This is a genomic window from Asanoa hainanensis (genome assembly GCF_900188485.1).
Lineage (GTDB): Bacteria > Actinomycetota > Actinomycetes > Mycobacteriales > Micromonosporaceae > Asanoa > Asanoa hainanensis.
In genome coordinates, this window is sequence record NZ_FZPH01000003.1 from 336,898 (window position 1) to 563,062 (window position 226,165).

Below are 226,165 nucleotides of genomic sequence, written 5' to 3' on the forward strand. Positions count from 1 at the left end.
CGGGCTGGTGTCCGAGCCGCACGCCGCCATGGCCAGGGCCAGAGCGGCCACCGTGACGGCGAGACCCGCTGTCCTGAAGACACGCATGATGCTGAGATCCCCTCATGTCGGTTTTGAGATGCTTTACACAGATTCGTACCAGCCTGCGTGTGCCAGTGATGCCTACTTGTCGTAATCGAGACATAGCCGTGCGTAAGGCCAACCACGGCGATCGAGCGCACAGCGCCATCGCCTCGACGCTCGGCGCGTGCGGCCGTACGGTGTGTGAATGCCCCCTTGGCGGCATTTGAGCGAAGTCTCAGACAGGACGCGGCGCATGGTGCTGGCCGCGTTCGGCCTGTGGATGGCCGTTCTCACGGTCGTCTACTACCTCGCGCCCCTGTCCTGGCGCCTCGGCGTCTGGACCGCGCTCAGCGTCAGCGGCGCCGCGGCCGTCCTGGTCGGCATCCAACTCAACCGTCCCCGGCTCACGGGCGCCTGGCTGTGGTTCTTCGCCGGGTTGGTCTTCTACGCCGCCTCGGACCTCTCGTTCAACCTGACGTTGCCGGGCGGACCCGCCAGACCCCCGCTCACCCTCTCCGACGACATACTCCTGCTGATCGGCGTGGTGCTGATCGCCGTCGCGCTGTTCAAGTTCACGCGCGCCGCGGAGCCAAGACCCGACCGGCCCGCCCTCATCGACGCGTTCGTGCTGGTGCTCGGCACGGGCCTGCTCGCCTGGGTGCTCACCGTCGAGGCCCGCTTCGCGCAGCCACACGTCGGCGTGATCACCGGCGTCCTGCTGATCGCGTACCCGGTCTTCGACATCATCGTGCTCGGCATGGTCGCGCGGCTGGTCACCGCGGTGCGGCTGAGCCCGGCGGTGATCCTGTTGGCCCTGGGCATCGTGGGCTACGTCGTCGCCGATGCCCTGTTCCGGATCGGCCGCATCGACGACCAGTGGCTCGTCCGGACCCCATTGGACCTCGGCTACATCGCCCTGTACGCGTTGTGGGGCGCCGCCGCGCTCGTACCGTCGATGCGCGGGATCGGCGAGCGCCGGCTGGCCCGGCCACGCGAGGCGACCGTGTTGCGCCTGGTGATCCTGGGGATCTCCGCGCTGATCCCACCGGCCATCCTGTTGTACGAGACGATCGGGCTCGGCACGGTGCGACACGGCGTGGTCATCGCCATCTCCTCGCTGGTGATGTTCCTCCTGGTGATCGCGCGGCTGGTGAACCTGGCCAACCGCCTGCGCGAGCAGATCGGGCGGGAACGCGGCCTGCGCACGGTGACCACCGCGCTCGTCTCCGCCGCCGACGACGAGGGGATCGCCGACGCGCTGGACGACGGCATCCGCGACGTGCTGGAACCGGGCACCACCTACCACTTCCTGTTGATGACCCAGGGAGCCGACGCCAAGGCGATGGGCCGGCACCTGGGCGCGCTGCCCAAGTCGTCGATCGAGGCGGTCCGCCGGCTCGGCGAGCCGACGCTGCTGGAGAGCGGTGAGCTGCCCCGTTCGATCGCCGCGGCGCTCGGCGCCCACCGGCCGGACGGGCACGGCGCCGGGTCCGACAAGCTCACCCTGGCGTTGCCGCTGACGGTCGGCGAGAGCGGCAAGGAGGACACCACCGTCGGCGTGATGCTGGTCGCCGCCGACGAACGCCCGCTCTCGGCCGCGCAGGACCGGCTCGCCGTGCTCGCCTCGCAGGCCGCGTTGGCCATCGACCGGGTGACGCTGAGCGAACAGCTACGCAAGCGGACCAGCGAGGAGTACTTCCGCGCGCTCGTGCACAACGCCGCCGACGTCATCCTGATCATCGACTCGGAAGACCGCATCGCGTACGCCAGCCCGTCCGCCCGGGCGATGTTCGGCGAGGTCGACCTGGTCGGCACCATGCTGCTGGACCACGGCGACCCGGCCGAGCGGGAGCGGGCCGAGCGGGTGTTCCGCCGGATCCAGGACCGTCCGGTCGGCAGCGTCGAGCCGGACAACTGGGGCACGACTGACTGGACCTTGCGTCGCCCCGACGGCACGGCGGCCCAGGTCGAGATCTCCGTGCGCGACCTGCGCGCCGACCCGACCGTGCGCGGGCTGGTCTTCACCCTGCGGGACGTGACCGACAAGCGCCGGCTGGAGCGGGAGCTGACCCACCGGGCCAACCACGACGCGCTGACCGGGCTGGCCAACCGGACGCTGTTCGCCGAACGGATGCAGAAGGCCGTCGAGGCACACCGCGGCGTCGTCGGCGTGCTCTTCATCGACCTCGACGACTTCAAGGTCGTCAACGACACGCTCGGCCACGCCAGCGGCGACCAGGTGCTCAAGGCCGTCGGCTGGCGGATCAGCTCCGCGCTGCGCCCGCACGACACGGCGGCCCGCCTCGGGGGCGACGAGTTCGCCGTGCTGATCGACGACGCCGGTGAGCCCGGTGACGTCGAGGACGCGGCCGACCGGATCATCCGGGCACTGCGCCAGCCGTACAGCATCGGCGGCGACCTGATCAGCTGCTCCGCCAGCATCGGCATCGGCACCACCGCGGACGCCAGCGACGGCTCCGAACTGCTCCGGCAGGCGGACCTCGCGCTCTACGTGGCCAAGGGCGCGGGCAAGAGCCAGTGGCGGCGCTACCAGCCGGAGCTGCACACCACGATTGTCGAGCGGCTCGAGCTGCGGGCGGAGCTCGACCGCGCGATCCACGACGGCGGCCTGCTGCTGGAGTACCAGCCGATCGTCCGACTCGACGACGGGCACGCCGTCGGCTTCGAGGCGCTGCTGCGGTGGAACCATCCCACCCGCGGCCGGCTGACGCCCGACGCGTTCATCGACGTGGCCGAGGAGTCCGGGCTGATCGTGCCGATCGGCGAATGGGTGCTGCGCACCGCGATCGCGGCCGCCGCGACCTGGCGCAAGGGCCAGGCCTACGGCGCGCCGTACGTGGCCGTCAACGTGTCCGCCCGGCAGTTCCGGACCCCCGGCTTCGTCCGGCTGGTCAAGCGCGAGCTCGCCGCCAGCAAGCTGCCGCCGTCCTGCTTGATGCTGGAGATCACGGAAAGCCTGCTGCTGCGCGACGACGACCAGGTCTGGGACGACCTCGCCGAGGTGCGCCGGCTCGGCGTGCGGGTCGCGATCGACGACTTCGGCACCGGCTACTCGTCACTGAGCTACCTGCGGCACGTGCCGCTCGACGTGCTGAAGATCGACCGGCTGTTCACCGGCACGGTCACCACCTCGACCCAACAGCGCGCGCTGGTCGACGGCATCGTCCGGCTGGCACACACGCTGGGCCTGGAGGTGGTCGCCGAGGGCATCGAGACCACCGACGAACGCGAGCTGCTGCGCCGGATCGGCTGCCCGTACGGCCAGGGCTTCCTGTTCTCGCGACCCATGCCGCTGCCCGACGCGCTGCGCTGGCTGCGCCGCACGGAGCTCGCGGCCTAGAGCTTTACCGTTTTTCCGACCTCGCGAGCGCGCTCGGCGGCGGCCAGCACCCCGACCACCTCGCGTCCGAAGTGGACACCGACGTCGTGCCTGGCCCCGGCGACCTCGGCGATCAGCAGGTCGATGGCCTGGCCGAAGGCGACCAGCACCGCACCCTCACCACGCGGCACTTCGCGCACACCCCGCTCGCCGAAGAAGGTGATGTCGCGCAACACCGCCGCCGGCGGCGCGTCGACCGAGAGCGTGACCGTGCTGACGGCGCCGGACTCGTGGCGCAGCACCAGGTTCGTGGTGGACCGCGGTCCCTCGACGGCGGACACCTCGGCGACCGGGCCGAGCACCGGCAGCACCTGGGAGAGGGCGTGTGGCCCGACGTCCCAGAGCCCGCCGTAGGTGCGCCGCCACGGCGAGGCGCCGTACGGGTTGCCGGGCTGGAAGATCGAGGCCAGGTGCGCCACCCGGCCGCCCTGCCAGCCACCGACGGCGGCGAGCTCCCGCAGCGCGGCTGTGACGTTGTCCTGGAACCGGGCGGTGAAGAACACCACCGACGCCACGCCGGCGGCGTCGACGGCGGCCACGACCCGGTCGGCCGCTTCGACGGTCAGGGCGAGCGGCTTGTCGAGCAGCAGGTGCCGGCCGGCCTTGGCGGCCCGCTCGGCGATCTCCGGCTGCACGTCGGGCGGCAGCGCGACGGCGACGGCGTCGACATCGCCGAGCAGGTCGTCGATGTCCGCGTACGCGCGGCTGCCGGTGGCCTCGGCCAGGACGGCGGCCTTGCCGGGGTCGCGACCCCAGACACCGACGAGCTCGGCGTCGGGGTGGGCGACGATCGCGGGTCCTTGGGTGGCGGTGGCCCAGGGGCCGGTGCCGAAGAGGCCGAACCGGAGAGGCATGGCCCCATCCTGCCCGATGACAAATGCCACCCTGCCTGCGAGTACGGTGTGCCCGTGAACGGCACCCTGTCCGGCATCGTGATCGGCCTCTCGCTGCTGGTCGGCGCGTGGGCCCTGGTCTCGGCGCTGCGCCACCGCGCGCCGGACCGCGGCCAGCTCATCGGCCTGGCCGTCGTCGAGGTCGCCCTGATCGTCCTGCTGGTGGCGGCGGCGGTCGCGGCGAGCGGCGGCGACCGCCCGGCGAGCGCGGTGACGTTCCTCGGCTACGTCGTGACGATCGTCTGCCTCCCGCCCCTGGGCTGGGTACTGGCCCGATTGGAGCCGACCCGGTGGGGCTCGGTGATCGTCGTCGTGGTCTGTCTGACGATTCCGGTGCTGGTGTTGCGCCTGCACCAGACGTGGCAGGTGGTGACCAGTGGCTGAGCAGACCGCGCCCCGCACGCTCGGCACGGGCCCGGGCCGGGCGCTGATCGCCGTGTACGGCATCTTCGCGCTCTCGGCCAGCGCCCGGGCCGCGGTGCAGATCGGCTCCAAGTTCAGCGAGGCCCCGCTGGCCTACCTCCTGTCGGCCTTCGCCGCAGTCGTCTACATCGTGGCCACGGTCGCCCTGGCCCGAGGCGGCGAAACCTGGCGCCGGGTGGCCCTGGTGAGCTGCTCGATCGAGCTGGCCGGCGTGGTCACGGTCGGCCTGCTGAGCGTCTTCGACGCGGGAGCCTTCCCGGACGACACAGTCTGGACGGACTTCGGCCGAGGCTACGGCTACGTGCCCCTGGTCCTCCCGGTCATCGGCCTACTCTGGCTCCGCTACGCGGGCCGCAAGGCCCGCTAAGACTCGGAGCGGGCCGCATCCTTGCCCGCTCTTGACCCTAGAGCCCGGAGCTGGGACCGCCGGCGACGTAGATCACCTGGCCGCTGACGAAGCCCGCGCCTTCGCTGGTCAGGAACGAGATCGTGTGGGCCACGTCTTCCGGCTGGCCGATGCGCTTGACCGCGATCTGTTCCGCGGCGCCCTTCTTCAGCAGGTCGAAGTCGACGCCCATGCGGGCGGCCGTGGCCGCCGTCATCGCTGTTTCGATGAAGCCCGGTGCGACCGCGTTGGCCGTCACGTTGTAGCGGCCCAGCTCGATCGCCAGCGTCTTCGTGAAGCCCTGCATGCCCGCCTTGGCCGCCGCGTAGTTGGCTTGGCCCCGGTTGCCCAGTGCCGACGTGCTGGACAGGTTGACGATCCGGCCCCACTTGGCGGTCACCATGTGCGCCTGGACGGCCTGGGTGACCAGGAACGCGCCGCGCAGGTGGACCGAGAGCACCGTGTCCCAGTCGTCGTCGGTCATCTTGAAGATCAGGTTGTCGCGGAGCACGCCCGCGTTGTTGACCAGGACCGTCGGCGGGCCCAGCTCCGAGGCGATCCGGGCCACGGCCTCTTCGACCTGCGAGCGGTCGGCCACGTCCGCGCCGATGCCGACCGCCGTGCCGCCCGCGGCCGTGATCGCATCCACTGTGGACTTCGTCGCGGTCTCGTCGAGGTCGACCACCGCCACCGCCAGGCCGTCGGCGGCTAGCCGCTGTGCCGTCGCCGCACCGATTCCGCGCGCCGCACCCGTGACGACCGCTACCCGCTGACCCATCCCAGACCTCCTCGTCGGTTACCGCACAGTAGCCGACGCCACGCTCATCCGGCAGGGGCCCGGTTCAGCCGAATCCAGCGGTAGCCGTAGCCGGCCACCTTGATCGAGGTCAGGTCGCCGACCTCCGGATACTCCTGGTCTGCCAGCACGTCGTTGGGGTGGTCCGCCTCGGCCGCCAGCTTGCCCAGGTCGACCGTCGCCGCCTTCCGGCCCAGGTTGTGCACGAACAGCATGCAGCCGGTGGGGCCGTCGGCCCGGTGCGCGAGCACGCCGGCCGGCACCGGCACGTCGACGTGGGTGCACGAGCCGGCGCCGACCTCGGGCGCCTCGCGCAGCGTCCTGATCATCCGCTCGAACCACGCCAGCAACGACGCCGGATCGTGCCGCTGCGCGGTGACGTTGACGGTCTCGTAGCCGAACTCGCCCCCGGAGACGACCGGCCGGAACGGCGTCGCGGTGGAGAACCCGGCATTGGGCAGGGTCGACCACTGCATCGGCGTACGGATGGCGAACCGCCCGTCGAGCGCCAGGTCCTCCCCCATCCCGATCTCCTCGCCGTAGCGCAGCACCGGCGTGCCGCGCAGCGAGAACTGCAGTGCGTAGGCCAGTTCCAGGCGCCGCCGGTCGTTGCCCAGCATCGGGGCGAGCCGGCGCCGGATCCCGCGGTCGTAGATCCGCATGTTCTCGTCCGGGCCGAACGCGGCGTACACCTCGGCGCGCTGTTCGGCGGTGAGCCGGGACAGGTCGATCTCGTCGTGGTTGCGCAGGAACGTCGCCCACTGGCCGCCCGACGGCAGCCGCGGCGTGTCCCGCAGCGCGTCGATCAACTGCTCCGGGTCCTCCCGGGCCAGCGCCAGCACAAGCCGGCCGTTGAGCATGAAGTCGAACAGCATCTGCACGCGGTCGTTGGCGTCGCCGCCGGAGCCGAAGTAGTCCACGAGCTTCTCCGGCTCGACGTTGGCCTCGGCCAGCAGCACCGCATCACCGCGCCGCCACTGCGCGTGCTGGCGCAGCTCCGTGATCAGGCCGAAGTCCTTGGGTGAGTCCGGGTTGCCGGGCTCGGTCAGCTCGGCGATGAACGGCAGCGCGTCGATCCGGAACCCGCTCACGCCGAGGCGCAGCCAGAAGGCGACGATCCGCTTGACCTCCTCGCGTACCGCCGGGTTGGCGAAGTTGAGGTCCGGTTGGAACTTGTAGAACCGGTGGTAGAACCAGGCCTTGGCGGTGCGGTCGTAGCTCCACGTCTCGTCCTGCTCGCCCGGGAAGACCATGCCCTGCTTGCGGTCCGCGGGCTCGGTGTCGCTCCAGACATACCAGTCGCGGTACGGCGAGTCGGGCGAAGAACGGGCGTGCTGGAACCACGGGTGCTGGTCGGAGGTGTGGTTGACCACCAGGTCGATGATCACCCGGATGCCCCGGTCCTCGGCCTGGTGCAACAGTTCCGCGAAGTCGCCGAGCGTGCCGATCCGCGGGTCGACGCCGTAGAAGTCGGTCGCGTCGTAGCCGTCGTCGTGGCCGGGCGTCGGGTGGATCGGGTGCAGCCAGAGACAGGTCACCCCGAGCCGGGCCAGGTAGTCCAGCCGGCCGATCAGCCCGCGCAGGTCGCCGACGCCGTCACCGTCGGAGTCCTGGAACGTGTCGACGTCGAGGCAGTACACGACTGCCTTCTGATACCACCGGTCACCCATGCCGACAGGTGTTAACCGGGCGGCGGTCCGGCCAAACAAGGACCGCACCGCCGCCCGGCCGGGGGGATTCAGGAAAGCAGAGCGGCCGGGTCGGTGCCGATGGCGCCCCGGACGGCCTTGGTGAACTCGTCGGCCAACACCTCGTCGTCGCCGGCCGCGATGCCGTCGACGCCGGCCCGGGCGACCACCCGGGGGTCGGTCTTGGGCAGCGTGACGTGCGCCGCCAGATCCGTGTCGACGTAGCCGACGTAGAGCCCGGTCACCCCGACGCCCTGCGGCGCGAGCTCCGTGCGCAGGTGGTTGGTGGCCGACCAGACCGCCGCCTTGGACGCGCCGTACGCGCCGCTCGGGATCCAGGAGAGCACCGAGGCGACGTTGAGCAGGTGCCCGCCGCCGTTACGGACGATCACGGGTACGAAGGCCCGGGTGACGTCGAGCAGCCCGAACAGGTTCGTGTCGAACTCGCGCCGGATGTCGGCCGGGTCACCGTCGAGGAAGCTCCGGCTGTACGTGTCGATACCGGCGTTGTTGACCAGCAGCGTGACGTCGCCGGCGGTGGCCGCCGCCCGCTCGATCGACGCGTGGTCGGTCACGTCGAGCTGGATCGGGACCGCGCCCGTGTTCGTCACCGTGCGTGGGTCGCGGGCCGCCGCGTAGACCTTCTTCGCGCCCCGGTCGAGGAACTCCTCGACGAACGCCTTGCCCAGGCCGCGGTTGCCACCCGTCACCAGTACCGTCGCGCCGTTGATCTGCATGTCGACTCCTTGAAACCGATCGGTTTCCACCAACGTAAACCGATCGTTTTCCAATCGCAAGATCTGGCGCTACGCTGTGGTGATGGCAACAGGCAAGACCGCGACTCCCCGTGACCGCCTCCTGGCGGCGGCCACCGACCTCTTCTATCGCGAGGGCGTGACCGCGACCGGCGTCGAGCGGCTGTGCTCGGTCGCCGGGGTGTCCAAGCGGTCGATGTACCAGCTCTTCAAGACCAAGGACGACCTGGTCGCCGAGGCGCTGAAGGCGAGCGGGCCAGGCACCAACGCGGCGTTCTTCCCGGAGGACGCCGAGACGCGGCCGCGCGAGCGGGTGCTGCACGTCTTCCGGGTGCTCGAAGACCTGGCCGGTCAGCCCGCTTTCGCCGGCTGCCCGTTCGTCAACACCGCCTCCGACCTGCGCGACCACGACCACCCGGCGACCGTCGTGGCCCGCGAGTTCAAGCAGGAGCTCACCGACTGGTTCACCGCCGAGGCCCGCGCCGCCGGCGTGGCCGACCCGGAGCTGCTGGGACGGCAGTTGACCGTGGTGTTCGACGGTTCGGCGGCCCGCACCGTCGTGCACGGCACCGGTCTCGACGGGTTGAGCCTGGCCACGGCGGCCGCCCTGCTCGACGCCGCAGGTGTCGCCTAGCACACCACCGTTCACAACCTCGCCCGAACTCCGGAAGGTCGTGGATACCGCCCGTAGCGTCGAAACGAGTTGTGACCGCAGCGCGCATGGGGGAATCGATGACCACCGGACACGTAACGACCAGTGACAACACCGACATCTTCTTCAAGGACTGGGGCAGTGGACAGCCCGTCGTCTTCAGCCACGGCTGGCCGCTGACCGCGGACGCGTGGGACGACACCATGATGATGGTCGCCGACAACGGCTTCCGCGGCATCGCGCACGACCGGCGCGGTGGTGGCCGGTCCAGCCAGCCCTGGGAGGGCAACGACCTCGACCACTACGCGGACGACCTCGCCGAGGTGATCGAGCAGAACGACCTGAACGACGTCGTCCTGGTCGGCCACTCGACCGGCGGCGGCGAGATCACCCGGTACGTCGGCCGGCACGGCACCGACCGGGTCGCGAAGATGGTGCTCGTCGGTGCGATCCCGCCGCTGATGCTGAAGACCAAGAACAACCCCGAGGGCCTGCCCATGGAGGTGTTCGACCAGCTCCGGGAGGGCGTCAAGGACGACCGGTCGCAGTTCTACCTGGACCTCGCTCCGCAGTTCTTCGGCGCCAACCGCAAGGGTTCCGACGTCTCGCAGGGCATCCTCGACGACTTCTGGGAGCAGTGCATGACGGTCGGGATCAAGGGTGCGTACGACTGCATCGAGGCGTTCTCCGAGACCGACCTGACCGACGACCTCAAGGCGATCGACGTGCCGACGCTGTTCATCCACGGCGACGACGACCAGATCGTGCCGTTCGCGGACGCCTCGAAGAAGGCCGTGAAGATCGTCAAGGACGCCGAGCTGAAGGTCTACCCGGGCGCACCGCACGGACTCTTCGAGACCGAGCAGGACAAGTTCCAGGGCGACCTGCTCAACTTCCTTAGGAGCTAGCGGAAGACGCCGATCTTCTTCGCCTCGTACCCGGGGAAGATCTTCTTCCAGTCCTTGACGCCCATCCGGGCGCCGAGCAGCTCGGTCATGACGTCGCGGTAGTCGTTGGCGCCGGCCAGGTCGCCCTGGTCGAGGGCGCCGGCGGACAGGCCCGGCCAGCGGCCGTGCACCTTGCCGCCGTTCAGGCCGCCGCCGAGCAGCAGCATCAGCCCGCCGTGGCCGTGGTCGGTGCCGGAGTTGCCGTTGGCCTCGACCCGGCGCCCGAACTCGCTCATCGTGACGATCGAGGTGTTGTCCAAAGCGGACCCGAGGTCGGTGGCGAACGCTCCGAGCGCACCCGCGAGCTCGTTGAGCCGGTTGCGCATGTCGCCGCCGTCCGGGCCGCCGATGTTGGTGTGCATGTCCCAGCCGCCGATGTCGACGGCCGCGACCCGCAGGCCGACCTTGGCCTTGATCAGCCGCGCGACGTCCTTGAGCTGGTCGGAGAAGCCGCCGCCGGGCCACTGCGCGCTGCCCTGGTAGTCGGCCTGGGCGATCTTCCGCGCGGTCGAGATGGACTTGAGCGTCTCGGCCGCCTGGCCGCCCAGCGGGTGGTCGCCGACCCCGGTGTAGAGCGCCTTGAGCGCGGTCAGCGTCTTCTCCCGCATGCCGCTGCCGGCCCGCAGGTCGAAGTCGCGGATGCCCTGGAGCACGAGCTTGCTCTGGCCGCCGACCAGCGACCGGGGCAGCGCCGAACCCTCGGCGACGGCGCGGAACGTGGTGCCGGGGCCGAGTTGTTCGAGCACGCGGTCGAGGAAGCCGGTGTGCACCGAGGTCGACGCCGCACCCCGTTCTAGACAGTCCTGCGCCTGGAAGTGCGACCGGCTGGCGTCCGGCGACGCGACCGCGTGCACCGCGGCCATCATGCCCTTCTCCCAGAACGGCACCAGCGGCGCGAGCCCCGGGTGCAGGCCGAACCGGTCGTCGCCGGCCAGCAGCGCGCCCGGTTGCACGGCGATGCCGCCCCGGGCGTTCAGGTAGTTGCGGTCGCCGCGCGGCACGACCACCGACAGGCCGTCCATGCCACCGCGCAGGAAGACCACGACCAGCGTGCGGTTGGTGGTCGACGGGGCACCGAACGCCACCCGCGTGGTGACGACCTGGTTGGCCAGGCTGGCCACGCCGACCGCGCCCGCACCGGCCAACACGCGGCGCCGGGTGAAGCCCTTGCGCCACTGGTCACGCTGCGCCCGCAGGTCCGCCGCGACCGCCTCGGCCTGCACCCGGATCGCCGCCTCCGGCAGGTTCGGGCCATAGCGGGCCAGCTCATCGCTGTTACGCGGTCCGCTCTCGACAGTCATGGCCTCACCGCAACGCGTGGTAGATGGAGTCCAGCAGCAGCGGCGCCAGGTGCTCGACCTTGCCGCCCAGGCTGCTGTTCTTGACGGCGGTGCTGTCCTTCGCGGAGAGGAAGGTGAGCAACGCCTTGCGGTGCCCCGGGTTCAGCTTCTGGAACACCAGGCGGTCCGCCAGGCTGTCGACGTACGGCCCCGTGGTGCCCGGCCGTTTGCCGACCAGACCCTCCACCTTGGGGTACGACAGCCCGCGCTCGTAACCGCCGATCAGCGCGCGGTGCGCGTTCCACAGCGCGAGCGTGGCGTGCGCGGACCGCCAGGCGGCCGCGACGTCCGGGTAGCCGTTCGGCGGCACCCAGGCCATGGGCGCGTTGCCGAAGCGCTCGGTCATGAAGTACAGGCCCTCAACGCCGGAGCGGGTGTCGGAGCCGGGCGCGATCCCGAGCGCCCGGGCAGCGGCCACGAAGTTCTCCAGCGGGCGGCGGGTCTTCATGCCGGACGCGATCCAGAACTCCTGCGACCGGAACAGCACCCGCAGCACCGGCGCGATCGCGGTGCCGTTCTCGAGGTACGTGTCGGCGAGCCGTTGCACCAGGCCGTTGGGCGGCGCGTCGCAGACGAACCGCACGGCCAGCTTGCGCGCGATGTTCTTCGCGGTCGACGGGTGCGTGGCCAGGTATTTCAGGTATCGCTCGCCGACGTCGAGACCCTTGGACCGCGACGGGTTCTTGTCCTTGAAGCCGAGCACCTTGACGGGGTCGACCCAGTGCCGGTCGGCCGCGTAGCGGAACTGCCCGTCGTCGGTCACCGTGCGCCCGGTCAGGATGTACGCGCTGTTGCGCACGTCCTTCTCGTTGTAGCCGCCGTCGATGCCGACGGTGTGCAGCTCGAGCAGCTCGCGGCCGTAGTTCTCGTTGACCGACCGCCGGTCCGAGGCCGCGTTGTCGAGATAGCGCAGCATCGCCGGGTGCCGGGCGCTGGCCTTGAGCATGTCGGAGAACTTGCCGAGCGCGTGCTTGCGGATCACGTCGTTGTCGTACGAGGTGCGCACGTCCCAACCGCCGTCGAACGGGTTGGTCACGTTGAGGTGGTTCGACCAGAAGTCGACCATCACCTCGAAGAGTTGGCGGCTGCTCCACATCTGCCGGGCGATCGTCGCCTGGCCGAGCTCGAACTGCGCCTGGTAGTCGCCGTCCTTGACCGTGCGGCGGATCTGCGCGGTGCTCATCGAGGCGGTCGGGAACGCGGCCATCGCCTTCGTCGCCACCGGGTCGTCGACCTTGCCCGGGTTGAGCTGCTGCTCCAACCACTCGTCGATGCCGGTCTTGGTGGCCGCGTCGACCAGCACCCGCGTCGGCCCGAAGGTGACCCGCCGCAGCATGTGCAGGATCGGGTCGCGGCTGAGCAGGTTCGGGTTGGTCGGCGTCTTCTTGGCGGCGGCTGCCGCGGCCGCGGCGGCGGTGTCCATCAGGCCGGCCGCGCCGAGGTCGATGGAGTCGCCGAGCGACTGGGTGTAGCTGGCGTCCCGGTCGGCGAACGCCCCCGCGTCCCGCGGCGACCGGGTCGAGGTGGCCGAGTCGCCCAGCGCGGCGGAGATGCCGCCACCGCCCAGCACCGCGACCGCCGACCCGACGGCGCCCGTGGCGACCACGGCCGCGCCGGCGCCGATCAGCACCTGCCTGCGGTTGCGCACGAGCTTGAGCAGCGTGGGCTCGCCGGCCTTCGCCAGCCGGGCGACGCGCGGCACGAGCGGATCGGGCGCCCGGTGCCGGGACGCACCCTGCCGTTGCGCCATGCCCCCACACCTCACATGCCCAGGTCCCGCGCCGACTGATCCAGGCCGGACCATAGATGGACGCACCCGCAACCCTCAATGCGAGGGACGGTTTGTTAAGCCCGCCCTAAAGATTGCCGCCTGGCGGGAGCCCTCCCACCAAAACATTGACATGCGTCCCTTGGTTCGCTAGAACTCTCGTGAGAGCGCTCTCACGTAGCCCATCCCCCCACAAAAAGAGCGAGGCTTCATGAAACGTCGCGCACTCGTATCGATCGCCACAGCGGTGATCACTGTCGCGGCCGTCTCCGCCGCCGTCAGCGCCAACGCCTCCCTGCCGTCCGCTCCGTCCGGTTGGACGCTGGCCTGGAGCGACGACTTCAACGGGTCGGCCAACAGCCTGCCCTCGTCCTCGAACTGGATCATCGACACCGGCACCGGCTATCCCGGCGGACCCGGCAACTGGGGCACCGGCGAGATCCAGACCTACACCAACAGCGCGTCCAACCTGAGCCTGGACGGCTCCGGCAACCTGCGGATCACCCCCGTCCGCAACAGCTCCGGGCAGTGGACCTCGGGCCGGATCGAGACGCAACGCAGCAACTTCCGGCCGCCGTCGGGAGGAATCCTGCGGATCGAGGGGCGCATCCAGATGCCCAACGTGACCGGTGCGTCGGCCGCCGGCTACTGGCCCGCGTTCTGGGCGCTCGGCGCCCCGTACCGGGGCAACTACTGGAACTGGCCGGCCATCGGCGAGTTCGACATCATGGAGAACGTCAACGGGATCAACTCCGTCTGGGGTGTGCTCCACTGCGGAGTCAACCCGGGCGGGCCCTGCAACGAGACCAACGGCCTCGGCGCGAGCCGGGCCTGCCCCGGCTCGTCGTGCCAGTCGGCCTTCCACACCTACCGGTTCGAGTGGGACACGAGCGTGAGCCCGCAACAGCTGCGCTGGTACGTGGACGGCACGCTCTTCCACACCGTCACGTCGGCGCAGGTCGGCGAGCCGCACTGGTCGAACATGACCAGCCACGCCGGCTACTTCATCCTGCTCAACGTCGCCATGGGAGGCGCGTTCCCCAACGGCGTCGCGGGCTCCGCCACGCCGACCGGCTCCACCGTGTCGGGCCGGTCGATGCTGGTCGACTACGTCGCGGTCTACACGAGCGGCGGCGGTGGCACCAACCCGACCAACCCGCCGACCACCCCGCCCACTGGCGGCGGTGGCAGCGCGTACAGCCAGATCCAGGCCGAGTCGTTCAACGCCCAGAGCGGCGTGATCGTCGAGTCGTGCAGCGAGGGCGGCCAGAACATCGGCGCGATCAAGAATGGCGACTGGGTCCAGTTCAACAACGTCAACTTCGGCTCGACCCCGGCGCGCGACTTCGTCGCCCGCGTGGCGTCGGGCGCCGGCGGCGGGGTCAGTGGCCTGGTCGAGGTGCGGTTGGACAGCCGCAGCAACGCCCCGATCGGCAGCTTCGCCCTGGCCAACACCGGCGGCTGGCAGAGCTGGCGATCGATACCAGGCAATATCACCGCAACCACGGGCACCCACACGGTCTTCCTGACCTTCACCAGCGGCCAGCCCAACGACTTCGTCAACGTCAACTGGTTCCAGTTCCGGAACTAGGTATTGACAAGAATCTGTAAACAGTCTTAATAATTGGCCATCTATCGATGTGAGCGCGGGCCTGGGGAGGACTTTTATGCGCTTGCGGACTTTGATGGTCACCGCGGCGGTCACCCTGCTCGGTGGGGTGACCGCTGTCGTGGTCGCCTCTCCGGCCATGGCCGCCGGACCAACCGCGACGTTCGTCAAGACCTCCGACTGGGGCTCCGGCTGGGAGGGCAAGTACACGATCACCAACGGCGGCACGACCACCATGAACGGCTGGGCGGTCGCCTTCGACCTGCCGTCGGGCAGCTCGGTGGGCAGCTTCTGGGACGCGGACATGACGCGGTCCGGGCAGCGGTTCACCTTCACCAACAAGTCCTGGAACGGCACCCTGGCTCCGGGCGGCACCGCGTCGTTCGGGCTCATCGGTGCCGGCGCGGGGTCACCCGCCAACTGCACGCTCAACGGCGCGTCCTGCGGCGGCACCACCGACCCGGGCACGCAGGTGCCGGGCACGCCGGGCGCGCCCAGCGTCACCGGCGTCACCCAGACCAGCATCTCGCTCGCCTGGGGTGCCAGCAGCGGCACCGTCACCGGCTACCGGGTCTACGAAGGCACCACTGTCAGGGCGACCGTGACCGGCACGTCCGCCACGATCGGCGGGCTGGGAGCCAACACCACCCACACGTACACGGTCGCCGCGTACAACTCCGCGGGTGAGTCCGCCCGCAGCGCCACCGTCACCGGCACCACCAGCGGCGGGACCGGTCCGACCGTGCCCGGCGTGCCCGGCAACTTCCGAGTCACCGGCACCACCGGCAGCGCGATCTCGCTCGCCTGGAACGCCAGCAGCGGCACCGTCACGGGCTACCGGGTCTACGAGGGCAGCACGGTCCGCGCGACGGTGACCGGCACGACGGCCACGATCAGCGGCCTGCCGGCCTGCGCCTCCCGGACGTACACGGTCGCCGCCTACAACACCGTCGGCGAGTCCGCCCGCAGCGCCGCCGTCAGCGGCACCACCACCGGGTGCTCGACCGGCCCACTGCCGGCGCACTTCCTGACCGGCTACTGGCACAACTTCGTCAACCCGGCCGTCGAGCTTCGGCTGCGGGACACCCCGGCGGCGTACGACCTGATCGCGGTCGCCTTCGCCGAGGCCACCACCATACCCGGCGCCGTCACCTTCGCCGTCGACCCCGGCCTGTCCAGCGCGCTCGGCGGCTATTCCGACGCCGACTTCCGCTCCGACATCGCCACCATGCACTCCCGTGGCAAGAAGGTGATCCTCTCGGTCGGCGGTGAGGCGGGTCGCGTCGCCGTCAACGACGCCACCAGCGCCACCAACTTCAGCAACTCGATGTTCAACCTCATCCAGTCGTACGGCTTCGACGGCGTCGACATCGACCTGGAGAACGGCCTCAACCCGACCTTCATGGGCCAGGCGCTGCGGAACCTGCGCAGCCGGGTCGGCGCCAACCTGATCATCACGATGGCGCCGCAGACGATCGACATGCAGAACGCCACGGTGTCCTACTTCAAGCTGGCCCTGGACATCCGCGACATCCTCACCGTCGTACACACCCAGTTCTACAACTCCGGCTCGATGCTCGGCTGCGACCAGTCGTTCGCCTACAGCCAGGGCACGGTCAACTTCATGACCGCGCTGGCCTGCATCCAGCTCGAGGCCGGGCTGCGGCCGGACCAGGTCGCGCTCGGCCTGCCCGCCGGACCCGGCGCCGCCGGTGGCGGGGTGGTCGCGCCGAGCCTGGTCAACCAGGCCCTCGACTGCCTGGCCCGCGGCACCAACTGCGGCAGCTTCCGCCCGCCGCGCACGTACCCGGGCATCCGCGGTGCGATGACCTGGTCGATCAACTGGGACGTCAGCAACGGCAACCAGTTCGCCAACACCGTCGACCCCCACCTCGCCACCCTCCCCTGAGGAGCACAGCTGTGAGACTCACGAGACAGCTCGCGGTCACCGCCGCCCTGGCCCTCGCGGCCATGGCGGTCGGGGTGGCCGTCGCACCGGCCGCGTCCGCGGCCACCGCCGCCTTCGTCCGCACGTCGAGCTGGGGTTCGGGCTACGAGGCGCGGTTCACCGTCACCAACAACACGTCGTCGACCATCACCTCGTGGAACGTGGCGTTCGACCTGCCGAGCGGCACCTCGATCGGCAGCTTCTGGGACGCCGACATGACCCGCAGCGGTCAGCGGTTCACCTTCACCAACAAGAGCTGGAACGGCACCCTCGGCCCGAACGCGACGGCCAGCTTCGGCTTCGTCGCGGCCGGCACCGGCGACCCGACCAGCTGCACGGTCAACGGCTCGTCCTGCGCCGGCGGCCCGCCGACCAACCCGGGCGCACCGCCGACGCCGGGCAACGTGCGGGTCACCGGCACCACCGCCAACTCCATCTCGGTCGCCTGGAACGCTTCGTCCGGCACGGTCACCGGCTACCGGGTCTACGAGGGTACGACCGTGCGCGCCACGGTCACCGGGACCAGCGCGACGATCGGCAGCCTGCCGGCGTGCGCCTCGCGGTCCTACACGGTGGCCGCGTACAACGCCCAGGGTGAGTCGGCCAAGTCCGGCGCGGTCACCGGCACGACGACCGGCTGCACCAACCCGCCGGCCGGCACGCAGATCGCGGCGCCGTACATCTACTCGTGGGGCAACGTGCCCAACATGAACACGGTGATGTCGGCGACCGGCATCAAGTGGTTCACCAAGGCGTTCGTGCTCTCGGGCGGCGGCTGCACACCCGCCTGGGACGGCAACCGGCCGATCAACAGCGCCGGCGACGCCCAGCAGATCGCGGCGATCCGGGCCGCCGGCGGCGACATCATCCCGTCGGTCGGCGGTTGGAGCGGCAACAAGCTCGGCCCGAACTGCTCGTCGGCGTCGGCGCTGGCTGGTGCGCTGCAATCGGTGATCAACACGTACAGCCTCAAGGCCATCGACCTCGACGTCGAGAACACGGACGAGTTCGAGAGCGAGGTCGTGCAGGACCGGATCCTCGGCGCGCTGAAGATCCTCAAGCAGAACAACCCGAACCTGAAGACCATCGTGACGATCCCGACGGCCACGTCCGGGCCGAGCTGGTGGGGCACCCGGCTGATCAACCAGGCCGCCGCGCTGCAGGCCAATGTGGACGTCTGGACCATCATGCCGTTCAACTTCGGCGGCGGTGCCGACATGTACGCGAGCACGGTCAGCTCCGCCGAGGGTCTGAAGAACGCGCTGAAGACCGCGTTCGGCTGGTCCGACGCCACCGCGTACGCGCACATGGGCATCTCCGGCATGAACGGCCGCTCGGACCAGAACGAGATCACCACGACCGCGCAGTGGACGTCGATCCGCGACTGGGCCGAGACACGCGGCCTGGCCCGGCTGGCGTTCTGGTCGGTCAACCGCGACCGCGGTTGCGCCGGCGGCCCGCTGAGCTCCGACTGCTCCAGCATCGCCCAACCCGACTGGGAGTTCACCCGTATCACGGCCCAGTTCGGCTGACTCCTATAGATACGACCCGCCGCCGTCACTGCCCCCGGGCGTGGCGGCGGCGCGGCAGCTAGGCCGAGCCCTGCTTGCGCACCAGCCGCAGCAGCTCGGTGTGGGTGGCAACGTCGGCGGCGATCAAGAGCCCGCCGACACCCGTGTGCAGCGGCTGCCCGTGCAGACCCGTCACCACACAGCCCGCTGCGGCGCAGATCGCGAGACCGGCCGCGAAGTGCACGCTGTCGGCGAAGTGCCCGTCGGTGACGTACGCGGCCCGGCGCCCCGCCGCCACCCAGGCGACCGCCAGCGTCGTCGACAGCACCCGCGGCCCGAAACCGTCGACGAACTCCGGGTCCGCCAGCAGCGTGGTCGCCCGGAACAAGGCGCTGTTGGGGAACGGCGGGTCCAGGTTGACGTCGACCAGCAGCGACGCGGCCGACGGGCGCAGCTCGCTGTCGAGACCGTTGCGGCGCAGCCAGGCGCCCGTGCCGTCGGTCCAGAACAGCTCGCCGGCGAGTGGGTCCGCCGACGCCGCGGCCGTCACCTCGGCGGCTGTCCGGAGCGCGACGTTGACCGCGACCAGCGGCGTGCTGACCGCGAAGTTCAGGGTGCCGCAGAGCGGGTCGACCAGCCACAGCCGGTCGCCGCCGAGCCCGTTGTGCCCGCTCTCCTCACCCAGGAACCCGTCGTCGGGCCGGTGCTCGCGAATCACCGACAGGATCGCCCGTTCGGCCTCGATGTCGGCCGTGGTGGCGAAGTCCCGGTGCGACTTCGCGTGGTGCTCGACCGGCTCGCCGTAGTAGCGCCGGACCACCGCGGCACCAGCCTCGGCCGCCGCGACGGCCACCTCCGCGTCGTTCACAGCGACGCCTTGGCCCGGTTGCGCTTGCGGATCTTCTTGCGCACCCAGAGCACGACGATGACCGCGACCAGGGCGTAGATCGCGTAGTCGAAGTACTGCGCGTACTGGTCGACCCGCTGCCAGTTGGAGCCGAGCGCGTAGCCCGCGCCGACGAACAACGAGTTCCAGACTCCGCTGCCCAGCGTGGTGTAGGCGACGAACCGCCCGATCGGCATCTCGTTGGCGCCCGCCGGGATGGAGACCAGGCTGCGTACCACCGGCACGCAGCGCCCGAACAGGACGGCGGCGTTCTCGTGCCGCTCGAACCACTTGTCGGCCTTCTCCAGGTCGTCGGTGTCGACCAGCGGGAGGCGGTCGAGCCATCGCTTGAGCCGTTCCTCGCCGAGGCTGCGGCCCAGCCAGTAGAGGACCAGCGCGCCGACCACCGAGCCCGCTGTCGCGGCGATGATCACCCAGGCCAGGTTCATCCGGCCCTGGTTGGCCAGGAACCCGCCGAGCGTCAGCACGATCTCGCTGGGGATCGGCGGCACCAGGTTCTCCAGCGCGACCAGCAGGCCGACGCCGACGGTGCCCAAGGAGTCGATCACCCCGGCCACCCACCCGGTCAGTCCACCAAGATCGCGAGGGTCGCCTTCCGCGGCCAGCGCCATGTGCCAAAGCTCCTCAGGTCGTCGGGGGATCTGGAATTACTACCCGACCAACCTGAAAGCATGCTGAAGCTCAGCTGTTCGCGGGCGTGATGTTGTTGTTCGAGCGGAACATGTTCGTCGGGTCGTATTTCGCCTTGATCTCGGCGAGTCGGCGCAGGTTGGCCCCGAACGCGCTGTCCACGGCGACATCCGGCGGTTCGTCCGACCGTCCGGTGAAGTTGAGGTACACACCGTCGTCGCCGTAGTCGGCCGATTCCGCGAAGGTCCGCCGCACCCAGGCGATGTTGGCGTCGTTGTCGGCCGGTTCGGCCCAGTTGCCGTCGATGGAGAGCAGGAACGGCGAGGAGCGCTGGGCGAACGCGGTCGCGTCCGGCGCCACGGCGGCGATCGCTCCGCCCATGTGGAAGATGTTGACCAACGTGAACGGGCTGGGCCGGTCGAGCGCCCGGTCGGCCACGAAGTCGATCGCCTCGTCACTCAGTGACGAGAGATACCGCGACTTCCAGTACGCCTGGAGCGTGTTGCGCGGGAAGAAGGCGTCGAAACCCTGCTGCACGGCGGTGAACGGCATCGGCTGCGACATGTCCATCAGCGGCGTGCCGAGCTCGCGCAGCGGACGCAGGATGTCCATGCCCTCGTCCGCGTCTCCCGAGTAGACGGCGCCGACCACCACGCACGCGCGGTTGTGCACCGCCTCCGGCAGCGCCGGGTCCGCCGGCATGGTGATGGTCAGGCAGGTGGCGGTCACCTCGTCTGGCGCGATCGCCACGTAGTCGCGCCAGCCGCGGATGACCTGCGCGGCCTCCTCGACCGGATAGAACGTGCCGCCGAACGCGACGGTCGGGCCGACCTCTTCGAGCGCGAAGGTGAACCAGGTGACCACGCCGAAGTTGCCACCGCCGCCGCGCAGCGCCCACAGCAGGTCGGTGTTCTCGGTCTCCGACGCGACGCGTACCTGGCCGTCGGGGCCGACCACCTCGGCCGCCACCAGGTGATCGCAGGCCAGCCCGTACTTGCGGCGCAGCCAGCCGTAGCCGCCGCCGAGGGTGAGCCCGGCGACGCCGGTGTCGGACACGACGCCGCCGGGCGTGGCCAGCCCGAACGCCTGGGTCTCGCGGTCGACGTCGGCCCAGACGGCCCCGCCCTGCACGCGAGCCAACCGAGCCGCGGCGTCCACCTGCACCGCGTGCATCGGTGCCAGGTCGATCAGCATGCAGCTGTCCGATGCGGACAGTCCGGCGATCGAGTGCCCGCCGCCCCGCACCGACACGGCCAGGCCGTTGTCGCGGGCGAAGGTGACCGCGTCGACCACGTCGGCGGTGCCGAAACAGCTCACCACCAGCGACGGGTCGCCGGGATGCATCGCGTTGAAGACCGCGCGGATCTCGCCGAACCCGGCGTCCTCGGGAGCCAGCACCGGGCAGGACACCCGTTCCCGCAGCTCAGCGATCATCTCGTCGGACAGGGCTGCCAGACCGCCTTGGACGGTCGCCGCGTGAATCGTCATCGCGCGCACCTCCGAATCCGAATATTCTACGCATATCGGCCGGAGGCTCGGAGCTGGTTCGCGACGATTGCTGGCTGCGCACGGCGGCGTAGACCAGCCACGCGGCCAGGTTGGCCAGCTCGATCCGTTGCCAGACTCCCTCGTACTGGCCCTCCCGCACCAGCTCGACCAGCAGGCCCGCGTTGACCACCACGCTGCCGGCCGCGAGGCCCCCGGCCCAGGTGCGGTCGGCACTGCCGGGTCGGGACGCCAGCCAGAACGAGACGATCGAGCCGATCCCACCGAGCGCGGCGAAGACCGAGGTCAGCGTGTGCGGGTCGAGCGCCACCTCGGCCAGGTCACCGGACAGCTCCGGGCAGCCCGGGTCGATCGAGGGCGCGCAGGTGAGCGCGGTCAGGCTGGCATCGAAGATCGTGGCCACCCCGAAGGCCGCCGCACCCAGCCACCCGGCGCGCTCCGTGCCGGTGAGGTCGTGCCCGCGAAGCAGCATGCGCGCCGAGCCGAGCAGCGCCAGCGAGCCGGCGGCCAGGTCGGCGGCCCGGAAGAGCTGGTGCCAGGGCTGGTCGGTGGCGGCCAGGTCGCTGGCCAACCCGGTGGCCAGCCCGAGCCGCGGGTTGAGCCACGGCCCGAGCAGCCAGGAGCTGTAGAGCGCGGACGACGCGGCGAACGCGACGGCGGGCCAGCGCGGTGGCCTCACGACGCCGCGCGGACGAGCGGGAACGGCAGCGTCTCGCGGATCGACCGGCCGGTCAGCAGCATGATCACGCGGTCGACACCGATGCCCAGGCCACCGGTCGGCGGCATGGCGTACTCGAGCGCCTGCAGGAAGTCCTCGTCGAGCTCCATCGCCTCCGGGTCACCGCCGGCGGCCAGCAGCGACTGCTCGGTCAGCCGGCGGCGCTGCTCGACGGGGTCGATCAGCTCCGAGTACGCGGTGCCGAGCTCGAAGCCGAAGCCGACCAGGTCCCACCGCTCGGCGAGCCGCCCGTCGTGCCGGTGCTGCCGGGTCAGCGGCGACACCTCGGTCGGGAAGTCCTTGTAGAACGTCGGCAGGTCGGTCTTGCCCTCGACCAGGTGCTCGTAGAGCTCCAGCAGCACGGCACCGCGGTTCCACTTCGGGTCGTACGCGATCTCCGCCTTGTCGCAGTAGCGGCGCAGCGTCGCCACGTCGCTGTCCGCGTCGACCACCTCGCCCAGCGCCGTCGACACCGCCTCGTTGACGGTCCGCACCGGCCACTCGCCGGAGATGTCGACCTCCTCGTCGGTGCCCGGCCTCCGGGCCACGGCCTGCCCGTACGCCGCGATCGCCGCCTCCTGGATCAGCTCCCGCGTCAGATGCAGCATGGTGTCGTAGTCCGCGTACGCCTGATAGGCCTCCAACACCGTGAACTCGGGGTTGTGGCTGTAGTCGGCGCCCTCGTTGCGGAACGTCCGGCCGAGCTCGAACACCCGCTCGACCCCGCCGACCGCCAGCCGCTTGAGATACAGCTCCGGCGCGATCCGCAGATAGAGCTTCAGGTCGTACGCGTTGATGTGGGTGGTGAACGGCTTGGCGTTGGCACCACCGTGGATCCGCTGGAGGATCGGCGTCTCGACCTCGAGGTAGCGGCGCCCGACCAGGGACTCGCGCAGCGCGAAAATGGCGTTGGCGCGCGCCTTGAGGATGTCCCGCGAGCGCTTGTTGGTCACCAGGTCGAGGTAGCGCTGCCGGACCCGGGCCTCCGGGTCGGCCAGGCCGCGGTGTTTGTCCGGCAACGGCCGCAGGCACTTGGCGTTGAGCTGCCACGAGGTCGCCTCGACGGTCAGCTCGCCGGTCTTCGTGGTGATCACCTCGCCGCTGACGCCGACGTGGTCGCCGATGTCGATGGTGTTGTCCCACTCGTCGACGGCGGTCCCGCCGAAGATCATGACCTGGAGGTCGCCGCTCCAGTCGCGGATGGTCGCGAACAGGATGCCGCCGTGGTCGCGCAGCAGCATGACCCGGCCGGCCACCGCGACCTTGTCACCGCTGCGCCGGTCGGGCGCGAGGTCGCGGTGGGCGGCGGCCGCCTCGGCGCAGGTGTCGGTGCGCGGGTAGTTGACCGGGTACGGGTCGATGCCGGACTCGATCAGCCGCTCTCGCTTGGCCAGCCGGACCCGCATCTGCTCGGGCGCCTTGTGGTCGATCGAGCCCGGCGGTGGCGGCGCCTCGGCGGCGTCGATCTCCTCGGCCACCCGGGCCCGCTCGTCGGCGTCCGGCGGCAGCACGTCGAGCTGCTCGCCGGTGCTGCCCGGCAGCGCGAGGAAGCCCTCGGCGATCGCCGACGACAGGCCGACCCGGACCAGCTCGCGGCGCTCGCCGAAGCACAGGAAGCGCGGCGCCCAGACCGGGTGGTACTTGGCGTTCGACCGATACAGCGACTCGAGCTGCCACCAGCGGGAGAAGAACAGCAGCAGCTTGCGCCAGAGCCGCAGGATCGGGCCGGCACCGATCCGGGCGCCCTCCTCGAAGACCGCGCGGAACACCGCGAAGTTCAGCGAGACCCGGTCCACACCCAGCCGGGGCGCGTTCTCCATGAGCTGGGCGACCATGAACTCCATGGCGCCGTTCTCCGCGTCGGGCGCGCGCCGCATCAGGTCCAGCGAGAGGCCGTGCGTACCCCATGGGCTGAACGAGATGATCGCCTTGACGCGGTCGTTCTTGTCGATCGCCTCGACCAGCACACAGCGGCCGTCCGACGGGTCGCCGAGCCGGCCGAGGGCCATCGAGAAGCCGCGCTCGCTCTCGGTGTCGCGCCACACGGTGGACAGCCGGGTCAGCTCCTTCAGCTCCTCGTCGGGGATGTCGGAGTGCCGGCGGACGGTCGCCGTGTAACCGGCCCGCTCGACCCGGTTGACGGCCTGGCGCACCGGGCGCATCTCCCGGCCGTCGAGTTTGAACTCCCGGGTCAGCAGGATCGCCTCGTCGCCGAGGTGGATCACCTTCAACCCGGTCCGGGCGTACGCGATGGCGCCCTCCTCGCTGGCGCCCATCACCGCCGGCGTCCAGGCGTAGTAGCGGGCCTGGGCCAGCCAGGCGTCGATCGCCGGGCCCCACGCCTCCGGATCGCCGACCGGGTCGCCGCTGGCCAGGCTCACCCCGTTGACCACGCGGTACGTGACCGCGGACTTGCCGGTCGGCGAGAAGATCGCGGACTTGTCGCGCCGGGTGGCGAAGTAGCCGAGCGAGTCGCGGTCGCCGTACTTGGCCAGCAGGGTCCGGATCTGCCGCTCGTCGCCGGCGTGTAGCTCCGCGTTGCGACGCTGCGAGCGCAGCAGCGTGGCCAGGGCGGCGAACACGGCGGCGGCGCCGAACAGGCCGAGCACGAAGCTGACCCAGCCGGGCGCCCGGCCGACCCGGGTGATGTCGAAGCTGAAACCGCCGCCGAGCACCCGTTCCGTCGCGTACGCGAGCTGGTTGCCGGTGCCCTGCAAGCTGCCGGGGAAGGCGGTGACCAGGCTCAGCCCGAGGCCGATCCCGACGATCAGCGTGCCGACGAAGACCGCGAGCGCCCGGCGGACGCTGCCCTTGGCCACGTGGGCGTAGAACTCGCCGCGGAACACGATCAGCGCGGCCAGGGCGACGACGGCGATGGCCAGGGAGCCCCAGAGCAGGGCCAGCTCGCCGGCGCTGTCGAAGAGCCGGTTGCCGGCGTCGTCCAGGAGCTCGGCGTCCGACACGGTGGACAGCACGATGGCGAGGATCAGGGTGATCAGCACGCTCAGGCTGAAGTAGACGGTCACGATCCACCACGCCACCCGCTTGCGGCGCAGGGTCGCCGTCGCCAGCACGGCCAGGAAGACTGTGTACGCGATGTTGGCCGGGGCCGGGATGATCAGCGCGTCGATGGTCTCCCGCACGGGCTGCACGCCGGTGTTGAAGATGTGCCCGATCGCCGCGATGAAGGAGACGATCGCGACGAACCACATGACCAGGCCGAAGATGCGGGGCACGTAGCGACCCCAGCGCAGGCCGCGCGGGCGGGCTATCGGCATCGCCGCGGACGTCTCGGCGACCTCGTCGACTGTCGTGGTCACGGCGCCCCTCCCGTGTTCTCGGATCCCAACTCCGACCATAGGCAGCTACCTAGAATGATTCTCATAAAACGGACGTAATAGGCGGCAGGGGGTGAGCGGCGATGGGTGGCTGGTTCACTCGGACGATCGTCGATACCAACCGCCTGCCGCTGTTCTGCTTCTTCGCCGGCTTCATCGTCACGTTCGGCTTCATCCGGTTCTCGGTCCGGATGATCAGGGCCGAGGTGAAGTGGTGGCCCGGCAACGTCAGCCCCGGCGGGACGCACATCCACCACGTCGTCTTCGGGGTGATCTTCATGATCATCGCGGGCGTCACCGGCTTCGCCCTCAACACCGACAACGCCGCCGCGAACGCCGTCTTCGCCGGTCTGTTCGGGCTCGGCACGGCGCTGGTCCTCGACGAGTTCTCGCTGATCCTCCACCTCGACGACGTCTACTGGTCCGAGAAGGGACGCACCTCGGTCGACGCGGTGTTCATCGCGATCGCGTTCACTGGGCTGCTGCTGCTCGGCCTGCGCCCGATCGGGGTCGACAACTTCACGTCCACCTCCGGCGCGGGCGAGTCCACGCTCGTCACCTGGCTCGTCGGCACGATCGCCCTGGTGCTCAACTTCGGCCTCGCCGGGATCACCCTGATGAAGGGCAAGATCTGGACCGGCCTGATCGGGCTGTTCATCCCCATCCTGATCCTGGTCGGGGCGATCCGGTTGGCCCGGCCGCACTCGCCCTGGGCGCGGTGGCGCTACCAGCGCGACAAACCCCGCGCTCGGCGCAAGATGGCGCGCGCGATCGTGCGGGAACGCCGCCTGCGCGGGCCGATGATCGCCGCCAAGGACCGGCTGCAAAACCTGATCGCCGGGAGCCCGGACACCCCGACGACCCCCGATGGCCCGGACGTGCCGTCGTCATGATCACCGCGGCGAGGCTTCACCAACCGGAAGGCGGGGTAACGATGGTCGCATGTCACACGTGGTGCGGGACGCCGCCGGCTCGGCGGGCGAGCGGGACGTCGACAGCGCGTTGTTGACCGTCGGAGTCGAGGAAGAGTTCCTCCTGGTCGACCCGGCGACCGGCGCGGCCGCCGAGGCGGTCGAGGCGGTGCTGCCCGAGGTCCCGCCTGACCTACGCGGGCAGGTCCAGCACGAGTTCCAGACCAGCCAGATCGAGATCGGCAGCCCGCCCGGCCTGTCGCTCGACGCGCTCTCCCACTCGCTCGGGATGCTCCGTTCGGGTCTCTCGGAGGCGGCCGAGCGGGCCGGCTACCGGATGCTCGCCGTCGGCACCGGCCCGGCCGGCCCCGCCGACGACCAGAGCCCACGGATCGTCGACAACCCGCGCTTCCACCGGATGATCGAGCGCTACGGCACCGTCTCCCCCGGCCCGGGCTACAACGGCATGCACGTGCACGTCGGCATCCCGGGCCCGGACATCGGCGTCGAGGTGCTCAACCACCTGCGCCCATGGCTGCCCGTCCTGCACGCGGCCACCGCCAACTCGCCGTTCTACAACGGACGCGACACCGGGTACGCGAGTTGGCGCTCGGTGCTCTGGAACCGCTGGCCCCCGGTCGGGCCGACGCCGTGGCTGGAGTCGCACGCCCACTACCTCACGCTGGTCGACGAGCTGATCGACTCCGGCATGCTGCTCGACTCGGGGATGCTCTACTGGTACGCCCGGCTCTCCGCGCACCTGCCCACCGTCGAGATCCGGATCGGCGACGTCTGCCTGACCATCGACGACGCGATCTTGGTCGCCGCCCTCATCCGCGGCCTGGTCGCGGCGGCGCTCGAGGACATCGAGGCCGGCCGGCCGGCGCTGCCGATCGACCACCACCTGCTGGTCGCGGCGCACTGGCGGGCCGCGCACGACGGGCTCGAAGGGCTGGCCTGCGACCTGTTCGACGGCGGCACCCACCCGGCGTGGCAGCTCATCCGCCGGCTGTTCGAACGGGTGGGCCCACACCTGGAACGGCACGGCGACCTGGAGACCGTGAGCTACCTTCTGGGCCGTCTGCACACGCACGGCACCGGCGCCGCCCGGCAGCGCTCGGTCTTCAACCGCACCGGGGAGATGAGCCAAGTGATCGACTACCTCGCCGTGCAGACCCGTGGCTGAGCGCCTCGTCGTGATCGGCGGCGACGCGGGCGGCATGTCCGCCGCGTCCCAGGCCCGGCGCCGCCGGTCCGCCGACGACCTGTCCATCGTGGCCTTCGAGCGCGGCCGGTTCACCTCGTACTCGGCCTGCGGCATCCCGTACTGGGTCGGTGGGCTGGTCGAGGAGCGCGACGAGTTGATCGCCCGCACGCCCGCGGTGTTCCGCGACGACTTCGACATCGACGTGCGCACCCGCCACGAGGTCGTCGACATCGACCTCGACCGCCGCGAGGTGATCGCCGTGGCCCTCGACGAGGGCCGGCGCGAGGTGCGCGAGCCCTTCGACCAACTCGTGTACGCCACCGGCGCGGTCCCCGTGCACCCCCACTGGGCGCAGGAGGGCATCAGCGGGGTGTTCGGCGTGCAGACGCTCGACGACGGCGACGCGCTGCACGCCTGGCTGCAGCGCGACCCGAAGCCGGCGCGGGCGGTGGTGGTCGGCGGCGGCTACATCGGCGTCGAGATGGCCGAGGCGATGATCAATCGTGGGCTCGCGGTGACCCTGGTCGAGCGCGGGGCACAGCCGATGTCGACGGTCGACCCCGACATGGGCGCGCTGGTCGCCGACAAGCTCCGCTCGCTCGGCATCGAGGTGCTCTCCGGCCGCACGGTCACCGGGCTCGGCCACGACGGCGGCGTGGTCTCCGCGGTGCACACCGCCGAGGGCTCGATCCCGGCCGACATCGTGGTGCTGGGCCTGGGCATCAAGCCCAACACCGCGCTCGCGCGGACCGCCGGCCTGCCGCTCGGCCCGACCGGTGGCATCCGGGTCGACCTGCGGATGCGGGTGGTCGGCGCGCCCGGCGTCTGGGCCGCGGGCGACTGCGTCGAGTCGGTGCACCGGGTCACCGGCCGGCCGGTGCACATCGCGCTCGGCACCCACGCCAACAAGCAGGGCCGGGTCGCGGGCATCAACATCGGCGGCGGGTACGCCACGTTCCCCGGCGTGATCGGCACGGCGGTGACCCGGGTCTGCGACCTCGAGGTGGCCCGCACCGGCCTGCTCTCCAAGGAGGCCGAGGCGGCCGGCTTCGCGTTCGTCACCGCGTCCGTCGAGTCGACCAACCGGGCCGGCTACTTCCCCGGCGCCGACCCGATGACGGTCAAGCTGCTCGCGGAGCGGGGCACCGGGCGGCTGCTCGGCGCGCAGATCGTCGGCCGCTCCGAGGCGGCGAAGCGGATCGACCCGCTCGCGGTGGCACTGTGGAACAAGATGACCGTCGAGGACATGGTCGGGCTCGACCTCGGCTACGCACCGCCGTACGCGCCGGTCTGGGACCCGGTGTTGATCGCGGCCCGCAAGGCCGTCGAGGCGCTCGGCATCCACTGACAGGCATGAATCTCGACCACTCTGGGTAAGCCCTCCCGCGTAGCCATTGATGGAGGTGTCCTGTGGTCAAGATTCCGTCGTTCACGCGGCGCGAGGAGAGCGCCGGCGTGGACGAGAACCGCGCCGCGACTGACGAGACCGTGGTCCGGGACCGGACCACCGACAGCACCGTCGGCGCGGGACGCGTCGACCGGGCCGAGCGGGCCGAAGCCGCCGAGCGGGCTGACCGGGCCGAGCGTCCGACGCTCTGGGGTCGCTGGTCCGACCGCGACCGCACCCGGGCGAGCGACCCGGCGACCGGTCGCGCGACTCCCCCGCCGCCCCCGCCGGCCCCCGCCGCCGTGCCGACGTCCCCGGCCGGTCCCAACGCGCCGACCGCGAAAGAGCGCCGCCTCGCCGGCACAGACCTGCGCGACGACACCCGCCCGACCGAGCCGGTCACCGAGGCGAAGCCCGAGCCCACGCCCGTTGTCCCGGCCGGTCCGAAGCCGCGCACCAGCGTGCTCGCCACCCTCAGCCTGGTCTTCGCGATCACCGGCGCGTTCTTCGTGCTCAGTGGCGCCCTCGCCGGCTACGGCATCGCCGTCGCCGCGATCGGCTTCGTGATGGCGGTGTCGGCGTTCGCCGCGACCCGCAAGCGGCACGTGGCCGGCAAGCTCGACGCCATGCTCGGCCTGCTGATCGGCGGCGCTGCCGTGGTGATCGGCATCCTGGCCTTCACGGGCACCTTCTCCTGGCCGACCACCGACGCCGACTGGGTCGAGCGCCTGCGCGGGTGGCTCGACTCACAGTTTGTCGACCGCTTCTAGCGGGCATTCCACTTCGCGGAGCGGCACGGACAACCGTTCCGGCACGACCTGGGTGAAGTGGTTCACAGACCCCGTGGTTGCTTGGGGGGCAGCGCTCACGCGCTGCCCCCCAAAACGCTCTCCGGGGCTGTTAGCTCCGCGCAACGAATCACGGGTGGCGCCCCGGAATCACGCAACGATCTTCCGCAGGACGCAACCGTTTCCCATGGCCCGCGTGTGACCTGCGCACATAGCGTTGCCGGCATGACGATGGACTCGGTCGGCGGACGGCGGTACCTCATGTGCCGGCCGACGTACTTCGCCGTGAACTACAAGATCAACCCGTGGATGGACCCCACCGCGCCCTATGACACGGCGCTGGCCATCGAGCAGTGGACGCGGCTGCGGCAGACCTTCCTGGAGCTCGGCCACACGGTCGAGGAGATCGACCCGCTGCCCGGTTTGCCCGACATGGTGTTCGCCGCCAACGGTGCGACCGTTGTCGACGGCACCGTCCTCGCCGTCCAGTTCCGTGACCCGGAGCGCGCCGACGAGGGTCCGGCCTACCGGTCGTGGTTCGAGCGCGCCGGCTACGCCGTACACGAGGCGAAGTTCGTCAACGAGGGCGAAGGCGACCTGATGCTGGCCGGCGACGTGATCCTCGCCGGCACCGGGTTCCGCACGACGCACGCGGCGCACGCCCGGGCCCAGGAGGTCCTCGGCCGCCCGGTGATCACGTTGCAGCTCGTCGACCCGCGCTTCTACCACCTCGACACGGCGCTGTGCGTGCTGTCCGGCTCCGACGGCACCGGGCCGGCGCAGATCGCGTACCTGCCCGAGGCGTTCTCGCCGGGCTCCCAGGCGGTGCTGCGCCTGCTGTTCCCGGACGCGATCATCGCCTCGGTCGCCGACGCGGAGGTGCTCGGCCTCAACGCGGTCAGCGACGGGAAGACCGTGGTGCTGGCGTCACAGGCGGTCGAGCTGGCCGCGGCGCTGCAGGAACGGGGATACCGCACAATCGGTGTAAACATGTCTGAACTGCGCAAAGCGGGCGGCGGCGCGAAGTGCTGCACGCTCGAACTGCGTCCGGGCGGAGGAGCGACCTCATGATTCTCGACGACGTGCTGCGGACGCCCGCGGCCATCCGCGACGCGGAGGCCCACACGGCGCACAACTACCACCCGCTGCCGGTCGTGATCGCGACGGCCGAGGGCTCCTGGGTGACCGACATCGACGGCCGGCGCTACCTGGACTTCCTGGCCGGCTATTCCGCGCTCAACTTCGGGCACCGCAACCCGGTGCTGACGGCGGCGGCGCACGCCCAGCTCGACCGCGTGACGCTGACCAGCCGGGCGTTCGTGCACGACCAGTTCGCCGAGTTCTGCTCGCGCCTGGCCGCGCTGTGCGGCAAGGACCAGGTCCTGCCGATGAACACGGGCGCCGAGGCCGTCGAGACCGCCATCAAGATCTCGCGCAAGTGGGGCTACCGCGTCAAGGGCGTGCCGGCCGACCAGGCCACGATCGTGGTCGCGGCGGGCAACTTCCACGGCCGCACGACGACGATCATCTCGTTCTCCGACGACCCGGACGCACACGACGACTTCGGTCCGTACACGCCGGGCTTCCGGATCGTCCCCTACGGCGACCTGGCCGCGATGGCGGAAGCGATCGACGAGACCACGGTCGCGGTGCTGATCGAGCCGATCCAGGGCGAGCAGGGCGTGGTCGTGCCACCGGACGGCTACCTGCCGGGCGTGCGCGCGCTGTGCACCGAGCAGAACGTGCTGTTCGTGGCCGACGAGATCCAGTCGGGCCTGGGCCGCACGGGCGACACCTTCGCCTGCGACCACGAGTCGGTCGTCCCGGACGTCTACGTCCTGGGCAAGGCCCTCGGCGGCGGCATCGTCCCGGTCTCCGCGATCGCGGCGAACAGCGACGTCCTAGGCGTGATCAAGCCAGGCCAGCACGGCTCGACCTTCGGCGGCAACCCGCTGGCCTGCGCGGTAGCGATCGAGGTGGTCAAGCTCCTGGAGACGGGCACCTACCAGGCGAGGGCCAAGGAGAACGGCGCGTACCTGCTGTCCGAGCTCCGCACCCTGGTCGGCAACGGCCTGGTAGCCGTCCGCGGCCGCGGCCTCTGGGCGGGCATCGACGTCGACCCGGAGCTGATGACGGGCCGCGAGGCCTGCGAGCGCCTGGCGGAGCGCGGAATACTGGCTAAGGACACCCACGGCTCAACCCTGCGCCTCGCCCCGCCGCTGATCATCGACAAGGACGACATCGACGTAGCGGTGGCCGCCCTACGAGCGATCCTGAAGTAACCCACGAACCGCGTAAACGCCCCCGGGGGCTACCCGGGGGCGTTTTCGCTTATGGGTGGCAGGACGTCCGCCTCCGAAGGCGCCCTGAGCAGCGCATCCGCGCGCGAGTCGCGATCTACCAATCTGCTGCTAGTTTCTGCCAAGTTGGCAGCAAAGGCTATCGGTCCAAGGCGCGCATGGTCGTCGTCGGGGCTTCGGACATGACCGACAGCGGGTTGGTGACGCCGCCTGTGGTCCAGGTGCGGGAGCGGGCTACCTGGACGCCCGGGAAGAGTTCGATCACGTCGCCCATAGCGAGCGCTCGGCTTTGTGACTTCAGGGTCAGGCGGTTGTCGTCGTCGATCGAGCCGCCCGGGCGTACGCCCGTGCCGTTCGTGCTCACGTCCTGCGCCACCAGGTCTGTGCCGTGCAGCTCGAAGCGCACGTGGTTGCGGCTGATCCAGCGGCGCGCCTCGTCCGTCAGCCACTGGCCGAGCATCACGCCGCGGTCGGGTGCGCGGCCCACGACCACCGGCTGGTCGGCGGCGACCACGAAGCGCTGCCGGACCACGCCACCTACCCGCGCCGACAACACCTCGACCCGCGGGCGCGGGCCGCCGTCGCCGAGTCGTGCCTCGTGGCGCGGACAGGTCGGGGCGCCTGTGCGCAGGGTCGGCGGGGGCTGGCCACCCGGGCGGCCCGCCGGTTTCGCGCCATAAGAAGAACAACCCGGCTCAGGGCACCGCCACAGGCGGGACAGCAGCTTCATGCCCACCGGCGACGGGTCGGCGCTGCCGGGCTGGGCTCCGCCGCCCACCCGGGCGATCAGCGTCGGGCCGCCGGGGCCGGTGACCGGGGCGAGGAGCCGCCCGGGCTGGGCCAGCCAGCCGTAGCGCTGCCGCGCGCCGTCGAACCTGTTGCGGCTGAGCACCGGCAGGCCGAGCAGCTCGGCGACCTCGAGCAGCCGGTCGGCCGGGTCGCGGAGCACCTCGATGCGGCCGTCGTCGGCCCAGCGGCGGACCACCATGCGCTCGTTGGAGGTCAGGTCGGCGTCGGAGATCAGCGCGCGCGGCGCGATCACGTACACCGGGACGTTTTCCTCCTCGACCTGGCGGCCCAGCGCGTCGACGGCGATGCCGAGGCGCAGCAGGGTCGCCGGCCGGCCGCCGTCGAGGTCGACGAAGCGGCTGACCTCGCCCAGGTCGACGACCGCGCGGGCCAGGGCCGGGTCGAGGCAGAGCCGGCTCTCGATCGCGTCCAGCACGCGCGATATCTCGAACCTCATGCCGCGTCCCGGACGATCGTGTCGATGCGGCGGGCCAGGTCGAGGTCCTTGACCGTGACACCACCGGCGGAGTGGGTGCTCAGCGTGAACCGCAGGCGCCGCCACCGGATGTCGATGTCGGGGTGGTGGTCCAGCTCCTCCGCCACCTCGGCGACACGGTCGACGACCGCGATCGCTCCGGGAAAGCTGGCCAGCTCCGCGTCGCGGCTGATCCCCGTGGGGTCACCCGCCCAACCGTCGAGCTCGGCCAGCGCCGTCCGCAGTTCGTCGGCGCCCAACACCTCTGCCACGGGTCAGACCCTACCTGCCCCGCGCACGGGCGCAATGCCCGTTACGAGCGGCTTACGGGCGGTGGTGATGGGCCACCACCGCATGGTGGTCGGCGCCGTCGCGCGCCCTCGGGTCCGCATGGACCAGGGCCCAAGCCAGCCGGGGTACGGCGTGCAGCAGCCGATGTTCGGCGACCACCGCGATGTCGTGCGCGGCCACCACGTCCAGCCGCTCGTCGACCACGATCTCGCACTCGGCCCGCAGCCGGTGGCCGATCCAGCGCAGCCGCGCGGTGCCGATGTCGAGCACGCCGGCGGTCTCGCGCAGCGTCCGCTCGACCGTGTCGACCAGGTGCGGGTCGACCGCGTCCATCAAGCGCCGGTACACCTGCCGGGCCGCGCCGGCCAGCACCAGCAGGATCGCGGCGGTGATCAGCAGGCCGACGACCGGGTCCGCCCAGCGCCAGCCGAGGGCCAGGCCGCCGGCCCCGACCAGCACGCCGAGCGAGGTGAACCCGTCCGTGCGCGCGTGCAGCCCGTCGGCGACCAGCGCGGCCGAGCCGATCCGCCGGCCGACCCGGATCCGGTACTGCGCGACCACCTCGTTGCCCAGGAAGCCGAGCACGCCGGCGGCCGCGACCGCGGGCAGGTGGTCGACGTCGGCCGGGTGCACCAGCCGCCGGATCGCCTCGACCCCGGCGAGCACCGCGGACGCCGCGATGAACAGCACGATCACGATCCCGGCCAGGTCCTCCGCGCGCCCGTAGCCGTAGGTGTAGCGCCGGTTCGGCGGCCGGCGCCCGACCACGAACGCGATGAACAGCGGCACGGCGGTGAGCGCGTCGGCGACGTTGTGCAGGGTGTCGCCGAGCAGCGCGACCGAGCCGGACCAGACGACCACCACGGCCTGCAGGGCGGCCGTAACGGTGAGCACCGCGAGCGAGACCCAGACGGCGCGGATTCCCGCCCGGCTGGTCTCCAGCTCGCGGTCGACCTGGTCGGCGGTGTCGTGCGAGTGCGGACGCAATGCGTGCCGCAGCCGGTGCATACGCCGTCCCATGCGCTCATCATGGCCCGGCGATCGATCCCTTGGCGCTTGATCGACGTTTGCCGTTGGGGTAGATCGGGCACCTTTGCCCGCATGCGGATACGACTAGCGACTTCCGGGCTCGGCGTGTTCGCCGCCCTCTGCATCGGACTCGCCGGTTGCGGCACCACCGCCGCCCCGAGCGTGACGTCCACACCCTCCGCCGGCACGACCGACGCGTCGCCACCGAGCGCGGCGACCGCGGAGCTCACGGCGGCCGCCCAGAAGCTCAACGACGACACCGTCAAGGTCACGTTGGAGTCCTCGACGGTCACCAGCACCGGCAACCTCGACCCGAAGGCCGACAAGGCCACGATGACCGTACGCGTCGGCAACAGCTCCAACATCGACCTGCGCTCGATCGGCCAGGACGCCTGGCTGCAGGCCACCGGCGTGCCGGGCGTCGAGCCGGGCAAGTGGCTGCACATCGACGGTGCCCGGCTCGCCGGAACGACGTTCGACGCGCTCCCCGACGGTGACGCGGCCGGTGCTGGCAAGTTCGTCGAGCGGATGGCCGACGTGACCAAGTCGGGCGACGGCAGCTACCAGGGCACCATCGACCTGACCAAGGTCGCCGGCAGCGGCGTCTCCGTCGACGTGCTGGGCGGCAAGGGCAACAAGGTGCCGTTCACCGCCACGGTCGACGACTCGGGCCGGCTGACCCAGCTGACCCTCGACCTCAGCTCGATCGACGCCCAGCTCGGCAAGATGACCACCACGTACTCGGACTTCGGCGCGTCGGTCCAGGTCGCCGAGCCGCCGGCCGCTGACGTGGTCGAGGCCCCGGAGTCACTGCTCCAGGTCCTCGGCGCCAAGTAGGCCTTTCTCTCCCCCTCCCGGACCCCCGCCGGCGCCCCCGCTCCGGTGGGGGTCCGGGCCGTTCAGCGGGCGACGTTGTGCATGTAGGTCAGCGCCTGCCGGTACGACTCGACCATCCCGGCCCAGTGGTAGGGGATGTTGCGCTCAGCGCAGTACGCTCGCACGATCGGCGCCGCCCGACGCAGGTTGGCCCGCGGCATGCTCGGGAACAGGTGGTGCTCGACCTGGTAGTTGAGCCCACCGAGCACCACGTCGACCCACTTGCCGCCGAGCACGTTGCGCGAGGTCAGCACCTGCTTGCTCAGGAAGTCGAGCTCGTCGGCCGCCGTCAGCACCGGCATGCCCTTGTGGTTGGGCGCGAACGACATGCCCATGTAGACACCCCAGAGCCCCTGGTGCACGGCCATGAAGGCGAGCGCCTTGCCGGGCGGCAGCACGGCGAAGACCAGCGCGAAATAGCCGACGGTGTGCATGATCAGCAACAGCGCCTCGGTGCGGCGGTGCCGCATCGGCACGTCGAACAGCGCCTTGATGCTCGACACGTGCAGGTTGAGGCCCTCGAGGGTGAGCAGCGGGAAGAACAGCCGGGCCTGGTTGCGGGCCATCCACCGGCCCCAGCCGGTGCGCTTCGCGGCCTGCTTCTCGGTCCAGACGATCACGCCCTCGCCGACGTCCGGGTCGTGGTCCTCGTGGTTCGGGTTCGCGTGGTGCCGGTTGTGCTTGTCGATCCACCAGCCGAAGCTGAGCCCGGTCGCCAGGTTGCCGACGGTCAGCCCGGCGATCTCGGCGGCCCGCCGGCTGCGGAACATCTGCTTGTGCCCGGCGTCGTGACCGAGGAAGGCCACCTGGGTGGTGGCGATCGCGCAGAGCGCCGCGACGGCCAGCGTCCACCACGAGTCGCCGACGAAGATGAAGGTCACCCACGAGCCGGCGAACAGCAGGCCGGTCAGCCCGATCGTTACGGCGTAGCGGCCGGGCCGCCGCCGCATCAGGCCGGCCGCGGCGATCTCGCGGGAGAGGCGGGCGTAGTCACTTCCGCGTTGTTCGTTGGCCCCGCGGCGTTCCTGGGCGATCACTGTCATGGGGACCAGCCTCCCGGCCGGCGGGCTCCGGAACGAGCCCGTGATCCCCCGAACCCATGGTGGTGCCAACCCCACCATGGCCCCGTCACGCTCAGGTCATCCGACCCAGGGCCGTGCGCACTTTGCGCAGGTCACGGAGCCGGCGCTCGTAGGTCATCGCCACCGCGATCAATATCAACCCACCTCCGGCGAGGTACGCCCAGCGGGGCAGCAGGTCCCACACCGCCAGCTCGTGGAGGGTCAGCACGACCAGGGTGAGCCCGCCCGCGACGACCGGCGCCTGCCAGCGGCGGTGTGCGCCGAGAAGCACGATCGCGACCGCACCGGCGCCGAGCAACAGCCGCCGCTCGACCTGGCCGCCGGCCACCAGCACCGCCGCCAGGCTGGGCAGCAGGGCGGCGGCCAGACCCGGACCGAGGGCGAGCCAACTGCCCAGCTCGCGGTTGCGGCGCAGGCGCAGGTAGCCGGCACCGAGCGCCAGGGCCGCCGCCGGCAGCGTGTACGCCTCGCGCACCGCGACCTCCCACGTGACCAGCAGGAACCACCAGGCGATCAGCTCGCTGCCACCGGCGGCGAAGGCCAGCGCCAGCCTGAACCGCTCACCGGGCAGCACCGCCCGCACGGCGAGCACCGCGCCCCAGGCCGTCGCGACGCCGGCGGCCATCGCGACGTCACCCCAGGCGAGCAGCAGCGCCGGCAGCACCGCGACGTGGCCTACCGCGTCGACGGCCGGCCCCTCGATGCCCGGCCGGCGCCGGCGCAGCAGGTAGCCGAGGCCGAGCGCGACCGCCCCGACCACGAGGACGGGGAAGGACGCCTGCCGCAGCGGGAGGTCCGCGGCGAGGACGGCGGCGACCGCGAACCCGGCGCCCGCCGCGATCGCGGTCAGCCAGCCGACGACCCGCGCGGCGGCGGCACGGCCGGCGACGCCCGCGAATGCTCCGGCGGCGATCACCGCACCCAGGCCGGCCAGGGTCGCGGCTTCCATCGGCAGCAGGCCGGAGAGGCCCGATCCGACCAGCAGCAGGGCCGGAAGGGCCGCTGCTGCGGCAACCGGCCGGACCGCGGCCGCGATGCCGAACGCCAGGCCGGCGGCGAGCGCGACGGCCGGTACGACCGGCCACGACGCACCGGACACCACCAGGACGGCGAGCACACCCGTTGCCGCGAGGAACGCCGCCAGCACCGCGACCGCCCCACCCGCGACGCTGGGCCGCCAGTTCCAACCGCGCGCGGTGGGCGACGCGGTCGGTTCGGTCGGGTCGGCCGCCGGCTCCGCAGGTGCGGTCGGGTCGGTCTGGTCCGGCGCCGTTTCGGTGCGTGGTGACGCCCCGTCGGCCGCGCCCGGTAGGGCGGTGGGGGCCGGGCGCGGCGCGCGCACCAGCGTGGCCAGGCAGACGGCCGCGAGGGTCAGCACGGTCGCGGCCGGGCCGGCCGAGAGGTCGGCGGTGCCCGACGGGGTGAGGCCGACTCCCGTCGGCGCGCCCGCCCAGGCGTCCTCCCACCACGCGTAGGGCGCGAACAGCGGCACGACCACGGCCACCGCAGCCAGCACGCTCGCGAGCAGCACCAGCGGCACGGCCGCCAGGCCGACCGCGAAGCGGACGGTCCCCCGCAGACCGACCGCGGCGACGGCGAGCGCCAGCAGGGCCACCGCCGGGTAGACGCCCGCCGGCTCCGTCAGCTCGGACAGCGGCGGCCAGATGCCCGCCACGAGGGCGTCGACGGCCAGCGCGCCGGCCGCCGCCGGGGCGTAGCGGACCGATCGCGCCCGCCGGGCGAACAGCAGCGTCGCGGCCAGCGGCACCGCGAGAGCGGCCAGGCCCGCGCGGGCCGACCAGGCGCCGCTCGCGCCGGCGGCGTACACGGTCGCGGCGACCGCCGCCGGCACCGCCGCCAAGCCGGCGGCGGACCACCACACCGCGGCCCGCCGGTCGCGGAGCCCGGCGGCCGCGCCCAGCAGCGCCAGCGCGCCGAACGCCGCCGCCGTCGACCACGGCTGGGCCAGGGCGACCACCAGGGCGTGGACGGTCAACAGCGCCGCCGCCACGCTCGGTTCCCAGCCCGGGCGGTCCACCAGCAGCAGTGCCGCCCCAACGGCGAGGCCGAGAGCCGACACGGCCCACCAGGGCATGGCCAGCCAGGTCGGCAGCGCCAGCACGACGAGCACGCCGCCGCCGGTCAGGGCCGCGCGACACCAGTCCGCCGGCACCAGCAGCGCCAGGGCGACGGTGCCGAGCACCAGCGCCACCGGCAGTTGCCAGTCGGGCAGCCAGTCCCGGTTGAGGACGCCGTCCGAGCCCAGCGGCGGCATCGAGGCGTCCATTGTGGACACCGCGACGAAACCCGCCATCGCTGCGGTCAGCAGCAGGAAGGCGCCGGTGGTGAGCAGGGAGCCGGCGCGGGCGGCCGGCAGCCGGACCGCGACGACCGCGATCACCAGCACGGTCGCGCCCGCCACGAACAGCGAGACGTAGCCGCTGAGCTCCACCACCGGCCGCAACACCGCGAGCGCCACCGCTGGCGGCACGGCGACCGCGCCGACGACCGTGAGCCAGCGGACCCGGCCGACGACCCCGGCCGCCACGAGCAGCACCGCGACCAGCAGCACCGGCAGGCCGGTGACCACCACCGGCGTGTCACCGCTGAGGAAGAACACCCCGAGCGCGCACACCCCCGTTGCCACTTGCGCGCACCCGTAGCCGACCCAGCCCAACACCCGGGTCGCCAGTCGGTCGGCCCGGACCAGCAGCAGGTTGACCGCCGCCGTGCCGCCGAAGGCGAGCGCCCAGCCGCCCAGCGGCGCGTCGAGCCACTGCGCGAGCAGCGGCAACAGCGGTTGGACGGCCACCAACGACGCGAGCCGAGGCGCCCGCAGGCCGGTCAGCCGCCCGTAGCCGACCCCGGCCGCGGCCGTCACCACACAGACCAGAGCCGCGTACAGCGTGCCGTTGAGGTCACCGACGCCGAGCAGATTCGAGTACCAGGCGGCGTAGCCGTCGAGCACGATCATCAGCATCCCGAGCGCCGCGAAGGTCTCCGCCGTCGAGCGCAGGCCGCGCCACGTGGCTAACGGCGGCACCGCGAGCACGAGCGCGGTGACCACGGCGAGGCTCACGGCCCGGCCCGTCTCGCCATAGGTCCACGCGACGCCGGTGAAGATGATGGCGGCCGCGCCGAACAGCAGGGCGCCGAGGGTGAAGAGGACGTTCTGCGCCGTACGCGGACTCGTCTCCGGCCGTGGAACCGACGCTGGCACCGCGACAGGGGCCGGGGCCACGAACGCCGCCGCCCGGACCCGCGCGGCCGCCTCGTCGCGCTGCCGGTGTGCGGCCGCGAGCCGGGCCGTGAGGTCGGCGAAGGTCTGGCGGGCGTGCTCGACCGCCACGGTCAGCGTCGCGATCTCGTGGTTGAGGCGCACCACCTCCGCCGCGTCGGGATCGGGACCGCGGCCGCAGCCGGGGCATCCGGTCGCCAACGAAGCGGGCGCCTGGCAGAACGGGCAGGGATAGCTCACGCAGAGCATCCTGTCGGGTACGAAGCCCGGGCAGGAGAGTGCGCGTACTCAGGTAGTCGTCAGGTGATGCTCAGGCGGCGCCGCGACGACCGGGCGGTTCTCCTCGATCCAGGCGTCGATCTTCGCCCACCAGTCGTACAACCATTCGATCCGCTGCTCGCGCCCGTGCGGCACCTCTTCCGGCGGGACCGACCAGAACCGCATGGTGATCTGCTTGTCCATCGGCAGCTCACGCCAGACGTCGCCGACGGTGAGCAGCCGGTCGAGGCCCGTGTGCGCCACGAAGATCACGCCGGCGTCGGGCGCCGCGTCCATCGCGGCGAGCAGCCCGCCGGGCCGCGGCGCGAGCACGTTGCGCATCTTCTCGGCCTTGGCCGCCATCCGGTGGAGCCCTTTGGAACGCAGCAGCTCGATCGCCCGGATCCGGCGGCGCGGCGTGAAGTTGCCGCCCTCCGGGAAGATCACGAACGCGTCGTTCTCGTCGAGCCCGACCGCGAGGTTGCCGACCAGCTTCTCCAGCCCGTCGGGGTCGCGCTGCGGTGCGATGAACCGGTTGGGCAGGCGGTTGAGCATCACGTCCACCGCCGGGTCCCACTGCAGGCTGTCCTTGAGGACGATCCGCGGCTCCCGGTCGAACCAGTTGACCAGCGCGTGCACCAGCACGAACGAGTCGCCGGGACCGGCGTGCCGGCAGACGACGAGCTCGGGCCGGCCGGGCTGCGCGGTGTCCGGGTCACTGCCGGCGATGTCGAGGCGCAGCTTGAGCGTCCACTGGGCCTGAGCGAAGAGGAAACGCAGGAACCAACCGGTGAGTACGTAGTGCGCGCGCTGGAAACCCGGCGAGCGCACCTTCCACCCGAAGCCGGACCCGACCCACAGCGCGAACATGGTGACCAGGGCGACCGCGTCCCAGACCACGTAGACGGTGCCGAGCCAGATCACCCGCAGCGGACGCAACCGGCCGGGCACGAGCGGCGACGCCGCGGAGGCCAGCAACAGCCAGGCCGGCAGCGTCGCGAGCAGCACCGTCGCGAACAGGATGACCAGCGGCGCCAGCACGATCCGGCGCAGCCAGCGGGGCGGGGGCGGCATCAGCCGTCGTCCCGCCCGGCCAGCGGATGCTCGGCCAGATAGCGGCGGGACGCCGTGTAGGCGCGGCTGATCCGCCGGCCGACCGCGGCCATGTCGCGGTAGGCCCAGGGCGTGTCGTCTCGGGGCTCGAGGCCCCCTGTCGGAAGCACGTGCACCTCTACATGGTCGGGCAACGCCGCCACCTCGCGGGCGAAACGGTGCCGACGGGCGATCTCGAATGCCACCTGCGCCACCTCCCACGGGCGTCGCGGAGGTGTCAGCGGGCGCTCGATGCGCCCGACCTGGAGCACGAAGATGTGCCGTGCCCCACTGCTGACCGCCTCGCCGATCGGGATCGAGTTCACAATGCCACCGTCGACGTAGTGCTCCTCGCCGATCCGGGCCGGCGGCAGCAGACCGGGCACGGACGCGCTGGCGAGCACCGCGTCGACCAGCGGGCCGCTGGAGAACCAGTGCTCGGCGGCGCGCTCGATGCTCGCCGCGCAGCACCGGAACGGCACCTTGAGCTCCTCGAACGTGGCGTTGTCGCCGAGCTCGCGCTCCAGCAGCCGGCGCAGCGGCCGGGGCGAGTGCAGGTGGGTACGCGCGGCGAAGCGCCGCAACTGCCGGGCCACGGAGTCGCCGTACACCTCGCTGGCCTCCGGACTCGCCCAGAGCCGCACCAGCCGGTCGGTGACCGCCTCCGTCGGGTCGGCGGCCACCAGCGCGCCGTTGACCGCGCCGATCGAGGTGCCGATCACGAGGTCGGGTTTGATGTCGGCGCGGAACAGCGCCCGCAGCATGCCGACCTCGACGGCACCCAGCACTCCGCCGCCACCCAGCACGAACGCCACCCGACCCCCACCCACGGGTCCATCCTGGCACGCGGGCGGCGACCCTTCTGGTTGACAAGCCACCGGGCATCGCCGAGATTGAATCCATTCCCCTCTTCCTCGCCGGTAGGTGTCGACCGTATGTCCACGCTCACCCCGGGTGCCCTCCTCGCCCGTCGCTATCGGCTGATCGACCGGGTCGGCGCGGGCGGCATGTCGGTGATCTGGCGGGCCCGCGACGAGGTGCTCGACCGGACCGTCGCGGTCAAGGTGCTCTCCTCCGCCCTCGCGGCGGACGCCCGGTTCCGCGACCTGGTCCGCGACGAGGCCCGCGCCGCCGCGCAACTGGTGCATCCGCACGTCGCGACCGTGCACGACTATGCCGAGACCGTCGCACCGGACGGCACGGTTACCGCGTTCGTGGTGTTCGAGCTGCTCACCGGCGAGGAGCTGGAGGCCCGGCTCACCGAGGGACCGTTGCCCTGGCCGGACGCGGTGCGGGTGTGCGCCGAGGTGGCCGAGGCGCTCGCCGCCGCGCACCGGCTCGGGATCGTCCATCGTGACGTGACGCCGGCCAACGTGATGCTGACCCCGACCGGCGCGAAGGTGCTCGACTTCGGGATCGCCACCCGGGTCGGCGCGCCCGACGACGACGCCGAGGGCGAGACCTTCGGCACGCCCGCGTACGTCGCACCCGAACGCCTGGACGGCACACCGGCGCAGCCCGCGACCGACAGCTACGCGCTCGGCGTGCTGCTCCACGAGACGCTGACCGGGCACGTGCCGGTGCCCGCCGACACCTGGGAGGACCTGACCCGGGCCTGGTCCGCCGGGCACTCCCCGGCGCCACCCGAGGTGGCCGGGCTGCCACCCGCGGTGGCCGAGCTGTGCGTGCGGTGCCTGGCCCGCGACCCGCTGTCCCGGCCGACGGCGCACGCCGCGGCGGCAGAGCTCCGGGCGGCGATCGCCGCACCACCGCCGCCGCCGTTGCCGCCGTTGCCGCCATTGCCGCCGCCGGCGCCGACCCCGGCTCCGCCGCCGGTCGAGGCACCACCGCGCCAGAGCCGGCTGCTGGTCGCGGCCGCGATCGCCGCCGTGCTGCTGCTCGCGACCGCCGTCCTGGTGCCGGTGCTGCACGAGGACGGGCCGCCACCGGGCGGCAGTGTCACGGCCCAACCGACCGCCCCGCCACCGCCCGCGACCGGGCCGGCATCCACGCCGGCCGGGCCGGTCTCGATCGGTGAGGCGCTGAGCCGGGTCGACGGGCTGATCACCGAGGGCCAGGCGGTCGGCGGCATCCGCCACGACGCCGCGACCGACCTGCGCAACCTGTTGCGCGAGCTGAACGCGGCCGAGACCCGCACCGACCGGGTCAACCAGCTCCGCGCGAAGGTCGCCGTGCGGGCCGGCGAGGGCGCGATCAGCCGGCCGTACGCCGAGCGCCTAGACCTTGCGCTGGCGGGCTTCCCCGGCGCCTAACCGAATGCGCGCACCCGCCCGGTCGAACAGCAGCAGCCGGTCGAGGTCGATCGCGATCCGGAGGGTCTCGGCGCGGCGCGGCACACCGGCGGCGGGCACCCGGAGCACCACCTCGCCCACCGGCGGCGGCTCCCCGGGCAGCTCCGGGTCGTACGCCGGGTAGAAGCCGTATTCCGTGCGCGCCGCCACCGGCCGGGGCGCCTCTCGCATCAGGGCGGTGGCCTGCGGGCCGGGCAGCTCCAGCCGGGACCGCTCGGTCGAGGTCGGCAGCGCACCGGTGTCGACGTGCACCAGCGCCTCGTGCCCGAGGTGCTCGACCTGGCGGACGGTGCCGGACAGCACCGGGCCGGTGTGCCCCGCGGGTGCCGGTGTGAGCGCGTCGGCGCGCAGCGCGACCGTGACGCGGTCGGTGTGCCGGGCCCGCACTGGGTGGCCCGCCGGCAGCTCGACCACCTGCGAGCCGAGGTCGATCACCACCCGGTCGCCGTCGGCGTAGACCGCGCCTTCGAGCAGGCTGGTGCGGGGTGTGCCGAGGAACGCGGCGACGAACAGCGTCGCGGGGTCGTTGTAGACCTCCTCCGGCGGCCCGACCTGTTGCAGCACCCCGCGCCGCAGCACCGCCACCCGGTCGGCCATGGTCATCGCCTCGGCCTGGTCGTGCGTGACGTAGAGCGTGGTCACCCCGAGCCGGCGGGCCAGCGCGGCCACGTCCGAGCGCAGCTCGGCGCGCAACCCGGCGTCCAGGTTGGACAGTGGCTCGTCGAGGAGGAAACCCCGCGGCCGGCGTACGATCGCCCGGGCCATCGCCACCCGCTGGCGCTCACCACCGGAGAGCGCGCCGGGCAGCTTGCGCAGCAGCGCGGTGATGGCGAGCTGGTCGGCGACCTCGTTGACCCGGGCCGCGACGTCGGTCGCCGACTCGTGCCGGACCCGCAGGGGGAAGCCGATGTTCTGGGCGACGGTCAGGTGCGGATAGAGCGCGTAGTCCTGGAAGACCATCGCCAGCCGCCGCTCCCGCGACGGCAGGTGGTCGACCACCTGCCCGTCGATCAGCACCCGCCCGGAGGTGGGCGTCTCCAGCCCGGCGACCAGCCGGAGGATCGTCGACTTGCCGCAGCCGGTCGGCCCGAGCAGCACCAGGAACTCGCCGGGCGCGGCGAGCAGGCTGACCTGGTCGACCGCGACCGTGCCGTCCTCGAAGACCTTGGTCAACTGATCCGTGGCGATGGCCACCACCGCGAACACCTCCTGTCCGCAATGGTGGTCTTCGATGACCTGTAACACCAGAGCAATCTCGGTCGCGTATGCCGTATGGCTAGCACTACCTGAGGTCTAGCGGCAGGCGTAGGGCGTACGCGGTGCGTCCGTCGTTAGCGTGCTTGGCATGACCGCGTTGCGTGCGCTAGCCAAACCGACCTTCCTGCGGACCGCCTGGCCCTGGCGTTCGCTCGGCTACCTGATCAGCACGGCCCCGATCGGGTTCGTGGCGATGCTGGTGTTCGGCACCGTCGCGCTGCCCTGGGTGGTTGCCGCGGACCGGCTGATCCGCGGCGAGACCAACCTGTCCGGTCCGCAGCTCGTCCTGCTGGTCTGCGTCGGCACCGTGCTGCTGGGCACGGTCGCGCCGGCCAGCGCCGTCGTCCTGGCCGCCGTCGAACGGTTCCGGCTCCGCCTGGTCGACGACCGACCGCTGCCCGGCCTGCCGCCACCGACGTCCGGGCAGTGGTTCCGCTGGCTGGCCGACCGCTACGTCGACGGCGCCACCTGGCGGGCCGTGGTCTACGGCTTCGCGCTGAGCTCGGTGGTGCCGCTGGTCTACTTCGTCGCGGGCATCGCCTTGCTGATGGTCCTCGCCCTGATCTCCAGCCCGTTCGTGGTCAGCGCCGGCGAGCCGGTCACGCTGGGCACGGCCGCGGTCGACACGCCTTCGGAGGCGCTGCCGTACGCGCTGCTCGGGCTGGTCCTGCTGCCCGCCGTCCCGTACCTGTTCGCGGTGGTGGCGGGAGCGCACGGCGCGCTGGCGCGGGTGCTGCTGGGCGGAGCCGACGAACAGGCCCGCCGGCGGCTGGCCGAGGTGGTCAGCTCCCGCGCCCGGCTGGTCGACGGCTTCAGCGCGGAGCGCCGCCGGATCGAACGCGACCTGCACGACGGCGCCCAGCAGCGGCTGGTCAGCCTGACCCTGCAACTCGGGGTGGCCCAGCTCGACCTGCCGCCGGACAGCCCGGCCGCCCGCAGCGTCGGCGTCGCGCACGACCAGGCCAAGCAGCTCATGGCCGAGCTGCGCGAGCTGATCCGCGGCGTCCACCCACAGGTGCTCACCGACAGCGGCCTGGACGCGGCGGTACGCGAGCTCGCCGATCGCTCGACGGTCCCGGTGACCGTGGCGGTCGACCTGCCGGAACGGCCGCCGGAGCACGTCGAGTCGACCGCGTACTTCGTCGTCGCCGAAGCCCTCGCCAACGTGGCCAAGCACAGCGGGGCCACGCAGGTCCAGGTCTCCGCGGTGCGGGCCGGCCGGACGCTGGTCGTCGAGGTCGGCGACAACGGCCACGGCGGTGCCGCACCGGGCGAGGGCAGCGGGCTGACCGGGCTCGCCGACCGGGTGGCCGCGGTCGGCGGCACGACCCGGCTGTCCAGCCCGGCCGGCGGACCGACGCTACTGCGGGCGGAACTGCCGTGGCGGTGATCCGGACCGTGCTGGCCGAGGACGGCACGCTGCTGCGCGAAGGGCTGACCGGCATCCTCGACCGCTTCGGGTTCACCGTCACCGCCGTCGGTGACGCGGCCGCCCTGGTCGCCGCCGTCGACGCGGACGTGCCGGACCTGGTGGTCACCGACATCCGGATGCCGCCGGGCTTCACCGACGAGGGCCTGCGGGCCGCGGTCGAGCTGCGCCGTCGCCATCCCGGGCTGCCGATGGTCGCGCTCAGCCAGTACGTGCAGGAGAGCTACGCCGCCGACCTGCTCGACTCGGGTGCCGGCCGGGGCGTCGGCTACCTGCTCAAGGACCGGGTCGTCGACATCGCCGAGTTCATCGCCGCGCTGCGCCAGGTCGCCGCCGGCGGCACGGTGGTCGACCCGCAGGTCGTCTCCCAACTCGTACGCCGCCGGCGCGACCCGCTGGCCCAACTGTCCAACCGGGAGCGGGAGGTGCTCCAGCACGTCGCCGAGGGACACTCCAACGCGGCCATCGCCCGGCTGCTGGTGGTCTCCGAGGCGGCGGTGGGCAAGCACGTCGGCAACATCCTGGCCAAGCTCGACCTGCCGCCCGACGACGACCGCAACCGGCGCGTGGTCGCGGTGCTGACCTATCTGCGCGCGGGTCAGTGATGGACGGTGCGGTCCATCCAGCCGTCGCCGTTGTCGTCGTACATCGTCTTCTCGAAGACGCCGTCGCCGTCCTTGTCGTAGTCGGCCGAGTTGACCAGACCGTCGCCGTCGGTGTCGTGGCCCACGAAGTCGACCCGGCCGTCGCGGTCGTTGTCGACCATGATGTCGACGCCGCCACCGCTGCGGCCCAGCAGGACGTGCTTGTCCCAGTCGCCGTCACCGTCGACGTCGACCCGGGTGTGGTAGCCCTCCGGCACCACGGAGCTCGGCGTCTCCGGCACGGGCGCCGGGCCGAGGCCGGTGGTGGCGACGGTGGCGTCCGGTGCCGGACCCATCGCGTCGGCGCCCGCCGGTGCGGTCGCCTGGAGCCCCTCACCGATCTCGTCGCCGAAGCCCGAGAGCCCACCCATGCCGCCGTGGGTGCCTTCGGCCTGCGCGTACGGGCCGAAGCTCGCCCCGTCGTAGCCCGCCGGACCCAGGCCGGCGCTGCCGGCGGGCGTGCCGAGGCCGCTCGTCGCCGCGTGCCCGAGCCCGGACGTGCCGCCGAGCGAGACGCCGTCGGCCAGCAGGCCGCCCAGCGAGCCGAGCAGGCCGAACGTGCTCGACTGGTTGGCCCGGGTCTCCACCGCGTGCTCGGTCGGCGACTCGCCACCGACCTGGGTGTGCAGCAGCGCGATCTCGTCGTCGCTCAGCGAGTAGCTGGCCAACGCCAGGCCCGGGTCGGACGCCAGCGCGCTGGCGAAAGCCGGGTCGACCACCAAACGCTCCAGCACCTCGTCGAAGTCACTCATCGCTGGCCCCTCCCCATCGACGGCGCTCCTACGGTAGCGCCGTCAGTCGAGCTCCGGCATCGGCACCGGTTGGGGACGCGGCCGGCACGTGCCACATTGCACGGCGTCCTCGACGACCAGCCCCTCGGCGCGGTTGCGGGTCTCCGACCGGTGCACCTCCAGCAGGAACGGGCCGAACCGGGCGTGGTCCTCGCACACCCCACGCCCACAGAACCGGCACGACCCCCGCGCCGACTTAGGACAAAACCAACAGAGCACGAACTCTCCTTATGAGGGCGTTGGAGGATTGCACGGCGCCACGGCAATGTTGCTGCCGTCGATCGAGGACGACTCACCTTCGGTGTCGGTGGCGGTCACCGTGATCGACAACGTGCCGCCTTCGTTCGGCTTGCCCGGATAGGGCACAGGACCGATCTGGCCGTAGAAGTTGCCGTCCCAGGACATCGAATTGCTCCCGGAGTCGAAGCCCGACCAAGAGACGGTGACCTTGATGCTCTGATCCGAGTCCTTGTCGTCGGTTACCGACACCACGGGGAAGGCCGCCGTGCCGTTCCTGCCACACGACGATTCACCACCGATCTGCTGGTCGATCGTGCCGCCCGGGTCGGTCACCCAGGTGATCGTCGGCGGCTTGTTGGTGTCGACCGGCGGCTGCGTCGTGGTCGGCGGTCTGGTCGTCGGCTGGGTAACCGGAGGCACGGGGTCGTCGCCCGGCTGGGCCGGCGGCGGGTTGTTGTTGTCGTCGTCATCGTCGTCGTCCGTGCCGGCCGGCGGGGTCGGCGTCACGCTCGGCGTGGCCGTCGGCGACGGCAGGTCGGTCGGTGACGGCTCTTCGCTGGGCGACGGCTCGTCGGTCGGACCGGCCGGGCGTGGCACCTCGCGACCGTCACCGCAGTCGAGCGCCGCGTCCGTAGCCGACTGAAGCTCCCCGTCGACCCGCACGGACCCCTTGGAGACGACGGTGCCGGCGGCGCTGACCCGGTACCAGGCGGCGCCGTCGTTGGTCAGCCGCGAGCCCGCCGCGTCCAGCGACAGGTCCAGCGGCCGGAACGTGCCGCGCGTGCTCGCCGTGTCGACCAGCACCCGGCCGTCGGCCAACCGCAGCGAGCCGTGCGGCACGGTGCGCCGGTCACCCGAGCTCCACAGCTCACCGACCGCGACCCCGCTGCCCGCGCAGAGCACGGTCACGGACCCGCCGCGGAAGGTCAGGGTCGCCGAGGACCGGTCGCGCAGCTTCACCTGGTCGCCTTCGGTCACGTACACCTTGGCGCCCGAAGAGAGTTTGAGCCGCTTGCCGTTGACCTGGACGTCGGCGGTGCCCCGGGTGGTCGACAGCAACGCCCGGTCGGCCGGCATCTCGGCCCACGCGGGCCCGGGCAGGAAGTTGGTGCCGGTCAGGAACAGCGCGAGCAGCAGGAGGAGCGCGGTCAGCCACCACAGCCGGCGCTCGAAGCGACCGTCGACCGTCTCGTCGATCACCGGTGGCGGCCCGGGCGGGGCGGCCAGCGGCGGGTAGCCACCCGACGGGTGCACGCCGACCTGCGGACCGGCGCCGGCGACCGAGGCGACCACGGAGGGATCGGCGCCGAGCAGCAGCGGCACACCCGGGAGGGCCGGCACCGACCAGAGCCGGGTGGGCGTGCGCGCGGTCGCCACTACCCCGCCCGGCCCGTCGCCGATCGGGCCGATCAGGGTGCCCCGGCGCAGGTCGGTGCCGTCGGGCAGGACGACCGTGCCGGACTCGACGACCACCGCGTCGGTGGCGCCGTCGAGCGAGACCGGGTCGCCGGGCGCGAGCAGGATCGGCCGGGCGGCGGAGACCAGGCCCATCCGGTCCTCGGCGCTGAGCGACTGCAGCGCGGGTGCCTCGGCGAACAGCCGGTCGGCCTGGTCCCACTCGGCGGGCGGCGGCCCGGGCACCGGGCCGATCGCGCGGGAAACCGCGGACGGCGGGATGGACAGCAGCGTGGTGCCGGCGGTGTGCCAGGCCAGCGCGGCGGGCGCCCCGCTGAGCGCACTGGCCAGCCCGACCACGCCGCCGGCGCCGAGCCGTTGCCGGACCAGGCCGGAGGGGTCGTCGGGGCGGCGGGCCTCCACGGCGCCGTCGACCACGACGTAGACGGCCCGCTGTGCGGAGCCGGCGAAGACGAGCTGCTGACCGGTGCGCGGGCGCACCCAGGTCGCGGCGGCGGCCAGGTCGGCGAGCGCACCGCCGGAGAGCCGGCCGAGCGCGGACGCCCGCAGCGCGTCGAGCCTGCGCGGTGCGTCGAGGTCGCGGCTGCGTTGTTCGAGCCGGCGGCGCAGGGCGCTGACCCGGCGGGAGATCCAGCCGGCGGCGAGATAGACCAGCGGCGCCGCCAGGCCGCAGATCACCGCGGCGAGCAGAATCCGGGCGGGCCAGCCGGAGCGCCACAACCCGATGGTCAACCCGGCGACGCGGTCGGTCCAGATGCGCCAGAAGAGGTTGACGGCGATGGCCACCCAGAGCACGGCGACCGTGCCGTAGAGCGCGACCAGCCGGCCCTCGCGGTCGAGCTCCGACCAGCGCGGCGGGCGGCGGCGGAGCCGGCTGACCACGAAGGTCAGGCCCCGGGCGCGCAGGTTGGGGATCTCCAGCCAGTCCATCAGCAGGTAGTAGCCGTCGAGCGCCAGGAACGGGTTGAGGTTGAACAGGGCGTTGAGGTACCAGGCGAAGGCCAGCTTGAAGGTCCACGGAGCGGCTTCGGGCACGAAGACACCGACGAGCCCCGCGATGCCGGCCAGCACCAGCCCGGCGGCCGGTCCGGCGGCGGTGGTGGTCATCCGCGCCCGGCGGCCGGCCATCCACACGTCGGTGGTGTCGACGAAGACGGACGGGATGCCGAAGTAGACGAGGAAGCCCGCGGCCGGCACCCGCCGGCCGGCGTGCTTGGTGGCCAGCGCGTGGCCGAGCTCGTGGCAGGCCAGGGCGAGCACGTTGAGCCCGAGCAGCACGGCCGCGCCGACCGCGTACGAGCCGCCGGTCAGGAAGACCGACTCCTCGCCGTGCCACCACGTCCAGCCGAACGCGAGCAGGCCGGCCAGCGCGATGACGCCGAGCAGCGCGGCGACGGCCTTGTGGAAGAGGAACCGGCCGCCGGCGCGATAGAGGAAGCCGACCAGCGGGTCGATGTCGGCGATCACGGTGCGCCGGCCCTGCGCGAAGGCCAGCAGCGAGCGGCCCAGCCGGATCGGCCAGGGGCGGCGGTGCACGCGGGCCAGCGGGCGGAACGCGTCGACGGGCAGCTCGGCCAGCATGCGGTTGGCGGCGAGGTCCGCGACCACCCGGGTGACCTGGTCCGGGGCGAGGCGGCCACCGATCCGGGCGAACTCGGCGACGAGGCGGGCGACCGTACGCGTGCCGTCCATCAGGGTCGCGAGCTGCCACTCCTCGGGCGTGAGCCGCAGGTAGCAGGCGGCGCCCCGGTCGTCGGGCGAGCGGAGCATCACGTACGGGACGTCGCGCACCGACACGAGGTCGACCTGCTCGATCCCGGCGCGCAGCACGGGCTTGGCGCGGGCCGGATTGAGCCGTTCGACGACGGCCGCCCACATGCCGGGGTCGTGCGGACCTATCGGCTGCCCCGGCGCCCGCCCGGCCAGCGCCTCCCACACACTCACCCGGGTCTCGACGACCGTCACGGTGCCCACCCTCCGTCACCCCACCGGGGATGGAGAGTAGGCCGCTCATAGATCGGAATCGACCTCGCGTCCGCAACCCGACAGCGCCGCACAGCTATCGTCGGCCGGCCGTCACCAGGCGCTCACGGTCTGCTGAAGACAGGCGGAGGCGGGTGACACAACCAACCCCCGAGGGCCGTGTCACCCGCCACCTTTGGGAGGAGGACCGTCACCGCGGGTCACGCGGCCTTCGGGTCCCAGGTGTGCGCGTATCTAGCTCTTATGACGCTTCGGTGAGCGTCACGGTTGCGGTGTTCGACGAACCGTTTCGGGTGTAGGTCAGCTGCACCTGGTCACCGACCTTGTGCGACTGCACCGCGGCCACGAGCTCGTCCGAGGTGTTGATCGCCTCGCCACCGAAGTTGGTCACGATGTCGCCCTGCTGGAGCCCGGCCTTGGCGGCCGCGCTGTTCTCGCTGACGGCGCTGATCAGCGCGCCGGTGCCCTGCTCGGTCTCGGTGACCGAGACGCCGAGCGCGGCGTGCGAGACCTTCTCACCGTTGCGCAGCGCGTTGGCGACCTGCTCGGCCTTGGCGCTCGGGATCGCGAAGCCCACGCCGATGCTGCCGTTGCCCTGGCCCGAGGTGGCGATCGCGGTGTTGATGCCGATCACCTCGCCGTTGGTGTTGACCAGCGCGCCGCCCGAGTTGCCGGGGTTGATCGGCGCGTCGGTCTGCAGCAGGCCGGACAGCGACGTCGCGGTCGGCTGCTGGTTGGCGCCACCACCGAACGGGCTCTGCTGCTGGTCCTGCTCGGACTGGGTCCGGATGGTGCGGTCCTTGGCGCTGATGATGCCGGCGGTGACCGAGCCCTGCAGGCCCAGCGGGCTGCCCAGGGCCAGCACGGTGTCGCCGACCTGCACGCCCGCGCTGTCGCCGAACTTGGCCGGGCTCAGCCCCGACACGTTGTCGGCCTTGACGACCGCGAGGTCGCTCTTCGGGTCGGTGCCGACGACCTTGGCCGTGGCGCGCTTGCCGTTGTCGAAGACCACCGTGACCGAGCCGCCGCTGGCGCTGGCCACGACGTGGTTGTTGCTCAGCACGTAGCCGTCTTCGGTGAGCACCACGCCGGAGCCCTCGCCGCTGCCGGTGGTGATCGAGACGATGCTCGGCTCCACCTTCTGCGCGATCTCGGCGAGCGACGACCGGTTGACCACGGGCGCGGCGGCCGCACGGGCCCGCGCGTTGTCGGCGTCGTTGCCGTTGAGGGCGGCGCCGATCACGCCGCCGACCAGGCCGGCGCCGAGCAGCAGCACGAGCGCCACCGCCGCCGCGGCGATCCACCGGCCGACCTTGTTGGGCCGGCGCGGGCCGGGCGCGTGCTGCGGCCAGGGCTGACCGGGCGGCGGGCCGCCGGGGCCACCGGGGCCAACCCACGGGATCGGGGTGCCGTGCGGCTGGTGTGCCTGGTGGCCGGCCTGGGTGGGGTCGGCCGGAGCGCCGGGGTAACCGGCCTGGCCGTAGCCGCCGGTCGCCGGGTAGCTGTACTGCGGGTAGCCCGAACCGGCCTGCGGGTAGCCGGGCTGCGGGTAGTGCGCGGCGGGCTGCTGCCACGGGCTGCGGGCCGGCTCCACGGTGCCGCTGACCGGCTGGGGGTGGGCGGGGGTGCTCGGCTCGGCGTCGGCTGGACGCGCGTACTGGTCCGGGTCCGCCGGGGGCGAGTACTGCCCGGCCTCCGCGGGACGGGCGTACTGCTCGGTCGGCTGCTCGGCGCCGAACGGACGCGGCTCCGGCGTGGACGCGGACTCCGGTTCGGTGCCCCGCTCGCGATCGTGCCGGGGGTCGCTTTCGTGCTCGGTCATGACATTTACCTTTCCCCACCGCTCTGCGACGGGCCTGGGGCCGGGCTGAGCGTTGTCTGAGAGTGCCCGTTGGCGGCCGGGTCGGGGCCTGGGCCGTCCGCGTCGTCGTGGTCGTCCTCGCCGGTGGCCAGCGGCAACCGGACCCGGAACGTCGAGCCCTTGCCGGGCACGCTGTCGACCTCCACGCTGCCGCCATGCGCGCGGACCAGGGCGGCGACGATCGCCAGGCCCAGACCCGTGCTGTTGGCCTCGCGGTCGCGGCGGCGGGCGGCGTCGGCCCGGTAGAACCGCTCGAAGACGCGCTCGGCCTGCTCCGGTGGCAGACCCTGGCCGGTGTCGACCACCTCGACGATCGCCGAGCCGCCGTCGGAGCGCAGCCGCACAGTGATCTTGGCCGGCTGCGGCGTGTGGATGATCGCGTTGGTCAGCAGGTTGCCGAGCACCTGGCGCAGCCGGGCGTCGTCGGCCTGGACCACCAGCAGCCCGGCCCGCGGCGCGACCTCGATCGAGATGTCGCGGTCGGGCGCCATCGCCTGCGCGGCCTGCACCGCCTCGCTGGCCAGCACGCGCAGCTCGACCGGCGACAGCGAGAGCGGTCGTTCCCGGTCGAGGCGGGCGAGCAGCAACAGGTCCTCCACGAGAAGACCCATCCTGGCGGCCTCGTCCTCGATGCGGCGGACCAGCCGTGCGGTGTCCTCCAGCGAACCCGCGGCCGCACCCTGCCGGTAGAGCTCGGCGAAGCCGCGGATCGTGGTCAACGGCGTACGCAACTCGTGTGAGGCGTCCGCGACGAACTGCCGCATCCGTTCCTCGGACCGCAGGGCCCGCGCCTCCGACGCCTGTGCGGCGAACGCCGCGTCACGGGCGGCGGCCTCGGAGTCGGCCCGGGCCGCGAACGCGGTCTCGATCTGGGTCAGCATCGAGTTGAGGGCCCGGGACAGCCGGCCGAGCTCGGTCTTGGGTTCCTCGACGCCGGGTTCCGGGTCGGGAACCCGCTGGCTCAGGTCGCCGGCCGCGATCGCCACCGTGGTGCGCTCGATCTGCCGCAGTGGTTTGAGGTTGCTGCGGACTATCGCGGCGCCGACGGTCGCGAGCACGATCAGCACCGTGCCCCCGGCCAGGCCGTCGATCCAGAGCAACTGTTTGACGGTGTGGTCGACGTCGGAGAGGTTGAACCCGACCGCGACGATCGCGCTGCTGTCCTGCGGCTGCACCATCAGGACGCGCCATCGGGCCTGGCTGCCGATCGCCTTGACCGTGAACGGGTCGTTGTGGTGCTGGCGCAGCGACTGCTGCAGCCCCTGGTAGTTCTGCGGCAGGTCCGGCCCGTCCGGGGTGAACAGCTGGCTGGGCTTGCTGCTCAGGTCGTTGAGGGTCGGCTGCGCCGGGGTGGAGGCCACGGCGAACGCATTGTCGCCGACCGCGAACTGGATGTTGTCGCGGAGCAGCGCCTGCACGTTGTTGTTGAGGCTGCGCAGGTTGCCGTCGACCTGGTCGAGCAGGTAGTTGCGCAGGAAGAAGGTGCTGGCCGCACCGATCACCAACAGGGCGGCCGTGACCAGCGCCAGCACGGCGGCGACGAGTTTGACGCGCAGCGGGGTGCCACGCAGGGGAGCCAGCATCGGCGCCCCGGTCAGGCCGTCGGTTTGCGCAGGACGTATCCGACGCCACGCAGGGTGTGGATCAGCCGCGGCTGGCCGTTGTCGATCTTGCGACGCAGGTAGGAGATGTAGCTCTCCACGATGTTGTCGTCGCCGCGGAAGTCGTAGTTCCAGACGTGATCGAGGATCTGCGCCTTGGAGAGCACCCGGTTGGCGTTGAGCATCAGATAGCGGAGCAGTTTGAACTCGGTGGGGGAAAGCTGGACCCGCGCGCCGGCGCGGTAGACCTCGTGGGTCTCCTCGTCGAGCTCGAGGTCGGCGAACGTGAGCCGGGAGGTGCTCTGGTCACCGGAGGTGGTGCGGCGCAGCACCGCCCGGATGCGGGCGGTCAGCTCCTCGAGGCTGAACGGCTTGGTGACGTAGTCGTCGCCGCCCAGGGTCAGGCCGCGGATCTTGTCGTCGGTGGCGTCGCGGGCGGTCAGGAACACCACGGGGGTACGGGTGCCGCCTTCGCGCATCAGCCTTATCACCTCGAAGCCGTCGAGGTCCGGGAGCATCACGTCGAGGACGACCAGGTCGGGCCGGCGATCCTTGGCGGCGCTGACGGCGGAGCTGCCGCTCGTCGCGGTGCTCACCTCGAAGCCGGCGAACTTCAAGCTGGCGGAGAGCAGCTCGAGGATGTTCGGGTCGTCTTCGACGACAAGCAGTCTCGCCTCGGTCTGTGGAGCGGCCATGACACCCATCATTAACCCGTACGCTGTGTCGCCGCTGGATTGAACCTGAAAGTCCGCTGTGCGCGCTGAGCGGTTTCTACCGTTGCATCCGGCGCAGTCCGTCGAGTACTCCGTCGAGCAGTCTGGACGCCGTGCGCAGCTGGTCGTCGCTGAACCGCCCACGGCGGACCAGCGCACGCACCTCGTCCGAGAACGCCACCAACCGCCGGTCGAAGTCGGCCTGCGGGTCGGTGCCCGGCGGGGACGGGCGCCCCCCGAGCTGGACGTCGACCACCCACGAGGTGCCCCGCCGGGTCTGCCGGGCCGCCTCGCGCAGCTCGCGCTTGAGGTCGCGGGCCGAGCCGTGCACCTCGGCCTGGATCTCCGCGGCCAGGTCGGCGACGGACGCGTTGATGTCCTTCTCCAGCGTCTCCAGCTCGCCGGCCCGTTGGCGCAGCTCCGAGCGGCCGTCGTCGGTGATCGAGTACGTCTTGCGCCCGCCCGCCGCGGTGTGGGTGACCAGGCCCTCGCTCTCCATCCGGGCCAACCGCGGATAGATGGTGCCGGCGCTGGGCGCGTACGTGCCGTGGAACCGGTCGGCCAGCAGCCGGATCAGCTCGTAGCCGTGCTTCGGGCCGTCGTCGAGCAGCTTGAGCAGGTAGAGACGCAACCGCCCATGGCTGAACACGGCCGTCATTCCGGCGTCTCCCCTCCGTCGTCGACCGGGCGCGCCAGCAACGCGATGCTGCCGGAAACGGTCGTGGCCCAGAGTTTGCCGGTTCCGCCGCCGAGATGGCCGCGCCGATGCTGCGACGAGCCGTGTCGTTCGACGGCCAACCGCGGGAACGCGCTGGTGATCTGGCCGGACTGGGTGTGCAGGTCGACGGCCAGGTCGGCGTCTTCGCGGACCCGGACGGTGACGCTGCCGGAGGTGGCGTGCAGCCGGAGCTCGCGGTGGTGCGGGTTGTCGAGATCACAGGTGACCGAGCCGGAGACCGTCGACATCTCGACCCGGTCCGCCGCACTGTCGGCGAGCACGAGCTCACCGGAGACCGTCTTGAGTGTCAGGTCACCGTCGACGCCCAGGGCCTCGACCGGGCCCGAGACGAGCTTGGCGCGGGTCCGGCCACCCAAACCCATCAGCGTGACCCGGCCCGAGGTGACGTCGACGTCGGTGTCGGTGCGCAAGCCGGCGACGACCACGGCGCCGTCGACCAACCGCACGTAGGCGCCGGTGGCGCGGGGCACGCTGATCGAGACCTCGACCCGGAAGCGGCGGCGGAGCTGCCCGATCCACCACAACACGCCGGGAAAGCGGGGCATCTTGTGGTGCCGGATCACGAGGGTACGGTCGACCACCTCGACGATCACCGGGGTGCGGCCGGCCCGGGTGATGTCGACCCGCGCCGGACCGTCGTCGGCGCCGACCAGGTTGACCCGGCCGGAGACCAGGTTGACGTCGACCCGGTCGACGGACGCGTCGATGTCGAGCCGCCGCGGCTCTTCCACGGTCCAGGCATTGGACACGGGCTCACCTCCCGAAAGCCGCTTGAGCATATCGCGATGTATCGCGTCATGCCAGCGGCTCTGGAGGCGGGGTTTACGCGGCTAGCGCCACCGGGATCGGGAGCGGGGTCTCCTCGACGGGGACGACCGGGACGGGGACGAAGACCGGCGTGCCGACGGCGGCCTGGGCCACCCGGGCCAGTGCCCGGCGGGACGCCGCGGGCTCCGGGTGCAGGGCCGGCGCGACGGAGACCGACGCGACCGGGGCGCGCAGCGCGAGCACTCGGCGGACCGACGACCAGAGTGTCTCGTCGCCGATGAACGATGCGGCCGGGCCGCCGTACCGCAGGGTCACCGGAACGATCGGCACTCCGGCGTCGATGGCGGCCTGGAACATCGCCGGGCGGAACGGCCCGACCCCCTCGCCGCAACCGGTCGTGCCTTCCGGGAAGACCGTGACCACGGCACCCGCGCGCAGCGCCGCGGCCACGTCGGCGACCGTGTCCGGCAGCGTCTTCGGCCGGGCCCGGTCGATGAAGATCGTGCCGCCGGACGCCGCCAGCGCGCCGAACAGCGGCCACTGCCGGACCTCGACCTTGGCCAACATCCGGCCGGGCGCGACCGCGAGCAGCGCGACGATGTCCAGCCAGGACACATGGTTGGCGACCACCAGGGATCCGCCGCGGGGCAGGCGACCACGTAGCCGCAGCCGCACCCCGAGCGCCGCCAGCGTCGCCCGACCCCAGGCCTTGGCGGCCCGGTCCCGGCCCCGCTCGGTGAGCAGCGGAAGCACCGGCACCAGCAGGGCGCCGAAGACCAGCGCGCCCATCAGCCGGACGAACCGCAGCACCTGGATCGCCGCTGGCGCCTCGGCCGGCCCGTCGGTGTCGAGGCAGTCGGTGCCGCAGTCGTTCTGCGGCCGCCACAGGCTCACTGGTCGACTCCCAAGAAGTGCCGCAGGTAGCGGGGGTCGATCCGGTCGAGGGAGAGCAGCACGTAGAGGTCGGCGCAGTCGAAGTCCGGGTCGTACGCCGGCTCGCCGCAGACCCACGCACCCAGCCGCAGGTAGCCGCGCAGCAGCGGCGGCATGGCCGCGTTCGAGATCGCCTCGGCCGCCGGGACCTCCCACGGGTGCCGCGGGACGACGCGCATCCGGGGCGGGGAGATGTGCTTGGTGCGCACCCGCTCCCAGACGCCGGCGGCCTGGCCGCCACCGTCGTCGAGCGGGATGGAGGCGCAGCCGCCCAGCCACCGCTTGTTGTGCAGGTGGAGGTAGCGGGCGATGCCGGCCCACATCAGGTTGATCACCGCGCCGGAGCGGTGCTCCGGAGCGACGCACGAGCGACCCGTCTCCACGAGGGCGTCGCGCAGCGGGTCGAGAGCGGACAGGTCGAACTCGGTGTCGCCGTAGCGGCTGGTCGTCCGCCCGGGCAACAGCATCCGGTAGGTGCCGACGATCGCGCCGGACTTGTCGTCGCGGACGATCAGGTGGTCACAGGCCTCGTCGAACTCGTCGACGTCGTGGCCGGGGACCGTGGTGTGCAGGGTCGCGCCCAGCTCCTCGGCGAACACCTGGTAGCGCAGCCGTTGGGCGGCGGCCACCTGCTGCGCGTCGTCCGCGATCAGCAGGGTGTAGCCGCCGGTCCTGGTCAGGAGGTCCATGCGTTCTGTGTAAGTGTGCCGGCTACCACACGCGTGTCGGAGAACAGGTGCGGGGATGTCGATTACGTGAACGCCGGACCTCGGCGCCTGTGGGAAGGTGTGCAGGTGAACAGCCGTTCGATGGTCATCGCCAGCCGGTTCAACGGTCCGCCGGGCACCGGCAACGGCGGCTACTCCGCGGGCACCTTCGCCGCCCTGGTGCACGGCGCCGGCGTCCCCGAGGTCACGCTGCTCAAGCCGCCCCCGCTGAACGTGCGGCTGGCCGCCGACGGCAGCGACGTGGTCGACCCCGACGGCCAGGTGATCGCGACGGCGCGCGCGGTGCCGGCGTTCGAGCCCGTCGCGCCGCGCGTCACGATCGAGGCCGCGACCGACGCCGCCACCCGCTACGCCGGTTTCACCGAACACCCGTTCCCGACCTGCTACGTCTGCGGGCCGGAACGCGCCGACGGGCTGCGGATCTTTCCCGGGCCGGTCGACGGCGTGGTCGCGGCGCCGTTCACGGCGCCCGCCGAGGTGACCACCGAGACGGTCTGGTCGGCTTTGGACTGCCCCGGCGGCTGGTCGGTGCTCAGCCCCGGCCGGGCGTACGTGCTGGGCCGGATGGCCACGGTGATCACCGAGCCGCCCGCGCCCGGCAGCGAGTCCGTCGTGGTCGGCATGCTGTCCGGCACCGAGGGCCGCAAGGCCGCGGTGCACTCCGCGCTGTACGACCGCGACGGCCGGCTGCTGGCCCACGCCAGAGCCACCTGGCTGGCGATTTGAGGGCAACATTCGTCCTACCCCGCCGGTAGGGTGTGCGGCGACGTCACCCGGGGAAAGGAGCGAGATGTCCGACGGCGAGATAGTTGTCTCCGGTCTCACCAAGCGCTACAAGACACTGCTGGCCGTCGACGGGCTCTCGTTCAGCGTCCGACCGGGCCGGGTGACCGGCTTCCTCGGTCCCAACGGCGCGGGCAAGACGACCACGCTGCGCATGCTGCTCAACCTCGTGACGCCGACGTCCGGCTCGGCCACGATCGGCGGCAGCCGCTACGCCGACCTGCGCGACCCGCTGCGCACGGTGGGCGCCGTGCTCGAGGCGTCCAGCGCGCACAAGGGCCGCACGGGCATCAACCACCTGCGGGTCATCTGCGCGGCGGCGGGCCTGCCGAAGAAGCGGGCCGACGAGGTGCTCGAGCTGGTCGGCCTCACCCCGGCCGCCAAGCGCAAGTTCAAGGGCTACTCGCTCGGCATGCGCCAGCGGCTCGGCATCGCGGCCGCGATGCTCGGCGACCCGCGGGTGCTGATCCTCGACGAGCCGGCCAACGGCCTCGACCCCGAGGGCATCCGCTGGATGCGCGGCCTGCTCCAGGGCCTCGCCCGCGAGGGTCGCACCGTGCTGGTCTCCAGCCACCTGCTCTCCGAGATGGAGCTGCTGGCCGACGACGTCGTGATCATCGCCAACGGCAAGCTGCTCCGGCAGGGCCCGATGGGTGAGGTCGTCACCTCGATGACCACCACCGCCCACGTCCGGGTCCGCACCCCGCAGGCCGACGGGCTGACCGCGGCACTCAGCGGTCTGCCCGGCGCCACCATCACCCCCCGCGGCGACAACACGCTGCTGGTCACGGGCGTCGAGGCGCCCGCGATCGGCAAGGCGGCACTGGCCGCCGGGGTCGAGCTGCACGAGCTGACCCCCGAACGCCCCGACCTCGAGGGCGTCTTCCTGGAGCTCACGGCCGGAAAGGCGGGCATCCGATGAGGCTGGTGCGCAGCGAGCTGCTCAAGGTCCGCACGGTCAGCACGTGGTGGGTGTTCGGCATCATCGCGCTGGTGCTGTGGGCGCTCGCGACCGGCGTCAATTGGATCTCGACCGCGGTGCTGGTCAACCCTCCGGAGGGCACGCCGAACGACGACGCGCAGTTCAACGCCGTGCGGGAAGCCGCCAACGTCGCCGCCAACCTCTACACCAGCGGCCAGTTCTTCGGCCTGATGATCGTGATGCTGATCGGCGTCATCGTGGTCACCAACGAGTTCGCGCACCAGACCGCGACCACGACGTTCCTGACCACCCCGCGCCGCACCGCGGTCATCCTGGCCAAGCTGGCTGCCGCCGGCATCGTCGGCCTGCTGTTCTGGCTCGGCACCACACTGCTCAACTTCCTCGTGGCGCCGCTGATCCTCGGCCTCTACGACGTCCCGTCGCAGCTCGGCACGAGCGCCCTCTGGCAGGCCATCCTGCTCAACGGCCTGGCCTACCTGATCTGGGCGGTGATCGGCGTCGGCTTCGGGGTGCTGATCCCGAGCCAGCTGGCCGGCACGATCACCACCAGCGCGCTCTACATCGGCGGCTTCTTCGCCGGGGCGATCGTGCTGAACCTGCTCGCCGACAAGTTCGGCGACTGGTGGAACAACCTCCAGCTGATCGTCCCACCGCTGGCCTCGGGCCTGCTGGTCACCGGCACCGACCTGCCGGGCAGCCCACCACGCTGGTCCGGCGCGGCCGTCCTGATCGCCTACGCGCTGGTCGCGGGCGTCATCGGCACCCTCATCACACGCAAGCGCGACATCTCCTAACACCTCTTTGCGTTTTAACCTGTGAGACGTGACACGGACGGACGTCGCCGATGGCCGTCCATGTCGCGCGGCGTAGCCTTGAGGCCGACTTCTCACACATACACACAGCGCGCGGAAGAGGCGATTACCGGCCGTGTCGAGCCAGCAGACATCTGATAACCCACTCGCGGGTTTCGGCCCCAATGAGTGGATCGTCGACGAGATGTACCAGCGCTATCTCGCGGATCCGACGAGCGTGGACCCGGCGTGGCACGACTTCTTCGCCGATTACCGCCCGGACAACGACGGCGCGTCGCCCACTCAGGCGAGCGCCGCGACGGCGACGAAGACCGCCGCCAGGGCCGGCACCGACGCGCCGGGCGCCGCCGTATCCCCGGAACCGCGGGCGACCGCCGCCAAGGCCACCCCGAAGCCCTCCGCGACTACGAAGAGTGACGGCAAGGTGGACACAGCCACGAAGGCGCCCGCGCAGCCCCGCGCGACGACCCCGGCCAAGGCGGCCGCGCCCGCCAAGTCCGCCGCCACGCCGGCCAAGGAGCCCGAGGCGGCGAAGTCGGACGAGACGACCCCGCTGCGGGGTGTGGCCGCCAAGATCGTCCAGAACATGGACGCCTCCCTGGCTGTGCCGACCGCGACCAGCGTCCGGGCCGTGCCCGCGAAGCTCCTCGTCGACAACCGCATCGTGATCAACAACCACCTGGCCCGCGGCCGCGGTGGCAAGGTCAGCTTCACCCACCTGGTGGGTTGGGCGATGGTCCGGGCGCTGCGCGAGATCCCGGCGATGAACAACTCGTTCACCGAGGTCGGCGGCAAGCCCGCGCTCGTGCAGCCCGCGCACGTCAACCTCGGCATCGCGATCGACCTCAAGCGTCCCGACGGCACCCGCACGCTGGTCGTGCCGTCGATCAAGGGCGCCGAGGCGATGGACTTCCGGCAGTTCTGGCAGGCCTACGAGGACATCGTGCGGCGCGCCCGGCGCAACGAGCTCACGATGGACGACTACGCCGGCACGACGATCTCGCTGACCAACCCGGGCGGCATCGGCACGGTGCACTCCCAGCCGCGCCTCATGATCGGCCAGGGCACGATCATCGGCGTCGGCGCGATGGAGTACCCCGCGCCGTACGCGGGCATGTCCGAGGACCGGCTGGCCGAGCTGGCCGTCAGCAAGATCATCACGCTGAGCAGCACGTACGACCACCGGATCATCCAGGGCGCCCAGTCCGGCGAGTTCCTCAAGGTGATCCACGAGCTGGTCCTCGGCGAGCACGGCTTCTACGACCAGATCTTCACCTCGCTGCGGATCCCGTACGAGCCGGTCCGCTGGATGCGCGACGTCGCGACGAGCTCCGAGGGCTCGATCGACAAGACCGCGCGGGTGATCGAGCTGATCCACGCGTACCGGGTGCGCGGCCACCTCATGGCCGACACCGACCCGCTCGAGTTCAAGATGCGCAAGCACCCCGACCTCGACGTGCTCGAGCACGACCTGACGCTGTGGGACCTCGACCGCAGCTTCCCGGTGGGCGGGTTCGCCGGCAAGCAGACGATGAAGCTGCGCGACATCCTGGGCGTGCTGCGCGACAGCTACTGCCGCCGGGTCGGCATCGAATACATGCACATCCAGGACCCGGAGGAGCGCCTCTGGATCCAGGAGCGGATAGAGCGGAAGTACGAGAAGCCGTCGGCCGAGGAGCAGAAGCACATCCTCAACCGGCTCAACGCCGCCGAATCCTTCGAGACCTTCCTGCAGACCAAATACGTCGGTCAGAAGCGCTTCTCGCTGGAGGGCGGCGAGTCGCTGATCCCGCTGCTCGACGAGGTGCTGCAGACCGCCGCCGAGGGTGACCTCGACGAGGTCGTGATCGGCATGGCCCACCGCGGCCGGCTCAACGTGCTCGCCAACATCGTCGGCAAGCCGTACGAGAAGATCTTCAACGAGTTCGAGGGCTTCATCGACCCGAAGTCGGCGCACGGCTCCGGCGACGTGAAGTACCACCTGGGTCAGACCGGCAAGTTCACGACGCCCGACGGCGAGCACGCGATCAGCGTCTCGGTGACCGCCAACCCGTCGCACCTCGAAGCCGTCGACCCGGTGATGGAGGGCATCGTCCGGGCCAAGCAGGACCGGATCGACCTCAAGCTGGAGGGCTACACCGTCCTGCCGCTGGCCATCCACGGTGACGCGGCGTTCGCCGGCCAGGGCGTGGTCGCGGAGACGCTCAACCTCTCGCAGCTGCGCGGCTACCGCACCGGCGGCACCGTGCACGTCGTGGTCAACAACCAGGTCGGCTTCACCACCGCCCCGGAATATTCGCGCTCGTCGCTCTACTCGACCGACGTCGCCCGGATGATCCAGGCGCCGATCTTCCACGTCAACGGCGACGACCCCGAGGCCGTCGTCCGGGTCGCCCGGCTGGCCTTCGAATACCGCCAGGCGTTCAACAAGGACGTCGTGATCGACCTGGTCTGCTACCGGCGGCGCGGCCACAACGAGGGCGACGACCCCTCGATGACCAACCCGCTGATGTACTCGATCATCGACCAGAAGCGCTCCGTCCGGAAGCTCTACACCGAGGAGCTGATCGGCCGCGGCGACATCACCGTCGACGACGCCGAAGAGCTGCTGCGCGACTACCAGTCCCAGCTCGAGCAGGTGTTCAAGGCGACCCGCGACGCGGCGGCCACCGGCACCCGCCCGGTCCGCAGCCGCCAGCCCGAGCCGGAGCCCGCGGTCGAGACCGCCGTCTCCGTCGAGGACGTCCGCGCGGTCGGCGAGGCGCACGTCAACCTGCCGGAGGGCTTCACCCCGCACAAGCGGCTCCAGCAGCTGCTCGACCGGCGGCACAAGATGTCCGTCGAGGGCCACATCGACTGGGGCTTCGGCGAGATCATCGCCCTGGGCACACTGCTGGCCGACGGGGTCACCGTCCGGCTGGCCGGCCAGGACTCGCGCCGGGGCACGTTCGTGCAGCGGCACGCCTCGGTCGTCGACGCCGACACCGGCAAGGACTTCCTGCCGCTGGCGACGCTGACCAAGGACCGCGCGCGGTTCTTCGTCCACGACTCGCTGCTCTCCGAATACGCGGCGATGGGCTTCGAGTACGGCTACTCGGTGGAGAACCCGCAGGCGCTGGTGCTGTGGGAGGCGCAGTTCGGCGACTTCGCCAACGGCGCGCAGTCCGTGGCCGACGAGTTCATCACCTCGGGCGAGGTCAAGTGGGGCCAGCAGTCGGCGCTGACGCTGCTGCTCCCGCACGGCCACGAGGGCCAGGGCCCCGACCACACCTCGGGCCGCCCGGAGCGCTGGCTGCAGATGGCCGCGGAAGACAACATCCGCGTGGTCATCCCGACGACCCCGGCCAACTACTTCCACCTGCTGCGCCGCCAGGCCCTGTCGCCCAAGCGCAAGCCGCTGATCGTGTTCACGCCGAAGTCGCTGCTGCGGCACAAGCTGGTCGTCTCGTCGGTGGAGGACTTCACCACGGGTACGTTCCAGCCGGTCATCCCCGACACCAGCGGGCTCGACCCGCAGGGCGTGCGGCGGGTGCTGCTCTGCTCCGGCAAGGTCTACTACGACCTGGTGCAGGCCCGTGCCGACCGCAAGATCACCGACACCGCGCTGGTGCGGATGGAGCAGCTCTACCCGCTCCCGGTCGACGAGGTGAAGGCCGCCCTGGCCCAGTTCCCGAACGCGGTCGACTTCGCCTGGGTCCAGGAGGAGCCGGCCAACCAGGGAGCCTGGTCGTTCGTGGCGCTGAACCTGCTCGAGCACCTCGAGGGCGTCCGGCTCCGGCGGATCTCCCGCCCGGCCGCCGCCGCGCCGTCGGTGGGCTCCACGAAGCTGCACGACGCCGAGCAGACCGCGCTGGTCGAGGCGGCGCTGCCCCGGCTCGCGTCGGAGAGCTGAGCATGTACTTCACCGACCGCGGCATCGAAGAGCTCGTCGAGCGCCGGGGCGAGGAGACGGTGTCGCTGGAGTGGGTCGCCGACCGACTTCGCGACTTCGTCGACGACAACCCGGACTTCGAGACGCCGATGGAGCGCTTCGCCACGTACCTGGCGCGGCTGGACGACGACGAGGACTAGTTCCCGATCACTGCGCCCCACCGATCAACCTGGGTAGGTTGGTTCGGTGGGGCGCAGTGTCTATATCGCGAGTTTTGGCGAGGGTGGCGGCAAGTCGACGGTGGCGCTCGGCCTGGCCGAGTTGCTGTCGCGGCAGGTGGGGCGGATCGGTGCCTTCCGGCCGCTGGTCACGGTGCCCGGGCAGGACCCGATCCTCGACCTGCTGAGGCGCCGTTACGGGATCTCCCTGCCCGCCGACGACCTGCACGGCGCCACGTACGCCGAGGCGACCGCCCTGGTGGCGGCCGGGCGCCGGGAAGAGTTGATCTCGCAGATCGTCGAGCGCTACCGGGCGGTCGAGCGGCAGGTGCCGGCCATGGTGGTGATCGGCAGCGACCTCGAGGACAACGACGACCCCCGCCAGCTCGGCTTCAACGCCCGGCTCGCGACGGAGCTCGGCAGCGTGGCGGTCGCGGTGGTCGACGGGCAGACCGACGACCCGGCATCCGCGATGAGCGCGGCGTACCACAGCCTGACCGACCTCGGCGCCACCGTGCTGGCGGTGATCGCCAACCGGGCGCCGGTCGGCCTCGTGGCCCCGGACCTGCCGGTCCCCGCGTACGTCATCCCCGAGATCCCGACCGTCTCCGCCCCGACGGTGGGCGAGGTCGCGACGGCCCTGGGCGCGACGGTCCGGACCGGCGACGCCGGCGCGCTCGACCGCGACGTGCTCGACCTGGTCGTCGGCGGCGCGCACGTGCCGGCCTTCCTCGACCACCTGACCGACGGCTGCCTGGTGATCACCCCGGGAGACCGGGCCGACCTGCTGGTCGCCGCGTCCAGCGCCCACGCCAGCGGCCTGGTCGCGGTGGCCGGGCTGATGCTCACCCTCGGCGAGCGCCCCGACGAGCGGGTGATGCGGCTGATCGACCGGCTCGACAGCGGGCTCGCGGTGCTCTCGGTCGACTCCGACAGCTACCACACGGTCGCGGCGGCCTCTCGGGTCGAGGGCCGGCCCAGCGCGACCAGCCCGCGCAAGGTGGAGGCCGCCCTCGGGGCGTTCGAGTCGCATGTCGACACCGCCGCCCTCGCCGACCGGCTGCAGGTCGCGCGGTCGTCGCGGGTCACCCCGTTGATGTTCGAGTACGACCTGATCGACCGCGCCCGCTCCGCCCGCCGCCGGCTCGTGCTCCCCGAGGGCACCGAGGAGCGGATCCTGCGGGCGGCCGAGATCCTGCTGCGCCGCGGCGTCGCCGACCTCACCCTGCTCGGTGCCGAGGACGAGATCGCCCGCCGGGTACGCGAGCTCGGCGTCGACATCTCCGGCGCCACCGTGGTCGACCCGGCCACCAGCGCGTGGCGCGACGAGTTCGCGGTCACGTACGCCGGCCTCCGCTCGCACAAGGGCGTGACCCTGGACCTCGCGCACGACGTGGTCGCCGACCCCAACTACTTCGGCACCCTGATGGTGCTGGCCGGCCAGGCCGACGGCATGGTCTCGGGCGCGACCCACACGACGGCGGCGACCATCCGGCCCGCGTTCGAGGTGATCAAAACGGTGCCCGGGGTGTCGGTCGCGTCGAGCGTCTTCTTCATGCTGCTGGCCGACCGGGTGCTCGTCTACGGCGACTGCGCGGTCAACCCCGACCCGGACGCCGCGCAACTGGCCGACATCGCGCTGTCCAGCGCCGAGACCGCCGCCGCGTTCGGCATCGAGCCGCGGGTCGCGATGCTGTCCTATTCGACCGGAACCTCGGGCGCGGGCGCCGACGTCGACAAGGTGGCGACGGCGACCGCGCTGGTCCGCGAACGCCGGCCCGACCTGCCGGTGGAGGGGCCGATCCAGTACGACGCGGCGATCGACGCCGACGTGGCGGCCACGAAGCTGCCGGGCAGCCTGGTGGCCGGCCGGGCGACGGTCTTCATCTTCCCGGACCTCAACACGGGCAACAACACCTACAAGGCCGTGCAGCGGTCGGCGGGCGCGGTCGCGGTCGGCCCGGTCATGCAGGGCCTGCGCCGGCCGGTCAACGACCTGTCCCGCGGCGCGACGGTGAAGGACATCGTCAACACGGTCGCCATCACCGCCATCCAGGCGGCCGCCCGATGAGCCGGGTCCTGGTCCTCAACTGCGGCTCGTCGTCGCTGAAATACCGCCTCTTCGACGTGCCGGCCGGCGGCGTCGACCCGGCTGACCCGGCGCCCGTCGTCGTCGCCAGCGGGACCGTCGAGCGGATCGGCGAGAGCGAGCCGGGCGCACCCAAGGACCACGCCGAGGCCCTGGCCGCCGCGATGGCGGAGCTACCGCTCGACGGCCTGACTGCCGTCGGCCACCGCGTCGTGCACGGCGGGCTCACCTTCACCGCGCCGGCGCTGGTCGACGACGCGGTGCTGGCAGCGATCGCGGACCTGGTCCCGCTGGCGCCGCTGCACAACCCGGCCAACCTCGCGGGCATCCAGGTCGCCCGGTCGCTGCTGCCGGGCGTACCCCAGGTGGCGGTCTTCGACACCGCCTTCCACCGGACGCTCTCCCCCGCGGCCAGCACGTACGCGATCGACGCCGAGACGGCTGAGCGGTACGGCATCCACCGCTACGGCTTCCACGGCACCTCGCACGCGATCGTCTCGCGGCGCACGGCGGCGCTGCTCGGCCGCCCGGTCGAGGAGGTCAACACGATCACCCTGCACCTCGGCAACGGCGCGAGCGCCTGCGCGGTCGAGGGCGGCCGCAGCGTGGGCACCTCGATGGGCCTCTCGCCACTGGAGGGGCTGGTCATGGGCACCCGCAGCGGCGACCTGGACCCGGCGATCATCTTCCATCTGCACCGGGTCGCCGGGATGCCGCTCGACGAGATCGACGAGCTGCTCAACCGGCGCAGCGGGCTGGTCGGCCTGGCCGGCGTCAACGACATGCGCGTCCTGCTGGCCAAGCGCGCGACCGGCGACCGGGCCGCCGCGCTGGCGTTCGAGGTCTACTGCCGGCGGATCCGCTCGTACGTCGGCGCCTACTACGCCGACCTGGGCCGGCTGGACGCGATCACGTTCACGGCGGGCGTGGGTGAGAACGCGCCGGCGGTACGCGCGGGTGCGCTGGCCGGCCTCGACCGGCTCGGCATCGTGGTGGACCCGGCGCGCAACGAGGCGGCCGAATGCGGGGCACGCGTGATCTCGCCACCGGAGTCTCCGGTGGCGGTGTGTGTGGTGCCGACCGACGAGGAGTGGGAGATCGCCACCCAGACGCTCGGGGTAGTGGCCTAGGCCGTGGCCCAGATGGTGGCTCAGGTCAGCGCGAACACCAGCACGATGATCACCACGGCGGCCAGCACGGCGCCGCCGATGATCAGCGGCGTGCGGTTGGCGGCGGCGGGGGCGGTGGTGCTGGGGGCAGCGGCTTCCTCGCGGGCCTGGAAGGCGCGGAACGCCTCCGTGTTGCCACTCGGGTCCCGGTAGTCGTCAGACATGCGAACGACCTTAGCGAACCGCTTCGACCACCCCAAACACCGAAAAGGCTGACGTCTGTCCGGTTCCTAGCACTTACCGTGTGGTCATGGGGGGAAGGCGGTCGGTGCTCGCACTGCTCGCTTTGCTGCTCATATTCGCAATATCGGCATTCGTCCCTGTGGTGTCCTCCCCCGGCGGCGCGGCCGTGCAGGCTTCCGGCAGCTACCCGGTGGGCGTGCGCGTGCTGGCCTTCTCCCGGGGCGCGGACCGCCCGCTGCCCACCATGGTCTGGTATCCCGCCGCCGGCCGCCCCGGCTCTGTCGTCGCCGGCCGGGACGCCGAGGTAGCCGACGGCCGGTTCCCGCTCGTGATCTTCAGCCACGGGCTGCAGAGCCGCCCGGAAGACCACGTGCAGATGACGACCCGCTGGGCCGCGGCCGGCTTCGTCGTGATCGCGCCGGCGTATCCGCACACGAAGAAGAACGCGCCCGGCTACACCCGCGACGACCTGGTCAACCAGCCCGCCGACGCGTGGGCCGTGGTGCAAGGCGTGAGCCGGCTCGACCGCGCGCCCGGCGACCCGTTCGCCGGCCACCTCGACACCGCCGACGTGGTCGCGGCCGGTCACTCCGGCGGCGCGTACACGGCCGCCGCGATGCTGCAGCGTGGCCACTCCGCACGCCTGAAGGGCGCGATCGTCATCGCCGGCGCCCGACCCAGGTTCGAGTTCGGCGGCCCACCGGCCACCATGCTGTTCATCCACGGCGACGCCGACCCGACGGTGCCTTACTCGACCGGCCGCGCCGTCTACGCCCGCGTTCCGTGGGACAAGGGCTTCCTCACGCTCCACGGCCTCAACCACGGTTCCTACCTGAGTCCGGGCCAACGCGGGTTCAATGAGGTCATGACGTCGACCACGGACTTCCTACGCTGGCGCCTAGACGGCGACAAGCAAGCCAGGTGCTCCCCCGGCCCGCTGCGCACCGCCTTCGGCCCCGACCAGCAGCTCTGCGGATGACGACTGCGCTTGCTCGGGTTGCCGTAGTCGCGCTCGGTAGGGCATTGCTGGCCGGGTGCAGCGTCGCCGCGCCGTCATTTCGCACGCCAGCGTCGACCACCTCGCCGAGTGCGGTGTCGGCTGCTCCGACGCCGGTGCGGGGGAAGGCGCCCGCGCGGTCGTTCGAGGTTGGCGAGCGGGAGCTGGCGTTGGCGCGGGGTGGGCGGAAGTTGGCTACCACCGTGTTCTATCCCGAGGGGGCCGGGCGGTTTCCGCTCGTGTTGTTCAGTCACGGGCTTGGTGGGCGGCCCGAGGACTACGCACCGTTGTTGCGCCAGTGGGCGGCGGCCGGGTTTGTCGTGGCCGCGCCCGCGTTTCCGCACACCAGTGGCGGGGCGGCGGACTACGACGTGTTGGACGTGATCAACCAGCCGGCTGACGCCTCGTACGTGATCGGGAAGGTGCTCGCCCTCGACGGCAAGCGCGGTGACGGGTTGTTCCATCGGCTGGCCACGGACCGGGTGGCGGCGGCCGGGCACTCCGCGGGCGGCATCACCACCGTCGGGCTCTTCACGCTGGCCCGCGACGCGCGGCTGGACGCCGGGATCGTGATGTCCGGCAGCTCGCTCGGCACGGGCACCGGGTTCCGCGGCGCGGCCGCGCCGATGCTGTTCGTGCACGGGCAGCGGGACGAGACCGTGTCGTACGCGTCCGGCAAGGCCGCCTACGACGCCGTACCCTGGCCGAAAGCGATGTTGACCTTTCCCAAGGGTGACCACGGCGCGACCCTGCTGCGCGACGGCGGCGCGTCGTTCGAGGTGCTGGCCGACACGACGACGGAGTTCCTGCGCTTCGCCCTCTACGGCGACCCGGCGGCCAAGCCCCGCATCGACCGCTCGGCGGCGCGGAACGACGTCGCCACGTTGGACGACCGCCTCTGAGGCTCCGGTCTATCGCCCCGTGCGCTGGGTGACGAGGCGGATGGTCGCCCGGCCGTCTTCGGCCTCCGCGGTCGCCGAGCTGGTCAACGCGGTCAGCACCTTCCACGCGAACGAGCTCTCCGCGGGCAGCCGCGCACCGCGCGCCGTCGGCACCGTCACCTCGACCTGCAGTGCGTCGTCGGTCACCGCGAACCGGCACTCCAACTCGGCGTCGGGCGTGGCCACGACCAGGAGCATCGCGCAGGCCTCGTCGACGGCGATCCGGAGATCCTCGATCTCGTCCAGCGCGAACTGCAACCGGGCGGCGAGAGTGGCCGTGGCCGTGCGGAGCACGCCCAGGTATCCACCGTCGGCCGGCACCGTGAGGAGCACGACGTCGTCGTCGAGGGCATCTGGCTGCATCGTCATCAGGTTCACCGGTTGCGGACTCTACCGGCTCGCGGCGAGTCGTGCGGACGACGCCGGCCGGCACCCCGCGCGGGGCACCGGCCGGAACATCGAAACTCAGGCCTTCTTGGTCTCCCAGAAGATCTTGGAGATCTCCTCGATCTTCGCCAGCAGCTTGTCGCCGGTGGCCGGGTCGACCGACTCCTTGGTGCCAGCACCGCCGGCGAGCTTGGTCGCCTCGTTGAAGAGCTGGTGGAGCTGCGGGTACTTCTCGAAGTGCGGCGGCTTGAAGTAGTCGGTCCAGAGCACCCACAGGTGGTGCTTGACGAGCTCCGACCGCTGCTCCTTGATGATCAAGGCGCGGGTGCGGTAGACCGGGTCCTCGTTCGCCTGGTACTTCTCCATGATCGCCTTGATCGACTCGGCCTCGATCCGGGCCTGCGCCGGGTCGTAGACGCCGCAAGGCAGATCGCAGTGAGCGCTGACGACAGTGCGCGGCGCAAGGAAACTAGGAAGTCGCATCAGGACTCCTCCAAGGGAAGACTTACGATGATCCTCGCTGAGGACATTACCCCCGGTGCTGTGTCGAAACGTCGCGGAGGTGCGTTCGTGGCGTCACTTTTCGCCGCTCTGGTGCGAGGTCCGTCGATGGCACCCACCTTGCGTGACGGTGACGCGCTGTTGGTGTTGCGCGGTGGCCGCCCGGTCCGTCCCGGTGATGTCGTCGTCGCCACATTCCGCTCGCGGCCTGATCTGCTCGTCGTGAAGCGCGCCACCCACGAGCAGGACGGCGGCTGGTGGCTGCGCGGCGACAACGAGTTCGTCACCGACGACTCACGGGCGTACGGCGTCGCGGACGTACAAGGGCGCGTGCTGTTGCGGTATTGGCCCAAGCCCTCCCGACTGCGGTCAAGGATTATGCTCGACACTTAGCGGGCAACCCCCGCGTGCTTCGCCGGTCACCGCTGACCTCGCGTCCAGCCGGCACCTCTCTGCCGGCTGTCCTTTTTCGACGCGATTAGGAGCACTCCAATGGACGCAGAGTCCACAGCCGATCCCGTCTTCCAACTGCACCGTGGCGGCAAGATGGCGGTCACCTCGACCGTCCCGCTGACCAGCCGGGAAGACCTGTCGCTCGCGTACACGCCCGGCGTCGCCCGGGTTTGCGAGGCGATAGCGGCCGACCCCGCGCTGGTCGACGACTACACCTGGGTTTCGCACACGGTCGCCGTGGTGACCGACGGCTCGGCCGTGCTCGGCCTCGGCAACATCGGCCCACGCGCCGCGATGCCCGTGATGGAGGGCAAAGCGGTGCTCTTCAAGCAGTTCGGCGGCGTCGACGCGGTGCCGATCTGCCTCGACGCCCAGGACGTCGAGGCCATCATCGAGACGGTGCGGGCGCTCGCACCGTCGTTCGGCGGCATCAACCTGGAAGACATCAGCGCACCGCGTTGCTTCGAGATCGAACGCCGCCTCGACGAGGCCCTGTCGATCCCGGTCTTCCACGACGACCAGCACGGCACCGCGATCGTCGTGCTGGCGGCGTTGCGCAACGCGGCAACGCTGCTCGAACGCAAACTCACCGACCTACGCGTGGTGGTCAGCGGCGCGGGCGCGGCGGGCGTCGCGGTGACCAAGATGCTGATCGCGGGCGGCGTCAACCCGGCCGAGGTCCTGGTGGTCGACTCGAAGGGCATCCTGCACTCGGACCGCCCGGACCTGACCGCACCGGCCGCGGTGGCCAAGGCCGAACTGGCCGCCCAGACCAACCCACACCGCCGCTCGGGCGGCATAGCCGACGCGCTAGCCGGCGCGGACGTCCTCATCGGCGTCTCGGGCGGCGAGATCCCGGAGTCCGCGGTGGCGACGATGGCCTCGGGCGCGATCGTGTTCGCCCTGGCCAACCCAACCCCCGAGGTGCACCCGGAGATCGCCTCCCGACACGCGGCCCTGGTCGCCACGGGCCGAAGCGACTTCCCCAACCAGATCAACAACGTGCTGGCCTTCCCGGGCATCTTCCGCGGCGCGCTGGAGGCCCGCGCCACCCGCATCACCGAGGGCATGAAGGTGGCCGCGGCGGACGCCATCGCCAACGTGGTCGCCGACAACCTGCACCCGGACGCGTTCGTCCCGTCGCCGCTCGATCCGCGGGTCGCGCCGGCCGTCGCCACCGCGGTCGCCGAAGCTGCCCGCAGAGACGGTGTTGCCCGTATTTAGACCCGACGCATTTCCCGGGGCCCGTTGTTCGCGACGGGCCCCGGTCGCATCTATAGGCAGCGTTCCCGGGTCCGTCGGAGGCATTCAACGGCAGCGTTCCCGGGTCCGTCGGAGGCGTTCAAGGGCAGCGTTCCCGGGTCCGTCGGGGGCACGACCGTCGCTCCCGCCGGGGACCGCTCCGCTTCGCTCCGCTGCCAGGCCCGCGGTGCCAAGACCAACCGTGAACCACGCCGGTTTTCACGGCGTCCGCTTCGCTCCGCGGCCTGGCCCGCGCTGCCAAGACCAACCGCGAACCACGCCAGTTGTCACGGCGATAGCCGCGCCACCAGCCGCCGTCCACCGCTCCCGCCGCGTTGCCGCAACTCCCGCCGATCGGGCCCGTGTTCGGCGCGTTTGCTCTGCACCCATATACGCAACACCCCCTCTGACCTGCGGTGCGTATATGGGTGCAGAGCAAAGCCTCCGCAGACACCACCCCTGCTGGGCGGGTTCAGCGTCTAGATTCCTTGGCATGCGTGCTGCCTTTGCCACTCGGTTCGATGACGCCAACCCGCTGTCCGCGCTCGCTGTCGGTGAGATGCCCGAGCCTGAGCGGCGGGAGGGGTGGACCACTGTCGAGGTGCGGAGCAGTTCGCTCAACCATCACGATCTCTGGTCGTTGCGTGGGGTCGGGCTGCGCGAGCAGCAGCTGCCGATGATCCTTGGCTGCGACGCCGCCGGCGTCGCGCCCGGTGGTGAGGAGGTCGTCGTCTACCCGGTGGTGACGACGCCCGGCGATCCGCGTGGCTACTCGCTCCTGTCCGAGCACTTCCCGGGCACCCTGGCGGAGCGGGTCTCCGTGCCCGTCGAGAACCTGGTTCCCAAGCCCGCCGACCTGTCCTGGGAGGACGCGGCCTGCCTGCCGACCGCGTGGCTTACCGCCTGGCGGATGCTGACCACCAAGGGGCGGGTCGACGAGACCGACGCCGTGCTGATCCAGGGCGCCGGCGGTGGGGTGGCGACGGCCGCGGCGCTGATCGCGGTCGCGATGGACAAGCGGGTCTACGTCACCAGCCGCGATCCCAAGAAGCGCGAACGGATCAGCGCCCTCGGGGCCACCGCCCTCGAGCCCGGCGCGCGCCTGCCCGAACGCGTCGGTGTGATCATCGAGACCGTCGGCGAGGCGACCTTCGAGCACTCGATGAAGGCCAGCGCACCCGGCGCCCGCATCGTGGTGTCCGGCGCCACCTCGGGTCACCTGCCGAAGTTCGACCTACGCCGCGTGTACGCGATGCAGCTCGAGATCCTCGGCAGCTCCATGGGAACGCCGGGCGAGCTCGCCGCCCTGCTGGCCTTCTGCGCCGACAAGGCGATCCGCCCGGTGGTCGACGAGGTGATCGGCTTCTCAGAGGTCGAGCGCGCCTTCGAGCGCCTGCACGAGGGCGGCGTCTTCGGCAAGCTCGTCCTGGATCACACGCGCTAGGCCCCGAAGGTGCCATGCGGCACGCGGCGCCTGGGCCCGCCGCAGCCCGGCCTGAGACCCGAACCAGGGCCTAAGGGCCGACGCTGCGCCTGGGCCGTCGCACCGCGGCCTCAGATACGAGACACGGCCTACCGACCGACGCTGCGCCCGGGCCCACCGCAGCGCGGCCTCAGACACGAGACACGGCCTACCGACCGACGCCGAGCCCGCGGGTGCTGGCCGGTGCCAGCATCAGGCCGCACACACCCAGGCCGAGGGCGATCGCCACGACGCCGAGCCAGGCCGTGCCGCCTTGGATCATGTAGTAGCCGACCGCGCAGAGCATGAGTTGCAACACGATCGCGGGGCCGCGCGCGCCCGCCCGGCCCTGCGTGAGGGCGCGCCCGAGGAGGAACAGCGCCAGGGCGCCGAACGCGGCGAACAGCGTGAGCAGCAGCGCCGAGGTGATGTCGACCGCGTCGGCGGTCAGCAGCTCGTACGCCAGATAAACAGTGAGCGCGACCATGCCGGCCGCCTCCGCGAACAGCAGCCACACGGCGGCGCGCAGGGTCGCCGGCGCGGGCTCGGCGGGGGTCTCGGACACGCGGCCACGATACCGCCGTGCCGAGCGACACAGCCTGTGGGCATCTGGAAGGCGCACGGAGGGTGACCACACGCGGGTACAGTCCGCCACATGCGGGCCTTGCTGGTGGTCAACCCGAAGGCCACCACAACATCCGAACGCAGCCGCGATGTCCTGATCCGCGCCCTGCGTAGCGCTGTCGACCTGCGGGTCGAGTTCACCCGGCGGCGAGGCCACGCGGTCGCGCTCGTCCGTGACGCCGCTCAGCACGGTGTCGACGTCGTCGTCACCCTCGGTGGGGACGGAACGGTCAACGAGGCCGTCAACGGTCTGATGGGCGCGCTTCCCTACCTGCCCCCGATGGACCGGACCACGCCCGCCGAGCGGCTCCCGGCGCTCGCGGTGGTGCCCGGTGGGTCGACCAACGTGTTCGCGCGCGCCGTCGGCCTTCCGAAAGACTGGATAGAGGGCACGGGCGTGATCCTGGAGGGTCTGCGCGCCGGCCGCTTCCGCACCATCGGGCTCGGCCGCGCGGACGACCGCTACTTCACTTTCTGTGCAGGGTTCGGTCTCGACGCGGGTGTCATCCGGCGGGTCGAACGGGCCCGATCGCGGGGTCGGGTGTCGACGACGGCGCTTTATCTGCGATCGACGTTCGGTGAATATCTCGCGACTGACCGACGCCATCCGGCAATATCGCTCGAGCGTCCGGCGGAGACGGCGGTCGATGAACTCGCGACAGTGATCATCCAGAACACGACGCCGTGGACCTATCTCGGCGATCGGCCCGTAAGTCCTAATCCGGACGCGTCGTTCGACCTCGGACTTGACGTGCTGGGTGTCCGTCAGCTAGCGGTGGCCAGCACGACACGCACAGTCACCCAAATCCTGTCGCCGCGAACGAATCCACATGGCCGCCAAGTCGTTCAACTCCATGACGTTCACGAATTCACCCTGCTCGCGCGCCGTCCGGAACCGTTCCAACTGGACGGTGACTATCTCGGCGAGCGGGAAAAAGTCAGATTTACCTCCGTGGCGCAAGCGCTGAGAGTAATCTGTTGAGGAGTGGGTACGGGGTGTCCAGGCGCGGATTTTCGCAGCCGCAGGGGTGACACGTGCCGGAAATGCCAGTAATGTGGCCCGGACCGTACTACATTGATTGCGGCTGGCGAAATCCGGGTCAAGGGCACATGCTCGAAAACCGGACAAAGGGGTCGTGAGCTTGCTCACCCGCTCAGACTTTTTCGCGGCGTCCCCCTTGACATCGCGACAGTTCGTGAAAGTATTCACAAGCGAAAACGAGTTACGGGAACGTTGCCTGCGAGCACATTGCGAGCACCCTCGGCACCGTTCCTAGAGGCTAGTCGCCTGCCCACGTGCTGCCGACGTGTCGGATGCTCACCGTCACGGAGTGCAACGCGCGCGCATATAGGAAAACCCGCATTGTTTGCCATCGCAGAACGAGGAGTGTTGCCGCCATGGACTGGCGCCACGTAGCTGCCTGCCGCGACGAAGACCCGGAGCTGTTCTTCCCCATCGGGACGTCCGGGCCGGCTCTGTTGCAGGTCGAGCAGGCCAAGGCCGTCTGCCGGCGGTGCTCCGCGACCGACCAGTGCCTGCAGTGGGCGCTGGAGTCCGGTCAGGACGCCGGCGTATGGGGTGGGATGAGCGAGGAAGAGCGGCGCGCGGTCAAACGCCGCGGCGGCCTGCGGGTCCTGCGCGCTCACTCCGCCTGATTCACAGCACCACCGCAAGGACGCCCCGGGCAACCGGGGCGTCCTGCGTATACGGCGAAAAAATCCGTGCGTTCAATGCGGGTTCATCTCGCGTTCATCTCAACCAAGATCAAGACCGAGGACCCGCTTTCCCGGGTCCGCGGTGGTCTGGACCGTCGCTCCCGCCGGGGACCGCTGCGCTTCGCTCCGCTGCCAGGCTCGCGGTGGGGCGGCTCACCTACCTGACGGCGGTTACCTCGCACGTGCCCGTCGATGACGGGATGTCCAGCGGTGCGGTCGCCTCATGGCGGACGGACTGGCCGGGCGAGAGGTGCGCCACAGTCGTCGGGTCGGCCTCGACCCGGTTGCCCGCGAGGTCCTGGTAGGCCCACTCGATCTGGGCCGGACCCGCCTCGCGGCCGACGTTGCGCACCAACAGCTCGACCTTCACCACTGCACCCTGGAACTGGCACGCGGTCACCGTCGCGGTCATCTTGTGTGCGCCCCGCTCGCGGATCAGGACGAACACGCTGACGAGTGCCAGCGCCGCGATGATGGTCAGGGCGCCGGGCAGCGAGTCCCAGAAGCCCGGCGGCGCATGCCGTCGGGGTGTATCGCGCGTCACGCGCGCAAGCTATCCACCCCCGAGCCACAACCCGGTGCATTCACTCCGAAGTGGGCGGTATCAGGCGGCCTTGGCGAGGTCGCAGACCGGCTCGCGGGCCGTCGCGGAACGGGCCAGCACCAGCCGGGCCAGTTCCGGAGCGCCACCCAGCGGCTCGGCCACCACCACCGCACCCGCCGACCGGGCCTCCGTCACCACGGCCTCGTGCAGCAGGCCCGGTGCCAGGAAGTAGGACGCGACACCGATGTGCCGCGCGCCGCACGCCCGCAGGTCGGCGACCGCCTCGGCGCCGGTGGGCGCGGCCGCGGACGCGTACGCGACCTGGCACGGCACCCCGCCCAGCACGGTCGACAGGCTGGCCGCCACCGCGGACACCGTCTCGCGGGCCGTCGCGTCCCGGGTGCCGGCAGCGGCCAGCACCACCCCGTCCAGCGGAGCGGCCGACGACCAGACCCCCGCCGCCGCCGAGGCCGCGGCGAGCCGGCGGCGCAGCGCGGCCAGCAGCAGCGGCGAGGTCATCCCGCCGACCGGCCCGAGCACGTCGGAGATCGAGACGGGCATCCGCAGCCCGGCCGCCCGGGCGTCCATCAGCGCGGCGGGGATGTCGACCCGGCCGTGGTACGCCGAGGTCAGCAGCAGCGGCACCAGCGTGGCCCGCCGCTCGCCCGACGCCTCCAGGTCCAGCAGCGTCTCCGCCGGCCGTGGGCCGGTGTGGTCGAGGAACGACAGCCGCACCTGCCCACGCGGGTGGAGCCGGCGCACCGCGGCGGCCAGTGCCTCGTTGGCGCGGGCCGCCCGCGGGTCACGGCTGCCGTGCGCCACCAGCACCAGCGGGCCGGCGGCGGACGGGAACCAGAGCCGAGGTGTCATACGTGCAGGCCGCACTCGGTCTTGTCGAACATCGCCCAGCGGCCGGCGCGCGGGTCCTCGCCGGCCTTCGTGCGCCGGGTGCACGGCCAGCAGCCGATCGAGCCGTACCCCTGCTTGAACAGCTCGTTGACCGGCACGTTCCAGCGGGAGATGTAGCTGTCGACGTCGTTCTGGTTCCACGCGGCGATCGGGTTGACCTTCACCTTGCCGCGCTTGGGGTCGAACGCCACGACCGGCGTGTTGGCCCGCGTCGGCGACTCGTCGCGGCGCAGCCCGGTGGCCCAGGAGTCGTAGTCGCCGAGCGCGCGCTCCAGCGGCTCGACCTTGCGGAGGAAGCAGCACTCGTCGGGGGCCCGGTTGAACAGCCGCGGCCCGTACTCGCCGTCCTGCTGGCCCACCGTCATCCGCGGCCGGATCGACCGCACGTTGACCGGCATGGTGCGGGCGACCGTGTCGCGGACCCGCAGGGTCTCCGGGAAGTGCAGGCCGGTGTCGAGGAACACCACGTCGACGCCGGGCGCAACGCGGGAGACCAGGTGGGCGACCACGGCGTCGGCCATCGAGCTGGTCACGCAGAACCGCGAACCGAACGTCTCGGAGGCCCAGCGGGCGATCTCCAGCGCCGGTGCGCCTTCCAGGTCACGGCCGGCCGCCTCGGCCAGGCCGCGCAGTTCGTCGGCCGAACGCCGATCCGCTGCCGGGCGCGGGGCGCCACCCAGCGACACCAGTCCCAAGCCGACCGCGTTCACGGCTGCCATGGGCTACCTCACCTCTTCCGTCCGGGGGTTGGAAGAAACTCCTTCGGCCCGCAGGCCGACGAACTTGACCGAGAACACGCGCTGGCACCCGCGGCACTCCCAGGCGCCGTGCGGCTCCTCGCGGGGACGCAGATCCTCCTCGGCGCAGTACGGGCAGTAGTTGGGCGCCGCGCGGTCGCTCATCGCAGTGCCTCCTCGTCCGCGCGAACCACCCACTGGGCGAAGGCCTCGTCCGGGCCGGTGCGGCCGTCGAGGTACCGGCGGGCCAGTCGCTCGACGTACCCGGGAAGGTCCTCGGCCGTGGTCTTGAGACCGCGCAGCTTGCGCCCGAAGCCGCTCTCCTGGCCCTGCGCCATGCCGAGGCCGCCGCCGAGGTGCACCTGGAAGCCTTCGACCTGGCGACCGTCCGGGCCGATCACCAACTGTCCCTTGAGGCCGATGTCGGCGGTCTGCGTGCGCGCGCAGGCGTTCGGGCAGCCGTTGATGTTGATGGTGATGTCGGCGTCGATGTCGCCGAGCCGCTCTTCGAGGCGGGCCACCAACTCCTGGCCGCGCGCCTTGGTCTCGACGATCGCGAGCTTGCAGTATTCGATGCCGGTGCAGGCCATCGTCGACCGCCGCCAGGTGGACGGGCGGGCCTCCAGGCCGATCCCGCGCAGCGCGGCCACCAGGTCTTCGGTGCGCTCCTCGGGGACGTCGAGAACCAGCAGCTTCTGGTACGGCGTAAGGGAGACGCGCCCGCTGCCGTGCGCCTCGACGACGTCGGCGAGCTGGGCGAGCTGCGAGCCGGAGACCCGGCCGACGACCGGCGCGGCCCCGACGTAGTAACGCCCGTCGCGCTGCCGGTGCACGCCGATGTGATCGATCGGCTTCTCCGGCAACACCGGCGCGGGACCGTCCACAAGCGACCGGCCCAGGTATTCCTTCTCCAGCACCTCGCGGAACTTCTCGACACCCCAGTCGGCGACGAGGAACTTGAGCCGGGCGCGGTGCCGCAGCCGCCGGTAGCCGTAGTCGCGGAAGACGGAGACCACACCGACCCAGACGTCGGGCACCTCGTCGAGCGGCACCCACACGCCGAGGCGCTTGGCCAGCATCGGGTTGGTCGACAGGCCGCCGCCGACCCAGAGGTCGAAGCCGGGGCCGTAGTCGGGGTGGTCGACGCCGATGAACGAGATGTCGTTGATCTCGTACGGCATGTCGGCGAGCCAGGACACCGACGACTTGAACTTGCGGGGCAGGTTGGAGAACTCCCGGTCACCGACGAACCGGTCGACGATCGCGTCGACGGCCGGGGTCGCGTCGAGCACCTCGTCGGCGGAGACGCCCGCGACCGGACTGCCGAGCACCACCCGGGGGCAGTCGCCGCACGCCTCCGTGGTCTGCAGGCCGACCGCTTCGAGCCGCCGCCAGATCTCCGGCACGTCCTCGACCCGGATCCAGTGGAGCTGGATGTTCTGCCGGTCGGTGATGTCGGCGCTGTCGCGCGCGAACTCCTGCGAGATCCCGGCGATCACCCGGAGCTGTTCGAGGCTGAGCTGGCCGCCGTCGACCCGTACCCGGAGCATGAAGTATTCGTCTTCGAGCTCGTGCGGCTCGAGCACCGCGGTGCGACCACCGTCGATGCCGGCCTTGCGCTGGGTGTAGAGGCCCCACCAGCGGAACCGTCCGCGCAGGTCGGCCGGGTCGATCGAGGCGAAGCCGCCGTGGGCGTAGATGTTCTCGATCCGCGCCCGCACGTTCAGCGGGTTGTCGTCCTTCTTGGTGCGCTCGTTGGCGTTGAGCGGCTCGCGGTGCCCGAGAGCCCATTGGCCTTCGCCTCGGGCGCGGCGAGGCGAACGAGCCGGGGTGCTGCTGACCGCCATCGCGGCGTTCCTCCGAGGGTCTGAGCTGCGGCGCGTCGCGCGAGCCGCCTTCGGAAGGAAGACACAGGAAAGCCCGGCGCGGACGCGCCCGGACGTGGGTCGGGCGTCGTCAGTGAGCCGGACACATGGCGCTGCGAACCCGGCCGTAGTCGACATGGCGACGGACCGTGAGGCCCAGGATCACCATGCGCTGGTCGGCGGTTGCAGTCACGCTCATCATGCTGCCACAGCACGCTCCGAATACCTCAGGCAGTCCCAGATGCCGGGCCCCGGTGTGGCCTGGTTCACGTTAGGCTGATCGGGCGAATAGGGGCATTTGCGGCGCATCGGGGGAGCCGGCAAATGACACAGCAGCTCGACCACGCTCGATCGACGGTGGCCGCGGGTCCGCGCCGGTTCCTGACGGGACCCTGGGCGCCGGCCGCCCTCACGATGATCATCGTCGGCGTCCAGTTGGGCCGCGCCCCGCTCTGGCGCGACGAGCTGGCGACCTGGAGCGCGACGGGCCGCTCCCCCGGCGAGCTGTGGCGCATGCTCGCCACGATCGACGCGGTCACCGGCCCCTACTACTTCTTCATGCAGGGCTGGACCCGGCTCTTCGGCGACTCCGCGGTGGCCCTGCGACTGCCCTCGCTGCTGGCCATGGCCGGGGCCGCCGCACTCACCACCGTGCTCGGCACGCGCCTGTTCGGCCCCCGCGCGGGCCTGCTCGCCGGCCTGCTCTTCGCGGTCGTCCCGAGCACGTCGCGCTACGGGCAGGAGGCACGCGGGTACGCGTTCGCGGCGCTGTTCGCCGTCCTGGCCACGCTGCTGCTGGTCGACGCGGTGCGCCGGCCGACGGGTTGGCGTTTCGTGGCGTACGCGGCGGCCCTGCTGGGCCTGGGCCTCTGCAACCTGGTCGCGTTGTCGCTGGTCGCCGGCCACGCGGCGGCGGTGATCGGTGCCCGGCGAGCGGCGATCGGCTTCGCGGCCGCCGTCGGCGGGGTCGGCCTGCTGCTGCTCCCACTGGTCTGGCTCGGCCGGGGCCAGCAGGGCCTGCAGCTCGGCTGGGTGCCCACCCCGGGACCCGGCGACCTGATCGGCCTGCCCGGCAGCGTCCTACAGGCCCAGGCGGTCGGCGGCGCGCTGGTCGTGCTGGCCGGCCTCGGCTGGGCGGTAACCGGCGGGCGGTGGCCGACGGTGCTGGCTCTGTCGGTGGCACTGCCGGCGCTGCTCCTGTTCACCGCGGCCCAGCTCGCCCCGTTCTGGGTGCCGCGCTATCTGCTCTTCACGGTGTCGCTGCTCTGCGTGCTGGCCGCCGGTGCGCTGCGCCGGATCGCGCCGGCCTACGCGCTCGCGCTCGTCGTGGTGATCGCCGCGCTGGGCGCACCCGCCCAACTGGGGTTGCGCCGCACCCACGAGTGGCCGCGCTCAGCACCGGTCGACTACCCGGCGGCCGTGGCGGTGATCCGGGCGAACGCCGAGCCCGGCGACGGCATCATCTACGAGCCGCGAGCGGGCTGGCGGATGCTCGACGTGGCGGTGGCCCGCGGGATGGGCGGTTCGGCACCGCGGGACGTGCTGGTCGCACGGACGGCGGTGGAACGGGGAGAGTTGCGCGCGACGGAGTGCGCCGACCCGGCCGCCTGCCTGGCCCAGGCCGGCGCCGACCGGCTGTGGCTGCTGTCCGACGGCAAAGAGCGCGACCCGCTGGCGGCGGTGCCGGGCGAGAGGGGCGCGGCTCTGCGGGCGGCCTACACGACCCGCCAGGTCTGGCCCGAGCCCGGCCTGACGGTCGCCCTACTCACCCGCCGCTGACGACCTACGACCTATGGCTTACGCGTCGCCCGCCCGGGCCTTGCCGAGCGGGACGACCAGGACCGCCTCGGTGCCGCCCTCGGCCCGGTTGCGCAGCTCGATCGAGCCGCGCAGCTCGCCGGTCGCCAGCGCCTTGACGATCTGCAGGCCGAGCCGGCCGCCCTTGTCAGGGTCGAAGTCCGCCGGCAGCCCGCGCCCGTTGTCGGCGACCGTGACGTGCAGCTGCTTGCGGAACCGGTGCACCGCGACCACTACCTCGGGCTCGGCCGCCCGCTCCCCCTCGCCGTCGAAGCCGTGCTCGGCCGCGTTCAGCAGGAGCTCGTTGAGCACCATCACGAGCGACGTGGCGAGCTCCGCGGGCAGCACCCCGAACGCGCCCTCGCGCCGCATCCGGATCGAAACCTCCGTGCTGGCCACCTCGGTGGCGGCGCCGGCCACCTTGTCGACGATGCCGTCGAACTCGACGGCCTCGTCGCTCGACATCGACAGCGTCTCGTGCACCAGCGCGATCGACGCGACCCGGCGCACGGACTCCTCCAGCGCCGCCCGGGCCGCCGGAATGCCGACCCGACGCGCCTGCAGGCGCAGCAGGGCCGCGACCGTCTGGAGGTTGTTCTTGACCCGGTGGTGAATCTCCCGGATGGTCGCGTCCTTGGTGATCAGGGCACGGTCCCGCCGGCGTACCTCGGTGATGTCCCGAACCAGCACCAACGACCCGATCGGCACCCCGGCGGGCATCAGCGGCAACGCCCGGTGCAGCACGGTCGCGCCGCGGGCGTCGACCTCCTTGCGGGCCGGCGCCTCACCGCGCAGCGAGGCCAGCACCCGGTTGGCCGCGTCGGTGCCCTCCAGCGGGTCGTCGGCCAGGCGCTTGATCAGGACGGACAGGTCCTCGCCGACGAGATGGGCGGCGAAACCCAGCCGGCGGTACGCGGACTGCGCGTTCGGGCTCGCGAAAGTCACCTTGCCGCCGGCATCGAGCCGGACCAGCCCGTCACCGACCCGCGGCGCCGAGGTGGTCTCACCCGGGTGCCGGCGCGGCGGGAACGTGCCGTCGGACGTCATCTGGGCCAGGTCGTCGGCGGTGGTCAGGTAGTTGAGCTCGAGCTGGCTCGGGGTGCGCGCGGTGGACAGGTTGGTGTCCCGGCCGACGACCGCGATCACCTCGCCGCTCTCCCCGTCGGCCGAGCGCAGCCGCACCGGGATCGCCTCGTGCCGGGCCGGGGTGTCGCCGTACCAGACCGGATCGCCCTCCCGCCAGATCCGGCCCTCGCGATAGGCGATGTCGAGGTGGGCGACCTCGGGACCGCCGACGATCCGGCCGACCTGGTCGTCCTGGTAGGCCGTGGGCGCCGTGGTCGGCCGCACCTGGGCCACGCAGAGGAACCCACCCTCGTCGTCGACCGGCACCCACAGCAGCAGGTCGGCGAAGGACAGATCGGAGAGCAACTGCCACTCACCGGCGATCCGGTGCAGATGATCGATATCACCCCGCCGCAGGGCGGTGTGCTCTTCGACTAGATCACGCAGGGTGGACACGCCTGCAAGGGTGCCACGGGTCAGAGCGTCGACGTCACTTTGGCCAGGCCGCGCGGTGCGTCGGGGTTCTCGCCGCGGGCCAGGGCCAGGGCCAGGGCCAGGCGTTGCAGCGGGAGGATGTCGAGCAGCGGGGCGAGGCGCTCGTCGACCTCGGGGACCGCGAGCCGGGCGGTGGCGCCGGGCACGTCGGCCGGGCCCACGGTCACGACGTCGGCGCGGCGCTCGTCGAGGCGGGTGAGCACCTCTCGCATCGCGGCGCCCCCGGGGCCGGCGCCGACGACCGCGAGCACCGGGACGTCGGGGTCGGCCAGGGCGAGCGGGCCGTGCAGCAGGTCGGCGCCCGAGAACGACAGGGCCGGCAGGTAGGAGGTCTCCATCAGCTTGAGCGCGGCCTCGCGGGCGGTCGGGTAGGCGTAGCCGCGGCCGGTGGTGACCAGCCGGGCCGCGAACCGGTAGCGCGGCGCCAGGTCGGCCGCCGTCGGGTCGGCCAGCGCCGTCTCGGCCAGGCCCGGGAGCGAGGCGAGGGTACGCATTTCGTCGGCCGGCACGGAACCCGAGCCGCCGCGGATGCCCTCGACCAGCAGCAGCAGGGCGAGCAGCTCGGCGGTGTAGGTCTTGGTGGCCGCGACCGCCCGCTCGTGCCCGGCGGCCACGTCGATGTGCAGCTCCGCGGCGCCGGCCAGGGCCGAGTCGGGGTTGTTGGTGATCGCGAGGGTGAGCGCGCCGGACTCCCGGGCCACCCGGACCACCTCGGTCAGGTCGGGCGAGCCGCCGCTCTGGCTCACCCCGACGACCAGCGCGTCGGACAGGTCGGGACGCGCGCCGAAGACCGTGACCGCGCTCGGCGAGGCCAACCCGGCGGGCAGCCCGAGCCGGATCTCGGTGAGGTAGGCGCCGTAGAGGGCCGCGTGGTCGGACGTGCCGCGCGCGGTGAACACGACGTGCCTCGGCCGCCGCTCCACGATCGCGGCCGCGACAGCGGCGATCGGGTCGGCGTGCGCCGGCTCCAGCAGCCCGGCGTAGACCCCCGGCTGCTCGGCGATGTCCGCGGCCATCCCTGCGCCCGGCGTACCCATGTGTGCCTCCCCTGCGCGATCCCTGCTCGATTCTGCACGAAACTCCGGTTTATCGCAACGTTCCGATCAGCAGCCGACAGGCGGACGCACGAACGCCCCCGGATCGCTCCGGGGGCGTTCGGGTGAGGCAGCAGGGTCAATCGGCGATGGCTTCGGCCTTGGCCAGCGCCACCTCGGCGTCGTCCGCCGGGGTTTCCTTCTTGTCGTCAGGACCGGAGCCGCGCAGCGGGATCTCCTTGACGAACCAGGCCAGGATCGGCACCAGGATCACGATCACCGCCGCCCAGACGAACACGTACGCGATCGAGTCGGCCAGGCCGCCCATCACGCCGTCGCGGATCTGCGCGGGGAGGTTCTGGAGGGCGGTCGGGTTGACGCCCGCGCCCCCGCCGTCGCCCGCCAGGGCCGCGCCGGCCGGCGACTTCGCCAGGTGGTGCACGAAGAGCGCGCCGAAGAGGGCGATGCCGATCGAGCCGCCGATGGAGCGAAAGAACGTCGCGGCGCCACTGCCGGCGCCGAGGTCCTTCTGCTCGACGCTGTTCTGGGCGATCAGCATCGAGGTCTGCATCAGGAAGCCCATGCCGACGCCGAGCACGACCATGTAAAGCGCGAGCACCGTCTTCGTGGTCTCGGCGTTGATCGTGGCCAGCAGGCCCATCCCGCCGAGCAGCGCCACGCCGCCGAGGATCGGGAAGATCCGGTAACGGCCGGTCTTGGTGATGACCCGGCCGGTGATCACGGAGACGACCAGCATGCCGAACATCAGTGGCAACAGCAGCAGGCCGCTGTTGGTCGCCGAGGCACCCTGGACGGTCTGCTGGAACAGCGGCAGGAAGTTCATCGCGCCGAACATCGCGAAGCCGAGCAGGAAGCCGACCGCGGAGATCAGGGCGAAGTTGCGGTTGGCGAACAGGTGCAGCGGCAGGATCGGCTCCGGTGCGCGGCGCTCGACGAACCCGAACGCCACCAGCGCCACCACGGTCAGCGCGCCGAGGCCGAGGATCTGCGGCGACATCCAGTCGTACTCGTTGCCGCCCCAGGTGGTGATCAGCACGAGCGCGGTGATGCCGACGGAGAGCAACGCGGCGCCGAGGTAGTCGATCCGGTGCTCGGTGCGGTAGCGCGGCAGGTGCATCCGGGTGGCCAGGACCAGCAGGGCCAGGCCACCGAGCGGCAGGTTGACGTAGAACGCCCAGCGCCACGACAGGTTGTCGGTGATGAAGCCGCCGACCAGCGGGCCCGCGACCATCGCGATCGCCATGATGCCGGCGATCATGCCCTGGTAGCGGCCACGCTCACGGGGCGGCACCAGGTCACCGATGATCGCCATGACGCCGACCATCAGGCCACCGGCACCGAGGCCCTGCACGGCCCGGAACGCGATGAGCTCGATCATGCCGTCGCCGGGGCCGCCGAACATCGCGGAGCCGGCCATTCCGCACAGTGCCGAGCCGATCAGGAAGATAATGATCGACGTCAGGAAAATCGATTTGCGTCCGTAGAGGTCGCCGAGCTTGCCCCAGATCGGCGTCGAGACGGTCGTGCCGAGCACGTAGGCGGTGACGACCCAGGTGAAATGGTCGATGCCGCCGAACTCGCTGACGATGCGCGGCAACGCCGTGCTGACGATCATGTTGTCGAGCATCGCGAGCATCATCGCGATCATCAGACCGGCGAGGATGCCGCGGATCTTCTGTGGCGCGATGGTTTGTGGCGCGACGGTGGTCATTGGGTACGCCCCCCAGCGTGATGGGACTTACTTGCCGCCCGGCTAGTCTTCCTTACTAGCCGCACGGTAAGCTGCCAACTAACCGGTCGTCAAGTCAATTGAAGGAGCCAAGGGTGGTCGAGAGCACGCGAGGCCGGATCCAGGCCGTCGCGCTCGAGCTCTTCACGGAGAACGGGTACGAGAAGACCTCGCTCCGGGAGATCGCCGAGCGGCTCGGCGTGACCAAAGCCGCCCTCTACTACCACTTCAAGAGCAAGGACGAGATCGTCTCGAGCTTCTCGGAGGACCGGCTGGCCCGGCTCGACGAGATCATCGAATGGGCCGAGTCGCAGCCGCCGGGGCTGGAGCGGCGGCAGGAGCTGCTCGCCCGTTACGCCGACGAGTTCTTCGCCAGCAATCACCCGTCCGTGATGCGGTTCTTCGAGCAGAACCAGACGGTCGTCAAGACCATGTCGGCGGGCATGGGGATGCGCGACCGGATGCTGCGGGTGGCGTCCCTGATGGCCGACGATGTCGACGACCCGACCGAGCAGCTACGCGCGGCGCTGGCCCTGTTCGCGGTGCACGGGAGCTGGTTCGCGATACGGCAGGAGCTCCCGATCGAGGAGCGCAAGCGGGTGGCCCTCGACGTCGCCGAAGACCTGTGGCGGCCGCGGATCAGCCCGTGAGCGGCAGCCGGAGCGCTTCGAGCTCGACGCCCGGGAAGGGCGACCAGTCGCGCTCGGGCACGCGGGCGAAGCCGAGCCGGGCGTAGAGCCGCTTGGCCGGCTCGGAGAAGCTGCGCACGCAGATCACGACCGCCGCGCAGCCGAGCTCGCCGGCCCGCTCCAGGCAGGCCCGCACGAGCGCCTCGCCGGCGCCGCGGCCCTGGGCGGCGGGGTCGACGGCGAGCATCCGGAACTCCGCCTCGCCGGGGCCGGAGATCTCCGCGTACGCGGTGCCGGGCAGCACGAAGGTGACCGAGCCGAGCACCTGGTCGTCCTCGACGGCGACCAGCAGCACCCCGGCCTCGGCGCGGGTCTCCACGTCGGCCAGCTTCTTGTCGTAACCGTGGTCGCCGGCGAGCTGGCCGTCTTCGCGGTAGGCGTCGACGGTGAACCGGGCGATCGCCGGGAAGTCGGCCGGCGTCGCGGGTCGGATCCGTACCGTCATTCGATGACGGCGATCAGGTCGCCCTCCTGGACGACGTCGCCCTCGTTGACGGCGAGCTGCGCCAGGGTCCCGCCGGACTCGGCGATCACCGGGATCTCCATCTTCATCGACTCGAGGATGACCAGCGTGTCGCCCTCGGCGACCGTGTCGCCCGCGGCCGCGACGACCTTCCACACATTGGCCACCATCTCGGCACGGATCTCGTCAGACATCGCGTGGTCCTCCCTACCCGGCATCCGCGACACCTCGCCGTGCCGCGTCAGCATCCAACCATGCGCCGGGCGTCGGTGGCTGCCTGGCGGGCCGACTACGATCGTCGGGTCACTTGAGGGACGGAGGTCGACATGGCGAAGAAGAGCCGCAAGAAGAAGGCACGTAAGAAGAGCGCCGCCAACCACGGCAAGCGCCCAAACAGCTGAAAGACAACGTCGCCGGCCCAAGCAGGGCCGGCGACGAGCTTTTAGACGTCGGTACGAAGCTCCGAGAGCTTGCCGCGCAGGCGGGCCAGGAGCTCGGTCGGTGCGGTCTCGTTGCCGCAGCAGCGGGCGACCAGCGCCTTGACCTCCTGCTCGATGCCGTATTCGGCCAGGCAGGGCGAGCACTCGTCGAGGTGCTCGCGGATCAGTTCGCGGCGCGAGTCGGCGCACTCGAGGTCGAGATAGAGGTAGACCTCTTCGAGCACTTCGCTGCAGTCGGTCTCGTGGGGGTTACCGCAACTCACGGTTCCTCACACCTCCTGGCGGGCAGCGGCGGCATCACCCGAAGGAGTGCGGGTGAAACCTCGATCCGCAGCGTAGCGCTCCAGCAGGTTGCGCAGGTTCCGCCGACCGCGGTGAAGTCGCGACATGACCGTACCGATGGGCGTGTTCATGATGTCGGCGATCTCCTTGTACGAGAAACCTTCGACATCAGCCAGGTAGACGGCCAGCCGGAACTCCTCCGGCAGCTGCTGCAGGGCGTTCTTCACGTCGCTGTCGGGCAGCCGGTCGAGCGCCTCGGTCTCCGCCGAGCGCAGGCCGCTCGAGGTGTGCGACTCCGCGCTGGCGAGCTGCCAGTCGGTGATCTCCTCGGTCGGTGCCTGGACGGGCTGGCGCTGCCGCCGGCGGTACGAGTTGATGTAGGTGTTGGTGAGGATCCGGTAGAGCCACGCCTTGAGGTTGGTGCCTTCCTCGAACTGGTGGAAGGCGGCGTAGGCCTTGAGGAACGTCTCCTGGACCAGGTCCTCGGCGTCGGCGGGGTTGCGGGTCATCCGCAGCGCCGCGGCGTAGAGCTGGTCGACGAAAGGCAGCGCGTCCCGCTCGAACCGGGCCCGCCGCTCGTCGGTCGGCTCCTCGGTTCGGGTCTTCTCCGGCTGCGTCAAGCGCACGTCCCTCCTCAACTGTTCCGCCGAGGATACGCGTCGCGCGCTCCCGCCAGACTCAGTTGCAGGTTGGTTGCCCCGGATCAGGCCGTGAGTAACGTCGCTCGCCGGCCATTCGGGTGCGGACAAAAGCGCCCGGAACCGGCCAGTCTCGCGGTTGTCCCGCGTAGCTGCTCGCACTGGGTGAAGCCCCCTTGCCGTCTGATCACGTACGACGGCTGTAACAAGGGCGGGCACCTGCGAATTCCCCGGATTCAACCCACTCGCCCCGGAGACACTTTGCCGCGTCCCCGAGGCGAGGTGGGCCTGGGAGGTTGATGCGGACCGGGGGGTCCGCGGACTCGTGGAGGGAGTCCCCAGGGCATGCCTGGCTCACTAAGCGCAACGAGTCACTCACGCGACGGGTTACGGATTGGCCCAACCCTTGCCCCGCAGCCACTCCACCACCAGCTGCCCCAGGCCGCGCGGATCGCCCCGCAGGTCATGGCGCTGGCCGGGGCGGACCGCCACCTCGACACCGGGCGTCGGCTCGGGCACCCCGAACGGGTCACGGTCGCCGTTGACGACCAGGGTCGGCACGCCGGTGAGCAGCTCGCCGGCCCGGGACTTCTCGGGTCGGCCCGGCGGATGCAGCGGGAACGCCAGGCACACGATGCCGGCCGCGCCGAGCGCGACCGACGTGCGGCAGGCCACCCGGGCGCCACTGGACCGACCCCCGACCACCAGCGGCGGCGGATCGGGGTAGCCCTTGACGATCTCGTGCACCACCGCCGACCAGGCGGCGTCGAGCTGCGCCGCCGGAGCCGGCGCCCGCCGCCCGGCGACCCGGTAGGGCTGGGTCACCCGGACCACGGTGACGCCGGCGGCCAGCGCGGCGCGGCGGACCGCCATCAGGTCAGGCGCATCGACGCCCCCACCGGCGCCGTGCCCGAGCACGAGCAGTGCCGCCGGCCGCCCGGTGGCCTCGTCGGTCTCGGTGACGGCCGGACCGTGTGGTGTCGCGATCTGTGTGACCCCCATGGCCCCATTGTGCTGGCCAGGAGGCTCAGGTCAGCTGACCGGCACCAGTTCGAGCGAAAGGTCGCGCATCGGTGGCCCCGAGTCGATCGTCTCGGTGCCCCGAGTCAGCTGACCTCGCCAGGCGACCAGCATCGCCCGCCGCTCGCGCGGTGTCGTGCCGCCCCAGACGCCGTGGCAGTCGCCGACCTCGAGCGCCCACGCCAGGCACGCGCCCTGCACGTCGCAGGTGCGGCACAACGCGATCGCGGTGTCGGCCGGCTCGCTCGGCGCGGGAAAGAACGTCTCCGGATCGACGGTCTGGCACAAACCACGCGTGCGCCAGGCCTCGTCGAGCTGTCGTTCGGCCGAGGCGCGCAGCAGTCGCGGATCACGACGTGCGGCAGCGACCTCATGCGGGCGTGGCATTCGCGCCCGTGTCATCAACAACCCACCTCCCCCGTGGGGCCGGCTTCGGCTGCGCAGCAGCGGAAGATCAAGGACCAATGGGTGTCGTCGCCCGGTGCGAGAAGGCACCCATTGCCGGCGCTGTGTTCTATCGCACTCGTGACGGCGGATACAAGAGTTTGCAACGAACCTGCGGAAAGTCGGCTGCAAGAAATCAACACAAGGTTGAGATAAACGGAAAAATCAACCGGAGTAAATCGATGATCAAAAGAGCGTGAGTTCGACCGGTTCATCGCGCGGTGCGGCCAATGCCGGAGCCGCCACGCGGGCGACCAGACCGGGGCCGTCGTTGCGGACATCGCCGACGCCGGCACCGACCGGGCGGACCTCGATGCCGGCCAGCGTCGCGTCGCTCGGCGGGGCCAGCAGGTCGGCCGCGTCGCCGCCACCGGCCAGCCACGCCTCCCACCGGTCGGGTGCGAGCACGAGCGGCATCCGGTTGTGCACGAGCGCCAGGTCGCCCAGCGCCGGCATGGTCACGATGCTGGACGTGAGCAGCTTCTGGTCGCCCCAGGCGGCCCAGAGGCCGCCGAACACCACGGGCTCCGGGGCCGTCATGAAATAGGCCTGCTTGCCGCCGCCCGGTTGGCGCACCCACTCGTACCAGCCGTCGGCCGGGACCAGGCAGCGGCGGCCGGCGAACGCACGCGCGTACGCCGGGGTGGTGGCGACCGTCTCCGCCCGCGCGTTGATCATGCGGGCGGCGCCCTTGGTGTCGCCCGCCCAGCTCGGCACCAACCCCCAGCGGGCCACCGAGAGGGTCCGGCCGCCCAGCCGGGCGGACATCCGGACGATGGGCACCGGGTCGGTCGGCGCGACGTTGTAGTCGGTCACCAGACCGTCGCGGGTGTCGTCGAACGCCTCGAAGAGCGCGCTGAGGTCAGGCGCGTCCTTCGTGGTCGCGTACCGCCCGCACATGACCGTCACGCTAGCGCAAACCGTCCCGGCACGCGGGAGCGCCGAATGTCGATCGCGATTCGGGCCCGGGGCAGGTCAGACTGGAGTACGTGGCCAACCCCGCGCACGTGCCGTGGACCCCGCCGACCGCCGCCGAGCCGGTCGCCGCGACCGTCCAGCTGCCCGGCTCCAAGTCGATGACCGCCCGGGCGCTGGTGCTCAGTGCGATCGGGGTCGGCCCGTCGACGTTGGCCCGCCCGCTGCGGGCCCGCGACACCGAGATGATGGCCGGCGGCCTGCGCGCGATGGGCGTCAGCGTCTCGACGGTCGACGACGAGCGGTGGGTGGTCCGGCCCGGCACGCTGCAGGGTCCCGCCCACGTCGACGTCGGCCAGGCCGGCACGGTGCTGCGGTTCATGCCGGCGATCGCCGGGCTGGCGCAGGGTCCGGTCACCTTCGACGGCGACCCGTCGGTCCGGCAACGCCCGCTGCGCCCGCTGCTCGACGCCCTGCGCTCCCTCGGCGTCAGCATCGACACCGCGCCCAGCGGTGGCCTGCCGCTGACCGTCCGGGGCACCGGCCGGGTCACCGGCGGCGAGGTGGTGCTCGACGCGTCGGCCTCCAGCCAGCTCGTCTCCGGCCTGCTGCTGGCCGCGCCCGACTTCGACCGGGGTGTCGTGGTGCGGCACGTCGGCCCGGCGATGCCGTCGGCGCCGCACGTCCGGATGACCGTGCAGATGCTGCGCGCCGCGGGCGCCGGCATCGACGACTCGGTCCGGGACGTCTGGTCGGTCGAGCCCGGCAAGCTGTCCGGGCGCGGCTGGACGATCGAGCCCGACCTGTCCGGCGCCATGCCGTTCTTCGCCGCCGCCCTGGTCACCGGCGGCTCCGTGACCCTGCTCGGCTGGCCGCGCAGCAGCGCCCAGCCGGTCGAGCGGCTGCGCGCGCTGCTGGGCCAGATGGGCGGCGAGGTCACCCTCGGCACCGACGGGCTGACCGTGCGGGGCACCGGTGTGGTGCACGGCCTCGACGCCGACCTGTCCGAGGTGGGCGAGATGACCCCGGTGCTGGCCGCGCTGGGCGCGCTGGCCGACTCGCCGTCGCGGCTGCGCGGCATCGGCCACATCCGCGGCCACGAGACCGACCGGCTGACCGCGCTGGCTCGCGAGCTGAGCGCGCTCGGCGCCTCCGTCACCGACACCGCCGACGACCTGGAGATCACGCCCCGGCCGTTGCGGGGCGGGGTGTTCCACACCTACGACGACCACCGGATGGCGCACGCCGGTGCCGTGGTCGGTCTCGTGGTGCCGGGCGTCGAGCTCGACGACGTGGCGTGTACCTCGAAGACCATGCCCGACTTCCCGGCACTATGGTCAGCGATGGTCACCGGCAAGTAGGGAGAAGGCACTGGCGGGCAAGCGACGGGAGTACGACGAGGACGACGTGCGGGTGCGCCCCGGGCGCTCCTCGCGCCCGCGTACCCGGACCCGGCCGAAGCACGACGACGCGGTCGAGGGTTTCGTCTTCGCCGTCGACCGGGGCCGCTACGGCATCCAGCTAGGCACCGCGGCCGTCACCGCGATGCGCGCCCGCGAGCTCGGCCGCAAGTCCGTGGTCGTCGGCGACCGGGTCTCGCTGGTCGGCGACACGTCGGGCGCCGACGGAGCCCTGGCTCGCATCGTCCGGATCGCGGAGCGCACCTCGGTGCTGCGCCGCACCGCGGACGACGACGACAGCACGCCGGAAGGGCGCCTGGAACGGGTCGTCGTGGCCAACGCCGACCAGCTCGTCATCGTCAGCTCGCTGTCCGACCCGCCGCCGCGCACCGGCTTCATCGACCGCTGCCTGGTCGCCGCGTACGACGCCGACATCGAGCCGCTGCTCTGCCTCACCAAGGCCGACCTGGCCGGCCCGGCGGAGGTGCTCGACTACTACGCGGAGCTGGACCTGCCGCACGTGCTGGTGCGCCCCGACTCCGACCTGGCCGAGGTGCACGAGCGGCTGGCCGGGCAGGTGTCGGTCATGGTCGGCCACTCGGGCGTGGGCAAGTCGACGCTCGTCAACCGGCTCGTGCCGGACGCCGACCGGGCGGTGGGCGTGGTCAGCGCGATCGGCCGCGGCCGGCACACCTCGACCAGCGCGGTGGCGCTGCGGCTGCCCGGCGACGACGCCTGGATCATCGACACGCCTGGCGTACGCAGCTTCGGTCTGGCCCATGTCTCCGCGGACAGCCTGCTGCACGGCTTCCCGGACCTGGTCGAGGGCACGGTCGAATGCCCGCCGAACTGCGAGCACACTCCCAACGACATCGACTGCGCGCTCGACGCCTGGGTCACGGCCGGCAACGCCGACCCGCGCCGGCTCGCCTCGTACCGCCGCCTGCTCGCCTCCCGCGCCGGAGAAGACACCGAAAACCAGTAGCGTGTCCGTTCATGGCCCCCCGGTATGCCGATGACCTTTCGCTCGCCCACGTTCTCGCCGACACCGCGGACAAGATCTCGATGGACCGGTTCCGGGCGCTCGATCTGAAGGTCGAGTCCAAGCCCGACCTGACGCCGGTCTCGGACGCCGACCAGGCCGTGGAACGCGCGCTGCGGGCCACCCTCGGCCGCACCCGGCCGCGGGACGGGGTGCTCGGCGAGGAGTACGGCGCGACCCAGGCGCCCGCCGGGCCCGGCCAGCGGCAGTGGGTGATCGACCCGATCGACGGCACCAAGAACTACATCCGTGGCGTGCCGATCTGGGCGACGCTGATCGCGCTGATGGAGGGCGACCAGCCCGTGGTCGGCCTGGTCTCCGCTCCGGCGCTGGGCCGCCGGTGGTGGGCCGCCCTCGGCCACGGCGCGTTCGCCGGCCGGCACACCGCCGCCGCGACCCCCATCCGGGTTTCCGGTGTACGCCGGATCAGTGACGCGAGCTTCTGCTACTCGAGCCTGCCGGGGTGGGAGGAGACCGGCCGGCTGGAGCCGATGCTGGACCTGATCCGGCAGAGTTGGCGCAGCCGGGCGTACGGCGACTTCTACGGCTACATGCTCCTGGCGGAGGGTGCCGTCGACGTGATGGTCGAGCCGGAGCTCTCGCTCTGGGACGTGGCCGCCCTGATCCCGATCGTCACCGAGGCCGGTGGCAGCTTCACCGACCTGAGCGGGCAGCCGGGTCCGTCAGGTGGGAGCGCCGTGGCCACGAACGGAAAAATTCACGAAGAGGTGCTTACCCGCTTGAGCTGACGGTGTGTCGCATTTCATAAGCCGATATCTGACCTGTGGTTTTGATCGCAACACACGGTGTAGTCGCAGGTTAGCGAGTTCGGCCGGTCGCCCAGCGGATCCGCAGAAACCTCCGTTACTGTGCGCGGGTGCTGTCCACCAGTTGGGGCTTCCTCGCGGCGATGATCATCGCCTATGGAGTCGCCAACCTCCTCCAATCGGTCGCGGCAACACGGACCAAGCTGCACACGTCGTGCAACCCCAAGCTCCTGGTCCGGCTGGCGAGCCACCGCATCTACCTGTACGGCCTCACCTTCCAGATCTTCGGCTTCCTGCTGGCCTTCGTCGCCCGGCGCGACCTGCCGCTGTTCCTGGTGCAGGCAGCCGCGTCCGCGGGCCTCGGCGTCACCGCCCTGTGCGGCGTGCTGATCCTGCGGTGGAAGCTGCCGAAGGCCGAGGTGGGCCTGCTCGCCCTGCTCTTCGGCGGCCTCTTCGCCCTGGTCATCTCGGCCAAGCCGGCCCCAGCACACTCGATCGGCTCCGGCGGCCTGGTCGCGCTGCTGATCTGGCTCGCCCTCATCGCGGTGATCGGTGTCTTCGCGGCCAAGATGCACGGCGCACCCGGCTCGGTCGCCCTCGGCTCGCTGGCGGGCATGGCGTTCTCCGCCGCCGCCGTCGCCGGCCGCCCGTTGGCCTCCAGCCACACCATCGGTGAGTTCGTCTCCAGCCCGCTGCTGTACGTGCTGATCGGCGCCTCCCTGCTCGGCCAGCTGCTGCTCGGCCTGGCCATGCAGCGTGGCTCGACGACCGCGGCGGTCGCCTCGATGGACGCCGCCGGCGCGGTCCCCGCCGCCGCGATCGGCCTGCTGTTCCTCGGCGACAAGATCCACCCCGGCCGCGAGTGGGTGGCCGCCCTCGGCTTCTTCATCACCCTGGCCGCGGTGATCGGGCTGACCCGGTACGCCGAGCCGCAGCACCACCACGCGACCGCCGAGCCTGGCCCGCGCGCCCTGACCGCCGGCCCCCGCGCCCTCAAGGCCCGGGCCCTGGCCGCCCGGCACGTGGCGGCCGACGCCGCGCGCACGGTGGTGGCCCGGCCGATGCCGGCGGGTCCGCCACCCGGTACCGGACCCCGCGGGCGATAGCCACCGCGGCGGTGCGAACCGGACGGCAACCAGTTCGCATGATGCCGCCCACTATGGGGTAACGGACGTGTATGGCGCTGTCCCGCCCGCTCGCCCAAGCGGTGGTCGTGATCACCGGTGCATCAAGCGGCACCGGCGCGGCGACGGCGCTGGAGGTGGCGCGCAACGGCGGCACGGTGGTGCTGGCCGCCCGGGGTGAGGCCGCGCTGGACGCGGTCGCCGAACGCTGCCGGGCGTTCGGCGGCCGAACGGCCGTGCTGCCCACCGACGTGACCGACCCGACCGCCGTGACCCACCTGGCGGAGTCCGCCGTCGCGATCTTCGGGCGGCTCGACGCCTGGGTCAACAACGCGACCACCGGGGCGGTCGGACTCTTCGAGGAGATCCCGCTCGCGCAACTCCGCCGGGTCATCGAGGTCAACCTGCTCGGCGCCGCGTACGGGATGCGCGCCGCACTGCCGCACCTGCGCGCGTCCGGCGGCGGGGTCCTGGTCAACAACGCGTCAGCGCTGGCCGCCATCGCGATGCCGTACCAGTCGATCTACAACGCCGCGAAGCAGGGCGTCCGCGGGCTCGCCGACACCGTCCGCCAGGAACTGCGGGTGACCGGCGAGCGCGGGATCGCCATCTGCACGGTCCTGCCGGCCGGCACCGCCGCACCGGTCCGCCGGTACGCCGCCGGCCGGCGCATCGCGCCGCCACCACCGGTCCAGCCGCCGGAGGTGGCGGCCCACACCATCGTGCGGCTGCTGAACCGGCCACGCCGCGAGGCGTACGCCGGTGGCGCCGCCGCACTGCTGCGCTTCACCTGGCGGCCGTCCCCGTTGGCGGCCGAGGCCCGGCGCGGCACGACGTTTCGCGTGTCCGCCATGCTCGGCCTAGCCGCCGGCACCGCCGCGGGCACGATCGCCGCCGTCACCCGCCGCAACGCCCGGGCCCGACGATGGTGACAAGGCGCGCGGGCGGGCACGAACGGACGTCCCCGACATGCACAATGGAGCGATCATGCCGACCGACGTGCATTTTCTGGTGGCCGACGACGATCCGTATGCGGTCGTCCAGCTCCAGGGCGTGCTCGACCAGCGGTCGGCCGAGGCGTTGCGGGGTGCCCTGCTGTCCGTCGTCGCCGACCGCACGCCGGCGGTGATCGAGGTGACCGGCCTGCGGATCGACGACCCGACCGTGCTGTCGACCTTCGGCGAAGTGGCCCGGGAGACGGCCGACTGGCCCGCCGGCCAACCGGTGATCAGCGTGCCGCCGGCGGTCGCCGACCCGTGGCGGGGCGTGGGCTTCCGGCTGGCCGACGGCGACCGGCGCGCGGCCGGCTTCTCCACGGAGACCTTGCTCCGCGCCGGCCTCGACCCGGTGCCGGGCGCCGCCCGACGCGCCCGCGAGCTGGTCACGGAGGCGTGCGCCCGCTGGGAGCTACCGGAGGTCGCCGGGCCGGCCTGCATCGTCGTCACGGAGCTCGTCAACAACGTGGTCGCACATGCCCAGACCGCGATGACGGTCCTGGTCGGCCGCGGCACGGACGGCGACACCCTGCACCTGTCGGTCCGCGACTGGTCGCCGGCCCTACCGGTCTACGGCGGCCCGGTCCCGACCACCGCCTACGGCGGCCGAGGCCTCCTGCTGATCGAAGCGGTAGCCCTACGCTGGGGCGTCAGCGACCTACCCGACGGCAAGGTCGTCTGGTCAGTCGTCGCCCCCGACGACGACGAATGAAGCGCCTCAGTCGTGCGGGGCGGCCATGATCGGGGTTAGGCCGGCTACGCGTAGCGTGCGGCGCACGTAGACCTGCATGTCGCCGATGCGCAGCCGGACGCCGGCCGCGCGGGCCGCTTCCAGACCCGCCAGCAGGGCCGAGACCCCGGCCGCGTCGATGATCGGCACGCCGGCCAGGCTGACCGCGACCTCGCGTGGCCGCGGGCGGTCCGCCACCAGGTCGACGGCTTCCAGCAACGCCGCGCGCAGTGGGTCGGCGGTGTCTCGGTCGACCTCGCCGGTCACGTCCAGGCGGACCAGGCCGCCCTTGTCGCGCCGGGTGACCGTGATCTCGTGGTGGTCGCCCGGGCCCATGCCGGCCTGCCACTGCTTGGGTGCGTCGCTGAGCATCGCCTCGCGCAGCCAGGTGAGAGCGCGCGACAGCAGGCGCGACACGTGCATCTGGGAGATGCCGAGCTCGGTCGCGATCTCCGTCTGCGTCTTGTTGCCGTAGAAGCGCAGCGCCAGGATCCGCCGCTCGCGTTCCGGTAGCCGGCACAGCAGGCTCGCGACCGTCAGCCGGTCGTCGACCGCCTCCAGGCCCACGTCGGCGCCGCCGATCAGGTCGCCCAGCTCCGCCTCGCTCTCGGCTCTGGCCGGCATGTTCAACGACAGCGGCGTGTACGCGGCCGCCGTCTCCAGCGCCGCCAGCACATCTTCCTCGTCGACCCGCAGGCGCTCGGCCAGTTCGGGGACCGTCGGCGAGCGGCGCAGCTTGGCGGTCATCTCGGTGGACGCCCGGTTGACCTCGATGCTGAGCTCCTGCATCCGCCGCGGGACGTGGACGCCCCAGGTGCGGTCGCGGAAATGCCGGCGAAGCTCGCCGATGATGGTCGCCGCGGCGAAACCCGTGAATGCCCCACGTTCAGGGTCGAAGCGGTCGACTGCCTTCAGCAGCCCCAACCGCGCCACCTGTTCCAGGTCGTCCATCGGTTCACCGCGGCCCCGGTAGCGCCGCGCCAGGCGGCCGGCGAACGGCATCGCGGAACGGACCAGCCGTTCCCGTGCCTCCCGCCGCGCATCATCTCCCGAACGGTGGGCATAAGACATTGCGACCGCGTCGAGAGCCGGCAGGTCCAGTTCACCAGAAGCGGGCATGCCGCTTTGGAGGGTCATCGCGCAGCCTCCTCGTTCGCCTCACTACCACCCTGGTGGGGCGGGAGAGAGTCGGCACCGGTTTGGAATGTGCTGGCTGATGCCCGCGTGTTGAGCACCCCCGGAGACCGCCGCTGTAGTACGGCCGTCCCCTCAACGTGACCATACGTCGGTGCGCGCGAACGGAGCAATGAAAAACAAAGCGGAATGCTTGCTCCGAGGCATCTATCACATCGGGACACCCCCGGTTGTCCTGGCCGAAGAGGGGTAGAACCGCCGTATGCGCCGCGAAGACGAGTACCCAGAGCCCTGGTCGGACCCGGAGGCCGAAGGCCTGCCCGGCACCGCCGACGACGACTCCACCGCGTACGACGACGTCGAGTCGGAGCGGGAGATCCAAGGGCCGGACCCGGCCGCGCTGCCCGTCGACTCACCACTCGCGGTGGACCGCTTCGGCACCACCGGTGAGGAAGCTGAGCAGGGTGAGTCGCTCGACTACAAGCTGGCCCGGGAGAACCTCCCCGAGGATGTCGACGACCCGCTGGCCACGCCGGCCGACCCGCAGATCCGCGACGAGGAGGACCTGGGCACCCCGACGGCCCAGTCGCAGCTCGACGCCGACGTGCTGGACGACGGCCCGACCGGCGACCCGGACTCCGAGGTCTCGCTCTACGACACCGACGGGCTCGAGCTCGACGGCGGTGGCGCACCCATAGGGCGCCTGGTCGACCCCAACCAGCTCGCCGGCGAGGAGGAGCCCGAGGGCGCGCTCTTCGACGACGAGGGCGACTCGATCGCCGAGGACGCCGGCGCGGCGGGCGGCGGCGCCACCGCCGAGGAGCTGGCGATGCACGAGACCGAGGAACCGCCGTACGAGTAAGGGTCAGTCAAGCCCCTGCTCGATGGCGTACCGCGTGAGCTCCACCCGGTTGTGCAGTTGCAGTTTGCCCAGGGTGTTCTGCACGTGGTTCTGCACGGTGCGGTGCGAGACGCCCAGCCGCTCGGCGATCTGCTTGTAGGACAGTCCCTTGGCGACCAGCCGCAGGACCTCGGTCTCGCGCTCGGTCAGGGCCGGCGGTCCCGGGTCCGGCGCCGCCGCCAGCCGCCGGTACTCGCCCAGCACCAGCCCGGCGAGCCCGGGCGTGAAGACCGCTTCCCCGGCGGCGGTACGCGCGACCGCGGCCAGGAACTCGTCCGGCGCCGCCGACTTGAGCAGGTAGCCGGCCGCGCCCGCCTTCACCGCGTCGAGCACGCTCTGCTGCTCGCCACTGGCCGACAGCATCAGCACGCGCACGTCCGGCAGCGCCGCGCGCAGACCCTGGACCACCTCGACGCCGGAGATGTCGGGCAGCTGGAGGTCGAGCACGACCACGTCGGGTCGGGTCGCGCCCGCGATCCGGATCGCCTGGCGCCCTTCCCCGGTCGTCGCCACCACGTCGTAGCCGGCCTCCGCGAGATCGCGGGCGACCCCCGTGCGCCACATCGGATGGTCGTCGACCACCATCACCCGGATCCGCTCGCTCATACGGACACCTTAGGAACCACCATCTCGATTTCGGTGCCCTGCCCCGGAGCCGAGTGGATCCGCACGGTCCCGCCGAGGTCGGTGATCCGGCCGCGGATCGCCTGCGCGACACCGAGCCGGCCCTCCCGCTCCGCGGCCGCGAGCCGGCCAGGCTCGATCCCGGTGCCGTCGTCGCGCACGGTCACCGTCACGGCGTCCGGCTCGTCCTCGACGAGCACGAAGACGCCGGCGTCCGGGCCCGCGTGCCGGGCGGCGTTGTCGAGCGCCGCGCCGACGGCGGCTGCGATCTGCGCCGCGACCGCCGAGGGCAGCGGCACGGCCGTCGCGGGTGTGGCCACCGAGACCAGGTCGCTGGCGTACGCGGTGACGAGCGCGCCCAGGTCGACGGCGCCGCTGGCGGACGGTGGCGGCGCACCGGTCGCGATCAGCCGGCGCAGCGCGGCCTCCTGCTCCCCCGCCAGCCGGGCCAGCTCGCGGGCTTCACCGTCGAGGCTGGCACCGCGCCGACGGACCAGCGCGAGCACCTGGAGCACGGAGTCGTGGATGTCCCGGGCCAACCGCTCCCGCTCGCGGGTGGCCGCCTCGAGCTCCACCGCCCGCTGCAACCGTGCCTCGGCGATCGCGGCCAGCCGGGTGACGTGCCCGACCCCGAGGGCGGCCAGCAGCATCAGGCTGGTGCCGGTCAACGACGCCTGGTTGAGCTGCGGTCGGATCACCAGGTCGGCCGCGCCGAGCAGCAGCGCGGCCACCACGCCAAGCCGCCGGCCGCCGGCGACCGCCCACGCCAGCACCGGCGCGGCCAGCCAGGCGACGGCCAGACCCGGGGTGCCGTTGCCGAGCGCGTCCCGGCCGATCACCAGGTCCGCGGAGAGCACCACCGCGGCGGTCACCACGAGGTCGGCGTTCAGCAGCCCCCAGCGGCGCCGCTCGGGCCGGGCGAACAACCAGCTCGCGGCGATCGTCCAGCCGATCATCACGACGGCGACCGGGATCACCGCCAGCGGGTGCGCGTAGTCGCGGACGTTGCCGGCGATCAGCGCCAGCGCCCAGGCCAACGAGGCGAACCGGAAGACCACGATCGCCCGCCACAGCGGCGTCTGCAGCCCACCGGCGCTGGCCGGCGCCGTCACGCGGGTCGCAGCCGGAGCGCGACGACGCAGGTGTCGTCACCGGGGTTGGCCGGCTGGAGCCGGCCGATCAGCTCGTCGACCGGCAGATGGCCGGTGCCGGTCACGCCGCGCAGCAGCGGGCCCAGCCAGTCGCTGTCGTAGCCGTCCCGGCGCTCGATCAGGCCGTCGGTGTAGAGCAGCACCGTGTCCCCTTCGGCCAGCGTCGTCGTGACGGTCTCGTACCTGCTGTCGGGTCGGGCCCCGACGATCATCCCAGGTGGCCGGGTGAGCGCCGCGGCGCTGCCGTCGCCCGAGACCAGGATCGGCGGCGGGTGGCCGGCCTGGGCCCAGGTGAGCTCCCGGGTCTGCGGATCGAAGTGTGCCACCACGACGGTCGCCGTGGGTTCACTGGCGTCGTCGTGCACGATCCGGTTGAGGTACGCCAGCAGCTCACCGGGCTCCGTGCTGGTCACGGCCAGCGCGGCGACCGAGTGGCGCAGCCGGGCCATCGTGGCCGCGGCGGCGATGCCGTGCCCGGCGACGTCGCCAACCGCGAGCAGGCTGCGGCCGTCGGGCAGCTCGACCACGTCGTACCAGTCGCCGCCGACCCGGCTGACCACCTCGGCCGGCAGGTAGCGGACGGCGACGTCCAGGCCCGGCAGGTGCAGCACGCCGGTCGGGATCGGCAGGATGATCTGCTGCAACGCGACGACCAGCCGGTGCTCGGTCTGCTGGCTGCGCAGCCGCTCGGCGAGCTCGGCCTCCACGTCGACCAGCCGGGCCCGGTCGCGGGCGGCGGCCTCGTTCGCCGTCACGTCCTGCACGATGCCGTAGACCTTGAGCACCCGGCCCGTCCGGTCGCGGATGGTCTCGAACCGGGCGCGCAGGTAGCGGACCTCGCCGCGGACCAGGATGCGGTAGTTCAGGTCGGCCGACTGGCCGTGCTCGAAGACCCGGGCGAGCTGCGGCGCGATCCGTGGCGCGTCCTGCGGGTGCAGCTCGCCGGCCGCCTCCTCCAGGCTCGGCGGGCCGCTCTCGGGGTCGTGGCGGAAGATCGAGTAGAGGCCTTCGGACCAGTAGACGCTGCCCGTGCCCAGGTCCCACTCGCCGTAGCCGAGCCGGCCGAGCCGTTCGGTCTGCGCGATCCGGGCGGCCAGCCGGCGCTCCTCGTCGAGCCGGGTCCAGGTGAGCAGCACGCCGCCACCGAACCGGGAGATCCGCACGGTGAACACCGCGGTCTCGACACCCGCGGTCTGCGGGGTGTACGTGAACGGACCGATCTCGCGCGGCCGGCCGGAGTCGAGCACCTGGGCCAGCGAGTGCCACAGCTCGGTGCCGACGATGCTCGGGTAGCGGGTGGCCGTGCTGCTGCCGACCAGCTCCCGCCCGCGCAGCCCGGTCACGTCGGTGGCCTCCGGGCTGGCCGCGACCAGCACCCAGTCGACGATCTCGCCAGCCGCGTCGCGGATCGGCACGGAGACACCGACCGCACCGGGCAGCGCGTCGAGCATCGACTGCGCGTCGGTGATCCAGCCGGCCTGGTGCGGGTGGGCCCGCAGCCGCCTGGCGATCTCGCCGGTGACCTCGCCCACCACCGTGCTCACCGTGTCGCGGACGGCGGCCGGGAACGTCTGCTGCTTGACGAAGAACGCGACGACGACGGCGACGGCGCCCGTCTCGCCGACCGGCACCACCGCCCGCGACGGCCACTCCGCACCTGGCCCGCCGACCAGCAGGTAGTGCGGCGGCGTCGCGGTGCGATCGGGCAGGAAGAGCGGTTCCCCCGTACGCGCGACGTAGCCGGCCTCGGTCGGCGGGTGCGCCGGCACCCGGCTCCAGGCGTCGACCACCGCCGGCGGCACCCCGGCCGCGCCCACGAGCTGCAGGGAGGAGTCCGGCTCGACCGCGTACACGGCGACCGCGTCGGCGCCCACGTCGTGCGCCAGCCGCCGCTGGAGCGTGCCGGCGAGATCGGCCAGGGGTTCCTGGCCCGGCGCGGCCAGCGCCCGGGCGGCCATCGCGGCCGCGTCGGCGGCAGCGGCGCTGGCCATCCGGCGCACCTCCTCGAAGGGCGCCGGCGAGCTGGGGCGCGCACTGTCGAGGATCGCCGAGGCGGCCTCGGCCACGGGCACGCCGGAGCGGTCGGCGAGCCCCTGCAACCGTTCTCTCGCCTCTCCCGGTGAGCACTCCAGTCGCTCCGCCAACACCGCCACGGCGGCGTCGATCAAGGCGGCCAGCGGGCCGTCCGCTCCGGGGGCCATCCGGTTGTCCGGCACGCTCCGACGATCCCACAGTCCCGGCGCCCGTGGCGCGGCCTTGCGACGCGCGCCACCAGGGGCGGGGCAGGGTTGTCGGTCGGATGCGGTACTGGCCGGCAGGACGTAGTGTGATTGGGGGCCAGTACCACGCTGAGCGCCCGCTAGCACCTCCGAGGCGGCACATGACCGACGACGGGCACCATCGACCGGACGCGGTTGTGCCCGCTGCCGGGCAACAGTTGCTCGCCGAGACGTTCGCCCGGGGCCAGGTGACCGACCTGCGACACGCCTTCGCCGCCTGCGCCGAAGCGGCCGGCCTGCGCGACCAGCGGCTCGACGACTTCGTCCTCGCCGTCAACGAGTTGATCACCAACGCGGTGCGGCACGGTGGTGGCGCGGGCGAGCTGCGGCTCTGGCGCTCCGACGGCACGCTGGTCTGCGAGGTCTCCGACGGCGGCGGCGGCATCGGCGCGGAGCGGCTGGCCAACCAGGAACGTCCCGCTCCCGACGTGGCCGGCGGCTGGGGGTTGTGGCTCGCCGGCCAACTCAGCGACAGCATGCGGGTGGCGACCGGCCCGGCCGGCACCACCGTGCGGATCAGCACCGGGCTGGGCGGCGTGGACGGCCGGTTCGCCGCCGGAGCCGGGGCCGGGGAGCGGGTGGAGTGAACACCGACCCGGCCGCACCGAGGCAGGCCACGGGCGGCCCCCGGATCGAGGAGACCGAGCTGGTCGCCCCGCTGGTGGTGACCGCCGAGCCGGCCGGCGAGCTGGTGCGCCTGCGGCTGGCCGGCGAGCTCGACATGTCGACGGCGCCCGACCTGCTGAGCCGGATCACCGCGCTGGCGGCCGGCGGCACACCCCGGCTGGTGGTCGACCTCGCGGCGCTGACCTTCTGCGACTCGGCGGGGTTGACCACGTTCGTGCGCGGCGACCGGCGGTGTGCCGAGGTCGGCGGTTGGCTGCGGCTGACCGGCGCGTACGGGCACGTGGCCCGGGTGATCGAGATCAGCGGGGTGGCGGACTCCCTGGGCTATCGCCCGTCTTGATCGAGGTCGGGATCGGCCTGGTCTGGCTCCGGCAGCAACTGCCCGCTCAGCCACGCGTCGGCGTCGATGTCTAGTCGCTCCGACTCGCGACCCCGCGGCACCTGGGCATAGGTGTCCTCCAGGAAGGCCGCGACCGTCGCCCGCGGCGCCTCGAGCAGGGCCTGACCGTCGGGCGAGCTCAGCGCCAGCGCGACGGCGTCGCCCTGGGTCGTGCGCCACGGCCAGACCCGCACGTCACCGAGGCCGCTGGGCTCGTGGAGGCCCGCCGCGAGCAACTCGCGGGCGAACGACCAGAGCACCGCCTCGCGCCGGCGCCGATCCAGAAAGAAGCGGACCTGCACCGCGTATGGATCTCCCGGGTCGTAGTGCAGCCCGCAGCGCACCGGCACCCCCGACGCATCCGGTGCGAGGAGGCGGACCACCGTCTCCACCGCGACCCCGGCCGGCTGCCGCGACTCTTCTCCGCCCGGCCCGTCGACCGCCGGAACCGGCTCGCGCCCCATGCCGTCCCCCTCTCACCCGGTCGTGCACCACGCCGATCGGAGGCTCACCCGATCGTGTTGCGTGAATGGTGCCGCCTGTCAAGAGGGTGGGGTCGCACACCGCGTGCGCGCAACCCGTCGTTTTTTAGTCCCGCCGGAGGGACCGTCGCGGATGGACCCGGCGAGGTCAGGCCCACAGCAGACCCACAGCGATCGCGACCATGATGGTCGCGACGAGGCCGTCGAGCACCCGCCAGGCCGCCGGACGGGCCAGCACGGGCGCCAGTTTGTGCGCCGCACCGCCCAGCGCGGCGAACCAGACCACGCTGGCCGCGACAGCGCCGGCCGCGAACACCCACTGGTAGCGGTGCTGGCTGGCGACCGCGCCGAGCAGCAGCACGGTGTCGAGATAGACGTGCGGGTTGAGATAGGTGAAGGCGAGGCAGGCGACCAGCGTGGCGCGCAGCGTGGCCGGCCGGGCCGCACCCGGGTCCAGCACGGCCGGCCGCATCGCCCGGCGCGCGGCGAGCACCGCGTAGCCGAGCAGGAACGCGGCGCCGCACCACTTCGCCACCTGGAGCAGCACGGGCCGGTCGGCGATCGCGGTGCCCATGCCGGCGACCCCGATCGAGATCAACAGCGCGTCGGACAGGGCGCAGACGACCACCACGGCCCACACGTGCTCGCGGCGCAGCCCCTGGCGGAGCACGAACGCGTTCTGGGCGCCGATCGCCGCGATCAGGGCGATCGAGTTGGCGAAGCCGGCGAGCACGGAGGTCAGCATGGGCGAACCGTACGTGCGCCGCCGACCGTGCTCCAGCTCAGGTTTTTCATGGTTGTTTAGAATCTTTCATCATGACGCTCGACTCGACGCAGCTCGCGACGTTCGCCGCGGTGGTCGACGAGGGCAGCTTCGAGGCCGCGGCGCGGGTCCTGCACGTCACCCCGTCGGCGGTCAGCCAGCGGGTCAAGGCGCTGGAGCAGGCGGTCGGCCAGGTCGTGCTGCGCCGGGCCAAGCCGTGCCGGGCCACCCCGGCCGGGCGCCCGCTGCTCCGGCTGGCGGGCCAGATCGCCGTGCTCGAACGCGAGGCGCTGGCCGCGGCCGCCGACCGCGACGGCCCCTGGTCAAGGGCCGCCGTCGTGGTCAACGCCGACTCGCTGGCCACCTGGTTCCTGCCGGCCCTGGTCACGGCCGGCGACCGGATCCTCTTCGACGTGCGCGAGGACGACCAGGACCACACCACGGAGCTACTCCGCGACGGCACGGTGATGGCCGCGGTCACCGCCCAACGCGAAGCGGTCCAGGGCTGCCGGGCAGAGCGCCTGGGCGCGATGCGCTACCTGGCGGTCGCCGCACCCACCATCGCGACCAGCTGGTTCCCGTCAGGCGGCACGCCAACCGAGTTCGCCGCGGCCCCGATGCTCGTCCTGGACCGCAAAGACCGCCTACAACACAAGTTCCTGCGCACCTTGACCCCGCGCCCACCCGAGCCCCCGGTCCACTACATCCCGTCGGCCTGGGGCTTCACGGAAGCCATCCGCCTGGGCGTCGGCTGGGGCCTGATGCCGGAACAACTCGCGGACAAAGACCTGTCAAGCGGCCGGGTGGTACGCCTCGCCGCGGCTCATCACCTGGACGTCCCGCTCTACTGGCAACACTGGAAGCTCAACTCAACCGTTCTCAGCGCCTTGACCACCGCGGTTCGCGCCGCCGCGGCAGCAGCCCTCCGCTAAGCGAAAAGCGCGCTTACCGACTCTCCGTTGTGGATGCGCCGCATCGCCTCTGCCAGGGCGGGGGCGACCGAGAGCACCGTCAGTTGCGGGATGCGCTTCTCGATCGGGATCGGGACCGTGTTCGTGCAGATGATCTCGGTGACGCCCTCCAGGGCGGCCAGCCGGTCCAGGGCGTCCTCGGCGAACAGGCCGTGCGTGCAGACCAGCCGGATCGAGCGGGCCTTGAGCTGGTGCAGGTGGTCGACCAGCTCGATCACCGTGCTGCCCTTGGCGATCTCGTCGTCGAGCACGATCACGTCGCGGTCGGTCACGTCGCCGATCACCGCGCTGATCCGGACCTTGTCGTGGAAACGCTGCTTGGCGCCCGCGGCGACCGGGGTGCCGAGCATCCGCGCGAACGCCGCCGCCTCCTTCGCGTTGCCCAGGTCGGGGGATACCACCACGGTCTCGCTCAGGTCCTCGCCGCGGAAGTGGTCGGCGAGTTCGCGCAGGGCGTGCAGGTGGTCGACCGGCACGCTGAAGAAGCCGTGCACCTGTGGCGAGTGCAGAGTCATCGCCAGCACCCGGTGGGCGCCCGCGGAAACCAGCAGGTCGGCGACGAGCCGGGCGCCGATGGAGATGCGCGGAGCGTCCTTCTTGTCCGATCGGGCGTACGCGAAGTGCGGCAGGACCACCGTGATCCGCCCGGCGGAGGCACCCCGGGCCGCGTCGATCATGAAGAGCAGCTCGACCAGGTTCTCCTGGGTCGGTGCGACGATCGGCTGGATCAGGAAGACGTCGCGCTCGCGGCAGTTGGCCTGCAGCTGCACCTCGAGGCAGTCGTTGGCGAACCGCGAGATCCGGGTCGGCCGCAACGGCACACCCAGGTGTTCACAGATGTCGGCAGCCAGTTCCGGATGGGCACCACCGCTGAATACCGCGATCTCGCGCACGATCCCAATCCTATTCGGGCGCCCTTTCGGCCGGCACAATGGCCCGCATGCCCTACGTCGCCGCGATCGATCAAGGCACTACCTCGTCCCGGTGCATCGTCTTCGACGAATCCGGCGGGATCGTCGGCACCGCGCGGCGCGAGCACCGGCAGCGCTACCCGCGCCCGGGCTGGGTCGAGCACGACGCCGCCGAGATCTGGGCCAACGTGCAGGCGGTGGTCGACGAGGCGACGGCCGGCTACGACGTCGCGGCCCTCGGCATCACCAACCAGCGCGAGACCACGGTCGTGTGGGACCGGGCCACCGGCGCGCCCGTGCACAACGCGATCGTCTGGCAGGACACCCGCACCGAGCCGATCCTTCGCACGCTGGCCGACCGGGAAGACGACATCAAGCGGATCACCGGGCTGCCGCTGGCCACCTACTTCGCCGGGCCGAAGCTGCGTTGGCTGCTCGACAACGTCGACGGGCTGCGCGACCGGGCGGGGCGCGGTGAGGTGCTGTTCGGCACCGTCGACAGCTGGCTGATCTGGAAGCTGACCGGCCGGCACGTCACCGACGTGACCAACGCGAGCCGCACGCTGCTGATGGACCTGCGCACCCTGGACTGGAACCCGGACCTGCTCGACGCGCTCGGCATACCGGCGGCGATGCTGCCCGAGATCCGCCCGTCGGCCGAGGTCTACGGGACCGTGCGGGGCGGCCGGATGGACGGCGTGCCCGTGGCCGGTGCGCTCGGTGACCAGCAGGCGGCGCTGTTCGGGCAGGCCTGCTTCCAGCCGGGCGAGGGCAAGTGCACCTACGGGACGGGCAGCTTCCTGCTGGTCAACACCGGCGCCACCCCGGTGGTGTCGAGCCACGGGCTGCTCACCACGGTCGGCTACCAGGTCGGTGCACAGCCACCGGCGTACGCGCTGGAAGGCTCGATCGCCGTCACCGGCGCGCTGGTCCAGTGGCTGCGCGACAACCTGGGTCTGATCGCCGGCGCCGACGAGATCGAGGCGCTGGCCGCGTCGGTCGCCGACAACGGCGGCTGCTACATCGTGCCGGCGTTCTCCGGGCTGTTCGCACCGCACTGGCGCGGCGACGCGCGGGGCGTGATCGCCGGGCTCACCGGCTACATCACCAAGGCCCACCTGGCCCGCGCCGCGCTGGAGGCCAGCGCCTGGCAGACCCGCGAGGTCGTCGAGGCCATGGACGCCGACACGGACGTGGCGCTGCGCCGGCTGCGGGTCGACGGCGGGATGACCGTCAACAACCTGCTCATGCAGTGCCTGTCCGACGTGCTCGACCTGCCGGTCGTCCGGCCGCGGGTCACGGAGACCACCTGCCTCGGCGCCGCCTACGCGGCCGGGCTGGCCGTCGGCTTCTGGCCCGATCTCGACGCGCTGCGCGCGCACTGGCGCCCGGACGCCCAGTGGGAGCCGACGATCGACAAGGCCCGCCGCGAGCGCGAGTGGACCCAGTGGCGCAAGGCCGTCGCGCGCACGCTGGACTGGGTCTAGAAGGCCTCGCCGGTCAGCCGCTCGTAGATGTCGATGTAGCGCGCCCGGGTCACCGCGACCACGTCGTCCGGCACCGGCGGCGGCGGTGACTTCTTGTCCCAGCCGCCGTCGGTCGCCCAGTCCCGCACGAACTGCTTGTCGAACGAGAACTGGACGCGCCCCGGCTCATAGTCGTCGGCCGGCCAGAACCGCGACGAGTCCGGCGTGAGCACCTCGTCGGCGAGCACCAGCGTGCCGTCGGGTCCACGACCGAGCTCGAGCTTGGTGTCCGCGATCAGCACGCCCCGCTCGGCGGCCAGGTCGGCGCCGCGCCGGTAGACGGCCATGGTGATGTCCCGGAGCTCCTCCGCCGTCTCCCGGCCGACCGTGTCGATCACCTGGTCGAACGAGATCGGCTCGTCGTGCGCGCCGGCCGGTGCCTTGGACGACGGCGTGAAGATCGGCTCGGCGAACTTCGCGGCCTCGACCAGCCCGGGCGGAAGGGCGATGCCGGAGACCGAGCCGGTCTGGTCGTACTCCCGCTTGCCCCCGCCCGTCAGGTAGCCCCGGGCGACGCACTCGACCGGCAGCATGTCGAGCCGGCGGACCCGGATCGCGCGCCCGGCGAACTCGGCCGGCACGTCGGTGGCCGAGACCACGTGGTTGGGCACGAGGTCGGCGAGCCGGTCGAACCACCACAGCGAGAGCCGGGTCAGGATCGCGCCCTTGTCCGGGATCGGTGTCGGGAGGATGACGTCGTAGATGGAGATCCGGTCGGAGGCGACCAGCAACAGCTCGTCGCCGTCGGCGTACACGTCACGGACCTTGCCCTGATGCACCAGCTCCACATTTTCAGTAGATCACGTGCAGTTGACACCGGTCGGGTACGGGCGGTGTAGTTGGTGGCCCCGAGACCGACCAGCCAGGAGCCCGTGCGTGCGCAGATTCCCCCGCCGGCCGGCGGTCGCGCTGCTCGCCACGTTCTGCCTCCTGGCGGGCGGCTGCTCGGCCGGCGACTCCGACGGCCGCACCGGCTCGGTCACGCTCTCGGTGTTCTGGTGGGGTGACCAGGGCCGGGCCGAGCGCACCGAGGCCGCGCTGAAGCTCTACTCGAACCGGCACCCCGGCACCACGTTCAAAGTCACCTGGCAGGGTGAGGCCGGCTACTACGACCGGCTGGCCACCCAGGGCGTCGGCGGCAACGCACCCGACATCTTCCAGATCGACGACAGCCGGCTCGTCGACTACGCGAGCCGGGGCCTGCTGCTCGACCTGAGCGAGCCGGTCGCCAGCGGCGAGATCGACGTGACCCGGTTCCCGCCGGGGCTGGCCGACTACGGCACCGTGGGCGGCAAGGTGGTCGGGGTGGCCGCCGGCGCCGAGACCTCGGCGCTGGTCTACAACCGGTCGCTGGTCAAGGAGCTCGGCGTGGCCGAGCCGAAGACCGGGATGACCTATCCGCAGCTCCTGGCCTGGGCGGCCCGCGTGACCCGGGAGAGCGGCGGCGAGGTCAGCGGCCTCGCGGACGCCTCCGGTGACCTGGACGCGTTCTGGATGTGGCTGCGGGCCCAGGGCCGCGAGCTCTACCAGGACGGCGGACCCGGCTTCGGCACCGAGGACGTGATGCGCTGGTTCACGCTCTGGCAGGAGGCGCGCTGGGACGACGCGACGCCGTCCACCGGCGGGCCGGACGGCCGACAGGCGCTGCTCGAAGGAAAGGTCGCGGCCGCGTTCAGCTCGTCGGGACAGTTCGCCGGTTGGCAGGACGGCACCGACGACCAACTCGCGCTGGTCGCCTGCCCGGGCGACACCCGCGGGCAGTGGGCGCGGGCCAACTACTACTGGGCCGGCTTCCGCGGCACCCGGGAGGCCGGCGCGGTGGCCGACGTGATCGACTTCCTGGCCAACGACCCGCAGGCGGGTCGCACGCTCGGCGACGACCGCGGCTTCGCACCGAACCTCGAGGTGCGCGAGTCCTATGCCGCGGACCTCGCCGAGGGACCGGCGCGCACCGCGCTCGCCTTCGAGAGCGCGATGAGTGCCCGGATCGGCCGGGCACCGGCGCCACCCCCACCGGCCCACGCCGAGCTGCGCACCTTGCTGGCCGCGTCGGCCGCCGCCGTGGCCGGCGAGAAGTCGACGCTCGACCAGGCGGCGGTCGACTTCGCCCGTAAATCGGCGACGGCGCTGGCGCGCTAGCGGCGCTTGCGGTTGCGGCTGATCAGGACCACCGCGAGCACGATGCCGCCGACGACGACCAGGCAGCAGAGCAGGCTGGCGACGCCGAAGATGCCGAAGCCACCGCGCCGGCGGCTGCGGGCCGCCTCGACCGCCACGTCGTAGGCCCCGGAGGTGCTGGCCCAGGCCATGGCGGGCACGAAGACGGCCAGCGAGACGGTGGTGATGACGGCGCCGACCCGGGCGAACCACTTACGGACGAGTTCCATGCAGCCATCCTGCGGTGCGCGCGCAAGTCCTGCCTACCCGGGGTAACGGGGCAGACAAGATCCGTCGATCGTGACAACCTCTCGGAACGGTGGCCGCGTCCACCATGCGGGCCTGCGCGCCGCAGCCGGGCCCGGGACGGGAGCGGGGATGTTCGGGCTGATCCTGCGGGCCATCGCCAGCCGGCGTGCCCCCTCGATCACCCTGTTCCTGCTCACGGTACTGTCCGCCGGTGCGGCCGCCGCCGCGCCGCAGTACATCGCCATGACCACCCGCGAGCTGGCCGCCGCGACGGCCGAGGCCGCGCCCGTCGACGCCCGCACGGTGACGCTGCGGCGCGACCTCGACCAGCGCGAGGTGCGCCCCGACTCGGTCGAGAACGCAGTGCGGGAGGTCAGCGACGCGATCGGCCTGCCGGAGCTGGCCGTACGCGGCACGTTCCAGGTCAACGGCTCCATCGTGGAGAACGGCCGCAGCACCAACCTGCTGCTCGCCTACCGCACCGGCTTCTGTGACCACGTCGTCCTCGCCGGCGCCTGCCCGAGCCGGCCGGGCGAGGTCGCGATCGACGAGGCGACGTCCCGGCGGTTCAAGGTCAAGGCGGGCGACCGGCTGGCGTACGCGCCCGGCTTCGAGAAGGAACCGTTCACGGTTTCGGCGGTCTATCGGATCACCGACCCGTTCTCCGACTACTGGGCCGCCTCGCGGCTGCCCATCGGCGGCACGCCCGTGTTGGCGCCGGTGCTGACCACGCCGGAGACCATCGTCGCCGCGAACCCGCAGTCCAGCACCCTGGTCGTCGACGCGGTGGGCGGGCGCGACCTCTTCGCGCACGTCGCGCCGCTGACCGTCCGCGACCGGATCGTCCGGGCCAACCCGGTGCTCGGCCAGCGGGGTTACGAGTCACAGACGCCGCTGCGGGTGCTCGCGGTGAACATCTACAACAGCCAGCTCGACATCGTGTACGCGGTGCCGATCAGCCTGGTCGAACTGCTCGCCTTCTGCTGGATCGCGCTGTTCCTCGCGGTGCGCCACGGCGCGTTGGAGCGCCACCGCGACATCGGCCTGCTCAAGCTGCGCGGCACCGCCCAACCGCGGATCCTGACGCTCACCCTGGGCCAGAGCGGCGTGCCGATGCTCGCCGGCGGGCTGGCCGGGCTGGCGGCGGCGATCCCACTGCGGGCCGGCGGCGGCATCGCGAACGCCTCGGCCTCGACCACCGACCTGCTGTCCGTCGGCGCGGCAGTGGTGACCGTGCTCGGTGCGATCCTGGCCGCCGCGATCGCCGAGCGGCGCGCGCTGGCCGCGCCCGTCGCGCTGCTGATGCGCGCCGTGCCGCCGCGCCGGTCCGGCTGGCGCTACGGCGCCGTCGACGGGGTCCTGGTCATCCTCGCCCTGGCCTGCGCTTACGAGGCCTGGTCGTACGCCAGCCGTGACCCGGTGCAGGGCGTCGCGCAGCAGAGCACCTGGCTGGCCCTGCTCGCCCCGGCACTGCTGGCGTTCGCCCTCGGCGTGGTGCTGGCCCGGCTCGTCGGTCCGGCGGCCGCCGAAGTGGGCCGGCGGGCCCTGCGCACCGGCCGGCTCGGCGTCGCGTTCACCGCCACGGAGCTCGCCCGCCGGCCGGCCGTGCCCCGGCTGACCGCGCTGCTGACGGCGGCGGTCACCCTGTTCTGTGTCGCGGTGACCACATCGGACACCACCGCCCGGTCCGGCGAGGAGCGGGCGGCCACCGAGATCGGCGCCGACCGGGTGCTGCGGGTGTCGGCCCCGAACCGGGCTACCCTGCTCGCGGCGACCCGCGCGATCGACCCGCAGGGTCGCTTCCTGATGGCCGTCGTCTCGTCGCCCAGGGTGGGCGTGCTGGCCGTCGACGCGACCCGGCTCGCCGCGGTCGCGCGCTGGCGGGGCGAATACGGCGGCACCGATGTCGCCGCCGTGGCCGCCCGGCTGCGTCCGCCACTGCCGGAGCCGCTGACCGTCACGGGCTCCGAACTGACGCTGACGGCGACCGCGCTCCGCGGCGGCGCCACCGTGCTGGCCATCCTCCAGGCCGCCGACGGCGCGGAGGTCGAGGTCGACTTCGGGCTGGTCACCGGCGGGCGCACCGACTACCGCCAGCCGGCACAGGGCTGCGCGGCCGGCTGCCGGCTGGTCTCGTTCGAGATCCTCGGAGTGGGCACGCTTCCCGAAGGTGCGGGCCCGCCGGGGGAACCGCCACCGGAATATCCCGCGCCCGACGCGGTGCGGTTCTCGGCGCTGCGGGGCACGGGCGGCGGGATCGACACACCGGTGTTCGCCGACCGGGCCCGCTGGCGCACCCCGAACGGTCTCGGCCAGGTCGCCGCGGCGCTGTCGGTGACGCCGGAGGGCCTGGTGGTCACGCCCGACAATCCGGTCAACAGCGACCCGATGGTGCTCGTCGACGAGAGCCCCGAACGGCTGCCCGCCATCGCCGCCGGCGTCAAGGGTGCCGAGTTCTCCGCCGCCGACCCGCACCTGCAGGCGTTTCCGGGCAACGCGATTCCGGTCGCCGTGGCCGGTGCCGCGCACGCGGTGCCGATCGTCGGCCGGGACGCGATGCTGATCGACCTGGAGACCGCCGACGCGATGACCGGCGACCTCGGCGGTGGGGAGTCGCTGCAGGTGTGGGCGACCGACGCCGCGCCGGCCGACCTCGTCGACCGGCTCGCGGAGCACCACGTGGAGACCTACGGCAGTGGCACCATCGCGGAGCTGGCCGACCGCTACGCCCGCCAGGCCCCGCCGTCGACCATCCGGTTCCAGCTCGTCGCCGCCGCGCTGATGGTGCTGTTGGCGGCGGGCGCGCTCGGCGTGATCGTGGCGGTCGAACGCCGGCCGCGCGGCGCCGAGCTCGCGGCGCTGCGCCAGCAGGGGCTCACGGCCCGCACCGCGCGGCGGGCGATGTTCGGCGGCTACCTCGTCGTGGCCGCCGTCGCGCTCGTCGCCGGGCTGGTGGCCGCGGTGCCGGCCCGCACGATCCTGGCGGCGCCGCTGTCCGTCTTCCCGGATCGCTGGGACGTGCTGCCGGCACCCGCCGCGCTGCGCCCCGGCCCGCTGTTCCTCGCGGCGGCCGCGGCCGCTGTGGTGTTCGCCCTGGTCGTGCTGCTGGCTTCCGGCCGGCCACGGCGCGACGGTGGGGAGTCGACATGATCGGCGTGATCGTCGACCTGCTCCGGGCCGCCCGGCGCCGCACCGGCGTGCTGGTGCTGCTCGGCGCGCTGCCGGTGGCCGCGGCGGTCGCCGGCCCGGCCTACATCGACGCGGCGCAGCGGACGATCGTGGCCGACGAGGTGGCCGCGGCCAAGCCCAACGAGACGGTGCTGAGCTTCGTGCCGACCCTGACGGAGGGCGACCTCGGCGACGTCTTCGAGCGGGTCGGCGCCACCGAGTTCGCCACACCGGGGTTCGACCTCCACTTCGGCACGGCGTTCGACGTCGCGCCGCGCGACCTCAACCTCGCGTGGAAGCTGTCGTACCGGGACGAGGTCTGCGCGCACGTGACGCTCGACGCCGGGCGGTGCCCGACCGGCCGCGGCGAGGTGATGATCGGCTTCCAGTCCGCCACCCAGCTCGGTGCCGGGGTCGGCGACGCCATCTCGTTCCGCCAGTCGAGGTTCGACTCCGTCGAGGGCGCACCCCAGGTCGTGCGGCTGGGCAAGGCGGCGCCGCTGTCGATCGTCGGTGTCTACCGGCCGACCGACCCCACCGAGGCGTTCTGGGGACCGGTGCCGCCGTTCCCGCCCGGCCTGTTCACCGACCCCAGGGTGGTCACGAACGCCACGTTCAGCCAGGTCGGCGTCGAGCCGATCTACACCTCCCGGGCCACGACGAAGCTCTACGACAAGCTGGAGGTCAACGAGTCGCAGGTGTACGACCTGGTCGCCGATCCTGACCAGCTCACGCTCGACTGGGTCGACCACTATCCGGCGGAGGTGGCCCGGATGACGGCCGCGGCGGCCGGGATCAGATCGGGTTTCGTCGTTGGCACCGACCCGCTGGTGAAGCGGATCGAGCAGAGCCGGGCCGCGGTCACCTCGCTCGTGCCGTGGCTGGCCATGACGGTCGTGCCGCTGTGCTGGTTCGTGATATTCCTGGCCGCCGCGTCCGGGGCGGAGAGCCGGCGCACCGAGTTGGGCCAGGTCGCGGTGCGGGGCCTGCCCCTGCCGTACCGGTGGTGGCTCGCCGCCGGTCCGGATGCCATCGCGGTGGTGGCCGGCGCCCCGCTCGGGTGGCTGGCCGGCCAGGTCGTCGGCAGCTACGCCGTGCCTGGCGGCGACGTCGACCTGAGCCTGGGCTCCGCGCTGCGCCGCTTCGCCGCGGTGGCGGTCGTCGGTGCCGTGCTGGCCGTCGTGCTGGCCTACCGACCGGTGGTCACCGGACGCGCCATCGACCTGGTGCGCAAGGTGACCCGCCAGGGCGGGGCCTGGCGGTCGGTCACTGTCGACGCCATGGTGGTCGCGCTGGCCGCGTTCGCGGTGGTCGAGGCGCGCGCGGTCGAAGGACCGGTCCGGGGCGGCCTCGCGACCCTCGCACCTGTGCTGGTGATCCTGGCCGGCGCCCTGCTCGTCGGCCGGCTGCTGGCTCCGGCCGCGCGCCGGGCGGGCCGCCGGGCGTTGGCCGCGGGCCGGCTGGCCGGCGCGTTGAGCGGCGTCGAGCTGTCCCGCCGAACGGCGCCCCGGCGAGCGGTGACCCTCGCCGTGCTCGGCGCCGCGCTGCTCTGTTTCACCGTGCTGGCGGTCGACGCGGGCGACGCCGCCCGGGCCCAGCGCGCCGGCATCGAGCTCGGCGCCGCCCGGGTGCTCGACGTCAACCAGGTCAGCGGGGGCACGCTGCGCGCGGCGGTACGCGCGGCCGACCCCGACGGACGCTGGGCGATGGGCGCGGTCGCCATCCCCGCGACCGGCTCCGGGCCGCCGACCGTGGCGGCCGACACCGAGCGGCTCGCGACGGTCGCCTGGCCCGGCTCGGTGCCGGCGGACCTCCTGCACCGCCTACGACCCGCGGTGGCGCCGTCCGTCCGGGTGACCGGCAACCGGATCCAGGTGGACGCGACCGTGGTGATGCCCACGTTCGACCCGACCCGCGACACGTTCCGCGAAGGTTCCGAGCCCGAGCTGTGGATCGTCGTGCAGCCGCCCGGCGAGGGTGAGCGCACGGTGCCGCTCGGCGACCTCCAGTTCGGTCGGCATCGCTACACCGGCAACCTGCCCGAGTGCGGGGTCGGGTGCCGGCTGGTCGCCCTGGAGGCCCAGCCGGTGCCGGTGGCGCTCGAGCTGACGGTGCACGAGATCAGCCAGCTCCAGCCCGACCAGGTGGTGGCCGGTGCGGGTCTGCTCGACGACCCGGCACGCTGGCGGGCGACGACCGAGGACCGGAACACGGCGACAGCGCCGAAGCTGACCACCGGGGCCGGCACGATCACCGTCGAGATGGCGCCCAGTAACTCGGCCCAGCGGCTGGTGGTGGCGGACGTGACCGAGGTCCTGCCGATCCTGCGGACCACGTCCAACATCGCCCGGGAGACCGACACCGGCTGGGCGATCGCGTCGCCCGGCCACAGCGACCCCGTGCCCGCGACCGCGGTCGGCGCGCTGTCGACGCTGCCCGGCGTCGGCGGCTCCGGCACGCTGGTCGACCTCGACTATCTCGACCGCGCCGCGCCGATGGGCGCCGGCGCCCGGCCGCAGGTCTGGGTCGGCCCCGACGCACCCGCCGACGCGGTCTCCCGGCTGGGCGACGCGGGCCTGATCGTGCTCGGCGAGACCGTGGCGGCCGACCGGGCGGCCTACGAGGACCGGGCCGGCGCCGCGCTGGCCGCCCGCTACGAGCTGGTGACGGCCGCCTTCGCCGTCCTGCTGGTGCTGCTGGGCCTGGGTCTGGTCGCGGCGGTCGAGCGCGCCGACCGCTCGGCCCGGGGCCGCGTGTTGCGGGCCCAGGGGGTGGCGGCGCGGACGTTGCGCGCGTCCGCCCGGTTGCTGGACCTCTGGCCCGTCCTGCTCGGCGTGCTGCTGGGGCCGCTGCTCGCCCTGACGGCCTGGGCGCTCGCCCGGTCGGCCACCCCGGTGTTCCTCGACGCCGGCTGGCCGATGGCGCTGCCGATCCTGCCCGACCCGGTGACGCTCGGGCTCGTCTGGGCCGGCTGCGCACTGCTGCTCCTGGTCGCGCTGGCCGGGCTGCGCCGCCGGACGCGATTTTGACGATCACGGATGCCGCACGCATGGCATAGGTTGACGACGTGACGACCTCGCTGCCCGACTCCCCCGGCGCTCTGGCCGACAAGCTGGCGTCCACGGGTTACCTCGCCGACGAAGGTCTCGCGACCGCCGGCTTTCTCGCCATGAAGCTCGGGCGTCCGCTGTTCCTCGAGGGCGAGGCCGGCGTGGGCAAGACCTCGTTCGCGCAGGCGCTGGCGGCCGCGACCGGGGCCACCTTCGTCCGGCTCCAGTGCTACGAGGGGCTCGACGCGGCGCAGGCGCTCTACGACTGGGACTTCCCCCGGCAGATCCTGCACCTGCGGGCCGCCGAGGCGGCCGCGACCGCGGCCGCCACCGCCACCGGCGCGCCGGTCGACGCCGCCGCGATCGAGGCCGGCCTCTACGACCGGCGGTTCCTGATCGCCCGTCCGCTGCTGCGGGCGCTGGAGAGCAGCCCGTGTGTGCTGCTGGTCGACGAGGTCGACCGGGCTGACGACGAGTTCGAGGCGTTCCTGCTGGAGGTGCTCGCGGAGGCCGCGATCACGGTGCCCGAGCTCGGCCGGATCGCCGCCGAGACGCCGCCGCTCACCGTGCTGACCAGCAACCGCACGCGCGAGGTGCACGACGCGCTCAAGCGCCGCTGCCTCTATCACTGGGTCGAGCACCCGGGCTTCGACCGGGAGGTGGCGATCCTGCGGGAGCGGCTGCCGGAGGTCACCGAGCGACTCGCCGCGGAGGTCGCGACCGCGGCGGGCCGGATGCGCGAGCTCGATCTGATCAAGCCGCCCGGCGTGGCCGAGTCGATCGACTGGGCCGGCGCGCTGGTCGCGCTGGGAGCACGGTCCCTCGACCCGGAGCTCGCTGCGGCCACGCTCGGCGCGGTCCTCAAGTACCGCGAGGACGTCACCCGGGTCCGGGCCAACGGTCTCGACAACCTACTGGTTGCCGGCAGGCAATGACCCTCGACGTGACCGCGCTGCTGGTCGGGTTCGCGCGGACGCTCCGGCACGCCGGCGTCGACGCCGGCCCCGACCGGGTGCAGACGACGGTGCGCGCGGTCGACGCCCTCGGCGAGGTGACGGCGACCAGCATCTACTGGGCCGGCCGGCAGACGCTCTGCGCCGAGCCGGACGACCTGGCGATCTACGACGCGGCATTCGTCGCGTACTTCGGCGGGCACCGACCGGCCGGCGGGACGATCATGAACCCGACGCCGACGCCGCCCAGCATCGCGGCGCCCTACACGTCGGGTCCGCCGGGCGAGTCCACCGACGACGAGTCGTTGGTCCTCGGCCTGTCGGCCAGCGCCGTCGAGATCCTCCGCCAGCGCGACTTCGCCCTGCTCACCCCGCTCGAACGCGACGAGGTGCGGCGGCTGCTGGCGCTGCTGGGGCCCCAGACCGCGCTGCGCCGCAGCCGGCGGCGCCGCCCGGCCGGCGGTGGCGACATCGATCCGACCCGGACGGTCCGCGCGGCGCTGCGGCACGGCGGCGAGCCGACCCGGTTGGCCCGCCGGCGCCGGAGCCACCGCCCCCGGCGCCTCGTGCTGCTGGTCGACGTGTCCGGCTCGATGAGCCCGTACGCGGACGCGCTGCTGCGTTTCGCACACGCCGCCGTGCGCCGGCGCCCGACCGGCACCGAGGTGTTCACGCTCGGCACCCGGCTGACCCGGGTCACCCGCGCGCTGCGCCACCGGGACCCGGACGCGGCCCTGCACGCCGCCTCGGTCGCCATCCCCGACTGGCACGGCGGAACCCGCCTGGCCGACGCGCTCAAGGCCTTCCTGGACCGTTGGGGGCAGCGCGGCACCGCCCGGGGCGCGGTCGTCGTGGTGTTCAGCGACGGTTGGGAGCGGGGCGACCCCGCCGCGCTGGCCGCCCAGACACACCGGCTGGGCCGGCTCGCGTACCGGCTGGTCTGGGTCAACCCGCACCGCGGCAAGGCGGGCTTCGCGCCGCTGGCCGGCGGGATGGCAGCGGCTTTGCCCCATCTCGACGATTTCGTCGCGGGCCACACCCTCGAAGCGCTCGACGAACTCGTGCGGGTCATCGCGAAATAGCGTGGTCCATTTCACACCCAGCTCTTGCGGTGTCGCTCATGAAGAGCTTGGCTGAGGTCAACCGAACCCCGCAGTTGAGCATGCGTGCCGGCCCCCACCGGCCGCAGTGGAGCAAGCCGGGAGGCTTGATGACCCGGGTATCGATCAAGGTCGACGGTGTCGACTACGAGGACGACGTCGAACCACGCACCCTGCTCGTCCATCACCTACGCGAGAGTCTCGGCAAGGTCGGCACCGTCGTCGGTTGCGACACCAGCAACTGTGGCGCGTGCACCGTGCTGATGAGCGACGCCGACGGGCACCAGCAGGGCGTCAAGAGTTGTGCCGTCCTGGCCGTACAGGCCGCCGACCGCGAGATCACCACCATCGAAGGGCTGTCCGGCCCCGACAACACACTGCACCCCGTCCAACGGGCGTTCCACGAAGCGCACGGCCTGCAATGCGGGTTCTGCACGCCGGGCATGATCATGGCCGCGGTCGACCTGCTGCGGGAGAACTCCGACCCCAGCGAGCAGGAGATCCGCGAAGGCCTGGAAGGCAACCTCTGCCGGTGCACGGGCTACCAGAACATCGTCCGGGCGGTACGCGCGGCGAGCGAGGAGATCCGGCACGGCAGGGCCGAGGCCGAGCCGGCCCCACCGTCGCAACTGGCCGGTGAGGACCAGACGCCCGACTCGGGCCTGCCCCGCCAGAGCGTGCCCGACGAGACCATCCCGCAGCCGGTGCCGTGAGGGAGAACCGATGACCACCACCGAGATCGGCAGCCCCCGGCGGCGCAAGGAAGACGCCCGGCTGATCACCGGGCGCACCACGTGGACGGAAAACGTCACCCTGCCCGGCATGCTGCACCTGGCGATCCTGCGCAGCCCGCTGGCGCACGCCCGGATCACCAGCATCGACGTGTCACCGGCGCTGGAGACCAAGGGCGTGGTCGCCGCGTTCTCCGGGCGCGACGTGGCCGACGTGCAGGGCTCGCTGCCCTGCGCCTGGCCGGTCACCGAAGACATGGTGCACCCCGACCGGCCGCCCATCGCGGTCGACGAGGTGCGCTTCATGGGCGAGGCGGTGGCCGTGGTCGCCGCCCGGTCGCGGGCGGCGGCGCTGGACGCCATCGCCGCGATCGAGGTCGACTACGAGCCGCTGCCCGCGGTGCTCGACATGGAGCAGGCGATCGCCGAGGGCGCCGACCTGGTCCACGCCGGCAAGGGCACCAACAAGGGCTACACCTGGGTGTTCGACTCGGCCGAGGCGGGCACCGGCGGCGACGCCGGAGCCGCGATCGACGACGCCGAGGTGGTCATCCGCCGCCGCTACGTGCAGCAGCGGCTGATTCCCGCGTTCATGGAGCCCCGCAGCGTGGTCGTCGACCCGACCGGCGACGTCTACACGATGTGGTCGGCCACCCAGATCCCGCACATCCTGCGTTTCCTGCTCGCCGTGGTGACCGGCACTCCGGAGCACAAGGTCCGGGTGATCGCGCCCGACGTCGGTGGCGGCTTCGGCGGCAAGCTGCAGGTCACGCCCGAGGAGCTGATCGCGTTCGTCGCGGCCAAGCGGCTCGGCAAGCCGGTGAAATACACGGAGTCCCGCTCCGAGAGCCTGGTCTCGGCCCACCACGGCCGCGACGTGATCCAGGACATCGAGCTGGCCGCCCGGCGCGACGGCACCGTCACCGGGCTGCGGGTCAAGCTGCTGGCCAACATGGGCGCCTACATGGGCCTGGTCGGTCCGGGCGTGCCGATCCTGGGCGCGTTCATGTACAACGCGATCTACAAGTTCCCCGCGTACCGCTTCGAATGCAGTGGGGTCTTCACCAACACCACGATCACCGACGCCTACCGCGGCGCCGGCCGGCCCGAGGCCACGTACGCGATCGAACGGATCATGGATGAGCTCGCCGTCGAGCTCGGCCTGGACCCGCTGGAGGTGCGTTCGCGCAACTGGATCAACGCCGACGAGTTCCCGTTCACGACCGTGTGCGGGCTGGCGTACGACTCGGGTGACTACGCGAAGGCCACCGACCGGGCCAAGGAGCTCTTCGGGTACGACGAGCTGCGCCAGGAGCAGCAGGCCCGGCGCGACAGCGGCGACAGCGTGCAGCTCGGCATCGGCATCTCGACCTACACCGAGATGTGCGGCCTCGCGCCGTCCCGGGTGCTCGGCGCGCTGCGCTACGGCGCCGGCGGTTGGGAGACGGCGAGCGTACGCATGCTGCCCACCGGCCGGGTCGAGGTGGTCACCGGCACGTCGCCGCACGGCCAGGGGCACGAGACGGCGTGGAGCCAGATCGTCGCCGACCAGCTCGGCGTCGCCTTCGACGACGTCGAGGTGCTGCACGGCGACACCCGCACCTCCTACAAGGGGCTCGACACCTACGGCTCGCGGTCGCTCGCGGTCGGCGGCATCGCGCTCTACAACGCCTGTCAGAAGGTGATCGAGAACGCGAAGCCGATCGCGGCGCACATGCTCGAGTGCGACCCGGCCGACCTCGAGTTCACCGGCGGCCAGTTCCGCGTGCGCGGCAACCCGGACGGCGGCAAGTCGCTGGCCGACTGTGCGCTGGCCGTGTTCGCGGCACACGACCTGCCCGACGGCATCGAGCCGACGCTCGACGCCGACGCGGTCTACGACCCGGTCAACTTCTCGTTCCCGCACGGCACCCACCTGTGCGCGACGGAGGTCGACACCGAGACCGGCAGCGTGACGATCCGCAAATACGTCGCGGTCGACGACATCGGCCGGGTGATCAACCCGCTGATCGTCGACGGGCAGGTGCACGGTGGCATCGCGCAGGGCATCGCACAGGCCCTCTTCGAGGAGGCCGTGTACGACGCCGACGGCAACCTGATGACCGGCACGTTCGTCGACTACACGCTGCCGACGGCGGCCGACCTGCCGGCGTTCGTCACCGACCGCACCGAGAGCCCGGCACCCGACCATCCACTGGGCACGAAGGGCGTCGGTGAGGCGGGCACCATCGCCTCGACACCGGCGGTCGTCAACGCGATCGTCGACGCGCTGCGCCCGATGGGTGTCAACGACATCGCGATGCCGTGCACGCCGGAGCGGGTCTGGCGCGCCGTCCAGGGAGGTGCGGCATGATCCCACCGTCGTTCGACTACGCCGCGCCGACCACGGTCGACGAGGCGGTCGGGGTTTTGGCGGAGGCCGGCGAGGACGCCAAGGTGATCGCCGGCGGGCAGAGCCTGATCCCGTTGCTGCGGATGCGGTTCGCGGCGCCGAGCACGCTGGTCGACCTCGGCGGCATCGCGTCGTTGCGGGAGGTCCGCGACGACGGCGACGCGCTGGTCATCGGCGCGATGGTCACCCACGCCGCCGTGCTCCGCGACCCGCTGGTCAACGAGCACCTGCCGCTGCTCGTGTCGGCCACCGAGACGGTGGCCGACCGGCAGGTGCGCCACCGCGGCACGTTCGCGGGCTCGCTGGCCCACGCCGACCCGGCCGGCGACCTGCCGGCGGTGGCGTTGGTGCTCGGCGCCTCGATGGAGATCGCCGGCCCCGGCGGCCGGCGGGTCGTGCCGGCGAGCGAGTTCTTCGTCGACTACCTGACCAGCGCCGTCGCGGCCGACGAGGTGCTGGTCTCGGTGCGGGTGCCGAAGCAGGGCGCCTGGGTCGGCAGCTACCAGAAGTTCAACCGCGTCGCGCAGGGCTGGGCCCTGGTCGGCGTGGCCGCCATGGTCCGGCGGGAGAACGGCTCGATCGCCGAGGCCCGGGTCGGATTGACCAACATGGCCTCGACGCCGCTGCGGGCGACCGCGACGGAACAGGCGCTGGCCGGCGCCGACAGCCGCGAGGCGATCGGCGCCGCGGCGGCCCGGGTGGCCGAGGGCACCAACCCGAGCGACGACCTGCTGGGCAGCGCCGACTACCGGCGCCACCTGGCCGGCGTACTCACGAAGCGGGCCGTGGCCGGTCTCGTTTGATCGCTTTGCTCTGCTTCCATATACGCATCGATGCGTATATGGAAGCAGAGCAAGCGGAATCACCCACGTCGTTGGCTGAAGCGGACCATGTTGCCCGACGGGTCGCGGAACGCGCAGTCGCGCACCCCGTAGGGCTGGTCGATCGGCTCCTGCAGCACCTCGGCGCCGGACCCGCGGATCTTCTCGAACGCCGCGTCGCAGTCGTCGGTGTCGAAGATCAACGCACTCAGGGCGCCCTTGGCCATCAATTCCCGCAGCGCCGGCTGGTCGGCGGGCGCCTTCGAGGCGATCGTGTCCAGCCCGATCTCGATGCCGGGCTGGCCCGGCGCGCCGACGGTGAGCCAGCGCCAGGGCATGCCCCAGTCGGTCATGTCGACGTCGTTGCGCACCTCGAGCCCCAGCACGTCGCGATAGAACGCGAGCGTCTTCTCCTGGTCGTCGACGGTGACGAAGCAGTGCGAAAGCGAAAGGTTCATGCCACTGACGCTAGGCCCGGGCGGCGGCGGAGCGCTTCTCCGTTCGTGCTCGAGTCGGCCGCGTCAGCCGTTGGGCGAAGCAGGCCGGCACCGCCGCCAGCGGAGCGTGGTCCCGGGCCTTGTACGCCGACGGGCTCTGGCCGACGAGCTCGGTGAACCGGGCGCTGAACGAGCCGAGCGAGGTGGCACCGACCGCGACGCAGACTTCGGTGACCGACAGGTCCCCGCGCCGGAGCAACGCCTGGGCGCGCTCGATCCGCCGGGTCATCAGGTACTGGTACGGCGACTCACCGAACGCCGCGCGGAACTGCCGGGAGAAGTGCGACGGCGACATCAGGGCCGCTCGTGCGAGCGCCGGCACGTCGAGCGGGCGCGCGTACTCCCGGTCGATCATGTCCCGGGAGCGGCGCAGGTGCACCAGCTCTTCCGGGTTCACGAGGCGAGCCGGGTACGCGGCCCCGCGCGCAGCACCCCCGACGGCAGCTCGCGGCCCACCACCCGCTGGGCCAGCGCCGCCGCCTCGATCAGCGCGTCGAGGTCGATGCCGGTGTCTATGCCCATGTCCGCCAGCATGTGCACCACCTCCTCGGTGGCGACGTTGCCGGTGGCGCCGGGCGCGTACGGGCAGCCGCCCAGCCCGCCCACGCTCGCGTCGAACTCGGTGATGCCCAGGTCCATGGCGGTCAGGATGTTGGCCAGCGCCGTACCCCGGGTGTTGTGGAAGTGCAGCAGCACCGGGATGTCCGGCTGGCGCTCGCGGACCAGGGTGACCACCTCGGTCACCCGCCGCGGGGTGGCCATGCCGGTGGTGTCGCCGAACGCGATCCGGTCGGCACCGTCGGCGACCACCCGGTCGACGATGTCGGCGACCCGCTTCGGGTCGACGTCGCCCTCGAAGGGGCAGCCGAAGCTGGTCGCGATGATCACCTCGGCGCTGGCGCCCGCACCGTGCAACTCGTCGATCAACGCGGCGATGTCGTCGAGCGACTCACCGGTGGAGCGGTTGACGTTGCGCTTGTTGTGCGTGTCACTCGCCGAGACGACCACCTCGACCTCGGTGAACCCGGCCGCCAAGGCTCGCTGGGCGCCGCGCGAGTTGGGCACGAGGGCCGAATATCGGACGGCCGGCGACTTGCGCACCTGGGCCCACACCTGGTCGGCGTCGGCCATCTGGGGAATCGCCTTGGGGTGCACGAACGAGACCGCCTCGATCCGCCGTACGCCCGTGCCGGACAGCGCGTCCAACAGCTCGATCTTGGCCGCGGTGGGCACCGGATCCTCGTTCTGGAGGCCATCTCGGGGTGCGACCTCACGGATCGATACAGAGCCGGGCAACGGGTTCATGAGGCCAGAATAAGTCGCGTTCGGGTTGCGGGATCCGGCAGCGGAGGGTTACGTGGGTCATGGACGGCCGCAGACCCGCCTGCCGTGAGGAACGGCCCTGTCAGTTGCGGTCTCAACTTCTCCCCTGCCGCAAATCTGGAGGGTTTCACCATGCTCGCAGTGACTGACAACGCCGTAGCGGTCATCCGTGACCTCACCGGCCAGCAGAACCTGCCGGACGGCGCCGGTGTGCGCATCGCGTCCGACCCGACGCAGGGCGCGCTGACCATGAGCCTGGCCACCTCGCCCCAGGAAGGCGACCAGGTCGTCGACCAGTCCGGCGCCCGGCTCTTCCTCGACGGCGAGGCCGCACGGGTGCTCGACGACAAATCGCTGGACGCCGCCGTCGACGCCAACGGCGCGGTGCAGTTCGAGGTGGCCGAGCAGCTCAGCTAGCTCGGCCAGTGGGGCGGGCGGCGCAGCCCGGGTGGCAGCGCCGTCGCCCCGTCGCCTTTCGCGGAGTCCACCTGGGCCCGCGTGAGGAACAGCGCGGTGCGCAGGCGGGCGCCGCGCAGGTCGGCGTCGCGCAGATCGGCGCCGATCAGGTCGGCCCAGCCCAGGTCGGCTTTCCGCAGATCGGCGCCGATCAGGTAGGCGCCGCGCAGGTTGGCCGCCCGCAGGTCGGTGCGCCGCAGGTCCTTGCCGACCAGGTCCGCGCCCCGGTGCTCGCGGCGCGGGCCCGGCGCTTTCGCGCGGACGGCCGCACTCGCCCGGATCAGCAGGTCGTTGACGGCCGCCCAATGGGGTGCCGGGTCCAGCTTGGCCAGCTCGTCCCCGTCGGTGAGCGCGACGATCCGTTGGTGTGCCTCTTCGAGGGCCTTGTGCTGCTTGTCCGGTAGCTTCAGCGCGAGCGCGGCGGTCAGGTACCAGAGCAGTTCGTGCAGCTCGCGCATGACCGGGAAAGCGTTGAACATCTCGTCGGCGAGGTCCGGTCTTTCGTGCCAGTCAGCGCCGCCGAAGGTCGCCTGGGTGAGGTGCTGGCCGGCGCCGAAGCAGTCGTAGACGGTGCAGCCGCGGAACCCTTCCGTACGCAGCTTGGCGTGGATCCCGCACCGCGAGTCCTGCCCGAGGTTCGGGCAGGGCTGCCGGGCCGGCTTGTCGATAGCGAAGTCGACGGACTTGGCGAACGCGGGAACCACGCAGCACAGGCCGACGCAGCGGGTGCAGTCGGCGGCCAGCTCCAAGCTCATTCGAGAGCCCGCCGGTCGTACGCGGCCCGCGCCAGAGCGATCTCCGCCCGGTGCCGCTCGGCCCAGGTGGTCAGCGTGACCAGCGCGTCGTAGATCTCGCGGGACAGATCCGTCGCCAGGTATTCGACCCGCGGCGGAACGGTCGGAAAGACGGTGCGCGTCAGCAGGCCGTCGCGCTCGAGGTTCCGCAGGGTGAGCGCCAGCATCCGCCGACTGATCCCGGCGATGGACCGCTCGAGCTCGGTGAACCGCACGGGCCCCTGCGCCGCGGCCACGATGATCGCGATGCTCCACTTGCTGCCGACCCGGTCGAGCACCTCACGCGCGGTGCACTCCTCGGTCATGCTCCCTATGGTCACAGAGCCCGGCCGCCAGTTACAACTCGTGCACCAAGGCGGTTCCGAGGTTTTGCACACTTGTACAATCCCCGCATGGGAAACCGGGAAAGCCTGATCGCCGGGGCCAAGGCGTGCCTGCACGACATCGGCTACACCCGCACCACGGCCCGCGACATCGCCACGGCGGCCGGGGTCTCACTGGCGGCGATCGGCTACCACTTCGGCTCGACCCGGGAGCTGCTCAACCAGGCCCTGATGGAGGCGCTGGCGGAGTGGGGCGCGGAGCTGTCCACCACGCTGCGGGCGACCGACGGGTCGACCGAGGCGGTCTGGGCCGCGGTCATCGCGTCCGTGCGCGACCAGCGGCCGCTCTGGACGACCCAGTTCGAGCTGGCGGGCCAGGTGGACCGCCTGCCGGAGATCCACGAGTTCCTGGTCGCGGGCCAGCGCCAGGGCCGCGCTGAGCTCGCGGGCCTGGTGGGCGGGGGTGCGGACGGCGAGGAGGCCCGACTGCTCGGCGGTCTGGCGCAGGCCCTGCTGGCGGGGCTGGCGATTCAGTGGTTGATCGACCCGGAGGGGGCCCTGACCGCGGCCGACCTGACCGCGGCCCTCAAGCTCGCCGCGGCGAAGGCTCACTAACCCGGACTTAACGACCCCGGTGCTCCCGGACCCGGCGGTAGACCGCCCACGCGATCAGCGCGGCCACCACGACCGCGGCCACGGCGATCGCGCCCCATTTGCCGACAGTGCCCTCGATCATCTCGTACGAGTTGCCGGCCAGATAGCCGAGCAGCACCGACCCGGCGCCCCAGACCAGGCCGCCCGCCGCGTTGTAGGCCAGGAACCGCCGGTAGTGCATGTGGGAGACCCCCGCCAGGAACGGCACGAAGGCCCGCAGGAACGCGATGAACCGGCCGAAGAAGACCGCCGGCCCGCCGCGTCGCGCCAGGAACGAGCGGGCCGACTCCACCTGTTTCTCGCGTTTCCGCAGCCACTTCACCCCCAGCAGCCGATAACCCCAGCGCGAGCCGATCTCGTAGCCCACCGTGTCGCCCAGGATCGCCGCCACCACGACGATCACGCTCATCCAGAGCACCGAGACGTGCCCGAGGCTGGCCGCGACACCGCCGAGGATCGCCGCCGTCTCGCCGGGCAGGATGAAGCCGAAGAACAACGCGTCCTCGGCGAACACGACGAGGCCGACGATCACGTAGACGAGGATCGCGCGCTGGTCGACCAGGCTGTTGAGCAGATCGCTCACCCGGCGATCTTACGCGGAGTGATCGAGTACTCACGTGAAAGCCGACCCGATGCGGGTAAACCTAGAGGCCGAGGATCACCGAGGAGGAATCGTGACCGAACCACTCGTCCGACCCGAAGTGCCCCCGTCCGGTGCCGGCTGCGCGGACTGCCTGGCCAGCGGAGGTTGGTGGCTGCATCTGCGGCGCTGCGCCACCTGCGGCCAGATCGGCTGCTGTGACAACTCGCCGGCCCAGCACGCCACCGCGCACGCGACCAGCGACCAACACTCGATCATCCAGTCGTTCGAACCCGGCGAGGACTGGTTCTACGACTACCGCACCAACGAGTTCCTCGACGGTCCGGAGCTCGCCGGGCCCGACAGCCACCCGCTCGACCAGCCGGTGCCCGGCCCCAAGGGCCAGGTCCCCAAGGACTGGCAGCGCCACCTGCACACGTAACGGAACAACTAGCTCACCAGCGCCCGGGCCGCCGCCGCGATGTGGTCAGCGTCGATCTCCTGCGCCGCGAGCTGTTCCGCGGTCGAGCCCGAGCCCGGCAGGTCACGCACCGCCAGGTGCGTGAAACGCACCGACGGCGTGCCGGCCGCGAGCAGCGCCTCGGCGACCGCCGACCCGAGCCCGCCCTCGGGATGGTGGTCCTCGGCGACGAGGATCCGGCCGTCGGTCGCGGCCACCGCCTCGCTGAGCGTCGCGGTGTCGACCGGCTTGACCGAGTAGAGGTCGATCACCCGCGCGGCGATGCCCTCCGACTCCAACAGAGCGGCCGCCGCCAGGCACTCGTGCAGCGTGACTCCGGCGCCCACGAGCGTGACCGCGTCCGAGGGCCCCGAGCGGAGCACCTTGCTGCCGCCGACCGGGAAAGACGAGTCGTTCTCGTAGAGCACGGGGTACGCGCCCCGCGTCGTCCGCAGGTAGCTGACCCCGTCGAGTTCGACCATGGCCGCGACGAGCGACGCGGTGCTGACCGCGTCACTGGGGTAGAGCACCGTCGACCCCTGCACCGCGCGCAGCATCGCCAGGTCCTCGAGCGCCATCTGGGACGGCCCGTCGGCGCCGATCTCCACCCCCGCGTGCGAGCCGACCAGCCGGATGTCGGCGCGCGAGATCGACGCCATCCGGATGAAGTCGTACGCCCGGGACAGGAACGCGGCGAACGTCGAGGCGAACGGGATGTAGTGCCGCACGCTGAGCCCGACCGCCGCCGCGATCATCTGCTGCTCGGCGATGTACATCTCGAAGTACCGGTCACCGAACGCCTTCGCGAACTCCTCCGAGAACGTCGAGTTGCCGACCTCGCCGTCCAGCGCCACGATCCGGCTGTTGCCACCGCCGAGCGCGGTGAGCGCGTCCCCGTACGCCCGGCGGGTCGCGATCTTGTCTCCGACCGCGTAGCTGGGCAACGAAGCACCCGTCGTGTACCGGGACACCGGCGCCTCGTCCACCGGCACCGGCCCGCGCACGACCAGGTCGCTGGAACCGCCCAGCTCGCGGATCGCCCGGTCGGCCATCTCCTTGGGCAGCGGCTTGCCGTGCCACCCCTCCATGTTCTCGACCTCGCTGAAGCCACGCCCCTTGAGGGTGCGGGCGAGAATCACGGTCGGGCGGTCGTCCGTGCGATCGGTCGCCGACCGCAGCGCCTCGTCGATCTCCTCGAGGTCGTGCCCGTCGATCGTCAGCACCCGGGCGCCGAACGCCGATGCCCGCCGGGCGTACGCGTCGAGGTCCCATTGCAGTTCGGTCGGGCCGCTCTGGCCGAGCCGGTTGACGTCGACGATCGCCACGAGGTTGGACAGCCGGTAGTAGGCGGCCTTGTCGAGCGCCTCCCACATCGAGCCCTCGGCCATCTCGCTGTCGCCGCAGAGCACCCACACCCGGTACGGCACCTCGTCCAGGTAGCGCCCGGCCAGCGCGACGCCGACCCCGTCCGGCAGCCCCTGGCCGAGCGAGCCGGTGGCCACGTCGACCCAGGGCAGCACCGGCGTCGGATGGCCCTGCAGCCGCTGCCCGAACCGGCGGTAACCCGACATCAGCTCCGCGTCGGAGACCACGCCCACCGCCTTGTAGACGGCGTACAGCAGCGGTGAGGCGTGGCCCTTCGAGAAGATCAGGTGGTCGTTGGCGTCGCTCTCCGGGCTGTCCCAGTCGTAGCGCAGGTGCCGGGTGACCAGCACGGCGAGCAGGTCGGCGGCCGACATGCTCGACGTGGGATGGCCGGAGCCGGCGCTCGTGCTGGCCCGCACCGAGTCGACCCGGAGCTGCCGGGCCACGTCTCGGGCGGTGGACAGGTCGGCGAGAGTCGCTGTGGTGGTCACGATGTCCCCTTCGCGGCGAAAATCCGGTCCTTGAGGTGCCGGATACCCGCCGCGAAGAGGTTGAACCTCGCGTTACTTGCTGAAACCGGCCGTCAGGCCGCCGAGCAGCTGGCGCCGCCCCACCACGTAGAGCGCCAGGATCGGCAGCGTGGTCAGCACCACCGACGCGAGCACCGCCGGCACGTTGATGCTGTACTGCCCCTGGAAGGTCCAGAGCGCCAGCGGCAGGGTGCGCTGGGTCGGGCTCTGGGTCAGGATCAGCGGCAGCAGGAATCCGTTCCAGATGGACAGTCCGTTGTAGATGGTGACGGTGACCAGCGCCGGCCGGATCAACGGGAAGGCCAGGTGCCAGAGCGTGCCCCACTCCGAAGCGCCGTCCATCCGCATCGACTCGAACAGCTCGCGCGGCACGTCCCGGATGAAGTTGGAGAGCACCAGCACCGACAGCGGGATGGCGAACGCGATCGAGGGCAGGATGATCGCCAGCAGGGTGTCGTACATCTTGAGCCGGATGATGATCAGGTAGACCGGGATGATCACCGCTTGCAGCGGGATCGCCAGACCCATCAGGAACACCGCGTTCACCGAGCGCAGGAACCGGCTGCGGTTGCTGGCCCGGACGATGGCGTACGCCGCCATGAACGAGATGAGCACCGCCGGGATGACCGCGCCAGCCGTCACGATCGCGCTGTTGAAGAAGTAGCGGACGAAGTCGGCCTCGATGACCATCCGGTAGTTGTCGAGGGTCGGATCGGTCGGCGGCACGAACGGGTTGGTCAGGAAGTAGTTGGCCTGCGTCTTGAGGCTGGTGATGAGGATCCAGTAGAGCGGGATCACCACGATCGCCAGCCAGATCAGCCCCGCGAAACCGGCCGGCAGGTTGAACCGCATGCGCCGGCGCCCGGAGCCGGCCCGCTGCGGTGTGCGGGGCGCGGCCGTCTGGCCGGGAGCTGTCGTCAGAGTCGTCGCCACGTCACACGCCTTCCATCTGGCTCTCGGTCGCGTCGCGGCCGCCGATGCGCCGCAACAGCAACGCGAGGCCGAGGCCGACCAGCACCAGGATCACCGCGATCGCGCTCGCCGGACCCATCAGGCTGGCCTGGAATCCCCGCTTGTACATGTCGAGCGCGAGCGCCCGGGTGGCATCTCCCGGCCCGCCGCCGGTGAGCACGAAGATCAGGTCGAAGAAGGTCAGCGAGCCGACCACCATCAGCGTCGACGACGTGATGACCGTGTACTTGAGCTGGGGCAGCGTGATGCTGAAGAACTGCCGCAACCGGCCCGCGCCGTCGATCTCGGACGCCTCGAACATCGTCTTCGGGATCTGCCGCACGGCGCTCTGGTAGATCAGCGAGTGGAAGGGGATGAACTGCCAGGAGACCACGAACACCAGCACGCCGAGCGCCAGGTTGTCGCGGCCCAGCCAGTCCTGTTGCAGCAACGGGATGCCGAGCCCCGCGCCGAGCCCGAAGTTCGGGTCGAGCAGGGCCTTGTACGTGATGGCCAGGGCGGCGGAGCTGAGCAGCAGGGGCACGAAGTAGATCACCGCGAGGATCTCGCGATAGCGGCTCTGTGCCGCCAGGTAGACCCCGATCAGCAGGCTCAGCGGGGTCTGGAACGCCCAGGACAAAGCCATGATCAGGAACGTGACCCAGAGCGCGTGTACGAGGCCCGGGTCGCTCAGCACGCTGCGCCAGCTGTCGAAGCCCGCCGCGTGGATGTCGCCGATGCCGTCCCACTGCGTGAAGCTGAGCACCAGCACGCCGATCAGCGGGACGACGGCGAACGCCAGGAACATCAGGAACGCGGGTGCGGCCAGCCAGGCGACGGACCCGCTCCGCCCGCCCTGGGCGGAGGTCGTGGTTCTCCCCCGCGGGGCGGGCGGAGCGAGAGATGTCATTGCCCGATGACCCCGTTCATGTTCTCCGCCCACTTCTCGGGCGAGATCTTCAGCTGGAAGAGCTGCGCGATGTTGTCGAGCAGCTTCTCCGCCGCGGTCGGGCTCAGCGCCTGGTCCCACGACTGCGCGAAGGTCTTGGCGTTGGCCGAGGTGTTGTAGACGAACTTGAGGAAGTCGGCATCCTTGGACGCGCCGAACGCGCTCTCGGTGCCCTTGACGATCGGGACGGCGCCGGCGTCGACCCATTCCTTGACCTCGGCGTCGGCGAGCACCGCTTCCTTGAAGAACTTCTTCGCGGTCTCCTTCTGCTCGGCCGTGGCCTTCGAGGAGATGGAGTAGTACTGCCCGGGGTTGCCGACCGTGTCGGACACGTCGCCCTTGCCGCCGTCGATCGGCGGGAAGTTCATGTAGCCCAAGCTGCCGCTGGACACGAAGTCACCTCCGTCCGCCGCCATGCCGCCGTACGTCCAGGTGCCGTGCAGCATCATCGCCGCCTTGCCCGTGTAGAGCAATGCCTGGTCAGCGTTGGAGTCGGCGGTGATCGACGAGAAGCCCTTGATGAAGCCGTTGGCCTTGACCAGGTCCTGCACCATCGTCAGCGCCTGGATCGACGCCGGGTTCGACCAGGCGTCCTTCTGGCCGTCGAACACGGCCTGGAAGACCTCGCTGCCGCCCAGGCGGTCGAAGAGGAACTCGAGCCACATCATGTTGGTCCAGCGCGACTGGCCGCCGAGCGAGAACGGCGCGATGTTCTTGGCGTTGAACTTGGGCACGAGGTCCATCACGTCGCCCCAGGTCTGCGGGGGCTCGGCGCCGATCTTCTCGAACGCGCGCTTGTTGTAGAACAGGACGATCGGCTGGACCGTCTCGGCCGGCATCGCGTAGATCTTGCCGTCGATGGTGGCCGCGCCGAACGACGACGGGAACAGCCGGTCCTTGACCGCCGCGTTCTCGCCGAACCACGAGGTCAGGTCCTCGACCTGACCGGCCTGGGCGTACGTGCGCAACGTGCCGCCGCCCCAGCCCCAGATGATGCTCGGCGCCTGGCCGGCACCGATCGCCGTCTTGATCTTCGTCTTGTACGCGTCGTTCTGGAACGTCGTCGCGGTGATCTTGCTGTTGGGGTTCGCCTGGTTGAAGCGGTTGACGGTGTTGGTGCGGATGCCCTCACCAGGTGCGCCGGTCAGGAACCAGTAGCTGGCCGAACCGGCGCTGCTACCGCCTCCGGTGCTGGTGCCGGGTCCGGAACTGCCACAGCCGGCGAGCGCGACGCCGGCGGCCGCGCCCATGGAAAGACCTAGAAAATTCCGCCGGGACAGGATGCTGCGCTCCACGCTGACCTCCGTACTCGTGTGCCGCGACAGCCGCGGCGTTTCGATCGGGCGAGTAGCACGAGGGGTCACCGGCCATGAGGGAGCGCTCCCACGGCCAAGCAGGGGGATGCCGTGGCAGGGAATTTTCGGCCGGTGATCTCGCAAATTAACGTAGAATTTTCAAGTCAACGTAGGATTCCGTCATCGGCCTGTCAAGGGCTTGATGCCGACGTTCTGATCGGCGAAAGTAAGGCCAGCGCAAGGCTTGGCCGGTAGGCCGCGAGCACCGGAAACTTCGAAAGTTTCGAAGACCAACCCCTATCTTGCGCAAAGGAGGCACGCCCCGTGGCAACTCAGCCCGTAGAGGTCGAGACGCAGCCCTGGCACGACGTCAGCCGGCCGGTCGCCGACCGGGTCGAGCTGCTCCTGGCCGCGATGACCCTCGAGGAGAAGCTCGCCCAACTGGGCAGCCGATGGCTGCGCAAGGACCTCAACGAGGACGAGGCCGAGCAGGTCTTCGCGCCCGACCACAACGTGGCGCCCATGCAGGACGTGTTCTCCGCCGGCGACAAGCCGCTCGACGAGGCCAGCCGGCACGGGCTCGGCCACCTCACCCGGGTCTACGGCAGCGCGCCGGTCACCGCCGCCGAGGGCGCGGCCGAGCTCGTGCGCCAGCACCACGTCGTGCTCGACTCGCACCGGCTGCGCATTCCGGCGCTCGTGCACGAGGAGTGCCTGACCGGGTTCACCACCTACGGCGCCACCGTCTACCCGGCCGCGATCGCCTGGGCCGCCACCTTCTCGCCCGACCTGGTCGAGCGGATGGCCGCCGCGATCGGCCGCGACATGGCCGCGGTCGGCGTCCACCAGGGACTGTCGCCGGTGCTCGACGTCGTGCGCGACTACCGCTGGGGCCGGGTCGAGGAGACGATGGGCGAAGACCCCTACCTGGTCTCGATGCTGGGCTCCGCCTACGTTCGCGGCCTCCAGAGCGCCGGCGTGATCGCCACGCTCAAGCACTTCGCCGGCTACTCGGCCTCCCGCGGCGCCCGCAACCACGGCCCCGTCTCGATGGGCCGGCGCGAGCTGATCGACGTGATCCTGCCGCCGTTCGAGGCGGCGGTCGCCACCGCGGCCGCCGGCTCGGTGATGAACTCCTACTCGGACGTCGACGGCGTGCCCGCCGGCGCCGACCGCTGGCTGCTCACGGAGGTGCTCCGCGACGCGTGGGGCTTCGCCGGCACGGTGGTCTCCGACTACTGGGCCGTGCCGTTCCTCGCGACCATGCACCACATCGCCGCCGACGACGCGGAGGCCGGCGCACTGGCCCTGGCCGCCGGCATCGACGTCGAGCTGCCCGACACCATCGGCTACGGCGCGGCGCTGCTGGCCAAGGTGCGGGCCGGCGAGGTGCCCGAGGAGCTGGTCGACCAGGCCGCCCGCCGGCTGCTCACCCAGAAGGCCGATCTCGGCCTGCTCGATCCAGAGTGGACTCCCGAGAGCTCGGTTCTCGGCGCCGCCACTGTCGAGCTGGACTCCGCCGCCAACCGGGCGCTGGCCCGGGAGATCGCCGAGCGCTCGGTCGTGCTGCTCGACCCGGGCAGCGTGCTGCCGTTGCCGGCCACCGGTCGGCTGGCGGTGGTCGGCCCCTGCTCCGCCGAGCCGCGCACGTTCATGGGTTGCTACGCGTTCCCCAACCACGTGCTGCCCCGGCACCCCGGGCTGGGCCTCGGCATCGAGGTGCCGACCGTGCTCGACGCCCTGCGCGCCGAACTGCCCGATGTGGACATATCGCATGTCGCCGGCTGCGAGATCGAGGGCGACGACCGGTCGGGCTTCGCGGCCGCTGTCGCCGCCGCCCGTGACGCCGACGTGTGCGTGGCGTTCGTCGGCGACATCGCCGGCCTGTTCGCGCACGGCACGTCCGGTGAGGGCTGCGACGCCCCCGACCTGCGGCTCCCCGGCGTGCAGGGCGAGCTCCTGGCGGAGCTGCTGGACACCGGCACCCCGGTGGTCGTCGTCGTGGTCTCCGGCCGGCCGTACGCGCTCGGCGACGTGCACGGGCGGGCCGCCGGGCTGGTGCAGGCGTTCATGCCCGGTGAGGAGGGCGGCGCGGCGATCGCCGGCGTGCTCTCCGGCCGGGTGCAGCCCACCGGCAAGCTGCCGGTGCAGGTGCCGCGCGGGCCGGGCGCCCAGCCGGGCACCTACCTCCAGCCGCCGCTGGGTGCCGAGAGCACCGACATCAGCAGCCTCGACCCGACGCCGCTGTTCCCCTTCGGACACGGGCGCTCGTACACGACGTTCGCGGTCGACGACCTGCGGATCTCGGCACCGACGGTGCCGACGGACGGCGAGTTCACGGTCGCCGCGCGGGTCCGCAACACCGGCGACCGGGCGGGCACCGAGGTGGTCCAGCTCTACCTGCACGACCTGGTCGCCCAGGTAGTCCGTCCGGTCAAACAGCTGGTCGGGTTCGCCCGGGTCGACCTGGCGCCGGGCGCGGCCGCCGACGTGCGCTTCCAGGTGCACACCGACCGCACCGCGTTCGCCGGCCGCGACCTGCGCCGGATCGTCGAGGCGGGCGACATCGACGTGCTCGTCGGCACGTCCGCTGCCGACCTGCCGCTGCACGGTACGGTACGGCTCGTCGGCCCGACCCGCGTCGTCGGGCACGACCGGCACTTCGACACACCGGTCGAGATCGCGCCGGTCCCTGGTGACGCTGGTCCGTGATGGGAGGAAGGTCCGTGCCGCCCAAGGTTGGCCGCGCGACGCTGGCTACGGTCGCCAGGTCGGCCGGCGTCTCGGTGACCACTGTGTCCAAGGTGGTCAACGGACGTTCCGACGTCGGTCCGGAGACCCGCGCGCTGGTGGAGTCGCTGCTCGAACAGCACGACTACATCGGCCGGCGGTCGCCGGCGGCCAAGGGAAGCCCGGCCACGGCCCGCATCGAGCTGATCTTCAAGGGCGAGCTCAACGCGTACTCGACCGAGATCATCCAAGGTGTGCTCGGCGCGGGTGGCGAAGCCGGTGTCGCGGTGGTCATCAGCACCCGGCCGCGGACCGCGGCCGGCGCCGACGCCAGCCGCCCGCGCGGCTGGGCCCGCGACCTGGCCGCCGCCGGCCGGCGTGCGGTGATCGCGGTGGTCGACGAGCTGACCTCGGCCGACCTGGCCGCGCTGTCCCGCGCCCACCTGCCGCTCGTCGTCATCGACCCGCTCAACCTCCAGCGCGACCGGGTCACCAGCGTCGGCTCGACCAACTTCGCGGGTGGCATGGCCGCCGCGCAACACCTGCTGGCGCTGGGCCACCGGCGGATCGGCTATGTCGGCGGCTCGACCCGGTCGGCCTGCAACCAGGCCCGGATGCACGGTTACCGGGCCGCGCTGGAGGCGGCCGGGGTGCCGGTGCCCGACGAATACCAGCACACGGGCGACTTCCGCTACCAGGACGGCATCACGGGCGGCGCCGCGCTGCTCGACCTGCCGCACCGGCCGACCGCCGTGTTCGCGGGCAGCGACGAGACCGCGGCCGGCGTGATCGAGGCAGCCCGGGCCCGCGGGCTCCGGGTGCCCGACGACCTCAGCGTGGTCGGCTTCGACGACACCGAGGTCGCCCGCCTCTCCTCGCCGCCGCTCACCACGGTGCGGCAGCCCTTGCGCGAGATGGGCGGCGTGGCTCTGCGCACCGCACTGCGGCTGGCCGCCGGGGAGAAGCTCGACTCCCACCACGTCGAGCTGGCGACCGAGCTGATCGTCCGCGGCTCGACCGCGCGGCTGGCCTAGGCGGGCGGTGCGGTCGACTCGCGGATGACCAGCTTCGTGGCCAGCTCCACGTGGTGCGAGTCCAGTGGCTCACCCGCGATCAACCGCAACAGGGTACGCAGGGCGACCCGGCCCATGTCCCGCAACGGTTGCCGCACCGTGGTCAGGGCCGGCGTCGACATCACGGTCAGGTAGGTGTCGTCGAAGCCGACGATGCTGAGCCGCTCGGGCACCCTCAGGCCGCGCGCGACGGCGGCGGCGAACACGCCCATGGCGGTGGGGTCGCTGGCCGCGAACACCGCGGTCGGTGGGTCGCCGGAGTCGAGCAGCTCGCCGCCGAGCAGCAGCCCGGACGGGAAGTCGAACGAGCCGTTGCGGATCAGCGCCGGGTCGGAGCGGATGCCCGCGTTCTCCAGCGCCGCCCGGTAGCCGTGCAGCCGGGCCCGGCTCGGTGAGGACGCGACCGGACCGCCGATGAAGCCGATCCGCCGGTGGCCGAGCCGGATCAGGTGGTCGGTGGCCTCCAGGCCGCCGCTCCAGTTGGTCGCGCCGACACTGACCACGTCGGTGCGCGGCAGGTTGACCGGGTCGATGACGACGAGCGAGAGCCCCGCGCGGTCGAAGGCGGCGAGCTGGCGCGAGGTCAGCTCCGAGGTGACCACGATGAGCCCCTTGCGGCCGGCGTCGGTGAGCCGGCGGACCCAGGCCGCCTCGGTGCGCGGCGGGGACTCGGTCAGCGTGGGCAGCCGGCGCACGACCACGTCGACGCCGAGCTCGTCGCCGCCGTCGGTGACGCCGTGCAGGACCTCGGTCGCGTACGGGCTGATGATGTCGTCGAAGACCAGCTCGACGCTGCGGACCGGCGCGGACGTGCCGCGGCTGCGGGCACCCGGCGGGCTGTAGTTGTGTGCCCGCAACGCCTCTTCGACCCGGGCCCGGGTGGCGCTGGCGACATCGGCGCGGCCGTTGAGCACCTTGGAGACGGTCGGCAGCGAGACACCGCACGATTCGGCAACCATCGCGAGCGTGGCCCGCCGCTCGCCCTCGACCACCACCGGTTTCTCCCACCTCGAAAATGTTTCGAGCCGAGACTAACCGGGGTCCGGAGCGGCATCAAGCGGATGCCCGACTGTTCGGCGGGTGCCGCTCCGGCGCACCGACGCGGCCACCGTGACCAGCGCGGCGGGGATCAGCGCCGGCCCGCAGAAGGCCAGCACCACGGCCACCATGACGCAGGCGATGCCGGCACAGACCCGCGCCGCACCGCGCAACAGCCGCCAACCGGCCGCGGTGCAACCCAGGTAGACCACCAGGAAGAACGTGGTGGGCACGTTGACGAGGGTGGCGAGCTCGATCCGCCCGGTGGCCAACGGCCCGATCAGCACGACACCGGAGACGAGCACCGCACCGGCCAGCCACCGCGGCAGTCCCGTGGCACCGTGCGCTTCCGGGCCGGGCGGGTCCGGGCGCAGAGCGCGGGCGAGACTGGCCGCCCCGGCCAGGTAGGCCAGCATGGCCCCGATCGTGAGCACCAGCGCGCCGACCGCCGCGACCGTCGTGCCCAGGTCGCCGAGGCCGATCTGGAGCAGGGCGGCGAGCGGCACCTCGGTCGCGGCCCGCTCCCCCAGCACCGCGACGGTGACGAAGCCCAGCGCCAGGTAGACGACGGCGGTGGCGGCGAACGCGATCGCGATCACCACGGGAAGCTGCCGTCGCGGCCGCGCGAACCGGGTAGTGAGCGGCGCGATCGCCTCCCAGCCGACGAAGGCCAGCATCAGGGTCGCCGAGGCGGGACCCAGCGCGGCCCAGCCGTGCGGCGCGAACGGGGTCCAGTTGGCCGCCCGGCTGGCCGGCGCGGCGCCCGCGACCGCGCCGACGACGATCACGAGCAGCAGGGCCACGAGTCCGAACTGGACGGTCGCCGACGTGCGTACGCCGCGCGCCGTGACCGCGAGCGTGCCGACGAGCAGCACGGCCGCGGTGGTCGCGGCGACCCGGACCCCGCCACCGGTGAGCTCGGCGACGTAGTTGCCACCGACCACCGAGACCATCGGGGCGCCCGCGATCACGCCGGCCAGGAAGCACCAGGCCACCACCCGTCCGGCGCGCGGGCCGAGGCCGGCGCTGGCGTAGCCCCACACCCCACCGGCCGACGGGTGGCGCACGCCGAGCGCCGCGAACACGACCGCGAACAGGGCCGAAGCGCCGAGCAGCACCACCCACGCCACCATCGAGGCCGGGCCGGCCTGGCCGGCGGCGAGCCCGGGCAGCAGCAGCAGGCCGGGACCGAGCAGGGCGCCGATGTAGAGGGCGGTGCCGCGGGCGATGCCGATGTCGCTGGTCATGCTCCGCAGTCTGGCAACGTTGCCGCCGCACACGATGGCAAACGTGCGCGGTCCAGGCGTCAATGACGCAACTCCGTTGCGGTTCAGCATAAAATCACGCAACAATCCGCCAATGGCTAAGTACGACAGCACCGATCGCGCGATCCTGGCCCGGCTCCAGCAGGACGGCCGGATCGCCAACGTCGACCTGGCCGAGGCGGTCGCCCTGTCGCCCTCGGCCTGCCTGCGCCGGGTGCGGGCGCTGGAGCAGGACGGCCTGATCGCCGGCTACCGGGTGGAGCTCGACCGCGCCCGGCTCGGCCTTGACCTCACGGTCTTCGTCGAGCTCCGCGTCGACCGCCACTCCCGCGACAACGCCAAGCGCATCGAGGCGAAGCTGACCGCCATCCCCGAGATCGTCGCCTGCCACGTGATCTCCGGCCGCGCCGACATCCTGGTCGAGGCGGCCGTCGCCAACCTGGCGGCGTACGAACATCTGCTCATCGACCAGATCCTCACCATTCCGTCGATCGTCGACGCACACAGCACATTTGCCATCCGGACGATCAAAACCCGCGGTCCCCTACCCCTGGCCCAGCTCCCCTAGCGTTGATCTTCTAGCGTTCCGACCGTGACGGAGATCCATCCCCAGCTGCTCGCCAAACGCCGCCGCCGGCGCGTCCTCATCGCGGCCGGGGTGACCGCGCTCGTCGTCGTGCTGGCCGGCTGCCTGGGCGTCATGTGGCACGTCGACCAGGAGAGCCTGAAACGCACGGACTACCGCCGGGCGGCGGACTCGCTGTTCCTGGGCCAGTGCATCAAGGAGTTCCCGGACGTCGAGGTGCTGCGCAACGTCACCGCCACCGACTGCGGTGAGCCGCACGAGGCTCAGGTCGTCGGCATCATCACGCTCGACCGCGAGCGGTCCTTCCCGACGGACGACGAGCTGTTGGGCCTGCAGGAGGACGAGTGCGCCGAGGAACTGGCGAAGTGGGCACCCGCGTACGCGGATGACGAAACGGTCGTCCTCGGCGTCCTCCATCCCCTGCGGGACGGCTGGGACAGCGGTGCGCGCTCCATCACCTGCTTCGCCTCGTTCACCGACGGCCCGCGCACCGGCACCCTCTTCCGCTAGCGCCTCCGCAGCTCCACGGTCGCGGCGGCCTTCACGCCGTTGACCGTCACCGCGAGCGTCACGCTTCCGTCGGCACGCAACGCGGTCAGGCGGCCGGTGGCCGGGTCGAACCAGGCCCGGTCACCCGGCCGGATCCCGATGGCCGAACCGACGTGCATGTCGGCCGAACCGGACCACTGCGCCGTCACCGGCGGCGCCACCGGCACCAGCCGCCCGCCCGGCTGCGTCAGGCTCGCGGACACCACCGCGGGCGTGCCGACCGCCACGGTGGCCGGCGCCGCCAGGGTCACCGCGTCCACGTGCGGGTTGACCTCCGCCTCGATCCATCGTGGACCCTCGACCAACGGGTCGAGCCGGGCCCGCGCCGCCTCGGCCGGCGTGACCGGGTCGATGCCCAGCATCGTCCAGCCGGTGAAGCCGCCGAGGTGCGGCGCGGTGGACGGTTCCTTGCCGCTGTTGCCGTTGACCAGGTACGGCACGCCGTCCACCCGGTCGGCGTGGAACGTGCCGACGTGCGCGCCGACGAACGCCGCGCCCTTGCCCGTGCGGTGCTGGAAGTCGGCCAGCCACCGCTCGACCAGCGCCGCCTGCTTGCGGTCGCCGAGCTCGCTCGCCTTCGCCGGCGTCGGGTCGCGTGGCGGATGGTGCTCGAACACGGCGACCGAGCCGACCCGCGGGTCAACGGCGGCGGCGTCCAGGGCGGCACGCAGTGCCACCACCTGGTCGAAGCTCAGCGAACCCGCGCTGCTGTCGAGGGTGACCAGCCGCGTCCCGTGGTGGTCGACCACCCGCGACGTGGGTCCGAACACCGACGTGAAGTTCGTGATCGGCGCGCCCATGACCTCGTGGTTGCCGGGCACGTAGTAGTACGGCAGCGCGCCGCCCAGCTCCTCGTCGAGGATCTGCTGGGCCAGGGCGAAGTCCGCCGGGTACGCGGTGTCCACCAGGTCGCCGTTGATCACCAGTAGGTCCGGACCGGCCGCGCGGATCTCCCGCAACGTCCGGCGGGCCCGCTCGACCTGGGTGCTGTCCGGATCCGCGGCCACGAACTGCGCGTCCGAGAGCACGGCCAGCCGCCAGGGCGCGCCGTCGACCGTGCCGTTCCGCAGCACGACCCGGTCGGTGCGCGGCGGCTCCGGCGGCACGTCCACGGGCGGCGCCACCCGCGCCACCAGGTCGTCGATCACGATGTCGGTCTGGTACGCCTCGGCCGGATCGGTCTCGGCGACGTAGAACCGGCGGATCCGCACCGGATACTGGACGCCCGGCGGCACCGCCATCTCCACGTAGCGCCAGCCGGTCCAGGTGACGTACGGGCCGCGCAGCACGTGCTGCTGGTCGAGCGCGTCGTGCAGATGCAGGCTCGGCCACTCCCCCTTGCCGTTGCCGTAGATCCACATCCCGAAGGCCTGCGGCTGCCCGTCCACCGGGATCCACTGTGGTGGGTCCGCGTACGCCGCCCGGGTGCCGGTCGACTGGCCGAAGTCGTACGCCATCCGCAGCCCGCCACCGGTGTGACCCGGCGCCGGCGCGACCGACCCGGTGGCCCGCGCGGCGCTGAACCGCCAGGCGGCGGCGTCGTCGAACGTCGCGACCGGCACGTCGGTCAGGCCGATCGACACCGGCACCACCGTGCTGCGTCCGGCGACGGTCGCGGTGACCAGCCCGGCGCCGCTGCCGGCCACCGCCTTGACGGTGAAGGACCCGTTGGCGCCGGCCACCACGTCGACCAGCGCCGGGTCGAAGTCGAGACGGACGTCCGCCGGCTCGATCGGGGCGCTGTTGCTCTCGGCGTCGTAGCCAACGACGCCGAACGTCCCGGTCGCCCCGGCACCGTCCAGCGCCACCTTGTCCGCAGTGGCGTCCACCCTGGACAGTGGCCCGAGCACGACCAGGTCGATGTCCCCGCGCGCACTGCCGCTGGTTGCGGTGACGGTCGCCCGGCCCGGCAGCAGGGCACGGAAGACGCCGGCCTTCGACACGGTCCCATGGGTCGCACGCCAGCCAGGGGTGCCCGCCGCCGGGCCGTAGGTCTCGTCGTAGCCGGCCGCGGTCAACCGCCGGGTCAGGCCCGGAAAGACGCGGTCCGGCCGGATCCCGGGCGCCGCCTCCGGGTCGATCGCCGTCTCCACCCAGTACGCCCGCAGCCGCCCGCTGCCCGCCGGGGCGTAGATCGCCAGCCCGTTGGGCACCGGCCGCTCGGAGCCGTCGGACGGCGCGTTCTCGACCCGCACCGCGGCGGCACCCGGCTCGCGCGCGACCAGCGTCGAGGAACCGCCACCGTCGAGGTTGAGCGCGTCGTGCGCGCCCAGCGAGGCCATCAGCCGGCCGAGCTCGGTGAGCGTGACACCACGGCTGTCCGCCTGGCGCCCGTCCACGGTCAACATGATCATTTTCTTGCCGTCGGTGGAGAACCCGACCGCGGTACGCGGCTCCGGCGTCACGTCGCCTAGGTCCTGCGGCACGCCGTCGCGGACCAACACCCGGTTGCCACCGATCGCGGCCGCGACGGCCCGGTCGTCGTCGGGCCGGGCCCGATAGGTCACCTCGACGGCGTCACCCGGCCGCAGCCCGCCGAGCGCGTCGGCCCCGGCGTCCCGCCCGAGCAGGACCGTCGTGCCGGCCGGGATCGGACCCTTCCCGGCTTGTCCGGTCACCGCCGCCACCCGGCCGCCGGCCAGCGTCACCTCGGTCACCCGGGCCGCGCCGGCCACCGCGCGGGCCCGGTCGTAGTCACCCCACAGGGCGGTGAACACGCCGATCCCACCGGCCTGCACGAGGTTGTTGAACTGGGTGAGGGTGACCGGCCCACCCGGCAGCGTGGCCGTCCCGTCGAAGTAGAACTGCACGACCCGCCCGACCCCGTCCGGCCCGACGGCGACACCGTCCGGATGCCCGGCGACCGGCGACTGCACCAGGGCGCCGTCGCGCACCCCGACGCCCTGCGCGGCCCCGGACTGGTTGATGTCGAAGAAGTCCCCGTTGACCGCGGCGACGGCACCGGCCTGGTCGGCGACCCCACGCAGGGGTGCGGTGCGGGCCACGGCGCCGGTGTTGAGATAGCCGACGGAGAGCCCCGAGCCGGCGAGGTCGGCGGTCAGGGCGTCGGCCCGGATCCACCCGCTGGCGTCCAGCCGGTCGAAGGAGGTGAGCTCCAACCCGGGCGCGACGGGCCGCGTACGCCGGTCGGTCTCGATCGAGGTGGTTATCGCCGGGGCCGCCGCCACCTGGTCGACGGGCGTGGCGACCGCCGGCCCACCCGCCAGCAACGCGGCCAGCAACGGCAGCAGAACCGGCCCGGCCCGGCGGGCGGATAGACGGATACCCATGCCAGCGAGCCAACCGGAACATGGAGGAATTTTCAAGGGCCGAGTTATTGCATGAAAGAAAACTTCACGTGCCGGTTGACCCCGCAGGAGCGCCGTCGCCGCGCGCGGGTGGGGGTAACGTCCCGGCTCATGACGGTTTCGGAGTTCCTGGCCAGTCGTGACCTGTTGGCGCTCGGCGAACCCACCCACGGCGAACCGGCCTTCGCGTTCGCGCGCAACGAGCTCTTCCGGGAACTGGTCGAGGCGGGCTTCCGCTCGTTCGCGTACGAGTCCGACCGGCTCGCCGGCCTGGCGGTCGACGCGTACGTCCAGGGTGAGACCGACGAACTGCCGGCCGACGCCTTCAGCCACGGCTTCGGCGCCCTCCCCGGCAACGCGGAGCTCGTGGAGTGGATGCGGGCCTACAACGGCGGGCGGCCGGTGGCGGAGCGGCTGGCCTTCCACGGCTTCGACGCGCCGCTGGAGATGACCGGCGCACCGAGCCCGCGCCGCTATCTGGTGCACGTGCTGGCGTACCTGAGCGAGCACGTGGACCCGCCGGTGGACCTCGACGAGCTGATCGGCGCCGACACCCGCTGGACCGACCCGTCCGCGATCATGGACCACACCCGCTCGGTCGGCCGCTCACCCGAAGCCCTGCGCCTGCGCGGCATCGCCGACGACCTGCGAACCGCGCTGTATGCCAACGCCCCGAGCCTGGTCGCCGCCACGTCGTTGGCCGACTGGCGCCGGGCCGACCTGCACGCGGACGTGGCGGTGCGGCTGCTCGGCTACCACGCGGAGGCGGCGGCCCCCGCACCACAGGCGGCCCGCACCTCGCGCCTGCTCGGCGTCCGCGACGCCTGGATGGCGCACAACCTGCTGGCCATCCGCGCCGAGGAACAACACCGCGGCCCGACCCTGGTGTACGCGAACAACCGCCACCTGCAACGCCACCCCAGCACCTGGAACCTGGCCGGCATGGACCTGGAATGGTCGTCCGCGGGTTCGATCGTCTCGGCCCTGCTCGGCGACCGCTACGCGGTCATCATCGGCAGCCTCGGCGCGAGCACCGCCCTGAACCTGTCGGCCCCGCCGCAAGGCACCTTCGAGGCCGCCCTGGCCGGGTCGAAAACGACCCTCCTGGACCGCACCGCGATCGACGCGGCCCTGAACGACCGCACCCTGACCAGCCGCACCGACCCGACCCCGGAACAGGGCTACTTCCCCCTGGACGCGGAGACCGTCGGCCGCTGCGACGCGATCCTGCACGTCACGGCGGCCGATGACGGATGATCCCACGATCAATCCACAATGGTGTGCAGTAGACCAGCGACCAGGACGAAAGCGGTAATGCCCGCGGCGGGCCCGGCGGCCGCGTTTCCGGCGATTCCCGCCAGGCACGCCACGGACAGGATCACTGCCCAGCGCAGGGGCAGACCCTTGCGGTCCTCGGGACGTTCTGGTGGCGCCACCGGCGCCGACTTCTTGGCCATGTCGCCCTCCCAGGTTCCGGATCACGAACGTTCAGCGGCCGAGCCCGGCGATGCGCCGGAGCGCGTCCGGTTGACGGACGACGACGGACCGGCGCTCATCGGCGATGACGATCTGCCTCCGTCGCCAGCTGGCCATCGATCGGGTCACCGAGCGCAACGAGGCGCCGATGCAACTCGCGAGCTCCGCCTGGGACAACCTCACCGCCGTCCGCCTGCCGTCGACCGATCCGTCGTCGGGCTCTTCCATGACCTTCAGGAGGAGCCTCGCGAGCCGTTCGCTCACCGACAACGAGGCGGTCGCGATCCGGGTTTCGTCACCGGCGAGCTGGCGGACCGCGATGGCGCGGTGGAAGTCCGCCTGAATGCGGGGGAACTGCGCGAGCCAGGCTCCGAACTCGGCTCGTCCGATCCGGACCGCTTCCGTCGGCTCCACTGCCACCACCGCCGCCAACGTCGGGCGGCCCGCGAGGTAGGCCGTTACGCCGAGCAACGCGCCGGCGCCGTGCACTGACAGCAACACCTTCTGCTGCCCCGCCCGGGCAATCGCTTTGACGAGCCCGGAGCGGATCAACAGGATGTCGCCGGACGCGTCGGTTTGCAGCGCGAGCACATCGTAGATCTTCGCGTTGATCGGCTGCCCCACTGCCAGGAACGCGTCCTGAGCCTCCGCTGGCAGCGTGTCCCAAAAGCGCTGTTGCCGTCCCTCGTTAGCGTTGGGCTGGCTCATCTCGTCCTCCCCACGAAGGTGTTTCACGCGGCGCGACGCGCCGCTCTCCCTGGGACAACAGTCGCAACATCAACGGGAGTTTTGCAACGCATGCAGACGGCTTGCATCTATGTCATCTGACGTGCAGAGTTGTCGTGCCACCGCAAATGCAACGTGCAATAACCTTGCGGCCTCGCTTGCAAGGTGCAATCGTGTGCGGATGCCAGCGGACGACCGTGCGCATGCGGCCGATACGGTCGGCTCGGTTCTCAGAGCCCTTCGCCGTCAACGACAGTTGACGGCGGCTCAGGCTGCGGAACAGCTTGGTTGGTCCGCAGCCAAGATCAGCAGGGTCGAGACGGCAGTCTCGGGTATTCGCACCCCAGACCTGCGACTCCTACTTGATCTCTACGAGGCCGACCAGCAGACGCGGGCAAAGGTCCAGTTGCTGATCGAAGCGGCGGCAGCCGAATCGGATTCGAGCGCGGTCGCCATCCCCTTCGCGTACGAGAAATACATCGGGCTCGAAGGCCGAGCAACGCGCATGGCACTGTATGGAGCGATCGTGATACCAGGCCTATTACAGGTCCCGGAGTACGCTTCGGCTCTCGTTCGAGCAACACCGGAAAACGAAGAGGAATACGCCGACGAACGACTCCGGGCCCGCTTCTCGCGGCAGTTGGTGTTTACCCGGAGTGTCCGGCTCGACGTGGTGATCGACGAAGCGGTCCTGCGCCGATCGATCGGTGATGACAACGTCATGCGGTTGCAAATGCGCCGCATCCTTGAGTTCATGGCCCGACCTGCGACAACTGTTCAGGTTCTGCCGCTCTCCGTCGGCGCCCACCCGGGGCTCGGCGGGCCGTTCGCAATCCTCGAGTTCGACGACGGCCGCACGCCGACAACTGTATTCTGTGATGGCTTGACCGGCGGAGTGATCCGCACGGACCCGAAAGAAGTTGAACGGTACCAGAAAGCGTTTGCGGCCCTCCAGGAGTTGGCGCTCGACTCTGCCAAGTCGGCCAAAATGATCAACTCCGTGCCGTGACCAAAGACTTCACTACGAGAGGATTATTCAAGATGGATGGTGCGCGGAGCGAAGTCTCCTCGCAATGGCGTAAGAGCAGTTACAGCTCCGACACCGCCAACTGCGTAGAGTTCACTTTACTGGCGGGGGCGGACGTTGGCGTCCGAGACTCCAAGGATCCAACCGGTCCAGTTTTGACGTATTCGCCCGATTCTTGGCAAGCCTTTGTGGACGGGCTGCGCACCGGAGACGACCGATAGCAGTCATTTTCCCAGCGGGTAACCATCGGGCGGCGCCTCGGCGCCGCCCGACGCTTCTGTCGACAGGCCGATGATGGCGGCTTGGATCAGGCGCTTCGCGCCGTCTGGATCGGCATCGACAAGCCGGTCCGCCAACAAGCCATACCGGCGAGCGAGATCTGGCTCGCCGCGCACCAACGTGTTCCCGCGCTGCCACTCGAAGCAGACCACGTCCGCGAAGCTATCCGCGGACCGAAGAAGCATGAAAGGGCCGAGCAGTCCTGGATGCAACTCGGACCGAAACGGGATCACGGACAGCACGACAGCGGGGTGCTCACACATCTCCAGAAGGTGGTTGAGCTGCGATCGCATCGTTTCTGCCGAACCTACTGGCCGGTACAGACACGACTCGTCCAGCAAGAAGATCAGTCGTCGGCGACCAGCCTCGTCCAATGCGGAGCGCTGTCGCATCATGCGCACCTCGACGAGGCTCTCGATGTCCCGCTCGGACAGATCTTTCAACGACGTCGACGGAATGAGGGCCTTCGCATACTGCTTGGTCTGCAACAGACCAGGAACGAACGTCGGGTGGAAATGAACGATCTCGGCAGCGTCCTCTTCGGCGGCGATGAGGTCAAGGTAGCCACCCGGAACCACCTCGTGATAAGCCTTCCACCAGCCGTTCTGGGGTGTGGCCTCGCGCGCTGCCATCCACACTCTCCCTCACGCCAAACGACCTCGGGAAAACGGTAATGGTACATGGCTAGCAGCGCATATCTCATCGAACAACGCCACCTCACGGCAGGAGCAGGCCGAGATGCTGGCCTTGGCCGGGCAGTGGCTAACCCTTGGTGGACCCCAGGGTCAGACCCGACACGAACTGCCGCTGGAGTACGAAGAAGACCAGCAGCGTTGGCAGCGCCACGATGATCGAGCCTGCCGACAGCAGGTTGTAGTCGGTGAAGAACTCGCCGCGCAGGTTGTTGAGCGAGCTCGTGATCGGGAACTTGTCGCCGTCCTGGAGCAGCACGGTGGCCCAGAAGAACTCGTTGTAGATCCAGGTGACCTGCAACGTGGTCAGCGCGGCCAGGGCCGGCCGCACGAGCGGCAGGGTCAGCGTGAAGAACTGCCGGCTGACACCGGCGCCGTCGACCTCCGCCGACTCGTACAACTCGTGCGGGATGGTCTTCATGTAGTTGCTCAGCACCAGCGTGCAGAAGCCCATCTGGAACGCGGTGTTGATGAGGATCAGCCCGGTGTAGCTGTTGAGCAGCTCCAGCTCGCGGAACGCCCGGTAGACCGGGATCAGCAGCGCCTGCGGCGGCAACAGGTTGGCGGCGACGAAGACGCCGAGCAGCGTCAGGTTGAGCTTGAAGCTGAAGCGGGCCAGGACGAAACCGGCACACGCCGAGAGGAACAGCGTCAGCACGACGGCCGGCACGGTGATGTAGAGGGAGTTGAGGAACTTCTCGCCGAACTCCGCGCGTTGCCAGGCGTCGACGTAGTTCTGGAAGGTGAAGCCACCGAACGAGAAGTAGCCGTGCGTGCCGGTGTAGTCGTAGTCGCGCAGCGAGTTGAACAGCCCCCAGAGCAGGGGCACGAGCCAGCCCACCGCCATCACCGCGAGGAACGCGTGCAGCACGTACCGGGGCTTCATCGGTCCTCTCCCCTCGTGGTCGCACGCAGGTGGACGACGACGTACACCGACGAGATGAGCAGCATGATGGTCGCCAGCGCCGAGCCGAAGCCGATCCGGCTCGCCTCGCCGATGATGTTCTGCGCGACCAGCGCCGCGATCACCTCCAGGCCGTTGCGGCCCTTGTTGACGATCCACACGATGTCGAACGCGCGCAGCGACTCGATGATCGTGATGACCAGGACGATCAGGTTGATCGGCCGAAGCACCGGGAAGACGATCGAGAAGAAGGTCCGCGGCTCGCTCGCCCCGTCGACCCGGGCCGCCTCACGCAACCCCGGATCCACCGCCTTCAGGCCGGCCAGGTAGATCAGCATGATGTAGCCGGTGTGCTTCCAGCCCGTCGCGACCAGCACCGCCCACAGGTTGACGTTCGGGTCGCCGTACCAGTCGATCTGGGTGCCGAGCACCGCGTTGAGCAGGCCCTGGTCCCGCGAGTAGATGAGCTGCCAGATGAAGCCGGTCAGCGCCAGCGACAGGATGACGGGCAGGTAGAACGCCGTCTGGTAGAGGCGGCTGCCGCGGATCTCCTTGTCCAGCAACACGGCGAGGAACATCCCGAGCGGCGTGGGGATCAGGAACAGGAAGCCGACCCAGATCAGGTTGTGCCAGATCGCCGGCCAGAACGGCGGGTAGATCGTGGCGATGTTCTGGTAGTTGTCGAAGCCGATCCAGTCGATCGAGCTCAGCCCGCCGAAGCCCTCCCACCGCGAGAACGACAGCGCGACCGAGGAGAGGGCCGGCAACCAGACGAGCAGGACCACGAACACGAGGGGTACGCCGATCATCAGCGTCACGACGATCCGGTCGAGTGGCGTCAACCGTCTTCGCGAGCGCATGGCGCCTCCCATTGATCGGGCCCTTGCATGATCGTAACCATCAATATTTACTGACGTAACGTTGTGGCGGCACGAAGATTGGTGCATATCATGCGAAAGCCGCTGTCGCTCCTGGCCATCACGCTGCTCGCCGCCTCGACCCTGGTGGCCACCGCGCCCGCCGCGTCGGCGGCGACTCCTGTCGTGCCGATCACCGCGCCGCCGATGGGCTGGAACAGCTGGAACCGCTTCGGCTGCGACATCGACGAGAACCTGATCAAACAGACCGCCGACGCGATCGTCGCGAACAACCTCGACGACCTCGGCTACCGCTACGTCAACATCGACGACTGCTGGATGGCGTCGACCCGCGACGCGCAGGGCCGGCTGCAACCCCACCCGACCCGCTTCCCGGGCGGCATCAAGGCCCTCGCCGACTACGTGCACGCCCGCGGGCTCAAGCTCGGCATCTACGAGTCCGCCGGCACCGCGACCTGCCAGGGGCTGCCGGGCAGCCTCGACCACGAGGTGGTCGACGCCAACACGTTCGCCGCCTGGGAGGTCGACCTCCTCAAGTACGACAACTGCAACAACCAGGGCCGCCCGGACGCGGCCCGCTACAAGGCGATGGGCGACGCGCTCAAGGCCAGCGGCCGGGCCATCGTCTACAGCATCTGCAACTGGGGGCTGGCCGACCCGTGGGTCTTCGCCCCGCAGGTGGGCGGCAGCCTCTGGCGCACGACCGGCGACATCAGCGACAACTGGGGCAGCGTGCTGTCGCTGCTCGACCAGCAGAACGGCCTGGAGCCGTTCGCCCGCAACAACGGCTTCAACGACCCCGACATGCTCGAGGTCGGCAACGGCGGGATGACCACGACCGAATACACCGCCCACTTCAGCCTGTGGGCCCTGCTCAACTCGCCGCTGCTGCTCGGCAACGACCTGCGCTCGATGTCCGCGGCGACCCTGGGCATCATCCGCAACGCCGAGGTGATCGCGGTCAACCAGGACTGGGGCGGCTCCCAGGGCCGCAAGGTCCGCGACTTCGGCGAGACCGAGGTGTGGGCCAAGCCGATGAGTGACGGCGGCGCGGCGGTCGTGCTCTTCAACCGGTCCACCGCCACCGCCACCATCACGACCTCCGCCGCGGAGATCGGCCTCGGCGGCTCGTCGTCCTACGCGTTGCGCAACCTCTGGACCGGCGCGACCTCGACCTCTACAGGTGCGATCTCCGCTTCCGTGGCGGCGCACGGTGCCGCGATGTTCCGGGTAAACCGCACCGGCACGCCGGCCGCTGCTCCGGCCGCCGGCACCTACCAGGTCGGCGACCTCGCCTGGCTCACGTCCAGCAACTTCTGGGGTCCGGCCGAGCGCAACCGGGCCAACGGCGAGCAGGCGGCCGGCGACGGCGGCCCGCTGACGATCAACGGCACCACCTACGCGAAGGGCGTCGGCGTCCACGCCGACAGCGCCGTGCACCTCTACCTCGGCCGCGCCTGCCCGCTGTTCACCACGAACGTCGGCATCGACGACGAGGTGACCAACGCGGCCGCGTCGGTCCGGTTCCAGGTGTACGGCGACGGCAAGCTGCTCGCCTACAGCGGGATCAAGCGCGCGGCCGACGGACCGACCCGACTCTCGGTGGCCACCGGCGGATACACCACATTGGAGCTACGGGTCACCGACGGGCGCGACAACGCCAACTACGACCACGCCGACTGGGGTGGCGCCACGTTGACCTGCACCGCACCGGGCACCGGCTCGAGCCCCTCGTTCACCGGCTCCAACGGCTGGGGACCGGCCGAGCGCGACCAGTCCAACGGTGAGCAGGCCGCCGGCGACGGCGCGGTGCTGACCTCGGGCGGCGTCAGCTACGTGCGCGGCATCGGCGGGCACGCGCCCGGCGACCTGACGGTCAACCTCGGCGGCACCTGCGAGCGGTTCACCGCCGTCGCGGGCATCGACGCCGAGGTCACCTCCGCCACCGCGCGGGTCGTCTTCACCGTGCTCGCCGACGGCGTGACGCTTTACACCAGCCCACCCGTGACGCTGGCGTCCGGCCCTGCCACGGTCGACCTCGACGTGACCGGCCGCGGGGCGCTGCGCCTCGTGCTCGGTGACGGCGGCAACGGGATCGACTTCGACCACGCCGACTGGGCCGACGCCCGCCTCCTCTGCTAACCCTCTGCCCAACCTATGGAGGATCGGATGAGACATCAGAGTTCACCGGCGCCCTCGGTTTTCGGGTTGCCCGTACCCCGGCGATCCCTGCTCCTCGGTGCCGCCGCCCTCGCGGCCGCTCCCGCGCTCGCCGCCTGCGGTGACGACGAGGGTGGCGGCACCACCGGCGGCGACGGCACCGGCGAGGTGACCTTCGGCTCCAACGAGGTCGGCTCGACGTTCGCCAAGCAGCGCCAGGCCGCCGTCGCCGACTTCCAGGCGAAGAACAGCGGCATCACGGTCAAGCTCAACGAGATCGACCACAACACGTTCCAGGAGAACATCAACAACTACCTGCAGGGCAGCCCGGACGACGTGTTCTCCTGGTTCGCCGGCTACCGCATGCGGTTCTTCGCCCGGCGCGGGCTGGTCGGCGACATCAGCGACGTCTGGCCCCTGGACGGCGTCGCTGAATCGTTCAAGACGGCCTCCACCGGCGACGACGGCAAGCAGTACTTCGTGCCGCAGTCCTACTACCCGTGGGCGCTGTTCTATCGCAAGAGCGTCTGGGCAGAACGCGGCTACACGCCGCCGACCACCCTCGACGAGCTGTCCACCCTGGCCGACAAGATGAAGTCCGACGGGTTGGTGCCGATCGCGTTCGCCGACAAGGACGGCTGGCCCGCGATGGGCACCTTCGACATCCTCAACATGCGGATCAACGGCTACCAGTTCCACATCGACCTGATGGCCGGCAAGGGATCCTGGGAGAGCGCCGAGGTCAAGAAGGTCTTCGACACCTGGGCGCAGTTGTTGCCGCTGCACCAGCCGGACGCGCTCGGCCGCACCTGGCAGGAGGCCGCGCAGTCGTTGCAGCAGAAGAAGGCCGGCATGTACCTGCTGGGCACCTTCCTGATCGACCAGTTCCCGCAGGGCGAGCGCGAGGACGTCGACCTGTTCACCTTCCCGGCGATCGACCCGGCGATCGGCTCGGACGCGATCGACGCCCCGATCGACGGCTTCTGCATGAGCGCCAAACCCAAGAACGGGGCGGGCGCGAAGAAACTGCTCGCCTACCTGGCCGCGCCCTCGGCCGCGGCGGAGGCCAGCAAGCTCGGCGAGCCGTTCATCTCGTCGAACACGAAGGCCGACACGAGCTCCTACACGACGATCCAGAAGAAGTCGGCGGAACTGGTCGGCAGCGCGAAGAACATCGCCCAGTTCCTGGACCGCGACACCCGCCCGGACTTCGCGTCGACGGTCATCATCCCGGCGTTCCAGGAGTTCATCCGCAAGCCCGGCGACGCGGCGAGCATCTTGAAGAGCATCGAAAGCCAGAAGAAGACGATCTTCATCGATTAGTACGCCGCGTAGTAAACGGCTTCCAGGAGGTCGGTCGGGGGGTTGCGGACCGTCGAGATCGGCACGCCGATCCAGACGTCGACGAGCTGCCAGACCGCTTCCCGATCAGGGGTACGCACGACGCGGTGCAGGGTGCGGGCGCCTTCCGGTGCCGAGGACGGCCGGACGACCACTACTGGTCGGCCGTCCTCGACCCGGTAGGCGAACGCGTCGATCCGCTGTAGGCCCGCGCCGCGGAGGTGTTCGTAGAGCTCGTCGGTCGCCGGCACCTCCGCTGGGCCGTGGACCACCCGCGCGAACTGCTCGTGGGCCAGCTCCTCTAGCTCGGCCACCGGTAGCCCGGCTAGCACGGGCCCGCGGTCGACGACCGCTGGCGGCGGCTCTGGTGCCGCCACGAACGGTGGCACCGCGGTGATCTCCGGGACGGCCACGATCGGGGGCACTGGCACTAGGGCCGGCATGGCCGGCGCCGCCGCCTGGATCGGCACCGGCACCCGGATCGGCTCCGCTGCCTGGACGGGCTCCGCTGCCTGGACGGGCTCCGCTGCCTGGACCGGCTCCGCCAACAACACCGGCTTCGCCACCTGGACCGGCTCTGTCACCTGGACCGGCTCCACCGCCAAGATCGGCTCTGCCGGCTCGGTCGGCTCCGCGGGTGCCGGCTCCGGTGTCGGCGGTGGTTCCACCGCTGGTGCCACGACCGCTGTCGGGGCGGGTGTCAGCTCCAGCTCCGGGTCGGGTTCGGGCTGCCAATCGGGTTCCGGGACGGGCTCGGCCTCCGGCATGCTGAGCTTGAGTCGGCGGGCGATCTCTTCCAAACCGCTGTCCGGCAGGTCGGTGAGCATCACGCGGCGGTGGACGGTCGGCAGCGGCTCTTCGCCGGCGTAGTCGCCTGGCCACTCCTCCGGCGACTCCGAAACCTCGTGCACGGGTCGTGACCCCTTCCCTACGGCATCGCTGTCCACCGTAGAGCCGGAACCCGGGCCGGCACGACGGACGCCGTGTGCGCTTGACCCGTACGTGTCATCGATTCAGCAGATCGCGGAGGTCCTTGACGATCTCGGCGGGTGCCTGCTCGGCCATGAAGTGCCCGGCCGTGGTGGTGCGGTGCACCAGGTCCGGCGCCCAGGCCCGCCACAGTGCCACCGCGTCGTACCCGAGCGCCGCGCCCCAGTCCTGCTGCACGACGGTGACCGGCATGGCCAGCCGGCGGCCGGCCGCCCGGTCGGCCCGGTCGTGTTCGACGTCGATGCCCGCCGACGCGCGGTAGTCCGCCACGATCGACGGCACCGCCGCGCGGGAGGCGGCCAGGTACTCCGCACGTACCTCCTCGGGAATTCCCTCTCCGCCCCACCCGTCCAGGAACGAGCCGAAGAACTCGTCCGCGGTCGCCGCGATCATCCGCTCGGGCAACCCGGGCGGCTGGGCCATCAGGTAGAGGTGGAACGCGACGGCCGCGTTGACGCCGTGCAGCACGTCCCACATGTCCAGCGTCGGCAGCACGTCCAGGATCGCCAGCCGGGCGATCGAGTCGGGATGGTCCAGGCCGGCCCGGATGGCCACGAGCGCACCCCGGTCGTGGCCCGCGAGCGCGAACCGCTCGTGCCCGAGCGCGCGGGCCATGGCCACGATGTCGGCGGCCATCGTGCGCTTCGAGTAGGTGTCGGCGTCCCGCGCCGCGGGCTTGTCGCTGGCCCCGTAACCGCGCAGGTCGGGGCAGATAACCGTGTGGTCGACGGCCAGGTCGGCCGCCACGTGGCGCCACATCAACTGGGTCTGTGGGAAGCCGTGCAGCAGCACGATCGGGCTGCCGGACCCGCCCACCGCGACGTTGAGGGCGACATCCGCGTCCGCCGGGACGCGAAGCTGGTCGAAACCTGGAATCATCTCGAGGGTCCTCTCCTGATCGATTGGTACGGGTCCAGCGTGCCGATCGCGGATGAGCAACCGATGAGCGCGCTACGTTGACCTGCGTGTCTGTCGGTTTCGGCGTCCTCGGCCCGGTCGTCGCCTGGTCCGCTCCCGGTGCGCCGGTCGACCTGCGCGGCCCCCGGCACCGAGCGGTGCTGGCCCGCCTGGTGGTCGCCCGCGGCCGGGTGGTCCCGGTCGACCAGCTCGTCGACGACCTGTGGACCAACCCGCCGTCGGGCGCGGTCAGCGCCCTGCGCACGTTCGTCGCCGCCCTGCGCCGGGCGCTGGAGCCCGACCGCGCACCGCGCACGAAACCAACACTGCTGGTCACCGAGGGCCCGGGGTACGCGCTGCGGGCGGCACCGGACGCGGTGGACGCCTGGCGGTTCGAGGCCGCGGTCGAGGGGCACGCCGCTCCGGAGCGGCTGGGCGAGGCCCTGGGCTGGTGGCGCGGACCCGCGTACGCCGGACTGGACGAGCCCTGGGCCCGGGACGAGCGGGCCCGGCTGGAGGAGGTAAGGCTGCGCGCGGTCGAGCTGCGCGCCGAAGCGCTGATCCGGCTCGGCCGGGCCGCCGACGTCGTGCCCGACCTGGACGCCCACGCGGCCGGCCACCCGTGGCGGGAGGACGCCTGGCGGCTGCTCGCCGAGGCGCTGTGGCGGGCGAACCGCCAGGCGGACGCCCTCGCCGTGCTGCGGCGGGCCCGCGACCTGCTGCGCGAGCAGCTCGGCATCGACCCGGGCCCGGCGCTGCGGCAACTCGAGTCCGACATCCTCCGCCAGGACCCACCCGCGCTCGACACCTGGGAGCTGACGGCCGCGGCGTACGAGCGCACCGTCGTCGCCGGCGGCCCGGCCCGGCTGGAGTCGACTGTGGACCTGCTGCGTGGCCTCGCGGTCGGCGGCGGGTTGGCGGCGGCCCGCGGGCAACGGCTGGCCACCGTCGAGGCGGCCGAACGGCTCGGCGATCCGGAGCTCACCGCGCGGGTGATCGGCGGCTACGACGTACCCGCGATCTGGACGAGGTCCGACGACCCGGAGCAGGCGGCGGCGATCGTGGCCGCGGCCGAACGGACGCTGGCCAGGCTGCCGACCGCGGCTCCGGACTTCATCCGCGCCCGCCTGCTGGCAACGGTCGCGGTCGAGTCCCGGGGCACGGACCGGCACACCGCCGCCCGCGAGGCCGAGCGCCTGGCCCGCCGGCTCGGCGACCCGGCGCTGCTGGCGTTCGTCCTCAACGGTGTCTTCATGCAGTCGTTCCAGCACGCCGGGCTGGCGGCCGAACGCGACCGGATCGGCGCGGAGCTCACCGAGATCTCGGCCGCCAACGGCCTGGCGTCGTTCGAGATCCTCGGCCACCTCGTGCGGATGCAGGCCCGCTCGGCGCTCGCCGACTTCACGACGGCGGACGAGCACGCCGCGGCGGCCGACCGACTCGCCGGACGATACGGCCGGCCGTTGGTCGGCGTCTTCACCCGGTGGTACGCGGCACTGCGGCTGGCCGCGAGCGGAGCCCCGGCAGAGTCCGCCTACCGCGCGGCGGCGACCGACCTGTCCGGCACGGGCATGCCCGGCGTCGAGCGCGGCCTGCTGCCGCTGGCCCTGCTCTGCCTGCGGGTGTGGCACGACCAGCCGATCCAGTTCGCGGCGGACACCAACTGGGGCCCGTACGGGCCGTGGGTGCGCCCGCTGATCGACGACGCCGCCCTGGACGCCGCCCCGGAGCCGCCGCACGACCTGTTGTTCGAAGCGCTGTGGTGCCTGCTCGGAGCGGCGGCCGTCCGGGCGGGCGACCGGGAGTGGGCGCTCCGGGCACACGGCGCGCTGGCCCCGGCGGCGGGCGAACTGGCCGGCGCGGGGAGCGGCATGCTCACGGTGGGCCCGGTCACCGAGCACCTGGCTCGGCTGGAGGCGCTTCTCTAGCGGTTGCGCTGGTAGTGCCGGCGGGCCTTCATCCGGTTGCCGCAGACGGCCATCGAGCACCAGCGTGCGGTGTTCGTGCGGCTGTGGTCGATCAGGAAGAGCTGGCACTCGTCGTTGGCGCACGGCCGCAGCCGGCCCGGGCTCCCCTTGGCCAGCGCGTCCCAGGTGAGGACGGCGCGCACGGCGAGGTCGCGGTCGGCCGGGACGTCGGCGTTCCAGGCGATGCCGTCGTCGGTCATCGCGGGCTTCAACGCGACCCCGTCGAGCAGGGCAGCCAGCGTGGCCGGGGGTCGCGCACCGCGCACGACGTCCTGGAGCGCGGCCCGGGCCGCGACGACGTGCTCGCGCTCCTTGCGGGTGCCGCGCCCGCCCAGCCCCACCAGCCACTGCGGGTCGGCGAGCTCGTCGCGCTGCTCCCCCTCGACGACCGGCGTGCTGTTGAGGATGGCCAGCAGCACAGCCTCGTCCGACTTCATCGTTCTCCTAACCTTCGTGAACCGCTTGACAGGTTAGCTGACGCGGTCCTAGGTTGCTAGTTGTAACCATCTTCGCTGCTCATGGAGGTTAGAAACACATGCATCACCGGTACGCCACCGTCGACGGTCAGCGGCTCTTCTACCGAGAGGCCGGCTCGCCGGACGCGCCGACAGTGGTGCTGCTGCACGGCTTCCCGACGAGCTCGTTCATGTTCCGCGACCTGATCCCGCTACTGGCCGACCGCTACCACGTGATCGCGCCGGACCACCTGGGCTTCGGCTTCTCCGACGCGCCGCCGATCGAAGACTTCGACTACACCTTCGACCGGCTGGCTGACCTCACGGCGGGCCTGCTGGCCACGCTGGGCGTGCAGCGCTACGCGATCTACGTGCAGGACTACGGCGCGCCCATCGGCTGGCGGCTCGCCCTGGCGCGCCCGGCCGCCATCACCGCGATCATCACCCAGAACGGCAACGGGTACGAGGCCGGCCTGGTCGAGGAGTTCTGGGCACCGGTGCGCGAATACTGGCGCGATCCGTCGACCGAAGCCGGCGTCCGGGCCGCGCTGACCCTGGACGCGATCCGCTGGCAGTACCTGCACGGCGTACCCGACGAGACCTTGATCTGCCCGGACACCTGGACGCACGACCACGCGCTGGTCAGCCGCCCCGGAAATGACCGGATCCAGCTCGACCTCTTCGCGGACTACGCCAACAACCTGCCGCTCTACCCGAAGCTGCACGCGTACCTTCGAGAGAGCGGCGTGCCGGTCCTGGCGACCTGGGGCCGCAACGACGGCATCTTCGGCCCCGCGGGCGCCGAGGCGTTCGCCGCCGACGCACCCGACGCCGAGATCCACCTGCTCGACGGCGGCCACTTCCTGCTGGAGAGCCACCTCGACGAGGTGGCCGGCCTGATGCGTGACTTCCTGGGAAGGAGAGTCTCATGACACCGGAGTGGAACAAGGTCAGGAACACCGACGTCGTACGCGCGATGAAGGAATACGACCGGCTGGGCCCGGACACCTTCTTCGCGACACACGGCTTCGCGCCGACCACGACGTACGACCTGGTCAACGGCAACAACCACTACCCGCCGAAAGCCATCCTGGGCACGGCCTACGAGTTCGCCACGGGCACCCGCCTGGCCTCGGGCGACTTCGAGGGCGGCAAGACAGGCGCGGTCAAGGTCCTCGGCGACCTCGGCTTCACGGTCGAACACCGCTGACGAGAACGGCCCCCCGGAGAGCTCTCCGAGGGGCCGTTCCTTCGCGGGCTTAGAACGCGGGCAGGACCGAGCCCTGGTACTTGTCCTCGATGAACTTCTTCACCTCGGGCGAGTGCAGGAGCCTCTCCAGCTTCACGATCCGCGGGTCGTTCTCGTCGCCCGTGCGGACGACGACCAGGTTCGCGTACGGGTTGTTCTCGCCCTTCTCCAGCGCCAGCGCGTCCTTGGCCGGGGTCAGGCCCGTCTCGATCGCGTAGTTGCCGTTGATCACCGACGCGGCGGTGTCCTCCAGGCTGCGGGGCAGCTGGGCCGCCTCGAGCGGCTCGAACTTCAGGTTCTTCGGGTTCGAGGTGATGTCGGCCTCGGTGGCCTTCACGCCCGCGCCGTCCTTGAGGGTGATGACTCCGTTGGCGGCCAGCAGGTTCAGCGCCCGGCCCGAGTTCGACGGGTCGTTGGGAACGCCCACCACACCGCCGACGGGCAGGTCCGCCAGCGACTTGACCTTCTTCGAGTAGACGCCCAGCGGCTCGATGTGGACCGGCTTCAGGGGCGTGAACTTGTAGCCCTTGGAGGCGACCTCCTCCTCCAGGTACGGGATGTGCTGGAAGTAGTTGGCGTCCAACTGCTTGTCCTGCAGGGCCACGTTGGGCTGGATGTAGTCGTTGAACTCGACGATGTCGAGCTTGAGGCCCTCGGCCGGGGCCAGCTTGTCCGACACGTACTTGAGGATCTCGCCGTGCGGAACCGGACTCACACCGACCTTCAGCGGCGCGTCGGCGGCGGAAGCGGAGCCGCCCGCGGAGTCCGAGCCACAGGCGGCCATGCCCAGGCCCAGAACGAGGCTGGCGGTGGCTGCGGCGGCGATGGCTATGGTGCGACGCACGGTGGAACCTTTCTCTACCTGTGGGATAGACGCCGAGCGACGAGGTCGCCGAGCATCTGGGCTAGCTGCACGAAGACGACGAGCAGCACAACGGTGGCGATCATGACTCCGGTCTCGAAGCGCTGATAGCCGTAGCGGATGGCCAGGTCGCCGAGCCCGCCGCCGCCGACCACGCCGGCCATGGCGGAGTAGCCGACCAGCGCGACCACCGTGATGGTGAGGCCGGCGACCAGGCCCGGGCGGGCCTCGCGGAGCAGCACCTTGACGACGATCTCCCGGCGGGAGGCGCCCATCGCCTTGGCTGCGGCGACCACGTCGCGGTTGACCTCGCGGATCGCCGTCTCGACGATGCGGGCGTAGAACGGGATCGCGCCGACGGTCAACGGCACGATGGCCGCCGACGTGCCGATGGTGGTGCCGACCACGGCCCGGGTGAACGGGATGATGGCGACGAGCAGGATGATGAACGGCAGCGACCGGCCGATGTTGACGATCAGGCCGAGCAGCGCGTTGACGGGCCGCAACGCCAGCAGGCCGCCGCGGTCCGTCAGGACCAGGGCCACGCCGACCAGCAGGCCGCCGACGGCGGTGAGCAGGGTGGCCACCAGCACCATGTAGGCGCTTTCCTTGGTCGCCTCCCACAGCAGCGGGACCATCTCGGACCAGGTCACGGGTGCACCTCCACCGCGACGGCGCCGGCACGCAGTTGGCTCAGCGCCGCGGCGTTCGACGCCGGCGACCCGGGCAGCGCCAGCCGCAAAAGACCCGCCCGCCCACCAGCCAGCGTCTCGACCGAGCCGTCGAGGATGCGCACGTCGACGTCGTGGGTGCGCGCGACGTCCGAGATCAGCGAGCCGTCGCCGACCACGGTCACGTCGACGATCGTCGCGTCGTCGAGCACCGGCGGCGGACCCAGGCGGAAGATCCCGCGAGCGAGCGCCGAATCGGGACGAGCCAGCAGTTCGTGCACCGGCCCGGCCTCGGTGATCACGCCGTCGCTCATGATCGCGACCGAGTCGCAGATCCGCTTGACGACCTCCATCTCGTGCGTGATCAGCAGGATGGTCAGGCCGAGCCGCTGGTTGAGGTCGCGCAGCAGCGCCAGGATCGAGCCCGTGGTGTCCGGGTCCAGCGCGGAGGTCGCCTCGTCGGAGAGCAGCACCTTCGGCTCGCCGGCCAGCGCGCGGGCGATGCCGACCCGCTGCTTCTGACCACCGGAGAGCTGCGCCGGGTACGCGCCGGCCCGATCGCGCAGGCCCACCAGGTCGAGCAGTTCGGCGACCCGGTCGGCGCGCTGCCGGCGCGGCATGCCCATGACTTCCAAGGGGAACGCGACATTTCCGGCGGCGGTACGCGACGAGAGCAGCGCGAAATGCTGATGGATCATGCCGATCCGCTGCCGGGCGGTACGCAGGCCGGTCTCGCTGAGCCCGGCGAGGTCCACGCCGTCGACCGTGATGGTCCCGGCGTCCGGCCGCTCGAGCATGTTCACGCAGCGCAACAGGGTGCTCTTGCCCGCACCGCTGCGGCCGAGCACGCCGAAGACCTCGCCCGCGCGCACGGTCAGGTCGACGCCCGCCACCGCGGCGACGTCTCCGCCACGGCCTCGGTACGTCTTGCGCAGACCGTTGATGCGGATCACGGGGGCACGCCGTCCTGAGAGATGAGACACGACCGTGGATCCGCCGAAGCGGATCCACGGCCCTCTACCGTGCCGGCTGCGTACGGCATTACTCAACTCAACGTGAGCAAACCCACATATCCTACTAGTTAGATAGAATTACTCGTGCCCCTCGCGTCACGGGGCCGCGAGCGCCTCGGTCGGCGACAGGCGGGCGGCCCGGATCGCGGGATACAGGCCGGCGACGCCACCGATCAGGACCGTCGCGGCCACGCCGCCGGCCGTCGCCCAGCCCGGCACCGTGGTCGGCCAGTGTTGGTAGTACGCGTACCCCGTGGTCACGACGATCCCGAGCAGCACGCCGCCGATGCCGCCCAGGGCGGACAGCAGCAGCGACTCCGCCAGGAACTGGGTCCGGACCTGGCCGCGGGTGGCGCCCAGCGACCGCCGCAGGCCGATCTCGCCGCGCCGCTCGAGCACCGAGATGACCATCGTGTTGGCCACCCCGACCCCGCCGACCAGCAGCGCCACCGCGCCCAGGCCGAGCAGCAGCCCGGTGAAGGCGGCGCCGGCCGCCCGCTGGGCACTCAGCGCGTCCGACGGGCGGGACACGTCGACCTCGTTCGGTGCCTCCGGGTTCGCCGTCGGCCCGAGCACCGCCCGGACCGCCTCGACCTGGCTCTCGGCCGACCGCGTGTAGACGGTCGTCGGGTGGCCGTCGAAGCCGAACAGCCGCTCCGCCACGGGCCAACCCATGATCGCGGCGCTGTCGAGGTTCTCGGCCAGCGCGACCGGGGCCAGGATGCCGACGACCACGAACCGTTGACCACCGACGAGGATCTCGACCTCGGGACCGGCCCGGCTGATCCCGAGCCGGCGGGCGGCGGCGTCGCCGAGCACGACGGCCGGGTACCGCTCGGTCGCCGCGTTGAGCCAGACGCCGCTGCGAAGCTCCGCCGAGACGGTCTCGGGCAGATCGAGCCGGGCGGCGTACGTGCCGAGGCCGTTGGTCTGTGCCGCCGGGATCCGGTCGCTGCGGTAGACGCTCGCGCCGCCGACGGCCCCGACCGCCGAGGTCGACCGCACCGGCCCGATCCGCTCGATCATCGCCTCGGCCGCGGCCGGCAGGCTGGCATCCTCGCCGAAGATGGACTGCCCGGGCGAGACCGTCAGCAGGTTGGTGCCCAGCGCGGCCAGCTCACGATCGAGGTCGGCCCGCGACGACGCGGAGATCCCCACCACGGAGATCATCGCCGCGATCCCGATCGCGATGCCAAGAGCGGAGAGCAAGGCCCGGGTCGGCCGCGTACGCAGCCCCACCGCCCCCACCCGCAGAATGTCGCGCGGCCGCAGCCGGGACGCCTTGAGGCTCGGACTCGTCCGCGCCCGCCGCTGGAATGGTCTCGGGCTCATGCGGTCACCACCTCCCCGTCGCGCATGCGCACCTGGCGAGGGAGGCTGTCGGCGATCTCGCGGTCGTGGGTGATCACGACGACCGTGGTGCCGGCGGTGTACAGGTCCCGCAGCAGCGCGAGCACTCCGGCGCCGGACGCGGAGTCGAGGTTGCCGGTCGGCTCGTCGGCCAGCAGGACCGCGGGCTCGCCGACGACGGCCCGGGCGATCGCCACCCGCTGCTTCTCGCCGCCCGACAGCTCGTGTGGCTCGTGGTCGAGCCGGTGGGCCAGGCCGACCCGGTCCAGGGCGGCCCCCGCCCGGCGGCGACGTTCGGCGAGGGCGACACCGGCGTACAACAGGCCGTCGGCGACGTTGTCCAGCGCGCTGACCCCCGCCGCCAGGTGGAACTGCTGGAAGACGAAACCGATCCGGCGGGCCCGCAGCGCGGAGAGCTGCCGGTCGGAGAGTCGCGACACGTCGTGCCCGTCGACGACCACGGCACCCGATGTCGGGGTGTCCAGCGTGCCCAGCAGGTGCAGCATCGTCGACTTGCCGGAGCCGGACGGGCCGACGATCGAGACGAGCTCACCCGCGCCGAGCTCCAGGCTGACGCCGCGGAGCGCCCTGACCCCGCCGGGATAGGTCTTCGAGACGGCTTGGAGTTGGATCATTACGGCATCCCCACCGTCACGCCCTCGGCGATGCCGTCGCCGCTGACCTCGACTCGCCCGCCGGCGAACAGGCCCGTCTCGACCCGCGCGTAGCGGGTCGTCGAACCCTCGACCACCTCGACGCCATAGCCGCCCTCGGCCAGCGCGACCAGCGCCGCCACCGGCACGGTGAGCACGTCGGCGTGCTGGGCGGCGGTGAACGTCACCTCGACCGCCGCGACGTCCAGCCCGGCACCGGCCTTCGGGTCGGCGAGCGAGATCTGCGCCTCGATCTTGGTCTCCGGGGCGCCGTTCGGGTCGTCGCTGGCCTCGATCACCGTGTAGACCCGTTGCACCGCGCCGGCCACCCGCTTGCCGTCGGGCAGCTCGACCGAGACCTTCGTGCCCTTCTTGGCCAGCCGCTGCTCGCCGATGTCGAGCTGCACGGTGATCACCCGGCTGGTGCCCGTGTACGCCAGCACCTCCTGGCCGGGCCCGGTCGTGCCACCGAGCGTCGCCTGGACGCTGTCGACCCGGATCGGGCCGGGCGCGAAGACGATCCGGCCCAGCTCCACCCGCCCGGTCTCGGTGACGCCGAGGTTGTCCTGCCAGTCGCGCACCGCGTCGGCGGTGGACGAGGTGTACTCGTCGTCAGCCGTGAAACCGGTGTAACCCAGGGCCTTCAGGTTCGCCTCGAGCGCCTTGACGTCGGCACCCTCGTCGCCCGGGCCGAGGCTGCGATAGGCCGGCACGCCGCCGTACATCAGCACGATCGGGTCGTTGTCCACTTTGTACAAAGCTTGACCCCGCTGGAAGACCGATCCCGCGTACGGCAGGGACGTGACCGTGCCGGCGACCCGGCCGCTCAGCGCTGTCGTGTCGCCGTACCCCAGGTCGCCGTCGACGGTCTGGGTGTCGTCGAGGGTCTCCCGCGTCACGGTCGCGGTCGCGGGTGGCAGCGCCGCCGCGGCACCGCCGACGTCCGGCGAGCCGAACCCGAAGCCGATGGTCGCCGCGGTCGCGGCGCCGACCGCCAGCACGCCGACCGCGCCACCCGCGATCCTGCGGCCACGGCTCATTTGTCCGCTCCCGGCCGGCCGAGCTTCGCGTCGCACGCCTCCTGCGCCCGCTTGAAGTCCGGGTCGTCGGTGATCGAGCCGTCGATTCGTACGCCGCCCTCGTTGGGGTTGGGGTCCGGGAACTTCTCGACGCCGTTGTCGCGCATGCACTGCGCGTGGTCGAGCATCTCCTGCTGCGCCTGCGGGTCAGGCTTTCCGCCGCTCGGACCGGACGGCGCGTACTCCTTGCAGGCTTCCTGCGCGGCCTCCACCGTCTCGCGCCCGCCGGGTCCGGCGTTGATCCGCTGGGTGATCCGGCCGCCGTCGATCTCCGGGTCGGGCATGTCGACGCCGTGCTCGCGCATACACTGCGCGAACTTCAACGCCAGCTCCTCGACGTCCTCCCGTGACGGCTGCCCGCTGGTGGCCGCCGCGCTGGGCGTACCACCGACCGATGCGACCCCGTCGCCGTCGTTTCCCTTGCCACCGCAGGCGGTCAGCGCCAGGAGCAGCGCCAGCGACAGCAGCGCGTGCCTTGGTTTCATGACTTCTCCCGAGCCGGACAGCCCGCTCGGCTGCGAGCCGCTGTGCCGGCGAAGTCAACGCCCCGCGCCGTTTCCGTGGCGCTTCCGAAAGCGCTAACAGCGAAGAAACAGGTTGGCTCGGCACCATGGGGCGATGCGGATCCTGGTGGTCGAGGACGAACGGCTGCTCGCCGAGGCGATCGCCGAGTGGCTGCGCGACGACGCGCACGCCGTCGACGTGGCCCTCGACGGCGACGCGGCGCTGGAACGGCTCGCCGTCAACGACTACGACGTCGTCGTGCTCGACCGCGACCTGCCGAAGGTGCACGGTGACGACGTGTGCCGGGCCATGGTCGGCTCCGACGCGACCGCGCGGATCCTCATGCTGACGGCCGCCGCCGAGATCGGCGACCGGGTCGCGGGCCTGTCGCTGGGCGCCGACGACTACCTGCCCAAGCCGTTCGCCTTCGTGGAGCTCGCCGCGCGGGTGCAGGCGCTAGGTCGGCGGGCGCGCCCGGCCCTGCCGCCGGTGCTGCGCCGGGCCGGCATCCTCCTCGACACGGCGCGGCGCCAGGTCTTCCGCGACGACCGCTACGTGCCGCTGTCCAAAAAGGAGTTCGGTGTGCTGGCCGAGCTGTTGCGGGCCGACGGTGCCGTGGTCAGCGCCGAACAGCTGCTGGAGAAGGTCTGGGACGAGAACGCCGACCCGTTCACGTCGGCGGTGCGACTCACCGTGCTCAAGCTGCGCCGCAAGCTCGGCGACCCGCCGGTCATCGAGACCCTGGCCGGAGAGGGGTACCGGATCTCGTGAGGCGCCTGTCCCTGCGTACCCGGCTCACGCTCGTCTACGGCGGCCTGTTCCTGGTCGGCGGCCTGGTGGTGCTCGGCGTGACCCACCTGCTGGTGGAGCAACAACTGCCGCGCGGGGGTGGCGTGATGGTCAACCGCCAGCTCGTCGGGCCCGGCGACGCCGGCGCCACCGACACGGTCTTCTTCCGGACCGCCGACGGCCAGCAGATCCCCGTGGACGACGTGCCGCAATACATGGCCAAACAACAGTCGGAGGTACGCGACGAGGCGTTGACTTCCCAGCTCACCCAGGGCGGCATCGCGCTGGGCCTGGTCGGCAGCGCCGCGATCGGCCTGGGCTGGCTGGTGGCGGGCCGGGTGCTCGCCCCGCTGCACCGGGTGACCGACACGGCCCGCCGGATCGCCCGCGGCGCCGACCTGAGCCTGCACGAGCGGATCGCCCTGACCGGCGCCGACCACGAGGTCAAGGAGCTGGCCGACACGTTCGACACGATGGTCGCGCGGTTGGACCGCTCGTTCGAGGGCCAGCGGCGGTTCGTGGCCAACGCCTCGCACGAGCTGCGTACGCCGCTGACGTTGAACCGCGCCCTGGTCGAGGTGGCGATGAACCGCCGCACGGCCTCGCCCGACGTCATCTCGCTCGGCGAGACGCTGCTGGAGATCAACAGCCGGCAGGAGCGGCTGATCACCGGCCTGCTGCTGCTGGCCCGTTCCGAACACGAGGTCGTCGACCGGCAGGAGATCGACCTGGCGGACATCGCCACCCACGTGGTCGCCCAGTCCGTCGACGAGGCCCGCGCCGCGTCGGTGACGCTGACCGAGGCGGCCGGCCCGGCACCGACCGGCGGCGACCCGGTGCTGCTGGAACGACTGGCGCAGAACCTGGTGGAGAACGCCATCCGGCACAACCACCCGGGCGGCTTCGCCAGCGTCACCACGCGACGCGGTCCGGACGGCCGGGCGCACATCGAGGTCACGAACACGGGACCGGTCATTCCGGCGTACGAGATCCCGGGCTTGTTCGAACCCTTCCGGCGCATGGACGCGGACCGGCTCGTCACCGCCAAGGGTGCCGGGCTGGGGTTGTCGATCGTCCGCTCGGTGGCCCGCGCACACGGTGGGGAGGCGACGGCCCGCCCGAACCCGGAGGGCGGTCTCGTCGTCACGGTGACGCTTCCGGGGCCTCCTGGCCGAACAGCAGGTCCGCGGCCCGGCTGACGACCTGTGACCGGGTCCGGTCGCCGTGGTCGGCGGCGAGGAACTCCGCACCGATGGCCAGGCAGAAGGCCAGCAGGCTGCGCGCCTCGACCTCTTGCTCGTCCGCGTCTTCGCGGAGCATCCCGATCAACTCGCGCAGCAGCCCCATCCGGCGGTTGTCGACCCGCCGCAGCCGTTCGGCGACGCACGCGTCCCGGCGGGCCCAGTCGCGCACGGCGAGGTCGATCGGCCGCAGGCGGTCGCTGGAGAAGGTCAGCAGACCGGCCCGGGTGATCCTGGCGCGGGCGTCGCCGCCGGCCTGTTCGACGCGCGCGAGCACCTCGTCGGTGCTCTCCCGCTCCCAGGTGTCGAGCATGGCTTCGAGCAGCGCTTCCCGGTCGGCGAAGGAGCCGTAGAAGCCGCCCTTGGTGACGCCGCGCGCCTTGGCGAGCGCCTCGACCCGGACGGCGTCGGGACCGCCGTCGGCGAGCGCCCGCAGCCCGGCCTCGACCCACTGCTCGCGGGTGGTGCGGGTAGCACCCACAATCGTGCCCACCTTCTATATACGCCACCGTATAACAGGCGTTAGCCTGGAGTTGTACGCCATCGTATAGATCCGTAGGAGGCAGCGAGATGACCGTCGACATCCCCGCGCCGGACCGGGCTCGCAGCTCGCTGGCGGTGATCGACTACGCCGACCACTTCGCGCTGGCTACGGAGGTGTCGGCAGGGGCCGAGCGGTGGGCGAGAGCGATGTTCGGCGACGTCCCCACACCGGCCGAGATCCTCATCTGGCGAGTGATCCTGGGCCTGCGCCTGCGATACGGCCGCTCCCCGTCGACGATCGCCGGCTGGCGCATCGGCGCGCGGGGTGACGACTGGATCCGGCTGGAGGCCGACTCCTGGTTCCTGCACGCGAACCTGGTCGTGTGCGCGGCGGGTGGGCGGGTGTCGCTGTGGACCTTCCTGCACTACGACGGACCCGTCGGCCGGTACGCCTGGCCACCGCTGTCCGCCGTCCACCGTGGACTGGTGCCAGGCGTCCTCCGCAAGGCCAGGGCCCGAATCCAGCGGCGCGCTCTCCGTGACTAGTGGGTAGCCGGCTTGCTTGAATGCGGGACACTGGCGAGGTGGATCGTCTTGCGTCTCGCACGATCGAAGAGGTCGAGGGTGTCTTCCACTCGCGGAGGGCGACCACTACCCACGGGCGACACCGTTGTCCGACACCGAACTCCGCCGCGCTGTCGCGGCGTTCGTCGGCGCCTCATCCGTAGGCGTCGCCATGGGTGGGCGCGAGGGTCGGATCCACGCCGTTCGTGTCGAGAAGCCAGCGGAGTAGTTCAGGGATTGACCTCGCGACGACGGGCATCTCGCCCACAAGGCCGTAGGAGTCCCAGAAAGCCAAGTAACAGCGCCCGGCTCGGGCCGGATGCAGGTCGATGACGACGTGTTCGTCGGTGGTCGCACCGCCGCCGTCGGCGATGACGTAGCAGCCGTTGGTGAGATCGTCGGGTTGGTCCACCGCGACCTCGCGCGCGACGGCTTCCCCCAACAGGCGAGGACTTGCCGGCACCAGTTCGGTCGGGCCCGACAGCCGCCATCCCCACAGCCGGGCCCCGCCACAGAAGTCGTAGAGCTCCCGGAGATCAGCCGGGATGCGGTGCATGGGCTGGCCCGACGGCGGCAGCACAGCGCATCCGGGCGTCCCCGCCACCCGGTCGAGGAGGTCCCGCAGATTCTCCGCCGTCACGTCGCACACGATAGGCGCGCCGCCCAGCCCGTGCTAGAAATAGTCATGCGTCGATTTCTTGTGCGGTTGGCTGTTCTGGTCGTGGCGCTTCCGATCGCCACCGTCGTCACAACATCGGCCGCGCACGCGGCGACGGCCGCCCCCGCGCTCGTGATCGCCAGTGACTTCCCCGATCCCGATGTGTCGCGGTTCGGATCCAGCTACTACGCCTACTCGACCAACAACGCGAACGGCAACGTCCCCGTGGCCACCGCGGCGACGCTGACCGGTCGGTGGACTCGGCGCCCCGACGCGTTGCCGACGCTCGGTGCCTGGGCCAGTGGCGGTCGCACCTGGGCGCCCGACGTCTCGGTTCGGGCCGACGGGCGCTACCTGCTCTATTACACCGCCCGCAGCAGCGCGACCGGGCGCCAGTGTCTCGGTGCCGCACTCGCCACGAGCCCGCTCGGCCCGTTCAGCCCCGTCGGCACCGGCCCACTGGTCTGTGACGCGGGCGAGGGCGGCGACATCGACGCGTCGAGCTTCACCGACTCGACCGGGCTGCGCTATCTGCTCTACAAGGACGACGGGAACGCGATCGGGCAGCCAACCAGCCTCTGGCTGCAGCGGGTCGCGGCCGACGGGGTCACGCTCCAGGGTGCCCGGGTGGAACTGCTGCGCAGCGGGCGGCCCGAGGAGAGCGGCGTGATCGAGGCACCGGTGCTGACCAAGGTCGGCAGCCAATATGTCCTCTTCTACTCCCTCGGCGGCTACGGCGACGACGCGTACCAGACCAGCTATGCGACCGCGACCGCGCTGACCGGGCCGTACACGAAAGCATTCCGCTCGTTGCTGACGACCGCGAGCCTGGACGGCACGGTGCGCGGGCCGGGCGGCGCCGACGTCGTGCGCGAGAGCGGCGGCGACCACCTCGTGTTCCACGGTTGGATCAACAACAACACCGCCCGCGGCACGTACGTGGCCGCGCTCGGCTGGTCCGGCGGCTTTCCGGTGGTGCGGGGCAGCCGGGTCCGCTACGAGGCCGAGCGTGGAAGCCTCACGCACTGCGCTGTGCGGGCCACGTCCACCGCGTCGCAAGGGCAGGCGGTGGCTTACATCGACTACGCCGACAGCACCGTCGCCATCTCCGTCTTCGCGCCCAGGGCCGGCGCCTACACGGTCCACATCGGATACTCGGCCGGCTTCGGGGAAGCCCAGCACAACCTGAGCGTCAACGGCGGCGCCGCACACGTGGTCACGTACCCGAACACGGGTTGGGAGACCTGGCGCGAGGTCCGCGCGGACGTCACGCTCGCGGCCGGCACCAACACGGTCCGGCTCGGCTTCCGCAGCCGCTGGGCGGAGGTCGACTACGTCGAGGTCGCCTGAGGACCGGCAGAACTGGGCCCACTGCGCATGATCTGACAGCGGACCGGACGCGTGCCCGGCAGCCTCGATTGAACTTCTTCAATTGGAGGTACAACGCATGCGAGTCCGTCCCCTCGCCCTTGCGCTGGTCGCGGCGGTCACAGTCGCCGTCGCCCCGGCCCCGCCCGCCGCCGCGGCGACACCCGACCGGTGGGGTTTCGCCGCAGTGTGGAACCCGACCGTGCCCGCCGGCACGACCCTCGACACGACCCGCCAGTGGGGAAGCTGGCGGGCCGCCTTCCCCGCCCTCTGGGCCACCGGCGGCAAGCTGGCCGTCGGCCTGTTCCGGGTCACGTTCCCGCAGGTCGCCAGCGGTACGCGCGGCACCGTGCACGTCACCGCGGTCAGCCGGGCCGGCAACTACTGCGAGGTGTTCCGCTGGGGCTCCGCCGGAGCCGACGAGATCGTCGACGTGGCGTGCCACCGCCCCGGCGGCATCTTGGCCGACACCCCGTTCACGATCATGTGGTCGACCAGCTCGGGGGTCTTCCCGCCGGGCGCCTATGCGACCGCCCAGGTGAACACCGCCGGCGCCGCGGTCCAGTGGTACAACAGCACCGGCGCCGGCGCACCCGGCACGGGCCTGCTGACCCCGGGGCGCTACCTCGTGCGAATCCCCGGCGTCGGCGTGGTGGGCGCGGGCCTGTCCGGCAACGTGCAGGTCACGGCGATCCAGCCGAACGCGGTCGCCCGCCGCTGCAAGGTCGAGTCCTGGTCGCCCGTAGGCCTGGAAATCGACGTCGTCGTCGTCTGCGTCAACGCCGCCGGCGCGCTCACCAGCACCGACTTCTTCATCACGTACCACCGCCAGCGCGCGGTCTTCGGCGCCGTCGACGTGCCGAAGTACTTCGGCTACATCTGGTCGGCAGGCGGCGGCCAGACCAACTACAACCACCAGCTCGGCTTCGGCGCCAACGGCGTGGGAATGCTCGCGGGCGGCACCTACGAGGTCAAGTACCCGCAGATCGGCATTCGGGAGACCAACACCCACGTCACCGCGTACGGCGACGGCCCGAACTACTGCGGCCTCGGCCAGCCGTGGGTCAACGCGGGTTCGGACGCCCTGGTCAACGTCATGTGCTTCGACAACACCGGCAACCCGGCCAACTACCGTTTCCTGTCGACCTTCACCTCCCGCCACTGAGCAGCCGGCCGCGCGCGGGCAGAACAGCCCGCGCGCGGCGCTGACCAGGGAAAACGCCATTTTCCACTAGCGTTGGCCCGGTGGCTCCGATCGAGACTTTCCCGCTTGTCGAGCACTGGCTCGTCGACATGGACGGCGTCCTCGTGCGAGGCGGCGAGGCCATCCCGGGCGCCGAGGACTTCGTCGGTGCGTTGACCACGCGCGGCGTGCCCTTTCTCGCGCTGACCAACAACTCGCTGTACCCGCCGGACGAGGTCAGCGCGAAGCTCGCGGCGGTCGGCCTCAAGATCCCGGAGACCGCGATCTGGACCTGCGCGCAGGCGACCGCCCGCTTCCTGGCCACCCACCACCCGGGCGGATCGGCGTACCTGCTGGGCGAGGCGGGTCTGGTGGCCGCGATGGCCGGCTACGACCTGGACTACGTCGCCCCGGACTACGTGGTGCTGGGTGAGCTCGCCAGCTATTCGGCGGAGGCCGTCGCCCGCGCCTGCGCGCTGGTCGCGGCCGGGGCCCGGTTCATCGCGACGAACCCGGACCGCAGCGTCCCCACGCCGGCCGGCACCCGACCGGCCTGCGGCGCCGTGGCCGCAATGATCACCGCCGCGACCGGGGTCACGCCGTATTTCATCGGCAAGCCGAACCCGACGATGATGCGCACCGGCCTGAGCATCATCGGCGGAGACCCGCGCACCACCGCGATGGTCGGCGACCGCATGGACACCGACATCGTCGGCGGCGTGGAAGCGGGCCTACGCACGGTCCTGGTGCTCAGCGGCTGCACCCGCCGGGCCGACGAGGTGCGCCAGTTCCCGTACCAGCCGGACCTGATCGTCAACTCAGTCGCCGACCTCGTGGAGCTCGTCTGGCGCTGACAACGTGTTCTGGGCGGCCGACCGACTATTTGCCCCACGCATCGGCGCGACCTCGCCCTCAGATCGGTTGAGGGCCTTGGTGTCCGATCTATGTGCGGTATCTACTTTGTCCCGTTCCGGGATCATGAGTCGTTGACCAGGTGTCCGCTCTGTGAGGAGCGCTACCTCGACCTACCCACCTGAAGCACGTCGAGCGGAGCGGCTTGGGCTCCGGTCGATGGCCAACAAGAACGGCCCCCCAGATGATCTCTGGAGGGCCGTTCCCTTTTGTAGCGGGGACAGGATTTGAACCTGCGACCTCTGGGTTATGAGCCCAGCGAGCTACCGAGCTGCTCCACCCCGCGTCGGCTTGTTAAGACTAGCGCACCCTGTTGCGTGGTGCCAAAACGGGGGCCGGCGTGGCCGCCGGCCCCCGTCCGGAGGGTCAACCCGCCGATGGTGACGGCGGCGTCGTCGGCGGTGCCGGTGACCCGGTCGGTGTCGGCGTGGTGCCGGAGCCCACCGGGCGGTTGCTGGCCGTCCGCTGGGCCGCCTGGAACGCGTCGCTGGCCGTTTCCAGGTCCGCGAGGGCCTTGCCGTACCGCGCTAGGTCACCGGACGCCTGGGCGGCCTTCACCTCGTCGATGGCCGCCGACAACCGTGCGGCCGCGGCTGCCAGCTCCGGCGACATCGCGGGTGGCTGGTCGCCGGTGGGCGGCGGCGGCTGCTCGGGCGTCTCCGGCTGGCCCGGTGGTTGGCCGGTCTGCTGTCTCTGCGCGTCGCCCTTGGCCACCAGGTCCTTGATGCCCTGTTGCAGGCTGCTGGCCAGGACCGCGTTGGAACCGTCGCCGTAGGACAGCAGGACCCGTTGCAGCAGCGGGTACGCGTTGTTCTGGTTGCTCTTCACGTAGACCGGCTCGACATAGAGCATGCCGTTGTCGAAGGGCAGCGACAGCAGGTTCCCGTACTGCACCGTGGCCTTGTTGTCGGCCGAGAGCAGCGAGAGCTGGCCACGTACGTCGGTGGCGTTGGTCATCTGTTGATGGACCTGGACAGGGCCCGCCACGACCGTCTGGTCGGGCAGTTCCAGCGCCTCCAACTTCGGCTGGCCGTTCACGTACGACCCGGAGATGATCGCGGCCAGGTTCTGGCGGCCGCGTGGCGTGACCGCGGACGTGAGCTGGAACCGCGCCCCGTCCTGGCCCGGCATCTGCGTCATCAGGTAGTAGGGCGGCTGCTTCTGGCCCCTGTCCGGGTCGTCCGGCGCGTTCGGGACCTCCCAGTAGTCCTGCCCGGAGAAGAACTCGTTGGGCTCGGTCACGTGGTAGCGGGCCAGCAGGTCGCGCTGCACCTTGAACAGGTCGGCCGGGTAGCGCAGGTGGTCGCTGAGCTCCTGCGGGATCTCCGCCTTCGGCACGATCAGGTTGCCGCCGAAGGCCTGGTTCCAGGCCTTCAGGACGGGGTCCTTGTCGTCGTACTCGTAGAGCTTGACCGTCCCGTCGTACGCGTCGACGGTCGCCTTCACCGAGTTGCGGATGTAGTTGATCTCTTCCCGGGCCTGTGCGACCACCGCACCGCTGGTGGTCAGCTCGTCGCTGGTCACCGACTGCAGGTTGACCCGCTCGGAGTTCGGGTAGGTGGCCGCGGTCGTGTAGCCGTCGACGATCCAGACCACCCGACCACCGACCACCGCCGGGTACGGGTCGCCGTCAAGCTTGAGGAACGGCGCCACCTTGGCGACCCGGTCGCGCGGGTTGCGCACGTACAGCAGCTTCGAGTTGTCGTTGACCGCCTCGGAAAGCAGGAAGTTGGTCTCCTGCATCTTCACCGTGTAGAGCAGCCGGCGGGCGAACGAGCCGATCGGGACGCCGCCCGTGCCGTCGTACGTGTAGTACTGCTCGTCGTTGCCGGTCGGGCGGTCGAACTCGGCGTTGCTGCCGTTGCCGCGCGAGCCGACGACCGCGTAGTCGGCGTCGTCCATCTGCTCGCCGTAGTAGATCCGGGGCTGCTCGGTCTTGATCTCCTCGGTCGCCGACTGGCAGCCCGTGCCCTCGTCCGCGAGGAAGCCGGAGACGAACCTCGGCTGCTCCCGGCAGACCTCGTTGGCCGGTGCGGCCACCACGCCGTACCCGTGCGTGTAGATGGTGTGGCGGTTGAGCCAGTTGCTCTGCTGCGCGGTCAGGCCCGTCCGGTAGTTGATCTCCCGGACGCCGACCACGTAGTCCTGCGTCTTGCCGTCGACCGTGTAGCGGTCGATGTCGAGCTTGTCGCCGAAGTTGTAGAAGCCACGAGCCTGCTGGAGCTGCGTGTACGTCTCCGAGAGGAGCTGCGGGTCGAGCAGCCGGATGTTCGGCACGATCGAGGTGTCGGTGGCCAGGCTCGCGGGTGGCGGTTGACTGCTGCCCGGGTACGCGTTGATGTCGACGTCGGCTATCCCGAACGCGGCTCTGGTCGCCTCGATGCTGTTCTTGATGTACGGCCGCTCTTTGTCGATCGTGCTCGGGTTGACCGTGAAGCTCTGCACGGCCGACGGGTAGATGCCGCCGATCGCGACCGCCGAGATGCCGAGCAGGGCCAGCGAGACGCCCGGCCAGACCAGGTTCCGGATGAACGCGTTGGAGAACAGGATGATCGCGATCGCGACGACGATCGAGATGTAGCCGAGGATCTCCTTGGCCGGCAGCAGCGCGTTGACGTCGGCGTAACCGGCACCGTAGACCTTGGCGCCCTCGTTGTAGGACAGCAGCAGCGCGCGCCGGTCCAGCACGTAGGCGACGGCCTTGAACAGCACGAAGACGGCGACCAGGGTGGTCAGGTGGGCGCGGGCCGCGTTGGTGATCCGGTCGCCGCCGCCCTGCAGGCGCACGCCGCCGAAGATGTAGTGCACCGCCAGCGAGCCGATGACCGCGAGCACGACGGCGGTGAAGCCGACGCCGAGCAGGTATTTGTAGAACGGGTACTGGAAGACGTAGAACCCGACGTCGATATTGAAGATCGGGTCCTTGACGCCGAACGGCTGCGCGTTGCGGAACAGCATCCAGGTGTCCCACCGGCCCTGCGCGGAGAGCCCGGCGAACAGGCCGACCACGATCGAGACGACGGTGACCCAGGTGCCGATCCGCGGCGACAGCGCGACCCGGTAACGGTCGAGCGTCTGCTGCTCCGACGAGTGCGGCCGCAGCAGCGGGCGGAGCCGGTAGGCCAGGTAGAGGTTGCCGCCGATCACGATCGCCATCGCCGCGCCGACCGCGAGGAACAACAGCAGGCGGGTGGTGAGCACGTCGGTGAAGACGGCGGTGTAGTGCACCTCGTCGAACCACAGCCAGTCGGTCCACGCGTTGACACCCCAACCGAGCAGGGTGAACAACACGAAGACGCCGACCAGCACGCCGACCGTCACGCGGCCACGGCGGCTCATTCTCGGCAGGGGACTGCTACGCATGACCACAGTTGGCTCCGCAACGCTTGGTTAGCTCAGGGGGCGGTGTTCAGACTACGGGGCGCTAGCACATGGGGGCTGGGCTGCCGGTCTTCAGCGAGTTGAGGGCGTCGAGCGCGTCGTCGACGTTGCCCACCTTGTACATCGGCAGGCCGTCGACGGCGTTGTTCTTCGCTTCTTCGCAGTTGTCGGCGGGCACCAGGAAGGCGACCGCGCCGGCGTCCTTGGCGCCGACCAGTTTCTGCGGGATGCCACCGATCGGGCCGACGTTGCCCTGGTCGTCGATCGTGCCCGTACCAGCGATGATCTTGCCGCCGGTCAGGTCGTCGGCGCCGAGCTTGTCGATGATGCCGAGGGTGAACATCAGGCCGGCGCTGGGCCCGCCGATGTCTTCCAGGTCGAACTTGAGGTCGAACGGGTGCGGCTGCTTCTGCTCGATCTCGACGCCGATGCGCTGCTGCCCGTCGACCGTCTTCGGGGTGATCTGCGTTTCCGCCGCCTGGCCACCCCGGGTGTAGCCGATGGTGATCGTGCTGCCGGCCGGCTTGGCGCGGATCGCGTCGGTCAGGTCGGGCGCTGTCTTGACGGCCTTGCCGTCGACCGAGGTGATCACGTCACCCGCGTTGAGCAGCGAGTTGGCCGCGCCGTCCTTCGTGACGGACTTGACCGTGACCTGGATCGGGTAGCCGAGCTTGGTCAGCGCGGCCGTCTCGGCGCTGGTCTGCGACGCCTGGAAGTCCTCGGCGTTCTGCTGCTCGACCTGCTGCTCGGTCTGGTCGGGCGGGTAGATCAACTCCTTGGGCACGACGGCCTGCTTGTCGGAGAACCAGCCGGCGATCGCGGGGAGGAGCTTGGTCTCCGGCGACACCTTGACGGTGGTCAGCCGGAGCTGCCCGGCGGAGGAGAAGGTCTGGGTGCCGGAGATCTGGATGACCTCTTTGTCGGCCTCTTTGCCCAGGGTGTTGACGGTGGGGCCAGGACCGAGCACGACGTACGGAACCGGGGCGGAAAGCACCCCGAAGCTCAGCAGCACCGTGATCACGGCACCGAGCAGAACCGTCACGCCACGACTTTTCATGGCGGGAAGCGTACCGAGCGTCCCTGAATGGCGTTCCCCGAGTTCTCCCTGGGCTTAAGCACGCGGTACGGTCCCGCGCGCCCGACGCGCGTACCGTTGACATGTGCCTGATATTCCGTTTGGCTTCGCGCTCCCGGGCGGCCAGCCGCCGGACCCCAACGACCCGCAGCAGATGCAGCAGTTCATGGCCCAACTGCAGCAGCTGCTGGCGTCCCCGGGCTCCGGCCCGGTCAACTGGGACCTGGCCCGCCAGGTAGCCGCCGCACAGCTGGCCCAGGCCGGTGACCCCGCCGTCTCGCCGTACGAGCGAAACGCTGTCGAAGAGGTCCTCCGCCTGGCTGATCTCTGGCTCGAGCAGGCGGTTTCCCTGCCCTCGGGCGTCAAGACCGCCGTCGCCTGGAACCGCAACGAGTGGATCTTCCGGACGCTCGACGTCTGGCAGAAGCTCTGCAACCCGGTGGCCGGCCGCATGGTCAACGCGATGGGCGACCTGGTGCCGCCGGAGGCCCGCGCCCAGCTCGGCCCGATGCAGTCGATGGTCACCACGCTGGGCGGGGCGCTGTTCGGCGGCCAGCTCGGCCAGGCCCTCGGCTCGCTCGCGGCCGAGGTGCTCTCGGCGGGCGACATCGGCCTGCCGCTCGGGCCCGCCGGCACGGGTGCGCTGATCCCGGCCAACATCCGCGAGTTCGCCACCGGCCTGGAGCTGCCGGAAGACGAGGTGCGGCTCTACGTCGCGCTGCGCGAGGCCGCGCACCAGCGGCTCTTCGAGCACGTCCCCTGGCTCCGTGGCCACATCCTCAACTCGATCGAGACCTACGCCAACGGCATCACGGTCAACCGCGAGGCGATCGAAGAGGCGATGGGCCGCATCGACCCGACCAACCCGGAGTCGATGCAGGAGCTGGCCATGGAGGGCATCTTCGCGCCCGAGGACACCCCGGCACAGCAGGCCTCGCTGGCCCGCCTGGAGACCACGCTCGCCCTGGTCGAGGGCTGGGTCGGGCACGTGGTCGACATGGCCGTCGGCGACCGGCTGCCCAACGTGGTGCGGCTGGCCGAGGCGTTCCGGCGCCGCCGGGCCGCCGGTGGTCCGGCCGAGCAGACCTTCGCGGCGCTGGTGGGCCTCGAGCTGCGGCCACGCCGGCTCCGCGAGGCGGCGGCGCTCTGGGCCGCGGTCACCGAGCACCGGGGCGTGCAGGGCCGCGACTCGCTGTGGGACCACCCCGACCTGCTGCCGTCCGGCGACGATTTCGGGGACCCGGAGGCGTTCGCCCGCGCCCAGTTCGACAATGGCGGGCTCGGCGACTTCGACGACCTGGGCGACATCGACTTCGGCGACTCCGAAGGGCCCAAGGAAAACCCGCCGGGCGAGGACAAATAGCCATTACTCGGGTTCGCGGTGGTCCGGACCGTTCCTCCCGCGAGAGATCGCTCCGCTGCGCTCCGCTTGCCAGGCCCGTCGTGGGCCTGGCAAGTGCCTTATGGGACCGGAGCGAAGCCCGGCACCCACTCCTCGACGATCGAGCGGTAGGGCGCCTTGGCCTCGAGCTGGCAGAGGACGCCGATCGAGCCGAGGGTGACCCGGTGGATCAGCAGGTACGACGGCGGCAGGTTGAGCTGGCGGCTGAGCTGGAAGGCCGGTGACTTCGGGCTGGCCAGCCGCGCCGCCTCCCCGCGCAGCCAGGCGCGGGTGAACTGGAACTCGTCGCCGGCCAGCGGGTCCAGCATCGGCAGCAGGAAGTTGAGCACGGCTTCGGCGTCGATGTCCTGTTCGAGGCGCAGGAAGCCCTCCTCGCGCAGCCCTTCGACCACCGCGTCCGCCTCGTGGGCCAGCGCCAGCCGGGTCAGCCGGCCGACGGGCTCGGGCAGGCCCTCGGGCAGCCGGGCGACAGCACCGAAGTCGACCACACCGAGCCGCCCGTCCGGCATCAGCCGGAAGTTGCCGGGGTGCGGGTCGGCGTGCAGCATCCGGGCCCGGGCCGGGGCGGAGAAGTGCAGGGTCGCCATACGCGCGCCGGCGAGGTCGCGCTCCTCCTGGTCGCCGCCGGCGATGATCTTCGAGAGCGGCATGCCTTCGATCCACTCGGTGACCAGCACCCGGGGCGCCTGGGCCACCACCTTGGGAACGAGGATCTCGGCGTCATCGGCGTACGCGGCCGCGAACGCCCGCTGCGCCTTCGCCTCGAGCTCGTAGTCGAGCTCCTCGCTGATCCGGGCCCGCAGCTCGACCAGCAGCGGCTTGATGTCGAGCCCGGGCTGGATGGCCTTGAACATCGCGCCGAGCCGGGAGAGCTGCTTGAGGTCACTGAGCAGGGCGTCGCCGGCGCCGGGGTACTGGATCTTCACCGCGACCGGCCGCCCACCCTTGGCGCGGCCCTTCCAGAGCGCCTTGTGCACCTGCCCGATACTCGCGGCGGCGGCCGGTTGGTCGTCGAACTCGAGGAAGTGCCTGCGCCAGTCGGGCCCGAGCTGGTCGGCGAGCACCCGGTGGACGCTGGCGGCCGGGAGCGGCGGGGCGGACTCCTGGAGCTTGGTGAGGGCCTGGCGGTAGGGACCGGCCATCTCCTCGGGCAGCGCGGCCTCGAAGACGGACAGCGCCTGCCCGAACTTCATCGCTCCGCCCTTGAGCTGGCCCAGCACGGCGAAGACCTGATCGGCGGTGCGCTGCTGCAACTCGGCGGAGATCGCATCGGACGCCATGCCGGTCATCCGCTTGCCGAAGCCCAACATGGCCCGCCCGGCGAAGCCGAGTGGGAGAGAAGCGAGCTTGGCAGTCCGGGTAACGGCCTGGCGCGGGATGTCGCTCACCAGATCATTGTGACTGACAGTTTCCGGACACCCAAGATCATAATTGGGTCTGTACGCACGAACATCGCGGATGTGCCGGCCAGTGGCGCCACCACAGGTCACCTGGGGAGACGACGGTCACCGCCCCGCCGATGGTCCGCGGCGCACCACCGTCGATATAAGTCAGCACCTCGTGAGCGGCGAGCGCGGCCGCCGTCATGATCGCGACCAGGCCACCGGCCTCGGCGGGCGGCGGCGCGGTGGCCAGCCCGGCCGCGAGGCCCGACCAGCCCGGGTCGCGGTCGGTCCGGTGCTGGTCGAGGCAGCCCAGGCAGGGTGAGCCGCCGGGCTCGACGAACGGCCCGATCACCGGAACGCCGTCGTGCAGCTCGACGGCGAGCATGGCCTGGCCGCGCCTGCGGAGAGCGGCGGCGGCCAGCTCTGCGGGCTGCTGCGCGCCGACCTGGACGATGATGTGCGCCCTCGCCCGGCCGGGTCGGGCACCGGCGGCCACGACCACCTCGGCCACGGCGGAGAACCGCGGCTTCCCGACGGCGCCGGGGTCAAGGCCTAGCACGGCTTCCGCGGGTCGAACGATCCCCGCCAGATCCGGCCGGACATGCCCAACCCCAGACCGGGCCAGCGCGATAGCGATCGGCGTGGCCAGCCGACCACGACCGGTAACCACAACCCGAGCGGCGGCCCGCTGCCGCAGCACCTGAGCGGGCGTGAGCAACCCAACGGTGGCCTTCCCCACAGCCCGCCGTCCGGACCCGGCGGCCGATCCCTTCACGACATCAGCACGTCCGGGCTCTGGTTCGGACGAGACGACATGGCCTTTTCGCCGTACGAGATCGGTTCTGGTGGGTTTGGGGGTTGGTGTGGTCAACGGGCCGCGTAGGGACCAGCGGCCCGGCAGCCGGTGGTCGGCCCGGCGGAGGGCCAGTGCGGCCGCCTCAGCGCGCAGGTGGGGCGCGGCGCCGGGTGGGGTCAGGGTGTGTGCGGCCACCAGCAGGCCGTGGGCGTGCAGCGTGACCAGCAGGGCGCGGACGTCACCCGGACGGACGCCCAGGCGCTCGGCGGCGGCCAGAACCTGTCGCTCGGTGTGCGTGCCGTCGAGCAGGTCGAGCACCTCCGCGGTCCGCTCGGAGGGCAGCTCGACCAGCACCGCAGGCCCTGGGTCGAGGCCGAACTGCAGCGTGCGGGGCCCGCGCCGCAGGCGGGTCAGGCCGGGCAGCAGGGTCGGTCGGAGCAACCCGATGGTCGTCACGACGTAACAGAATGTCACCGTCACCTAGCGGCCATCGGCTCGTTGTCCACAGGTGGCGGGTCATGTACACGGGGTTATCCACAACTTCCGGCGGGTTATCCACAACCAGCCAGTAACCTGACCGCCCGATCTTGATGACACTCCGTATTCGTACCGAGACGCCGGAGAGGACGGCCGGCTGGCCGCCCTCTCCCGTCGTTGCGTCAACACACCGGCCTGCGGCCGGAGCGGAACTCCCGGTCAGACCTTCGCCTTGCCGAGGATCCGGTTGACAGTGGTGCCACAAACCGGGCACTTGCCCTTGGCCATGTTCATACCGGTCTTCGACACCTCGACGGTGCCAGTGAAGTCCCGCTTCTCCTTGCACTTGACGCAATACCCGTTGTAGGTCTGGGCCTTGTCGGCCACGATGCCCTCCTAGTCTTGTTCGCCGGTTTCGCCCCGGCGAATGCCCGGGTGCGGCACAAAGAGCGCCGACGTCGGGGCTTCTCCACGGTCACACGTGTGACCGCCGGTCCGCGGACCCTACCCACAAGCGGGCGGTTCCATGTCAGGAACCCGATCATCACCAGGGACGGGGCTCCGCTGGTAGTGCGATGCGACACCTGACGGGGACGAGTGTGCATGTCGGACTCGGCCGGATTAGTCAGATTCGGTCGAGACACGCCGACCAAAGCGCTCGTGCGAGCTGGATCACGCCGTTTACGTCCCATCCGAGCGTGGCATCCCTTAACGTTTGCCGTAGGGTCCCTCGGGGCGCAGCGGACCCACCGCCAACGGCGTACCCGCGAAATTTTTTCCGGACGACACGGCGTGAACTAGCACTTTCCCGGCGTGACCGTGTGTGTTGGCCCTTGCGGCGGCATGGCACCTACCGGTTAGCGTGCCTTCGTGAACGGAACCCGGGGCTCCGGGGTGCGGTAATGGCCGCCACACGGAAGCCGGTCGTCGAGGTACGGCGCTCACAGCGCCGGCGCCGGACGGTGTCCGCCTACCGTGACGGCGAGCGCGTGGTCGTGCTCATACCCGACCAGTTCTCCCGGGCCGAGGAGACCGAGTGGGTTGACAAGATGCTCGCCCGTCTCGCGGCCCGCGAGCAGCGCCTGCACCGCAGCGACGCCGAGCTCCAGGCCCGGTCGCAGCGCCTGATCGGTCTCTACCTGGCTGAGTTCGCCCGTGCCGCCCAACCGGCCAGTGTCCGTTGGGTGACCAACCAGAACGGCCGCTGGGGGTCCTGCACGCCCGCTGACCGGTCGATTCGCATCTCCCACCGCATCCAGGAGATGCCCGACTGGGTGATCGACTACGTGCTGCTCCATGAGCTCGCCCACCTCGTCGTCCCCAGCCACAACGCCCGTTTCTGGGCCCTCGTGGGTCGCTACGGCAAGACCGAGCGCGCCCGCGGCTATCTCGAGGGCGTCGCCGCCACCACCGGGCTGGTCCTGGCGGACTGAAATAACCTTGGGTCCGTGACCCGCCGTGTGATCGTCGTACTGCTCACCCAGGTGACCTGGGCACCTCCCGGCATCGAACTCGAGAAGTGGCGCCACGCGCTGGCCGAGGACGTCGTCGACCTGCTGGCGACCCTGAACGAGGTCGATCCGGCGATCGCCGCGACGCCCGCGGACCGGTCCCTCGCCGAGGCGGTGGCCTGGCCTTCGATGCAGGTGTACGAGGTCCCGTCCACCACCGTCAGCGCCACGTTCGCGGCGGCCTTCGCGGACGGCTACGACCAGGCCGCGGTGATCGCCGCCGACGCGCCCGACCTGCCCGGCCTCATCCTCGGCAAGCTGTTCCGCCCGTTGACCACGAAGACGCTCGCCGTTGCCCCGAACGAGGGACCGGGTTTGCTAGGGGTCGCGTCCCGCCTGCCGGCACCGGCCTGGCTGCCGGACCTCGACCTGGACGGCGACGTGGCCGCCACGACCATCCGCCCGCACGCGCCGAACCCCGCCGAGGTGGCGACCGCGCCGCCGTGGCGGCGCCTGCGCGGCCCGGCGGACCTGGCCACCCTGGACCAGGCCGTGGAGGGCTGGGACGCCACCCGTGCCCTGCTCACCGGCGGAGGCCTGTCGGGCTGATGTTCCGCTACCACCCGGACCCGATCGCGACCGGCTCGGCCGAACGCGCGGAGCACGTATGCCACGTCTGCGGCCAGCACCGGGAGGTCCGCTACACGGGCCCGATCTACGGCCGCCGGGCCGAGAACCTCTGCCTTTCCTGCATCAGCTCTGGGGAGGCGGCGCGGGCACTCGGCATCGGCGCCGGCGGCCTGGCGCAGCCGGCCCAGTTCAGCGACGCGGTCGGCGTCCCTGCCGACGTGCCGCTCGATGTCGTCACGGAGATCACCCAACGCACGCCGGGCTTTGTCGGGTGGCAGCAGGAGTCGTGGCTCTTCCATTGCGCGGACGGCGCGGCGTTCCTGGGCCCCGCCGGGTACCACGACCTGGCGTCGCACCCGGACGCGATCTCCATGATCCGCGCGGACCTCCGGCGGTCGGGCTGGTCGGATGGCGACGCGGACGAGCTCATCCGTGGTTTCGATCGGACCGGCGAGCCCACGGCCTACCTGTTCGGCTGCCTGCATTGCGGCGCGCATCTGGCGTCGTGGGACAGCGGCTGATCTACGCCTTTGGGCGTTGCGGCTATGCGCTGGCGGCCGCCGGGAGGTCCTTGAGGTTAGTAAGCGCTCACCATCCGGGCGGGGAGTAAGCGCTTACTAACCTCCCCGGACGCGCCGGCGGTCGACCCGGCCGAGATCGTGTTGCCCGGCCATCTCCGCTGAGCACGACAGAAGCCCCGCACCGGTCTTGGAGGGGTGAGCGCCTACGAACCTCCTGGAGAGTGAGCGCTTACTAACGGCCGGCAAGCACGCAACGACCGTCGCCACCGCGAGCGGAGTGAGTGGGTTCTGGGTTCGGTGGTCGGGTTTCCGGGGCTTTGCCCCGGTCCCCGCCCGAGCTGCGGGGACCCAGGGGGAAGGGGCGGGTCCCGCTGTCGGGCTTCGCAAGGGCATCAGGATCTGCGGGCGGTGACAAGGTCGTACGTCCGGTGGGGCGCTCCACCTTGTCACCGCCCGCAGATCCTGATTTGTGGGCTACGCCCGACAACGGGACCCGCCCCTAAGACCACCCGATCGCACAAACCAACAGGGACCGAAGGGCCGCGAGCGCGGCAAGACCCCAGGCCGCCGCGCGAACGCCACCACCCGATCGCCGCCGCCACCCCGACCAGCCACCCACGCAACGGCCGCTGCTGTCCTGACCTCGACCAGTCAACGGCGCCGCGCGACCACCACCACCAGACCGCCGCCGCCGCGCGACCGCCGCCGCCCGACCACCGCCGGCGCCGCGAACTGGACCAGCCATCACCCGACCACCGCCGCCACCCCGACCAGCCACCGACCGACCGCTGCTGCCGCGCGACCACCGCCACCACCAGACCGCCGCCGCCCGACCACCGCCGCCACCCCCACCAGCCACCGCCCGACCGCTGCTGCCGCGCGACCGCCGCCACCCCGACCAGCCGCCGCGCGACCGCTGCGACCGCCGCTACCGGCATACCGGTCAGGAAGCGTTGCCGCTGCCAGGGCCACGGGCGGCCAGGACGGAGCCGCCCGGCAGAGCAGCACCGCGATCAAATGGCCCTTGTCACCGCCCGGAGATCCTGATTTGTGGGCTACGCCCGACAACGGGACCCGCCCCTAAGACCACCCGATCGCACAAACCAACAGGGACCGAAGGGCCGCGAGCGCGGCAAGACCTCAGGCCGCCGCGCGACCGCCTCCGCCGCGAACTCGACCAGCCATCACCGGACCACCGCCGCCACCCCGACCAGCCACCACGCGACCGCCGCTGCTGCCGCGACTCGACCAGCCACCACCGCCACGCGACCGCCGCCACCTGACCGGCCGCCGCCCGACCAGCGCCGCCGCCGCGAACTCGACCAGCCATCACCCGACCACCGCCGCCACCCCGACCAGCCGCCGCGCGACCGCTGCGACCGCCGCTTCAGGCATGCCGGTCAGGAAGCGTTGCCGCTGCCAGGACCGCGGGCGGCCAGGACGGAGCCGCCCGGCGAAGCAGCACCGCCATCAAAAGCCCACAGCGGAGCTGGCAGCGAAGCGAAGCGAGCGGTCCCCGGCGGGAGCAACGGTCCGGACCACCGCGAACCCGGGACCCGATCCTGACCTTGATCCTGGCCTTGATCCTGACCTTGATGTTCATAAAGAGCGGCCCGCTCCCCGGAGGGAGCGGGCCGTGAAGGGATAAGCGGTGATCTACCAGCCGCCCATCTGGCGCGCCGACTCGCGGCGGGCAGACATGGCGATGTTGCGGGCGGATCGGGTGGCCTCAGAGCGCGTCTTCCTGCCGGTCTGAGGCAGTCGCATTCGCGCTCGGGACAACGCTTCTTGGATGAGATTCATGTCCGTGGCTCCGTTTTCAGTGGTCATGGTGTTGGTTCTCGGTTTCTCGACGTGGGTGTTGGTGTGGTTTACGCGGACCGTTGACATGTCAGGCCGCCAGTCGGACCGCGACGCGCGGCTGCTCGGCTAGCCCTTCGGCTGCCATCCGCGCCTCGACCTCGACTCGGAGGACCGCGTCGCGGGCTACGTCTTCCTTACGCGGACGGCCACGGGGCCGCTTGCGGGGGACGACCGCGCCGCGCTCGAAGATCTCGCCGCCCCAGACGCCCCAGGGCTCGGCGCGCTCGACCGCGCCCGACAGGCACTCGACGCGCAGCGGGCAGTCCCCGCAGAGCGACTTGGCCAGCTCGAGCTCGGCAGGTGCGTCGGCGAACCACAGGTCCGGGTCGAACTTCCGACAAGGCAGTTCCGCGTCCAACTCGACGCTCTTCGCGTCGGGGTTGGCCAAGGCCAGGCTCATCGCCCGGTCACCTCTCTCTCGCTTTCGGTCTCATGGACCGCTTCGGCAAAACTGATGGAGCAAAAAACTGAGGCCGCGGATCCCGGGTTACGGGTTCCGCGGCCTCGAAGCGAGCCGGAGGTCTATCTGCTAGACCGGCCTACTTCGAGGTGGAACGCCGCGGACATCCATGCCGCCCTTGACCTGAATGCCCTTGACCGTGGACACATTGGTCCCGTGGAACGTGCCGGCAGTGGGCACCAGGAGCAGCTCGGCCTGAGCCTGGGCCAGATATGCCGGCGCGATCGGAGCTTCTGCGCGCGCGGAGAGGCGGGTAGCCTCCACCGGGCACAGGGCAGCGCTCAGCGACCACGGTCGGGTCGTGTAGTTGATCGCCACCGGGGCCACCTCCTTCTGCTGACTCGTCAAGCGAACGGAATATCTCTGCCTAACCAGGTTTGAGCAGCGCTCTCTCCTGGTGTGCCCTGAGGCTATGCCTCCCCTCCGAGGGAGGGCAAACGGTTTTACGGGTCATTCGCAGAAGTTTTTTCTGGCTCAAGATCATCAACGGCCGCGCCCGCTACCAGGGCCAGCGCGGCGTCGCCGTAGAGACCCAGCTTTCGCGGGCCGATGCCGGCGATGGCGATCAGGTCGGAGCGCTGCGCCGGCTTGCGCTCGGCGATCGCCACCAGCGTCGCGTCAGTGAAGACGACGTATGCCGGAACGCGCTGACCTGCGGAAACGCGCGCCCTCCAGGCCTGGAGTCGCTCCAGCAGCTCTTCGTCCAGATCGGACGGACAGGTCGCGCACCGGCCGAGCTTGCGATCGGCGCCGCCGAGCAGGGTGGCGCCACAGACCCGGCACGACACGATCCGTGGTGGCCTGCTGTCAGTTTTGCGACTGAGCCGCGCCATGCCGGAGCCAGCCCCGGACCCGCCGGCACCCCCCGGCCGCCCGTCGAACTGCGGCAGGAACCGGCACGGCCGCCGGGGTCGCCCGCCCGGCGAGCGGGAGATCGCATACGACAGCCAGAGCCACTCGCGCGCCCGGGTGACCCCGACGTACAGCAGCCGGCGCTCCTCCTCGACCTGCTCGGGCGTCTTCGCGTAGGTCGTCGGCAGGGTTCCGTCGGAAAGCCCGACCACGAACACGGCGTCCCATTCGAGCCCCTTGGCCGAGTGCAGCGACGCCAGCGTCACGCCGTCGACGGTCGGCGCGTGCTGCGCCGCGGCCCGCCGCGCCAACTCGTCGACGAAGTCCGCGAGCGAGGGCGGCCGCGACGAGACCGCACCCTCACCGATCGGCAACAGCACCGGGGTGGCGGCGAACTCCTCGGCGACCTGCACGAGGGCGGCCAACGCCTCCCAACGCTCGCGCGCCGCACCCCCCGGCGGCCGAGGCGAAGGCGCCCAGCCGACCGCCTCCAGCGCGGCGGCCACCGACCGCACCAACGGCTCGCCCGGATCGGCCGACCGGGTCGCCGCCCGCAACGCCACCAGGGCCTGCCGGATCTCGGTGCGCTCGAAGAACCGCTCGGCGCCCTGCACGACGTAGGGCACCTCGGCCTCGGCCAGCGCCTTCTCGTAGGTCTCGGACTGCGCGTTGGTGCGGAACAGCACCGCGATCTCCCGGGCCGGCGTGCCGGCGGCGACCAGCGCACGGCAGCGCGCCGCCACCGCCGCCGCCTCCCCCGGCTCGTCCTGGAAGATGCGGAGCTCGGGCTCGGCACCCGAGGGACGCTGACCGACCAGCTCCAGCCGCAGCCGCGCCTCGGAGCCCCGCGCCTGCCGGATCACCGCGTTGGCCAGCCCGACCACCTGCGGCGTCGACCGGTAGTCGCGGACCAGCCGCACCACCACGGCGTCGCGCCGCTTCCGCGGAAAGTCGATCAGGTAGGCCGACGTCGCCCCCGTGAACGAGTAGATCGTCTGCGACGCGTCGCCGACCACGGTCAGGTCGTCGCGTCCGCCGAGCCAGGCGTCGAGCAGCCGTTGCTGCAACGGGTTGACGTCCTGGTATTCGTCGACGACGAAGTGCCGGTATTGCGCCCGCACCTGCTCGGCGACGTCGGAGTGCTCCTCGATCCCCCACACCGCCGCCCGCAGCAGGTCTTCGAAGTCGATCACCCCGTTGCCGCGCTTGAGCTGCTCGTACGCGGCGAACACCTCGGCCACCTTGCCCGACTCGAACGGTGGCTCGCGGGTCGCCTTGGCCGCCGCCACCACGTATTCACCGGGCTCGACCAACGACGACTTGGCCCACTCGATCTCGCTGGCGAGGTCGCGCGCTCCGGTGCGGTCGGTGCGCACACCCACCCGGGCGGCCGCCAACCCGACCAACCGGGCCTTGCTGGGGACGAGCTCGGGCAACTCGCGACCGGCGAGCAGCCGCGGCGCGAAATAGCGCACCTGGCGCAGCGCGGCCGCGTGGAACGTGCGCGCCTGGACCCCGCCGACACCGAGCGCGGCGAGCCGGGCCCGCATCTCGGCCGCGGCCCGAGCGGTGAAGGTGACGGCCAGCAGATGCCGCCCCGCGATGTCACCACGCAGCGTGCGGTAAGCGATGCGGTGCGTGATCGCCCGCGTCTTGCCCGTGCCGGCACCGGCCAGGATGCAGACCGGCCCGGCGGCCGCGGTCACGGCGGTGCGCTGCTCGGGGTCAAGGCCCGCGAGAACCTGCTCCGCCGGAGAGTCAACCGCCACAGTCAGGAATCATGACAGCCGGGTCCGACGTTCTCTCCGATGGAGGACCCCCCAACCCCCTGGAGGAAGCTCGATGTTGACGATGTACTCCACCTCGTGGTGCGGCTACTGCCACCGCCTGAAGTCCCAGCTCGACCGCGAGGGCATCGCGTACGAGGTGATCGACATCGAGCAGGACCCGGCGTCCGCCGATTTCGTCATGAGCGTCAACGGCGGCAACCAGACAGTTCCGACATTGCGCTTTGATGATGGGACGGCGCTGACCAACCCGTCGATCAACCAAGTGAAGACGCATCTTGCTTCGCTGGAAGCCGCATAAAACAGCGGATTTACGCGCGTCCGTCGGGCGCGCGACCGTTTGCTCCCGCGCGCAATGGTCAGGGGCCAAGAACGGGCCCCTGACCAGCCGGGTCCGCGTCACAAAACCGATCAGGCGGCCCACGTCGCGATCAGGAAGTGCGCGATCGAGACTTCCATCGGCAGTGTCATGAGTGCCGGCTCGTCGGCGGTGCCCAGGTCGACACGGGCGCCCGCCAGGAGCTCCTGGATCTCGCGCCGGGTGAACCAGCGGGCCTCGGTGATCTCGGCCGGGTCGACCTTGAGCGGCTGTGCCGGATCCGCGACTGCCGTATAGGCAAGCATCAGCGATCCGGGGAACGGCCACGCCTGGCTGGCCACGTAGTCGATTCGGTCCAGCGCGATGCCGACCTCCTCGGCGACCTCGCGTGTCACTGCCGCCTCGGCCGACTCGCCCGGCTCGACATAGCCCGCCAGGCACGAGAAGCGACGGAAGCCCGGCTGCTTCGGCCACGTCGCGTTGTTGCCGAGCAGGCACCGGCCCTCGGGCCCGGCGACACCATCCGTGACCAGCACGATCATCGCCGGGTCCGTGCGCGGCCAGGTCTGGTTGCCGGACGCGTCCGACCGCGACCAACCCGCGTCGCCGATCGTGGTCGGCTGGCCCGTCCGCTCCGAGTAACGGCTGCGGGCGTGCCAGTTGAGGATCGCCAGCGCCGTGGTGAGCAGCCCGGCGTCGCGGTCGCTGAGCTGGTGCCCGACGTCGCGCAGGTTCGCCGGCCGCGTCCCCTCGACCGTCGGCAGCGCGCCGTCGACCGCGAAGACCGCGACCCCGTCCGGCTCCACGCCCAGCAGCACCGCGGCCGCCGGATCCACATCGGACGTATCGGAGACGACCAGCGACAGCACCGCACCGACCGCCGCGTCGGCCGCGTCGCCGGTCACGAGGTCGCGGAACAGCGCCGTGCCTTTCGACGCGTCGACGCGCAGCAGCCGGGCGGACGGCCACACCGACTCGAGCCAGTGCGGGTCCGACCGCCGGTGCCCCGCCCGGTCCAGGGTGGCCCGGGCGAGGGGCGGCACAGCCGTCATTCCAGCTCCACCTCACGCAGCGTGGCAACCGGAGCCTCGATCTTCGCGGCGTCGCCGAGGATCACGGTCACGGCGCCGGCCGGTGCGAGGTACTTCGCGGCCGCGGCGGCCACGTCGTCGCGCGTCGCGGTGCGCAGCTGCTCGGTGTACTCCGACAGGAAGTCCAGCCGCAGGCCAGCACCGGCGTACGTCGTGGCCAGCGCGGCGATCCCGCCCTGCGTCGAGACCCCGAGCATCAGCGTGCCGAGGATGTACTGGCGCGCCTGCTCCAGCTCCTCCTCGCCGGGCGGCAGGGTGGCCATCCGGCCCAGCTCGTACACGGTCTCCAGCAGCGCCGGACCGGTCACGTCGGTGGCGACCTCGGCCGAGAGCAGCACCACGGACCCGGCGGCCGAGTGGTCGATCACCGAGTGCGGCCCGTACGTGTAGCCCTTGTCCTCGCGGATGTTCTCGACCCAGCGGGACGAGAAGTAGCCGCCGAACACCAGGTTGGCGAGCTGCAGCGCGGCGTGGTCCGGGTGGGTCCGGGGCACGGCCGGGAGCGCCATGCGCAGCGACGACTGCACCGAGTCGGGCCGGTCGACCACCAGCACCGGGCCGGGCGAAGGCTGCGGCGCGGCCGGCAGCGTGACGTCCTTGCCGCCGCCGTTCCACGAGCCGAGCACCGCCTCGGCGGTGTCCAGGGCCCGCTTGGGCTGGAAGTCGCCGACGAGCACGAGCGTCGCGCCGGCCGGGTGCACCCGCTCGGCGTGCAGCGCCCGCAGTTGGGCCGGGCGGACCGCGCGCACCTGCTCCGGCTCCGGAGTCTGCACCGCGTACGGGTGCCGGCCGTAGAGCCGTTGCAGCAGGGCCTCGCGGGCCAGGTGGGCGGGCTGGCTCTTGGCGACCTGGATGTGGTCGACCAGCCGGTCCCGCTCGGTGCCGACCTCGTCACTGGGGTACGCCGCCCCGTCCAGCACCGAGCCGAGGATCTCCAGGATCCGGGTGAGCCCGGCGGCCAGGCTGTTGCCGCTGATCATCAGCCGGTCCGGGTCGACCGAGGCGGACAGGCCGCCGCCGACCGACTGCAGCTCGGCGGCGATCTCCACGGTGGACAGGTCGGCCGTGCCGGAGAACAACGTCTGGCCCAGCATCGCGCCCCGGGCGAGGTTGGCCTTGGCGAACGGCAGCCGCAGCCGGACCTCGACCAGCGGCACCGCCGGCCTGCGGATCGCGATCACGGTCAGGCCGTTGGTCAGTCGCCGCTCGGACTCCGGTGGCAGTTTGATCGGCGCGGCCGGCAGGAGGGCCGGCAACGTCCGCTTCGTGTCGCTCACTTTCCGCCTCCGGGGATGACCTCGATGGACGCCCGGCGCTGCGGGGTCAGGGTGGCCGCGGCCGCGCGGACCTGCTCCGGCGTGACCTCCCCGATCAGCCGCGGCAGGTCGTTGATCAGCTCAGGCTCGCCGCGCTGCTCTTCGAGCACGGCGATCCGCAGTGCCCGGCCGAGCACCGCGTCGGTGTCGCGGAGCAGGTGGGTCGCCATCCGGGCCTGCACCCGGCCGAGCTCGCCGGCGGACAGGCCGTCGGTGGCCAGCCGTTCGAGCTCCTCGTCGGCGGCGCGCAGCACCTTGTCGACGTCGCCGCCCGGCGGCAGGTGGTACTGCAGCAGCGCGGCGGTGGGGTCGCGTACCTCGAAGGGCTCGCCCATGAACCCGAGGTAGCCGCCGAGGCTGGTGACCGTGCGGTCGCGCAGCACCAGGCGTTCGACCAGCCGGGACGCGTCGCCGTCGGTGAGCACCTCGGCCAGCACCACGAAGGGCAGGTAGCCCGTGAAGTCGTCGATCGGGTTCGGCACCCGCCAGGCGGACGCGATCGCGGGCAAGGGAGCCAGGCGGTCCGTGTACGACTGGCGTCGCTCGGAGGTCAGGTCGGGCTCGTCGAAGTCGGGGCGGGCCGGCGCGGGCCGGGCGGGGACGTCGCCGAAGTGCCGCTTGATCATCTCGGTGGCCTCGGCGACGTCGAGGTCGCCGGCGACCGAGAGCACCGCGTTGCCGCAGGCGTAGTAGCGCTCGAAGAACTCGGCCGCGTCGGCGACCGTGGCGCTCTCCAGGTCTTCGAACGAGCCGTACCCGTCGTGCGCGTTCGGGAACGTGTCGAACATGACCGGAGGCAGGGTCAGCCACGGGAACCCGCCGTACGGCCGGTTCAGGACGTTGACCCGGATCTCCTCCTTGACCACGTCGACCTGGTTGCGCAGGTTCTCCTCGGTCAGCCGGGGGCCGCGCATCCGGTCGGCCTCGAGGAACAACGCCCGCTCGAGCGCGCCGGACGGCAGCGTCTCGAAGTAGTCGGTGTAGTCGAGGTGGGTCGAGCCGTTGAAGGTGCCGCCGGCGCCCTGGACGTGCCGGAAGTGCGCGAGCTTCTCGAGGTTCTCCGAGCCCTGGAACATCAGGTGCTCGAAGAGGTGCGCGAAGCCGGTGCGTCCCTCGGGCTCACTGCGGATGCCGACGTCGTAGACGACCGCTACGCCGACCACCGGCGCGCTGCGATCGGGCGCCAGAACCACGCGCAGGCCGTTGTCGAGCGTGAACCGCTCGACCGGATATTTGGTCGCCGGGATCTTTATTCTGCGGGCCACAGGGCCGAGGTTAGCGCGCTCCCGCGGAAACGCGACGCTCAGACCGGCCGCATTCCCGCCAATGCGTCGTCCGCCACCCAGTCCCACTGGTGGTGGGTCTCCGGCACCGACACGTACAGCACCGCCGCCGTCGGCTTGCCGACATCGATGCAGGCCAGCGCCACGAGCTCGCTCTTCGCCCGCAGGCCCGGCGTGCTGAACCGCAGGCGGAACACCGTCACCCAGGCCGGTCGTCCACCCAGGACGGTCCGCTCGTCGCGGATCAGCTCCTGCTGGTTGGGTTGCGGGTAGTAGTTGCTGCGGGCGTCGGCGGCCACCTGCCGGCCGACGCACTCCAGGTCGAAGGTGAACGCGTCGTTGGTCGCGGCCGGCACCGCGCCGGACAACACGGAGGCGTGGTAGTCGCTGCGGCCGTCGTAGGCGGCTTCGGTGACGAAGTGCTGCCCGACCCGGTACGGCACCCGCAGGTCTCCGGCGTTCCAGATCGTGTTCCACGTCTCCCACGGCGGCCCGTAGGCGGGGTAGGAGATCCCGGCGGTTTCGTCGACCGTCCGGGTGCCGGCCGGCGCGGGCGGAGGTGTCGCCGGCGCGGCCGTGCCCGGCAGGTCCGGCGGTGGTGGACAGGCCCGGGCCAGCGGCGGCCGCGCGTCGGTCGGCGCCTCGGGCCGGCGGCTCCCGCCTGGGCGGGCCGCGATCACGACGACGAGGCCGGTCAACACGATCAACGCCGCCGCGCCGGCGAACCACCAGAGCCGGCGCGGACCGCGCGACTCGGAAGGCGGTGGTGGTGGCGGCAGGTCGGATGGCGGTGGGCCGAGCCGGGTCACTGCCCCCGCGGGGAAGCGTTCGGCGTTCGGCATACACCTAGTGAAGCATCCGAGGCACCATGGAGGGCGTGTTGCCCGTGCCGCTCGCCCGCCACCTGCACGCCGCCGGCCTGCGCTGGAAGCCCGCTCCCGGCGACCGCTTCGCGATCCCCGACCGCGACCTCGACGACGAGGTCTTCGTGCTCAGCAACATGGTCATCGCGGTGCACGAGCTGCCCGACGGCCCGGTGATCGGCTTCAACGGCACCACCGAGTGGGCGATGGACGACCTCGAACAGCACGAGGCGATCTGGTTGCCCCGCGAGGACCAGCTCCGGGAGCTGCTCGGTGGGACGTTCCACATGCTGGAACGCACGGGCAACGGCTGGCGGGTGGAGCTGACCGTCGGCGACCGGCGGCTCCGGTTCGAGGCGGCCACGGCCGAGGAGGCGTACGGCGAAGCGTTGCTGGACCTGATCAGGTTGGGCGTCGACTGAGAGGGAGCGCGATGGAGTTCCTGGAGTCCGCATCGGCGATCAGCGGGGAACTGGTCGACCTGCGCCGCCGGCTGCACCGGCGGCCGGAGGTGGGTCTGCACCTGCCCGAGACGCAGGCGACGGTGCTCGCCGAGCTCGCCGGGCTGCCGCTGGAGATCACCACCGGACGCGCGCTCAGCTCGGTCGTCGCCGTGCTGCGCGGCGGTCGGCCGGGGCCCGCGGTGCTGCTGCGCGGCGACATGGACGCGCTGCCGGTGACCGAGCGGACCGGGCTGCCGTACGCGTCGACGGTCCCGGGCGCCATGCATGCCTGCGGCCACGACCTGCACACGGCGATCCTGGTCGGCGCGGCCCGGCTGCTCAGCGCCGTCCGCGACGAGCTGCCGGGCGACGTGGTCTTCATGTTCCAGCCGGCCGAGGAGGGCCCGGGCGGCGCCGAGCCCATGCTGGCGGAAGGGCTGCTCTCGGCGGCCGGCGACCCGCCCGTGGCCGCGTACGCCCTGCACGTCTCGGCCGTCTTCCCGCGCGGCATGTTCTTCGGCCGCCGCGGCGTCTTCGGCGCCGCGCACGACACGTGCAAGGTGCGCGTGCTCGGCACCGGCGGGCACGGCTCGACCCCGTTCCGCACGCGCGACCCGATCCCGGCGGCCTGCGAGATGGTGCTCGCGCTGCAGACCATGGTGACCCGCGGCTTCGACGTCTTCGACCCGGTCGTGGTCACCGTCGGCCGGTTCCACGCCGGCACCGTCGACAACGTCATCCCGTCGACGGCCGAGTTCGCCGCCTCGTTGCGCTCGTTCTCGACACCGGCCCGCGAGAAGCTGGTGCGCCGCACGGCCGAGGTCGTCCGCGGCATCGCCGCCGCGCACGGCCTCGACGTCGAGGTCGACTTCGAGCGGGGCTATCCGGCGGTGGTCAACGACGTCGCCGAGGCCGAGTTCGCGGCGGCCACCGCGGCCGAGGTCTTCGGCCAGCAGCGCTACCAGTGGCTGGTCAACCCGAAGACCGGCTCGGAGGACATGTCGTTCGTGCTGGAGAAGGTGCCCGGCGCGTATCTGAACCTCGGCGCCTGCCCGCCGGAGCTGGACCCGGCCACGGCACCGTCCAACCACTCGGCCGACGCGCGGTTCGACGACGCGGTGGTCGCCGACGGCAGCGCGCTGTTGGCCGCGCTGGCATTCCGGCGGCTAGACGGTGGGCAGGGCGGTGACCAGGGCCGCTAGGCCGTCGGCGTCGAGCAGGTCGGCCGGGCGGATCGTCTCGCCGGCGCGGACGTAGTGGAACGCCGCCCGGACCCGGTCGACCGGGACGCCGGCCAGGTGCGCCCAGGCCAGCCGGTACGCGGCGAGCTGGATCGCGGCCGCGCGCTCGTCGGCACCCGTCGGGCGGCGGCCGGTCTTCCAGTCGACCACGTCGTACCGGCCGCCAGGGTCGGCGAACACCGCGTCCATCCGGCCGCGCAGGACCACTCCCCCGACCGCGGTCGCGAACGGCACCTCGACCTCGATCGGCGTGCGGTCGGCCCAGTCGCTGGCCAGGAAGAGCTCCTGCAGCTCGGCCAGGGCCTCGTCGGGTGCGGCGTCCTCGTCTGCGGCGCCGGGCAGCTCGTCGACGTCGAGCAGTCGGACCGCGCCGAACCGCTGCTCCAGCCAGGTGTGGAAGGCGGTGCCCCGGCGGGCGTACGGGTCGGGTCGGGACGGCATCGGCCGGCGCAGCGACCGGGCCAGCGCCTGCGGGTCGCGCTGGAGCAGCACGAGCTGCGAGACGGTCAGGTGGTCGGGCAGCACGACCTCCAGCGGGCCGGGGCCGCGCACGAGCTGGTCGCGTTCGGCGATCAGCAGGTCGACCTCGCGCCGCCAGCGCGCGGCGTCGTCGGCGGCCGCCGGGTCGAGCAGCGCGTCGGCGTCGGGGTCGGTCATCAGGCGGCGTACCAGGGTCGCGGCCTCGGTCATCGTTGGACGGCGCGGGCCGAGCGGGTCGCCGGGCCACTCGGCGCTGGGCGTCTCGTCGACCATCGGGTTGGCCTCGCCGGCCGGCTCCGGCGCCCACTCGTCGACCACCCCGCTGCCGGCGAGGCAGGCGTCGTGCACCTCGACCAGGAACCGCGAAGGACCGCGCGGCCGCTTGACCCCCTCGCCCCACCAGTAGCCGGAGCAGAGCAGCAGCCGGCGCGGCCGGGTCACCGCGACGTAGGCCAGCCGGCGTTCCTCGCGCTCGTCGTGCGCCTTCCACTCCTCGTTGAACTCGCTCAGCGCGGTCATTACCTCGCGCTGGTCGCCGGTGTCGTCGAGCGGGAACCGCGGCAGCCCACCGGCGTCGCCGCGCAGCGGGAACGGCAGCACGCCGAGGCCCTGCAGGTAGTGGTCGGACGCGCGGGCCGTGCCGGGCCAGCCGCCGCGGGTCAGGCCGGCGACCGCGACCACGTCCCACTCGAGGCCCTTGGCCGCGTGCGCGGTGAGCACCTGGACCGCGCCCTCGACGACCTCGACCTCGCCCGGCTCCAGGCCGCGCTCCTCGTCTTCGGCGGCGGTGAGATAGGCGAGGAAGCCGGGCAGGGCGCCGCCGTCGCTGTCGCGGGCGAACCGGGCGGCGACGTCGCCGAGCGCGTCCAGGTGACCGCGGGCCAGGCCGGCGTCGCCGCCCCGGCCGCCCGTGCCGGCCCGCACCGCGACCTCGACGTCCAGCCCGATGGTGCGTTCGACGTCGGCGATCAGGTCGGGCAGCGGCTGGTCGATCCGGTAGCGGAGCAGGGCCAGTTCGTTGCCGTACGCGCGCAGCCGGGCGAACCCCTCGGCGGAGTAGAGCTGGGCCGGGCCGAGGTCGGCCAGCGCCTCGACCAGGGTGGCCTCGTCGAGCGCGTCCGGCACGAGGTCCTCCTCGTCCGGCTGGGCCAGGTCACGCCGGGCCGCCGCGATCGAGCGGGACCGCCGGTGCAGGGCCACCAGGTCGCGCGGGCCGATCCGCCAGCGGGCCCCGGTGAGCAGCCGCAGCAGCGAGGCGCCGTCGGTCGGGTCGGCGAGCACGCGCAGCGTGCAGACCACGTCGCGGACCTCGGGCGTGTCCAGCAGGCCGCCGAGGCCGACCACCTCGACCGGCAGGCCCCGCGAGCGCAGCGCGTTCTCGATCGCCGGGATCTGGGATCGGACCCGGACCAGCACCGCCGTGGTCGGCCGGCGCTCCAGCGGGATGTGCTCGGGCAGCGCGTCGGCCATCCGGGCCGCGCCCCACCAGGCGGCGAGCACGCTGTCGGCGATCCAGGCGGCCTCGTCGCCGACGGTCGGCAACAGCGCACAGTGGACGGTCTCGCGGCCGCGGATCGGCTCGTCGACGCTGTACGCCGGGGCCAGCTCGGCCACCTGGGCGCCGGCCGCGCGCAGCGGCGCGGAGAGCTGGTTGGCGACGCGGAGGATCTCCGGCCGGTTGCGCCAGCTCGTGGTCAGGGTGAGTGACCGGGCCGGTTTGCCGTCGGCGCGGGCGAACTCGTTGGGAAACCGCTCCAGCGTGCCGGCGCTGGCACCGCGCCAGCCGTAGATGGACTGGCACGGGTCGCCGACCGCGGTCACCGGGTGGCCGCCGCCGAACAGCGAGCGCAGCAGCACGACCTGGGCGTGGCTGGTGTCCTGGAACTCGTCGAGCAGCACGATCGGATAGCGGGCCCGCTCGACCGCGCCCACGTCGGCGTGGTCGCGGGCCACCCGGGCGGCGCGGGCCATCTGGTCGCCGAAGTCCATCGCCTCAAAATCGATCTTGCGTTTGTCGTACGCGCGGACCATCGGCAGCAGCGCCAGCCGGGCCTGCTGCGTGGCCAGCGCCTTCTTCACGTCGGCGTAGACGCGGCCCGGCCGGCCCTGCACCTCGGCGAAGAACCGCCCCGTCCAGCCGGCCAGCTCGTCGGGGGTGACCAGGTGCTCGGCCAGCTCGCCGGACAGGGCCAGGACCGCGTCGGTGACCGTGCTGGCCGCCCGCTCCACGTCGGACATGTCGCCGTCGTAGTTGCGCACGATCAGGTCGACGATCTGCCAGCGCGACGCCTCGGTGAGCAGCCGGGTCGCGGGCTCGTAGCCCGAGCGCAGGCCGTGCTCGGTGACCACCCGGGCTGCGTACGAGTGATAGGTCGAGATGGTCGCCTCGCCGGACAGGTCACCGGCCCGGCCGAGCCGGCGGACCAGCTGGCCCAGCCGCATTCGGACCCGGTGCGCCAGCTCGCCGGCCGCCTTGCGGGTGAAGGTGAGGCCGAGGATCTGGTCGGGCGTGGCGTATCCGTTGGCCACCAGCCAGACCACCCGGGCCGCCATGGTCTCGGTCTTGCCCGAGCCGGCACCGGCGACGACCAGCAGCGGCTCGACCGGAGCGGCGATGATCGCGGACTGCTCGGCGGTCGGCGCATACCGCATGCCAAGCAGCCGCGCCAGCTCGACGGGCGTGTAACGAGGCCCAGCGCTCGCCGCCTTACGCGGAGCCGGCGCGGTCGTGAAAAGAGACGGCTGAGTCATGCCGGGTCCCCACTTCGTGGTGACCCGCCCTGCCCGGGCAGGCTCTGCTGATGATGCCCTCGCCAAGGCTCGGTCATGACGGCGGCTCCACGACCTGGCGGCCCTTGCCCGAGATCGGGCAGCTTGTGCGGACCGGGCAGACCCGGCACCGGCTGTTGGCGATGGCATGGAACGTCGAGGCGGCCATCGTGTCGGCGGTGCGGCGCACCAGCGCCTGCGCCCAACCCGGGTCGTCGTGCTCGTCCAGCGACGGCTGGACCTGCTCCTTGGCCGCCTTGGCGGTGGTGCCGAGCTGCACCAGGGCCGCACCGCCGGGGTCGGCGCCGTGCGCGTCGAACGCGCCCGCCTGGACGGCCGCCTGGTAGGCGGCGAGCTGTGGGTGCTCGGCCAGGTCTTCGGCGGTCGACGAGGTGCGGCCGGTCTTGAGGTCGACCACGACCAACCGCCCGTCAGCGTCGACCTCGAGCCGGTCCACCCGGCCGCGCAGTTCGATGTCGCGGGTCGGGTCGTCGAGCCGCACCGCGAACTCCTGCTCGATGGCGAGCAGCCGGCGCGGGTTGGCGGCCAGCCAGACGAGCAGCTTGTCGACCATCGCCTCGGCCCGCTCGCGCTCGGGGCCGGCCAGCCAGCGGGCGGCCAGGTCGATCGCGTCGAACCGGGCGGCCACGTATTCGATCAGGCGCTCCCGGTCGGCGGCCGCGTCCTCGGCCAGCATGGCCGCCGCGTGCACCAGGTTGCCGATGCCCTGCGCGGCGGTGGCCGGTGCCGCGCCGCCGTGCCGTTCGAGCAGCCAGCGGAGGCTGCACCGCAGGGCGCTCTCCATGGTGGACGGGGTGACCCGGACGGTCTCGCCGGCCTCGGCGAGCGGGCGGTCGTCGGAGAGCGGGCGCAGGCCCCACCAGTCGTCGGGGTGCGCGCCCGGCACGCCGGCGGCGGCCAGCCGGGCCAGCTCGCCCGCGGCGGCGTGCCGGCGGGTCGCCGAGGCGGCCGGGTCGGTGGCCGCGGTGCGCAGCTCGGCGACCAGAGCGGACAGGGTCATCGCCCGGGGTGGCCGGGCCAGCGGCAGCTCGTCGTCGTCGTTGTCGCCGGTGCGCGGCCGGACCAGCGCCGGTGCCGGTGCGCGACCGCCACCAGCCGGTGCGACCTCGGGCCACTCGTCGTCGGGCCAGATCACCCGGCCGTCGTCGTCGACCGGCAGGTCGTCGGGATCGGGCGGCAGGTCATCGCCGCCAGGACCGCCCCCGCCAGGGCCGCCGTCAAGCCCGTCACCGTCAGGCCCGTCGGGGCCAGGATCGTCGGGTCCAGGGTCGTCCGGGCCCGGGTCGTCCGGGTCCGCATCGTCGTCGCCGGCCGACGTCGCGCCGCCCGCGCCGCTGGGCCCGAGCAGCTCGTGCAGGAACCGGCTGGGCTGCTCCTCGTGGTCGGCGCCGCCGACCGCCGACGAGTTGACCGCCGAGACCAGCAGCCGCTGCCGCGCGCGGGTGACCGCCACGTAGAACAGCCGGCGCTCCTCGTCGAGCAACGCGGACGCCTGGCCGACCAGCGACGCCGCCACGCCGGTCTCGTCGGCGCGCCCCGACACGACGTCAACCAGCCGCTCCGAGCCGAGCAGCGTGCCCCGCAGCCGCAGGTCGGGCCAGACACCCTCCTGCACGCCGGCCACCGCGACCAGGTCCCACTCGAGACCCTTGGCCGCGTGCGCGGTCAGCAGCCGGACGGCCTCGCCGCGGTCGGCGCTGGGCGCGATCGTGTCGGCCGGCAGTTGCTGGCCGAGGACGTGGTCGAGGAACACCTCGGTGCGCGCGCCCGGCAGCCGGTCGACGAACCGGGCGGCCGCGTCGAACAACACCACCGCCGCGTCGAGGTCGCGGTCGGCGGCGGCGGCCCGCCAGCGCGGACCGTTGTCGGGCTCGCCCGTGGCCCGGCCGGCGCGCACGATGGCGCCGTACCACCGCTCGCTGAGCCCGGTCGCCCGCCAGAGCGCCCAGAGCACGTCTTCGGCGGTGCTCGCCGGCTCGGCGGCGGCCTCGCGGGCGACGGCCAGCAGGCGGGCGACCGACTTGGCCGGCGCCGCCCAGCGCCGCTCGACCGGGGCCAGCTCGGCCGGGTCGCGCAGCGCCTCGACCAGCAGCTCGCCCGAGGGTCGCCGGTCACCCGCGCCGAGCGCCAGCGTGCGCAGACCCTGCCGCAGCCGGCGTTCGGCCAGCGGGTCGGCGCCGCCCAACGGCGAGTGCAGCAAGGCGACCGCCGCATCCTCGTCGAGCCGCTCCGGCTCGAGCGCGCAGCGCAACAGCAGCAGCAGCGGCGCGACCGCGGGTTGCTGGTGCAGCGGCAGGTCTTCGGCGTGCACCACGGTCGGCACGCCGGACGAGTGCAGGGCCCGCTGCAACGCGGGGAGCTGGAGGGTGGTCGACCGCATCATGACCGCCATGCGCGACCAGGGCACCCCGTCGAGCAGGTGCGCCTCGCGCAGGGCGTGCGCGAGGAAGGCGGCCTCGCTGGTGCGGGAGCGGAAGGTGCGCACCTCGACCCGGCCGGGCGGCGCGTCCGGCGCGGGCAGCGCGCGGCGGTGCCCGACGGGCCCGCGCAGCCGGCGCGCCACCCGACCGGTGGCCTCGAACAAGGGCCCGCTGGACCGGTAGTCGGTGCGCAGCGTCACGGTGCGCGCGACGGCCCCGGACGCGGTGCGGAAGCGGTGCGGGAACGTGGTCACCCCGGCCGGGTCGGCGCCCCGGAAGGCGAACGTCGACGAGTCGGGGTCGGCGAACGCGACGAGCGGCAGGCCACCACCGGCAACCCGGTGCAACAGGTCGAGCTGCGCGGGGTCGGTGTCGGCGAGCTCGTCGACGTAGACGATGTCGAGCCGCCCCCGCTCGGCGGCGAGCAGCTCGGGATCGTCGTCGAGCAGCCCGGTCGCGGCCCGCACGAGCTCGGCGGCGTCGTAGGCGACCGAGCCGCGGGTGGTCACGTCGCGCAGCGCCAGCACGGCCACGTATTCGCGCAGGAACCGAGCGGCCGCGGGCCAGTCGTCGCGGCCCAGCCGCTCACCGAGGCGGGCCAGCTCGACGGGCCCGATCCCCCGCTCGGCGGCCCGCATCAGCAGGTCGCGCAGCTGCTCGGCGAAGGCCCGCGTGCGCAGCGCCGGCCGCAGGTGCAGCGGCCAGCCGATCGGGTCGTCCTCGCCGTCGGGACCGACCACGTCGAGCAGCTCGCGGATCACCAGATCCTGCTCGGGCCCGGTGAGCAACCGCGGCGACGGCTCACCACGGAGCGCGGCGGCCCTGCGGAGCATGCCGAACGCGTACGCCGGGAAGGTGCGGACCAACGGCTCGTGCACCACGCGCCCGTCGCCGGCGGCGATCCGCGCCTCGATGCGGTCGCGCAGCGCGCCGGCACCCCGCCGGCTGAACGTGAGCACCAGCACCCGCTCGGGATCGACACCGGACGCCACGCGGGCGGCCACGGCCTCGACGAGCGTGCTGGTCTTGCCGGTGCCGGGCCCACCGAGCACGAGCAACGGCCCGTCGCCGTGCGCGACGACATTCGCCTGCAAAGGGTCGGGCCGAGCAGCCCGAGGCTCCTGCGGCGCGGGCGCCCGGCGAACCAGCCGGTACGCCTGCATGCCGCCCATCGAACCACGCGGGTCCGACAAGCCCCACCGGCCCCACCGACCCCGAACGGGCGAAGCTAGGCGGGCAGAGCCGCGAGTGCCTCGTCGATGCTGGTCACGACGATCAGGCGGTCGAGGGACTCGCGGCGGACGAAGCCCGACGGGACCAGGGACTCGAGCCAGCTCAGCAGGCCGCCGTAGAAGCCGTCCGCGTCCAGCAGGACCACCGGCTTGTCGTGGGCGTGCAGGTACGCCGTGGTCCAGACCTCGAACAGCTCGTCCAGCGAGCCGATGCCGCCCGGCAAGGTGAGGAAGGCGTCCGACTTCTCGATCATCAGGTTCTTGCGGCTGGCCATGCCGTCGGTGACCACGAGCTCGTCCGAGCCCGTGTCGGCGATCTCGCGGTCGACCAGCGACTGCGGGATCACGCCGATCGTGTGTCCGCCCTGCGCGCGGGCGGACGAGGCGACCGCGCCCATCATGCCGGCCCGGCCGCCGCCCGAGACCAGGACGTGGCCGTGGTGGGCCAGCGCGGCTCCGACCTCCGTGGCGAGGTCGAGCCAGCGTTGGTCCAGGGTCTGGGACGACGCGCAGAACACGCAGATGGCGGCCATCAGGCGCCGTTGTGGCTGGCCACCGCCGCCTCGTGCAGCGCCTCCTGCTCGGCCGCCAGGGCCGCGTCGGCGTCCACGATGTAGCGGACCGCGGCGTCGACGTCGTCGGTGACCAGCACCAGGTCGAGGTCGGCCGCGCCGATCTTGCCGTCGGCCAGCAGCGTGTTCCGCATCCATTCGAGCAGGCCGCGCCAGTACGCCTCGCCCATCAGGACCACCGGGAACCGGGTGACCTTGCCGGTCTGCACCAGGGTCAGCGCCTCGAACAGCTCGTCCATCGTGCCGAAGCCGCCGGGCAGGACGACGAACGCCTGCGCGTACTTGACGAACATCGTCTTGCGCGCGAAGAAATAGCGGAAGTCGATGCCCATGTCGACCCAGTCGTTGATGCCCTGCTCGAACGGAAGCTCGATGCCCAGCCCGACGGACAGGCCGCCGGCCTCGGTCGCGCCGCGGTTGGCGGCTTCCATCACGCCCGGGCCACCGCCGGTGATCACCGCATAGCCGGCGCGGGCGAGCGCCGCGCCGACCTGTTCGGCCATGACGCATTCGGCGCTCTGCGGTTTGCTCCGGGCCGAGCCGAACACGCTGACCGCCGGGGGCAGATCGGCGAGCGTGTCGAAGCCCTCGACGAACTCACTGAGAATGCGCAGCGCGCGCCAGGCGTCCTTGGTCTTCCAGTCCGCCCGGGAACGGGAGTCCAGCAGGCGCTGGTCGGCGGTGCTCTGCGGCACAGCTTCCCGGCGCAGCGTGACGGCGCCGCGGTGGCGTTCCGGTCCCCGCAGGCGGTCGGGGTCGCGGCCAAATCCGTGGGTCATGGTCACCACGGTAGCCAAAACGCACCCGGACACCAGGTTTCGGCCCGCCCGCGATCAACACCGAAAGAGGGCATCGGGTAACCCGGGACGATTCCGCCGACCGGCCAGAATTCGGAACAACAAGAAATTAACCCGGATGTAGCCGCAACCGAATTCGCTTGTCCGGCGTCTTATCTTTCGAATACCGGGTATGCAGGGCCGCCCGGCACCGCCGGGCACCTTGGGGGGAGGAAAGCCACGATGACCCGCTTCGATCAGCTCCGCCAGCGCCGTGAAATGCACCGCCGCATCCGAGCGGTCGTGGCCGAGCGGCGGCTCGACCGCATAGCACCGATCGCCGACGAAGACGACGAGCCGACGATGGAGATCCACCCCATCGACGAGGCGATGTCCAGCAACTAGGCCAGCCAGCGGTGCAAGGTCGCCGCTCCCTGCCTGATCAGCGGGATCTCCACCCGCTCGTCGGCCGCGTGCGCCACGTTGGGGTCACCCGGGCCGAAGTTGAGCGCCGGAATGCCCATCGCGGCGAAACGGGAGACGTCGGTCCAGCCCAGCTTGCCGACCGGGTCCGAGCCGACCGCCGCCAGGAACTCCTGCGCCGGCGCCGCGGTCAGGCCCGGCAGCGCACCGGGGGCCGCGTCGACCATCGTGACCTCGTACCCCTGGAAAAGCTCCCGGAGGTGGGCCTCGGCGTCCGCCACGGTCCGGTCCGGCGCGAACCGGTAGTTGACCTCGATCTCGCACCGGTCCGGGATCACGTTGCCGGCGATGCCGCCGTTGATCCGCACCGCGTTGAGGCCTTCGCGATAGGCGCAGCCGTCGATCGTGACCTGCCGCGCCTCGTAGGCGGCCAGCCGGTCGAGCACGCCGGCCGCCGCGTGGATGGCGTTGACGCCGCGCCACGACCGGGCCGAGTGCGCCCGCTTGCCGGTGGTCGACACCAGCACCCGCATCGTGCCCTGGCAACCCGCCTCGACCACGCCATGGGTCGGTTCGAGCAGCACGGCGAAGTCGGCCGCCAACCACTCCGGGTGGCTCTTGGAGACCAGATTGAGCCCGTTGTACGCGGAGTCGATCTCTTCGGCCTCGTAGAAGAAGTAGGTCAGGTCGTAGCGCGGCTCCGGCAGCGCCACCGCGAGCTGGAGCGCGAGCGCGACGCCGGACTTCATGTCGGAGGTGCCGCAGCCGTACATGATCTCGCCGTCGATCTTGGCCGGCAGGTTGTCGGCGATCGGCACCGTGTCGAGGTGCCCGGCGAGCACCACCCGCTGCGCCCGGCCGAGCTCGGTGCGGGCCATGACCGTGTTGCCCAACCGCTCCACCCGCAGGTGCGGCGTGCCCCGCAGCACCTGCTCCACGCAGTCCGCGATGTCCTTCTCGTGCAGCGACACCGACTCGATGTCGACCAGCACGCGGGTCAGCTCGACCGGATCCGACAGGACGGCGGGGGTAAGCGGGTTGGTCATGACTCGCACGCTACCGTTTCAACTGTGACGAGCGAGCAGCCTGCCTGGGGAATCGGCCTGTCGACCAGCACCGCGGAAGGCCAGGTGCTCGACGCCTGGTTCCCGGCGGACAACCTCGGGCTCGGTGCCCGGCCCGGCGGCGAGCCGGCCGCCCTGCTCGGGGCCGCTGCCGGCGCCGTCGGTGAGCGCGCCCTGCCCGGCCTGCGCGCCGAGATCGTGGTCGTGGAGCTCGGCTCGCTGGCCGACCCGATCAAGGACACCGCCGACGCGTACCTGCGGCTGCACCTGCTCTCCCACCGCATCGTGCGGCCCAACGAGGTCAACCTCGACGGGATCTTCGGCATGCTGGCCAACGTCGCCTGGACCTCGGCCGGGCCGTGCCCGCCGGACCGCGTCGACGAGCTGCGGGTCCGCGAGCGGCTGGCCGGTCGCCAGCTCACCGTCTTCGGCGTCGACAAGTTCCCGCGCATGCTCGACTACGTGGTGCCGTCCGGTGTCCGGATCGCCGACGCCGACCGGGTGCGGCTGGGTGCCCACCTGGCCAGCGGCACGACCGTGATGCACGAGGGCTTCGTCAACTTCAACGCCGGCACGCTGGGCACCTCGATGGTGGAGGGCCGGATCGTGGCCGGGGTCGTCGTCGGCGACGGCTCCGACATCGGCGGCGGCGCGTCCATCCTGGGCACGCTGTCCGGCGGCGGCAAGGACAAGCTACGGATCGGCGAGCGCTGCCTGCTGGGCGCGAACGCCGGCATCGGCATCTCGCTCGGCGACGACTGCGTCGTCGAGGCCGGTTGCTACATCACCGCCGGCTCGAAGATCACGCTGCCCGACGGCCGGGTGGTCAAGGCGCGCGAGCTCGCGGGCCTGTCCAACCTGCTGTTCTGGCGCAACTCGGTGACCGGTGCGCTGGAGGCCCGCCCCCGTGCGGGCAAGGGCATCGAGCTCAACGCCGCCCTGCACGCCAACGACTAGTCGCTGAGGCGGACCACCAGGTCGGCGCGTGAGCGGGTCGTCGCGATCAGCTCGGCGTTGACCTGGTCACTGCCGTACGACCGGGCTTTGGCCTCGGCCCGGGTGCGTCCGTAGGCCATGTGCCGGTCGACCAGGCGGCGCAGGCGCTCCTCCTCGTCGAGGTCCAGGTACCAGACCTCGTCGAGCAGCAGGCGTACGCCCGACCACGGCTCGTCGGGCACGAGCAGGTAATTGCCCTCGGTGACCACGAGCCGCACCTCCTCCGGCACGGCGATCGACCCCGCGATCGGCTCCTCGATCTCGCGGTGGAACGCCGGCGCGTAGACGGTCTCCGGACCGCCCGCGGCCAGCCGACCGAGCATCGAGACGTAGCCGGACGCGTCGAACGTGTCGATCGCGCCCTTGCGCTCGTGCCGCCCGAGCCGGTGCAGCTCGGCCTCGGCCAGGTGGTAGCCGTCCATCGGGACCAGCGCGGCCGTCGGCCCGACCCCTTCGACGATCCGGGCGGCCAGGGTGGACTTGCCGGCGCCGGGAGCGCCGACGATGCCGAGCACGCGCCGCGGGCCGACATCGGCCAACGCGGCTGCCCGGGCCACGAGCACATCGAGGGGGTACGACGTCACGCGAGGAACTATCGCACGCCGGATCGCCCGTTACCCGGCGGCTGCTCGGCGACCGTGCCTACCGTGGTCAGGAGGGGGTGTGCGATGGCACGCGAAGCGACGGAGATCGAACTCACCACCATCGGCCGACGGACCGGGCAGGGGCACTCGATCCCGGTCTGGTTCGTCCGTGAGGGCAAGTCCACCTTCCTGCTGCCGGTCGGCGGCGCCAACAGCCAGTGGTACCGGAACCTGCGCAAGAACCCGACGCTCAAGCTCGGCCCGACGTCGGCCAAGGCCCGCCTGATCACCGACCGCCCGACGGTCGACCGCGTGGTCGAAGGGTTCGCCAGCAAGTACGGCGCGTCGGACGTGAACCAGTACTACCCGGGCGTCGACGTGGCCGTCGAGGTGCGGGACTCTTGACCGTCGGGCTCGCCGAGGCGACGCGCCGGGTGGCCCAGGTCGACCCGGCCCTGGCGCGGGTGATCGACCGGGCCGGGCCGATCCACCACCGCAGGCGCGACCCCGACGGGCCGTTCGGCGCGCTCGTCCGGGCGATCACGTTCCAGCAGCTCTCCGGGCGCTCCGCGACGGCCATCCACGGGCGGCTGCGGGCGCTGGTCGACGGCCCGTTCACCGCGGAGGCGCTGGCGGACCTCTCCGACGAGCAACTGCTGGGCGCCGGCCTGTCGCACAACAAGGTGGCCGCGCTGCGGGACCTGGCAGCCAAGGTCATCGACGGCACCGTGGTGCTGCGGGCGGGCGCCCGGATGCCGGACGACGAGATCATCGAGCGGCTGGTCAGCGTACGCGGCATCGGCCCCTGGACGGCCGAGATGTTCCTGATCTTCGAGCTGCACCGGCTCGACGTGTGGCCGGTCGACGACCTCGGGGTGCGGCAGGGCTTCACCCACATCTGGCCGCGCGCCGAGGTGCCGACGGCGAAGCAGCTCGAGCCGGAAGGCGAGCGGTTCCGGCCGTACCGGACGGTGGTGGCCCGCTACTGCTGGGCCGCGGCCGCGCTGGAGCCCGGAGGCACGTCAGTCGACCTGCGTTAGCGCTGTCGGCTCGCTGATCGTGAACCGGGCCTCGATCGCCGCGTGCACGGTCTGCACCTGGGGGTCGAGGTCGATGGTCGGCCCACCGCCGCCAGCCATCCCCGCGTCGGCGGCGGCGCGGGCGAACATCGGCTGCATCCCCGCCGGGCGCAGACCGGCGTCGGCGACCTCGACCAGCGCGGTGATCCGGGCGCCGAGCGCGGCCGCGTAGTCGCGGGCGACCGAGATGGCGTCGTCGATCGCGGCCCGCCGGACCTCGCGGTGCGCCTGGCTGTCGGGGCGCAGCTCCCACCACGGCCCGCCGACCTCGGTCTGGTCCTGGTCGGCGAGCCGCAGCATGAGCTCACCCAGCACGTCGAAGTCGGCGATGGTGACGGTCGTGGTCACGCTGCCGCGGTAGGCCGCGACCTTCTCGCCCGACCGCTTGCGCTCCGGAAAGACCTGGAGGCTGCCGGACTCCCGGCGCTCCACCGCGGCCCCGTAGCCGTCGATCACCGCCCGGGTCTGCTCCGCGCGCTCGGCCAGCCGGCGCAGGGTGGCCTGCCGGTCCTTGTCGCGGGCCACGACCGTCACGACGAACCGGGCGAGCTCCGGCGGCACCTCACGCACGGCCTCACCACGGACCGCCACGACCGGGACCACCGGGCCGGCCACGGCTCAGACCGACGCTAGGCGGTCGGCGGCAGCGGCGATGCGCTCGTCGGTGGCGGTCAGGGCGACCCGGACGTGGCGTTCGCCGGTGGGCCCGTAGAACGCGCCGGGCGCGACCAGGATGCCGAGTCGGGCCAGCTCGTCCACGGTGGACCAGCAGTCCTCGTCGCGGGATGCCCACAGGTAGAGGCCCGCCTCGGAGTGCGAGATCGCGAAGCCGGCCTTCTCCAGCGCCTCGCGCAGCACGCCGCGCCGGGCGGCGTACCGCGTGCGTTGCTCGGTCGCCGACGTCTCGTCGTCGAGGGCGGCCACCATCGCCGCCTGCACCGGCTGGGGCACGATCAGGCCGGCGTGCTTGCGCACCGCCAGCAGCTCGCCGACCAGCGCCGGGTCACCGGCCACGAAGCCGGCCCGGTAGCCGGCCAGGTTCGAGCGCTTCGACAGGGAGTGCACCGCGAGCAGGCCGTCGAGCGAGCCACCGTTGACCGACGGCGACAGGATCGAGGTGGGCTCGACCTCCCAGCCGAGGGTCAGGTAGCACTCGTCGCTGGCCACCACCGCACCCCGCTCGCGCGCCCAGTCGACCACCTTGCGCAGGTGGGCCGGGGGCAGCACGCGGCCGTTCGGGTTGCCGGGCGAGTTGACCCAGATCAGCTTGACGTCGGTCGCCGGGCCGAGCGAGACCAGCGAGTCGGCGCGCATCACCTTGGCGCCGGCCAGCCGGGCGCCCACCTCGTAGGTGGGGTAGCAGACCGGCGGGATCACCACGACGTCGCCGTCGCCCAGGCCGAGCTGCGCCGGCAGACCGCCGACCAGCTCCTTGGAGCCGATCGTCGGCAGCACGCCGATGTCGTCGAAGGTGGCGCCGCAGGCGCGGGCCACCCACCGACGGATCGCCGACCGCACGGCCGGCGTGCCCGCCGTCAGCGGGTAGCCGGGCGCGTCAGCGGCCGCGCTGAGCGCCTGTTGGACGACCGCCGGGACCGGGTCGACCGGCGTGCCGATCGACAGGTCGACGATGCCGTCCGGGTGCCCCGCCGCGACCGCCTTGGCGGGCTCCAGCAGATCCCACGGGAAGTCCGGCAGAGTGGCCGAGACCCGCACGCCGCTCAGTGCTCGCCTTCCCGCGGCGGCTGGGCGGCGACGAAGGCGTGGTCCTTGTCGATCTTGCCGACCTTGGACGCCCCGCCCGGAGAACCGAGATCCGCGAAGAACTCGTAGTTGGCGGTGGTGTAGTCCTTCCACTGCTCCGGGACGTCGTCTTCGTAGAAGATCGCCTCCACCGGGCACACCGGCTCACAGGCCCCGCAGTCAACGCACTCATCGGGGTGGATGTAGAGCATCCGGTTGCCCTCGTAGATGCAGTCAACGGGGCACTCTTCGATGCACGCCTTGTCGAGCAGATCGACGCAAGGCTCCGCGATGATGTAGGTCACGGGTTCCTCTCCTCCGCAAGCCACGCCGCGATCACCCGCGACGGTCAAGAGCCTAGTATCTCGCGTGAAGGGGGGTCGATCGTGCTCCGACGGCAGGATGTGGGACACCGTGTGGTGATCCGGCGGATTGTCGGTGTTCGCAACGGTCGTCCGCTCTATTCCGACGCGCTCGGCGAGCTCGTCGCGGTGGACGAGAGCAATCTCACCGTGGCCACCGCCAAGGGCACGATCGTGATTCCCCTGGCAGAGGTACACCGGGCCAAGCGGGTGCCGCCGCAGCGCCGTCCGACCGCGGCCGCCGTGATCGCGCTGGAGCTCGCCGCCGACGCCGCGTGGCCCGCGCCCGTGCGGGGCAAGCTGGGCGACTGGCTGCTGCGCAGCGCGGACGGGTGGACGGGCCGGGCCAACTCCGCGCTGCCGATCGGCGACCCGGACCGGCCGCTGGAAGCGGCGATCGACGCGATCGAGGCCTGGTACGCCGAGCGCGGCCAGCCGGCCCTGGTCAACACGCCGTTGCCGCTGGCGGCGCCGGTCGGTGCGGCCCTGGACGCGCGCGGCTGGACCGCCCGCCCGCTCACCCTGCTGCAGACGGCGCCGCTGCTGCCGCTGACCGGATCCGGCGAGCCGTCGGGCGTGTCGCTGGCGAAGGCACCCAGCGACGACTGGCTGGCCATCTACGAGGCGCGTAAGAGCGGCCTACCGCCCGCCGCGCTGCACGTGCTCACGGCGCCGCCCGAGGTCCGGTTCGCCAACGTGTACGACGGCGACACGCTGGTCGCCGCGGGCCGCGGTGCCGTGGTCGGCGACGAACGGCGGTGGCTGCACCTGGCCTCGATCGAGGTCCTGGAGGCGTACCGGCGGCGTGGCCTGGCCCGCCGGGTGACCGCGGCGCTCGCCGGCTGGGCCGTCGAGCTGGGCGCGACCCACGCGTTCCTCCAGGTCGAAGAGCGCAACACGGCCGCGGTCGCGCTCTACGGGACGATGGGCTTCACCACCCACCACAGCTACCTGACCAGGGAGCAGCCCTAGCGGCGCACCACGCGACGCGGCTTGCTGAGCTTGGCCTTGGAGTAGGCGGCGAGCTGGCGCGACCGGTAGTCGCGGCCGAGCACCACGAGCAGCAGGTAGCCGAGCAGGAACCCGCCGATGCTGAACGCCGCGTAGAGCCAGATCTGGGCGAAGAACTCGCCGGCGCCGCCGCCGACCGGGTTGCCGCCGAACACCGCCGGACCGATCACCACCGTGGCCAGGCAGGCGACCAGCGCGGCGCCCGCCATGTCGGCGATCAGGATGCCGACCGGGCGGTCGCGCCCCCAGCGGAAGGCGACGGCCGCCAGCGTCAGCGCGACGACGCCGAAGAAGATCAGCGTGATCCGGTCCTGCATGTCCGTGTCGTCGTCGAACGCGAAGTTCGCGACCCCCCGGGCAACCAGGTTGATCGCGAACAACGCGCCGGCGAGGACGCCGATCCGTAGCCAACGGTTTCTCATGGACGCCTCCAACGCTCAGCCGGCGTCAGTCGGCGTGGGCTCACCGCCCCCAGCCACCACCGGAGTTGGCCGGCGGCGTCACCGGTGCGACCGGCACGTCGTTCGGCTGCTCCGGCTGGGACGCGGGCGCGTCGGTCGTGGCCTGGTCGGTCGCGTCCTGGTCGCTCGCGGGCTGGTCGTCGGTGGGCTTTTCGCAGACGTAACGCGGTTCCGCATCGTAGCGCCAGGTGAACTTCTCGCGCTGCACCTCTTTGCCGTCCTTGGTGATGATGCGGTACGCGTCCTGCGTGAAGCCATCGGTGCCCGTCGTGGCGATGCAGTCCGGACCGGCCGGCAGGGTCTTGTTCTCCGGCTTGGTCACGTCGTGCTTCGGCATCCACTCGGTCTTGACGCTGTCGTAGACCTTGGTGCTCCACATGGAGACCGTGATCGAGTCCTTGGTGTACGACGTGTCGATCAACATCCCGTACGGCGTGGTGTTCTGGAACTTGAGGTCCAGGTTCGGCCAGTAGATCGTCGACTCGATCACCGACGGGTACCGCGAGATGTAGAACGAGTGCGGCTTGTGCTCGACGTCCTTGAGGCCGGCGTAGTAGCTCGCGTTGAACAGCGTGGTGGTGAACTGCGAGATGCCACCGCCGACCGCGGGCACGAGCTTGTTGTTGTCGATCACCGGAGCGTCGACGTAGCCCTGCTCGTAGCCGCGCCAGCCGGTGAAGCCGTTGAGCGAGAACGTCTCGCCGGGCTTGACCACGGCGCCGTCGACCTTCTTGGCCACGGTCACGATGTTCTTGACCCGCGGCTCGGTGAGCCCGCCGGTGAACTTCGTGGTGAACGAGGAGACCTTCTCCTTGACGCCCATCTTCTGCAGGTTGGCGTCGTTGACCTGGGCCGGGGCCGGGTTCAGCGTGGCGGTCACGCTGCGGGCGCCGGTCTGCGGCAGCACGCCGAGCACGTCGGTGGCCAGCTTGCCGCCGTCCACGTACTCGCCGCCCGCGGCGCTGACCAGCACCTGCTGGGTGGCACCCTCGCCCTTCACCGCGCTCGGCGGCGAAGACTCGATCTTGGAGATGGCCGGGCCCATGGCGGTCCGCAGCGCGCCCGGGTCGACCGACGGGGTGACGGTGCCGTCGGCGGAGCCGTCGATCTTCAGGCTCTTGGCGATCATGTCGGGCGTGATCGTGACGTCGCCCTTCGCCGAGTGCACGGTCACCGGAGCGGCCACCGCGGGCTTGACCAGCGTGTTCATCAACTGGTCGACCGCGGCGCGGGCCTTGGCGTTGTCGACCTCGACCAGCGGCACCGACACGGTCGGGGCGCCGGACTGGCCCGGGCTGGGCACGGTGCCGCCGGTGGTGACACCGGCCGCCGAGATCGCGTCGACCCAGCCGGTCTTCACGGCGTCGGTGGCCTTCGGCAGATCCACGGCCTTACCGGCGGAGGGGTAAGTGACCTCGGGGGTGACGCCGTTGAAGGTCACGGAGCCGGGGGTGGCGGCGTCGGCGGTGACCTGCTCGACCGTGGGGCGCAGCGCGGCGTCGAGCTTCGTGGCGTCGAGGGTGACCTGGGGGGTGACAGGGTCGCCGCCGTGCGCCGCGGCGGCGGCGACGGTGGCGTCGATGTCGACCGCGAGACCGACCTGGTCGGGGGTGACCTGCGCGTCGGCCGTCTTGGCGGCGTCACCGGTGATGTGCACCGTGATCGGCTTGTCGAGCTCTGGCTTGCCATCGAGCCCGGAGTGCAGGCGCGCGGCCGCCTCGGAGCGGTCCAGGCCGCTGATGTCGATGCCGAGCACGGAGGTGCCGCGGGCGAAGTCGCCCTGCTGACCTCGGTTGGTGAACCCGGCCAGGACACCGACCAGAACCAGCAGCACGGCGGCGATCGCGCCGCCGACGGTGTACCGACGTCGACGCTTGTTGCTCCACAGGGCGGTCTGCATCAAATACCTTAAGTCGGGATTTAGTAGACCGCACGAAGTGTAACGAAGAGATCTCGGAACTGACACGGCTGCGTGGCCGCGCTCACCTTCGGCGCCCGGCGGCGCCGGCCGTTCAGTACAGCGTTCTCGCCGTCGTTTTCGCAGGTGAAGAAGACACGAGCCGGATGCCGACGATCGTCCATGCCAGCGACCCGAGCCCGATCATGGCCCAGCCGACCCAGTTATTGGATGCAATCAAGTAGTCACCCTCTGTAGTTCTGCCGGCGGCAATGAGCGTGATCGCGAGCCAGACCAGAGCGGGCGGAAAAACCGCCCATTTGTGCCGAGTCGCCCGGTACGCGAACCGGCCGATGAACAGGTTGCCGACCAGGGCCAGCAGCGCCGAGACGCCGATGAGCTGGCCACCGACCCGCAGGCTGATCAACTGGAGCTCGAGCACCGCGGACAGCGCGGCCATCAGCACCGCGAGCAGCGCGCCGGCGGTCGTCAGCAGCACGGCGACGGCACCGCGGTCGCGGCTCGGCCTGGGCTCGGGAGCCGGCGTCTCCGCGGGCTCCGGCGGCGGCTGGTGGTCGGTGGGGCTCGACACGCTGGTCACCTCGACGCGGCCTCGGCCGGCGCGGGCTCGTCGGCGGCGATGCCGGCGAACAGGTCGGTCTCCCAGCCGTTCGGCCCGTTGCCCGGGCCGCGCTCGCCGGCCGCCAGGGTGTAGTACTCCACGCCCATGAACTCGCTGCCGAAGTCGCCGGCCAGCGCGTAGAGCCAGGAGGAGTCGGGGATCTGGGTCGCGTGGGCCTTGAGGGCGGCGACCTTGGCGTCGTGCAGGTCGGTCGCGTCGATCCGCGCGGCGATCTCGTCGTCCGGGGTGCCGAACGGGAAGTCGTCGGCGCTCTCGACGCCCTCGAACGGGTTGCCGACCGTGTCGGCGAACGCGTGCAGGCCCGCCTCGAGCACGCTGCGGGGCATCGCCATCCAGTAGATCTTCTCGGGACCGACGCCCTCGGCCCGGGCCAGCTCCGCCGCCCGCATCGCGACCCGGTGGGCCTGGATGTGGTCCGGATGCCCGTAGAAGCCGTTCTCGTCGTACGTGATCATGACCTGCGGCCGGGTCTCTCGCATCACCTCGACCAGGTAGGCGGCGGCCTCGTCCAGGTCGGCGCTCCAGAACGAGCGCGGGTTGTCGTTGGTGGCCAGGCCCATCATCCCGGAGTCGCGGTAGCGCCCCGCGCCGCCGAGGAACCGGACGTCGCTGACGCCCAGCGCGGCGCACGCGGCCCGCAGCTCGGCGATCCGGTAGCCGCCGAGCTGGTCGGCGTCCGCCGCGGCCAGCTTCGCGAGCTCGGGCACGTAGATCTCGCCCTCTTCGCCGAGGGTGCACGTCACGAGAGTGACCTGGTCACCGAGCGCCGCGTAGTGCGCCATCGTCGCGCCGGTGCTGATCGACTCGTCGTCCGGATGGGCGTGCACCAGCAGTAGTCGTCGAACCACCGGGCCACTCTACGCGTGTCGCCGAGGGGCCTTCCGGAACGACTCTCACCGGCCCCTTGTTCCCCATACGATCCGGATGTGGAGTTTCCCGAGCTGGCCGCGCGGACCCACGGGTTCACCCGCGGCGCCCCGCACCAGGTCACCGTGGCCGTCGACGGCTCGCGGGTGCTGTTCCTGCGCTCAGCCGGCCCGGAAGATCCCACCGACGCGCTATGGACGCTGGACCTGCCGGCCGGCGACGGCGAGCCCGGGGCCCCGCGACTCGTCGCGGAGGGCCCGATCGACGCGTACTCGGTCGACCCGCTGGCCCAGGTCGCGGCCCTGGTCACCGACGGCGCGCTGCGCAAGGTCGACCTACGCACGGGCGCGGTCACCGAGGTCGCCACGGCCGGGCCGGTCACGGACGCCCGCCCGGACCCGACCGCCACCCGGATCGCCTACCTGAGCACCACCGGTGAGCTGCGGGTGATCGAGCCGGACGGCGCCGACGTGCTGCTGGCCGGCGAGGGCACCCACGTGAGCTGGGGCCGCGCCGAGGAGGTCGCGACCCGGGATTTCGACCGGCACCGCGGCTACTGGTGGTCGCCGGACGGGCAGACGCTGCTGGCCACCCGGGTCGACGACGCGCGGGTGACGCGGTACGAGGTCGGCGAACCGCCGGTGACCGTCGCCAGGTCGTTGGCCGGAGGCGTCAACCCCGAGGTCAGCCTGCACCTGCTCGACCTCGACGGCGGCTGGGTCGACGTGCACTGGGACCGGGAGACCTATCCGTACCTGGTCGCCGTCGACTGGGTCGAGGGTGGCCCGCTGATCACTGTGCTGCGCCGGATGCAGCAGCACGGCCTGGTGCTGGCCGTCGACCCGCGGACCGGCGAGACCCAGGTGCACGCCGAGCTCGCCGACCCGCGCTGGGTCGAGCCGGTCGCCGGCACGCCCTGCCACCTGCCCGACGGGCGGGTGCTGGTCGGCGGCGAGCTCGCGCACGACGGCTACGACGCCCGCTGCCTGTTCGCCGACGGCACCCTGCTCACGCCACCGTCGCTCTACCTGCGCCGGGTGGTCGGCCGGATGCCCGGCCCGGGCGGCTCCCCCGACCTGCTGGTCGAGGCCAGCGACGGCGAGCCGAGCGAGCAACACCTGTTCCGGGTGCGCACCGCGATCGGCGGTGGCGGCGTCGAGTCGCGCCGGCTGACCACCGCGCCCGGGTGGCACACCGGTGCGGTCGGCGGCGACGTGCTGGTGATCGGCGCCCGGTCGCTGGACCACACCGGCACGCGTTGGACGGTCTGGAAGGGCGACGCCCAGGTCGCGAAGCTGGACCTGCTCTCGGCCGAGCCGCCCGTGGTGCCGCGCCCCGCGCTCGAACGGGTCACCGACCGGCGCCTGCCGGCCGCCGTGGTCTACCCAACCGGGCACGTCGACGGTCGCCGGCTGCCGGTGCTGCTGGACATCGACGGCGGCCCGGGGCACCAGGAGGTGCGGGCCGAGCGGGCCGCCTGGATCGAACGGGCGTGGTGGGCCGACAACGGGTTCGCCGTCGTCACGGTCGACAACCGGGGTACGCCCGGCGTCGCGCCGTCGTTCGAGAAGGTGGTGCACCGCCGGCTCGCCGACGTGATGCTCGCCGACCAGGCAGACGCGCTCGCCGCGCTCAGCGGCAAGCATCCCGACCTGGACCTGGCCCGCGTGGCTGTGCGCGGCCGGCGGTTCGGTGGCTGGCTCGCCGCGCTCGCCGTGCTCCGCCGCCCGGAGGTGTTCCGCTGCGCCGTGGCCGAGGGCCCGATCGTCGACTGGGCGCGGTGCGGCACCGCGTACGCCGAGCGCTACCTCGGCCAGCCGGTCGACGGTCCGGACATCTACGCGCACCACTCGCTGCTGGAGCTGGCGGCCGAGCCCGTGCCGAGCCGGTCGGTGGTGCGCCCGTTGCTGATCGTGGCGGACCCGACCGACCCGGAGGAGTCGGCGAACGTGTCGCGGCTGTCCACCGTGCTCACCCGCACCAACCGCCCGCACGAACTGCTCCGCGAGGCCGACCTGGCCCGCCGGCTGCCGGCCGAACGCGACTTCCTGCGTCGTAGCGTCTGACGGGTGCCGGAGCTACCAGAGGTAGAGAACGCCCGCTCGGTGATCGCGCGGGCCGCGCTCGACCGGGAGATCGTCGACGTCGACGACCACGACACGTGGGTCTGCCGGCCGCATCCGCCGGGCGAGATCCGTGCCGCGCTGGTCGGCCGCCGGCTGACCGTGGCACATCGGCGGGGCAAGAGCATGTGGTGCGAGACGTCCGGCGGCGGGCCGGTCCTCGGCATCCACCTCGGCATGTCCGGCAAGATCGTGGTGGCCGACCCGGACGGCACCGAGGTCGACGGCGGCGACTACTGGGAACGCGGCCGGGCACCGGGCGACTTCCGCTATTCGCGGTTCGCGCTGACCTTCGCCGACGGCGGCCGGCTGATGCTGATCGACCCGCGGCGGCTCGGCCGCGTCCGGTTGGATCCGCCGATCGAGCTGCTCGGGCCGGACGCCACGGAGATCACGCCGGCGCAGTTCCGGGCGATGCTGGGCCGCGGCACCGCGCCGGTCAAGGCGCGCCTGCTCGACCAGCACGCCGTCGCCGGGATCGGCAACCTGCTCGCCGACGACATCCTGTGGCGGGCCAGGGTGCACCCCGGCAAGCCGGTAGACGAGCTTTCCGCCGACGAGGTGGCGGCGCTGCTGCGGGCCACCCGCTACGCGATCCGGACTTCGGTGAGCGGGGGCGGCGTACACACGCTGGAGATCGTGAAGATGCGCGGCCCGGACGCCCGCTGCCCGCGCGACGGCACCCCGATGTCCCACGGCACGTACGGCGGCCGCAGCACCTGGTTCTGCCCGCTGGACCAGAGACTGTGAAGGAGGGGCCCCCTGACGGGGGCCCCTCTTCAGCTACTGCTTGATGAAGGCGTTGTAGTAGACCATCGTGCCGATCGAGTCGGAGTGGAAGACACCGCCGACCTTGTCGCCCATGACCACGAAGGTCTTGGACTGGTAGATCGGGACGACCGGGTAGTACTTGTCGATGATGGTCTTCTCGATCGCGGACCAGTCGTCGCCCGCCTCACCGGCCGGCAGCGCCGACGCGGCGTCGATCGCGGCGTTGACGTCGTCACTGTTGAAGTAGGAGACGTTCGAGTTGCCCTGCGGGCCGATCTTGCGACCGTCGTAGAGCACCGGGATCGTGGACGCGCCGCTCGGCCAGTCCGCACCCCAGTTGCTGATGTAGATGTCGTACGGGTTGTCCTTGGTGCGCGCCGTCGGGTTGTGGTTCGGCTGCGCGACGTAGGAGACGACGACCTCGAAGCCGGCCTTCTCCAGGCTGTCCTTGAGCACCGGCGCGGTCTGCTGGCCGAAGGCGGTGTCACGCGACATGAAGGCGAGCTTGATCTTCTTGCCGCCGAGCATCTCCTTGGCCTTCTCCGGGTTGCCCGTGGGGCCGCAACCGGTCGGGTCCGCGATCTCCTGGTAGCCGATCGTGGTGTCGGCCTGCAGGTTGTTCGTCAGCCGGCCGGCCGCGTCGCCGCCCTGGGTCAGCAGGATGCCCTGCTTGTCGAGCGCGCAGCCAATCGCGCGCCGGACGTTCATGTCGGTGACCTTCTGGTTGTTGATCGCGAGGTACCAGACGAACAGGCTCGGGGTGTCGATCGTGCGCTCCTTGAGCGACGGGTCACCCTGCACCTTGCTGACCAGCGACTGCGGGACGCCGTCCCAGGCGATCGCGTTGGCGTCCGCACCACCGGCGATGGCGCGCTCGGTCTGCGCGGCGTCGTCCGGGCCCATCTCGACCTCGAAGCCGTCGAGGTAGTTGTGCCGGATCGGGTCGGTGTTGGGGTCCCAGTTCGGGTTGCGCTCCATCACCAGCTTGCTGTCCTTGACGTACTCCTTGATCTTGTACGGGCCGGACGAGAAGACGTGCCGGTCATACTCCAGCTTGGTGTCCTTGGCGGCCGGCAGTGGCGCGGAGGTGCCCAAGGACAGCGCGAACGGCAGGTCGCAGTGCGGGTTCTTGAACTCGAACTTGAGGCCGTAGTCGCCGTCGACGGTCAGGCCCGGCACGTTGGTGTTGCCAGAGGTGTAGGGGCCCTTGTAGACCGCGTTGTACGTCGGGTTGTCGGCCAGCCACTCCTGCACGTAGGTCGGGCCGCCGTCGATGGTCTCCTCGAACGACCGCGCGATGCCGTAGGCCACGTCGGCGGCCTTGACCTCGGTGCCGTCCTCGTACTTCACGCCCTTCTTGAGCGTGTACTCCCAGGTCTTGCAGTCGTTGTTGACGTCCTTGCCCGGGTTCTCGGCCAGGTCGCCGACCAGCGTCAGCTTGCCCTTGCCGTCTTCCCGGAACTGGGTCAGGGTGCGCACCAGCAGGTGCTGCGCGGCCATCGCGCCGACGACGTAGGTGCGCTGCGGGTCCATGTGCTCGTAGTCGGTCTGCTGAATGATCTTCAGCGTGCCGCCCCGGGTCGCGCCCGGAACCTCGGGCGCCGGGCCCTGCGACTCCTTCGGGTCGGTCGAGATCGCACCGGTCCTCTCGACGACCTCGTTGCCCTTGTCAGTGGACTCGCCGGTGTTCTTCGAACAAGCGGCCAGCGTCGCCGTGAGCAGCAACGCGGCCCCGGTAGCCGCGGTCAGCCGCCGCAACGCCCGTGTTGAACGCATCGGTCACTCCCTCCCTATCCCGCGGAGGATTGCAGAAATCCTCCGACATGAGCCTCTAGGTCGAACATTTCTTTCAGATCACGGGCGCGTGTCGGCACGGCCCACACCGACACGCGCCCGTGGGTCTAGGGGTGTCTCAAGCGAGACGAACTCTCGGGTCGATGAACGAATAGAGGACGTCGACGATCACGTTGGCCGCGACGATGAACAACGCGGCCAGCAGCACCGTCGCCATTACCAGCGGCATATCGAGGTTGATCGCCGCGTTGAGCGATGCCTTGCCCAGCCCGGTGAAGCCGAAGATGGTCTCGGTCACCACCGTGCCGCCCAGGTAGGTGCCCAGGTCCAGCCCCGCGATGGTCACGATCGGGGTGATCGCGGCCCGCAGCGCGTGTTTCCCGTACACCCGGAACTTGGTCATGCCCTTGGCCCGCGCGGTGCGCACGAAGTCCTCGGACAGCGTCTCCACCATCTGCGCCCGGGACAGCCGCGCGTAGCTGGCGGAGTTGATGAAACCGAGGGCCAGCCAGGGCAGCAGCATGGCCGCCGCCCACTTGACGGGGTTCTCGGTGATCGGCACGTAGCTGGGATAGGACAGCCAGCCCGTCTCGTACACGAAGATGATCAGCAACAACGGGCCGAACAGCAGGATCGGCATCGAGGCGCCGGCGAGCGAGAAGCCGACCGCGCCGCGGTCGAAGATGGTGCCCTTGCGCAGCGCCGAGATCATGCCGACCGACACGCCGATCAGCAGCCAGACGACCGCCGCCCCGAACACGATGGACAGCGTCACGGGCAGCGTGCGCCCGATGATGTCGGTGACCGGCTCGTCGTTGCGGAACGAGTAGCCCAGGCAGGGCGCCGGGCACTCGCGCACCGCGTCGCCCTCGCCGAAGGTGCGCCCCTTGACGATGCCGGCCATGAAGTCGGCGTACTGCTGGACCACCGGCTTGTCGAGGCCCATCCGCCGGGCGATGCTCTCCTGCTGCGCCTCGGTGCAGGTCTTGCGGTTGCCGCACATGAGCTCGGCGGGGTTGTTCGGCGCGGCGAAGAACAGCCCGAACGTCAGCACGCTGACGGTGATCAGCGTCGTGGCCGCGAGGAGCAGCTTCTTGATGAAGAACCGCAGCATCGGCGCGCCCCCTACCGGTCGGACTTCGGGTCGAGGGCGTCGCGCAGCGAGTCGCCGAACAGGTTGAACGCCAGCACCAGCGCGAAGAGGGTGAAGCCGCCGGTCAGGGTGAAGGCCGGGTCGTCGCGCACGTAGTTGACGCTGTCGGCGATCAGCCGGCCCAGGTCCGGGGTGGGCTCGAGGATGCCGATGCCGAGGAACGACAGGGCCGCCTCGGCGGTGATCAGCGCGGGCACGTTGAGCGAGAAGGTGACCAGGATCGGCGCCCAGAGGTTCGGCAGCAACTGGCGGAACAGCACGTGGCCGAGGCCGGCGCCGGACGCGCGGGCCGCCTCGACGAACTCCCGCTCGCGCAGGGTGAGCACCTGGCCGCGGACCAGGCGGGCGCTGTAGGTCCAGTTGAACAGCACGAACACGACGATCAGCAACACCGGCCGGAACCAGGAGGCCTCCTGGTCGGTGGGCCCGTAGCGCTGCGCCACCGCGATCGGCACGAACGCGAAGCAGAAGATGTAGAACGGGAACGCCAGCGTCAGGTCGGTCAGCCAGCTCAGCACCGCGTCGACCTTGCCGCCGAGATAGCCCGCCACGATCCCGATCACCACGCCGAGCATGATGGTCAGCAGCGCGGCGGTCAGCGCGACGAGCAGCGACGTGCGCATGCCGTAGACGATCTGGATGAGGATGTCGCGGCCGAGCCGGGGCTGGACGCCGAGCCAGTGCTCACTGCTGACGCCACCGAGGTAGCCCAGCGGGTTGCCGTTCCCGTCGAGCTTGTCGGAGAACCGGTCGAGCGGGCCCTTGCCGTAGACGCGCTCGATCAGGGGCGCGGCGATCGCGACGAGTGCGAAGAACAGCAGCGCGCCGCCGCTGAACCAGGCGGTGCGGTCGCGCTTCAACCGCAGCCAGGCGAGCTGTCCGGGCGACCGGCCGAGGATGCCTTTCTCGGCGGTGGTCGAGACGTCGGCGGGAGGCTCGTCAGGCGTCGAGACCTTGAGACCAACCGGTCCGGTGGCGCCATCCGTCATGGGCTTCGGTCACCTCCCTTCCGGGGTCGTGCACTGTGCAGTGAACGCTTCGGGTGCGAAAGGAAGTTGCATCCGACCGCTGGCGCTGAAAGTAAGCTACGACCACCGGCCTGTCAGCCGGGTGGTTGGTAACGACTCTGCATCGAGGACGCGTTATGTCTCCGGTCGGGTTCGCGCACGACGCGGAATCGTGACCTAGGCTCGGGCAGGTGACCCATTTCGACGCGGCGGCCGCCGCCGTCCAGGCCGCTCTCGATGCCGGGGCGCGCTACGCGGACGCGCGGGTGATGCATCGCCGCACCGAGTCCATGTCCGCGCGCAACGGCGAGATCGAAGACCTCAGCCAGGACGAGGACGCCGGTGTCGGCGTACGCGCACTCGTCGGATCCGGTTGGGGCTTCTACGCCGTACCCGACATGTCCGACCCAGCCGCCCGCGCGGCCGGCACCCGCGCCGCGAAGATCGCCGCCGCGAGCGCGAGCGTGCCCGGCCCCGCCACCGGCCTGATCCCCCTGCCCGCGGCGACCGGCTCGTGGTCGTCGCCCTGCGAGATCGACCCGCTCAGCGTGCCGCTCTCCGACAAGGCCGAGCTGATGGTCGGGCTCACCACCACGATGCGTGAGCACGGCGCCGACCTGGCCGAGAGCCACTACCGCATCTGGGACACCGCGAAGTGGTTCGTCTCCAGCGAGGGACACCGCATCGACCAGCGGTTCCGCGAGTGCGGTGGCGGCATCACGGCGACCTCGATCGGCGACGGTGAGTCGCAGCGCCGGTCCTACGGCAACCAGTACGGCACCCGGGGCTGGGAAATGGTCACCGGGCTCGACCTGCCCGGCAACGCGGCCCGGGTCGCGATCGAGTCGCGCGAGCTGCTGACCGCGGCACCCTGCCCGGCCGGGCAGACCTCGCTGATCCTCGGCAGCGAGCAGATGGCACTCCAGATCCACGAGTCGGTGGGGCACGCGATCGAGCTCGACCGGATCCTCGGCTGGGAGGCCGCGTACGCCGGCACGTCCTGGCTCGACCTGAGCCAGCTCGGCTCGATGCGCTACGGGTCCGCGCTGATGAACATCGCGATCGACCCGACCATCCCGGGCGCGCTGGGCAGCTTCGGCTTCGACGACGAGGGCACCCCGGCCGCCGCCCGGTACGCGGTGCACGAGGGCCGCTGGGTCGGCGTGCTCGCTGGGCGCGACTCGGCCTCGGTGGCCGGTCTCGACTACGCCGGCAGCGTGCGGTCCGACGGCTGGGCCCGGCTGCCGATGGTGCGGATGACCAACGTCGGGCTGGAGCCCGGGCCGCACACGCTCGAAGAGATCATCGCGAGCACCGACGACGGGATCTTCATGGACACCAACCGGTCGTGGTCGATCGACGACCGGCGGCTCAACTTCCAGTTCGGGTGCGAGATCGGCTGGGAGATCAAGAACGGCAAGATCGGTCGGATGCTGCGGAACCCGACCTACACCGGGATCGGCCCGACCTTCTGGCAGTCGATGGACATGCTGTCGTCGGAGGTCACGGCCTGGGGCATCCCGAACTGCGGCAAGGGTCAGCCGGGCCAGACCGGGCACACCGGCCATCCCGCGGCTCCGGCCCGGTTCACTGACGTACGCGTGGGGGTGACGGGCTGATGTCGGCGGAGCTCGATCTCGCGGGCCGGGTCGTCGACCTGGTGCGCCGGTTGGCCGGCAGCGGCGCGCAGGCGGAGGTGCTGGTCGACCACACCGCGCTGGCCTTGACCCGGTTCGCCAACTCGGGGATCCACCAGAACGTGGCCGACGCGACCACCGCCGTCCGGCTGCGCGTCCACCTCGACGGCCGGACCGTCGGCGGCTCGACCACAGTGGTCGACGAGGCCGGCCTGACCGCGCTGGTCGAGCGGACCATCGCGGCGGTGTCGCTGACCCCGGCCGACCCCGGCTGGCCCGGCCTCGCGCCGCCCGCGGCGCTGGTCACGGACGGCGCGTGGGACGAGTCGACCGCGCAGGCGACGCCCGACGAGCGGGCCGCGCGGGTACGCGCCTTCGTCGACGCGGCCGAGGGCCTGGAGACGGCCGGCTACTGCCGCACCGTGCACTGGTCCGGCGCCTTCGCCAACAGTGCGGGCCAGTCCGTCGCGGGCCGGGCGGCCGAGGCCGCGATGGACGGCATCGCGCGGGTTCCGGGCTCCGACGGCGTCGCGCGGCTCGGCTCGCGCCGGCTCGCCGACCTCGACGGCGCGGTGCTCGGCGGGCGGGCCGCGCTCAAGGCCCGGGCCGGCACCGACCCGGTCGAGCTGCCGCCGGGCCGCTACGAGGTCGTGCTCGAGCCGACCGCGGTGGCCGACCTGCTGACCAACTTCGCGCTGTACGGCTTCAACGGCAAGCTGCACACCGAGCGGCAGTCGTTCGCCGAGATCGGGGCCGCCCAGTTCGACCCGGCCGTGACCATCGTCGACGACGTGACCGCGACCGCCGGTGTCGGCATCCCGTTCGACGGCGAGGGCACGCCCAAGCGGCCGGTCACCTTCGTCGACGCGGGCATCACCACCGGCGTCGCGTACGACCGGCGGTCGGCGGCCGAGGCGGGCACGGTCTCCACCGGGCACGGGTGGCCGGGCGGCAGCGCGTTCGGCCCGGTGCCGGCCAACCTGCGGCTGCTGCCCGACGAGGGTGCCCCGACCGCGGCCGTGGCGGGCCCGGCGGCGGACGGGCACACGGCCGCGCTGCTGTCCACGATGGAGCGGGGGCTGCTGGTCAGCGACTTCTGGTACACCCGCGTGCTCGACCCGAAGACCCTGGTGGTGACCGGGCTGACCCGCAACGGCGTGTGGCTGGTCGAAGACGGCGAGATCACCCGGCCGGTCCGGAACTTCCGGTTCACCCAGTCGTATCCGCTGGCCCTCGGGCCCGGTGCGGTGCTCGGGGTCGGTGGCAACGCGATCACGCCTGCGGACAGCTGGGACATGTTCGGCTTCACCGGCCCGTCGCTGCGGCTGGCTTCGTGGAACTTCACGGGTGGCGCGTCGGGATAGATTCGTCTGTATGACGACCCCGCCACCCCCGCCGTATCCGAGGTCGCCCGACGCGCCCGATCCGGATAATTTGGACAAAGAGCCCAGCCCGGATACCTTGCCGGCGGCCGATTTCGCTCCGGACAATAAGGACAATCGCCGGCCGCGGTGGCTGGTCATCGGGATCGTGGCCGCCGCCGTCGTCGTGGTGCTCGGTGCCTGCACCGGCATCTCGATCGGCGTGGCCCGGTTCGTCGGCGCCGTCGACGAGGCGAGCGCGGACAGCCACGACCGGGTGCGGGTCGACGACGCCTGCCGCGCGCTCGAGGTGCGGCTCAACCGGGTGGCGCCGCCGGGCTCCACGGCCGGTCCGCGCCAGCGCGCCGTCGCGATCCGCAACGAGAACGCCGCTCTCCAACCGTTCCTCGACGACCTGCGCCGGGTCGCCGAACGCGACCGGGGCGACCGCGCCGACGACCGCGACGTGAACATGTGGACGGAGCTCGTCGAAGCCCGCACCGCGTACGCGAACGCGCTCGACCGACAGGCCAGTTCCGGTGCGCCGGCGTTCTTCGTCGCACCGAGCGGCGACCGCGACCGTCCGGTGCTGGAGCGCCTCGAAGACCGCCACCGCGACTGTGCGCCGTCCGTACGCCGGCTCGGTGCTCCTGATCTGTAAGCGCGTCGAGCGGATTGATCACACCCGCTGGCACCTCTTGGAGCCGCTTGTTTCCCCCGGCGTAACGTGTGCACCGTCACGCGCCGGCCAGCGGCCATAAGAACCTTGCGGGAGACTTCATGACGACAACGGCGACGAGGCCGGTCGGGGCGCAGGCGCGCGCCTCGATTTCGGCTCGGACGTTGCGTACGGATCGATGGTGGAT

The 226,165-nt window shown here is 71.7% G+C and carries 209 protein-coding genes, 1 tRNA gene and 2 pseudogenes (2 of these 212 running past the window's edge); 95 read left to right on the top strand and 117 right to left on the bottom strand.

The genetic code is table 11. The features are described from left to right. On the bottom strand, positions 1-87 hold the beginning of the coding sequence (locus tag CHC05_RS09150) for a fasciclin domain-containing protein (RefSeq protein WP_089246759.1). The gene continues 597 nt to the left of window position 1, outside the view; the window shows 87 of its 684 coding nt (coding positions 1-87); its start codon is at positions 85-87; its stop codon lies off the left edge, out of view. 229 nt (positions 88-316) lie between these two features. Here CHC05_RS09150 and CHC05_RS09155 point away from each other — a divergent pair, with 229 nt between their 5' ends. Then, entirely contained in the window at positions 317-3,424 is a 3,108-nt protein-coding gene (locus CHC05_RS09155) for a putative bifunctional diguanylate cyclase/phosphodiesterase (RefSeq protein ID WP_179266103.1), read from the top strand. Here the strand turns inward: CHC05_RS09155 and CHC05_RS09160 are convergent. After that, positions 3,421-4,317 (bottom strand): Gfo/Idh/MocA family protein, encoded by an 897-nt coding sequence (locus tag CHC05_RS09160; RefSeq protein ID WP_089246763.1) that lies wholly within the window; start codon positions 4,315-4,317, stop codon positions 3,421-3,423. The two genes, CHC05_RS09155 and CHC05_RS09160, sit on opposite strands and share 4 nt — an antisense overlap. A 48-nt stretch (positions 4,318-4,365) precedes the next feature. Between CHC05_RS09160 and CHC05_RS09165 the strand changes: the two genes are divergently transcribed. Together CHC05_RS09165 and CHC05_RS09170 are read left to right on the top strand one after the other, a co-directional pair. Further along, entirely contained in the window at positions 4,366-4,740 is a 375-nt protein-coding gene (locus CHC05_RS09165) for a hypothetical protein (RefSeq protein WP_245870727.1), read from the top strand. After that, on the top strand, positions 4,733-5,146 hold the full coding sequence (locus CHC05_RS09170; RefSeq protein WP_089246765.1) for a hypothetical protein: 414 nt from the start codon (positions 4,733-4,735) through the stop codon (positions 5,144-5,146). Before CHC05_RS09165 ends, CHC05_RS09170 begins: the two co-directional genes overlap by 8 nt. A gap of 37 nt (positions 5,147-5,183) precedes the next feature. Here the strand turns inward: CHC05_RS09170 and fabG are convergent, their stop codons facing one another. The 3 genes from fabG to CHC05_RS09185 all read right to left on the bottom strand — a co-directional run bounded on the left by fabG (position 5,184) and on the right by CHC05_RS09185 (position 8,385). After that, on the bottom strand, positions 5,184-5,942 hold the full coding sequence (gene fabG / locus CHC05_RS09175; RefSeq protein ID WP_089246767.1) for a 3-oxoacyl-ACP reductase FabG: 759 nt from the start codon (positions 5,940-5,942) through the stop codon (positions 5,184-5,186). Between the two features lie 44 nt (positions 5,943-5,986). Beyond that, complete coding sequence (locus CHC05_RS09180) at positions 5,987-7,630, bottom strand: alpha-amylase family protein (protein ID WP_089246769.1); 1,644 nt, start codon at positions 7,628-7,630, stop codon at positions 5,987-5,989. Positions 7,631-7,698: 68 nt separating this feature from the next. Further along, positions 7,699-8,385 carry an SDR family oxidoreductase gene (locus CHC05_RS09185; protein ID WP_089246771.1) on the bottom strand — a complete coding sequence of 229 codons (687 nt, stop codon included), beginning with the start codon at positions 8,383-8,385 and terminating at the stop codon, positions 7,699-7,701. Positions 8,386-8,467: 82 nt separating this feature from the next. On the opposite strand from CHC05_RS09185, the gene CHC05_RS09190 reads away from it, so the two are divergent. Beyond that, complete coding sequence (locus tag CHC05_RS09190) at positions 8,468-9,037, top strand: TetR/AcrR family transcriptional regulator (RefSeq protein WP_089247481.1); 570 nt, start codon at positions 8,468-8,470, stop codon at positions 9,035-9,037. An 86-nt stretch (positions 9,038-9,123) separates the two neighbouring features. Continuing rightward, a complete protein-coding gene (locus CHC05_RS09195; RefSeq protein WP_218824492.1) occupies positions 9,124-9,963 on the top strand; it encodes an alpha/beta fold hydrolase in 840 nt (279 codons plus the stop codon). On the opposite strand, the gene CHC05_RS09200 is transcribed toward CHC05_RS09195, so the two are convergent. Next, positions 9,960-11,303, bottom strand: coding sequence for a DUF1501 domain-containing protein (locus CHC05_RS09200; RefSeq protein ID WP_089246773.1), 1,344 nt, complete (start codon positions 11,301-11,303; stop codon positions 9,960-9,962). The two genes, CHC05_RS09195 and CHC05_RS09200, sit on opposite strands and share 4 nt — an antisense overlap. Before the next feature lie 4 nt (positions 11,304-11,307). Continuing rightward, positions 11,308-13,092: a DUF1800 domain-containing protein gene (locus CHC05_RS09205; RefSeq protein WP_179266104.1), complete on the bottom strand. Its 1,785-nt coding sequence runs from the start codon at positions 13,090-13,092 to the stop codon at positions 11,308-11,310. Between the two features lie 229 nt (positions 13,093-13,321). Between CHC05_RS09205 and CHC05_RS09210 the strand changes: the two genes are divergently transcribed. From CHC05_RS09210 to CHC05_RS09225, 4 genes and pseudogenes are all read left to right on the top strand, one after another. After that, positions 13,322-14,701, top strand: coding sequence for a carbohydrate-binding protein (locus tag CHC05_RS09210; protein WP_089246777.1), 1,380 nt, complete (start codon positions 13,322-13,324; stop codon positions 14,699-14,701). Positions 14,702-14,858: 157 nt separating this feature from the next. Beyond that, positions 14,859-15,644, top strand: a pseudogene (locus tag CHC05_RS43250) (cellulose binding domain-containing protein); the annotation flags it as partial. After that, positions 15,634-16,628: pseudogene (locus CHC05_RS43260) on the top strand (chitinase); the annotation flags it as partial. The pseudogenes CHC05_RS43250 and CHC05_RS43260, both read left to right, overlap by 11 nt. An 11-nt stretch (positions 16,629-16,639) precedes the next feature. Beyond that, on the top strand, positions 16,640-18,199 hold the full coding sequence (locus CHC05_RS09225) for a cellulose binding domain-containing protein (protein WP_089246779.1): 1,560 nt from the start codon (positions 16,640-16,642) through the stop codon (positions 18,197-18,199). Between the two features lie 58 nt (positions 18,200-18,257). Here CHC05_RS09225 and CHC05_RS09230 read toward each other — a convergent pair whose 3' ends face one another. From CHC05_RS09230 to lysX, 5 genes are all read right to left on the bottom strand, one after another. Then, complete coding sequence (locus CHC05_RS09230) at positions 18,258-19,046, bottom strand: inositol monophosphatase family protein (protein WP_089246781.1); 789 nt, start codon at positions 19,044-19,046, stop codon at positions 18,258-18,260. Beyond that, positions 19,043-19,696, bottom strand: a complete 654-nt coding sequence (locus CHC05_RS42380; protein WP_089246783.1) for a DedA family protein — start codon at positions 19,694-19,696, stop codon at positions 19,043-19,045. The genes CHC05_RS09230 and CHC05_RS42380 overlap by 4 nt, the downstream gene beginning before the upstream one ends. Before the next feature lie 70 nt (positions 19,697-19,766). Beyond that, positions 19,767-21,203 carry an FAD-binding oxidoreductase gene (locus tag CHC05_RS09240; RefSeq protein ID WP_089246785.1) on the bottom strand — a complete coding sequence of 479 codons (1,437 nt, stop codon included), beginning with the start codon at positions 21,201-21,203 and terminating at the stop codon, positions 19,767-19,769. Further along, positions 21,139-21,900, bottom strand: coding sequence for a DUF998 domain-containing protein (locus CHC05_RS09245; protein WP_089246787.1), 762 nt, complete (start codon positions 21,898-21,900; stop codon positions 21,139-21,141). Before CHC05_RS09245 ends, CHC05_RS09240 begins: the two co-directional genes overlap by 65 nt. Next, positions 21,897-25,259 (bottom strand): bifunctional lysylphosphatidylglycerol synthetase/lysine--tRNA ligase LysX, encoded by a 3,363-nt coding sequence (gene lysX, locus CHC05_RS09250; RefSeq protein ID WP_245870729.1) that lies wholly within the window; start codon positions 25,257-25,259, stop codon positions 21,897-21,899. Before lysX ends, CHC05_RS09245 begins: the two co-directional genes overlap by 4 nt. Before the next feature lie 101 nt (positions 25,260-25,360). Here lysX and CHC05_RS09255 point away from each other — a divergent pair, with 101 nt between their 5' ends. The 6 genes from CHC05_RS09255 (at position 25,361) to rocD (ending at position 31,852) form a co-directional block, all read left to right on the top strand. Further along, positions 25,361-26,170 carry a hypothetical protein gene (locus tag CHC05_RS09255; protein ID WP_089246789.1) on the top strand — a complete coding sequence of 270 codons (810 nt, stop codon included), beginning with the start codon at positions 25,361-25,363 and terminating at the stop codon, positions 26,168-26,170. Positions 26,171-26,219: 49 nt separating this feature from the next. After that, positions 26,220-27,374 carry a carboxylate-amine ligase gene (locus CHC05_RS09260; RefSeq protein WP_089246791.1) on the top strand — a complete coding sequence of 385 codons (1,155 nt, stop codon included), beginning with the start codon at positions 26,220-26,222 and terminating at the stop codon, positions 27,372-27,374. Further along, positions 27,367-28,743: an FAD-dependent oxidoreductase gene (locus CHC05_RS09265; RefSeq protein WP_089246793.1), complete on the top strand. Its 1,377-nt coding sequence runs from the start codon at positions 27,367-27,369 to the stop codon at positions 28,741-28,743. Before CHC05_RS09260 ends, CHC05_RS09265 begins: the two co-directional genes overlap by 8 nt. A 62-nt stretch (positions 28,744-28,805) precedes the next feature. After that, a complete protein-coding gene (locus tag CHC05_RS09270; RefSeq protein WP_089246795.1) occupies positions 28,806-29,552 on the top strand; it encodes an ABC transporter permease in 747 nt (248 codons plus the stop codon). Between the two features lie 243 nt (positions 29,553-29,795). Further along, entirely contained in the window at positions 29,796-30,641 is an 846-nt protein-coding gene (gene ddaH, locus CHC05_RS09275; protein WP_089246797.1) for a dimethylargininase, read from the top strand. Next, positions 30,638-31,852 (top strand): ornithine--oxo-acid transaminase, encoded by a 1,215-nt coding sequence (rocD, locus tag CHC05_RS09280; protein ID WP_089246799.1) that lies wholly within the window; start codon positions 30,638-30,640, stop codon positions 31,850-31,852. The genes ddaH and rocD overlap by 4 nt, the downstream gene beginning before the upstream one ends. 157 nt (positions 31,853-32,009) lie before the next feature. Here the strand turns inward: rocD and CHC05_RS09285 are convergent, their stop codons facing one another. The 3 genes from CHC05_RS09285 to CHC05_RS09295 are packed head-to-tail and all read right to left on the bottom strand — an operon-like array spanning position 32,010 to position 34,445. Then, positions 32,010-33,116: an FHA domain-containing protein gene (locus CHC05_RS09285; RefSeq protein ID WP_089246801.1), complete on the bottom strand. Its 1,107-nt coding sequence runs from the start codon at positions 33,114-33,116 to the stop codon at positions 32,010-32,012. Then, on the bottom strand, positions 33,113-33,406 hold the full coding sequence (locus CHC05_RS09290) for a 4a-hydroxytetrahydrobiopterin dehydratase (protein WP_089246802.1): 294 nt from the start codon (positions 33,404-33,406) through the stop codon (positions 33,113-33,115). The genes CHC05_RS09285 and CHC05_RS09290 overlap by 4 nt, the downstream gene beginning before the upstream one ends. A gap of 52 nt (positions 33,407-33,458) precedes the next feature. After that, positions 33,459-34,445, bottom strand: a complete 987-nt coding sequence (locus tag CHC05_RS09295) for a cation diffusion facilitator family transporter (RefSeq protein ID WP_089246804.1) — start codon at positions 34,443-34,445, stop codon at positions 33,459-33,461. Between the two features lie 81 nt (positions 34,446-34,526). Here CHC05_RS09295 and CHC05_RS09300 point away from each other — a divergent pair, with 81 nt between their 5' ends. Then, a complete protein-coding gene (locus tag CHC05_RS09300) occupies positions 34,527-35,291 on the top strand; it encodes a hypothetical protein (protein WP_144022529.1) in 765 nt (254 codons plus the stop codon). A 62-nt stretch (positions 35,292-35,353) separates the two neighbouring features. On the opposite strand, the gene CHC05_RS09305 is transcribed toward CHC05_RS09300, so the two are convergent. The 4 genes from CHC05_RS09305 to CHC05_RS09320 all read right to left on the bottom strand — a co-directional run bounded on the left by CHC05_RS09305 (position 35,354) and on the right by CHC05_RS09320 (position 41,830). Then, positions 35,354-36,373 carry a fatty acid desaturase family protein gene (locus CHC05_RS09305; protein ID WP_089246810.1) on the bottom strand — a complete coding sequence of 340 codons (1,020 nt, stop codon included), beginning with the start codon at positions 36,371-36,373 and terminating at the stop codon, positions 35,354-35,356. 91 nt (positions 36,374-36,464) lie between these two features. Next, entirely contained in the window at positions 36,465-39,890 is a 3,426-nt protein-coding gene (locus CHC05_RS09310) for an SCO7613 C-terminal domain-containing membrane protein (RefSeq protein WP_144022530.1), read from the bottom strand. Positions 39,891-39,938: 48 nt separating this feature from the next. Further along, positions 39,939-40,982: a 1-acyl-sn-glycerol-3-phosphate acyltransferase gene (locus CHC05_RS09315; RefSeq protein ID WP_089246814.1), complete on the bottom strand. Its 1,044-nt coding sequence runs from the start codon at positions 40,980-40,982 to the stop codon at positions 39,939-39,941. Beyond that, positions 40,982-41,830 (bottom strand): patatin-like phospholipase family protein, encoded by an 849-nt coding sequence (locus CHC05_RS09320; protein WP_089246816.1) that lies wholly within the window; start codon positions 41,828-41,830, stop codon positions 40,982-40,984. The genes CHC05_RS09315 and CHC05_RS09320 overlap by 1 nt, the downstream gene beginning before the upstream one ends. A gap of 105 nt (positions 41,831-41,935) precedes the next feature. On the opposite strand from CHC05_RS09320, the gene CHC05_RS09325 reads away from it, so the two are divergent. Continuing rightward, on the top strand, positions 41,936-43,273 hold the full coding sequence (locus CHC05_RS09325) for a serine/threonine-protein kinase (protein ID WP_089246818.1): 1,338 nt from the start codon (positions 41,936-41,938) through the stop codon (positions 43,271-43,273). Here CHC05_RS09325 and CHC05_RS09330 read toward each other — a convergent pair. Further along, complete coding sequence (locus tag CHC05_RS09330; protein ID WP_425426721.1) at positions 43,238-44,557, bottom strand: ABC transporter ATP-binding protein; 1,320 nt, start codon at positions 44,555-44,557, stop codon at positions 43,238-43,240. The two genes, CHC05_RS09325 and CHC05_RS09330, sit on opposite strands and share 36 nt — an antisense overlap. A 100-nt stretch (positions 44,558-44,657) precedes the next feature. Between CHC05_RS09330 and CHC05_RS09335 the strand changes: the two genes are divergently transcribed. Further along, positions 44,658-45,959, top strand: a complete 1,302-nt coding sequence (locus CHC05_RS09335; RefSeq protein WP_089246820.1) for a sensor histidine kinase — start codon at positions 44,658-44,660, stop codon at positions 45,957-45,959. Next, entirely contained in the window at positions 45,956-46,603 is a 648-nt protein-coding gene (locus CHC05_RS09340) for a response regulator transcription factor (protein WP_218824506.1), read from the top strand. The genes CHC05_RS09335 and CHC05_RS09340 overlap by 4 nt, the downstream gene beginning before the upstream one ends. Here CHC05_RS09340 and CHC05_RS09345 read toward each other — a convergent pair. The 10 genes from CHC05_RS09345 to CHC05_RS09390 form a co-directional block, all read right to left on the bottom strand. Beyond that, a complete protein-coding gene (locus CHC05_RS09345) occupies positions 46,597-47,394 on the bottom strand; it encodes a hypothetical protein (RefSeq protein WP_089246822.1) in 798 nt (265 codons plus the stop codon). The two genes, CHC05_RS09340 and CHC05_RS09345, sit on opposite strands and share 7 nt — an antisense overlap. Before the next feature lie 42 nt (positions 47,395-47,436). Next, positions 47,437-47,592 (bottom strand): hypothetical protein, encoded by a 156-nt coding sequence (locus tag CHC05_RS09350; RefSeq protein WP_239083594.1) that lies wholly within the window; start codon positions 47,590-47,592, stop codon positions 47,437-47,439. Positions 47,593-47,661: 69 nt separating this feature from the next. Then, the gene (locus CHC05_RS09355; protein ID WP_144022531.1) at positions 47,662-51,054 is read right to left on the bottom strand and encodes a cyclic nucleotide-binding protein; all 3,393 of its coding nucleotides are present in this window, start codon (positions 51,052-51,054) and stop codon (positions 47,662-47,664) included. A gap of 259 nt (positions 51,055-51,313) precedes the next feature. After that, the gene (locus tag CHC05_RS09360) at positions 51,314-52,894 is read right to left on the bottom strand and encodes a S1C family serine protease (protein ID WP_089246828.1); all 1,581 of its coding nucleotides are present in this window, start codon (positions 52,892-52,894) and stop codon (positions 51,314-51,316) included. Positions 52,895-52,899: 5 nt separating this feature from the next. Further along, positions 52,900-54,516 carry a sensor histidine kinase gene (locus CHC05_RS09365; RefSeq protein ID WP_089246830.1) on the bottom strand — a complete coding sequence of 539 codons (1,617 nt, stop codon included), beginning with the start codon at positions 54,514-54,516 and terminating at the stop codon, positions 52,900-52,902. Between the two features lie 11 nt (positions 54,517-54,527). Further along, the gene (locus CHC05_RS09370; protein WP_089247491.1) at positions 54,528-55,229 is read right to left on the bottom strand and encodes a response regulator transcription factor; all 702 of its coding nucleotides are present in this window, start codon (positions 55,227-55,229) and stop codon (positions 54,528-54,530) included. Between the two features lie 76 nt (positions 55,230-55,305). After that, a complete protein-coding gene (locus tag CHC05_RS09375; RefSeq protein ID WP_089246832.1) occupies positions 55,306-55,905 on the bottom strand; it encodes a PadR family transcriptional regulator in 600 nt (199 codons plus the stop codon). Continuing rightward, positions 55,902-56,735, bottom strand: coding sequence for a DUF4097 family beta strand repeat-containing protein (locus CHC05_RS09380; RefSeq protein WP_245870730.1), 834 nt, complete (start codon positions 56,733-56,735; stop codon positions 55,902-55,904). Before CHC05_RS09380 ends, CHC05_RS09375 begins: the two co-directional genes overlap by 4 nt. A gap of 73 nt (positions 56,736-56,808) precedes the next feature. Continuing rightward, positions 56,809-57,648 (bottom strand): lysophospholipid acyltransferase family protein, encoded by an 840-nt coding sequence (locus tag CHC05_RS09385; protein ID WP_245870731.1) that lies wholly within the window; start codon positions 57,646-57,648, stop codon positions 56,809-56,811. Beyond that, on the bottom strand, positions 57,645-58,376 hold the full coding sequence (locus tag CHC05_RS09390; protein ID WP_089246836.1) for a GNAT family N-acetyltransferase: 732 nt from the start codon (positions 58,374-58,376) through the stop codon (positions 57,645-57,647). Before CHC05_RS09390 ends, CHC05_RS09385 begins: the two co-directional genes overlap by 4 nt. A 120-nt stretch (positions 58,377-58,496) precedes the next feature. Here CHC05_RS09390 and CHC05_RS09395 point away from each other — a divergent pair, with 120 nt between their 5' ends. The 7 genes from CHC05_RS09395 (at position 58,497) to CHC05_RS09425 (ending at position 68,261) form a co-directional block, all read left to right on the top strand. Beyond that, positions 58,497-59,141 (top strand): hypothetical protein, encoded by a 645-nt coding sequence (locus tag CHC05_RS09395; protein WP_089247495.1) that lies wholly within the window; start codon positions 58,497-58,499, stop codon positions 59,139-59,141. Between the two features lie 64 nt (positions 59,142-59,205). Then, the gene (locus CHC05_RS09400) at positions 59,206-60,120 is read left to right on the top strand and encodes an ABC transporter ATP-binding protein (protein WP_089246838.1); all 915 of its coding nucleotides are present in this window, start codon (positions 59,206-59,208) and stop codon (positions 60,118-60,120) included. Then, on the top strand, positions 60,117-60,935 hold the full coding sequence (locus CHC05_RS09405; RefSeq protein WP_089246840.1) for an ABC transporter permease: 819 nt from the start codon (positions 60,117-60,119) through the stop codon (positions 60,933-60,935). The genes CHC05_RS09400 and CHC05_RS09405 overlap by 4 nt, the downstream gene beginning before the upstream one ends. A 133-nt stretch (positions 60,936-61,068) precedes the next feature. Continuing rightward, positions 61,069-64,845 (top strand): multifunctional oxoglutarate decarboxylase/oxoglutarate dehydrogenase thiamine pyrophosphate-binding subunit/dihydrolipoyllysine-residue succinyltransferase subunit, encoded by a 3,777-nt coding sequence (locus CHC05_RS09410; protein ID WP_089246842.1) that lies wholly within the window; start codon positions 61,069-61,071, stop codon positions 64,843-64,845. Positions 64,846-64,847: 2 nt separating this feature from the next. After that, the gene (locus tag CHC05_RS41360) at positions 64,848-65,024 is read left to right on the top strand and encodes a DUF6104 family protein (protein WP_089246844.1); all 177 of its coding nucleotides are present in this window, start codon (positions 64,848-64,850) and stop codon (positions 65,022-65,024) included. Positions 65,025-65,070: 46 nt separating this feature from the next. Further along, positions 65,071-67,113 carry a phosphate acetyltransferase gene (gene pta / locus CHC05_RS09420; protein ID WP_089246846.1) on the top strand — a complete coding sequence of 681 codons (2,043 nt, stop codon included), beginning with the start codon at positions 65,071-65,073 and terminating at the stop codon, positions 67,111-67,113. Beyond that, positions 67,110-68,261 (top strand): acetate kinase, encoded by a 1,152-nt coding sequence (locus CHC05_RS09425; RefSeq protein ID WP_089246848.1) that lies wholly within the window; start codon positions 67,110-67,112, stop codon positions 68,259-68,261. Before pta ends, CHC05_RS09425 begins: the two co-directional genes overlap by 4 nt. Positions 68,262-68,281: 20 nt before the next feature. On the opposite strand, the gene CHC05_RS09430 is transcribed toward CHC05_RS09425, so the two are convergent. After that, the gene (locus CHC05_RS09430; RefSeq protein ID WP_089246850.1) at positions 68,282-68,464 is read right to left on the bottom strand and encodes a hypothetical protein; all 183 of its coding nucleotides are present in this window, start codon (positions 68,462-68,464) and stop codon (positions 68,282-68,284) included. An 86-nt stretch (positions 68,465-68,550) separates the two neighbouring features. Between CHC05_RS09430 and CHC05_RS09435 the strand changes: the two genes are divergently transcribed. Together CHC05_RS09435 and CHC05_RS09440 are read left to right on the top strand one after the other, a co-directional pair. After that, positions 68,551-69,462, top strand: coding sequence for an alpha/beta hydrolase family protein (locus CHC05_RS09435; protein WP_144022532.1), 912 nt, complete (start codon positions 68,551-68,553; stop codon positions 69,460-69,462). Between the two features lie 209 nt (positions 69,463-69,671). Further along, positions 69,672-70,382 (top strand): alpha/beta hydrolase family protein, encoded by a 711-nt coding sequence (locus CHC05_RS09440; protein WP_245870732.1) that lies wholly within the window; start codon positions 69,672-69,674, stop codon positions 70,380-70,382. A gap of 9 nt (positions 70,383-70,391) precedes the next feature. Here CHC05_RS09440 and CHC05_RS09445 read toward each other — a convergent pair whose 3' ends face one another. Together CHC05_RS09445 and sodN are read right to left on the bottom strand one after the other, a co-directional pair. Beyond that, complete coding sequence (locus tag CHC05_RS09445; RefSeq protein ID WP_089246856.1) at positions 70,392-70,790, bottom strand: ATP-binding protein; 399 nt, start codon at positions 70,788-70,790, stop codon at positions 70,392-70,394. A gap of 96 nt (positions 70,791-70,886) precedes the next feature. Beyond that, positions 70,887-71,291, bottom strand: coding sequence for a superoxide dismutase, Ni (gene sodN / locus CHC05_RS09450; protein ID WP_089246858.1), 405 nt, complete (start codon positions 71,289-71,291; stop codon positions 70,887-70,889). Between the two features lie 27 nt (positions 71,292-71,318). Here sodN and CHC05_RS09455 point away from each other — a divergent pair, with 27 nt between their 5' ends. From CHC05_RS09455 to CHC05_RS09465, 3 genes are all read left to right on the top strand, one after another. Continuing rightward, entirely contained in the window at positions 71,319-71,702 is a 384-nt protein-coding gene (locus CHC05_RS09455) for a S26 family signal peptidase (RefSeq protein WP_089246860.1), read from the top strand. Positions 71,703-71,801: 99 nt separating this feature from the next. Next, positions 71,802-72,986, top strand: coding sequence for an NAD(P)-dependent malic enzyme (locus CHC05_RS09460; protein ID WP_089246862.1), 1,185 nt, complete (start codon positions 71,802-71,804; stop codon positions 72,984-72,986). Positions 72,987-73,497: 511 nt separating this feature from the next. Beyond that, a complete protein-coding gene (locus CHC05_RS09465) occupies positions 73,498-74,448 on the top strand; it encodes a zinc-binding dehydrogenase (protein WP_089246864.1) in 951 nt (316 codons plus the stop codon). A gap of 187 nt (positions 74,449-74,635) precedes the next feature. Here CHC05_RS09465 and CHC05_RS09470 read toward each other — a convergent pair whose 3' ends face one another. After that, entirely contained in the window at positions 74,636-75,031 is a 396-nt protein-coding gene (locus tag CHC05_RS09470) for a hypothetical protein (protein WP_245870734.1), read from the bottom strand. Positions 75,032-75,121: 90 nt separating this feature from the next. Here CHC05_RS09470 and CHC05_RS09475 point away from each other — a divergent pair, with 90 nt between their 5' ends. Next, on the top strand, positions 75,122-76,072 hold the full coding sequence (locus CHC05_RS09475) for a diacylglycerol/lipid kinase family protein (RefSeq protein WP_089246866.1): 951 nt from the start codon (positions 75,122-75,124) through the stop codon (positions 76,070-76,072). A 416-nt stretch (positions 76,073-76,488) separates the two neighbouring features. Then, positions 76,489-76,746 carry a WhiB family transcriptional regulator gene (locus CHC05_RS09480; protein WP_089246868.1) on the top strand — a complete coding sequence of 86 codons (258 nt, stop codon included), beginning with the start codon at positions 76,489-76,491 and terminating at the stop codon, positions 76,744-76,746. A 217-nt stretch (positions 76,747-76,963) separates the two neighbouring features. Here the strand turns inward: CHC05_RS09480 and CHC05_RS09485 are convergent, their stop codons facing one another. From CHC05_RS09485 to CHC05_RS09505, 5 genes are read right to left on the bottom strand one after another with little or no spacing between them, the layout of a single operon-like run. Continuing rightward, on the bottom strand, positions 76,964-77,350 hold the full coding sequence (locus CHC05_RS09485) for a hypothetical protein (protein WP_089246870.1): 387 nt from the start codon (positions 77,348-77,350) through the stop codon (positions 76,964-76,966). A 60-nt stretch (positions 77,351-77,410) separates the two neighbouring features. Then, on the bottom strand, positions 77,411-78,235 hold the full coding sequence (locus CHC05_RS09490; protein ID WP_425426722.1) for a sirohydrochlorin chelatase: 825 nt from the start codon (positions 78,233-78,235) through the stop codon (positions 77,411-77,413). Continuing rightward, positions 78,217-78,978: a phosphoadenylyl-sulfate reductase gene (locus CHC05_RS09495; RefSeq protein WP_089246874.1), complete on the bottom strand. Its 762-nt coding sequence runs from the start codon at positions 78,976-78,978 to the stop codon at positions 78,217-78,219. The genes CHC05_RS09490 and CHC05_RS09495 overlap by 19 nt, the downstream gene beginning before the upstream one ends. Before the next feature lie 3 nt (positions 78,979-78,981). Continuing rightward, positions 78,982-79,161, bottom strand: a complete 180-nt coding sequence (locus tag CHC05_RS42010) for a hypothetical protein (RefSeq protein ID WP_089246876.1) — start codon at positions 79,159-79,161, stop codon at positions 78,982-78,984. Next, entirely contained in the window at positions 79,158-80,843 is a 1,686-nt protein-coding gene (locus CHC05_RS09505; RefSeq protein WP_089246878.1) for a nitrite/sulfite reductase, read from the bottom strand. Before CHC05_RS09505 ends, CHC05_RS42010 begins: the two co-directional genes overlap by 4 nt. A 432-nt stretch (positions 80,844-81,275) precedes the next feature. On the opposite strand from CHC05_RS09505, the gene CHC05_RS09510 reads away from it, so the two are divergent. Beyond that, positions 81,276-82,640 carry a glycosyltransferase family 39 protein gene (locus tag CHC05_RS09510; RefSeq protein WP_425426729.1) on the top strand — a complete coding sequence of 455 codons (1,365 nt, stop codon included), beginning with the start codon at positions 81,276-81,278 and terminating at the stop codon, positions 82,638-82,640. 18 nt (positions 82,641-82,658) lie between these two features. On the opposite strand, the gene CHC05_RS09515 is transcribed toward CHC05_RS09510, so the two are convergent. From CHC05_RS09515 to CHC05_RS09525, 3 genes are all read right to left on the bottom strand, one after another. After that, positions 82,659-84,179 (bottom strand): sensor histidine kinase, encoded by a 1,521-nt coding sequence (locus CHC05_RS09515; RefSeq protein ID WP_089246882.1) that lies wholly within the window; start codon positions 84,177-84,179, stop codon positions 82,659-82,661. Positions 84,180-84,199: 20 nt separating this feature from the next. Continuing rightward, positions 84,200-85,234 carry an SIS domain-containing protein gene (locus CHC05_RS09520; protein WP_089246884.1) on the bottom strand — a complete coding sequence of 345 codons (1,035 nt, stop codon included), beginning with the start codon at positions 85,232-85,234 and terminating at the stop codon, positions 84,200-84,202. Between the two features lie 157 nt (positions 85,235-85,391). Further along, complete coding sequence (locus CHC05_RS09525; RefSeq protein WP_089246886.1) at positions 85,392-86,984, bottom strand: MDR family MFS transporter; 1,593 nt, start codon at positions 86,982-86,984, stop codon at positions 85,392-85,394. A gap of 113 nt (positions 86,985-87,097) precedes the next feature. On the opposite strand from CHC05_RS09525, the gene CHC05_RS09530 reads away from it, so the two are divergent. Continuing rightward, entirely contained in the window at positions 87,098-87,652 is a 555-nt protein-coding gene (locus tag CHC05_RS09530) for a TetR/AcrR family transcriptional regulator (protein ID WP_089246888.1), read from the top strand. Here the strand turns inward: CHC05_RS09530 and CHC05_RS09535 are convergent. After that, entirely contained in the window at positions 87,642-88,136 is a 495-nt protein-coding gene (locus tag CHC05_RS09535) for a GNAT family N-acetyltransferase (protein WP_089246890.1), read from the bottom strand. The two genes, CHC05_RS09530 and CHC05_RS09535, sit on opposite strands and share 11 nt — an antisense overlap. Next, positions 88,133-88,348: a biotin/lipoyl-binding carrier protein gene (locus CHC05_RS09540; protein ID WP_089247499.1), complete on the bottom strand. Its 216-nt coding sequence runs from the start codon at positions 88,346-88,348 to the stop codon at positions 88,133-88,135. The genes CHC05_RS09535 and CHC05_RS09540 overlap by 4 nt, the downstream gene beginning before the upstream one ends. A 132-nt stretch (positions 88,349-88,480) precedes the next feature. Here CHC05_RS09540 and CHC05_RS43395 point away from each other — a divergent pair, with 132 nt between their 5' ends. Then, positions 88,481-88,555 carry a 50S ribosomal protein bL37 gene (locus CHC05_RS43395; RefSeq protein ID WP_369814844.1) on the top strand — a complete coding sequence of 25 codons (75 nt, stop codon included), beginning with the start codon at positions 88,481-88,483 and terminating at the stop codon, positions 88,553-88,555. 41 nt (positions 88,556-88,596) lie between these two features. On the opposite strand, the gene rsrA is transcribed toward CHC05_RS43395, so the two are convergent. The 5 genes from rsrA to CHC05_RS09565 form a co-directional block, all read right to left on the bottom strand. Continuing rightward, complete coding sequence (rsrA, locus tag CHC05_RS09545) at positions 88,597-88,857, bottom strand: mycothiol system anti-sigma-R factor (RefSeq protein ID WP_089246892.1); 261 nt, start codon at positions 88,855-88,857, stop codon at positions 88,597-88,599. Positions 88,858-88,863: 6 nt separating this feature from the next. Continuing rightward, entirely contained in the window at positions 88,864-89,676 is an 813-nt protein-coding gene (locus CHC05_RS09550; RefSeq protein ID WP_281257658.1) for a sigma-70 family RNA polymerase sigma factor, read from the bottom strand. 225 nt (positions 89,677-89,901) lie between these two features. Then, positions 89,902-90,516 carry an alpha/beta hydrolase family protein gene (locus CHC05_RS09555; protein WP_089246894.1) on the bottom strand — a complete coding sequence of 205 codons (615 nt, stop codon included), beginning with the start codon at positions 90,514-90,516 and terminating at the stop codon, positions 89,902-89,904. Positions 90,517-90,546: 30 nt separating this feature from the next. Continuing rightward, on the bottom strand, positions 90,547-90,936 hold the full coding sequence (locus CHC05_RS09560; RefSeq protein WP_089246896.1) for a WhiB family transcriptional regulator: 390 nt from the start codon (positions 90,934-90,936) through the stop codon (positions 90,547-90,549). A 228-nt stretch (positions 90,937-91,164) separates the two neighbouring features. Continuing rightward, entirely contained in the window at positions 91,165-91,878 is a 714-nt protein-coding gene (locus CHC05_RS09565) for an SOS response-associated peptidase (RefSeq protein ID WP_089247501.1), read from the bottom strand. 89 nt (positions 91,879-91,967) lie between these two features. Here CHC05_RS09565 and aroA point away from each other — a divergent pair, with 89 nt between their 5' ends. The 6 genes from aroA to CHC05_RS09595 all read left to right on the top strand — a co-directional run bounded on the left by aroA (position 91,968) and on the right by CHC05_RS09595 (position 97,933). Next, a complete protein-coding gene (gene aroA, locus CHC05_RS09570; protein ID WP_245870735.1) occupies positions 91,968-93,254 on the top strand; it encodes a 3-phosphoshikimate 1-carboxyvinyltransferase in 1,287 nt (428 codons plus the stop codon). A gap of 10 nt (positions 93,255-93,264) precedes the next feature. Next, positions 93,265-94,278, top strand: coding sequence for a ribosome small subunit-dependent GTPase A (gene rsgA / locus CHC05_RS09575; RefSeq protein WP_089247503.1), 1,014 nt, complete (start codon positions 93,265-93,267; stop codon positions 94,276-94,278). An 11-nt stretch (positions 94,279-94,289) separates the two neighbouring features. Next, positions 94,290-95,084 carry a histidinol-phosphatase gene (gene hisN, locus CHC05_RS09580; protein ID WP_089246900.1) on the top strand — a complete coding sequence of 265 codons (795 nt, stop codon included), beginning with the start codon at positions 94,290-94,292 and terminating at the stop codon, positions 95,082-95,084. Positions 95,085-95,245: 161 nt separating this feature from the next. Then, positions 95,246-96,208 (top strand): hypothetical protein, encoded by a 963-nt coding sequence (locus CHC05_RS09585; RefSeq protein WP_245870770.1) that lies wholly within the window; start codon positions 95,246-95,248, stop codon positions 96,206-96,208. Positions 96,209-96,279: 71 nt separating this feature from the next. Beyond that, entirely contained in the window at positions 96,280-97,158 is an 879-nt protein-coding gene (locus CHC05_RS09590) for an SDR family NAD(P)-dependent oxidoreductase (protein WP_089246902.1), read from the top strand. A gap of 55 nt (positions 97,159-97,213) precedes the next feature. Further along, positions 97,214-97,933 carry an ATP-binding protein gene (locus CHC05_RS09595; protein ID WP_245870736.1) on the top strand — a complete coding sequence of 240 codons (720 nt, stop codon included), beginning with the start codon at positions 97,214-97,216 and terminating at the stop codon, positions 97,931-97,933. A gap of 6 nt (positions 97,934-97,939) precedes the next feature. Here the strand turns inward: CHC05_RS09595 and CHC05_RS09600 are convergent, their stop codons facing one another. Continuing rightward, complete coding sequence (locus tag CHC05_RS09600) at positions 97,940-99,088, bottom strand: SigB/SigF/SigG family RNA polymerase sigma factor (RefSeq protein ID WP_089246906.1); 1,149 nt, start codon at positions 99,086-99,088, stop codon at positions 97,940-97,942. A 259-nt stretch (positions 99,089-99,347) separates the two neighbouring features. On the opposite strand from CHC05_RS09600, the gene CHC05_RS09605 reads away from it, so the two are divergent. Next, on the top strand, positions 99,348-99,947 hold the full coding sequence (locus tag CHC05_RS09605) for a DUF5709 domain-containing protein (RefSeq protein WP_089246908.1): 600 nt from the start codon (positions 99,348-99,350) through the stop codon (positions 99,945-99,947). A gap of 3 nt (positions 99,948-99,950) precedes the next feature. Here CHC05_RS09605 and CHC05_RS09610 read toward each other — a convergent pair whose 3' ends face one another. Genes CHC05_RS09610 through CHC05_RS09620 form a run of 3 tightly spaced genes read right to left on the bottom strand, consistent with a single transcriptional unit; the run spans position 99,951 to position 103,977 of the window. Continuing rightward, positions 99,951-100,592, bottom strand: coding sequence for a response regulator (locus CHC05_RS09610; protein WP_089246910.1), 642 nt, complete (start codon positions 100,590-100,592; stop codon positions 99,951-99,953). Next, positions 100,589-101,722 (bottom strand): MacS family sensor histidine kinase, encoded by a 1,134-nt coding sequence (macS, locus tag CHC05_RS09615; protein WP_245870737.1) that lies wholly within the window; start codon positions 101,720-101,722, stop codon positions 100,589-100,591. The genes CHC05_RS09610 and macS overlap by 4 nt, the downstream gene beginning before the upstream one ends. After that, the gene (locus CHC05_RS09620; RefSeq protein WP_089246912.1) at positions 101,719-103,977 is read right to left on the bottom strand and encodes a GAF domain-containing SpoIIE family protein phosphatase; all 2,259 of its coding nucleotides are present in this window, start codon (positions 103,975-103,977) and stop codon (positions 101,719-101,721) included. Before CHC05_RS09620 ends, macS begins: the two co-directional genes overlap by 4 nt. A gap of 164 nt (positions 103,978-104,141) precedes the next feature. Between CHC05_RS09620 and CHC05_RS09625 the strand changes: the two genes are divergently transcribed. Both CHC05_RS09625 and CHC05_RS09630 read left to right on the top strand, forming a co-directional pair. Further along, complete coding sequence (locus tag CHC05_RS09625) at positions 104,142-104,627, top strand: ATP-binding protein (RefSeq protein ID WP_089246914.1); 486 nt, start codon at positions 104,142-104,144, stop codon at positions 104,625-104,627. Beyond that, the gene (locus CHC05_RS09630; RefSeq protein ID WP_245870738.1) at positions 104,624-105,007 is read left to right on the top strand and encodes an STAS domain-containing protein; all 384 of its coding nucleotides are present in this window, start codon (positions 104,624-104,626) and stop codon (positions 105,005-105,007) included. Before CHC05_RS09625 ends, CHC05_RS09630 begins: the two co-directional genes overlap by 4 nt. Here the strand turns inward: CHC05_RS09630 and CHC05_RS09635 are convergent. Beyond that, positions 104,992-105,510 carry an SsgA family sporulation/cell division regulator gene (locus tag CHC05_RS09635; protein WP_089246916.1) on the bottom strand — a complete coding sequence of 173 codons (519 nt, stop codon included), beginning with the start codon at positions 105,508-105,510 and terminating at the stop codon, positions 104,992-104,994. The genes CHC05_RS09630 and CHC05_RS09635 overlap by 16 nt on opposite strands. A 166-nt stretch (positions 105,511-105,676) precedes the next feature. Continuing rightward, the gene (locus tag CHC05_RS09640) at positions 105,677-106,273 is read right to left on the bottom strand and encodes a LysE/ArgO family amino acid transporter (RefSeq protein ID WP_089246918.1); all 597 of its coding nucleotides are present in this window, start codon (positions 106,271-106,273) and stop codon (positions 105,677-105,679) included. A gap of 71 nt (positions 106,274-106,344) precedes the next feature. Here CHC05_RS09640 and CHC05_RS09645 point away from each other — a divergent pair, with 71 nt between their 5' ends. Beyond that, a complete protein-coding gene (locus tag CHC05_RS09645) occupies positions 106,345-107,223 on the top strand; it encodes a LysR family transcriptional regulator ArgP (protein ID WP_089246920.1) in 879 nt (292 codons plus the stop codon). On the opposite strand, the gene CHC05_RS09650 is transcribed toward CHC05_RS09645, so the two are convergent. Continuing rightward, positions 107,220-108,155, bottom strand: a complete 936-nt coding sequence (locus tag CHC05_RS09650; protein ID WP_089246922.1) for a ribose-phosphate diphosphokinase — start codon at positions 108,153-108,155, stop codon at positions 107,220-107,222. The genes CHC05_RS09645 and CHC05_RS09650 overlap by 4 nt on opposite strands. Before the next feature lie 47 nt (positions 108,156-108,202). Here CHC05_RS09650 and glpK point away from each other — a divergent pair, with 47 nt between their 5' ends. Beyond that, positions 108,203-109,660: a glycerol kinase GlpK gene (gene glpK, locus CHC05_RS09655; protein WP_218824494.1), complete on the top strand. Its 1,458-nt coding sequence runs from the start codon at positions 108,203-108,205 to the stop codon at positions 109,658-109,660. On the opposite strand, the gene CHC05_RS09660 is transcribed toward glpK, so the two are convergent. Further along, positions 109,657-110,487: a phosphoribosylaminoimidazolesuccinocarboxamide synthase gene (locus tag CHC05_RS09660; RefSeq protein WP_089246926.1), complete on the bottom strand. Its 831-nt coding sequence runs from the start codon at positions 110,485-110,487 to the stop codon at positions 109,657-109,659. The genes glpK and CHC05_RS09660 overlap by 4 nt on opposite strands. An 88-nt stretch (positions 110,488-110,575) precedes the next feature. Between CHC05_RS09660 and CHC05_RS09665 the strand changes: the two genes are divergently transcribed. Then, positions 110,576-111,838, top strand: coding sequence for an ABC transporter substrate-binding protein (locus CHC05_RS09665; protein ID WP_179266107.1), 1,263 nt, complete (start codon positions 110,576-110,578; stop codon positions 111,836-111,838). On the opposite strand, the gene CHC05_RS09670 is transcribed toward CHC05_RS09665, so the two are convergent. Beyond that, positions 111,835-112,086, bottom strand: coding sequence for a hypothetical protein (locus CHC05_RS09670; RefSeq protein ID WP_089246930.1), 252 nt, complete (start codon positions 112,084-112,086; stop codon positions 111,835-111,837). The two genes, CHC05_RS09665 and CHC05_RS09670, sit on opposite strands and share 4 nt — an antisense overlap. A gap of 148 nt (positions 112,087-112,234) precedes the next feature. Between CHC05_RS09670 and CHC05_RS09675 the strand changes: the two genes are divergently transcribed. From CHC05_RS09675 to CHC05_RS09705, 7 genes are all read left to right on the top strand, one after another. Next, positions 112,235-115,255, top strand: coding sequence for an FtsX-like permease family protein (locus CHC05_RS09675; protein WP_089246932.1), 3,021 nt, complete (start codon positions 112,235-112,237; stop codon positions 115,253-115,255). Next, complete coding sequence (locus CHC05_RS09680) at positions 115,252-118,302, top strand: hypothetical protein (protein WP_089246934.1); 3,051 nt, start codon at positions 115,252-115,254, stop codon at positions 118,300-118,302. The genes CHC05_RS09675 and CHC05_RS09680 overlap by 4 nt, the downstream gene beginning before the upstream one ends. A gap of 38 nt (positions 118,303-118,340) precedes the next feature. Continuing rightward, complete coding sequence (locus tag CHC05_RS09685; RefSeq protein WP_245870739.1) at positions 118,341-119,258, top strand: AAA family ATPase; 918 nt, start codon at positions 118,341-118,343, stop codon at positions 119,256-119,258. Further along, a complete protein-coding gene (locus tag CHC05_RS09690) occupies positions 119,255-120,358 on the top strand; it encodes a vWA domain-containing protein (protein ID WP_089246936.1) in 1,104 nt (367 codons plus the stop codon). The genes CHC05_RS09685 and CHC05_RS09690 overlap by 4 nt, the downstream gene beginning before the upstream one ends. A 128-nt stretch (positions 120,359-120,486) precedes the next feature. Continuing rightward, entirely contained in the window at positions 120,487-121,089 is a 603-nt protein-coding gene (locus tag CHC05_RS09695) for a (2Fe-2S)-binding protein (protein WP_089246938.1), read from the top strand. 10 nt (positions 121,090-121,099) lie between these two features. Beyond that, positions 121,100-123,460, top strand: coding sequence for a xanthine dehydrogenase family protein molybdopterin-binding subunit (locus CHC05_RS09700; RefSeq protein WP_089246940.1), 2,361 nt, complete (start codon positions 121,100-121,102; stop codon positions 123,458-123,460). Beyond that, positions 123,457-124,302 carry an FAD binding domain-containing protein gene (locus CHC05_RS09705; RefSeq protein WP_089246942.1) on the top strand — a complete coding sequence of 282 codons (846 nt, stop codon included), beginning with the start codon at positions 123,457-123,459 and terminating at the stop codon, positions 124,300-124,302. Before CHC05_RS09700 ends, CHC05_RS09705 begins: the two co-directional genes overlap by 4 nt. Before the next feature lie 59 nt (positions 124,303-124,361). Here CHC05_RS09705 and CHC05_RS09710 read toward each other — a convergent pair whose 3' ends face one another. Genes CHC05_RS09710 through CHC05_RS09720 form a run of 3 tightly spaced genes read right to left on the bottom strand, consistent with a single transcriptional unit; the run spans position 124,362 to position 126,113 of the window. Further along, positions 124,362-124,778, bottom strand: a complete 417-nt coding sequence (locus CHC05_RS09710) for a VOC family protein (RefSeq protein WP_089246944.1) — start codon at positions 124,776-124,778, stop codon at positions 124,362-124,364. Positions 124,779-124,788: 10 nt separating this feature from the next. After that, entirely contained in the window at positions 124,789-125,172 is a 384-nt protein-coding gene (locus CHC05_RS09715) for a helix-turn-helix transcriptional regulator (protein ID WP_218824508.1), read from the bottom strand. A gap of 38 nt (positions 125,173-125,210) precedes the next feature. Then, positions 125,211-126,113, bottom strand: a complete 903-nt coding sequence (locus CHC05_RS09720; protein ID WP_179266129.1) for a hydroxymethylglutaryl-CoA lyase — start codon at positions 126,111-126,113, stop codon at positions 125,211-125,213. A 159-nt stretch (positions 126,114-126,272) separates the two neighbouring features. Between CHC05_RS09720 and CHC05_RS09725 the strand changes: the two genes are divergently transcribed. After that, a complete protein-coding gene (locus CHC05_RS09725) occupies positions 126,273-126,557 on the top strand; it encodes an adhesin (protein WP_089246950.1) in 285 nt (94 codons plus the stop codon). Here the strand turns inward: CHC05_RS09725 and CHC05_RS09730 are convergent. Both CHC05_RS09730 and CHC05_RS09735 read right to left on the bottom strand, forming a co-directional pair. Then, positions 126,554-127,351 (bottom strand): pentapeptide repeat-containing protein, encoded by a 798-nt coding sequence (locus CHC05_RS09730; RefSeq protein WP_089246952.1) that lies wholly within the window; start codon positions 127,349-127,351, stop codon positions 126,554-126,556. The two genes, CHC05_RS09725 and CHC05_RS09730, sit on opposite strands and share 4 nt — an antisense overlap. Further along, positions 127,348-127,695, bottom strand: a complete 348-nt coding sequence (locus CHC05_RS09735; RefSeq protein WP_089246954.1) for a winged helix-turn-helix transcriptional regulator — start codon at positions 127,693-127,695, stop codon at positions 127,348-127,350. Before CHC05_RS09735 ends, CHC05_RS09730 begins: the two co-directional genes overlap by 4 nt. Positions 127,696-127,782: 87 nt before the next feature. Here CHC05_RS09735 and CHC05_RS09740 point away from each other — a divergent pair, with 87 nt between their 5' ends. Continuing rightward, the gene (locus CHC05_RS09740; protein ID WP_089246956.1) at positions 127,783-128,328 is read left to right on the top strand and encodes a TetR/AcrR family transcriptional regulator; all 546 of its coding nucleotides are present in this window, start codon (positions 127,783-127,785) and stop codon (positions 128,326-128,328) included. 7 nt (positions 128,329-128,335) lie between these two features. Here the strand turns inward: CHC05_RS09740 and CHC05_RS09745 are convergent, their stop codons facing one another. Beyond that, positions 128,336-128,950 carry a DedA family protein gene (locus tag CHC05_RS09745; RefSeq protein WP_089246958.1) on the bottom strand — a complete coding sequence of 205 codons (615 nt, stop codon included), beginning with the start codon at positions 128,948-128,950 and terminating at the stop codon, positions 128,336-128,338. Between the two features lie 91 nt (positions 128,951-129,041). Here CHC05_RS09745 and CHC05_RS09750 point away from each other — a divergent pair, with 91 nt between their 5' ends. Beyond that, on the top strand, positions 129,042-129,389 hold the full coding sequence (locus tag CHC05_RS09750) for a UBP-type zinc finger domain-containing protein (protein ID WP_245870740.1): 348 nt from the start codon (positions 129,042-129,044) through the stop codon (positions 129,387-129,389). Between the two features lie 8 nt (positions 129,390-129,397). Here CHC05_RS09750 and CHC05_RS09755 read toward each other — a convergent pair whose 3' ends face one another. The 4 genes from CHC05_RS09755 to CHC05_RS09770 all read right to left on the bottom strand — a co-directional run bounded on the left by CHC05_RS09755 (position 129,398) and on the right by CHC05_RS09770 (position 134,497). Continuing rightward, complete coding sequence (locus tag CHC05_RS09755) at positions 129,398-131,263, bottom strand: transketolase (RefSeq protein WP_245870741.1); 1,866 nt, start codon at positions 131,261-131,263, stop codon at positions 129,398-129,400. A 72-nt stretch (positions 131,264-131,335) separates the two neighbouring features. After that, on the bottom strand, positions 131,336-132,235 hold the full coding sequence (locus CHC05_RS09760; protein WP_245870742.1) for a carbohydrate ABC transporter permease: 900 nt from the start codon (positions 132,233-132,235) through the stop codon (positions 131,336-131,338). 1 nt (position 132,236) lies between these two features. After that, entirely contained in the window at positions 132,237-133,163 is a 927-nt protein-coding gene (locus tag CHC05_RS09765) for a carbohydrate ABC transporter permease (protein WP_089246962.1), read from the bottom strand. Beyond that, positions 133,160-134,497 carry an extracellular solute-binding protein gene (locus CHC05_RS09770; protein ID WP_245870743.1) on the bottom strand — a complete coding sequence of 446 codons (1,338 nt, stop codon included), beginning with the start codon at positions 134,495-134,497 and terminating at the stop codon, positions 133,160-133,162. The genes CHC05_RS09765 and CHC05_RS09770 overlap by 4 nt, the downstream gene beginning before the upstream one ends. A gap of 324 nt (positions 134,498-134,821) precedes the next feature. Between CHC05_RS09770 and CHC05_RS09775 the strand changes: the two genes are divergently transcribed. Both CHC05_RS09775 and CHC05_RS09780 read left to right on the top strand, forming a co-directional pair. Continuing rightward, the gene (locus CHC05_RS09775; RefSeq protein ID WP_245870744.1) at positions 134,822-137,209 is read left to right on the top strand and encodes a glycoside hydrolase family 3 N-terminal domain-containing protein; all 2,388 of its coding nucleotides are present in this window, start codon (positions 134,822-134,824) and stop codon (positions 137,207-137,209) included. A 14-nt stretch (positions 137,210-137,223) separates the two neighbouring features. After that, complete coding sequence (locus CHC05_RS09780; protein WP_245870745.1) at positions 137,224-138,261, top strand: substrate-binding domain-containing protein; 1,038 nt, start codon at positions 137,224-137,226, stop codon at positions 138,259-138,261. On the opposite strand, the gene CHC05_RS09785 is transcribed toward CHC05_RS09780, so the two are convergent. After that, positions 138,258-139,295, bottom strand: coding sequence for a LacI family DNA-binding transcriptional regulator (locus CHC05_RS09785; RefSeq protein ID WP_245870746.1), 1,038 nt, complete (start codon positions 139,293-139,295; stop codon positions 138,258-138,260). The genes CHC05_RS09780 and CHC05_RS09785 overlap by 4 nt on opposite strands. 36 nt (positions 139,296-139,331) lie before the next feature. Further along, positions 139,332-140,585 carry an APC family permease gene (locus tag CHC05_RS09790; RefSeq protein WP_089246968.1) on the bottom strand — a complete coding sequence of 418 codons (1,254 nt, stop codon included), beginning with the start codon at positions 140,583-140,585 and terminating at the stop codon, positions 139,332-139,334. Positions 140,586-140,697: 112 nt separating this feature from the next. On the opposite strand from CHC05_RS09790, the gene CHC05_RS43010 reads away from it, so the two are divergent. Beyond that, the gene (locus CHC05_RS43010; protein WP_089246970.1) at positions 140,698-141,171 is read left to right on the top strand and encodes an Lrp/AsnC family transcriptional regulator; all 474 of its coding nucleotides are present in this window, start codon (positions 140,698-140,700) and stop codon (positions 141,169-141,171) included. Positions 141,172-141,195: 24 nt separating this feature from the next. Beyond that, positions 141,196-141,699, top strand: coding sequence for a septum formation family protein (locus CHC05_RS09800; RefSeq protein ID WP_089246972.1), 504 nt, complete (start codon positions 141,196-141,198; stop codon positions 141,697-141,699). On the opposite strand, the gene CHC05_RS09805 is transcribed toward CHC05_RS09800, so the two are convergent. Further along, on the bottom strand, positions 141,696-145,028 hold the full coding sequence (locus CHC05_RS09805) for a phosphodiester glycosidase family protein (RefSeq protein ID WP_089246974.1): 3,333 nt from the start codon (positions 145,026-145,028) through the stop codon (positions 141,696-141,698). The genes CHC05_RS09800 and CHC05_RS09805 overlap by 4 nt on opposite strands. 129 nt (positions 145,029-145,157) lie before the next feature. On the opposite strand from CHC05_RS09805, the gene CHC05_RS09810 reads away from it, so the two are divergent. Beyond that, on the top strand, positions 145,158-146,303 hold the full coding sequence (locus tag CHC05_RS09810; RefSeq protein ID WP_089246976.1) for an erythromycin esterase family protein: 1,146 nt from the start codon (positions 145,158-145,160) through the stop codon (positions 146,301-146,303). A gap of 8 nt (positions 146,304-146,311) precedes the next feature. Here the strand turns inward: CHC05_RS09810 and CHC05_RS40610 are convergent, their stop codons facing one another. Both CHC05_RS40610 and CHC05_RS09815 read right to left on the bottom strand, forming a co-directional pair. Next, complete coding sequence (locus CHC05_RS40610) at positions 146,312-146,503, bottom strand: hypothetical protein (protein WP_144022533.1); 192 nt, start codon at positions 146,501-146,503, stop codon at positions 146,312-146,314. 31 nt (positions 146,504-146,534) lie between these two features. Next, positions 146,535-147,230 (bottom strand): Crp/Fnr family transcriptional regulator, encoded by a 696-nt coding sequence (locus CHC05_RS09815; RefSeq protein ID WP_089246978.1) that lies wholly within the window; start codon positions 147,228-147,230, stop codon positions 146,535-146,537. Positions 147,231-147,429: 199 nt separating this feature from the next. On the opposite strand from CHC05_RS09815, the gene CHC05_RS09820 reads away from it, so the two are divergent. Beyond that, positions 147,430-148,257 carry a helix-turn-helix domain-containing protein gene (locus CHC05_RS09820; RefSeq protein WP_179266108.1) on the top strand — a complete coding sequence of 276 codons (828 nt, stop codon included), beginning with the start codon at positions 147,430-147,432 and terminating at the stop codon, positions 148,255-148,257. Positions 148,258-148,289: 32 nt separating this feature from the next. After that, on the top strand, positions 148,290-148,496 hold the full coding sequence (locus CHC05_RS09825; RefSeq protein ID WP_089247519.1) for a DUF397 domain-containing protein: 207 nt from the start codon (positions 148,290-148,292) through the stop codon (positions 148,494-148,496). 3 nt (positions 148,497-148,499) lie between these two features. Here CHC05_RS09825 and CHC05_RS09830 read toward each other — a convergent pair whose 3' ends face one another. The 3 genes from CHC05_RS09830 to CHC05_RS09840 all read right to left on the bottom strand — a co-directional run bounded on the left by CHC05_RS09830 (position 148,500) and on the right by CHC05_RS09840 (position 151,010). Continuing rightward, positions 148,500-149,186, bottom strand: coding sequence for a DUF5753 domain-containing protein (locus CHC05_RS09830; protein WP_089246982.1), 687 nt, complete (start codon positions 149,184-149,186; stop codon positions 148,500-148,502). Between the two features lie 130 nt (positions 149,187-149,316). Next, positions 149,317-150,132 (bottom strand): carbohydrate ABC transporter permease, encoded by an 816-nt coding sequence (locus CHC05_RS09835; RefSeq protein ID WP_089246984.1) that lies wholly within the window; start codon positions 150,130-150,132, stop codon positions 149,317-149,319. Next, entirely contained in the window at positions 150,129-151,010 is an 882-nt protein-coding gene (locus CHC05_RS09840) for a carbohydrate ABC transporter permease (protein WP_089246986.1), read from the bottom strand. Before CHC05_RS09840 ends, CHC05_RS09835 begins: the two co-directional genes overlap by 4 nt. Before the next feature lie 90 nt (positions 151,011-151,100). On the opposite strand from CHC05_RS09840, the gene CHC05_RS09845 reads away from it, so the two are divergent. Further along, complete coding sequence (locus tag CHC05_RS09845) at positions 151,101-153,170, top strand: NPCBM/NEW2 domain-containing protein (RefSeq protein ID WP_144022534.1); 2,070 nt, start codon at positions 151,101-151,103, stop codon at positions 153,168-153,170. Between the two features lie 27 nt (positions 153,171-153,197). After that, positions 153,198-154,511, top strand: coding sequence for an ABC transporter substrate-binding protein (locus CHC05_RS09850; RefSeq protein WP_245870747.1), 1,314 nt, complete (start codon positions 153,198-153,200; stop codon positions 154,509-154,511). Here the strand turns inward: CHC05_RS09850 and CHC05_RS41365 are convergent. Together CHC05_RS41365 and CHC05_RS09860 are read right to left on the bottom strand one after the other, a co-directional pair. Beyond that, positions 154,508-155,440 carry a hypothetical protein gene (locus tag CHC05_RS41365; protein WP_089246990.1) on the bottom strand — a complete coding sequence of 311 codons (933 nt, stop codon included), beginning with the start codon at positions 155,438-155,440 and terminating at the stop codon, positions 154,508-154,510. The genes CHC05_RS09850 and CHC05_RS41365 overlap by 4 nt on opposite strands. 94 nt (positions 155,441-155,534) lie before the next feature. Beyond that, positions 155,535-156,398 carry an alpha/beta fold hydrolase gene (locus tag CHC05_RS09860; protein WP_089246992.1) on the bottom strand — a complete coding sequence of 288 codons (864 nt, stop codon included), beginning with the start codon at positions 156,396-156,398 and terminating at the stop codon, positions 155,535-155,537. An 86-nt stretch (positions 156,399-156,484) separates the two neighbouring features. On the opposite strand from CHC05_RS09860, the gene CHC05_RS09865 reads away from it, so the two are divergent. Further along, positions 156,485-158,344 carry an AfsR/SARP family transcriptional regulator gene (locus tag CHC05_RS09865; RefSeq protein ID WP_089246994.1) on the top strand — a complete coding sequence of 620 codons (1,860 nt, stop codon included), beginning with the start codon at positions 156,485-156,487 and terminating at the stop codon, positions 158,342-158,344. Here CHC05_RS09865 and CHC05_RS09870 read toward each other — a convergent pair. Then, the gene (locus CHC05_RS09870; RefSeq protein WP_089246996.1) at positions 158,341-158,820 is read right to left on the bottom strand and encodes a CGNR zinc finger domain-containing protein; all 480 of its coding nucleotides are present in this window, start codon (positions 158,818-158,820) and stop codon (positions 158,341-158,343) included. The two genes, CHC05_RS09865 and CHC05_RS09870, sit on opposite strands and share 4 nt — an antisense overlap. 98 nt (positions 158,821-158,918) lie before the next feature. Between CHC05_RS09870 and CHC05_RS09875 the strand changes: the two genes are divergently transcribed. Both CHC05_RS09875 and CHC05_RS09880 read left to right on the top strand, forming a co-directional pair. Continuing rightward, on the top strand, positions 158,919-159,770 hold the full coding sequence (locus CHC05_RS09875) for an alpha/beta fold hydrolase (protein ID WP_089246998.1): 852 nt from the start codon (positions 158,919-158,921) through the stop codon (positions 159,768-159,770). Continuing rightward, complete coding sequence (locus CHC05_RS09880) at positions 159,767-160,048, top strand: ScoMcrA-related endonuclease (RefSeq protein ID WP_089247000.1); 282 nt, start codon at positions 159,767-159,769, stop codon at positions 160,046-160,048. Before CHC05_RS09875 ends, CHC05_RS09880 begins: the two co-directional genes overlap by 4 nt. A 49-nt stretch (positions 160,049-160,097) precedes the next feature. Here CHC05_RS09880 and CHC05_RS09885 read toward each other — a convergent pair whose 3' ends face one another. The 7 genes from CHC05_RS09885 to CHC05_RS09915 form a co-directional block, all read right to left on the bottom strand. Next, complete coding sequence (locus CHC05_RS09885; RefSeq protein WP_245870748.1) at positions 160,098-160,931, bottom strand: MetQ/NlpA family ABC transporter substrate-binding protein; 834 nt, start codon at positions 160,929-160,931, stop codon at positions 160,098-160,100. A 14-nt stretch (positions 160,932-160,945) separates the two neighbouring features. Continuing rightward, positions 160,946-161,602: a methionine ABC transporter permease gene (locus CHC05_RS09890; RefSeq protein WP_089247002.1), complete on the bottom strand. Its 657-nt coding sequence runs from the start codon at positions 161,600-161,602 to the stop codon at positions 160,946-160,948. After that, on the bottom strand, positions 161,599-162,573 hold the full coding sequence (locus CHC05_RS09895) for a methionine ABC transporter ATP-binding protein (RefSeq protein WP_089247004.1): 975 nt from the start codon (positions 162,571-162,573) through the stop codon (positions 161,599-161,601). Before CHC05_RS09895 ends, CHC05_RS09890 begins: the two co-directional genes overlap by 4 nt. Before the next feature lie 156 nt (positions 162,574-162,729). Then, positions 162,730-163,965 (bottom strand): ABC transporter permease, encoded by a 1,236-nt coding sequence (locus CHC05_RS09900; protein ID WP_089247006.1) that lies wholly within the window; start codon positions 163,963-163,965, stop codon positions 162,730-162,732. Next, on the bottom strand, positions 163,962-164,618 hold the full coding sequence (locus CHC05_RS09905) for an ABC transporter ATP-binding protein (RefSeq protein ID WP_089247008.1): 657 nt from the start codon (positions 164,616-164,618) through the stop codon (positions 163,962-163,964). The genes CHC05_RS09900 and CHC05_RS09905 overlap by 4 nt, the downstream gene beginning before the upstream one ends. After that, entirely contained in the window at positions 164,618-165,676 is a 1,059-nt protein-coding gene (locus CHC05_RS09910) for a peptidoglycan-binding protein (RefSeq protein WP_089247010.1), read from the bottom strand. The genes CHC05_RS09905 and CHC05_RS09910 overlap by 1 nt, the downstream gene beginning before the upstream one ends. Then, positions 165,673-166,200 carry a hypothetical protein gene (locus tag CHC05_RS09915; RefSeq protein ID WP_179266109.1) on the bottom strand — a complete coding sequence of 176 codons (528 nt, stop codon included), beginning with the start codon at positions 166,198-166,200 and terminating at the stop codon, positions 165,673-165,675. Before CHC05_RS09915 ends, CHC05_RS09910 begins: the two co-directional genes overlap by 4 nt. 133 nt (positions 166,201-166,333) lie before the next feature. Here CHC05_RS09915 and CHC05_RS09920 point away from each other — a divergent pair, with 133 nt between their 5' ends. Beyond that, complete coding sequence (locus CHC05_RS09920) at positions 166,334-166,990, top strand: response regulator transcription factor (protein WP_089247012.1); 657 nt, start codon at positions 166,334-166,336, stop codon at positions 166,988-166,990. Then, the gene (locus tag CHC05_RS09925) at positions 166,987-168,207 is read left to right on the top strand and encodes a sensor histidine kinase (RefSeq protein ID WP_089247014.1); all 1,221 of its coding nucleotides are present in this window, start codon (positions 166,987-166,989) and stop codon (positions 168,205-168,207) included. The genes CHC05_RS09920 and CHC05_RS09925 overlap by 4 nt, the downstream gene beginning before the upstream one ends. Here CHC05_RS09925 and CHC05_RS09930 read toward each other — a convergent pair. Further along, on the bottom strand, positions 168,152-168,730 hold the full coding sequence (locus tag CHC05_RS09930; protein WP_179266110.1) for a TetR/AcrR family transcriptional regulator: 579 nt from the start codon (positions 168,728-168,730) through the stop codon (positions 168,152-168,154). The genes CHC05_RS09925 and CHC05_RS09930 overlap by 56 nt on opposite strands. Before the next feature lie 89 nt (positions 168,731-168,819). Between CHC05_RS09930 and CHC05_RS09935 the strand changes: the two genes are divergently transcribed. After that, positions 168,820-169,278 carry a hypothetical protein gene (locus CHC05_RS09935; protein ID WP_089247018.1) on the top strand — a complete coding sequence of 153 codons (459 nt, stop codon included), beginning with the start codon at positions 168,820-168,822 and terminating at the stop codon, positions 169,276-169,278. 172 nt (positions 169,279-169,450) lie between these two features. On the opposite strand, the gene CHC05_RS09940 is transcribed toward CHC05_RS09935, so the two are convergent. Further along, complete coding sequence (locus CHC05_RS09940; RefSeq protein WP_089247020.1) at positions 169,451-169,936, bottom strand: SMI1/KNR4 family protein; 486 nt, start codon at positions 169,934-169,936, stop codon at positions 169,451-169,453. Between the two features lie 45 nt (positions 169,937-169,981). On the opposite strand from CHC05_RS09940, the gene CHC05_RS09945 reads away from it, so the two are divergent. From CHC05_RS09945 to CHC05_RS43400, 4 genes are all read left to right on the top strand, one after another. Continuing rightward, the gene (locus CHC05_RS09945; protein ID WP_089247022.1) at positions 169,982-171,304 is read left to right on the top strand and encodes a family 43 glycosylhydrolase; all 1,323 of its coding nucleotides are present in this window, start codon (positions 169,982-169,984) and stop codon (positions 171,302-171,304) included. A 97-nt stretch (positions 171,305-171,401) separates the two neighbouring features. Then, on the top strand, positions 171,402-172,487 hold the full coding sequence (locus CHC05_RS09950) for a hypothetical protein (protein WP_089247024.1): 1,086 nt from the start codon (positions 171,402-171,404) through the stop codon (positions 172,485-172,487). Positions 172,488-172,615: 128 nt separating this feature from the next. Then, the gene (locus CHC05_RS09955; protein WP_089247525.1) at positions 172,616-173,359 is read left to right on the top strand and encodes an HAD-IIA family hydrolase; all 744 of its coding nucleotides are present in this window, start codon (positions 172,616-172,618) and stop codon (positions 173,357-173,359) included. Between the two features lie 27 nt (positions 173,360-173,386). Next, complete coding sequence (locus CHC05_RS43400; protein WP_425426730.1) at positions 173,387-173,542, top strand: DUF3039 domain-containing protein; 156 nt, start codon at positions 173,387-173,389, stop codon at positions 173,540-173,542. A gap of 87 nt (positions 173,543-173,629) precedes the next feature. Here the strand turns inward: CHC05_RS43400 and CHC05_RS09960 are convergent. The 3 genes from CHC05_RS09960 to CHC05_RS09970 all read right to left on the bottom strand — a co-directional run bounded on the left by CHC05_RS09960 (position 173,630) and on the right by CHC05_RS09970 (position 177,855). After that, a tRNA-Met gene (locus tag CHC05_RS09960) sits at positions 173,630-173,703 on the bottom strand. Positions 173,704-173,783: 80 nt separating this feature from the next. Continuing rightward, on the bottom strand, positions 173,784-176,780 hold the full coding sequence (locus CHC05_RS09965; protein ID WP_179266111.1) for a UPF0182 family membrane protein: 2,997 nt from the start codon (positions 176,778-176,780) through the stop codon (positions 173,784-173,786). A gap of 61 nt (positions 176,781-176,841) precedes the next feature. Next, on the bottom strand, positions 176,842-177,855 hold the full coding sequence (locus CHC05_RS09970; protein WP_179266112.1) for a YlbL family protein: 1,014 nt from the start codon (positions 177,853-177,855) through the stop codon (positions 176,842-176,844). A gap of 103 nt (positions 177,856-177,958) precedes the next feature. Here CHC05_RS09970 and CHC05_RS09975 point away from each other — a divergent pair, with 103 nt between their 5' ends. Continuing rightward, a complete protein-coding gene (locus CHC05_RS09975; protein ID WP_089247030.1) occupies positions 177,959-179,236 on the top strand; it encodes a zinc-dependent metalloprotease in 1,278 nt (425 codons plus the stop codon). A 98-nt stretch (positions 179,237-179,334) separates the two neighbouring features. Here CHC05_RS09975 and CHC05_RS09980 read toward each other — a convergent pair whose 3' ends face one another. The 3 genes from CHC05_RS09980 to CHC05_RS41370 all read right to left on the bottom strand — a co-directional run bounded on the left by CHC05_RS09980 (position 179,335) and on the right by CHC05_RS41370 (position 182,320). Further along, positions 179,335-180,663 carry an ABC1 kinase family protein gene (locus tag CHC05_RS09980; RefSeq protein WP_089247032.1) on the bottom strand — a complete coding sequence of 443 codons (1,329 nt, stop codon included), beginning with the start codon at positions 180,661-180,663 and terminating at the stop codon, positions 179,335-179,337. A gap of 37 nt (positions 180,664-180,700) precedes the next feature. After that, on the bottom strand, positions 180,701-181,912 hold the full coding sequence (locus tag CHC05_RS09985) for a TOMM precursor leader peptide-binding protein (protein ID WP_089247527.1): 1,212 nt from the start codon (positions 181,910-181,912) through the stop codon (positions 180,701-180,703). A gap of 240 nt (positions 181,913-182,152) precedes the next feature. Next, a complete protein-coding gene (locus CHC05_RS41370; protein ID WP_170215861.1) occupies positions 182,153-182,320 on the bottom strand; it encodes a DUF5679 domain-containing protein in 168 nt (55 codons plus the stop codon). A 515-nt stretch (positions 182,321-182,835) separates the two neighbouring features. Here CHC05_RS41370 and CHC05_RS09990 point away from each other — a divergent pair. The 3 genes from CHC05_RS09990 to CHC05_RS10000 are packed head-to-tail and all read left to right on the top strand — an operon-like array spanning position 182,836 to position 184,535. Then, positions 182,836-183,366 carry a M48 metallopeptidase family protein gene (locus CHC05_RS09990; protein WP_089247034.1) on the top strand — a complete coding sequence of 177 codons (531 nt, stop codon included), beginning with the start codon at positions 182,836-182,838 and terminating at the stop codon, positions 183,364-183,366. A 15-nt stretch (positions 183,367-183,381) separates the two neighbouring features. Next, the gene (locus CHC05_RS09995) at positions 183,382-183,993 is read left to right on the top strand and encodes a hypothetical protein (RefSeq protein WP_089247036.1); all 612 of its coding nucleotides are present in this window, start codon (positions 183,382-183,384) and stop codon (positions 183,991-183,993) included. Further along, positions 183,993-184,535 (top strand): CbrC family protein, encoded by a 543-nt coding sequence (locus tag CHC05_RS10000; protein WP_089247038.1) that lies wholly within the window; start codon positions 183,993-183,995, stop codon positions 184,533-184,535. The genes CHC05_RS09995 and CHC05_RS10000 overlap by 1 nt, the downstream gene beginning before the upstream one ends. A 1,891-nt stretch (positions 184,536-186,426) precedes the next feature. Here the strand turns inward: CHC05_RS10000 and CHC05_RS10005 are convergent. The 3 genes from CHC05_RS10005 to CHC05_RS10015 all read right to left on the bottom strand — a co-directional run bounded on the left by CHC05_RS10005 (position 186,427) and on the right by CHC05_RS10015 (position 189,479). Further along, on the bottom strand, positions 186,427-186,798 hold the full coding sequence (locus tag CHC05_RS10005) for a WhiB family transcriptional regulator (protein ID WP_089247040.1): 372 nt from the start codon (positions 186,796-186,798) through the stop codon (positions 186,427-186,429). 129 nt (positions 186,799-186,927) lie between these two features. Further along, the gene (locus tag CHC05_RS10010; RefSeq protein WP_144022536.1) at positions 186,928-187,176 is read right to left on the bottom strand and encodes a hypothetical protein; all 249 of its coding nucleotides are present in this window, start codon (positions 187,174-187,176) and stop codon (positions 186,928-186,930) included. Positions 187,177-187,301: 125 nt separating this feature from the next. Beyond that, positions 187,302-189,479 (bottom strand): ATP-dependent DNA helicase UvrD2, encoded by a 2,178-nt coding sequence (locus CHC05_RS10015; RefSeq protein WP_089247045.1) that lies wholly within the window; start codon positions 189,477-189,479, stop codon positions 187,302-187,304. A gap of 73 nt (positions 189,480-189,552) precedes the next feature. Here CHC05_RS10015 and CHC05_RS10020 point away from each other — a divergent pair, with 73 nt between their 5' ends. After that, complete coding sequence (locus CHC05_RS10020; protein ID WP_089247047.1) at positions 189,553-189,798, top strand: mycoredoxin; 246 nt, start codon at positions 189,553-189,555, stop codon at positions 189,796-189,798. Positions 189,799-189,908: 110 nt separating this feature from the next. On the opposite strand, the gene nudC is transcribed toward CHC05_RS10020, so the two are convergent. The 4 genes from nudC to CHC05_RS10040 are packed head-to-tail and all read right to left on the bottom strand — an operon-like array spanning position 189,909 to position 194,348. Beyond that, entirely contained in the window at positions 189,909-190,868 is a 960-nt protein-coding gene (nudC, locus tag CHC05_RS10025) for an NAD(+) diphosphatase (RefSeq protein ID WP_089247049.1), read from the bottom strand. After that, positions 190,865-192,184 carry a M16 family metallopeptidase gene (locus tag CHC05_RS10030; RefSeq protein ID WP_089247051.1) on the bottom strand — a complete coding sequence of 440 codons (1,320 nt, stop codon included), beginning with the start codon at positions 192,182-192,184 and terminating at the stop codon, positions 190,865-190,867. The genes nudC and CHC05_RS10030 overlap by 4 nt, the downstream gene beginning before the upstream one ends. Further along, a complete protein-coding gene (locus CHC05_RS10035) occupies positions 192,181-193,488 on the bottom strand; it encodes a M16 family metallopeptidase (protein WP_089247053.1) in 1,308 nt (435 codons plus the stop codon). Before CHC05_RS10035 ends, CHC05_RS10030 begins: the two co-directional genes overlap by 4 nt. Positions 193,489-193,526: 38 nt before the next feature. Continuing rightward, positions 193,527-194,348 (bottom strand): hypothetical protein, encoded by an 822-nt coding sequence (locus tag CHC05_RS10040; RefSeq protein WP_089247055.1) that lies wholly within the window; start codon positions 194,346-194,348, stop codon positions 193,527-193,529. A gap of 35 nt (positions 194,349-194,383) precedes the next feature. Here CHC05_RS10040 and CHC05_RS10045 point away from each other — a divergent pair, with 35 nt between their 5' ends. Together CHC05_RS10045 and CHC05_RS10050 are read left to right on the top strand one after the other, a co-directional pair. Then, the gene (locus CHC05_RS10045) at positions 194,384-194,791 is read left to right on the top strand and encodes a pilus assembly protein CpaE (protein ID WP_089247529.1); all 408 of its coding nucleotides are present in this window, start codon (positions 194,384-194,386) and stop codon (positions 194,789-194,791) included. Positions 194,792-194,802: 11 nt separating this feature from the next. Further along, positions 194,803-196,014: a M20 metallopeptidase family protein gene (locus CHC05_RS10050; RefSeq protein WP_089247057.1), complete on the top strand. Its 1,212-nt coding sequence runs from the start codon at positions 194,803-194,805 to the stop codon at positions 196,012-196,014. Here the strand turns inward: CHC05_RS10050 and CHC05_RS10055 are convergent. The 4 genes from CHC05_RS10055 to CHC05_RS10070 form a co-directional block, all read right to left on the bottom strand. Beyond that, positions 195,979-199,284 carry an ATP-dependent helicase gene (locus CHC05_RS10055; RefSeq protein ID WP_089247059.1) on the bottom strand — a complete coding sequence of 1,102 codons (3,306 nt, stop codon included), beginning with the start codon at positions 199,282-199,284 and terminating at the stop codon, positions 195,979-195,981. The genes CHC05_RS10050 and CHC05_RS10055 overlap by 36 nt on opposite strands. 73 nt (positions 199,285-199,357) lie before the next feature. Beyond that, positions 199,358-202,906 (bottom strand): ATP-dependent helicase, encoded by a 3,549-nt coding sequence (locus CHC05_RS10060; protein ID WP_245870749.1) that lies wholly within the window; start codon positions 202,904-202,906, stop codon positions 199,358-199,360. A gap of 65 nt (positions 202,907-202,971) precedes the next feature. After that, positions 202,972-203,508 (bottom strand): LOG family protein, encoded by a 537-nt coding sequence (locus CHC05_RS10065; RefSeq protein ID WP_089247063.1) that lies wholly within the window; start codon positions 203,506-203,508, stop codon positions 202,972-202,974. Beyond that, positions 203,508-204,326: an LOG family protein gene (locus CHC05_RS10070; RefSeq protein ID WP_089247065.1), complete on the bottom strand. Its 819-nt coding sequence runs from the start codon at positions 204,324-204,326 to the stop codon at positions 203,508-203,510. Before CHC05_RS10070 ends, CHC05_RS10065 begins: the two co-directional genes overlap by 1 nt. Positions 204,327-204,566: 240 nt before the next feature. Here CHC05_RS10070 and CHC05_RS41375 point away from each other — a divergent pair, with 240 nt between their 5' ends. After that, positions 204,567-204,728, top strand: a complete 162-nt coding sequence (locus CHC05_RS41375) for a hypothetical protein (RefSeq protein ID WP_179266113.1) — start codon at positions 204,567-204,569, stop codon at positions 204,726-204,728. Here the strand turns inward: CHC05_RS41375 and dapE are convergent. Then, positions 204,725-205,792, bottom strand: coding sequence for a succinyl-diaminopimelate desuccinylase (gene dapE, locus CHC05_RS10075; RefSeq protein WP_089247067.1), 1,068 nt, complete (start codon positions 205,790-205,792; stop codon positions 204,725-204,727). The two genes, CHC05_RS41375 and dapE, sit on opposite strands and share 4 nt — an antisense overlap. A 24-nt stretch (positions 205,793-205,816) precedes the next feature. On the opposite strand from dapE, the gene dapD reads away from it, so the two are divergent. Continuing rightward, complete coding sequence (gene dapD / locus CHC05_RS10080; RefSeq protein ID WP_089247069.1) at positions 205,817-206,767, top strand: 2,3,4,5-tetrahydropyridine-2,6-dicarboxylate N-succinyltransferase; 951 nt, start codon at positions 205,817-205,819, stop codon at positions 206,765-206,767. On the opposite strand, the gene CHC05_RS10085 is transcribed toward dapD, so the two are convergent. Continuing rightward, positions 206,764-207,390, bottom strand: coding sequence for a nucleoside/nucleotide kinase family protein (locus tag CHC05_RS10085; protein ID WP_089247072.1), 627 nt, complete (start codon positions 207,388-207,390; stop codon positions 206,764-206,766). The two genes, dapD and CHC05_RS10085, sit on opposite strands and share 4 nt — an antisense overlap. A gap of 84 nt (positions 207,391-207,474) precedes the next feature. On the opposite strand from CHC05_RS10085, the gene CHC05_RS10090 reads away from it, so the two are divergent. Both CHC05_RS10090 and CHC05_RS10095 read left to right on the top strand, forming a co-directional pair. Beyond that, entirely contained in the window at positions 207,475-207,795 is a 321-nt protein-coding gene (locus tag CHC05_RS10090) for a nitroreductase/quinone reductase family protein (protein WP_089247074.1), read from the top strand. Beyond that, on the top strand, positions 207,792-208,430 hold the full coding sequence (locus tag CHC05_RS10095; RefSeq protein WP_089247076.1) for a DNA-3-methyladenine glycosylase family protein: 639 nt from the start codon (positions 207,792-207,794) through the stop codon (positions 208,428-208,430). The genes CHC05_RS10090 and CHC05_RS10095 overlap by 4 nt, the downstream gene beginning before the upstream one ends. Here CHC05_RS10095 and CHC05_RS10100 read toward each other — a convergent pair. Genes CHC05_RS10100 through fdxA form a run of 3 tightly spaced genes read right to left on the bottom strand, consistent with a single transcriptional unit; the run spans position 208,413 to position 210,517 of the window. Further along, positions 208,413-209,072, bottom strand: coding sequence for an SIMPL domain-containing protein (locus CHC05_RS10100; RefSeq protein ID WP_425426731.1), 660 nt, complete (start codon positions 209,070-209,072; stop codon positions 208,413-208,415). The two genes, CHC05_RS10095 and CHC05_RS10100, sit on opposite strands and share 18 nt — an antisense overlap. Before the next feature lie 15 nt (positions 209,073-209,087). Further along, positions 209,088-210,185 (bottom strand): succinyldiaminopimelate transaminase, encoded by a 1,098-nt coding sequence (dapC, locus tag CHC05_RS10105; protein WP_281257659.1) that lies wholly within the window; start codon positions 210,183-210,185, stop codon positions 209,088-209,090. Between the two features lie 5 nt (positions 210,186-210,190). Continuing rightward, positions 210,191-210,517 carry a ferredoxin gene (gene fdxA / locus CHC05_RS42395; RefSeq protein ID WP_245870750.1) on the bottom strand — a complete coding sequence of 109 codons (327 nt, stop codon included), beginning with the start codon at positions 210,515-210,517 and terminating at the stop codon, positions 210,191-210,193. 81 nt (positions 210,518-210,598) lie between these two features. On the opposite strand from fdxA, the gene CHC05_RS10115 reads away from it, so the two are divergent. Then, positions 210,599-211,546 carry a GNAT family N-acetyltransferase gene (locus CHC05_RS10115; RefSeq protein ID WP_089247082.1) on the top strand — a complete coding sequence of 316 codons (948 nt, stop codon included), beginning with the start codon at positions 210,599-210,601 and terminating at the stop codon, positions 211,544-211,546. On the opposite strand, the gene CHC05_RS10120 is transcribed toward CHC05_RS10115, so the two are convergent. The 4 genes from CHC05_RS10120 to mshB form a co-directional block, all read right to left on the bottom strand. Beyond that, entirely contained in the window at positions 211,543-212,007 is a 465-nt protein-coding gene (locus tag CHC05_RS10120) for a hypothetical protein (protein ID WP_089247084.1), read from the bottom strand. The two genes, CHC05_RS10115 and CHC05_RS10120, sit on opposite strands and share 4 nt — an antisense overlap. A gap of 40 nt (positions 212,008-212,047) precedes the next feature. After that, a complete protein-coding gene (locus CHC05_RS10125) occupies positions 212,048-213,946 on the bottom strand; it encodes a VanW family protein (RefSeq protein ID WP_089247086.1) in 1,899 nt (632 codons plus the stop codon). A gap of 112 nt (positions 213,947-214,058) precedes the next feature. After that, entirely contained in the window at positions 214,059-214,535 is a 477-nt protein-coding gene (locus CHC05_RS10130; protein WP_144022537.1) for a hypothetical protein, read from the bottom strand. 5 nt (positions 214,536-214,540) lie between these two features. Further along, positions 214,541-215,434, bottom strand: a complete 894-nt coding sequence (gene mshB, locus CHC05_RS10135; RefSeq protein ID WP_089247090.1) for an N-acetyl-1-D-myo-inositol-2-amino-2-deoxy-alpha-D-glucopyranoside deacetylase — start codon at positions 215,432-215,434, stop codon at positions 214,541-214,543. 78 nt (positions 215,435-215,512) lie between these two features. Here mshB and CHC05_RS10140 point away from each other — a divergent pair, with 78 nt between their 5' ends. Both CHC05_RS10140 and CHC05_RS10145 read left to right on the top strand, forming a co-directional pair. Further along, entirely contained in the window at positions 215,513-217,519 is a 2,007-nt protein-coding gene (locus tag CHC05_RS10140) for a S9 family peptidase (RefSeq protein WP_089247092.1), read from the top strand. A gap of 3 nt (positions 217,520-217,522) precedes the next feature. Next, complete coding sequence (locus tag CHC05_RS10145; protein WP_089247094.1) at positions 217,523-218,326, top strand: Fpg/Nei family DNA glycosylase; 804 nt, start codon at positions 217,523-217,525, stop codon at positions 218,324-218,326. Between the two features lie 33 nt (positions 218,327-218,359). On the opposite strand, the gene CHC05_RS10150 is transcribed toward CHC05_RS10145, so the two are convergent. From CHC05_RS10150 to CHC05_RS10160, 3 genes are all read right to left on the bottom strand, one after another. Further along, on the bottom strand, positions 218,360-220,123 hold the full coding sequence (locus tag CHC05_RS10150; protein WP_089247096.1) for an ABC transporter substrate-binding protein: 1,764 nt from the start codon (positions 220,121-220,123) through the stop codon (positions 218,360-218,362). A gap of 136 nt (positions 220,124-220,259) precedes the next feature. Next, positions 220,260-221,255 carry an ABC transporter permease gene (locus tag CHC05_RS10155; protein WP_089247098.1) on the bottom strand — a complete coding sequence of 332 codons (996 nt, stop codon included), beginning with the start codon at positions 221,253-221,255 and terminating at the stop codon, positions 220,260-220,262. A gap of 11 nt (positions 221,256-221,266) precedes the next feature. Next, on the bottom strand, positions 221,267-222,283 hold the full coding sequence (locus tag CHC05_RS10160; protein ID WP_089247100.1) for an ABC transporter permease: 1,017 nt from the start codon (positions 222,281-222,283) through the stop codon (positions 221,267-221,269). Positions 222,284-222,492: 209 nt separating this feature from the next. On the opposite strand from CHC05_RS10160, the gene CHC05_RS10165 reads away from it, so the two are divergent. The 4 genes from CHC05_RS10165 to CHC05_RS10180 form a co-directional block, all read left to right on the top strand. Continuing rightward, positions 222,493-223,920, top strand: a complete 1,428-nt coding sequence (locus CHC05_RS10165; protein WP_089247102.1) for a TldD/PmbA family protein — start codon at positions 222,493-222,495, stop codon at positions 223,918-223,920. Further along, positions 223,920-225,302 carry a TldD/PmbA family protein gene (locus CHC05_RS10170; RefSeq protein ID WP_089247104.1) on the top strand — a complete coding sequence of 461 codons (1,383 nt, stop codon included), beginning with the start codon at positions 223,920-223,922 and terminating at the stop codon, positions 225,300-225,302. The genes CHC05_RS10165 and CHC05_RS10170 overlap by 1 nt, the downstream gene beginning before the upstream one ends. A gap of 166 nt (positions 225,303-225,468) precedes the next feature. Beyond that, positions 225,469-225,960, top strand: a complete 492-nt coding sequence (locus CHC05_RS10175; RefSeq protein WP_144022538.1) for a hypothetical protein — start codon at positions 225,469-225,471, stop codon at positions 225,958-225,960. 119 nt (positions 225,961-226,079) lie between these two features. Continuing rightward, positions 226,080-226,165, top strand: the 5' end (the start) of a protein-coding gene (locus CHC05_RS10180; protein ID WP_089247108.1) for a hypothetical protein. Its footprint extends 718 nt past the window's final position; only the first 86 of its 804 coding nucleotides appear in the window; its start codon is at positions 226,080-226,082; its stop codon lies beyond the right edge, outside the window.

What these genes read in the sequence shown, in the direction of transcription:
- CHC05_RS41375 (WP_179266113.1), top strand. Translation starts at nt 204,567, where the DNA reads ATGACCCGCTTCGATCAGCTCCGCCAGCGCCGTGAAATGCACCGCCGC.
- CHC05_RS09210 (WP_089246777.1), top strand. Translation starts at nt 13,322, where the DNA reads ATGAAACGTCGCGCACTCGTATCGATCGCCACAGCGGTGATCACTGTC.
- CHC05_RS09190 (WP_089247481.1), top strand. Translation starts at nt 8,468, where the DNA reads ATGGCAACAGGCAAGACCGCGACTCCCCGTGACCGCCTCCTGGCGGCG.
- CHC05_RS09830 (WP_089246982.1), bottom strand. Translation starts at nt 149,186, where the DNA reads ATGGCAGCGCGCGAGGCCACACCCCAGAACGGCTGGTGGAAGGCTTAT.
- CHC05_RS09905 (WP_089247008.1), bottom strand. Translation starts at nt 164,618, where the DNA reads ATGATCCAACTCCAAGCCGTCTCGAAGACCTATCCCGGCGGGGTCAGG.
- CHC05_RS10040 (WP_089247055.1), bottom strand. Translation starts at nt 194,348, where the DNA reads ATGCCGAACGCCGAACGCTTCCCCGCGGGGGCAGTGACCCGGCTCGGC.
- CHC05_RS09180 (WP_089246769.1), bottom strand. Translation starts at nt 7,630, where the DNA reads ATGGGTGACCGGTGGTATCAGAAGGCAGTCGTGTACTGCCTCGACGTC.
- CHC05_RS09360 (WP_089246828.1), bottom strand. Translation starts at nt 52,894, where the DNA reads ATGACCGAGCACGAAAGCGACCCCCGGCACGATCGCGAGCGGGGCACC.
- glpK (WP_218824494.1), top strand. Translation starts at nt 108,203, where the DNA reads ATGCCCTACGTCGCCGCGATCGATCAAGGCACTACCTCGTCCCGGTGC.
- CHC05_RS09445 (WP_089246856.1), bottom strand. Translation starts at nt 70,790, where the DNA reads ATGACGATGCAGCCAGATGCCCTCGACGACGACGTCGTGCTCCTCACG.
- CHC05_RS09990 (WP_089247034.1), top strand. Translation starts at nt 182,836, where the DNA reads ATGGCCGCCACACGGAAGCCGGTCGTCGAGGTACGGCGCTCACAGCGC.
- CHC05_RS10160 (WP_089247100.1), bottom strand. Translation starts at nt 222,283, where the DNA reads ATGACGGATGGCGCCACCGGACCGGTTGGTCTCAAGGTCTCGACGCCT.
- fabG (WP_089246767.1), bottom strand. Translation starts at nt 5,942, where the DNA reads ATGGGTCAGCGGGTAGCGGTCGTCACGGGTGCGGCGCGCGGAATCGGT.
- CHC05_RS09255 (WP_089246789.1), top strand. Translation starts at nt 25,361, where the DNA reads ATGGGTGGCTGGTTCACTCGGACGATCGTCGATACCAACCGCCTGCCG.
- CHC05_RS09705 (WP_089246942.1), top strand. Translation starts at nt 123,457, where the DNA reads ATGATCCCACCGTCGTTCGACTACGCCGCGCCGACCACGGTCGACGAG.
- CHC05_RS09915 (WP_179266109.1), bottom strand. Translation starts at nt 166,200, where the DNA reads ATGAAACCAAGGCACGCGCTGCTGTCGCTGGCGCTGCTCCTGGCGCTG.
- CHC05_RS09820 (WP_179266108.1), top strand. Translation starts at nt 147,430, where the DNA reads ATGCCAGCGGACGACCGTGCGCATGCGGCCGATACGGTCGGCTCGGTT.
- CHC05_RS09205 (WP_179266104.1), bottom strand. Translation starts at nt 13,092, where the DNA reads ATGGCGCAACGGCAGGGTGCGTCCCGGCACCGGGCGCCCGATCCGCTC.
- CHC05_RS09375 (WP_089246832.1), bottom strand. Translation starts at nt 55,905, where the DNA reads ATGACGGCCGTGTTCAGCCATGGGCGGTTGCGTCTCTACCTGCTCAAG.
- CHC05_RS09700 (WP_089246940.1), top strand. Translation starts at nt 121,100, where the DNA reads ATGACCACCACCGAGATCGGCAGCCCCCGGCGGCGCAAGGAAGACGCC.
- CHC05_RS09495 (WP_089246874.1), bottom strand. Translation starts at nt 78,978, where the DNA reads ATGGCAGCCGTGAACGCGGTCGGCTTGGGACTGGTGTCGCTGGGTGGC.
- nudC (WP_089247049.1), bottom strand. Translation starts at nt 190,868, where the DNA reads ATGACGGCTGTGCCGCCCCTCGCCCGGGCCACCCTGGACCGGGCGGGG.
- CHC05_RS10065 (WP_089247063.1), bottom strand. Translation starts at nt 203,508, where the DNA reads ATGGCCGCCATCTGCGTGTTCTGCGCGTCGTCCCAGACCCTGGACCAA.
- CHC05_RS09910 (WP_089247010.1), bottom strand. Translation starts at nt 165,676, where the DNA reads ATGAGCCGTGGCCGCAGGATCGCGGGTGGCGCGGTCGGCGTGCTGGCG.
- CHC05_RS09805 (WP_089246974.1), bottom strand. Translation starts at nt 145,028, where the DNA reads ATGGGTATCCGTCTATCCGCCCGCCGGGCCGGGCCGGTTCTGCTGCCG.
- CHC05_RS09155 (WP_179266103.1), top strand. Translation starts at nt 317, where the DNA reads ATGGTGCTGGCCGCGTTCGGCCTGTGGATGGCCGTTCTCACGGTCGTC.
- CHC05_RS09305 (WP_089246810.1), bottom strand. Translation starts at nt 36,373, where the DNA reads ATGACAGTGATCGCCCAGGAACGCCGCGGGGCCAACGAACAACGCGGA.
- sodN (WP_089246858.1), bottom strand. Translation starts at nt 71,291, where the DNA reads ATGCGACTTCCTAGTTTCCTTGCGCCGCGCACTGTCGTCAGCGCTCAC.
- ddaH (WP_089246797.1), top strand. Translation starts at nt 29,796, where the DNA reads ATGACGATGGACTCGGTCGGCGGACGGCGGTACCTCATGTGCCGGCCG.
- CHC05_RS09605 (WP_089246908.1), top strand. Translation starts at nt 99,348, where the DNA reads ATGCGCCGCGAAGACGAGTACCCAGAGCCCTGGTCGGACCCGGAGGCC.
- CHC05_RS09765 (WP_089246962.1), bottom strand. Translation starts at nt 133,163, where the DNA reads ATGACATCTCTCGCTCCGCCCGCCCCGCGGGGGAGAACCACGACCTCC.
- CHC05_RS09455 (WP_089246860.1), top strand. Translation starts at nt 71,319, where the DNA reads ATGATCCTCGCTGAGGACATTACCCCCGGTGCTGTGTCGAAACGTCGC.
- CHC05_RS09920 (WP_089247012.1), top strand. Translation starts at nt 166,334, where the DNA reads ATGCGGATCCTGGTGGTCGAGGACGAACGGCTGCTCGCCGAGGCGATC.
- CHC05_RS09240 (WP_089246785.1), bottom strand. Translation starts at nt 21,203, where the DNA reads ATGACGATTCACGCGGCGACCGTCCAAGGCGGTCTGGCAGCCCTGTCC.
- CHC05_RS09390 (WP_089246836.1), bottom strand. Translation starts at nt 58,376, where the DNA reads ATGGACCTCCTGACCAGGACCGGCGGCTACACCCTGCTGATCGCGGAC.
- CHC05_RS09610 (WP_089246910.1), bottom strand. Translation starts at nt 100,592, where the DNA reads ATGAGCGAGCGGATCCGGGTGATGGTGGTCGACGACCATCCGATGTGG.
- CHC05_RS09945 (WP_089247022.1), top strand. Translation starts at nt 169,982, where the DNA reads ATGCGTCGATTTCTTGTGCGGTTGGCTGTTCTGGTCGTGGCGCTTCCG.
- CHC05_RS09600 (WP_089246906.1), bottom strand. Translation starts at nt 99,088, where the DNA reads ATGACCCTCCAAAGCGGCATGCCCGCTTCTGGTGAACTGGACCTGCCG.
- CHC05_RS09860 (WP_089246992.1), bottom strand. Translation starts at nt 156,398, where the DNA reads ATGATTCCAGGTTTCGACCAGCTTCGCGTCCCGGCGGACGCGGATGTC.
- CHC05_RS09540 (WP_089247499.1), bottom strand. Translation starts at nt 88,348, where the DNA reads ATGTCTGACGAGATCCGTGCCGAGATGGTGGCCAATGTGTGGAAGGTC.
- CHC05_RS09200 (WP_089246773.1), bottom strand. Translation starts at nt 11,303, where the DNA reads ATGACTGTCGAGAGCGGACCGCGTAACAGCGATGAGCTGGCCCGCTAT.
- CHC05_RS09300 (WP_144022529.1), top strand. Translation starts at nt 34,527, where the DNA reads ATGCGGATACGACTAGCGACTTCCGGGCTCGGCGTGTTCGCCGCCCTC.
- CHC05_RS09840 (WP_089246986.1), bottom strand. Translation starts at nt 151,010, where the DNA reads ATGCGCTCGCGAAGACGGTTGACGCCACTCGACCGGATCGTCGTGACG.
- CHC05_RS09325 (WP_089246818.1), top strand. Translation starts at nt 41,936, where the DNA reads ATGTCCACGCTCACCCCGGGTGCCCTCCTCGCCCGTCGCTATCGGCTG.
- CHC05_RS09430 (WP_089246850.1), bottom strand. Translation starts at nt 68,464, where the DNA reads ATGTCTGACGACTACCGGGACCCGAGTGGCAACACGGAGGCGTTCCGC.
- rocD (WP_089246799.1), top strand. Translation starts at nt 30,638, where the DNA reads ATGATTCTCGACGACGTGCTGCGGACGCCCGCGGCCATCCGCGACGCG.
- CHC05_RS09345 (WP_089246822.1), bottom strand. Translation starts at nt 47,394, where the DNA reads ATGAGTGACTTCGACGAGGTGCTGGAGCGTTTGGTGGTCGACCCGGCT.
- CHC05_RS10055 (WP_089247059.1), bottom strand. Translation starts at nt 199,284, where the DNA reads ATGACTCAGCCGTCTCTTTTCACGACCGCGCCGGCTCCGCGTAAGGCG.
- CHC05_RS09425 (WP_089246848.1), top strand. Translation starts at nt 67,110, where the DNA reads ATGAGCCGGGTCCTGGTCCTCAACTGCGGCTCGTCGTCGCTGAAATAC.
- CHC05_RS09160 (WP_089246763.1), bottom strand. Translation starts at nt 4,317, where the DNA reads ATGCCTCTCCGGTTCGGCCTCTTCGGCACCGGCCCCTGGGCCACCGCC.
- CHC05_RS09625 (WP_089246914.1), top strand. Translation starts at nt 104,142, where the DNA reads ATGACCGACGACGGGCACCATCGACCGGACGCGGTTGTGCCCGCTGCC.
- CHC05_RS09845 (WP_144022534.1), top strand. Translation starts at nt 151,101, where the DNA reads ATGCGAAAGCCGCTGTCGCTCCTGGCCATCACGCTGCTCGCCGCCTCG.
- CHC05_RS09535 (WP_089246890.1), bottom strand. Translation starts at nt 88,136, where the DNA reads ATGACGGTACGGATCCGACCCGCGACGCCGGCCGACTTCCCGGCGATC.
- CHC05_RS10060 (WP_245870749.1), bottom strand. Translation starts at nt 202,906, where the DNA reads ATGCAGGCGTACCGGCTGGTTCGCCGGGCGCCCGCGCCGCAGGAGCCT.
- CHC05_RS09730 (WP_089246952.1), bottom strand. Translation starts at nt 127,351, where the DNA reads ATGAGCTTGGAGCTGGCCGCCGACTGCACCCGCTGCGTCGGCCTGTGC.
- CHC05_RS09370 (WP_089247491.1), bottom strand. Translation starts at nt 55,229, where the DNA reads ATGGCCGCTCCACAGACCGAGGCGAGACTGCTTGTCGTCGAAGACGAC.
- CHC05_RS10050 (WP_089247057.1), top strand. Translation starts at nt 194,803, where the DNA reads ATGGAGTTCCTGGAGTCCGCATCGGCGATCAGCGGGGAACTGGTCGAC.
- CHC05_RS43010 (WP_089246970.1), top strand. Translation starts at nt 140,698, where the DNA reads ATGGCTAAGTACGACAGCACCGATCGCGCGATCCTGGCCCGGCTCCAG.
- CHC05_RS10170 (WP_089247104.1), top strand. Translation starts at nt 223,920, where the DNA reads ATGTCGGCGGAGCTCGATCTCGCGGGCCGGGTCGTCGACCTGGTGCGC.
- CHC05_RS09460 (WP_089246862.1), top strand. Translation starts at nt 71,802, where the DNA reads ATGGACGCAGAGTCCACAGCCGATCCCGTCTTCCAACTGCACCGTGGC.
- CHC05_RS42380 (WP_089246783.1), bottom strand. Translation starts at nt 19,696, where the DNA reads ATGGCGCTGGCCGCGGAAGGCGACCCTCGCGATCTTGGTGGACTGACC.
- CHC05_RS09475 (WP_089246866.1), top strand. Translation starts at nt 75,122, where the DNA reads ATGCGGGCCTTGCTGGTGGTCAACCCGAAGGCCACCACAACATCCGAA.
- CHC05_RS09405 (WP_089246840.1), top strand. Translation starts at nt 60,117, where the DNA reads ATGAGGCTGGTGCGCAGCGAGCTGCTCAAGGTCCGCACGGTCAGCACG.
- CHC05_RS09690 (WP_089246936.1), top strand. Translation starts at nt 119,255, where the DNA reads ATGACCCTCGACGTGACCGCGCTGCTGGTCGGGTTCGCGCGGACGCTC.
- CHC05_RS09810 (WP_089246976.1), top strand. Translation starts at nt 145,158, where the DNA reads ATGACGGTTTCGGAGTTCCTGGCCAGTCGTGACCTGTTGGCGCTCGGC.
- CHC05_RS09315 (WP_089246814.1), bottom strand. Translation starts at nt 40,982, where the DNA reads ATGCCGCCCCCGCCCCGCTGGCTGCGCCGGATCGTGCTGGCGCCGCTG.
- CHC05_RS09295 (WP_089246804.1), bottom strand. Translation starts at nt 34,445, where the DNA reads ATGGGACGGCGTATGCACCGGCTGCGGCACGCATTGCGTCCGCACTCG.
- CHC05_RS09585 (WP_245870770.1), top strand. Translation starts at nt 95,246, where the DNA reads ATGATCATCGCCTATGGAGTCGCCAACCTCCTCCAATCGGTCGCGGCA.
- CHC05_RS09725 (WP_089246950.1), top strand. Translation starts at nt 126,273, where the DNA reads ATGCTCGCAGTGACTGACAACGCCGTAGCGGTCATCCGTGACCTCACC.
- CHC05_RS09525 (WP_089246886.1), bottom strand. Translation starts at nt 86,984, where the DNA reads ATGACCACCGTCGCGCCACAAACCATCGCGCCACAGAAGATCCGCGGC.
- CHC05_RS09850 (WP_245870747.1), top strand. Translation starts at nt 153,198, where the DNA reads ATGAGACATCAGAGTTCACCGGCGCCCTCGGTTTTCGGGTTGCCCGTA.
- CHC05_RS09505 (WP_089246878.1), bottom strand. Translation starts at nt 80,843, where the DNA reads ATGGCGGTCAGCAGCACCCCGGCTCGTTCGCCTCGCCGCGCCCGAGGC.
- CHC05_RS40610 (WP_144022533.1), bottom strand. Translation starts at nt 146,503, where the DNA reads ATGGCCAAGAAGTCGGCGCCGGTGGCGCCACCAGAACGTCCCGAGGAC.
- CHC05_RS10090 (WP_089247074.1), top strand. Translation starts at nt 207,475, where the DNA reads ATGGCACGCGAAGCGACGGAGATCGAACTCACCACCATCGGCCGACGG.
- CHC05_RS09285 (WP_089246801.1), bottom strand. Translation starts at nt 33,116, where the DNA reads ATGAGGTTCGAGATATCGCGCGTGCTGGACGCGATCGAGAGCCGGCTC.
- CHC05_RS10155 (WP_089247098.1), bottom strand. Translation starts at nt 221,255, where the DNA reads ATGCTGCGGTTCTTCATCAAGAAGCTGCTCCTCGCGGCCACGACGCTG.
- CHC05_RS10005 (WP_089247040.1), bottom strand. Translation starts at nt 186,798, where the DNA reads ATGAGCCTGGCCTTGGCCAACCCCGACGCGAAGAGCGTCGAGTTGGAC.
- CHC05_RS09970 (WP_179266112.1), bottom strand. Translation starts at nt 177,855, where the DNA reads ATGAAAAGTCGTGGCGTGACGGTTCTGCTCGGTGCCGTGATCACGGTG.
- CHC05_RS10120 (WP_089247084.1), bottom strand. Translation starts at nt 212,007, where the DNA reads ATGAGAAACCGTTGGCTACGGATCGGCGTCCTCGCCGGCGCGTTGTTC.
- CHC05_RS09825 (WP_089247519.1), top strand. Translation starts at nt 148,290, where the DNA reads ATGGATGGTGCGCGGAGCGAAGTCTCCTCGCAATGGCGTAAGAGCAGT.
- CHC05_RS09965 (WP_179266111.1), bottom strand. Translation starts at nt 176,780, where the DNA reads ATGCGTAGCAGTCCCCTGCCGAGAATGAGCCGCCGTGGCCGCGTGACG.
- CHC05_RS09510 (WP_425426729.1), top strand. Translation starts at nt 81,276, where the DNA reads ATGATCATCGTCGGCGTCCAGTTGGGCCGCGCCCCGCTCTGGCGCGAC.
- CHC05_RS09195 (WP_218824492.1), top strand. Translation starts at nt 9,124, where the DNA reads ATGGGGGAATCGATGACCACCGGACACGTAACGACCAGTGACAACACC.
- CHC05_RS09335 (WP_089246820.1), top strand. Translation starts at nt 44,658, where the DNA reads ATGACCGCGTTGCGTGCGCTAGCCAAACCGACCTTCCTGCGGACCGCC.
- CHC05_RS09635 (WP_089246916.1), bottom strand. Translation starts at nt 105,510, where the DNA reads ATGGGGCGCGAGCCGGTTCCGGCGGTCGACGGGCCGGGCGGAGAAGAG.
- CHC05_RS09735 (WP_089246954.1), bottom strand. Translation starts at nt 127,695, where the DNA reads ATGACCGAGGAGTGCACCGCGCGTGAGGTGCTCGACCGGGTCGGCAGC.
- CHC05_RS10020 (WP_089247047.1), top strand. Translation starts at nt 189,553, where the DNA reads ATGTTGACGATGTACTCCACCTCGTGGTGCGGCTACTGCCACCGCCTG.
- CHC05_RS09555 (WP_089246894.1), bottom strand. Translation starts at nt 90,516, where the DNA reads ATGGGGGTCACACAGATCGCGACACCACACGGTCCGGCCGTCACCGAG.
- CHC05_RS09395 (WP_089247495.1), top strand. Translation starts at nt 58,497, where the DNA reads ATGGTCATCGCCAGCCGGTTCAACGGTCCGCCGGGCACCGGCAACGGC.
- CHC05_RS09955 (WP_089247525.1), top strand. Translation starts at nt 172,616, where the DNA reads ATGGACGGCGTCCTCGTGCGAGGCGGCGAGGCCATCCCGGGCGCCGAG.
- CHC05_RS09260 (WP_089246791.1), top strand. Translation starts at nt 26,220, where the DNA reads ATGTCACACGTGGTGCGGGACGCCGCCGGCTCGGCGGGCGAGCGGGAC.
- CHC05_RS09710 (WP_089246944.1), bottom strand. Translation starts at nt 124,778, where the DNA reads ATGAACCTTTCGCTTTCGCACTGCTTCGTCACCGTCGACGACCAGGAG.
- CHC05_RS09365 (WP_089246830.1), bottom strand. Translation starts at nt 54,516, where the DNA reads ATGCTGGCTCCCCTGCGTGGCACCCCGCTGCGCGTCAAACTCGTCGCC.
- CHC05_RS09900 (WP_089247006.1), bottom strand. Translation starts at nt 163,965, where the DNA reads ATGAGCCCGAGACCATTCCAGCGGCGGGCGCGGACGAGTCCGAGCCTC.
- CHC05_RS10000 (WP_089247038.1), top strand. Translation starts at nt 183,993, where the DNA reads ATGTTCCGCTACCACCCGGACCCGATCGCGACCGGCTCGGCCGAACGC.
- CHC05_RS09565 (WP_089247501.1), bottom strand. Translation starts at nt 91,878, where the DNA reads ATGTGCGGGCGGTACGCGACCACGAAGGACGCGCCTGACCTCAGCGCG.
- CHC05_RS09185 (WP_089246771.1), bottom strand. Translation starts at nt 8,385, where the DNA reads ATGCAGATCAACGGCGCGACGGTACTGGTGACGGGTGGCAACCGCGGC.
- CHC05_RS09480 (WP_089246868.1), top strand. Translation starts at nt 76,489, where the DNA reads ATGGACTGGCGCCACGTAGCTGCCTGCCGCGACGAAGACCCGGAGCTG.
- CHC05_RS09400 (WP_089246838.1), top strand. Translation starts at nt 59,206, where the DNA reads ATGTCCGACGGCGAGATAGTTGTCTCCGGTCTCACCAAGCGCTACAAG.
- CHC05_RS09875 (WP_089246998.1), top strand. Translation starts at nt 158,919, where the DNA reads ATGCATCACCGGTACGCCACCGTCGACGGTCAGCGGCTCTTCTACCGA.
- CHC05_RS09715 (WP_218824508.1), bottom strand. Translation starts at nt 125,172, where the DNA reads ATGATCGACCGGGAGTACGCGCGCCCGCTCGACGTGCCGGCGCTCGCA.
- CHC05_RS09670 (WP_089246930.1), bottom strand. Translation starts at nt 112,086, where the DNA reads ATGGAACTCGTCCGTAAGTGGTTCGCCCGGGTCGGCGCCGTCATCACC.
- CHC05_RS41360 (WP_089246844.1), top strand. Translation starts at nt 64,848, where the DNA reads ATGTACTTCACCGACCGCGGCATCGAAGAGCTCGTCGAGCGCCGGGGC.
- CHC05_RS09935 (WP_089247018.1), top strand. Translation starts at nt 168,820, where the DNA reads ATGACCGTCGACATCCCCGCGCCGGACCGGGCTCGCAGCTCGCTGGCG.
- CHC05_RS09815 (WP_089246978.1), bottom strand. Translation starts at nt 147,230, where the DNA reads ATGAGCCAGCCCAACGCTAACGAGGGACGGCAACAGCGCTTTTGGGAC.
- CHC05_RS09740 (WP_089246956.1), top strand. Translation starts at nt 127,783, where the DNA reads ATGGGAAACCGGGAAAGCCTGATCGCCGGGGCCAAGGCGTGCCTGCAC.
- CHC05_RS09835 (WP_089246984.1), bottom strand. Translation starts at nt 150,132, where the DNA reads ATGAAGCCCCGGTACGTGCTGCACGCGTTCCTCGCGGTGATGGCGGTG.
- CHC05_RS09790 (WP_089246968.1), bottom strand. Translation starts at nt 140,585, where the DNA reads ATGACCAGCGACATCGGCATCGCCCGCGGCACCGCCCTCTACATCGGC.
- CHC05_RS09560 (WP_089246896.1), bottom strand. Translation starts at nt 90,936, where the DNA reads ATGACACGGGCGCGAATGCCACGCCCGCATGAGGTCGCTGCCGCACGT.
- CHC05_RS09870 (WP_089246996.1), bottom strand. Translation starts at nt 158,820, where the DNA reads ATGAAGTCGGACGAGGCTGTGCTGCTGGCCATCCTCAACAGCACGCCG.
- CHC05_RS09680 (WP_089246934.1), top strand. Translation starts at nt 115,252, where the DNA reads ATGATCGGCGTGATCGTCGACCTGCTCCGGGCCGCCCGGCGCCGCACC.
- CHC05_RS09645 (WP_089246920.1), top strand. Translation starts at nt 106,345, where the DNA reads ATGACGCTCGACTCGACGCAGCTCGCGACGTTCGCCGCGGTGGTCGAC.
- CHC05_RS09590 (WP_089246902.1), top strand. Translation starts at nt 96,280, where the DNA reads ATGGCGCTGTCCCGCCCGCTCGCCCAAGCGGTGGTCGTGATCACCGGT.
- CHC05_RS09465 (WP_089246864.1), top strand. Translation starts at nt 73,498, where the DNA reads ATGCGTGCTGCCTTTGCCACTCGGTTCGATGACGCCAACCCGCTGTCC.
- CHC05_RS09435 (WP_144022532.1), top strand. Translation starts at nt 68,551, where the DNA reads ATGGGGGGAAGGCGGTCGGTGCTCGCACTGCTCGCTTTGCTGCTCATA.
- CHC05_RS42010 (WP_089246876.1), bottom strand. Translation starts at nt 79,161, where the DNA reads ATGAGCGACCGCGCGGCGCCCAACTACTGCCCGTACTGCGCCGAGGAG.
- CHC05_RS09675 (WP_089246932.1), top strand. Translation starts at nt 112,235, where the DNA reads ATGTTCGGGCTGATCCTGCGGGCCATCGCCAGCCGGCGTGCCCCCTCG.
- CHC05_RS09520 (WP_089246884.1), bottom strand. Translation starts at nt 85,234, where the DNA reads ATGGCCGCGGACATCGCCGAGCAGCCGGGGGTCTACGCCGGGCTGCTG.
- CHC05_RS10125 (WP_089247086.1), bottom strand. Translation starts at nt 213,946, where the DNA reads ATGCAGACCGCCCTGTGGAGCAACAAGCGTCGACGTCGGTACACCGTC.
- hisN (WP_089246900.1), top strand. Translation starts at nt 94,290, where the DNA reads ATGGCCCCCCGGTATGCCGATGACCTTTCGCTCGCCCACGTTCTCGCC.
- dapE (WP_089247067.1), bottom strand. Translation starts at nt 205,792, where the DNA reads ATGACCAACCCGCTTACCCCCGCCGTCCTGTCGGATCCGGTCGAGCTG.
- CHC05_RS09880 (WP_089247000.1), top strand. Translation starts at nt 159,767, where the DNA reads ATGACACCGGAGTGGAACAAGGTCAGGAACACCGACGTCGTACGCGCG.
- CHC05_RS10070 (WP_089247065.1), bottom strand. Translation starts at nt 204,326, where the DNA reads ATGACCCACGGATTTGGCCGCGACCCCGACCGCCTGCGGGGACCGGAA.
- CHC05_RS09595 (WP_245870736.1), top strand. Translation starts at nt 97,214, where the DNA reads ATGCCGACCGACGTGCATTTTCTGGTGGCCGACGACGATCCGTATGCG.
- CHC05_RS09695 (WP_089246938.1), top strand. Translation starts at nt 120,487, where the DNA reads ATGACCCGGGTATCGATCAAGGTCGACGGTGTCGACTACGAGGACGAC.
- CHC05_RS10150 (WP_089247096.1), bottom strand. Translation starts at nt 220,123, where the DNA reads ATGCGTTCAACACGGGCGTTGCGGCGGCTGACCGCGGCTACCGGGGCC.
- CHC05_RS09950 (WP_089247024.1), top strand. Translation starts at nt 171,402, where the DNA reads ATGCGAGTCCGTCCCCTCGCCCTTGCGCTGGTCGCGGCGGTCACAGTC.
- CHC05_RS09640 (WP_089246918.1), bottom strand. Translation starts at nt 106,273, where the DNA reads ATGCTGACCTCCGTGCTCGCCGGCTTCGCCAACTCGATCGCCCTGATC.